209 protein-coding genes and 16 pseudogenes (1 of these 225 cut by a window edge) are annotated in these 227282 nt (G+C 71.1%); 130 read left to right on the top strand and 95 right to left on the bottom strand.

Annotated features, from left to right (window positions below):
- Positions 1-503: 503 nt before the first annotated feature.
- Positions 504-1292 (top strand): FHA domain-containing protein, encoded by a 789-nt coding sequence (locus QQM39_RS03820; protein ID WP_301995187.1) that lies wholly within the window; start codon positions 504-506, stop codon positions 1290-1292.
- A gap of 9 nt (positions 1293-1301) precedes the next feature.
- Here QQM39_RS03820 and QQM39_RS03815 read toward each other — a convergent pair whose 3' ends face one another.
- Complete coding sequence (locus QQM39_RS03815; protein WP_301995186.1) at positions 1302-3278, bottom strand: serine/threonine-protein kinase; 1977 nt, start codon at positions 3276-3278, stop codon at positions 1302-1304.
- 226 nt (positions 3279-3504) lie between these two features.
- On the opposite strand from QQM39_RS03815, the gene QQM39_RS03810 reads away from it, so the two are divergent.
- Positions 3505-4287, top strand: a complete 783-nt coding sequence (locus tag QQM39_RS03810) for a polysaccharide lyase family 7 protein (protein WP_301995184.1) — start codon at positions 3505-3507, stop codon at positions 4285-4287.
- Positions 4288-4302: 15 nt separating this feature from the next.
- Here the strand turns inward: QQM39_RS03810 and QQM39_RS03805 are convergent, their stop codons facing one another.
- From QQM39_RS03805 to QQM39_RS03785, 5 genes are all read right to left on the bottom strand, one after another.
- On the bottom strand, positions 4303-5265 hold the full coding sequence (locus QQM39_RS03805; protein ID WP_301995183.1) for an ABC transporter permease: 963 nt from the start codon (positions 5263-5265) through the stop codon (positions 4303-4305).
- Positions 5252-6058 (bottom strand): ABC transporter ATP-binding protein, encoded by an 807-nt coding sequence (locus QQM39_RS03800; RefSeq protein WP_301995182.1) that lies wholly within the window; start codon positions 6056-6058, stop codon positions 5252-5254. The genes QQM39_RS03805 and QQM39_RS03800 overlap by 14 nt, the downstream gene beginning before the upstream one ends.
- A gap of 39 nt (positions 6059-6097) precedes the next feature.
- Positions 6098-7204: an ABC transporter substrate-binding protein gene (locus QQM39_RS03795; RefSeq protein WP_301995181.1), complete on the bottom strand. Its 1107-nt coding sequence runs from the start codon at positions 7202-7204 to the stop codon at positions 6098-6100.
- Between the two features lie 396 nt (positions 7205-7600).
- The gene (locus QQM39_RS03790) at positions 7601-9568 is read right to left on the bottom strand and encodes an FAD/NAD(P)-binding domain-containing protein (RefSeq protein WP_301995180.1); all 1968 of its coding nucleotides are present in this window, start codon (positions 9566-9568) and stop codon (positions 7601-7603) included.
- A complete protein-coding gene (locus QQM39_RS03785) occupies positions 9565-10581 on the bottom strand; it encodes an amino acid ABC transporter permease (RefSeq protein ID WP_301995179.1) in 1017 nt (338 codons plus the stop codon). The genes QQM39_RS03790 and QQM39_RS03785 overlap by 4 nt, the downstream gene beginning before the upstream one ends.
- A gap of 581 nt (positions 10582-11162) precedes the next feature.
- Here QQM39_RS03785 and QQM39_RS03780 point away from each other — a divergent pair.
- Genes QQM39_RS03780 through QQM39_RS03755 form a run of 6 tightly spaced genes read left to right on the top strand, consistent with a single transcriptional unit; the run spans position 11163 to position 16500 of the window.
- A complete protein-coding gene (locus QQM39_RS03780) occupies positions 11163-12290 on the top strand; it encodes an LLM class flavin-dependent oxidoreductase (protein ID WP_301995177.1) in 1128 nt (375 codons plus the stop codon).
- Positions 12287-12817: a GNAT family N-acetyltransferase gene (locus QQM39_RS03775; protein WP_301995175.1), complete on the top strand. Its 531-nt coding sequence runs from the start codon at positions 12287-12289 to the stop codon at positions 12815-12817. Before QQM39_RS03780 ends, QQM39_RS03775 begins: the two co-directional genes overlap by 4 nt.
- The gene (locus tag QQM39_RS03770) at positions 12814-13755 is read left to right on the top strand and encodes an ABC transporter substrate-binding protein (protein WP_301995174.1); all 942 of its coding nucleotides are present in this window, start codon (positions 12814-12816) and stop codon (positions 13753-13755) included. Before QQM39_RS03775 ends, QQM39_RS03770 begins: the two co-directional genes overlap by 4 nt.
- 6 nt (positions 13756-13761) lie before the next feature.
- The gene (locus QQM39_RS03765) at positions 13762-14694 is read left to right on the top strand and encodes an amino acid ABC transporter permease (protein WP_301995173.1); all 933 of its coding nucleotides are present in this window, start codon (positions 13762-13764) and stop codon (positions 14692-14694) included.
- Positions 14691-15455, top strand: a complete 765-nt coding sequence (locus QQM39_RS03760; RefSeq protein WP_301995171.1) for an amino acid ABC transporter ATP-binding protein — start codon at positions 14691-14693, stop codon at positions 15453-15455. Before QQM39_RS03765 ends, QQM39_RS03760 begins: the two co-directional genes overlap by 4 nt.
- A 58-nt stretch (positions 15456-15513) precedes the next feature.
- Positions 15514-16500 carry an ABC transporter substrate-binding protein gene (locus tag QQM39_RS03755; RefSeq protein WP_301995170.1) on the top strand — a complete coding sequence of 329 codons (987 nt, stop codon included), beginning with the start codon at positions 15514-15516 and terminating at the stop codon, positions 16498-16500.
- A gap of 9 nt (positions 16501-16509) precedes the next feature.
- Here QQM39_RS03755 and QQM39_RS03750 read toward each other — a convergent pair.
- A pseudogene (locus QQM39_RS03750) lies at positions 16510-16919 on the bottom strand (LysR substrate-binding domain-containing protein); the annotation flags it as partial.
- Positions 16920-17050: 131 nt separating this feature from the next.
- On the opposite strand from QQM39_RS03750, the gene QQM39_RS46045 reads away from it, so the two are divergent.
- The 10 genes and pseudogenes from QQM39_RS46045 (at position 17051) to QQM39_RS03705 (ending at position 23829) form a co-directional block, all read left to right on the top strand.
- Positions 17051-17131, top strand: a complete 81-nt coding sequence (locus QQM39_RS46045; RefSeq protein ID WP_367669684.1) for a putative leader peptide — start codon at positions 17051-17053, stop codon at positions 17129-17131.
- A 209-nt stretch (positions 17132-17340) separates the two neighbouring features.
- A pseudogene (locus QQM39_RS03745) lies at positions 17341-17496 on the top strand (dimethyl sulfone monooxygenase SfnG); the annotation flags it as partial.
- A gap of 33 nt (positions 17497-17529) precedes the next feature.
- Positions 17530-17700, top strand: a pseudogene (locus QQM39_RS03740) (monooxygenase); the annotation flags it as partial.
- A 15-nt stretch (positions 17701-17715) separates the two neighbouring features.
- Positions 17716-18273 (top strand): NADPH-dependent FMN reductase, encoded by a 558-nt coding sequence (gene ssuE / locus QQM39_RS03735; RefSeq protein ID WP_301995169.1) that lies wholly within the window; start codon positions 17716-17718, stop codon positions 18271-18273.
- Positions 18270-19463, top strand: coding sequence for an SfnB family sulfur acquisition oxidoreductase (locus tag QQM39_RS03730; RefSeq protein WP_301995168.1), 1194 nt, complete (start codon positions 18270-18272; stop codon positions 19461-19463). Before ssuE ends, QQM39_RS03730 begins: the two co-directional genes overlap by 4 nt.
- 58 nt (positions 19464-19521) lie before the next feature.
- Positions 19522-20673 (top strand): LLM class flavin-dependent oxidoreductase, encoded by a 1152-nt coding sequence (locus QQM39_RS03725; RefSeq protein WP_301995167.1) that lies wholly within the window; start codon positions 19522-19524, stop codon positions 20671-20673.
- Between the two features lie 149 nt (positions 20674-20822).
- Complete coding sequence (locus QQM39_RS03720) at positions 20823-22052, top strand: acyl-CoA dehydrogenase family protein (RefSeq protein WP_301995166.1); 1230 nt, start codon at positions 20823-20825, stop codon at positions 22050-22052.
- Between the two features lie 51 nt (positions 22053-22103).
- Positions 22104-22562 carry an Rrf2 family transcriptional regulator gene (locus QQM39_RS03715; protein WP_301995165.1) on the top strand — a complete coding sequence of 153 codons (459 nt, stop codon included), beginning with the start codon at positions 22104-22106 and terminating at the stop codon, positions 22560-22562.
- A 114-nt stretch (positions 22563-22676) separates the two neighbouring features.
- Positions 22677-22832 carry a putative leader peptide gene (locus QQM39_RS03710; RefSeq protein ID WP_301995164.1) on the top strand — a complete coding sequence of 52 codons (156 nt, stop codon included), beginning with the start codon at positions 22677-22679 and terminating at the stop codon, positions 22830-22832.
- 100 nt (positions 22833-22932) lie between these two features.
- Positions 22933-23829, top strand: a complete 897-nt coding sequence (locus QQM39_RS03705) for a glutathione S-transferase C-terminal domain-containing protein (protein ID WP_301995163.1) — start codon at positions 22933-22935, stop codon at positions 23827-23829.
- On the opposite strand, the gene QQM39_RS03700 is transcribed toward QQM39_RS03705, so the two are convergent.
- Together QQM39_RS03700 and QQM39_RS03695 are read right to left on the bottom strand one after the other, a co-directional pair.
- Positions 23777-24517 carry a class I SAM-dependent methyltransferase gene (locus QQM39_RS03700; RefSeq protein WP_301995162.1) on the bottom strand — a complete coding sequence of 247 codons (741 nt, stop codon included), beginning with the start codon at positions 24515-24517 and terminating at the stop codon, positions 23777-23779. The genes QQM39_RS03705 and QQM39_RS03700 overlap by 53 nt on opposite strands.
- Positions 24518-24688: 171 nt before the next feature.
- Positions 24689-25021 (bottom strand): hypothetical protein, encoded by a 333-nt coding sequence (locus tag QQM39_RS03695; RefSeq protein WP_301995161.1) that lies wholly within the window; start codon positions 25019-25021, stop codon positions 24689-24691.
- Between the two features lie 235 nt (positions 25022-25256).
- Between QQM39_RS03695 and QQM39_RS03690 the strand changes: the two genes are divergently transcribed.
- Both QQM39_RS03690 and QQM39_RS03685 read left to right on the top strand, forming a co-directional pair.
- Complete coding sequence (locus tag QQM39_RS03690; protein WP_301995160.1) at positions 25257-25661, top strand: WYL domain-containing protein; 405 nt, start codon at positions 25257-25259, stop codon at positions 25659-25661.
- An 8-nt stretch (positions 25662-25669) separates the two neighbouring features.
- On the top strand, positions 25670-26110 hold the full coding sequence (locus QQM39_RS03685; protein WP_301995159.1) for a GNAT family N-acetyltransferase: 441 nt from the start codon (positions 25670-25672) through the stop codon (positions 26108-26110).
- A 139-nt stretch (positions 26111-26249) separates the two neighbouring features.
- On the opposite strand, the gene QQM39_RS03680 is transcribed toward QQM39_RS03685, so the two are convergent.
- Positions 26250-27335 carry a M12 family metallopeptidase gene (locus QQM39_RS03680; RefSeq protein ID WP_302003466.1) on the bottom strand — a complete coding sequence of 362 codons (1086 nt, stop codon included), beginning with the start codon at positions 27333-27335 and terminating at the stop codon, positions 26250-26252.
- Between the two features lie 98 nt (positions 27336-27433).
- Here QQM39_RS03680 and QQM39_RS03675 point away from each other — a divergent pair, with 98 nt between their 5' ends.
- Entirely contained in the window at positions 27434-29239 is a 1806-nt protein-coding gene (locus QQM39_RS03675) for a helix-turn-helix transcriptional regulator (RefSeq protein WP_301995158.1), read from the top strand.
- A gap of 171 nt (positions 29240-29410) precedes the next feature.
- On the opposite strand, the gene QQM39_RS03670 is transcribed toward QQM39_RS03675, so the two are convergent.
- Positions 29411-31978 (bottom strand): CHAT domain-containing tetratricopeptide repeat protein, encoded by a 2568-nt coding sequence (locus tag QQM39_RS03670; protein WP_302003465.1) that lies wholly within the window; start codon positions 31976-31978, stop codon positions 29411-29413.
- 148 nt (positions 31979-32126) lie between these two features.
- On the opposite strand from QQM39_RS03670, the gene QQM39_RS03665 reads away from it, so the two are divergent.
- The 3 genes from QQM39_RS03665 to QQM39_RS03655 are packed head-to-tail and all read left to right on the top strand — an operon-like array spanning position 32127 to position 34698.
- The gene (locus QQM39_RS03665) at positions 32127-33563 is read left to right on the top strand and encodes a S8/S53 family peptidase (RefSeq protein ID WP_301995156.1); all 1437 of its coding nucleotides are present in this window, start codon (positions 32127-32129) and stop codon (positions 33561-33563) included.
- Between the two features lie 59 nt (positions 33564-33622).
- Positions 33623-34198, top strand: a complete 576-nt coding sequence (locus QQM39_RS03660) for an RNA polymerase sigma factor (RefSeq protein WP_301995155.1) — start codon at positions 33623-33625, stop codon at positions 34196-34198.
- Positions 34195-34698, top strand: coding sequence for a hypothetical protein (locus QQM39_RS03655; RefSeq protein WP_301995154.1), 504 nt, complete (start codon positions 34195-34197; stop codon positions 34696-34698). The genes QQM39_RS03660 and QQM39_RS03655 overlap by 4 nt, the downstream gene beginning before the upstream one ends.
- 9 nt (positions 34699-34707) lie before the next feature.
- Here QQM39_RS03655 and QQM39_RS03650 read toward each other — a convergent pair whose 3' ends face one another.
- Entirely contained in the window at positions 34708-35505 is a 798-nt protein-coding gene (locus QQM39_RS03650) for an N-formylglutamate amidohydrolase (RefSeq protein ID WP_301995153.1), read from the bottom strand.
- 48 nt (positions 35506-35553) lie between these two features.
- On the opposite strand from QQM39_RS03650, the gene QQM39_RS03645 reads away from it, so the two are divergent.
- The 3 genes from QQM39_RS03645 to QQM39_RS03635 are packed head-to-tail and all read left to right on the top strand — an operon-like array spanning position 35554 to position 36786.
- Positions 35554-35676 carry a hypothetical protein gene (locus QQM39_RS03645; protein WP_301995152.1) on the top strand — a complete coding sequence of 41 codons (123 nt, stop codon included), beginning with the start codon at positions 35554-35556 and terminating at the stop codon, positions 35674-35676.
- A gap of 5 nt (positions 35677-35681) precedes the next feature.
- A complete protein-coding gene (locus tag QQM39_RS03640; RefSeq protein ID WP_301995151.1) occupies positions 35682-36014 on the top strand; it encodes a crosslink repair DNA glycosylase YcaQ family protein in 333 nt (110 codons plus the stop codon).
- A gap of 16 nt (positions 36015-36030) precedes the next feature.
- On the top strand, positions 36031-36786 hold the full coding sequence (locus QQM39_RS03635) for a crosslink repair DNA glycosylase YcaQ family protein (protein WP_301995150.1): 756 nt from the start codon (positions 36031-36033) through the stop codon (positions 36784-36786).
- A 377-nt stretch (positions 36787-37163) separates the two neighbouring features.
- Here the strand turns inward: QQM39_RS03635 and QQM39_RS03630 are convergent, their stop codons facing one another.
- On the bottom strand, positions 37164-39383 hold the full coding sequence (locus QQM39_RS03630) for an NADP-dependent isocitrate dehydrogenase (protein ID WP_301995149.1): 2220 nt from the start codon (positions 39381-39383) through the stop codon (positions 37164-37166).
- A 233-nt stretch (positions 39384-39616) separates the two neighbouring features.
- On the opposite strand from QQM39_RS03630, the gene QQM39_RS03625 reads away from it, so the two are divergent.
- Positions 39617-41182: a M1 family metallopeptidase gene (locus QQM39_RS03625; protein WP_301995148.1), complete on the top strand. Its 1566-nt coding sequence runs from the start codon at positions 39617-39619 to the stop codon at positions 41180-41182.
- Positions 41183-41197: 15 nt separating this feature from the next.
- Here QQM39_RS03625 and QQM39_RS03620 read toward each other — a convergent pair whose 3' ends face one another.
- The gene (locus QQM39_RS03620) at positions 41198-42292 is read right to left on the bottom strand and encodes a mechanosensitive ion channel family protein (RefSeq protein WP_301995147.1); all 1095 of its coding nucleotides are present in this window, start codon (positions 42290-42292) and stop codon (positions 41198-41200) included.
- Between the two features lie 340 nt (positions 42293-42632).
- On the opposite strand from QQM39_RS03620, the pseudogene QQM39_RS03615 reads away from it, so the two are divergent.
- A pseudogene (locus QQM39_RS03615) lies at positions 42633-42778 on the top strand (oxidoreductase); the annotation flags it as partial.
- A gap of 46 nt (positions 42779-42824) precedes the next feature.
- Here the strand turns inward: QQM39_RS03615 and QQM39_RS03610 are convergent.
- Complete coding sequence (locus QQM39_RS03610; RefSeq protein ID WP_301995146.1) at positions 42825-43790, bottom strand: flippase-like domain-containing protein; 966 nt, start codon at positions 43788-43790, stop codon at positions 42825-42827.
- 150 nt (positions 43791-43940) lie between these two features.
- Here QQM39_RS03610 and QQM39_RS03605 point away from each other — a divergent pair, with 150 nt between their 5' ends.
- Together QQM39_RS03605 and QQM39_RS03600 are read left to right on the top strand one after the other, a co-directional pair.
- Entirely contained in the window at positions 43941-45830 is a 1890-nt protein-coding gene (locus QQM39_RS03605) for an ABC transporter ATP-binding protein (RefSeq protein WP_302003464.1), read from the top strand.
- Between the two features lie 188 nt (positions 45831-46018).
- The gene (locus QQM39_RS03600; RefSeq protein ID WP_301995145.1) at positions 46019-49942 is read left to right on the top strand and encodes a glycoside hydrolase family 2 TIM barrel-domain containing protein; all 3924 of its coding nucleotides are present in this window, start codon (positions 46019-46021) and stop codon (positions 49940-49942) included.
- Positions 49943-49987: 45 nt separating this feature from the next.
- On the opposite strand, the gene QQM39_RS03595 is transcribed toward QQM39_RS03600, so the two are convergent.
- On the bottom strand, positions 49988-50524 hold the full coding sequence (locus QQM39_RS03595) for a hypothetical protein (protein ID WP_301995144.1): 537 nt from the start codon (positions 50522-50524) through the stop codon (positions 49988-49990).
- 164 nt (positions 50525-50688) lie between these two features.
- Here QQM39_RS03595 and QQM39_RS03590 point away from each other — a divergent pair, with 164 nt between their 5' ends.
- Entirely contained in the window at positions 50689-51510 is an 822-nt protein-coding gene (locus QQM39_RS03590; protein ID WP_301995143.1) for an SDR family oxidoreductase, read from the top strand.
- A gap of 7 nt (positions 51511-51517) precedes the next feature.
- Here the strand turns inward: QQM39_RS03590 and QQM39_RS03585 are convergent, their stop codons facing one another.
- Together QQM39_RS03585 and QQM39_RS03580 are read right to left on the bottom strand one after the other, a co-directional pair.
- Entirely contained in the window at positions 51518-53572 is a 2055-nt protein-coding gene (locus tag QQM39_RS03585; RefSeq protein ID WP_301995141.1) for a CocE/NonD family hydrolase, read from the bottom strand.
- Positions 53573-53587: 15 nt separating this feature from the next.
- Complete coding sequence (locus QQM39_RS03580) at positions 53588-54883, bottom strand: acetyl-CoA carboxylase biotin carboxylase subunit family protein (RefSeq protein ID WP_301995140.1); 1296 nt, start codon at positions 54881-54883, stop codon at positions 53588-53590.
- Positions 54884-55168: 285 nt separating this feature from the next.
- On the opposite strand from QQM39_RS03580, the gene QQM39_RS03575 reads away from it, so the two are divergent.
- Entirely contained in the window at positions 55169-56782 is a 1614-nt protein-coding gene (locus QQM39_RS03575) for a serine/threonine-protein kinase (protein ID WP_301995139.1), read from the top strand.
- A gap of 44 nt (positions 56783-56826) precedes the next feature.
- Here QQM39_RS03575 and QQM39_RS03570 read toward each other — a convergent pair whose 3' ends face one another.
- Positions 56827-57324 carry a hypothetical protein gene (locus QQM39_RS03570; RefSeq protein ID WP_301995138.1) on the bottom strand — a complete coding sequence of 166 codons (498 nt, stop codon included), beginning with the start codon at positions 57322-57324 and terminating at the stop codon, positions 56827-56829.
- Positions 57325-57804: 480 nt separating this feature from the next.
- Between QQM39_RS03570 and panD the strand changes: the two genes are divergently transcribed.
- From panD to QQM39_RS03555, 3 genes are read left to right on the top strand one after another with little or no spacing between them, the layout of a single operon-like run.
- Positions 57805-58227 carry an aspartate 1-decarboxylase gene (gene panD, locus QQM39_RS03565; protein WP_301995137.1) on the top strand — a complete coding sequence of 141 codons (423 nt, stop codon included), beginning with the start codon at positions 57805-57807 and terminating at the stop codon, positions 58225-58227.
- Between the two features lie 26 nt (positions 58228-58253).
- A complete protein-coding gene (locus QQM39_RS03560) occupies positions 58254-58598 on the top strand; it encodes a GNAT family N-acetyltransferase (protein WP_301995136.1) in 345 nt (114 codons plus the stop codon).
- Positions 58598-59236 carry an aspartate/glutamate racemase family protein gene (locus QQM39_RS03555; RefSeq protein WP_301995135.1) on the top strand — a complete coding sequence of 213 codons (639 nt, stop codon included), beginning with the start codon at positions 58598-58600 and terminating at the stop codon, positions 59234-59236. The genes QQM39_RS03560 and QQM39_RS03555 overlap by 1 nt, the downstream gene beginning before the upstream one ends.
- A 517-nt stretch (positions 59237-59753) precedes the next feature.
- On the opposite strand, the gene gndA is transcribed toward QQM39_RS03555, so the two are convergent.
- Complete coding sequence (gene gndA / locus QQM39_RS03550; protein ID WP_301995134.1) at positions 59754-61193, bottom strand: NADP-dependent phosphogluconate dehydrogenase; 1440 nt, start codon at positions 61191-61193, stop codon at positions 59754-59756.
- A gap of 300 nt (positions 61194-61493) precedes the next feature.
- Between gndA and QQM39_RS03545 the strand changes: the two genes are divergently transcribed.
- Entirely contained in the window at positions 61494-62660 is a 1167-nt protein-coding gene (locus tag QQM39_RS03545; protein WP_301995133.1) for a transglycosylase family protein, read from the top strand.
- Between the two features lie 98 nt (positions 62661-62758).
- Here the strand turns inward: QQM39_RS03545 and QQM39_RS03540 are convergent, their stop codons facing one another.
- Positions 62759-63802, bottom strand: a complete 1044-nt coding sequence (locus QQM39_RS03540) for a DMT family transporter (RefSeq protein WP_301995132.1) — start codon at positions 63800-63802, stop codon at positions 62759-62761.
- A 210-nt stretch (positions 63803-64012) separates the two neighbouring features.
- Here QQM39_RS03540 and QQM39_RS03535 point away from each other — a divergent pair, with 210 nt between their 5' ends.
- Genes QQM39_RS03535 through glgC form a run of 3 tightly spaced genes read left to right on the top strand, consistent with a single transcriptional unit; the run spans position 64013 to position 67242 of the window.
- Entirely contained in the window at positions 64013-64768 is a 756-nt protein-coding gene (locus QQM39_RS03535; RefSeq protein WP_301995131.1) for a (2Fe-2S)-binding protein, read from the top strand.
- A 41-nt stretch (positions 64769-64809) separates the two neighbouring features.
- Positions 64810-65970 carry a glycogen synthase gene (glgA, locus tag QQM39_RS03530; RefSeq protein ID WP_301995129.1) on the top strand — a complete coding sequence of 387 codons (1161 nt, stop codon included), beginning with the start codon at positions 64810-64812 and terminating at the stop codon, positions 65968-65970.
- 51 nt (positions 65971-66021) lie between these two features.
- Complete coding sequence (gene glgC / locus QQM39_RS03525; RefSeq protein WP_301995128.1) at positions 66022-67242, top strand: glucose-1-phosphate adenylyltransferase; 1221 nt, start codon at positions 66022-66024, stop codon at positions 67240-67242.
- On the opposite strand, the gene QQM39_RS03520 is transcribed toward glgC, so the two are convergent.
- Positions 67239-68183 carry a DMT family transporter gene (locus tag QQM39_RS03520; RefSeq protein WP_301995127.1) on the bottom strand — a complete coding sequence of 315 codons (945 nt, stop codon included), beginning with the start codon at positions 68181-68183 and terminating at the stop codon, positions 67239-67241. The genes glgC and QQM39_RS03520 overlap by 4 nt on opposite strands.
- Before the next feature lie 78 nt (positions 68184-68261).
- On the opposite strand from QQM39_RS03520, the gene QQM39_RS03515 reads away from it, so the two are divergent.
- The 5 genes from QQM39_RS03515 (at position 68262) to QQM39_RS03495 (ending at position 73798) form a co-directional block, all read left to right on the top strand.
- Entirely contained in the window at positions 68262-68870 is a 609-nt protein-coding gene (locus QQM39_RS03515) for a TetR/AcrR family transcriptional regulator (RefSeq protein ID WP_301995126.1), read from the top strand.
- Between the two features lie 248 nt (positions 68871-69118).
- Positions 69119-70456 carry a wax ester/triacylglycerol synthase family O-acyltransferase gene (locus QQM39_RS03510; RefSeq protein ID WP_301995125.1) on the top strand — a complete coding sequence of 446 codons (1338 nt, stop codon included), beginning with the start codon at positions 69119-69121 and terminating at the stop codon, positions 70454-70456.
- A 107-nt stretch (positions 70457-70563) separates the two neighbouring features.
- Positions 70564-71169: a TetR/AcrR family transcriptional regulator gene (locus tag QQM39_RS03505; RefSeq protein ID WP_301995124.1), complete on the top strand. Its 606-nt coding sequence runs from the start codon at positions 70564-70566 to the stop codon at positions 71167-71169.
- Positions 71166-72161 carry a DMT family transporter gene (locus QQM39_RS03500; RefSeq protein ID WP_301995123.1) on the top strand — a complete coding sequence of 332 codons (996 nt, stop codon included), beginning with the start codon at positions 71166-71168 and terminating at the stop codon, positions 72159-72161. The genes QQM39_RS03505 and QQM39_RS03500 overlap by 4 nt, the downstream gene beginning before the upstream one ends.
- Before the next feature lie 119 nt (positions 72162-72280).
- A complete protein-coding gene (locus QQM39_RS03495) occupies positions 72281-73798 on the top strand; it encodes an SDR family NAD(P)-dependent oxidoreductase (protein ID WP_301995122.1) in 1518 nt (505 codons plus the stop codon).
- An 85-nt stretch (positions 73799-73883) separates the two neighbouring features.
- Here the strand turns inward: QQM39_RS03495 and QQM39_RS03490 are convergent, their stop codons facing one another.
- The gene (locus QQM39_RS03490; protein ID WP_301995121.1) at positions 73884-74660 is read right to left on the bottom strand and encodes an SDR family oxidoreductase; all 777 of its coding nucleotides are present in this window, start codon (positions 74658-74660) and stop codon (positions 73884-73886) included.
- Between the two features lie 25 nt (positions 74661-74685).
- On the bottom strand, positions 74686-75081 hold the full coding sequence (locus QQM39_RS03485) for a hypothetical protein (protein WP_301995120.1): 396 nt from the start codon (positions 75079-75081) through the stop codon (positions 74686-74688).
- 473 nt (positions 75082-75554) lie between these two features.
- Here QQM39_RS03485 and QQM39_RS03480 point away from each other — a divergent pair, with 473 nt between their 5' ends.
- The 4 genes from QQM39_RS03480 (at position 75555) to QQM39_RS03465 (ending at position 78123) form a co-directional block, all read left to right on the top strand.
- Positions 75555-75728, top strand: a complete 174-nt coding sequence (locus QQM39_RS03480; RefSeq protein WP_301995119.1) for a hypothetical protein — start codon at positions 75555-75557, stop codon at positions 75726-75728.
- 283 nt (positions 75729-76011) lie between these two features.
- A complete protein-coding gene (locus QQM39_RS03475) occupies positions 76012-76590 on the top strand; it encodes a TetR/AcrR family transcriptional regulator (RefSeq protein ID WP_301995118.1) in 579 nt (192 codons plus the stop codon).
- A 16-nt stretch (positions 76591-76606) separates the two neighbouring features.
- On the top strand, positions 76607-77794 hold the full coding sequence (locus tag QQM39_RS03470; RefSeq protein WP_301995117.1) for a GDSL-type esterase/lipase family protein: 1188 nt from the start codon (positions 76607-76609) through the stop codon (positions 77792-77794).
- Positions 77795-77805: 11 nt separating this feature from the next.
- Positions 77806-78123 carry a hypothetical protein gene (locus QQM39_RS03465; protein ID WP_301995116.1) on the top strand — a complete coding sequence of 106 codons (318 nt, stop codon included), beginning with the start codon at positions 77806-77808 and terminating at the stop codon, positions 78121-78123.
- Between the two features lie 3 nt (positions 78124-78126).
- Here QQM39_RS03465 and QQM39_RS03460 read toward each other — a convergent pair whose 3' ends face one another.
- The gene (locus tag QQM39_RS03460; protein ID WP_301995115.1) at positions 78127-79485 is read right to left on the bottom strand and encodes an amidase; all 1359 of its coding nucleotides are present in this window, start codon (positions 79483-79485) and stop codon (positions 78127-78129) included.
- A 248-nt stretch (positions 79486-79733) separates the two neighbouring features.
- Here QQM39_RS03460 and QQM39_RS03455 point away from each other — a divergent pair, with 248 nt between their 5' ends.
- Together QQM39_RS03455 and QQM39_RS03450 are read left to right on the top strand one after the other, a co-directional pair.
- Entirely contained in the window at positions 79734-81578 is a 1845-nt protein-coding gene (locus QQM39_RS03455) for a family 20 glycosylhydrolase (RefSeq protein WP_301995114.1), read from the top strand.
- A gap of 36 nt (positions 81579-81614) precedes the next feature.
- The gene (locus QQM39_RS03450; RefSeq protein ID WP_301995113.1) at positions 81615-83165 is read left to right on the top strand and encodes an alpha-L-fucosidase; all 1551 of its coding nucleotides are present in this window, start codon (positions 81615-81617) and stop codon (positions 83163-83165) included.
- Positions 83166-83223: 58 nt separating this feature from the next.
- Here the strand turns inward: QQM39_RS03450 and QQM39_RS03445 are convergent, their stop codons facing one another.
- A complete protein-coding gene (locus QQM39_RS03445) occupies positions 83224-83658 on the bottom strand; it encodes a hypothetical protein (RefSeq protein ID WP_301995111.1) in 435 nt (144 codons plus the stop codon).
- A gap of 88 nt (positions 83659-83746) precedes the next feature.
- Between QQM39_RS03445 and QQM39_RS03440 the strand changes: the two genes are divergently transcribed.
- Positions 83747-84418 (top strand): metalloregulator ArsR/SmtB family transcription factor, encoded by a 672-nt coding sequence (locus QQM39_RS03440; RefSeq protein ID WP_301995110.1) that lies wholly within the window; start codon positions 83747-83749, stop codon positions 84416-84418.
- A gap of 27 nt (positions 84419-84445) precedes the next feature.
- Here QQM39_RS03440 and QQM39_RS03435 read toward each other — a convergent pair.
- Positions 84446-84562: pseudogene (locus tag QQM39_RS03435) on the bottom strand (LacI family transcriptional regulator); the annotation flags it as partial.
- Positions 84563-84593: 31 nt separating this feature from the next.
- Here QQM39_RS03435 and QQM39_RS03430 point away from each other — a divergent pair.
- Together QQM39_RS03430 and QQM39_RS03425 are read left to right on the top strand one after the other, a co-directional pair.
- A pseudogene (locus QQM39_RS03430) lies at positions 84594-85657 on the top strand (glycoside hydrolase family 38 C-terminal domain-containing protein); the annotation flags it as partial.
- An 89-nt stretch (positions 85658-85746) separates the two neighbouring features.
- The gene (locus QQM39_RS03425; RefSeq protein WP_301995109.1) at positions 85747-86562 is read left to right on the top strand and encodes an N-acetylmuramoyl-L-alanine amidase; all 816 of its coding nucleotides are present in this window, start codon (positions 85747-85749) and stop codon (positions 86560-86562) included.
- 33 nt (positions 86563-86595) lie between these two features.
- Here QQM39_RS03425 and QQM39_RS03420 read toward each other — a convergent pair whose 3' ends face one another.
- On the bottom strand, positions 86596-86748 hold the full coding sequence (locus QQM39_RS03420) for a hypothetical protein (protein WP_301995108.1): 153 nt from the start codon (positions 86746-86748) through the stop codon (positions 86596-86598).
- 165 nt (positions 86749-86913) lie between these two features.
- Between QQM39_RS03420 and QQM39_RS03415 the strand changes: the two genes are divergently transcribed.
- Both QQM39_RS03415 and QQM39_RS03410 read left to right on the top strand, forming a co-directional pair.
- Entirely contained in the window at positions 86914-90216 is a 3303-nt protein-coding gene (locus tag QQM39_RS03415; RefSeq protein ID WP_301995107.1) for a tetratricopeptide repeat protein, read from the top strand.
- 72 nt (positions 90217-90288) lie between these two features.
- Positions 90289-90561 (top strand): hypothetical protein, encoded by a 273-nt coding sequence (locus QQM39_RS03410; protein WP_301995105.1) that lies wholly within the window; start codon positions 90289-90291, stop codon positions 90559-90561.
- Here the strand turns inward: QQM39_RS03410 and QQM39_RS03405 are convergent.
- A complete protein-coding gene (locus QQM39_RS03405) occupies positions 90551-91252 on the bottom strand; it encodes a FadR/GntR family transcriptional regulator (protein ID WP_301995104.1) in 702 nt (233 codons plus the stop codon). The genes QQM39_RS03410 and QQM39_RS03405 overlap by 11 nt on opposite strands.
- Positions 91253-91448: 196 nt before the next feature.
- On the opposite strand from QQM39_RS03405, the gene QQM39_RS03400 reads away from it, so the two are divergent.
- The 8 genes from QQM39_RS03400 to QQM39_RS03365 are packed head-to-tail and all read left to right on the top strand — an operon-like array spanning position 91449 to position 99406.
- Positions 91449-92519 carry a sugar ABC transporter substrate-binding protein gene (locus QQM39_RS03400; protein WP_301995103.1) on the top strand — a complete coding sequence of 357 codons (1071 nt, stop codon included), beginning with the start codon at positions 91449-91451 and terminating at the stop codon, positions 92517-92519.
- A 20-nt stretch (positions 92520-92539) separates the two neighbouring features.
- The gene (locus QQM39_RS03395) at positions 92540-94126 is read left to right on the top strand and encodes a sugar ABC transporter ATP-binding protein (RefSeq protein WP_301995102.1); all 1587 of its coding nucleotides are present in this window, start codon (positions 92540-92542) and stop codon (positions 94124-94126) included.
- Positions 94119-95144 (top strand): ABC transporter permease, encoded by a 1026-nt coding sequence (locus QQM39_RS03390; protein ID WP_301995100.1) that lies wholly within the window; start codon positions 94119-94121, stop codon positions 95142-95144. The genes QQM39_RS03395 and QQM39_RS03390 overlap by 8 nt, the downstream gene beginning before the upstream one ends.
- A 45-nt stretch (positions 95145-95189) precedes the next feature.
- Positions 95190-96533 (top strand): L-fuconate dehydratase, encoded by a 1344-nt coding sequence (locus QQM39_RS03385; RefSeq protein WP_301995099.1) that lies wholly within the window; start codon positions 95190-95192, stop codon positions 96531-96533.
- Entirely contained in the window at positions 96530-97285 is a 756-nt protein-coding gene (locus QQM39_RS03380) for an SDR family NAD(P)-dependent oxidoreductase (protein ID WP_301995097.1), read from the top strand. Before QQM39_RS03385 ends, QQM39_RS03380 begins: the two co-directional genes overlap by 4 nt.
- Complete coding sequence (locus tag QQM39_RS03375; protein ID WP_301995095.1) at positions 97282-98271, top strand: aldo/keto reductase; 990 nt, start codon at positions 97282-97284, stop codon at positions 98269-98271. Before QQM39_RS03380 ends, QQM39_RS03375 begins: the two co-directional genes overlap by 4 nt.
- Entirely contained in the window at positions 98271-98585 is a 315-nt protein-coding gene (locus tag QQM39_RS03370) for an L-rhamnose mutarotase (RefSeq protein WP_301995093.1), read from the top strand. Before QQM39_RS03375 ends, QQM39_RS03370 begins: the two co-directional genes overlap by 1 nt.
- The gene (locus QQM39_RS03365; protein WP_301995090.1) at positions 98582-99406 is read left to right on the top strand and encodes an amidohydrolase; all 825 of its coding nucleotides are present in this window, start codon (positions 98582-98584) and stop codon (positions 99404-99406) included. The genes QQM39_RS03370 and QQM39_RS03365 overlap by 4 nt, the downstream gene beginning before the upstream one ends.
- On the opposite strand, the gene QQM39_RS03360 is transcribed toward QQM39_RS03365, so the two are convergent.
- On the bottom strand, positions 99394-100815 hold the full coding sequence (locus tag QQM39_RS03360) for a lipase maturation factor family protein (RefSeq protein ID WP_301995089.1): 1422 nt from the start codon (positions 100813-100815) through the stop codon (positions 99394-99396). The genes QQM39_RS03365 and QQM39_RS03360 overlap by 13 nt on opposite strands.
- A 145-nt stretch (positions 100816-100960) precedes the next feature.
- Here QQM39_RS03360 and QQM39_RS03355 point away from each other — a divergent pair, with 145 nt between their 5' ends.
- The 3 genes from QQM39_RS03355 (at position 100961) to QQM39_RS03345 (ending at position 105330) form a co-directional block, all read left to right on the top strand.
- Complete coding sequence (locus tag QQM39_RS03355; RefSeq protein ID WP_301995088.1) at positions 100961-102229, top strand: DUF6777 domain-containing protein; 1269 nt, start codon at positions 100961-100963, stop codon at positions 102227-102229.
- A gap of 89 nt (positions 102230-102318) precedes the next feature.
- Entirely contained in the window at positions 102319-104394 is a 2076-nt protein-coding gene (locus QQM39_RS03350) for a SpoIIE family protein phosphatase (protein ID WP_301995087.1), read from the top strand.
- A gap of 72 nt (positions 104395-104466) precedes the next feature.
- Positions 104467-105330, top strand: coding sequence for an Fpg/Nei family DNA glycosylase (locus QQM39_RS03345; protein WP_301995086.1), 864 nt, complete (start codon positions 104467-104469; stop codon positions 105328-105330).
- Positions 105331-105382: 52 nt separating this feature from the next.
- Here QQM39_RS03345 and QQM39_RS03340 read toward each other — a convergent pair whose 3' ends face one another.
- The 3 genes from QQM39_RS03340 to QQM39_RS03330 all read right to left on the bottom strand — a co-directional run bounded on the left by QQM39_RS03340 (position 105383) and on the right by QQM39_RS03330 (position 107384).
- On the bottom strand, positions 105383-106036 hold the full coding sequence (locus QQM39_RS03340) for a zf-HC2 domain-containing protein (protein WP_301995085.1): 654 nt from the start codon (positions 106034-106036) through the stop codon (positions 105383-105385).
- A gap of 151 nt (positions 106037-106187) precedes the next feature.
- Positions 106188-106703 (bottom strand): hypothetical protein, encoded by a 516-nt coding sequence (locus tag QQM39_RS03335; RefSeq protein ID WP_093903596.1) that lies wholly within the window; start codon positions 106701-106703, stop codon positions 106188-106190.
- Positions 106704-106838: 135 nt separating this feature from the next.
- On the bottom strand, positions 106839-107384 hold the full coding sequence (locus QQM39_RS03330) for a sigma-70 family RNA polymerase sigma factor (protein ID WP_030952315.1): 546 nt from the start codon (positions 107382-107384) through the stop codon (positions 106839-106841).
- Between the two features lie 211 nt (positions 107385-107595).
- Between QQM39_RS03330 and QQM39_RS03325 the strand changes: the two genes are divergently transcribed.
- Positions 107596-108744, top strand: coding sequence for a CapA family protein (locus tag QQM39_RS03325; RefSeq protein ID WP_301995082.1), 1149 nt, complete (start codon positions 107596-107598; stop codon positions 108742-108744).
- 15 nt (positions 108745-108759) lie between these two features.
- Here the strand turns inward: QQM39_RS03325 and QQM39_RS03320 are convergent, their stop codons facing one another.
- A complete protein-coding gene (locus QQM39_RS03320) occupies positions 108760-109233 on the bottom strand; it encodes a MarR family winged helix-turn-helix transcriptional regulator (protein WP_301995080.1) in 474 nt (157 codons plus the stop codon).
- Between the two features lie 57 nt (positions 109234-109290).
- Between QQM39_RS03320 and QQM39_RS03315 the strand changes: the two genes are divergently transcribed.
- Positions 109291-110118: an alpha/beta fold hydrolase gene (locus tag QQM39_RS03315; protein WP_301995079.1), complete on the top strand. Its 828-nt coding sequence runs from the start codon at positions 109291-109293 to the stop codon at positions 110116-110118.
- 54 nt (positions 110119-110172) lie between these two features.
- Here the strand turns inward: QQM39_RS03315 and QQM39_RS03310 are convergent, their stop codons facing one another.
- Positions 110173-110634 carry a universal stress protein gene (locus tag QQM39_RS03310; protein ID WP_301995078.1) on the bottom strand — a complete coding sequence of 154 codons (462 nt, stop codon included), beginning with the start codon at positions 110632-110634 and terminating at the stop codon, positions 110173-110175.
- An 88-nt stretch (positions 110635-110722) separates the two neighbouring features.
- On the opposite strand from QQM39_RS03310, the pseudogene QQM39_RS03305 reads away from it, so the two are divergent.
- Together QQM39_RS03305 and QQM39_RS03300 are read left to right on the top strand one after the other, a co-directional pair.
- Positions 110723-112331 (top strand): annotated as a pseudogene (locus QQM39_RS03305) (amino acid--tRNA ligase-related protein).
- 162 nt (positions 112332-112493) lie between these two features.
- Positions 112494-113342 carry a polysaccharide deacetylase family protein gene (locus QQM39_RS03300; RefSeq protein WP_301995077.1) on the top strand — a complete coding sequence of 283 codons (849 nt, stop codon included), beginning with the start codon at positions 112494-112496 and terminating at the stop codon, positions 113340-113342.
- Positions 113343-113371: 29 nt separating this feature from the next.
- Here the strand turns inward: QQM39_RS03300 and QQM39_RS03295 are convergent, their stop codons facing one another.
- A complete protein-coding gene (locus QQM39_RS03295; RefSeq protein WP_301995075.1) occupies positions 113372-114046 on the bottom strand; it encodes a class F sortase in 675 nt (224 codons plus the stop codon).
- A 331-nt stretch (positions 114047-114377) separates the two neighbouring features.
- Here QQM39_RS03295 and QQM39_RS03290 point away from each other — a divergent pair, with 331 nt between their 5' ends.
- Complete coding sequence (locus QQM39_RS03290) at positions 114378-114872, top strand: hypothetical protein (protein WP_301995074.1); 495 nt, start codon at positions 114378-114380, stop codon at positions 114870-114872.
- Between the two features lie 99 nt (positions 114873-114971).
- Here QQM39_RS03290 and QQM39_RS03285 read toward each other — a convergent pair whose 3' ends face one another.
- The 4 genes from QQM39_RS03285 to QQM39_RS03270 all read right to left on the bottom strand — a co-directional run bounded on the left by QQM39_RS03285 (position 114972) and on the right by QQM39_RS03270 (position 117612).
- A complete protein-coding gene (locus QQM39_RS03285) occupies positions 114972-115478 on the bottom strand; it encodes a hypothetical protein (RefSeq protein WP_301995073.1) in 507 nt (168 codons plus the stop codon).
- 304 nt (positions 115479-115782) lie between these two features.
- The gene (locus QQM39_RS03280) at positions 115783-116547 is read right to left on the bottom strand and encodes a DUF4239 domain-containing protein (protein ID WP_301995072.1); all 765 of its coding nucleotides are present in this window, start codon (positions 116545-116547) and stop codon (positions 115783-115785) included.
- Between the two features lie 15 nt (positions 116548-116562).
- The gene (locus QQM39_RS03275; RefSeq protein WP_301995070.1) at positions 116563-117114 is read right to left on the bottom strand and encodes a hypothetical protein; all 552 of its coding nucleotides are present in this window, start codon (positions 117112-117114) and stop codon (positions 116563-116565) included.
- 306 nt (positions 117115-117420) lie between these two features.
- Entirely contained in the window at positions 117421-117612 is a 192-nt protein-coding gene (locus QQM39_RS03270; protein ID WP_302003949.1) for a hypothetical protein, read from the bottom strand.
- Here QQM39_RS03270 and QQM39_RS03265 point away from each other — a divergent pair.
- From QQM39_RS03265 to QQM39_RS03250, 4 genes are all read left to right on the top strand, one after another.
- Positions 117524-118483 (top strand): SCO0930 family lipoprotein, encoded by a 960-nt coding sequence (locus tag QQM39_RS03265; RefSeq protein ID WP_302003463.1) that lies wholly within the window; start codon positions 117524-117526, stop codon positions 118481-118483. The genes QQM39_RS03270 and QQM39_RS03265 overlap by 89 nt on opposite strands.
- A 319-nt stretch (positions 118484-118802) precedes the next feature.
- Positions 118803-119615: an SAM-dependent methyltransferase gene (locus QQM39_RS03260; protein ID WP_301995069.1), complete on the top strand. Its 813-nt coding sequence runs from the start codon at positions 118803-118805 to the stop codon at positions 119613-119615.
- Positions 119612-121747 (top strand): bifunctional diguanylate cyclase/phosphodiesterase, encoded by a 2136-nt coding sequence (locus QQM39_RS03255; protein ID WP_301995067.1) that lies wholly within the window; start codon positions 119612-119614, stop codon positions 121745-121747. Before QQM39_RS03260 ends, QQM39_RS03255 begins: the two co-directional genes overlap by 4 nt.
- Before the next feature lie 76 nt (positions 121748-121823).
- A complete protein-coding gene (locus QQM39_RS03250; protein ID WP_301995066.1) occupies positions 121824-122282 on the top strand; it encodes an ester cyclase in 459 nt (152 codons plus the stop codon).
- A gap of 103 nt (positions 122283-122385) precedes the next feature.
- On the opposite strand, the gene QQM39_RS03245 is transcribed toward QQM39_RS03250, so the two are convergent.
- Entirely contained in the window at positions 122386-123270 is an 885-nt protein-coding gene (locus QQM39_RS03245) for a LysR family transcriptional regulator (protein ID WP_301995065.1), read from the bottom strand.
- Between the two features lie 120 nt (positions 123271-123390).
- Between QQM39_RS03245 and QQM39_RS03240 the strand changes: the two genes are divergently transcribed.
- The 5 genes and pseudogenes from QQM39_RS03240 (at position 123391) to QQM39_RS03220 (ending at position 128886) form a co-directional block, all read left to right on the top strand.
- Positions 123391-124062, top strand: coding sequence for a succinate dehydrogenase (locus QQM39_RS03240; protein ID WP_301995064.1), 672 nt, complete (start codon positions 123391-123393; stop codon positions 124060-124062).
- Position 124063: 1 nt separating this feature from the next.
- A pseudogene (locus QQM39_RS03235) lies at positions 124064-126014 on the top strand (fumarate reductase/succinate dehydrogenase flavoprotein subunit).
- Positions 126011-126757, top strand: a complete 747-nt coding sequence (locus QQM39_RS03230) for a succinate dehydrogenase/fumarate reductase iron-sulfur subunit (RefSeq protein ID WP_301995063.1) — start codon at positions 126011-126013, stop codon at positions 126755-126757. The pseudogene QQM39_RS03235 and the gene QQM39_RS03230 overlap by 4 nt, the downstream one beginning before the upstream one ends.
- A 396-nt stretch (positions 126758-127153) precedes the next feature.
- Positions 127154-127924: a GNAT family N-acetyltransferase gene (locus QQM39_RS03225; RefSeq protein ID WP_301995062.1), complete on the top strand. Its 771-nt coding sequence runs from the start codon at positions 127154-127156 to the stop codon at positions 127922-127924.
- Positions 127925-127938: 14 nt separating this feature from the next.
- On the top strand, positions 127939-128886 hold the full coding sequence (locus QQM39_RS03220) for a 1-acyl-sn-glycerol-3-phosphate acyltransferase (RefSeq protein ID WP_301995060.1): 948 nt from the start codon (positions 127939-127941) through the stop codon (positions 128884-128886).
- Here QQM39_RS03220 and QQM39_RS03215 read toward each other — a convergent pair.
- Positions 128876-131212, bottom strand: coding sequence for an excinuclease ABC subunit UvrA (locus QQM39_RS03215; protein WP_301995059.1), 2337 nt, complete (start codon positions 131210-131212; stop codon positions 128876-128878). The two genes, QQM39_RS03220 and QQM39_RS03215, sit on opposite strands and share 11 nt — an antisense overlap.
- A gap of 166 nt (positions 131213-131378) precedes the next feature.
- Here QQM39_RS03215 and QQM39_RS03210 point away from each other — a divergent pair, with 166 nt between their 5' ends.
- The gene (locus QQM39_RS03210; RefSeq protein WP_301995058.1) at positions 131379-132695 is read left to right on the top strand and encodes a phytase; all 1317 of its coding nucleotides are present in this window, start codon (positions 131379-131381) and stop codon (positions 132693-132695) included.
- Between the two features lie 24 nt (positions 132696-132719).
- Here QQM39_RS03210 and QQM39_RS03205 read toward each other — a convergent pair whose 3' ends face one another.
- The 9 genes from QQM39_RS03205 to QQM39_RS03165 all read right to left on the bottom strand — a co-directional run bounded on the left by QQM39_RS03205 (position 132720) and on the right by QQM39_RS03165 (position 142461).
- Positions 132720-133718 carry an LLM class flavin-dependent oxidoreductase gene (locus QQM39_RS03205; RefSeq protein WP_301995057.1) on the bottom strand — a complete coding sequence of 333 codons (999 nt, stop codon included), beginning with the start codon at positions 133716-133718 and terminating at the stop codon, positions 132720-132722.
- A 43-nt stretch (positions 133719-133761) separates the two neighbouring features.
- Positions 133762-135147, bottom strand: a complete 1386-nt coding sequence (locus QQM39_RS03200; protein WP_301995056.1) for an FAD-binding oxidoreductase — start codon at positions 135145-135147, stop codon at positions 133762-133764.
- A 132-nt stretch (positions 135148-135279) separates the two neighbouring features.
- Positions 135280-136953: a LuxR family transcriptional regulator gene (locus QQM39_RS03195; protein WP_301995055.1), complete on the bottom strand. Its 1674-nt coding sequence runs from the start codon at positions 136951-136953 to the stop codon at positions 135280-135282.
- A 74-nt stretch (positions 136954-137027) separates the two neighbouring features.
- A complete protein-coding gene (locus QQM39_RS03190; RefSeq protein WP_301995054.1) occupies positions 137028-138209 on the bottom strand; it encodes a GTP-binding protein in 1182 nt (393 codons plus the stop codon).
- A 5-nt stretch (positions 138210-138214) separates the two neighbouring features.
- Positions 138215-138385: a 50S ribosomal protein L32 gene (gene rpmF, locus QQM39_RS03185; protein WP_030052879.1), complete on the bottom strand. Its 171-nt coding sequence runs from the start codon at positions 138383-138385 to the stop codon at positions 138215-138217.
- A gap of 85 nt (positions 138386-138470) precedes the next feature.
- Entirely contained in the window at positions 138471-138878 is a 408-nt protein-coding gene (locus QQM39_RS03180; RefSeq protein ID WP_301995053.1) for a (2Fe-2S) ferredoxin domain-containing protein, read from the bottom strand.
- A gap of 14 nt (positions 138879-138892) precedes the next feature.
- Complete coding sequence (locus QQM39_RS03175) at positions 138893-140497, bottom strand: cation acetate symporter (RefSeq protein WP_301995052.1); 1605 nt, start codon at positions 140495-140497, stop codon at positions 138893-138895.
- Positions 140491-141180: a DUF485 domain-containing protein gene (locus QQM39_RS03170; protein WP_301995051.1), complete on the bottom strand. Its 690-nt coding sequence runs from the start codon at positions 141178-141180 to the stop codon at positions 140491-140493. Before QQM39_RS03170 ends, QQM39_RS03175 begins: the two co-directional genes overlap by 7 nt.
- A 57-nt stretch (positions 141181-141237) precedes the next feature.
- Positions 141238-142461 carry a right-handed parallel beta-helix repeat-containing protein gene (locus tag QQM39_RS03165; protein ID WP_301995050.1) on the bottom strand — a complete coding sequence of 408 codons (1224 nt, stop codon included), beginning with the start codon at positions 142459-142461 and terminating at the stop codon, positions 141238-141240.
- Positions 142462-142558: 97 nt separating this feature from the next.
- On the opposite strand from QQM39_RS03165, the gene QQM39_RS03160 reads away from it, so the two are divergent.
- A complete protein-coding gene (locus QQM39_RS03160) occupies positions 142559-143050 on the top strand; it encodes a hypothetical protein (protein ID WP_301995049.1) in 492 nt (163 codons plus the stop codon).
- Positions 143051-143095: 45 nt separating this feature from the next.
- On the opposite strand, the gene QQM39_RS03155 is transcribed toward QQM39_RS03160, so the two are convergent.
- The 5 genes from QQM39_RS03155 to egtA all read right to left on the bottom strand — a co-directional run bounded on the left by QQM39_RS03155 (position 143096) and on the right by egtA (position 147977).
- Positions 143096-143311 carry a dodecin gene (locus QQM39_RS03155; protein ID WP_301995048.1) on the bottom strand — a complete coding sequence of 72 codons (216 nt, stop codon included), beginning with the start codon at positions 143309-143311 and terminating at the stop codon, positions 143096-143098.
- A gap of 295 nt (positions 143312-143606) precedes the next feature.
- A complete protein-coding gene (egtD, locus tag QQM39_RS03150; protein ID WP_301995047.1) occupies positions 143607-144569 on the bottom strand; it encodes an L-histidine N(alpha)-methyltransferase in 963 nt (320 codons plus the stop codon).
- A complete protein-coding gene (gene egtC, locus QQM39_RS03145; RefSeq protein WP_301995046.1) occupies positions 144566-145357 on the bottom strand; it encodes an ergothioneine biosynthesis protein EgtC in 792 nt (263 codons plus the stop codon). The genes egtD and egtC overlap by 4 nt, the downstream gene beginning before the upstream one ends.
- Entirely contained in the window at positions 145357-146676 is a 1320-nt protein-coding gene (gene egtB, locus QQM39_RS03140; RefSeq protein ID WP_301995045.1) for an ergothioneine biosynthesis protein EgtB, read from the bottom strand. Before egtB ends, egtC begins: the two co-directional genes overlap by 1 nt.
- Positions 146673-147977, bottom strand: coding sequence for an ergothioneine biosynthesis glutamate--cysteine ligase EgtA (egtA, locus tag QQM39_RS03135; RefSeq protein WP_301995044.1), 1305 nt, complete (start codon positions 147975-147977; stop codon positions 146673-146675). Before egtA ends, egtB begins: the two co-directional genes overlap by 4 nt.
- Before the next feature lie 325 nt (positions 147978-148302).
- Between egtA and QQM39_RS03130 the strand changes: the two genes are divergently transcribed.
- Positions 148303-149127 (top strand): TIGR02452 family protein, encoded by an 825-nt coding sequence (locus QQM39_RS03130; RefSeq protein WP_301995043.1) that lies wholly within the window; start codon positions 148303-148305, stop codon positions 149125-149127.
- Here QQM39_RS03130 and QQM39_RS03125 read toward each other — a convergent pair.
- The 4 genes and pseudogenes from QQM39_RS03125 to QQM39_RS03110 form a co-directional block, all read right to left on the bottom strand.
- On the bottom strand, positions 149112-149582 hold the full coding sequence (locus QQM39_RS03125) for a type II toxin-antitoxin system PemK/MazF family toxin (RefSeq protein ID WP_301995042.1): 471 nt from the start codon (positions 149580-149582) through the stop codon (positions 149112-149114). The two genes, QQM39_RS03130 and QQM39_RS03125, sit on opposite strands and share 16 nt — an antisense overlap.
- A 148-nt stretch (positions 149583-149730) precedes the next feature.
- Positions 149731-150112, bottom strand: a pseudogene (locus tag QQM39_RS03120) (flotillin domain-containing protein); the annotation flags it as partial.
- A 182-nt stretch (positions 150113-150294) separates the two neighbouring features.
- Positions 150295-150496 (bottom strand): annotated as a pseudogene (locus QQM39_RS03115) (hypothetical protein).
- A 55-nt stretch (positions 150497-150551) separates the two neighbouring features.
- Entirely contained in the window at positions 150552-151976 is a 1425-nt protein-coding gene (locus tag QQM39_RS03110; RefSeq protein ID WP_301995041.1) for an amidase, read from the bottom strand.
- A 221-nt stretch (positions 151977-152197) separates the two neighbouring features.
- On the opposite strand from QQM39_RS03110, the gene QQM39_RS03105 reads away from it, so the two are divergent.
- Complete coding sequence (locus QQM39_RS03105; RefSeq protein WP_301995040.1) at positions 152198-153586, top strand: glycoside hydrolase family 43 protein; 1389 nt, start codon at positions 152198-152200, stop codon at positions 153584-153586.
- Between the two features lie 320 nt (positions 153587-153906).
- Here the strand turns inward: QQM39_RS03105 and QQM39_RS03100 are convergent, their stop codons facing one another.
- Together QQM39_RS03100 and QQM39_RS03095 are read right to left on the bottom strand one after the other, a co-directional pair.
- Positions 153907-154032: a hypothetical protein gene (locus tag QQM39_RS03100; protein WP_302003948.1), complete on the bottom strand. Its 126-nt coding sequence runs from the start codon at positions 154030-154032 to the stop codon at positions 153907-153909.
- Between the two features lie 260 nt (positions 154033-154292).
- The gene (locus QQM39_RS03095; RefSeq protein WP_301995039.1) at positions 154293-155309 is read right to left on the bottom strand and encodes a hypothetical protein; all 1017 of its coding nucleotides are present in this window, start codon (positions 155307-155309) and stop codon (positions 154293-154295) included.
- A gap of 481 nt (positions 155310-155790) precedes the next feature.
- On the opposite strand from QQM39_RS03095, the gene QQM39_RS03090 reads away from it, so the two are divergent.
- Both QQM39_RS03090 and QQM39_RS03085 read left to right on the top strand, forming a co-directional pair.
- Positions 155791-156174, top strand: a complete 384-nt coding sequence (locus QQM39_RS03090; RefSeq protein ID WP_301995038.1) for a hypothetical protein — start codon at positions 155791-155793, stop codon at positions 156172-156174.
- 136 nt (positions 156175-156310) lie between these two features.
- Positions 156311-157102 (top strand): alpha/beta fold hydrolase, encoded by a 792-nt coding sequence (locus QQM39_RS03085; protein ID WP_301995037.1) that lies wholly within the window; start codon positions 156311-156313, stop codon positions 157100-157102.
- A gap of 417 nt (positions 157103-157519) precedes the next feature.
- On the opposite strand, the gene QQM39_RS03080 is transcribed toward QQM39_RS03085, so the two are convergent.
- Positions 157520-157924, bottom strand: coding sequence for a MerR family transcriptional regulator (locus QQM39_RS03080; protein WP_301995036.1), 405 nt, complete (start codon positions 157922-157924; stop codon positions 157520-157522).
- A 412-nt stretch (positions 157925-158336) separates the two neighbouring features.
- Here QQM39_RS03080 and QQM39_RS03075 point away from each other — a divergent pair, with 412 nt between their 5' ends.
- Complete coding sequence (locus tag QQM39_RS03075; protein WP_301995035.1) at positions 158337-159842, top strand: SulP family inorganic anion transporter; 1506 nt, start codon at positions 158337-158339, stop codon at positions 159840-159842.
- A 99-nt stretch (positions 159843-159941) separates the two neighbouring features.
- On the opposite strand, the gene QQM39_RS03070 is transcribed toward QQM39_RS03075, so the two are convergent.
- The 3 genes from QQM39_RS03070 to QQM39_RS03060 form a co-directional block, all read right to left on the bottom strand.
- Positions 159942-160160: a hypothetical protein gene (locus QQM39_RS03070; RefSeq protein WP_301995034.1), complete on the bottom strand. Its 219-nt coding sequence runs from the start codon at positions 160158-160160 to the stop codon at positions 159942-159944.
- The gene (locus QQM39_RS03065; RefSeq protein ID WP_301995033.1) at positions 160157-160699 is read right to left on the bottom strand and encodes a hypothetical protein; all 543 of its coding nucleotides are present in this window, start codon (positions 160697-160699) and stop codon (positions 160157-160159) included. Before QQM39_RS03065 ends, QQM39_RS03070 begins: the two co-directional genes overlap by 4 nt.
- Before the next feature lie 118 nt (positions 160700-160817).
- A complete protein-coding gene (locus tag QQM39_RS03060; RefSeq protein WP_301995032.1) occupies positions 160818-161036 on the bottom strand; it encodes a hypothetical protein in 219 nt (72 codons plus the stop codon).
- A gap of 245 nt (positions 161037-161281) precedes the next feature.
- Here QQM39_RS03060 and QQM39_RS03055 point away from each other — a divergent pair, with 245 nt between their 5' ends.
- Positions 161282-161494, top strand: coding sequence for a GNAT family N-acetyltransferase (locus tag QQM39_RS03055; RefSeq protein WP_302003462.1), 213 nt, complete (start codon positions 161282-161284; stop codon positions 161492-161494).
- Here the strand turns inward: QQM39_RS03055 and QQM39_RS03050 are convergent.
- Positions 161451-162509: a CdaR family transcriptional regulator gene (locus QQM39_RS03050; protein WP_301995031.1), complete on the bottom strand. Its 1059-nt coding sequence runs from the start codon at positions 162507-162509 to the stop codon at positions 161451-161453. The two genes, QQM39_RS03055 and QQM39_RS03050, sit on opposite strands and share 44 nt — an antisense overlap.
- Positions 162510-162743: 234 nt before the next feature.
- On the opposite strand from QQM39_RS03050, the gene QQM39_RS03045 reads away from it, so the two are divergent.
- Both QQM39_RS03045 and QQM39_RS03040 read left to right on the top strand, forming a co-directional pair.
- On the top strand, positions 162744-163253 hold the full coding sequence (locus tag QQM39_RS03045) for a hypothetical protein (RefSeq protein WP_301995030.1): 510 nt from the start codon (positions 162744-162746) through the stop codon (positions 163251-163253).
- A 77-nt stretch (positions 163254-163330) separates the two neighbouring features.
- Positions 163331-163483 (top strand): hypothetical protein, encoded by a 153-nt coding sequence (locus QQM39_RS03040; protein ID WP_301995029.1) that lies wholly within the window; start codon positions 163331-163333, stop codon positions 163481-163483.
- Positions 163484-163637: 154 nt separating this feature from the next.
- Here the strand turns inward: QQM39_RS03040 and QQM39_RS03035 are convergent, their stop codons facing one another.
- Entirely contained in the window at positions 163638-163994 is a 357-nt protein-coding gene (locus QQM39_RS03035) for a hypothetical protein (RefSeq protein WP_301995028.1), read from the bottom strand.
- A 383-nt stretch (positions 163995-164377) separates the two neighbouring features.
- Between QQM39_RS03035 and QQM39_RS03030 the strand changes: the two genes are divergently transcribed.
- The gene (locus QQM39_RS03030) at positions 164378-164893 is read left to right on the top strand and encodes a hypothetical protein (protein ID WP_302003461.1); all 516 of its coding nucleotides are present in this window, start codon (positions 164378-164380) and stop codon (positions 164891-164893) included.
- Positions 164894-165011: 118 nt separating this feature from the next.
- Positions 165012-166544, top strand: a complete 1533-nt coding sequence (locus QQM39_RS03025) for a flotillin family protein (RefSeq protein WP_301995027.1) — start codon at positions 165012-165014, stop codon at positions 166542-166544.
- A gap of 494 nt (positions 166545-167038) precedes the next feature.
- Here the strand turns inward: QQM39_RS03025 and QQM39_RS03020 are convergent, their stop codons facing one another.
- Complete coding sequence (locus QQM39_RS03020) at positions 167039-168085, bottom strand: SPFH domain-containing protein (protein WP_301995026.1); 1047 nt, start codon at positions 168083-168085, stop codon at positions 167039-167041.
- 4 nt (positions 168086-168089) lie between these two features.
- Positions 168090-168521: an NfeD family protein gene (locus QQM39_RS03015; RefSeq protein ID WP_301995025.1), complete on the bottom strand. Its 432-nt coding sequence runs from the start codon at positions 168519-168521 to the stop codon at positions 168090-168092.
- Between the two features lie 203 nt (positions 168522-168724).
- Here QQM39_RS03015 and QQM39_RS03010 point away from each other — a divergent pair.
- The 3 genes and pseudogenes from QQM39_RS03010 to QQM39_RS03000 all read left to right on the top strand — a co-directional run.
- A pseudogene (locus tag QQM39_RS03010) lies at positions 168725-169033 on the top strand (SDR family oxidoreductase); the annotation flags it as partial.
- A 190-nt stretch (positions 169034-169223) separates the two neighbouring features.
- Positions 169224-170132, top strand: coding sequence for a class I SAM-dependent methyltransferase (locus QQM39_RS03005; protein ID WP_301995024.1), 909 nt, complete (start codon positions 169224-169226; stop codon positions 170130-170132).
- A gap of 505 nt (positions 170133-170637) precedes the next feature.
- On the top strand, positions 170638-171195 hold the full coding sequence (locus QQM39_RS03000; RefSeq protein ID WP_301995023.1) for a hypothetical protein: 558 nt from the start codon (positions 170638-170640) through the stop codon (positions 171193-171195).
- Positions 171196-171359: 164 nt separating this feature from the next.
- On the opposite strand, the gene QQM39_RS02995 is transcribed toward QQM39_RS03000, so the two are convergent.
- The 4 genes from QQM39_RS02995 to QQM39_RS02980 form a co-directional block, all read right to left on the bottom strand.
- On the bottom strand, positions 171360-173249 hold the full coding sequence (locus QQM39_RS02995) for an NAD(P)-binding protein (protein ID WP_302003460.1): 1890 nt from the start codon (positions 173247-173249) through the stop codon (positions 171360-171362).
- 79 nt (positions 173250-173328) lie between these two features.
- Positions 173329-174627 (bottom strand): ArsB/NhaD family transporter, encoded by a 1299-nt coding sequence (locus QQM39_RS02990; RefSeq protein WP_301995022.1) that lies wholly within the window; start codon positions 174625-174627, stop codon positions 173329-173331.
- Positions 174624-175082, bottom strand: a complete 459-nt coding sequence (locus tag QQM39_RS02985) for a CBS domain-containing protein (protein ID WP_301995021.1) — start codon at positions 175080-175082, stop codon at positions 174624-174626. Before QQM39_RS02985 ends, QQM39_RS02990 begins: the two co-directional genes overlap by 4 nt.
- Positions 175069-176310: a sodium:proton antiporter gene (locus tag QQM39_RS02980; RefSeq protein ID WP_301995020.1), complete on the bottom strand. Its 1242-nt coding sequence runs from the start codon at positions 176308-176310 to the stop codon at positions 175069-175071. Before QQM39_RS02980 ends, QQM39_RS02985 begins: the two co-directional genes overlap by 14 nt.
- 431 nt (positions 176311-176741) lie before the next feature.
- Here QQM39_RS02980 and QQM39_RS02975 point away from each other — a divergent pair, with 431 nt between their 5' ends.
- Entirely contained in the window at positions 176742-176936 is a 195-nt protein-coding gene (locus QQM39_RS02975; protein ID WP_301995019.1) for a hypothetical protein, read from the top strand.
- Here the strand turns inward: QQM39_RS02975 and QQM39_RS02970 are convergent.
- Positions 176916-177377, bottom strand: a complete 462-nt coding sequence (locus tag QQM39_RS02970; RefSeq protein ID WP_301995018.1) for a CBS domain-containing protein — start codon at positions 177375-177377, stop codon at positions 176916-176918. The genes QQM39_RS02975 and QQM39_RS02970 overlap by 21 nt on opposite strands.
- A 132-nt stretch (positions 177378-177509) precedes the next feature.
- On the bottom strand, positions 177510-177920 hold the full coding sequence (locus tag QQM39_RS02965) for a hypothetical protein (RefSeq protein WP_301995017.1): 411 nt from the start codon (positions 177918-177920) through the stop codon (positions 177510-177512).
- A gap of 726 nt (positions 177921-178646) precedes the next feature.
- Between QQM39_RS02965 and QQM39_RS02960 the strand changes: the two genes are divergently transcribed.
- The 4 genes from QQM39_RS02960 to QQM39_RS02945 all read left to right on the top strand — a co-directional run bounded on the left by QQM39_RS02960 (position 178647) and on the right by QQM39_RS02945 (position 182074).
- Positions 178647-179180 carry a hypothetical protein gene (locus tag QQM39_RS02960; RefSeq protein ID WP_301995016.1) on the top strand — a complete coding sequence of 178 codons (534 nt, stop codon included), beginning with the start codon at positions 178647-178649 and terminating at the stop codon, positions 179178-179180.
- Between the two features lie 235 nt (positions 179181-179415).
- Positions 179416-180816, top strand: coding sequence for a TrkH family potassium uptake protein (locus QQM39_RS02955; protein WP_301995015.1), 1401 nt, complete (start codon positions 179416-179418; stop codon positions 180814-180816).
- A complete protein-coding gene (locus QQM39_RS02950) occupies positions 180809-181534 on the top strand; it encodes a TrkA family potassium uptake protein (protein WP_301995014.1) in 726 nt (241 codons plus the stop codon). The genes QQM39_RS02955 and QQM39_RS02950 overlap by 8 nt, the downstream gene beginning before the upstream one ends.
- 108 nt (positions 181535-181642) lie before the next feature.
- Entirely contained in the window at positions 181643-182074 is a 432-nt protein-coding gene (locus QQM39_RS02945; RefSeq protein WP_301995013.1) for an alpha/beta fold hydrolase, read from the top strand.
- 209 nt (positions 182075-182283) lie between these two features.
- Here the strand turns inward: QQM39_RS02945 and QQM39_RS02940 are convergent, their stop codons facing one another.
- Positions 182284-183747: a SulP family inorganic anion transporter gene (locus QQM39_RS02940; RefSeq protein WP_301995012.1), complete on the bottom strand. Its 1464-nt coding sequence runs from the start codon at positions 183745-183747 to the stop codon at positions 182284-182286.
- Between the two features lie 53 nt (positions 183748-183800).
- The gene (locus QQM39_RS02935; RefSeq protein WP_301995011.1) at positions 183801-184238 is read right to left on the bottom strand and encodes a hypothetical protein; all 438 of its coding nucleotides are present in this window, start codon (positions 184236-184238) and stop codon (positions 183801-183803) included.
- An 88-nt stretch (positions 184239-184326) separates the two neighbouring features.
- Between QQM39_RS02935 and QQM39_RS02930 the strand changes: the two genes are divergently transcribed.
- Positions 184327-184473, top strand: coding sequence for a hypothetical protein (locus QQM39_RS02930; protein WP_301995010.1), 147 nt, complete (start codon positions 184327-184329; stop codon positions 184471-184473).
- 80 nt (positions 184474-184553) lie between these two features.
- Here QQM39_RS02930 and QQM39_RS02925 read toward each other — a convergent pair whose 3' ends face one another.
- Positions 184554-184889, bottom strand: a complete 336-nt coding sequence (locus tag QQM39_RS02925) for an SDR family oxidoreductase (RefSeq protein ID WP_302003459.1) — start codon at positions 184887-184889, stop codon at positions 184554-184556.
- Complete coding sequence (locus QQM39_RS02920) at positions 184838-185884, bottom strand: cytochrome P450 (RefSeq protein WP_301995009.1); 1047 nt, start codon at positions 185882-185884, stop codon at positions 184838-184840. The genes QQM39_RS02925 and QQM39_RS02920 overlap by 52 nt, the downstream gene beginning before the upstream one ends.
- 553 nt (positions 185885-186437) lie before the next feature.
- Here QQM39_RS02920 and QQM39_RS02915 point away from each other — a divergent pair.
- The 6 genes and pseudogenes from QQM39_RS02915 to QQM39_RS02890 all read left to right on the top strand — a co-directional run.
- A pseudogene (locus QQM39_RS02915) lies at positions 186438-187117 on the top strand (transposase family protein); the annotation flags it as partial.
- A 313-nt stretch (positions 187118-187430) separates the two neighbouring features.
- The gene (locus QQM39_RS02910; RefSeq protein ID WP_301995008.1) at positions 187431-187616 is read left to right on the top strand and encodes a hypothetical protein; all 186 of its coding nucleotides are present in this window, start codon (positions 187431-187433) and stop codon (positions 187614-187616) included.
- Positions 187617-187638: 22 nt separating this feature from the next.
- Entirely contained in the window at positions 187639-188352 is a 714-nt protein-coding gene (locus QQM39_RS02905; RefSeq protein ID WP_301995007.1) for a hypothetical protein, read from the top strand.
- On the top strand, positions 188349-189386 hold the full coding sequence (locus QQM39_RS02900; protein WP_301995006.1) for a hypothetical protein: 1038 nt from the start codon (positions 188349-188351) through the stop codon (positions 189384-189386). Before QQM39_RS02905 ends, QQM39_RS02900 begins: the two co-directional genes overlap by 4 nt.
- Positions 189383-190303, top strand: a complete 921-nt coding sequence (locus tag QQM39_RS02895; protein WP_301995005.1) for a hypothetical protein — start codon at positions 189383-189385, stop codon at positions 190301-190303. Before QQM39_RS02900 ends, QQM39_RS02895 begins: the two co-directional genes overlap by 4 nt.
- Before the next feature lie 38 nt (positions 190304-190341).
- Positions 190342-191379, top strand: a complete 1038-nt coding sequence (locus QQM39_RS02890; RefSeq protein WP_302003458.1) for a serine hydrolase — start codon at positions 190342-190344, stop codon at positions 191377-191379.
- Positions 191380-191472: 93 nt separating this feature from the next.
- On the opposite strand, the gene QQM39_RS02885 is transcribed toward QQM39_RS02890, so the two are convergent.
- Positions 191473-192837: an alpha-lytic protease prodomain-containing protein gene (locus QQM39_RS02885; protein ID WP_301995004.1), complete on the bottom strand. Its 1365-nt coding sequence runs from the start codon at positions 192835-192837 to the stop codon at positions 191473-191475.
- Positions 192838-193055: 218 nt separating this feature from the next.
- Between QQM39_RS02885 and QQM39_RS02880 the strand changes: the two genes are divergently transcribed.
- The 7 genes from QQM39_RS02880 (at position 193056) to QQM39_RS02850 (ending at position 199688) form a co-directional block, all read left to right on the top strand.
- Positions 193056-193505, top strand: a complete 450-nt coding sequence (locus QQM39_RS02880) for a Fur family transcriptional regulator (RefSeq protein WP_301995003.1) — start codon at positions 193056-193058, stop codon at positions 193503-193505.
- 24 nt (positions 193506-193529) lie between these two features.
- Positions 193530-195743 (top strand): catalase/peroxidase HPI, encoded by a 2214-nt coding sequence (gene katG / locus QQM39_RS02875; protein WP_301995002.1) that lies wholly within the window; start codon positions 193530-193532, stop codon positions 195741-195743.
- Positions 195744-195965: 222 nt separating this feature from the next.
- Positions 195966-197072, top strand: a complete 1107-nt coding sequence (locus tag QQM39_RS02870) for an NAD(P)/FAD-dependent oxidoreductase (protein WP_301995001.1) — start codon at positions 195966-195968, stop codon at positions 197070-197072.
- 178 nt (positions 197073-197250) lie between these two features.
- Complete coding sequence (locus QQM39_RS02865; protein ID WP_301995000.1) at positions 197251-197946, top strand: hypothetical protein; 696 nt, start codon at positions 197251-197253, stop codon at positions 197944-197946.
- Positions 197943-198230: a BON domain-containing protein gene (locus QQM39_RS02860; protein WP_301994999.1), complete on the top strand. Its 288-nt coding sequence runs from the start codon at positions 197943-197945 to the stop codon at positions 198228-198230. The genes QQM39_RS02865 and QQM39_RS02860 overlap by 4 nt, the downstream gene beginning before the upstream one ends.
- Positions 198227-198991 carry a metallophosphoesterase gene (locus QQM39_RS02855; protein ID WP_301994998.1) on the top strand — a complete coding sequence of 255 codons (765 nt, stop codon included), beginning with the start codon at positions 198227-198229 and terminating at the stop codon, positions 198989-198991. The genes QQM39_RS02860 and QQM39_RS02855 overlap by 4 nt, the downstream gene beginning before the upstream one ends.
- A 169-nt stretch (positions 198992-199160) precedes the next feature.
- The gene (locus tag QQM39_RS02850) at positions 199161-199688 is read left to right on the top strand and encodes a hypothetical protein (protein ID WP_301994997.1); all 528 of its coding nucleotides are present in this window, start codon (positions 199161-199163) and stop codon (positions 199686-199688) included.
- Positions 199689-199764: 76 nt separating this feature from the next.
- Here the strand turns inward: QQM39_RS02850 and QQM39_RS02845 are convergent, their stop codons facing one another.
- Positions 199765-199947, bottom strand: a complete 183-nt coding sequence (locus QQM39_RS02845) for a hypothetical protein (protein ID WP_302003947.1) — start codon at positions 199945-199947, stop codon at positions 199765-199767.
- Positions 199948-200285: 338 nt separating this feature from the next.
- Between QQM39_RS02845 and QQM39_RS02840 the strand changes: the two are divergent.
- The 3 genes and pseudogenes from QQM39_RS02840 to QQM39_RS02830 all read left to right on the top strand — a co-directional run bounded on the left by QQM39_RS02840 (position 200286) and on the right by QQM39_RS02830 (position 203902).
- Positions 200286-201535 (top strand): annotated as a pseudogene (locus tag QQM39_RS02840) (polysaccharide pyruvyl transferase family protein).
- A 75-nt stretch (positions 201536-201610) separates the two neighbouring features.
- A complete protein-coding gene (locus QQM39_RS02835) occupies positions 201611-203062 on the top strand; it encodes an FAD-dependent oxidoreductase (RefSeq protein ID WP_301994996.1) in 1452 nt (483 codons plus the stop codon).
- A 60-nt stretch (positions 203063-203122) separates the two neighbouring features.
- Positions 203123-203902, top strand: coding sequence for an SDR family NAD(P)-dependent oxidoreductase (locus tag QQM39_RS02830; RefSeq protein ID WP_301994995.1), 780 nt, complete (start codon positions 203123-203125; stop codon positions 203900-203902).
- A gap of 47 nt (positions 203903-203949) precedes the next feature.
- Here QQM39_RS02830 and QQM39_RS02825 read toward each other — a convergent pair whose 3' ends face one another.
- Together QQM39_RS02825 and QQM39_RS02820 are read right to left on the bottom strand one after the other, a co-directional pair.
- Positions 203950-204525: a GNAT family N-acetyltransferase gene (locus tag QQM39_RS02825; RefSeq protein ID WP_301994994.1), complete on the bottom strand. Its 576-nt coding sequence runs from the start codon at positions 204523-204525 to the stop codon at positions 203950-203952.
- Between the two features lie 46 nt (positions 204526-204571).
- Positions 204572-205225 carry a phosphoribosyltransferase gene (locus QQM39_RS02820; RefSeq protein ID WP_302003457.1) on the bottom strand — a complete coding sequence of 218 codons (654 nt, stop codon included), beginning with the start codon at positions 205223-205225 and terminating at the stop codon, positions 204572-204574.
- Positions 205226-205370: 145 nt separating this feature from the next.
- On the opposite strand from QQM39_RS02820, the pseudogene QQM39_RS02815 reads away from it, so the two are divergent.
- The 3 genes and pseudogenes from QQM39_RS02815 (at position 205371) to QQM39_RS02805 (ending at position 206616) form a co-directional block, all read left to right on the top strand.
- Positions 205371-205822: pseudogene (locus tag QQM39_RS02815) on the top strand (YbhB/YbcL family Raf kinase inhibitor-like protein).
- Between the two features lie 47 nt (positions 205823-205869).
- Positions 205870-206136 carry a hypothetical protein gene (locus tag QQM39_RS02810; RefSeq protein ID WP_301994993.1) on the top strand — a complete coding sequence of 89 codons (267 nt, stop codon included), beginning with the start codon at positions 205870-205872 and terminating at the stop codon, positions 206134-206136.
- Positions 206137-206283: 147 nt separating this feature from the next.
- A complete protein-coding gene (locus QQM39_RS02805) occupies positions 206284-206616 on the top strand; it encodes a hypothetical protein (protein ID WP_301994992.1) in 333 nt (110 codons plus the stop codon).
- Between the two features lie 3 nt (positions 206617-206619).
- Here QQM39_RS02805 and QQM39_RS02800 read toward each other — a convergent pair whose 3' ends face one another.
- Positions 206620-209526 carry a glycosyl hydrolase 115 family protein gene (locus QQM39_RS02800; RefSeq protein ID WP_302003456.1) on the bottom strand — a complete coding sequence of 969 codons (2907 nt, stop codon included), beginning with the start codon at positions 209524-209526 and terminating at the stop codon, positions 206620-206622.
- A 282-nt stretch (positions 209527-209808) separates the two neighbouring features.
- Between QQM39_RS02800 and QQM39_RS02795 the strand changes: the two genes are divergently transcribed.
- Entirely contained in the window at positions 209809-210450 is a 642-nt protein-coding gene (locus QQM39_RS02795; protein ID WP_301994991.1) for a phosphoribosyltransferase, read from the top strand.
- A 21-nt stretch (positions 210451-210471) separates the two neighbouring features.
- Here the strand turns inward: QQM39_RS02795 and QQM39_RS02790 are convergent, their stop codons facing one another.
- Entirely contained in the window at positions 210472-211596 is a 1125-nt protein-coding gene (locus QQM39_RS02790) for a CapA family protein (protein WP_301994990.1), read from the bottom strand.
- A 626-nt stretch (positions 211597-212222) separates the two neighbouring features.
- Here QQM39_RS02790 and QQM39_RS02785 point away from each other — a divergent pair.
- Positions 212223-213635 carry an RtcB family protein gene (locus tag QQM39_RS02785; protein ID WP_301994989.1) on the top strand — a complete coding sequence of 471 codons (1413 nt, stop codon included), beginning with the start codon at positions 212223-212225 and terminating at the stop codon, positions 213633-213635.
- A 113-nt stretch (positions 213636-213748) separates the two neighbouring features.
- Here QQM39_RS02785 and QQM39_RS02780 read toward each other — a convergent pair whose 3' ends face one another.
- Entirely contained in the window at positions 213749-214204 is a 456-nt protein-coding gene (locus QQM39_RS02780; RefSeq protein WP_301994988.1) for an archease, read from the bottom strand.
- A 145-nt stretch (positions 214205-214349) separates the two neighbouring features.
- On the opposite strand from QQM39_RS02780, the gene QQM39_RS02775 reads away from it, so the two are divergent.
- The 3 genes and pseudogenes from QQM39_RS02775 (at position 214350) to QQM39_RS02765 (ending at position 217698) form a co-directional block, all read left to right on the top strand.
- On the top strand, positions 214350-214781 hold the full coding sequence (locus QQM39_RS02775) for a TIGR03668 family PPOX class F420-dependent oxidoreductase (protein ID WP_302003455.1): 432 nt from the start codon (positions 214350-214352) through the stop codon (positions 214779-214781).
- A gap of 169 nt (positions 214782-214950) precedes the next feature.
- A pseudogene (locus QQM39_RS02770) lies at positions 214951-216303 on the top strand (gluconate:H+ symporter); the annotation flags it as partial.
- 66 nt (positions 216304-216369) lie between these two features.
- Positions 216370-217698: an enolase C-terminal domain-like protein gene (locus QQM39_RS02765; RefSeq protein ID WP_301994986.1), complete on the top strand. Its 1329-nt coding sequence runs from the start codon at positions 216370-216372 to the stop codon at positions 217696-217698.
- Between the two features lie 30 nt (positions 217699-217728).
- On the opposite strand, the gene QQM39_RS02760 is transcribed toward QQM39_RS02765, so the two are convergent.
- Positions 217729-217875: a hypothetical protein gene (locus tag QQM39_RS02760; RefSeq protein WP_301994985.1), complete on the bottom strand. Its 147-nt coding sequence runs from the start codon at positions 217873-217875 to the stop codon at positions 217729-217731.
- A gap of 12 nt (positions 217876-217887) precedes the next feature.
- On the opposite strand from QQM39_RS02760, the gene QQM39_RS02755 reads away from it, so the two are divergent.
- Positions 217888-218355, top strand: a complete 468-nt coding sequence (locus tag QQM39_RS02755) for an SRPBCC family protein (RefSeq protein WP_301994984.1) — start codon at positions 217888-217890, stop codon at positions 218353-218355.
- 161 nt (positions 218356-218516) lie between these two features.
- Here the strand turns inward: QQM39_RS02755 and QQM39_RS02750 are convergent, their stop codons facing one another.
- On the bottom strand, positions 218517-218849 hold the full coding sequence (locus tag QQM39_RS02750) for a hypothetical protein (RefSeq protein ID WP_301994983.1): 333 nt from the start codon (positions 218847-218849) through the stop codon (positions 218517-218519).
- Here QQM39_RS02750 and QQM39_RS02745 point away from each other — a divergent pair.
- Together QQM39_RS02745 and ppk2 are read left to right on the top strand one after the other, a co-directional pair.
- Positions 218836-219491 (top strand): annotated as a pseudogene (locus QQM39_RS02745) (pectate lyase). The gene QQM39_RS02750 and the pseudogene QQM39_RS02745 sit on opposite strands and share 14 nt — an antisense overlap.
- 53 nt (positions 219492-219544) lie before the next feature.
- Positions 219545-220441: a polyphosphate kinase 2 gene (gene ppk2, locus QQM39_RS02740; RefSeq protein ID WP_301994982.1), complete on the top strand. Its 897-nt coding sequence runs from the start codon at positions 219545-219547 to the stop codon at positions 220439-220441.
- Between the two features lie 9 nt (positions 220442-220450).
- On the opposite strand, the gene QQM39_RS02735 is transcribed toward ppk2, so the two are convergent.
- The 6 genes from QQM39_RS02735 to QQM39_RS02710 all read right to left on the bottom strand — a co-directional run bounded on the left by QQM39_RS02735 (position 220451) and on the right by QQM39_RS02710 (position 227095).
- Positions 220451-220834: a luciferase family protein gene (locus QQM39_RS02735; protein WP_301994981.1), complete on the bottom strand. Its 384-nt coding sequence runs from the start codon at positions 220832-220834 to the stop codon at positions 220451-220453.
- 116 nt (positions 220835-220950) lie between these two features.
- Complete coding sequence (locus tag QQM39_RS02730) at positions 220951-221871, bottom strand: YceI family protein (protein WP_301994980.1); 921 nt, start codon at positions 221869-221871, stop codon at positions 220951-220953.
- Between the two features lie 65 nt (positions 221872-221936).
- Positions 221937-223139, bottom strand: a complete 1203-nt coding sequence (locus tag QQM39_RS02725; protein WP_302003442.1) for an IS110 family transposase — start codon at positions 223137-223139, stop codon at positions 221937-221939.
- 248 nt (positions 223140-223387) lie between these two features.
- On the bottom strand, positions 223388-224473 hold the full coding sequence (locus QQM39_RS02720) for a maleylacetate reductase (RefSeq protein ID WP_301994979.1): 1086 nt from the start codon (positions 224471-224473) through the stop codon (positions 223388-223390).
- Complete coding sequence (locus QQM39_RS02715; RefSeq protein WP_301994978.1) at positions 224470-225330, bottom strand: intradiol ring-cleavage dioxygenase; 861 nt, start codon at positions 225328-225330, stop codon at positions 224470-224472. Before QQM39_RS02715 ends, QQM39_RS02720 begins: the two co-directional genes overlap by 4 nt.
- A gap of 25 nt (positions 225331-225355) precedes the next feature.
- Positions 225356-227095: an FAD-dependent monooxygenase gene (locus QQM39_RS02710; RefSeq protein ID WP_301994976.1), complete on the bottom strand. Its 1740-nt coding sequence runs from the start codon at positions 227093-227095 to the stop codon at positions 225356-225358.
- Positions 227096-227257: 162 nt separating this feature from the next.
- On the opposite strand from QQM39_RS02710, the gene QQM39_RS02705 reads away from it, so the two are divergent.
- Positions 227258-227282: the 5' end (the start) of a helix-turn-helix domain-containing protein gene (locus QQM39_RS02705; protein WP_301994975.1), read on the top strand. It continues 1784 nt past the right edge of the window; only the first 25 of its 1809 coding nucleotides appear in the window; its start codon is at positions 227258-227260; its stop codon lies beyond the right edge, outside the window.

Here is a 227282-nt window from a genome sequence, read left to right as displayed (position 1 = left end):
CTCCGACCACCGTCATCTGCGCAATCCGAACTCCTTATGGCCGAGTCCGAGGAGACGGTGAGCCTGCGGGTGACGGACCGCTGGAGTGATTTTCGGGGGCCGGGCGGTAAGCGCGGCCGAATGAGGGGGCGTTGGTGATGCGGGAGGTACGGTCATCGCCGGGCGGTACCGGCACTGGCTGCGGCAGCGGCTGGGTTCCGGTGGCGGCGGGGACATCCGGCCGGCCGGGTGGGGCGAGGAGGCGCTGAAGGCGGCGCGGCTGCGCAAGGCCATGGCCGACCCGGTGCGGTACGTCCTCACACCCGAGGCGGGGCAGAGCGAGCGTGGCCCGGGAGGACGGCGGGAAGCTTCCCGGGGGAGCGGTTGAAGTCGGCGTACTGATTCCGTGAAGCTCTCACCTCGTACGGGAGGGGTCCCGCGACGGGGTCCGACACTGGTCAGTACGTCGGGCGCCTGCAGAGAAGCTGTCGAACCGAGAAGCCCACGAACCGAGGAGACCAGCGATGCCCCTCTCCGCCAGCCTCGCGCGTGGTGTCGCGCCCGCCACACCAGGGACCCTGCATGCCCGTACGGTCACGGGTGAGCTCAGCGCACCGCCCCGCCCGGGACTCACGGTCCGCTTCGGGCGCGGTGAGAAGCCGGACGTGGACCTGGGTGTCGGCGTGGACGACCTGCGGGTGAGCCGGCAGCACGGCGAGTTGACGCACCGTCAGGGCCTGTGGTGGCTGCGCAACACCGGGCAGCAGCTCGTCCGGCTGCCCCGCGGCCGGATGATGCACCTGAGCACCGAGGCGATCCCGCTCGCCACCGGTTACACCCCGCTGTTCGTGAAGGGCTCCGGCTACCGTGAGCACCTGGTCGAGCTGTACGTCGCGGGCCACGACGACCAGGGGCCGGTGTCGCGGCGGCGCGCCGACACGGTCCGGCCGGACACCTGGGCGCTCGACGACGACGAGCGGCTGCTGCTCGTCGTCCTCGGCCAGCGGTACCTGTTGTACGAGGAGGAACCGCGCCCTCTGACGTATGCCACGGCCGCCAAGCAGCTCAGCTACCTCCGCCCGGAGGACAAGTGGACCGAGCGCAGGATCGAGCACCGGATCGAGGTCGTACGCCACCGCCTGCACCGCACCGGATTCCGGTACCCGCTGCTGCACGACAAGTCGCAGGGCCGCCCCGGCGACAACAGCCTGCTGCACAACCTGATCAAGGGGTTGGTGGAGTCGACGACGCTCGTACCGCCGGACCTGGACCTGATGGAGGACGACGCCACCTGGCCCCACTCCGCGCTCTGACGTCCGATGTCACCGTGCGCGGAGTTCGGCGGCGGCGGAGGCCGCGAGGTCCTCGGCCATCGGGCAGAGCCTGTCCGTGGGCCGTTGCCCGCTGACGTCCAGACGCACCATCTCGGCGGCGGTCTCGGCGTCCTGGCCGCTGTACCTGCGGTACTCGACGAACGCCGTACAGGTGTCGTCGTCCGGCTCGATGATGGTGCGGTATCCGCTGAGCGTGACGCTGCTCGCGCCGTCCGCGGCGGACTTGGGCTGGTCGCGGTGGAAGGCCACTGTGACCTCCAGGTCGTCGACGTCGCTCGACCACTCGCAGCTCCAGTTCGCGATGCCGACGTCCGGCACGTCGACCTTGAGGCCGGGAACGACGGACAGCGCCTTGGCGTCGAGCAGCTCGCAGGCGTTCGCCCAGGCCAGCGAAGCGCGCGGGTAGGCGGGTGAACGACGGGGCAGCGGACCCCGGTTGAGGACCTCGGCGGCGCTCGCGGCGGCCTTGTCGGCGACCGTGCACAGGGTCGCGTTGCCGCCGTGCACGGAGCCCTTGCCCATGTTGACGCGGACCCCGACCAGGGAACCGTCGCTGTCACCGTCGGACGTCAGCAGCAGCTTGCACTCGTCGCTCTCGGCCTGCTCCTCCCGGACGCCGATCCTCCCGATGGTGCGGGAGGGTTTCGACCCCTCGGGCGGTGAGCCTCGCAGGAGCCGGATCGACACATCGATCCGGGTCTGGTCGTCGATGCTCACGAGCACGTCGCAGCGGTCGAAGTTCCCGTAGTCCACGTCCACTTCGACGTCTCCGTCCCCGTTGCCGAACTGGTCGAGCGCGGCGGGGTCGGTCAGCTTGCACACGTCGGCCGTGTGCGGGTCGCCGATCAGGGCCTGTGGTTCACCGTCCGAGGCGTCCTCCTGCGCTCGGCTCCGACCGGGCTCGGCGCCGGTCTTCGCGTCGTCGCGGTCGGGGATGACGACGAGCCCCAGGGCCAGTACGGCGCTGATGCCGAGAGCGGACGCGATCAGAGGCAGACGCCGGCGTCGGCGCCCGGTGACGGTGGGGGCGGTGTCCCCGGCGGTTTCCGGGTCGGCTGCGGCGACTTCCGCCAGCAGGCGCCTGACCTCGGCGGCGTCGGGGCGTTGCCGGGGATCGCGGTGCAGCATGGCGGTGAGCACGGGGTACAGCGGTCCCACGGCGGCGGCGTCCAGCTCGACGACGCCCTGCTCGGCCTTCCAGTACCTCAGCCGCTCGGCTTCCTCCCCGCCGTCCCCCGTCCGGTCGGGGGCGGCGTCGTCCTCGGGTGTGCCACCGCGCGGCGGCGCACCGGTGACCAGGGCGTGGAGGGTGGCGGCCAGGCAGAAGACGTCCGAGGCCGGGCGCGGGACGTTGCCCCGGGCCAGTTCGGGGGCGGCGTAGTCCGGGGTGAAGCTGAACGGGCCGTTGACGGTGATGGTCTCGGCGCCGCCGACCCGGTAGGCGGCACCGAAGTCCAGTAACTTCGCGCTCCCGCGCCGGGTGAGGCCGATGTTGGCGGGCTTGACGTCACAGTGGACGATGCCCGCGTCGTGCAGGGCCGCCAGCGCGTCGGCGAGCTCGGCACCGATGCGCGCCGCCCGCGCGGGAGAGACCGTCGGCTGCCGGTCCAGGCCGCCGCCGGGAACGTACTCCATGACGAACCAGTACGTCCGAGCCCCGGCCCCGGCGGACTCAGCCTCAGCCTCATCCCCGTGCCCGTCCCCGTCCCCGTTCCAGTCCCGTGGCACGGTCACGACGTCGAACAGCGTCACCACGTGAGGATGGTCGCGGAACTTGGCCATGGCACGCGGTTCGCCCAGCAGCCGCCGCACCGCGGTCTCGCCGTCGCTCTCCGTCCGCTCCGGTTTCAGCGCGACGTCCTGGCCCACCACCCGGTCGTGGGCCAGCCACACGTCACCGCCCCGCCCCGCGCCGATGACCTCCTTGAGGACATAGCGGTCGGCGAACTCGTCCCCGGAACGCACGGATCTTCCCCCTTGGTCGAATACCGAACGCGCACGGCCCAGGGGCGTGCGCATGGATCGAACCTACTGCGTACGGCGGGCCGTACGCAGTGTCTACCCAGAGCCTTCATCAGTCGCACGCATGCGTAGAGGCGGCGGGATCGCGGACGGCGGGAGGGGTCCCGTCAATGGCGTCTACCGTACGCGTCGGTCCGAACCGGACGCCCCCGACAGAGAGGAACCCTCCATGCCAAGCACCCGGACGCTCGTGCTGGCCGGCATCACCGCGGCTGTCTCGACCGCCATGCTCACGCTGCCCGCCCAGGCAGGCACTCCGACTCCGCACGGGCAGGCGGCCGCTCGGTGCGCGTACCCCGCCGACGTCCTCGACCTGACGAACTGGAAGCTGACGCTGCCCACCGGTGAGGACGAGGACCCAACCGAGATCACCCAGCCCGAACTGGCGACCTTCTCCGCCGACCCCTGGTTCCGGGCCGACGCCGGCTGCGACGCGGTCGTCTTCCGGGCCGCCGTCGACGGAGTGACGACGGGAGGCTCCAACTACCCGCGCGCCGAGCTGCGGGAGATGACCGACGACGGCGAGGACGAAGCCGCCTGGTCCACCACGGACGGCACCCACACCCTCGTGGTCCGGGAGGCGTTCACGGCACTGCCCGCCGAACGGCCGTGGCTGGTCGGCGCGCAGGTCCACGGCGGGGACGACGACGTCACCGTCTTCCGCCTCGAAGGCAGCAGCCTCTACATCACCGACGGCGACGACCGGCACGCCCATCTCGTCACCGACGACTACGAACTCGGCACCGAGTTCGAGGCCAAGTTCGTGGCCAGGGACGGGGAGATCGACGCGTACTACAACGGCCGGCTGGAGACCACGATCTCCCACGACGGCGACACCAACTACTTCAAGGCGGGCGCCTACACACAGGCCAACTGCGACAACTCCGACCCATGCGCCGACGACAACTACGGCGAAGTCCGCATCTCCCGCATCAAGGTCACCCACTCCTGACGGGCTGGTAACCCGTCACCGGGTGACCAGGAGTCCCCGCCCGCGCAGCACACGCCGCTCCACCGGGCTGAAGATCAGCAGCTCGATGGCGATGCCGACGAGCAGGATCAGGAAGATGGCCAGGAACACCTGCGCCATGCTGCTGTTGTTGCGGCCGTTCTCCAGGAGCTGGCCCAGGCCGACGCCCAGATCGGGGTGGGAGGCGATGATCTCGGCGGCCATCAGCGAGCGCCAGGAGAAGGCCCAGCCCTGCTTCAGGCCCGCGAGATAGCCGGGCAGCGCGGCCGGCATCACGATGTGCCGGGCTTCGCGCAGCCCGGTCGCGCCCAGGGTCCGCCCGGCGCGCAGGAAGAGCGGTGGGATCTGGTCGATGCCCGCGACGAGGCCGTTGGCGATGGAGGGGACCGCGCCGAGCAGGATCACGGCGTACATCATGGAGTTGTTCAGGCCCAGCCAGAGCACGGCGGGTGCCACCCAGGCCACCGACGGCAGGGACTGCAGGCCGGACAGGATGGGCCCGATGGCGGCCCGCACGAACTTCACCCGGGCGACGAGCAGTCCGAGCGGGGTTCCGATGGCGAGTGCCATGAGGAAGCCGAGCAGGCCGCGTGAGACGGACGTCCAGATGTAGTCGAAGAGGGTGCCCTGGAGCCAGGACTCGCGTACCTCGCCCCATACGTCGGACGGCGAGGGCAGCTTGTACGCGGGGGCGGCCTCGGCCCACACCAGCAGCTGCCAGACCACCAGGACCAGCGCGATCGCGGTGACGGGCGGCAGCACCTTGCGGGTCAGGGTCTCGCGCAGCGGCGTACGGCTCGTCTGGACCGTCTCCAGGGCGTCGAGTCCGGCCTCAAGTCCCGCCAGATCGTTGGGGTCCTGCGGCTCACCGGCAGGCTCACCGGCCGCCGGGGAGCCGTCCTTCTTGGCGTCGACCTTGGCGTCGACCTCGATGTCCACGCCGTTGTCAGTGCTGGCCATGGCGGCGGATCTCCCCACGCAGTTCTTCGGTGATCTCGACGGACAGCTCGGCGACCGCGGTGTCCTCGATGCGGCGCGGCTGCGGGATGCCGACCGTCCACTCCCGGGCGATACGGCCAGGGCGGGAGGACAGCAGGACGACGCGCTGGGCGAGGCGGACCGCCTCGCGCACGTTGTGTGTCACGAACAGCACCGACAGCTGCGTCTCGCGCCAGATACGGGTCAGTTCGTCGTGCAGCACGTCACGGGTGATGGCGTCCAGTGCGGCGAACGGCTCGTCCATCAGCAGCAGCCGGCTGTCCTGGGCCAGGGCACGGGCCAGGGCGACGCGCTGGCGCATACCGCCCGACAGTTCGTGCACCCGCTTGCCGTACGCGCCCCGTAGCCGTACGAGTTCGAGCAGCCGTTCCGCCTCCGGCCGGCGCTCCGCCTTCGCGACCCCCCGCAGCTTCAGCGCGAGCTCGATGTTCTTGCCCGCGGTCAGCCACGGGAACAGGGCGTGCTCCTGGAACATCAGGGCGGGCCGGCCGTCGGTGCCGATCGAGCCGGCGGACGGCCGGTCCAGCCCCGCGACCAGGTTGAGCAGCGTGGACTTGCCGCAGCCGGAGGCCCCCAGGAGGGTGACGAACTCGCCGGGCGCGACATCGAGCGTGATGTCGTCCAGCACGAGCTGTTGCCCGCCGTGGGTGCCCGGCACCGGGAAGGACTTCGAGACGTGCTCGATTCGGGCGGCATACGGCACCGCCGTGGCGTCCTCGGCGACCTCGGCGGTCGTGGCCGTCGCAGTGGCCATGGTCGTCACCTCCTGGGAACTCATCGGATGCGGGGGCTGTTACTTGACGCCGAGACCGGCGTCGTCGACCTCGTCCTTGCCGTCGGCCTTGAGGACCTTGTTGAGCGGCGCGAGGTCGTAGATGCCCTTCAGGTCGGGCTTCTCCAGCAGACCGGCCTTGACCGCGTGCTGCGCCTCGGTGTCGAGGGTGGCGGCCAGCGGGTCGTCGAGGAAGGTGATCGACTTCCAGGCCGGGTCGATGACCTCGGCGGGCAGGGCCTTGCCGGACTCGGCCTTCAGCGCCTCGTTGGCCGAGGCCTTGGCCTTCTCCGGGTTGGCGTTGATCCACTCGTTGGTCTTCACCGAACCGCGCAGCACGGCCTCGACGACGTCCGGGTGCTCCTTCAGGAAGTCCTGCCGGACGACGATGTTCGTGATCACGAACTTCTTGTCCGGCCACAGGTCGCCCTCGTCGAGGAGCACCTTGCCGCCCTCGGCGACCAGCTTGGACGCGGTCGGCTCGGGCACCCAGGCACCGTCGATCGAGCCGGACTTGTAGGCATCCGGCGTGATCTTGTTGTCGGTGCGGACGACGGAGACGTCACCCTTCCCGCTTTCCGCGTCGACCTTCCAGCCCTGCTCGGAGATCCAGTTGAGCAGCGCGACGTCCTGGGTGTTGCCGAGCTGCGGTGTGGCGATCTTCTTGCCCTTGACGTCCTTCAGGGACTTGATCTTCTCCGGGTTGACGACGAGCTTCACGCCGCCGGAGGCGGACCCGCTGATGATGCGCAGGTTCTTGCCGGCCGCCTTGGTGTAGCCGTTGATGGCGGGGGAGGGGCCGATCCAGCCGATGTCGAGGTCGCCGGAGTTCAGCGCCTCGATCTCCGAGGGGCCGGCGTTGAACGTCGAGGGCTTGATCGTGGTGCCGCCGAGCTCCTTCTGGAGCAGGCCCTCCTGGATGCCGACCAGAGCGGTGGCGTGCGTCAGGTTCGGGAAGTAGCCGATGTTCACCTCGTCGACCGAGAGCTTCTTGGCGTTCGCCGCGACCTCGGTCTGCTTGGCGCTGTCGGTGCACTCGCTGCCGTAGCCGCAGGCGGTCAGCAGCAGGGGGAGCGCCGCTGTGACGGCGAGGGTGCGCAGGGCGGTGAGCGGTCTTGCGGCAGACACAGAGGTGTCCTCTCAGGCGTGGTCGATCAGGGGGACAACGGCAAGGGGTACGGCAGGTCAGGCGGCGGATCGGCGCCGAGGCCGAAGAACCTTCTGGAGCGCACAGGCACGCCACGCGTCGGCCGTCCCGGCGGGACGGCGGGGAGCGCGGTGGCGGAGCGGAGGTGCGGGCGGTGGTGCGGCCGGTACTGCGGCGGGTCTCAGGCGGACTGACAGATGGCGCTGGACGTACGGCCGAAGTCGATGTGGCGACGCGAGGTCAGGAGGGGGAGCGAAAGGTCTGTGTGGTCCTGCATGAGCATGGCCACCCCACCCCCCCCCCCCCACGGATTCCTAGTTTTCCTACCTGGTTGATGGGGATCGTGGCAGAAGGCGGCGCTCACCCCAAGAGGCTTTTCACATAGTGGACTCGGGCATCTCTCTTTCTGAGATGGGAGCCTCGGAGTCGAGGGCACGCAGCAGCGCGCGGGCCACCGCGTCGTTCTGCCGGAAGGCGGGGGCGTCGGTGCGGGGGCGGGCGAAAGCGGCGACGGCCCGGCTGTTGGTGGGGGCGCCGAGGGCGATGCGGCGGGGGTGTGTGCCGCCGAGCGACGGGTCGATGACGTGGGCGTTCGCCGGGGAGACGGCGAGCAGCCCGGAGCGGTGGGTGTGGGTGTGGTCGGCGATGACCTCCTCGGTGAGGGCGCCGGCCCCGTGCAGATCGCGCAGGAGGGGGTCCTCGGTGCGGTCGAGGGAGTGGCGGGGCAGGTATGCCTCGATCAGCGCGGTGGCGTGCAGGGTGTGGCCGGGGACGCTGGGGCTGGTCGCGGTGAAGGTGCCGGTGGTCTCGTCGGTGCCGATCCGGACGCGGGCGCCCAGGAAGTGGACGATCCCGGCCCGGGAGAGCGCGAGGAGCTGACGCAGGCGGAAGCCGGGCGGGCCGGAGGCCAGGAAGCTGAAGAACCCGTGCCACCAGCCGTCGAGTTGCTCGGCGACGGACCGTCCGGTCAGCCGACCCGCGGCGACCAGGCGGGGCAGTTGGCCGTAGAGGGAGAGGAGGGCGAAAAACGCCCCGAGGTCGGCACTGAACCGCGGATCCTCGCGGCGGTCGACGTCCCGGGCGATGTGGTCGCGCAGGTGGTCCTGGAGGTCGTCCGGCGTGTCGAAGGCGAGGCCGTCCAAGGGGTGGTCCAGGGTCTCGAAGTCCAGGCGGTCCGCCGGGTCGGGCACGGCCGTGGCGACGAGGGCGGCCATCTCGTCGGCGTACCAGTCCAGGCGGTCGTACGCGGCTACGAAGTCCGGCCAGGGGAGGGTGGTGCGCTCGGGGTGGGCGTGGAAGAGCTCGTGATAGTGGCCGAAGCCGATCTCCTTGGCCATCAGCGGCCACACGTCCCGCCGCAGGTCCAGCGGGCGGCCCTCGGCGAGCAGCGCGTCGACCGCTTCCGGGCCGAAGTGCCTCGGCAGCGGTGGCCGGGGGCCCTGGAGTCGGTAGCGGGTCTTGGAGTGATACGGCACCCCTCGCCGCGATCCGACGTGGAGGACGGGCTCGCGGCCGGACGGGAGGTAGGTGAGGCTGCCGTCCGCCTCGGTGCGATAGGTGCCGCCGCGGCCCTCGGTGAGCAGGGACATCAGGTCGATGAAGGCCAGCCCGAAGCCGCGCAGCACGACGTGTTCGCCGGGGCGCAGCGCGGACAGGTCGGCGTCGGCGGAGAACTCCGGCGGGAGGTGGAAGCGGCCGTGGCGGCGGGCGAAGGCGGCGTGGTCACGGTGCTCGGCGGCGGGGGTGGAGCCGATGTGGCCCTGGGCGAGGACCACCAGGTCGGCGGTGAGCGGGGTGGTGCGGTCGGCCAGGTGTACCTGCTGCGGGCCGTCCGGCGGGCCGGTGACGGAGGTCGCGGTGGTGCGGTGCCACTCGACGGTGACGCTGGGCGGCAGCTGGGCCAGCGCCCTGCGGAAGACCCAGTCCAGGTAGGCGCTCTGGGCGCGGCGGGTGGGGAAGTCGGCCCCGGCGAGCGTGCGCAGTTCGGCGAGCACCTCCGGGTCGGCCGGTTGGATGTACGGGGCGTGGCGCGGGCCACGGCCGGAGAACTGGGCGGCCCACTCGGCCAGCGAGGGGCCGGGTCGTACCGGGCCGTCGATGGTCGACGACTCGTCGGTGAACATGGTGACGTCCTCGGCCATGGAGTTCATCCGCAGCAGTGCGGACTGTTCCCGCCGCCAGACCCGCCCCGGGCCGGGCGGGTGCGGGTCCACCAAATGGATCCGCAACCCCCTTCCCCCGTCCCATAGTTCGGGCGCGTTGGCGGCCATGCGCTCCAGCAGCCCCGTGGCGCGCGGTCCCGCGCCGACGACGACCAGGACGGCCGCGGAAGGGGTGCCGCTCACCGGTCACCGCCGACCGTGGGACGGGCGTCGATCGCCTGGCGGGCGTCGGCAGCTGTCGCCGCGCTCAACCGGAGGCGAACGGCGGCCAGTTGGCCGCGCAGCCGTTGCAGCGGAGTGGGCGGCAGGGTGCGGGAGTTGCCGCGCGCGTAGTACCGCTCGACGTAGAACTGACCCGCGCCGAGCACCGTGGTGACCGCTATGTACCAGAGGGTGGCGACCATCAGCAGCGGGATGACCTGGTAGGTCTGGTTGTAGATCAGCTGCACCGAATAGAGCAGGTCGTGCACGGCCAGCACGCTGACGATGCTGGTGCCCTTGAGGGTGCCGATCAGCATGTTCCCGGCGGTGGGCACGATGGAGCGCATCGCCTGCGGGACGACGACCCGGCGCAGGGTGCGGATTCTGCTCAGCCCGAGCGCCTGGGCGGCCTCGGTCTGCCCGGCGTCCACGGAGAGGATGCCGCCACGCACGACCTCGGCGGCGTAGGCGGTTTCGTGCAGGGTCAGGCCGATGACCGCGGTGAGGGTGGGGCCGAGCAGATTGACCGTCTTGACGGTGAGGAGCTGCGGGCCGAACGGGACACCGAGGCCGAGTGTCGGATACAGGGCGCCGATGTTGAACCAGAACAGCAGCTGCACCAGCAACGGCGTGGACCGGAAGATCCACACATAGCCCCAACTCAGCGTGCGCAGCCCCGGATTGGCGGAGAGCCGCATGACCGCGAGCACGGTGCCGAACAGGAAGCCGAGCACCATCACCGCGGCGGTCAGCCACAGGGAGAGCAGCAGCCCGTCGAGTACGGCGCTGGTGGTGAAGTACCGGCCCACCACGTTCCATTGGAAGGACTCGTTGCGGACGACGGAGTTGAGCGCCATCGCGAAGAGCAGCAGAGCGACGGTGGCGGTGAGCCACCGGCCGACGTGCCGACGCGGCACGATCCGCGGCGGGTCGACGCCGACCAGAGGGGGACTCTTCGTTGCTGGGCCGGACGTGAGATCGGGCGAGGTGATCATGGGGAGGCTCTCCGGGGGAGGGAACGCAGGCGTGGGTGACCCCAGTGGCACTCGGTGCGGCCGGGGCTGGGTGTCGTCACGCTCGCCGCGTCCCTCAACGCGGCCGGAGAGGCTGCCGCGCAACGCGGAGCCGATCCGCCGTCGATCGTATGTGCCCATGCCGTCGATGTGTCAACAGCGCGCCCGCAGACGGCTGTCCAGGCGTTCCGGCATCCGGGAGCTGCTTGACGGGAAGCGCGATGTACTGCTCAATTGGTCGCATGACTGCCCAGCAGCGCTTGGTCTCGCGCGATCACATCGACTTCGGTCGAGTGTGGTCCGCGGCGTGTTGCGCCTGACTCGGCAGCGGGCCGTCTGACCGGCCTTTCCCTCCCTCGGTGCCCCCGTCGCGGGCCGAGCTCTCTCTTCGCGCGCTGCCGCCGCACTGCCGCCTTCCGTCTTCACCGACGCCCGGCGTCGTCACGCCCGTACTGAAACCGTCAGCCGTCGCCTGACGAGTAATCACTCATGCCTCCACGCAAGGCAGTTCAGTCATGCCTGCCTGCCGTCCAGGCGCTCGCATCTCCCGAAAGGTCACGTCCATGCCCGTGGAGTTCCTCGGTATCGCCGCCACCAACGACGGCTCCGAAACCACGCCGCGCTCAGGCGCCGCGTTCGACAAGGAGTACACGCTCCGGCTCGCCCGGGCGCACGAGGACCATGACTGGGACCGGGTGCTGTTCGCCTACGGTTCCGGATCGCCGGACCCGGCCCCGGCCGCCGCGTACATCGCGAGCCGGCTGGAGCGCCTCCAGATCCTGCTTGCCCACCGGCCCAACGTTTCGTACCCCACCTTCGCCGCCAAGACGTTCGCCACCCTCGACCGGATCAGCGAGGGCCGGCTGACCGTGCACTTCATCACCGGCGGCAACGACCACGAACAGGTGCGTGAGGGCGACACCCTCACCAAGGACGAGCGCTACTCCCGCACCCGTGAGTACATCCGCATCGTCAAGAAGATCTGGACCACACACGAGCCCTTCGACCACGAGGGCGAGCACTACCGCTTCCACGACTTCGTCAGCGACGTCTTCCCGGTCCAACAGCCCCGCCCCGACGTCTCGTTCGGCGGCTCGTCGACCGCCGCGTACGCCGCCGGGGGTGCCGAGGCCGACATCTACTGCCTGTGGGGCGAGCCCCTGGCGAAGACCGCCGAGCAGATCGAGAACGTGAAGGCCGCCGCGAAGGCCGCGGGCCGCACCGACCTGCCGCGCATCCAGGTCGCCTTCCGCCCGATCATCGCGCCGACCGAGGAACTGGCCTGGGAAAAGGCCCACCGCACGGTCGGCGCCATCCGGGAGCGGCGCGAGGCGGGACTCGTACGGCACCACCGCAGCGGCGCACCTGAGAACGCCGGGTCGCAGCGGCTGATCGCCATCGCCGAGGCGGGCGAGCGCTACGACCGCGCCCTGTGGACCCCGACCGCCGCCGCGACCGGTGGCGCGGGCAACTCCAACGCCCTGGTCGGCACGCCGGAGACGGTCGCCCAGGCGCTGCTCGACTACTACGACCTCGGCGTCGACATCCTCTCCGCGCGCGGCTACGACCTGCTGGGCGACGCCATCGACTTCGGTCGGCACGTGGTCCCGATCGTCCGCGAGGAGGTCGCCAAGCGCGACGCCGAGCGGGCGGCGCGTGGGACACAGACCCTCGCGGCGGTGAACGGATGACCTCCGCACCGGAGTTGACGGTCATCGAGGTGCCCGTCTCCGACGCCCGGGTCGAGCCCCTGCTGCGCGAACTCGGCCACGAGTACTCCACGCGCTACGGCAAGGACGCGCACGCCGAGATCTCCCGCTATCCGGACGAGGAGTTCACCGAACCGTACGGCGGTCTGCTGCTCCTGCTGCTGGAGGGCGGCGAGCCCGTCGCCGGTGGCGCCTTCCGCCGGTACGACGCGACCACGGCCGAGCTGAAGCGGATCTGGACTCACTCCGCGCACCGCCGCCGCGGCCTCGCCCGGCGCGTCATCGGCGAGCTGGAGCGGGAGGCGGGCGCCCGCGGCTACCGGCGGATCTATCTGTCCACCGGGCCACGCCAGCCCGAGGCCCGCCGTCTGTACCTGGCCACCGGCTACACACCGCTCTTCGACACGGAGGCCGACCCCGAAACCATCGGCCCGCTGCCATTCGAAAAGCACCTCGCAGTCCGGGACCTCGCCGTCCGGGAACGCACGGGAAGGGCCCCCGACCAGTGAACCTCCGCCCCATCAGCACCCGCCTGCGCAGCACAGCCGCCCTCGCCCTGCTGCCCCTGCTCGCGCTGACCGCCTGCGGCTCCGACGGCATTGCGGCCGTGGGCGCCTCTTCCGCGCCGACCGACGACCCGGTCGCGGCCGTACACAAGGTGGACGCCGTCGCGACCCTGCTGCCCTCCGGCGTACGCAAGTCGGGCACGCTGCGGGTCGGCAGTTCGATCGGCTTCCCGCCCGGGGCGTACTACCCGAACGGCACCGACAAGGCGCCCGCCGGCCAGGACATCGACCTCGCCGACGCGGTGGCCAAGGTGCTCGGCGTGCGGCTGGAGCGCCAGGACGCCTCGTTCGAGACGATCCTGCCCGCCCTCGGCAGCGGCAAGTACGACTTCGGCACCGGCAACTTCGGGGTGACGAGCGATCGCCTGAAGACCATGGACTTCGTCACCTACATCAACGACGGCCAGGGTTTCGCGGTGAAGAAGGGCAACACCGCGTTCAAGTCGAAGGTCACCGATCTCACCGAGCTGTGCGGGCTGACCATCGGCACCGGCGCCGGAACCACCTTCGAGGCGACCCTCACCGCACAGAAGGGCGTGTGCGCCGAGGCGGGCAGGAAACCGTACGACGTGAAGGTCTACTCGGAGAACGCCGCGACGCTGACCGCGCTCCAGCAGGGCCGTATCGACGTGATCATGTCGACGATCAACGGCCTGCGCCACCAGGCGGCCCAGCCGGCGTCGCAGACCACGTTCCTGGGTGAGTTCCACCGCCTCGACGTCGGCTTCGCCTTCAAGAAGGGCTCCCCACTCACCAAGGCCTTCCAGGCGGCCGTCAACGAGCTGATCGGGAACGGCACTTACGCCCGGATCCTCGCGAAGTGGGGCACCTCCGCCTCCGCGATCGACGCGTCGCGGATCAACCCGCCCGAGCACAGGTGACCACCCATGAGCAGCGACACCCTCACCGAATCGATCACCCAACGGGCCGAGCGCCCAGTAGAGTTGAAGGTCGTACCCGCCCGCCACCACGCCCGCTGGGCCGCCGGCGTCGCCGTGATCGTGCTGGTCGCCCAGTTCACCCACGGCCTGGCCACCAGCCCCGTCTGGGAGTGGCACGTCTTCCGTGACTACGTCTTCTCCGAGGCGATCGTCCAGGCGGTGTGGGTGACCCTCCAGCTCACCGCCTACGCCACCGTCCTAGGCTTCCTCCTCGGCACCGTGATCGCCTTCATGCGACTGTCCCGCAGTCCGGTGCTGTCGACCGTCGCCTGGACCTACATCTGGATCTTCCGGTCGATCCCGATGATCGTCCAGCTGGTGTTCTGGTTCAACCTCAGTGCGCTGTACGAGGAGTTGGGCGTCGGCATCCCCTTCGGCCCGGTGTTCTGGTCCGTCGACAGCAACGCCCTCATCGGCACCATGGGCGCCGCCCTCATCGGGCTGACCCTGCACCAGGCGGCGTACGCCGCGGAGATCGTCCGGGGCGGCGTACTCTCCGTCGACCACGGTCAGCTGGAGGCGGCCGCGGCGCTGGGCATTCCCCGGCTCCGGCAGATCCGCCGGATCGTGCTGCCGCAGGCCATGCGCGCCATCCTGCCCACGGCCGGCAACGAGATCATCGGCCTGCTCAAGGGCACCTCGGTGGTCTACGTGATGTCGATCGGCGAGCTCTTCTACCAGGTCCAGGTGATCTACGGCCGCAACGGCCGAGTGATCCCGTTGCTGCTGGTCGCCACTGCCTGGTACGTCCTCCTCACCTCCCTGCTGTCGGTCGCCCAGTACTACGTGGAGCGCCGCTACGCCCGCGGCGCCGACCGCACCCCGCCGCCCACACCGCTCCAGCGCGCCCGGCGCTTCGTGACGAAGGAGAGCTCATGAGTGCCGTCATGGTGGACGTCCACGGCGTCCACAAGAGCTTCGGTGCCCTCCAGGTGCTGCGCGGGGTCGACCTGTTGGTCCCCGCCGGCGACGTGACCGTGATCCTCGGCCCGTCCGGCTCGGGGAAGTCCACACTGCTGCGCACCATCAACCACCTGGAGAAGGTCGACCGCGGCTGGATCAGCATCGACGGCGAACTCATCGGCTACCGCCGCGCCGGGAACAAGCTGCACGAGCTGAAGGAGAAGGACGTTCTGAAGCAGCGAACCAACATCGGGTTCGTCTTCCAGAACTTCAACCTCTTCCCGCATCTGACCGTCCTGGACAACCTCGTCGAGGCCCCCGTCTCCGCGCTGCGCCGCCCGCGCAAGGAGGCGGAGGAAACCGCCCGCCGGCTCCTCGACCGGGTCGGGCTCGCCGACAAGGCCGACGCCTACCCCCGGCAGCTCTCCGGCGGCCAGCAGCAGCGCGTGGCGATCGCCCGCGCGCTCGCCCTCGAACCGAAGGTGCTGCTCTTCGACGAGCCGACCTCGGCACTCGACCCGGAACTGGTCGGCGAAGTCCTCGACGTCATCAAGGACTTGGCAGGCACCGGCACCACCATGATCGTCGTGACCCATGAGATCGGCTTCGCCCGCGAGGTCGCCGACACCGTGGTGTTCATGGACGACGGAGTCGTCGTGGAGCAGGGGCCGCCCTTGGCCGTCCTGGACAACCCGCGCCAGGAACGCACCCGCGCCTTCCTCTCCAAGGTCCTGTGATCCAAGGTCCTCCGACCCACCACCCTCACCCCCTGGTCCGCACGCAAGGAGTACGACCGTGACCACCAGCCCCGCCCGCCGCCGCACCGTCACAGCCGCGCTCGGACTCGCCTCCGCCCTCGTTCTCACCGCCTGCGCCAACCCCACCGACGGCGGCACCACCGAGGTCGCGGCCACCTCGGGCGCCAGGACGAGGATCAACCTCAGTCCCGACCAGGACCGCATCACCACCGGCAAGGTCGACGCCATAGCCGCCGAGGTCCCGGAGAAGATCCGCAACAGAGGCACCCTGGAACTCGTCGCCTCGTCCGGCTCCGCCGCGCCGCTGACCTTCTACGCCACCGACAACAAGACCGTCATCGGCGTCGAGCCGGACCTCGCCCACCTGGTCGCCGACGTTCTCGGTCTCAAGGCGGACATCAACACCGTGTCCTGGGAGAACATCTTCGTCGGCCTCGACAGCGCCAAGTACGACGCCGGTTTCAGCAACATCACCGTCACCGAGGAGCGCGAGGAGAAGTACGACTTCGCCACCTACCGCGAGGACAACCTGGCCTTCGAGGCGAAGAAGGGCAGCGGCCTGGAGGTCACCGGGCCCGCGGACGTGGCGGGCCGGACCGTCGCCGTGGGCAGCGGCACCAACCAGGAGAAGCTGCTGGTCGAGTGGAGCAAGGAGAACGAGAAGGCCGGCCGGGGGCCGGTGGACATCAAGTACTACCAGAACGACAGCGACACCTACCTCGCGCTCCAGTCCGGCCGTATCGACCTCTACCTCGGCCCCCACCCGACCGCCGCCTACCACGCGGCCACCACCGGAAGGACGGAGGTCGTCGGCACCTACTCCGGCGCCGGCGCCACCCTCCAGGGGCTCATCGCGGCCACCACCAAGAAGGACAGCGGCCTGGTGAAGCCGCTCGCCGACGCACTCAACCATGTCATCGAGAACGGGACGTACGCGAAGGTGCTGCGGCGCTGGGGTCTGTCCGACGAGGCCGTGACCAAGTCGGAGATCAACCCGCCGGGTCTGCCCAAGACCAGCGTGTAGCGGGCGTCCTCAAGCGGCCTCGAACGCACGGGCGTTGCGCACGAACAGCTCGTGCAGTCTCGGACCGCCCGGGGGGCCGAGCCCGAATGGCGGCGCTGCACCACCAGCAGCACGTCGTCGGTGGAGTAGGAGAAGGACGGCGTACGCCCGTCGAGCAGCCGGTGCAGGAAACGGTGCATGACGTAGCCGGACCGCATCACCACCAGCGGCTCGGCCATGTCGTCGCCCTTGAGATAGTTCACCAGCCCCGGATCGAACGCGCCCTCCAGCAGCCCCCGATGGATCTCGGACTGCTGTGCCCCGACCAACTCGACCTGGGTGACCGGGTGCGCGGCCCGGAACTCCCGCACCGTCGGGATGACCAGCGTCACGGTGGCCGTGTTCACCGTGCCGAGCCGGACCATGCGGCTGATGCGGTGCGCGTGCCGCCCGTCGCGCACCGCGTCCAAGGGAATCCCTGTCACAACCTCGTGAATACCGACTCTCAGCATGTGGAATCACGTACGGGCATTCTTGACCAGCCGGACTCCCCGCTGCTTTGATCGATGACATGAAGCGACAGGACCTCACGCGGCGACGCCACGTCGACCTCGCGCGTGTCTCCAGCTCCTGCTGTCGCTGCCTGGTCTGAACGCACCAGCTCAGCCTCCGAGGAAACCCTCGCACGCGCGCCGCTCTCTCTTCGCCCATTTCACCGCGGCCGACTTCCGCCGTGATTTCGGTTCGTGATTTCGGCTTTTCCCGGGTCCGCGTTCCCGCACGCCTGAATCCCGATCACTGAGCACATTTCCCTGTCACGCACGCGCCTTTTCGCGTGCGCAGTCATGCCAGGAGTTCCCCATGCCCGTACCGCCCGGATCCGATCCCGTCCGCTTCGCCTACTGGGTGCCGAACGTCAGCGGCGGCCTGGTCACCAGCACTATCGAGCAGCGCACCGACTGGAGCTACGACCACAACCGCGAACTGGCCGTCCTCGCCGAGAACAACGGCTTCGACCCGGACGCGGTCACCGAGCGGGCCCGCGGCGAGTTCGAGGTGACCGGCGCCCGCGCCACCGCCTCCGCCTCCGCCGAGGGCCTCGACCGCTTCTGGCGCAACGTCCGCACGCACACCCTCCATGACCCGGTCGCCTACAAGCGCCGCGAGATCGGCCGCCACGTCCTCACCGGCGAACTGCCGCAGCCCAGCTGGTACTCCTGAAAGGTCGGTCCTCCCATGGCCACCATCCTCTCCGTCTCCGGCAGCCCCTCCGCCACCTCCCGCACCGCCCGGCTGCTGCGCCAACTCGACGACCGACTCAGGGCCCAGGGGCACGACGTGATCCCGTTCGACGTCCGCACCCTTCCGCCCGAGGCCCTGCTGCACGCCGACTTCCGGCATACGGCGATCGTCGAGGCCACCGCCCTGTTCGAGCGCGCGGACGGGGTCGTGATCGGCACCCCCGTCTACAAGGCCGCCTACTCCGGCCTGCTGAAGTCACTGCTGGATCTGCTCCCGCAGTACGCACTCGCGGGCAAGACCGTCCTCCCTCTGGCCACCGGCGGCACCACCGCCCACGTCCTGGCCATCGACTACGCCCTGCGCCCCGTACTGAACTCCATGGGCCCCGCCCACATCACGCCGGGCTGGTTCACCCTCGACAAGGACATCACCGTGGGCGACGACGGCACTCTGACGGTCGCGCCGGGCGCTGCCGAGGCCCTGGCCCAGGTCACCGACCAGTTCTCGCTCGCCCTCGGCGGCCGTCCGACCCTGCTGGCGGCCACCGGATGAGTGCCGTGACCGTGATCGCCGACGACGCCGAGGCCCTCGCGGCCGCCTCCGAACTCGCGGCGGACTTCCGCAAGGACACCGTCGAACGGGACGCGCGGCGCCGGCTCCCGCATGCCGAGGTGGCGCGGCTGTCCGAGTCAGGGCTGCTCGGGGTGACGGTGCCCGCGGAGTTCGGCGGCGCGGACGTCCGTACGGAGACACTCGCCGAGATCTTCCGGCTGCTGGCCTCGGCCGACGCCAGCCTGGCGCAGATCCCGCAGAGCCACTTCGTGTACGTCAACGTGCTGCGCCTGCAGGGGACGCGGCAGCAGCAGGAGTTCTTCCTCGGCGAGGTGCTGGCGGGGAAGCGGTTCGGCAACGCCCAGTCGGAGGCGGGCAGCCATGTGCAGGACATCCGTACGCGGCTCAGGCTGCGCCCGGACGGGGTGTACATCCTCGACGGCGGCAAGCACTACTCCACGGGCGCCCTGTTCGCCGACTGGATCCCCGTCCTCGCCCGCGCCGACGACGACAACCTGCACGTGGCGTACGTACCGCGGGACGCGCCCGGCCTCACAGTGGTGGACGACTGGGACGGCATGGGGCAGCGCACCACCGCGAGCGGCACCGTCCGCCTGGAATCGGTGCCCGTGCCCGCCGACCGGGTGGTGCCGCACCACCTCACCTTGCAGGGGCCCCAACTCCACGGCGCCGACGCCCAGTTGCCGCACGCGGCCATCGACGCCGGGATCGCCTCCGGGGCGCTTGCCGAGGCCGTGGAGTTCGTCCGCACGAAGAGCCGCCCTTGGTTCGAGAGCGTCGGTGAGGGGCACGCGACCGCCGCCGAGGACCCCCTGCTGATCCAGCGGTTCGGTGAACTGGCGATCCGGGTACGGGCCGCCGACGCGCTGGTCGCCACCGCCGCCCGGTCCGTCGACTCCGCCCGCGCCGATCCGACCGACGACTCGGCCGCCGAGGCCTCGATCGCGGTGGCCGCCGCCAAGGTGACCGCGGCGGAGGCCGCCGTGGACATCGGCAGCGCCCTCTTCGAGGTGGCCGGCACCCGCTCGGCGCTCGACTCCCTGGGCCCGCACCGCCATGGGCGCGACGCCCGCACCCACACGCTGCACGACCCGACCCGCTGGAAGGTCCAGCACATCGGCCGCTACGTGCTCAGCGGCACCAAGCCACCCCGCCACGGCCTGCTGTGACGAACGCCCCCGCACGCTCCTGACCTTCCTGCCCGGCCTTCCTGATCGGAGACCCGACGTGTCCCTCACCTTCCACTGGTTCCTGCCCACCAACGGCGACAGCCGTCACGTCGTCGGAGGCGGCCACGGCACCCCCGCCACCGCGTCCGGCCGCGACCGGCCGCCGACGGTCGCCTACCTCAGCCAGATCGCCCGCGCCGCCGAGGACCTGGGCTTCGTCGGCGCGCTCACCCCCACCGGCGCCTGGTGCGAGGACGCCTGGCTCACGACCGCCATGGTCAGCCAGAACACCGAGCGCCTGAAGTTCCTGGTCGCCTTCCGGCCCGGCTTCGTCTCGCCGACGCTCGCCGCGCAGATGGCGTCCACCTTCCAGCGGCAGACCGGCGGACGGCTCCTGCTCAACGTGGTCACGGGCGGGGAGAGCCGCGAGCAGCGCGCCTACGGCGACTTCCTCGACAAGGACGACCGTTACCGCCGTACTGGTGAATTCCTGGAGGTCGTACGGCGGTTGTGGGAGGGCAAGAGCGTCGATCTCGCCGGTGAACACCTCCGGGTCGAGGACGCGAAGCTGGCCCGCCTGCCCGACCCGGTCCCGGAGGTGTACTTCGGCGGCTCCTCACCCATCGCCGGAGAGATCGCGGCCCGCCACGTCGACGTCTACCTCACCTGGGGCGAGCCGCCGGCCGCCGTCGCCGAGAAGATCGCCTGGATCCGGGGGCTCGCGGAGAAGGAGGGCCGGAGCGTCCGCTTCGGCATCCGTCTGCACGTCATCACCCGGGACACCGGCGAGCAGGCGTGGGCGGAGGCCCGGCGGCTGCTGGACGGCTTCGACGCGGAGACGGTACGGGCCGTACAGGCCGGGCTCGCCCGCAGCGAGTCGGAGGGGCAGCAGCGCATGCTCGCCCTGCACGGCGGCGGACGGGACGGCCTGGAGATCCACCCGAACCTCTGGGCCGGTATCGGGCTGGTGCGCGGCGGCGCGGGCACCGCGCTGGTCGGCAGTCACGACGAGGTCGCCGCGCGGATCGCCGAGTACCACCGGCTGGGCATCGACGAGTTCGTGCTCTCCGGCTACCCGCACCTGGAGGAGGCGTACTGGTTCGGTGAGGGCGTCCTGCCGCGGCTGGCGGCGCAGGGGCTGTGGAGCCACCCGTTCCGCGGCACGACGGCCGCCCAGCCCGTGGCTCAGATCCCTTTCGCGGAGCGGTAATCAGCCAGAGCGACGGGTATTCCCTAGATTTCCTATCGAATTACTAGGGAACTGTTGACCCTCCTCGGGTGGGCGAGTGAGGATGACGTCGACCGGGTCGGCCGGGCAGCCCGGGATCGCGTTCTCTTCTGTCTTGAAGGAAGTCCGCCATGACAAGCGCACCCCCGGCCGACGCGGCGACCGCAGCGGGAGCCGAGCCGGCCGACTGGCCGCACACGGCCCGTGAGTTGGCGGAGGACCTGGCCACGGACGCGGTCGAGCGCGAGCAGGCCGGCAAGCCACCGCTCGACGAGGTCGCGCGGCTGCGCGAATCGGGGCTGCTGACGCTGCTGGTGCCGGCCGCGCACGGCGGAGGCGGTGCGGGCTGGCGCACCGCCTACACGGTCGTGCGGACCCTCTCCGCGGCCGACGGGTCCGTGGGCCACCTGCTGGGCAGTCACTACTTCCTGTCCTACTGCGCCCGGTTCTTCGCCGGCCCCGACCGTGCCGCACGCGTGGAGCGGGCGTTCACGGCGGGGCAGTGGTACTGGGGAGGCGGCATCGCCTCGCAGGAACCGCCTCTGATGCTGACCCCGACGGCCAACGGCTATGTGCTGGACGGCCATCAGAGGTACGGCTCCGGGGTCGGGGTCGCCGACCGGCTGGTGGTCCGTGCCGCCGTGCCCGGCACCGGCGAGCCCCTCGCCGTCCTCGTGGACCCCGCCCACCCGGGCCTCGTGAACGGCGCCGGCGGGGACACCTTCGGTCAGCGGCTGTCGGCCGCCGGCGGTGTGGGGTTCGACTCCGTGCCGGTCGGGGCCGACGATGTGCTCGGCTCCCTCTCCGCGGACGAGGGTGCCCTGTCGCCCTTCGCCGGCCTCGCCGCGCCGACCGCCCGGCTGGTCTCCGCCCAGTTCTGTCTCGGCGTCGCCGAGGGGCTGCTCGGTGAAGTCCGCGAGCACGGAAGGGCGGCGCGGTCCGCCTGGCAGCCGTTCTCCCCGCAGCCCTGGCCGGGCAGCCCGCCGCAGGACCCGTACGTGCTCACCGCGTACGGCGAGCTCGCCGTCGCCGCGCGTGCCGCGTCCGCCCTCGCCGACCAGGCGGTGGCCGCCCTGACCCACGGCCTCGCACGGGGCGAGGAACTCGACGACGAGGAGTGCGCCGAGATCGCCGTCCTCGCGAGCGCGGCCGAGGCCGCCGCCTCCCGGGCCGCGCAGGAGATCACCACCCGTGCCATGGACGCCGTAGGTGTGCCCGCCGCCTTCGCGCGGCACGGCCTGGACCGCTTCTGGCGCGACACCCGCACGCACACCCTGCGCGAGCCGGTAGCCCACCGACTGCGCGAGGTCGGGGACTACTTCCTCAACGGCGCACATCCTCCGTTCAGCCTCCCCGCCTGACCGAAGGGCCGACGGGCGAAGGCGGGCACGGCGGTGATGGATAATCTCAGCATGCGGATCTCGGCGAGAGCGGACTATGCGGTGCGGGCGGCGTTGGAACTGGCCGCGGCCGGTGACGACACCTCGCTCAAGGCCGAAGCGATCGCCGAGGCACAGGGCATCCCGCACAAGTTCCTGGAGGGCATCCTCGGCGACCTGCGCCGGGGCGGCCTCGTGGTCAGCCAGCGCGGCGGCAAGGGCGGCTACCGGCTCGCCCGGCCCGCCGACTCGATCCCCATCGCGGACGTGATCCGCGTGGCGGACGGGCCCCTGGTCTCGGTGCGCGGCGTACGCCCGCCCGACCTCTCCTACATCGGCCCCGCGGAGTCCCTGCTCCCGCTGTGGATCGCCGTACGCGCCAACGTCCGCAAGATCCTCGGCGAGGTCACCCTCGCCGACGTGGCCGCGGCCAAGCTGCCCGCCGACGTCCTGAGCCTCGCGGACGACCCCGAGGCCTGGACGAACCCCTGACCGGCGTCTCGACGAATTCCTGAGCCACGTCTCACTGCTCGGCGGCCCTCTTGACGTGGCTGGGATGGGGCCCGACACTCCAGTACGGGAATCCTAGTGAATTGGTAGGGAAACATGGGCCGCTCCGCGCCGGACCTCGGCAGTGACACGGTCCGTGTCGCCGTCCGGCCGCTGCCCCTGCTGACCTCCCGCCGCCACATCGACCTCGTGCGTGTGTGCGGTGCGGCGAGTCCCCCGCACGGTGAGGGCGCCATGCCCGCCCGCGCCTGAACCTCACCCCCCCACGCTCACCTGCCGCATCCCGGCCGCGCCGAAGCCGCCGCGCGCCCTCGCCGCCGTATGCCCGTGACCGAGCACCCCAGGGAGACGCATGTCCGCCCCATCCCCGACCGCCGTGCCGTCCTTCCGGAGCAGGATCGGCTGTGACGCGCGCAGCGGTTACTACGCCGCGCCCCGCCGCTACCGGCTCCACCTGTCCCTCTCGTGTCCTCGCGGTCTGCGCATCGCCGTCACGCACAGCCTGCTCGGCCTCGACGACGTCCTCCCGGTGACGCTGCTGCCCGCCGTGCCCGACGCCCCCGACGGGGGACACCAGGAGCTGCGCCCGCTGTACGAGGCCAGTTCGCACCAGCACCCCGGACCGGCCGTGGCCCCGGTGCTCAGCGACACCTGGACCGGAACGATCGTGAGCACGCACGCCCCCGACATCCTCCGAGACCTGGCCCGACGGTTCGGCGGCCACGGCCCGGACCTCTACCCGTACGGCGCCGAAGAGGCCGTCGAGAGCATCAGCCGCCTCTGCGAGCAGGGCATCACCGCGGCCGCGCAGCGCGCCGGACAGCCGGAGGGCGACCCGGCGTCACGCGACACCGCCCTCACCACCCTGCTGCACACCCTGGACGCACTGGAGCGGCGCACCGCCTCCCAGGAGTACCTGCTCGGCGACGAACCGACCCTCGCGGACGTCGAGTTGTGGGTGACGCTGGTGCAACTGGACGCCGTGCACCGCCATCACCTGGACGCCGCCGCGGTCACCCGCGTCACCGACCATCCGCACCTCTGGGCCTACGCCCGACGGCTCGCGGCGCACCCCGCTTTCGGCACCCACCTCGACCTGGACGGCATCGCCCGCAGGCACCACGCCCACTGCCGGGGCGAGGAGGCGGCGGGCGCGGCGGTGCGGATCGTGGACTGGGCGGCGTACGGACGCGGTGTCAGTCGGCCGGCTTCTCCCACACTGACACGTGCTTGCCGCTCTCGCTCGTGAACGGCTCGCGCGTCCAGTTCTCCCAACGGTCGCGCAGACGCAGCCCGGCGAGCCGGGCCATGAGGTCCAGCTCGGCCGGCCAGACGTACCGGAACGGGATGGACCAGTGCTCGGCGCGGCCGTCGGCGATGGTGACGTAGTGGGAGCTCGTGGCCTGGGTGGCGAGGTCGTACGTGTCGAACGCCCAACGCGTGTCGCTGATGTGGAACGGAACGGCGCTCTGCCCGGCGGGGAGCTTGCGTAGTTCGGGGACCATGACCTCGACGACGAAGCGGCCGCCGGGCGCCAGGTGCGCGGCGACGTTGCGGAAGCAGTCGACCTGGGCGTCCTGGGTCGTCAGGTTCATGAGCGTGTTGAAGACCAGGTAGGCGACCGAGAACGTCTTCTCCACCCTCGCCGTCGCGAAGTCCCCGATCGTCACGTCGATCGCGTCGCCGCCCGGCTTGGCGCGCAGCCGGTCCACCATGGCGCGGGACATGTCGATGCCGTGCACCGGTACACCGCGGCCGGCCAGCGGCAGCGCGATCCGGCCGGTGCCGACGCCGAGTTCGAGCGCCGGGCCGTCCCCGGCGAGTTCGGCCAACAGGTCCACCGTCGGGCCCACCACGTCGGGGCGGAACATGTCCGCCGCCGACTCGTCGTAGCCGGCCGCGATGTTCTCTCCGAAGTAGCCGTCGTCTCCGATCACGCCGAGACCGTACTGCCGGCTGCCGCCCCCGGGCGCGTGATTTTCCGCGGGCGGCCGATCCGGGTGCCGGCACCACCACGAGCGGGGGGTGGGACGACTGCTTTCGGCAGCTTCTCCACCTGGCTTCGTTACGTCAGGAAGCCAGCAGCTCCAAGGCAGTCCGAGGAGACGTCATGAGTGCCTTAAGCAGGAGGAACGTGTTGCGCGGCGGCCTGGTCGCCACGACGGCGGCTCAGGAGTGCCCACCGACCTCCCGTACGCGACCGCCTCGGCGACGAAATCGACGTACCAGCCGTTCTCGGGCTCCAGCACCGCCGCGAACGCCTCCGCGAGCCCCGTGACGGCGCCGTCGCTCTCCCACTCGACGAACGTCCACAGTCCGGGCTGGCCCTCGGCCGCACTCGCCGAGACGTCGACCCGGCTGACCTTGCGCAGCCGCAGGCCCCGCGGCTCGAAGTCGGTGCCGGGACGAAGGCTCTCGCCGATGAGGTATCCGGTGATCACTTGCTGTCTCCCTGAGGGTCATGGGGGTGCCTTTGGGCGACGCTGCGACCGTATGGCTTACATCCGTCAACTCGCCGACGAGCTGGAGGTGTCGGTCCGTACGGTCTGCCGGGACCTGGAGGCGCTCTTCGCCTGATGGACGGCCGGCGCAGTCCGCTGCTCGGAATCAGCGCCGCAGAGGCCACGGCCCTGCTCGCCGTCTCCGCGGGCGGCCCATTGGAGCGGCTGCATCGATATGCGGCTCGGCCGCGTGGCCCTCGGTGAGGCGCTGTCCCAGGCGCGGCTGAAGCTGGTGGCGTCGCTTCCCGCCTCGGGCCGGGCCGTCACGCAGGCCGCGGCCGCGCGCTTCCACATCGACAGCCAGGTCTGGTTCAGGCCGCCCGGACTCGTCCCGGATCTCGCCGAGTTGGTCGACGCCGTACGGGGGGAGCGCGGCGGTTGCGGCGTCGCCCGCGCGATGCGGGACCCGGAACCCGACCGGCACCGCCTGGTCCTGCACTTCGACTCCCCGACGGCCGTGACCCGCCGCCTGCTCGGCTTCGGTCCGGACGTGGAGGTTCTCGAACCGCCCGAGGTGCGAACGAGGTTGGCCGAGACGGCAGAGCGTACGGCGGCCCGTCAACGCCCACCCGTGTCATGATCAGGACTATGCCGCTCGAGATCGTCCCCGCCGATGTCACGGACCTCCACCAGGTGCTGGAGGACCACGGTCGCTACTGGGGCGAGCGCGACCTGCGCGCGCTCCATCATCCGGTGCTGGTAAGGGAGTTCGGCGCCACCTGTCTCGTCGCACGGGCCGAGGACGGCATCCGCGGATACGTCATCGGCTTCGTCACCCCCGACCACACCGGATACGTCCACCTCATCGCCACCCGGGACGACACCCGCGGCACCGGCCTGGGGCGCCGCCTCTACGCGGAGTTCACCGATGCGGCCCGGGGCCAGGGCGCGGTCCGACTCAAGGCGATCACCTCGGTCGGCAACAAGGGCTCCATCGCCTTCCACCGCAGGCTTGGCTTCCACGCGCGCGTGGAGGAGGACTACGACGGTCCCGGACGGCCGATGGTGGTCTTCGCACGGGAGCTGTAGCCGGCGCGACCGCCGGTCGGGAACGTCGGCGCGGCCGGGCGCACGTCGCCCTCCCCCGAAGGCGGCGTACGCCCGGCCGCTTCCCCCGGCGCCGGACTGTGGACTTGTCGCGTCAGTGCGCGTCAGCGAATCCGTGCTGTCACCAGCACATGACCGCTGTCTCCCCCGAACCCCAGTTGGCATAAAGACGTACACGGACGAAATAGCGGCGGCCCTTGACGAGGCGGGCCTTGACGGTGGCGTTGTGCGGTGTGCCGCCGTCGTCCTGGGCGGTGAGGTAGCGGGGCTCGCCGTCCCGCTCCTCGAAGAGCACCACGACGGTGTCGCTGTCGCCGAAGGCGCCCACGGTGTACTCGCGGGTCTCCGGCGGCTCGACGACGAAGTCGGCCTGCTCGGCCGGCCCGAGCCGCAGCGGCACCGAGCGGAACGGCACCAGCCCCTGCGGCCCCGGCGTCTCGGCCGGTGGGTACCAGCGCCGGACGAACTCCTTGTCGGTCTTGGACAGCACGCCCGGCGGGTTCAGGCCCGCGCGGAACTGCTCCGGCTCCAGGATCAGCCCGGCCGAGAAGGGGTACTCCATGATCGAGTGCGGGTCCCAGACGGAGCCGTTGACCTCGTGCGGATCGAGCTTGCGCAGGATGTTGAAGACCGTCTTGTCCCGGCTCCAGAAGTTCGGCGGGCCCGCCAGATCGGCGATCACGGCCTCGTCGTCCCAGTGGATGCCGGCGAACGGGCTCTGGTGCTCGTGCAGCATGCCGAGCGCGTGCCCGATCTCGTGCAGGGCCGTCGCGCGCTCCCCGGGCGCGGTCAGGTCCCAGCCGAAGTTCATCGTGCGGTCGTTGAGGCCCACCTGGAGCGCGTCCTTGCCCACGTTCGACCAGGAGCCGTCGCCCAGCTGGAACCCGATCCGCAGCTCGGCCTCCGACTGGTCGCGCACCTCCACGAAAGACAGCCCGATGCCCAGGCCCTGCCACTCCTGGAAGCACTCGCGCACGACGTCCTGCTGCTCCTTGCCGCCGACCCACGACACGCGCTGGGCCCTGCCGGTCGCCGGGTCCTGGATCACGGATCCGTCGGAGTCCCGGTCGAAGAAGTAGTAGTGCAGCACCGTGCTGTTGACCCACATCCGGCGTCCGCTGATGAGCGCACTGAGCCGCTCGGCGGCCAGCCCCGGTGCGAAGGCGGGCGCCGACTGCTGCGCGAGGGAGCAGTAGCGGGCGGTCATGCCGAACAGGTTGCCGTCGGCCCGCCGCGGGCGCTTGAGTCGAGGGCTACTCAAGTCCCCGTGTATCAAATGTGAGTCACCGCGCTCCTGTTGCCGTGATGACTTTCGAACGGGACGCGAAGACCCTGGAACTGCCCTGGCCGTTCACCGGCCGGGAGCACGAACTCGAACTGGTCCGTGGGTCCTTGACCGCAGGTCGGCACGGCATCGTGATCACGGGCCCGGCGGGCCGCGGCAAGACCCGGCTCGTCACCGAGACCGTGCGCGGCACCGACTGCGCCAGGGTGGCCGGCACCCCCGAGACCCGCCGGATCCGCTTCGCCGCCTTCGCGCACCTCGTACCCGAGACGGCCTCCCTGCACGGCGCTTTCCAGCACCTGTCCGGCGTACGGCTGCTCCTCGTCGACGACGCGCACCTGCTCGACGACGCCTCGGCCGCCCTCGTCCACCAGCTGGCCGTGCACGGACGTACCCGTCTCCTGGTCGTCACCACCGACGGCGCCCCCGCCCCGGGCGCGATCTCCCGGCTGTGGACCGGCGAACTCCTGCCCCGCCTCACCCTGGAGCCACTGCCCCGGGAAGAGACCGCTGAACTGCTGGCGGGCGGAGCCGGTGGAGGTCGCCCGGAGCCGCTCACCGTGAACCGGCTGCACCGCCTGTGCCAGGGGGACCTGCGGCTGCTGCGGGACCTGGTGGGCGCGGTACGCGAACGCGGGCTGCTCTCCCAGGTCGCCGACTCGGACGAGTGGGCGTGGCGCGGCCCGGTGCCGGTCACCGCGACCGTACGGGAACGCACGGCACACGTCCTCGACCGCACCTGCCCCGAAGAGCGCGAGACCCTCGAACGCCTCGCCTTCGCCGAGCCGTTGCCCCTGGACCTGGACGAACTCCCCCTTCGTGCCCTGGAGCACCTCGAGGCCGACTCCCTGGTCCACGTCGACGACCAGGGCGCTGTCCGCCTCGCCCACCCCCTGCACGGCCCGGTGCTGCGGGCCGCGGCCGGCAGGCTGCGGGCGAGGCGGCTGTCCCGTGCGCCGGAGCAGTGCGGCCCCGCTCTCGACGCCGAGCGGGCCGCGCTGACCCGCCGCATCGAGCGGGCGGACGTACGGGCGACGCCGACGCCCGTGGGGGAGTGGCTGGTCGCGGAGGGCGCGCCGCTGCCGGTCGGGTACGCGGCCGTACGCGCCCGGTTCGCGCGGCTGCGCGGGGAGCTGCGCGAAGCCGCCGCGTGGGCACGGGAGGGGCTGCGGGACGGCGCCGACGATCCGTCCTGCCGTCTTGAACTCGCTTTCGCCGCAGCGCAGTCGGGCGATGTCCCGGCCGCGCACAAGATCCTGGGTGGCCGCTCCCACGGGGGTGGGGCGGTCACCCGGCCCGCAACAGCCTGCGGGGGCGACGCCGAAGGGGTTGTCGCGGCGCTCACCGGCGATGCGTACGACGCCGTCCGCCTCGGCGCCCCCGAGCGTGCCGCGGGCCGCCTGACCGGGGTCTTCGCCGCACACGCCGACGCGCTCACCCGCGGCGACGGCCCCGCGCTCGACCAGGTGGCCGAAGAGCTGGAGCAGCGCGGCTTCCTGCTGTTCGCGGCGGAGGCGCGCGCCCAGGCCGTACGGACCCACCGCGACCCGCGCGCCGCCCGCACCGCACGCACGCGTGCCGTCGCCCTGGCCCGCCGTTGCCAGGGCGCTCGTACCCCGGCGCTGTCCGGGCTCGTGCTGGGCGAACTGACCACCAGGCAACGGCAGATCGTCACCCTGGCGGCCACGGGACTGAGCAACCGGCAGATCGCCGAGAAACTCACCCTGTCCGTCCGCACGGTCGGCAACCACCTCTACAGCGCCTACGCCCGCCTCGGCGCCGACGACCGCGGCGCCCTGCCGGGGCTGGTGGAACAACCGGCGTGAGCGACGGCGAAGAAGGGTGCTCCCTCGGCGCCGGGCCACGGCAGCGCCCCAAAGGGGCGCGGGGCTGGTCCATATGCGGCTCCGCCGCGCGGGCGCGACCAGCCACAATGAACCCGCAGACGACCACCGACACACAGCGGCACTCCCCATCACGGCCCAACCAGCGGAGCGTCACGCCGCCCCGAACGCCGAGAACGCCCACCCCGTCGCCTGGTGCAGCGCGTCGCCCGGCAATGCCGCCCGGGCGTCGCGCAGCGCCTCCGCCAGGGAGAGCCCCTCGCTCAGCCCCTTGTGCAGCGCGAGCATCAGCGGCACCACCGCGGCGTCGTTGACGGGTGCCGTGCATGCCACCACCCCCGCCGTGCCCAGCGGCAGCAGCGCGGTGACCAGGCCGAGCAGTTCGTCGGCGCCGACGGAGGCGAAGCGGGCGGTGTCGCAGCAGGAGAGGATGATCCGGTAGGGGCTGCGGTCCAGGCGTTCGAAGTCGTGCACGACGATCGGCCCGTCGGCCATCCGCAGCGACGAGAACAGGGGGCTGTCGGCGCGGAACGTGCCGTGGGCGGCGATATGGGCCAGCGCGGCGCCGTCGAGTTCCTCCAGTACGCGTGGCACGCGCGCGTCGGCGTGCTCCAGGACGACGGCGCCGCCGTATCGGCAGGCCAGATGGGGCACCTCCGCGCCGCCCGTCGCCAACCCCGGCCCCCGCACCAGCACATGACGCCCGCCCGGCGGCGGCTCGGTCTCCCGGGCGCGCAGCCAGCCGCTCGCGGACGGCGACACGCTGAGCACCCGCTCCCGCAGCGACGGCAGCAGCGCCCACGGCACACGGTGGAGACGGGCCGGCGGTACGACGACCACGGGGCCGTCGCCCAGATGCGCCGCGGCCGGACCGAGCAGCAGCTCCTCCAGCCGCCGCCCCGCCGCCTCCACCACCGGCAACCGCCCCTCCGCGCCCGGATGCGCCAGCCGCCGCAGGCCGGCCTGGACGTGCTCGGCCTCCGTCTCCGCCTCGGCCAGCAGCCCGGCCTCGTACCGGCGCACCCGCCCCTGCCCGCACAGCAGCACCTGAACCCGCCCGTCCAGCACGGCGAGTTCGACCAGCCGTACGTCGTCGCCCAGCCGCTGAAGCAGCCGGCCCGGGTCGAAGCGGTGGCCGTCGCCGGGTGTGTCGCCGCGCAGGTGCAGGGTCCGGGAACGTATCTCCCGCTCCAGGCGCCGCTGTTCACGCTCCAGCACCGGAACGGGACGGGCCTCACCACGGGCCTCCTCGGCGCGCGCCGCGATCTCCCGGAACGCGGTCAGGTCGCTCTGCAGCTCCGGGTCGGCGGGCGGCCGGGTCGGCGGCGTCGACAGCGCGGTGGCCCGCCAGCGCTCGCTCCACACCAGCAGCCGACGCGGGCTGCCGGAGTCGAGGCCGGCCTGCTGGGCCAGCATGGCGAGCTCGGCGCCCTGCGCGGTGGCGCGGGCCCTGAGCTCCGTGGCGCCCAGCGTCATCCGGTGGGCGTCGAGCACGTCCAGGCCGCGCCGACAGGCCTCCAGAACACCGCGCCCCGACCCGGCCGCCCGCGCCCGCAGCGCCTGTGCCGCCCAGCCCGTCATCCGCGCCAGCGGCGGCCCGCTGCGCCTGCTGCGGGCGGCGACCGCCAGATGCCGCTCGGCATCGGCCCGCCAGCCCAGGTCGAGCGCGATGCGGCCCGCGAGCAGCGAGGCCTCTGGCGCGGCCGGCGCGCCGAAGGAGGCCAGCCGTTCGGCGACCGCCGCCGTGTCGGCCACCAGCCGGCCCGAACTGCGCCCCGCGGCGACCCGAGCCTCGATCAGCACCAGCCGGGCGTGCGTCTCCCACCACATGCGCCGCTGCCCCGCGAACAGCCGTACGGCCATGTCGGCTCGCGCGATCGCCGTGTGCGCGTCGCCCGCCAGCCGGGCGGCACGCGCGGCGGCCAGCAGCAGCTCGGCCTTGCGGGTGGACTGGCCGCCGATGCCGTCGAGCACGGAGATCGCCGCGTCCGCCTCGGCCAGCGCCTCCGGGGCCAGCCCGGCCGCCATCAGCACCTCGCAGCGACGGATGTTCAGCATGAACGTCGGCGTGCCGAGCTTGGCGTACCGCTCCTCGGCCTCGTCGAGCAGCCGCAGCGCCGCCGGGATGTCGCCCGCCCGGAACGCGGCCAGTCCCCGGCTCTCCACCGCGTCGGCCTTGTCGTGCTCCTGGCCCGTGGTGTCCCACAGCGCCTCGGCCGCCGTGAAGTCGGCAGCCGCACGGTCCATCGCCCCGAGCGCCAGATGCACGGTCGCGCGCAGGGTGAGCGCCCGCGCCGTCCAGATGACGTCCTCCGCCTGCCGCAGCACGGGTATCGCCTTGCGTACGTCCTCCAGCGCCTCCCGGTGACGGCCCAGGACCCAGCGGGCGTAGGCCCGGCGGAACAGCACGCGCGCGCGGGTGTGTCCGCTGCCGCGCGCGACCCCACGCTCCAGCGCCGCCAGCCCCTGCTGCGTGCGCCCCGCGTGCACCAACGCGACCCCGAGCGCGGCCAACGCGTCCGCCTCCCGGTCGGCCGACTCCGCGCGTGCCGCGAGATCCCGGGCACGCCGAAGGTGATACAGGGCGATGCGCATGTCGCCCCAGTCCCGCTGCCAGATGCCGATCACCTGATGGGCGACGGAGGCGTGCCACGGCGACGGATCGGCGTCGAGCACTCCTTCCGCCCTCGCCAGCGCGTCGTTCGGGGCGGCGAACACCATCGGCAGCAGTTCGAGAACCGAGTCGCTTCCCGCTGTCACTCCACGGATGGTAGTTGCCCCGGAACCGTGCCACACAGGTTTGGCGCTGTATCAATCAGCGACCGCACGGCTCTGACTGACGACCGTCGCCTCAGCAGGAGGACACGCCATGGCACCACAGCGATTCCACGAGCAGTTCGAGCAGATCCAGCGCTCCATGCCCGACGTCCCCCTCGCGATGGGACCGGACGACTCCGGCGAGTTCATCTACGAGAAGGGCTACGTGCTGGTCCGCGACGGCGAGGACGCCCGCGTCGTGGAGGACACCGTGCGGGCGCACTTCACCGCCGACCCCGACCTGGTCCAGGACAACGTGCGCCGCGCGGGCCCGCGGACCAACCGCTCGGGCATCACCCGCATCCAGGTCGGCGACCCCGGCGAGGGCGACCGCAGCGGCGACCGCACCGTCGCGCGCGCCCTGCGCGCCCTGCGCGCGACGGAGGGACGGGCCGGACGGCGCCTCGTCAGCCGCAACCACCTCGTGGGGATCACCGGTCAGGTCAACTCCTGCCCCGGCGACGAACCCGCGCCCGCCCCGCTCGCCGACGGGACCAACCCCGCCCCGGCCGAGGGCGGCCACGACCCGGACACCGCCGTCGGCGTCCTCGTCATCGACACCGGCCTCATGCACGACTACCGCGCCTTCCCGCTGCTGGCCCACACCGAGGGCGACGCCCAGCTCCAGGAGTGCGACGGCCAGGGCATACTCCAGCAGTACGTCGGCCACGGCACCTTCATCGCCGGGCTCGTCGCCGCCGTCGCGCCCAACACGGACGTCACCGTCCGCAACACCCTCAACGACGCGGGCGCCATCCTGGAGTCCGAGTTCGGCGAGAAGCTCTTCGAAGCCGTCGACGCGGGCGGCTGGCCCGACATCCTCAGCCTCTCCGCCGGCACGGCCAACGGCCGCACCGACGGCCTGCTCGGCGTCGAGGCGTTCATGCAGGAGCTGCGCGGCCAGCGCACCCTGCTCGTCGCCGCGGCCGGCAACAACGGCAGCGCCACGCCCTTCTGGCCCGCCGCCTACGCCGACCAGCCCGACTACCAGGACGTCGTGCTGTCGGTCGGAGCGCTGCGCCAGGACGGCGAGTTCGGTGCCTGCTTCAGCAACCACGGCGGCTGGGTGCAGGTGTACGCGCCCGGCGAGCGGCTCACCAGCGTCCTCACCGGCTTCGACGCGCCCGTGCCGTACGTGTACCAGCACTCCACCTACGACGCCTGCCGGTACGGCTTCGGCTACTCCTGCACCTGCCAGTCCCCGCCCCACACCGGCGTGTTGAGCGAGCAGGGCGGCACCACCAAGCCCGACCAGGTGATGTTCGAGGGGCTCGCGCACTGGAGCGGCACCTCGTTCGCCACGCCCCTCGTCGCCGGCATGATCGCCGCCCACATGACGGCGCAGCAGGAGCGCGACCCGCGTGTCGCCCGGTACAAGATGCTCGCGGCGAACTCCGGGTTCGCGGAGGTGCGGGGGGCGCATGTGCCGGCACTTCGGCCCCCGACCTGGCGCCCTGGCTCCGTCACACCGCCGGCTCCTCGCTCATGAGGGTCGGAACCGTCCCCTCCGCGGCGTACGATGACTTGCCGTACACGAGGGGTGGGGCTGTGGACCGTGCAGATGTCGGTGCCTTGGTCCAGTCCGCCGTCGACGGTGACGCGGCGGCCTGGAAGGCGCTCGTGGAAGGGCTGAGCCCACTGGTGTGGTCCGTCGTGCGCGCGCACCGGCTGGGCGACGCCGACGCCCATGAGGTGTACCAGACCGTCTGGTTCCGCTTCGCCCAGCACCTGGGGCGCATCCGTGAACCCGAGAAGGCCGGATCGTGGCTCGCCAGCACCGCACGGCACGAGTGTCTGAAGGTGCTCAAGAGCTTGAGGCGACTGACCGTGACGAGCGATCCGCAGCTGCTCGACCGGGTCAGCGAGGACCGTACGCCCGAACAGTCGGTCCTGGACTCGGAGGAGGCGGCCGCCGAGACCGAACGCATCCGCTGGATGTGGCAGGAGTTCGAGGAACTCGGCGACCGCTGCCGCCAGTTGCTGCGCGTGCTGATGGCCTCGCCGCCGCCCAGCTACCAGGAGGTGTCCGCCGCACTGGGCATCGCCGTGGGCAGCATCGGGCCGCTGCGCCAGCGCTGTCTGCGCCGACTTCGGGCCCGACTCGACGCACGGGGAGCGCTGTGAACGACGACATGCACGACGAAGTGACGGGCGAGGAGCCCCTCGGTGAACGGCCCCTGGGCGACGACGGCTTCGGCGTCGAGCTGCTGGAGGAGGAGCTCCGCCAGGCCGCCGCCATCCTGGACCCCGTGCCGGCCCAACTGCGGCAGATCGCCGTCGAGGCCTTCGCACTGCACGATCTCGACGCCCGTATCGCCGAGTTGACGTTCGACTCGGTGGTGGACGCCATTCCGGTCAGGGGAGCGACGGACACGCCGAGGATGCTGACCTTCCGCGCCGGCGAGGTGACCGTGGACGTGGAGGTGGGCGCGCACGGTCTGCTGGGGCAGGTGCTGCCGCCGCAGCAGGCGCGGATCGAGGTGCTCGGCGGCCCGCAGTGGGCCACGCCGGTCGTGGCCGACGACATGGGCCGCTTCACCAGCGACGCGCCGCCGAGCGGCCCCTTCGCCCTGCGGCTGCGGACCGGCGGGGAAGTCGTGGTCACGGAGTGGCTGCGGGCCTGACCCACCGCGTCAGCGGGAGACGGTGTCCACCAGCGCCGCCAGCGCCTGCGTGAGCCGGGTGAGTCCGGGACCGGCCGGACCGCCCGGTTCCGCCATGTACGTGTCCCGGCGGATCTCGATCATCAGGGCGGTGACCCGGGGCTCCGCGCCGTAGAACTCCAGCGGGACGTACGTACCGCTGAACGGGCTGTCGAGCCCCGTCTCCCCGCACGGGGCGAACGCCTCCCGGGCCGCGGCGAGCAGTTCGGGCGGCGTGTGGAAGGAGTCGGTGCCCAGACAGACCGGCGGGCGCGGACCCTCGCCGTGCAGCTCGTAGGGGAGCCGGGCGGTCGGGTAGGAGTGGACGTCGATGATCACGGCACGCCCGGTGACGGCGAGGCGATCGGCCACCGCGTCCGTCATGGCCTTCGCGTACGGCCGGAAGTACCGCTCGACGAGGGGCTCGGGGTCCGTGTCGGCGGGCCGTAGATCCGCCAGACGCGTGGTCCGGGTGTAGACGGCGCCCATCCCCACGGCCAGCATCTCCTCCCGCTCGTCCGGGAACCGCTCCGGGTCGACGACCAGCCGCGACAGCCGGTTGACGAACCGCCACGGCATGACCTCCGACGCCCCGGCCGCCCCCTGAGCGAGCTCCGCGGTGTGCGCGTCGACGATGTGGTCCAACTCCCGCTCCAGCGCGGCGTCGTCCAGCACGATGTCCGCCCGCACCTCGGGCGGTATCTCCCGCGCCGAGTGCGGGACATGCAGGATCACCGGCGATCCCGCGGCGCCGGGGAGCAACTCGAACGACGGCGCGGCGGAGGTCATGACGGCTGCTCCAGGGGCGTTGTCAGTGGCGTGGTGCACCATCACAGCATGAACTTCAGCGACCAGCGGCCCGCCGACCTGGCTGCGTTGTACGTCCTGACCCGGGCAGCCACCGACGAGTTCAACGGCCTGCAGGATGACGACTTCGCCATCGCGACCCGGGACTGGTGACGCAGGTGACCGTGCATGAGCTCTCCCGTACCGAAGCCCGCCGCATCGCCGTGCGCGCACAGTTGCTGGACCGCTCCCGGCCGGCGGGGCTGCTCGATGCCGTACGGCGGCTGACCCTGCTGCAGATCGACCCGACCGCCGCCATCGCACCCAACGCCGATCTTGTCGCGTGGAGTCGGCTCGGGTCCGCCGGTTACTCACCGGCCGACCTGACCGCCGCCCTCGCCGACCGGACGCTGCTGGAGTTGCAGGCGATGATCCGGCCCGGTGAGGATCTCGCGCTGTACCGCGCCGAGATGGCCGAGTGGCCCGAGCGGGGCACCGTCCTCCTGGCGTGAGTACCACCGCACGTGGGTGGGCGCCAACGACGCCTGCCGCCGGGACATACTCGACCGGCTCCGCGCCGCGGGTCCGATGCCTTCCCGCGAGCTGCCCGACACCTGCGAACTGCCGTGGAAGTCGAGCGGGTGGACCAACAACCGCAATGTCACCAAGCTCCTGGAGCTGATGGTGCAGCGCGGAGAGGTCGCCGTGGCGGGACGCAGCGGCGGTGACCGGCTGTGGGACCTGGCCGAGCGGGTCCACCCCGACACGCCCGCGGTCCCCGTCGAGGAGGCACTGCGCATCCGGGACGAGCGACGGCTGCGGGCGTTGGGCATCGCCCGCGCGCGGGGCCCGGAGTGCCAGGTCGAGCCGGCCGACGCGGGGGAGGCCGGTGAGCCGGCCGTCGTCGAGGGCGTACGGGGCAAGTGGCGCGTGGATCCAGCCCAGTTGGGGCTGACCTTCGAGGGACGCGCGGCGCTGCTGTCACCCTTCGACCGGCTCGTGCACGACCGCAAGCGCACCGTAGAGCTGTTCGAGTACGACTACCAGCTGGAGATGTACAAGCCCGCCTCCGAGCGCCGCTGGGGGTACTTCGCGCTGCCGATCCTGTACGGCGACCGGCTCGTCGGAAAGCTCGACGCCACCGCCGACCGCAAGGACGGGGTGCTGCGTGTGCACGCGATCCACCAGGACGTGCCGTTCACCACGCCCATGAGCGCGGAGATCGACCGGGAGATCGCAGACCTGGCCCGCTGGCTGGAGCTGGAGCTCGTGCTGCCCGACTAGGTTCCGTCCGGAGGTTGTCAGGCGGCGCCACGGACGCCGGAGGCGACGAAAACGCCGGTGGAGCGGCGAGAAGCGAGTCTCGGGCTCACCGGCGATGCCGGCTTCCTTGAGGGCGGGTGCCAGCCGCTCGGCGAAGAATCGCTCGAAGTCCGCCTGGGCGTCCCAGACATCGGTGACGTGCAGCGCGCCCCCTTCGAACCAGGCCACGTGCAGGACGATGCCCTCCGGTTGCTGCTCCTCCCAGCGCACCGCGTTCCGGGCGCCCGCTCCCGGCGACCGCGCATCGGGATCCGCCGGACGACACGGCTCTGCCCCGGCAGGCGGTACGCCGGCCGGGGCAGAGAGGGATACCTGAGCGGGCCTGTCGGCCCCCCGAGTCAGCTCAGGGACGCGAGCGCCTCGTTCCAGGTGGCCGACGGGCGCATGACCGAGGCGGCCTTGGCCGGGTCGGGCTGGTAGTAGCCGCCGATCTCGGCCGGCTTGCCCTGGACGGCGTTCAGCTCCTCGACGATCTTCTGCTCGTTCGCGGTGAGCGTCTCGGCGAGCGGGGCGAAGGCCTTGGCCAGGTCCGCGTCGTCGGTCTGCGCCGCCAGCTCCTGCGCCCAGTACAGGGACAGGTAGAAGTGGCTGCCGCGGTTGTCGATGCCGCCGACGCGACGGGTCGGGGACTTGTCCTCGTTGAGGAAGGTCGCCGTGGCGCGGTCGAGAGTGTCGGCGAGGACCTTGGCCTTCGAGTTGCTGGTGGCCGTCGCGTACTGCTCCAGGGACGGCACCAGCGCGAAGAACTCACCGAGGGAGTCCCAGCGCAGGTAGTTCTCCTTGACCAGCTGCTGGACGTGCTTCGGCGCGGAGCCGCCGGCGCCCGTCTCGAACAGGCCGCCGCCCGCCATCAGCGGGACGACCGACAGCATCTTGGCGCTGGTGCCCAGCTCCAGGATCGGGAAGAGGTCGGTGAGGTAGTCACGCAGCACGTTGCCGGTCACCGAGATGGTGTTCTCGCCGCGGCGGATGCGCTCCACCGACAGCTTGGTGGCGTCGACCGGGGCGAGGATACGGATGTCCAGGCCCTCGGTGTCGTGCTCCGGCAGGTACGCGTTGACCTTGGCGATCAGGTTGGCGTCGTGGGCGCGGGTCTCGTCCAGCCAGAAGACGGCCGGGTCGCCGGTGGCGCGGGCGCGGGTGACGGCCAGCTTCACCCAGTCCTTGATCGGCGCGTCCTTGGTCTGGCAGGCACGGAAGATGTCGCCCTCGGCGACCGGCTGCTCGATGAGCACGTTGCCGGCCTGGTCGACCAGGCGGACCGTGCCGGCGGCCTTGATCTCGAAGGTCTTGTCGTGGGAGCCGTACTCCTCGGCCTTCTGCGCCATCAGACCGACGTTCGGGACCGAGCCCATGGTCGACGGGTCGTAGGCGCCGTTCGCGCGGCAGTCGTCGAGCACGGCCTGGTAGACACCGGCGTACGAGGAGTCCGGCAGCACCGCGAGGGTGTCGGCCTCCTGGCCGTCCGGGCCCCACATGTGGCCGGAGGTGCGGATCATGGCCGGCATCGAGGCGTCGACGATCACGTCGGACGGCACGTGCAGGTTGGTGATGCCCTTGTCGGAGTCGACCATGGCCAGCTCCGGGCCCTCGGCGATCTCCGCGTCGAAGGACGCCTTGATCTCGGCGCCGTTCGGCAGCGCGTCCAGGCCCTTGAGGATGCCGCCAAGACCGTCGTTCGGGGACTGACCGGCGCCGGCGAGGACCTCGCCGTACTTCGCGAACGTCTTCGGGAAGAAGGCGCGCACGACGTGGCCGAAGACGATCGGGTCGGAGACCTTCATCATCGTGGCCTTGAGGTGCACGGAGAACAGGACGCCCTCGGCCTTGGCCCTGGCCACCTGCGCGGTCAGGAACTCGCGCAGCGCGGCGACGCGCATCACGGAGGCGTCGACGACCTCACCGGCGAGGACCGGTACGGACTCGCGCAGGACGGTGGTGGTGCCGTCCTCGGCGACGTGCTCGATCTTCAGCGCGCCGGCCTCGGAGATCACGACGGACTTCTCGGTGGAGCGGAAGTCGTTCTGGCCCATGGTCGCCACGTTCGTCTTGGACTCGGGGGTCCAGGCGCCCATGCGGTGCGGGTGGTTCTTGGCGTAGTTCTTGACCGAGGCGGGGGCGCGACGGTCGGAGTTGCCCTCACGCAGGACCGGGTTCACGGCGGAACCCTTGATCTTGTCGTAGCGGGCCTGGATCTCCCGCTCCTCGTCGGTCTTCGGGTCGTCCGGGTAGTTCGGCAGTGCGTAGCCCTGGCCCTGCAGCTCGGCGATGGCGGCCTTGAGCTGCGGGATCGACGCCGAGATGTTCGGCAGCTTGATGATGTTGGCCGCGGGCGTCTTCGCGAGCTCACCGAGCTCGGCGAGGGCGTCCGGGATGCGCTGGTCCTCGGTCAGGTACTCCGGGAACACCGCGATGATGCGGCCGGCCAGCGAGATGTCCCGCGTCTCCACGGCGACACCCGCCTGCGAGGCGTATGCCTGGACCACCGGCAGGAAGGAATACGTCGCCAGGGCCGGGGCCTCGTCAGTGTGCGTATAGATGATGGTCGAGTCAGTCACCGGGTGCTCCGCTCCACGTCTGCAACATTGCTCGACATCAAGATATCTCGTGATCGACCTGTACTCGACAGGGGTCCGCTCACCGGCGCGGGATGGAGGCCGAGATCTCGGATCCGCGCAAACGGAGTTTTCGCCTCCGTGCAACCTGATCGCCCGTTCCCACAGTCATGCAGGGAGATCACCGATCCGGCGGCCGGTCCTGACCACCCGGCCCGCCCCAGCGAAAGCGGACCATGAGATATCGCACCCGAGTGACGGCCCCCGCGGCCGCCCTCATCGGAACCGCGGCGGCCCTGACCACCGCGCCCTCAGCCCACGCCACGCCGACGCGCACGGGGACGTCGGCCCCCAAGACCACCGGCAGCCCGGGCCCCGAGACCCTCGGCGACACCGTCTACCCGGCGCTCGGCAACGACGGCTACCGCGTCGCGGCCTACCACCTCGACTTCTCCTACGACGCCACGACCCGCCTGGTCGACGCCACCGCGACCCTGAAGATCCGCACCACCCAGGCCCTGACCCGCTTCTCCCTCGACTCCCTCGGTCTCGACATCCGCTCCGTCCGCGTCGGCGGCCGTACGGCGACGTTCGAGCAGGTGGACGAGAAGCTGCGCATAACGCCCGCACGAACCCTGCCCGCCAAGTGCGCGGTCACCGTCTGCGTCGAGTACTCGGCGGACCCGCGCCGTGCCCTGCCGCACACCGGCTGGGTCGACACGCTCGACGGGTTCGCGGTGGCCTGCCAGGCGAACTCGGCACACACGGTCTTCCCGTGCAACGACCACCCCTCCGACAAGGCCGACTTCACCTTCCGCCTCACCGTCCCCAGCGGTCTGCGCGGCGTGGCGAGCGGCCTCCTCGTGCGCACCGAGAGCCTGTCGGGCGGCCGTACGGCGTACACATACCGCTCGCGTGAGCCCATGGCGACGGAGCTGGTGCAGATCACGGTCGGCGACTACGTGGTGAAGGACCGGCAGGGCCCGCACGGGCTCCCCCTGCGGGACGTCGTCCCGGTCGCACGCGCCGAGGCGCTGGAGCCGGCGCTCGCGCTGACGCCGAAGCTGGTGGAATGGGTGGAGGCGCGGCTCGGGGCGTACCCCTTCGAGACGTACGGACTGCTGCCCTGCAACTCCGACGCCCCGGAGCCCTTCGGTTTCACGGGTCTGGAGACGCAGACCCTCACCATCTACCGGCCGAACTATCTCCTCCAGGAGGAGAAGAAGATCGGCTCGCACATGATGCACGAGCTGGTCCACTCCTACTTCGGCAACAGCGTCAGCCCCGCCACGTGGGCCGACCTCTGGCTGAACGAGGGCCACGCCGACTTCTACGGGCTGCTCTACCGCTACGAACGCGGCTGGCCGGACTCCCTGGGCATGACCACCCTGGAAGCCCGGATGAAGAACACCTACGCGCAGGGCGACCAGTGGCGCCACGACTGGGGGCCGGTCGCGGCGCCGAACGCGGTGAACCTGTTCGAGGGCCAGCGCTATCTGGGCGGCGTCCTCGTCCTGTACGCGCTGCGCAATCTCGTCGGCGAGGAGCCCTTCAACGCGCTTGAGCGCGCCTTCCTCGCCCGGTACCGCAACTCCTCGGCGTCGACGGAGGACTACATCGCCGTCGCCTCGGAGGTCACCGGCCAGGACCTGTCCGGGTTCCTTCGGGACTGGCTGTACGGCACGAAGACGCCGCGGATGCCGGGGCACCCGGACTGGACGGTCACCCCGGTGAACCCGGCGCTCGCCGCGCCGCGCCGCCGCAAGGGCGCCGACCGCCACGAGAGTTCGGCCACCCTGTAGCGACGTCCCGGTTCGTCAGTCGAGGCGGACGGAGGTCATCTCGTCCGCCTCTTCGGGGCCGCGCTGCTGCGGAATCGCCACCGTGCCCTGCTGGATCGCCACCGTCCGCGTGGGCGCCGGGATGCGGATGCCCTCCGCGCGGTAGCGCTTGTGCAGGCGCTTGATGAACTCGTGCTTGATCCGGTACTGGTCGCTGAACTCGCCGACGCCCAGGATGACCGTGAAGCCGATCCGGGAGTCGCCGAAGGTGTGGAAGCGGATGATCGGCTCGTGGTGCGGGAGGGCGCCCTCGACCTCGGTCATCACCTCGGCGATGATCTCGTTCGTCACCCGCTCGACGTGGTCCAGGTCGCTGTCGTAGGCGACGCCCACCTGGACCAGGATCGTCAACTCCTCCTCGGGACGCATGAAGTTGGTCATGTTCGTCTTCGCGAGCTCCCCGTTGGGGATCACGACCAGGTTGTTGGACAGGTTGCGGACCGTCGTCTGGCGCCAGTTGATGTCCTCGACATAGCCCTCCTCGCCACTGCTCAGCCGGATGTAGTCGCCGGGCTGGACGGTCTTGGAGGCGAGGATATGGATACCCGCGAAGAGGTTGGCGAGCGTGTCCTGCAGGGCGAGCGCGACCGCGAGACCGCCGACGCCCAGGGCGGTGAGCAGCGGCGCTATCGAGATGCCCAGCGTCTGCAGCACCACCAGGAAGCCGATGGCCAGGACCAGGATCCGGGTGATGTTGACGAAGATCGTGGCCGAGCCGGCGACGCCGGGGCGGGACTGGGTGACCGTCCGCATCAGCCCGGCGACCCCGCGGGCCGCCGCCAGCGTCACGATGAAGATGAGCAGCACGGTCAGGGTCTGGTTGACGTTGTGCTGGACCGTCCGGGTCAGCGGCAGCGCCGCGCCCGCGGAGGCCGCGCCGCCGAGGAACGCCGCCCACGGCACCACGGTCCGCAGCGTGTCCACGATGAGGTCGTCGCCGCTCCAGCGGGTGCGGTCGGCGTGCTTGCCGAGCCAGCGCAGCAGCATGCGCAGCAGGAAGGCCGCGAGCAGCCCCGCCGCCAGCGCGATCCCGGCGATGACCAGGTCGTCCACAGTGAGCGCTCGCGTCACCGGTCACCTCCGGGGAGGAATGCTGCGGCGAATCCCTTCGCCGACGGCCGGATGTGAAGTCTCGTCACGTTGTCACCTGCTCGATTTTCGCGATGTGCCGTCGTGCCGGCCACCCGTCCCCCGAGGACGGCACGAGGGCTCATCCTGCCGTATCGGGCACAGGTGTTCGTACCAGGATCGGCGGTCGGGCGGCGGCTTGGGACGGTTTCGGGCATTCTCCGCCGACACCGGGTGGGTGGAGGGGCACTTGCCGCCCGCGACCTGGGTACGCAGAGCGCCGCCTGGCGCCCGCGCACCCCGGCGGAGGGAGAGGTGCCATGACAGGTCCGGTGCTCGCGACGCCCTGGACGCCCGCCTCCGCCGCCTCCCCCTCCGGACCCGCACCACCGTCACCGAACTCCTCGGCCACGGCCGGCTGTCCGGCGTCCGCGTCCACCGCCGCGACGGCGTACGACCGTGCTCGCGGCCGACACGGTCGTCTTCACAGACCTGCGCACCTCCCCCCGGCGTGTGTGCCGCCTCGTCCCAGCCGTCAGATGACCTTCCACCGCACCAGCGCCCCCAGCGTCAACGCCCCCGGCACCAGCGGCAGCCACACCGTGATGATCCGGTAGGCCAGCACCACCGCCGTCGCCACCGCCACCGGGCCGCCCGCCGCCACCAGCGCCACGACCAGCGCGGCCTCGACCGAGCCGACCCCGCCCGGCGTGGGCACCAGGGCGACGGCGACGGTCGCCGCCAGATAGGCGAGCGCCATGTGCGCGGGCGGTACGTCCAGGCCCAGGGCGAGCCCGACCAGGACCAGGCCGGCCGCCTGCAGGGTGGGGAAGGCCAGCGAGCCGCCCCACAGGGCCAGCGCCCGGGACGGGCGGGTGTGCACCGAGCGCGCCTCGCCCAGCGCGGTGCGCAGGAAGGCGAGCACGGCGGTGCGCAGCCGGCGTACGAGTGCGAAGACGGCCACCGCCACGACGGCCACCGCGCCGATGGCCAGCGACAGCGGGCCCCACGCCCCCTCCGGGAGGAGCGGGCCGAGCCGCAGCGCGTCCGGGAAGGCGATCAACAGCGCGGCCAGCAGACCGACGCGGGCCACGCTCTCCGCGAGCAGATACAGCGCCAGCGCGGCCGAGGAGCGGGCGAGCGGCAGCCCGCACACCGTCATGAAGCGCAGGTTGACCGCGCTCGCGCCCAGGCCGGTGGGCAGCAGATGGTTGGCCGATCCCGCCGCGAACTGGGTGACGAGCAGGCGTAGCCTGGGCAGCCGGTCGATCACCGCACCCTGCCGGGTCACCGCCGCCGCGACCCAGGTCAGGCAGGTGGCGCAGGCCGCGGCGAGCAGCCACGGCCACTTGGCTGTCGCCAGATGACCGATGCCCTCGGCGAGCACGGACCGGTGCCGCACCGCGACCACGACGACGAGGACGACGGGGAGCAGGCACAGCAGTTGGCGGAGCGGGAGACGTCCGCGCAGGCGTCCCGCGGGGAGTCGTACGGCTGTCACATTCGCAGAGGCTCTCGGCGCTGCGACAACGCCGGGTTGCGGGAGCGAAGACGGCGGCTTACGGACCGGCTGCGGACGCCTGTCGGCCTTCGCGAAGCCGCCGATATTGACCTCAACACCGCTTGAGGTTCTACGTTCCTGTTCATGAGTATGGAGACCACAGCCTGGACACAGCTGTACGGCGTCATGAACGCCCAGCAGGAGCGCCGCCCTTTTGCCCGGGCCACGCTGCGCCGCATCGGCGCCTTCGCCCGCCCGCACCGCCGTAGGATCGCGCTCTTCGTCGTGCTCGGGGTGGCAACCGCCCTGCTCGCCGTCGCGACGCCCGTACTGGCCGGCCGCGTCGTCGACGCGATCGTGACGGGCGGCGAAGAGGGCACGGTCGTCCGTCTGGCCCTGCTGATCGCCCTGATCGCGGTGGCGGAGGCGGCGCTCGGGATTTTCGCCAGGCGCCTGTCGGCGACGCTCGGCGAGGGCCTCATCCTCGATCTGCGGGCGGCTGTGTTCGATCATGTGCAGCGCATGCCGGTCGCGTTCTTCACACGCACTCGTACGGGAGCGCTCGTCTCCCGTCTCAACAACGACGTGATCGGCGCCCAGCGCGCCTTCAGCAACACACTGTCCGGAGTGGTCAGCAACCTCGTCACGCTGCTGCTCACCCTCGCCGTGATGCTCACCCTGTCCTGGCAGATCACCCTGCTCGCCCTCGTCCTGCTTCCGGTGTTCGTGATCCCGGCCCGGCGCATGGGCCACCGTATGGCCCACATGCAGCGGGAGGCGGCCACGCTCAACGCGGCGATGGGCACCCGGATGACCGAGCGCTTCTCGGCGCCCGGCGCCACGCTGGTCAAGCTCTTCGGGCGCCCGGAGGAGGAGTCGCGGGAGTTCGCGAGCCGGGCCAGGCGGGTGGCCGACATCGGTGTACGGACGGCCACCGCCCAGTCGATGTTCATCACCGCGCTCACCCTGGTGTCCGCCCTGGCCCTCGCCCTGGTCTACGGCCTCGGCGGCTGGTTCGCCCTGCGGGGCACCCTGGAGCCCGGCGCCGTCGTCTCGCTGGCCCTGCTCCTGACCCGCATGTACGCCCCGCTCACCGCGCTCGCCGGTGCCCGCGTCGAGGTCATGAGCGCCCTCGTCAGCTTCGAGCGCGTCTTCGAGGTGCTCGACCTCAAGCCGCTGATCGAGGAGAAGCCGGACGCGAAGAAGGTCCCCGACGGTGCGGTGTCGGTGGAGTTCGACAACGTCCGCTTCGGCTACCCCTCCGCCGACAAGGTCTCCCTCGCCTCCCTGGAAGAGGTCGCGACCCTCGACACACGCGGCGGCGCCGACGTGCTGCACGGCCTCTCCTTCCGAGCCGAACCCGGGCAGACCATCGCCCTGGTCGGCTCGTCCGGCGCGGGCAAGTCGACCATCGCCCAGCTGCTGCCGCGCCTGTACGACGTGGACGAGGGCGCCGTACGCCTCGGCGGCGTCGACGTCCGTGACCTGAGCGCCGAGTCCCTGCGCTCCACCCTCGGCATGGTCACCCAGGACGGCCACCTCTTCCACGACACCGTCCGCGCCAACCTGCTGCTGGCCCGCCCCGCCGCCACCGACGCCGAAATCTGGGACGCCCTGCGCCGCTCCCGCCTCGACGACCTCGTACGGTCCCTGCCCGACGGCCTCGACACCGTGGTCGGCGAGCGCGGCTACCGGCTCTCCGGCGGCGAACGCCAGCGCATGACCATCGCCCGGCTGCTGCTCGCCCGCCAGCGTGTCGTCATCCTCGACGAGGCCACCGCCCACCTGGACAACACCTCCGAGGCCGCCGTCCAGGAGGCGCTCACCGAGGCGCTGCAGGGCAGGACCGCGGTCGTGATCGCCCACCGGCTGTCCACCGTGCGGGCGGCGGACCAGATCCTGGTGGTCGAGGCCGGCCGGATCGTCGAACGCGGCACCCACGAGGAGTTGCTGGCGGTCGGCGGCCGCTACGCCGAGCTGTACCGGACGCAGTTCGAGGAGCGGCAGAGCGACCTCACGGAGGTCGAGACGGCGGCCTGAGCGGAACAGCGGCACAGCGGAACTACAGGGCGCGTCAACCCCGCAGGATCACACAAAGTCCGACAGGATCATTGATTCGTTTCTGTTCGCATCCTAGGGTTCGTTCGGTTTGCCAACAGCACCGCACACGATCTGACGCTCCCTCAAGTCCCGCACAGCGCTCTGTCGTCCCGAGGAAGGCCACGGTCATGCCGCACGCTCCCGAGTCCCTCGCCGGCCATCCGAGCCGCCCCCAAGGCGTGCCCGTCAGCCGGCGCCGCCTCCTGGAGGGAGGAGCCGCCGTCCTCGGCGCGCTCGCCCTGTCCGGATCGTCCGCCGCCACGGCGTATGCGGCCGACGGGGCCGGGGCGGCGGACGGCACCCCGGAGTGGAACGGCAGAATCAACCTCTTCCAGGTGGGTGCCGAGCCCCCGCACACCACGCTGATGCCGTACGCGGACGTCAGACAGGCCCTGGCCGCCGACCGCACCCGCTCGCCGTACCGCCTGAGCCTCGACGGCACGTGGAAGTTCGCCTACGCCGACCGCCCCGACGACCGCGACGCCGACTTCTACCGCACCGACATCGACGACCGCGACTGGGACACCATCCCGGTCCCCTCCGTCTGGCAGCTGCACGGCTACGACTTCCCGATCTACGTCAACATCACCTATCCGTACTGGGGCCCCAACGGCCTCGGCGAGGAGCCCCAGCCGCCCGCCGCGCCCACCCGCTACAACCCGGTCGGCCAGTACAGACGAACCTTCACGGTCCCGAAGGACTGGTCGGGACGGCGGACCTTCCTGCACCTCGAGGGCGTGAAGTCGGCCCACTACGTCTGGATCAACGGCGAGTTGGTGGGCTACAAGGAGGACTCCTTCACCCCTGCCGAGTACGACATCACCGAGCACCTGAAGCCCGGCACCAACCAGATCGCCGTGGAGGTGTACCGCTACTCCGACGGCGACTGGCTGGAGGACCAGGACATGATCCGGCTGAGCGGCATCTTCCGCTCGGTCTACCTGTACTCCACCCCGGCCGTGCACCTGCGCGACTTCAAGCTGGACACCCCGCTGAGCGACGGCTACACGGCGGCCGCCCTGTCGGTCACCGCGAGCGTGCGCGCCTACGGCGGGAGCGGCGCCGGACAGTACACCGTCGAGACGCAGCTGTACGACGCCTCCGGGCATCCGGTCTGGTCCCGACCCCTGCAACAACGCGCCGACGTGGGCGCCGCCGGGGAGGACGTGACCGTACAGGCCGACAGGGCCGTACCCGCGCCGAAGCTCTGGTCGGCCGAGCACCCGTACCTCTACACCGCCGTCCTCCGACTGCGCGACCCGGCCGGAAAGCTGATCGAGACCCTGTCCCACCGCGTCGGCCTGCGCGAGTTCGCGCTCAAGGACGGCCTGATGCGCATCAACGGCAAGCCCGTCTCCCTCCGCGGCACCAACCGGCACGAGATGCACCCCGACCGCGGCATCGCGCTCAGCCGCGAGGACCTGGTCGAGGACATCACGATCATCAAGCGGCTGAACATGAACACGGTCCGCACCTCGCACTACCCCAACAACCCGCTGTGGTACGAACTCGCCGACGAGTACGGCCTCTACCTGGTCGACGAGACCAACCTAGAGACCCACGGCATCCGCGGCCAGTACCCCGGCAACCACGCCGACTGGACCGAGGCGTGCGTCGCCCGCGCGCAGAACATGGTCCACCGCGACAAGAACCACGCCTCGGTCGTCATCTGGTCGCTCGGCAACGAGGCGGGCGGCGGCAGCACGTTCGTCGCCATGCGCGACTGGATCAAGTCGTACGACACCACGCGCGTCGTCCAGTACGAGGGCGACGACCGGCCGACCATCAGCGACATCCGCTCCGAGATGTACGACAGCCCCGCCACCGTCGAGTCCCGGGCGAAGAACACCAGCGACACCCGGCCGTACGTCATGATCGAGTACTCCCACGCGATGGGGAACTCCAACGGCAACTTCAAGAAGTACTGGGACCTGATCCGCCGCTACCCCGTCCTCCAGGGCGGCTGGATCTGGGACTTCGTCGACCAGTCGCTGAGCTGGCCCACCCCGACCCGCAAGCAGTTCACCGAGGCCGGCCCGGGCGCGCTGCACGGCGAGATCCTCGCGCCCAGCGGCACCTTCGACCGCACCAAGGGCGTCTTCGGCGGCACCGTCTTCGCCCGCGACGCGAGCCTCGACCTCACCGGCTCCCTGACGCTGGAGGCGTGGATCACCCCGCACGTCCTCGGCTACCACCAGCCGATCCTCGCCAAGGGCGACACTCAGTACGCACTGAAGCAGACCAACAAGAACCTCGAGTTCTTCATCTACGGCGGCGGCCAGTGGGTCACCGCGAGCTGGGCCCTGCCCGACGGCTGGACCGGCACCGAGCACCATGTCGCGGGCGTCTTCGACGCGGACGCGGGCAGGCTCACCCTCTACGTCGACGGAGAGGCCAAGGCCACCCGCACCACCACCCAGAAGCCCGCCAGGAACACCGCCTCCCTCGCGCTCGCCACCGACACGGACAACCCCAGCCGGGAGTTCAGCGGCACCATCCGGCGGGCCCGCGTGTACGCCCGTGCCCTGAGCGCCGGCGAGCTGGCCTCCGACAGCCGTGGCCCCGGTGACGACGGGGTGCGGTTCTGGTTCGACGCGGCGACGGTCCCGTTCACCGAGAAGCGGCCCAAGGAGAAGACCTTCTTCGCGTACGGCGGCGACTGGGGCGACAACCCCAACGACTTCAACTTCGTCGCGGACGGCATCGTCTCCGCCGACCGAGGGCACACCGGCAAGGCCGCCGAGGTCAAGCGGATCTACCAGGCGGTCAACGCCGCTCCGGCCTCCGGCGATCGGCTCGCCCCCGGCGCGGCGGTCACCCTCACCAACGAGAACCTGTTCACCAACCTCCGTGAGTTCGACGGGCGTTGGGCCCTCGTCGCCGACGGTGAGGTCGTCCAGCGCGGCAAGCTGAGCCGCGCGCAGCTGGATGTCGCCGCGCTGGCCCACAAGGAGATCACGGTGCCCTTCAAGGTGCCGGGCGAGCCCGCGCCGGGCGCGGAGTACTTCCTCGAACTGTCCTTCCGCACCAAGGAGACGACGAAGTGGGCGAAGGCCGGCTTCGAGGTCGCCAAGCAGCAGCTCGCCGTCGACGCGGGAAGCCCGGCGGTGACGCCGGCCCCGCTGGACAGCGTTCCGGCACTGACGTATGAGGACGGGGACGGTGCGGTCACCGTCACGGGCGAGGGCTTCTCCGTCACCGTCGACAAGAAGAGCGGCGTCATCACCTCCTACAAGGCCCGCGGCGCCCAGCTCATCACCTCCGGTCCCGCCCCCAACTTCTGGCGGGCGCCCACCGACAACGATCACGGCAACGGCCAGCACACCCGCAACCAGACCTGGCGCGACGCCGGAGCCCACCGCGAGGTCACGGCCGTCGTGGCGCGCGGGCTGCGGGACAGGGCCGTCGAGATCAAGGTCACCGGAACCCTGCCGACGACCACGGAGTCGACGTACACCACCACCTACACCGTCTTCGGCAACGGCGAGATCAAGGTCGACAACACCCTGCGCCCGGGCGCGGCCTCGCTGCCGTACATCCCGGAGGTCGGCACGCTGCTCTTCCTGCCCGGCCGCCTGGAGAAACTGCACTACTACGGCCGCGGCCCCGAGGAGAACCACTGCGACCGCAACAACGGCACCGACGTGGGCCGCTACTCGGGGACCGTCTCCGGTCAGTGGGAGCCCTACATCCGCCCGCAGGAGAACGGCAACAGGACCGACGTCCGCTGGGTCGCCCTGACCGGCGGCGACGGCACCGGGCTGCTGGTCTGCGGTGAACCGCTCCTCGAGGTCAACGCCTCGCACTTCACGCCGGAGGACCTGTCGGTGGGGGCGCGGCACGACTACCAGCTGACGCCGCGCAAGGAGGTCGTGCTCCGCGTCAGTCACCGGCAGATGGGCGTGGGCGGCGACAACAGCTGGGGCGCGCACACCCACGACGAGTACAAGCTGTTCGCGAGCCGCGACTACTCCTACACCTACCGGCTGCGCCCGCTGGCCGACGTCGACGAGGCGACGGCGGCGTGGCGCAGGCCCACCGCGGTGGAGTGATCCGATGAGACCGGGGTCCCGGCGCGCTGCCGGGACCCCGCCGTCTCACGTCTCCTGCAGTGCTGCCCCGATCTGTCGGCGCCGCAGCTCCTCCAGCACGTCCTGTTGCCGTCGGGCCCGTTCGAGCAGGTCGTCGAGGAGGCTCGGGTCCAGGCGTTCCTCGTGGTCGGCGAGTTCACGCAGCGTCTGCCACAGGGCTGTCTTGCCCTCCACTCCCAGCCGCAGCGTCTCCAGTTCCAGCAGCGGGCTCAGTGGGGAACGGCGTACGAGCCGGCCGTTGCCCTTCAGCCGCCCCACCCGCTCGGCCATCCGCCCCGCGTAGACCTTGTAGTGCCGTACCGGGATGTCGAGCCGTTCCATGAGGTCGATCAGGGTGGCCCGGTCCTCGGTGATCTCGGCGGAGACCGGTCCCATCGCCGCCGCGAGGGCCGTACCGCCGTACGACCGCACCATGTGGCGTGCCCGCTCGGCACCGGCGGTGGCACCCGCCAGATGGTCGTTGAGGTAGATGCCCAGAAGCGCTGTACCGGTGTGTCTGGTCTGCACCGGGTGGTGTGCGTCGGAGCGAGTTCGGTCGTGCATGGCGTGTCCCTTCCGCCCGGCTACCTGCACGCCGGGTGCCCGCCGGCCTTTTCCCGGAAACGCGGTGTGCCGGGCTGCGAGCTCCGGAGAAACGCCGACACCCGTGTGGTGGGAGCGGTGCGGGGTACGCGGTGGCCGCACCGGACGCGACACCTGGAGCCTTCATGGAACCGCAGCACGACGCCCCCGGCCCTGGAACCGCCCCCGTGGCCCTGATCACCGGATCCGACTCCGGTATCGGCCGCGCCACCGCTGTTCGGCTGGCGGAGGCCGGCATGGACATCGGCATCACCTGGCACCGCGATGACGCGGGGGCACGGCGGACGGCGGACGAGGTACGGGCGACCGGGCGTCGGGCCGCGATCGAGCAGCTGGACCTGACCCGGCTACCGGAGGCCGCGGGGGTCGTCGACCGGCTGGCCGACGAACTCGGCAGGATCGACGTACTGGTGAACAACGCCGGGACCGGCACGATGACCCCGTTCCTGGACCTGGACCTCGCTACCGTGCGCCAGGTCATCGACGTCGATCTGGTCGGACCGTTCCTGTGCGGTCAGCGCGCCGCCCACCGCATGATCGGGCAGGGCGGCGGCGGCCGGATCATCAACGTCACCAGTGTCCACGAGCACCAACCACGCGTGGGCGCGGCGCCGTACTGCGCGGCCAAGGGCGGGCTCGGGCTGCTCACCCAGGTCATGGCGCTGGAACTGGCCGAGCACGGGATCACCGTCAACGCCGTCGCTCCCGGGGAGATCGCCACACCGATGACGGGCCAGACGGACACCGACGTCACCGCCGAACGGCGGCCCGGCGTGCCGTTGGGCCGCCCGGGCGACGCCCGGGAGGTCGCGGCCGTGATCGCCTTCCTCGCCGGCCCGGACGCGTCCTATGTCACGGGCGCCTCATGGGTGGTGGACGGAGGGATGCTCCGGATGGGACCGCAGGCAGGTTCGCATCTCCCGGACGACTCCTGGCGGCGCCCCTGAGCGCACGTCAGAGCAGATCGCGTGGCACGCGCTCGTTCCATGTGCGGGAGAAGACACGGCGGTCGGCCTCGTACGCGTCCAGGGTGGCGTCCACGAAGAAGTTCTCCCGGTCGCAGCTGAGCGCGGTGTGGGTCACGACCCGTACGTCCCAGTCGCCCCGATGGAACCTCATGGTCCACGTGGATTCGCCGGTCACCGACGTGAAGTCGTCGGCGATCGACGCATAGCGTTCGTAGGCGCGGCGGCCGGCCTCGAGGTCGATGCCGTCGAAGCGGACCGTGCCGCGATCCTTCACGATCTCCAGCTCGGCGTGGTAGCCGACCAGGTCCCGCTTCACCTCCCACCGCTCATCGGACGGCGTCAGCTGATGGGTGGGGAGCGGGGGTGTGCCTTCGGGTTCGTCGAAGGGGCTCGGCGGCACGTCATCGGGTTCGTCGACCGGCCGGACCGGGAGGGTGAGTGTGCTGGAGTGCTCGTGGACGCTGAGCAGCGTCGGCTTCGGCGGCGGCCAGGCCAGCGGCCAGTAGGACGTGGAGAGGGAGAGCCTGATGCGGTGACCCGGCGGGAACGCCTGCGCCACTCCGTTCAGCGGGATGGTGGCACGACAGCGCCGGCCCGGTTCCAGCGGCTCGGGGGACTCCGTGCTGTCGCGTCGGGTGAGGTTGAGCAGGCCGTACGAGACGCGGGTCGCGGCGCCGTCGGGGCTCACGTCGGACAGGCGCGCGGCCACCATGGCGACCGGCTCACTGACGGACAGATCGAGCTCCACGCTCGGTGAGCCGAGTATCTCCAGCCGTTCGGTGAGGGGCTCGCTGTCGAAGACGAGGGAACCGCCGTCCTCCTCGCGCTGGTCGTACGGCAGGTCCGGTGGCGCGTTGTAGGAGGCCCACTTGCCCGCGAACTGGCCGACGGACAGCGGCGACCGCACGGTCATCGCCTCGCCGTCGGGCGACTCTCCCTCACCTGTCCCCTCGCCTGCCGCGTCCTGCGGAGGTCCGATCCGGTGCCGGGTGAGCGGATGGGTGACCTGCCGGAGGTGCGGGGAGGGCCACTCGGGCTCCCCGACCCAGCGTCCCGGCCGCTCCTCGTAGGAGGTGGAGGGCGGCACGCTGTCCTGCATCCACGTCCGCAGCATGGGTCCGTCCATGACGCCGTTGTCGACGCCCTTGAGCCAGTGGTCCCACCACCGCACGACCTCCTGGAGGTAGCCGATGGCGGGACCCGGCTCCCCGAGGTGGGGGAACTTGTGCGACCAGGGGCCGATCAGCCCCTTGCGGGGCACGTCCAGGTTGCCGAGCAGCCGGGTCACGGCGTTGGAGTAGCCGTCCGCCCAGCCGCTGGAGGCCAGCACCGGGCAGCGCACGCTCTTGTAGTCCTCGCACACCGAGGCGTGCCGCCAGTAGTCGTCGCGGCGCTGGTGACGGAGCCACGGCAGGACCCAGGGCTCCGTGTGCTCCAGCCGTTCGAGCCACATCTCGCGCCAGCGGTCACCGACCACGGCGGGGTCCGGGGGACAGGTGCCGTAGGCGAACATGGTGCCCGCCTCGGCCAGGTTGTCCGACAGCAGGGCGCCGCCCATGTAGTGCATGTCGTCGGCGTGCCGGTCGTCGGTGAAGGACGCGATGACGATGGCCTTCAGACTCGGCGGCCGGCGGGCCGCCGCCTGCAGCGCCGCGAACGCGCCCCAGGAGATGCCCATCATCCCCGTACCGCCGTCGCACCACGGCTGCTCCGCCAGCCAGGCCAGGACCTCCTCCGCGTCGGCCTGCTCCCGCTCCAGGTACTCGTCCCGCAGCACCCCCTCGGAATCGCCGGTGCCGCGCAGGTCGACGCGGACGCAGGCGTAGCCGTGCCCGGCGATGTAGGGGTGGTGGATCGAGTCGCGTACGGCCGTCAGATCGCGTTTGCGGTACGGGATGTACTCCAGCACCGCGGGCACCGGCTCGTGGTCCGAGGAGGTGGGGCGCCAGATGTGCGCGGAGAGCCGGACCCCGTCGGACATGGGGATCGTGACGTGCTCTTCTTCCTTGGTCGCGTACGGCAGGTTGGTCACGTAACGCATGGACCGACGTGCTCCTTACTCTCGCGGGGCTTCCTCGAAGGCGAGGCCCAGGGCGGCCACGCAGTGGTCGTACTTCTCCCGCAGCTCCTCCTCGTTCGCCCCGCCGGTGAAGATGTGCGCCAACTCGTAGCTGTAGCTGTCCTGTTGAGTCAGGTCCGACAGCCTGCTGCCCTTCTCGGGGACCACGTCGATGCGCACGCCCGGGGTCTCCCGCTCGATGCGCGCGATGTCCTCGGGCCCGGGAACACGGCGCACCACGCCGTCGGTGAACCAGCGGTGGTACCACTTAGCCGCCATCGCGTACGGGCCCTCGCGGTGCGGCATGCGCGGGTCCTCGCCGAGAGCGAGGCGGACCATGCAGTGGTGGTTGGGCACGCCGTCGACGTACTGGAACAGCTCCGCGTGCGACTGGGAGTGCCGGGGGTTGATCTCCAGCAGGCTGATCCCCTGGGTCCGCGGGTCGTAGAAGTACTCGATGCTGAAGGTGGCCGAGTCCATTCCGATCTGTCGCATCACGCGCTCGCTGACGTCGTGGAGCTGCGCGATGACCGGTTGCGGCAGCGTCGAGGGGTACTGGTGGCGCAAAAAGCACGGCGAATCGGGGTAGTTGATGGAGTCCAGGACCCCGTAGACGGTCACCTCGCCCCGGTGGACGTATCCCTCCACGGCGACCTGGACCCCGGACATCGCCTCCTCCGCCAGGCAGACCCGGCCGCCGACGCCGGCCATCTCCGGGGGCAGGCCGATACGGTCGAGGACATGCTCGAAGGGGCGGCCGATCCGACCGATGCCCTCGCGTATCTCGGCGACGGCCGCGCGGAACTCCTCGTCGTCCCCGACTCCGAAGGCGAGTTCGGAGGAGTACGAGAGCGCGGGCTTGACCCACATCGGGAACCCGAGGTTCTCGGGCGGCCGCGGCGGATCGGCCGCCAGGTCGACCCTGCCGAAGCGCGGGTGCCTGTCGGTGACCTTCTGCTGCTCCAGCCGGCTCCAGTACTTGTGCTCGCACTTCACCACCGACTCCAGGCTCGTGCTGCGGGTGCCGTAGCGCTCGCTCAGGATCGGGACGAGGGTGCTGACCGGGAAGTCCCAGTAGCCCACGATCGCGTCGACACTTCCCTCGAAGGCGTCCAGCACGGCCTGCGCCTTGTCGATCAGAGCGGGCAACCGCACCTCGCCGACCTGCAGTTCATCGATCGTCAGCAACTGGTGGAAGCACAGCGACTCGGCTCCAGGGATCTGCCGGAGGGTCGGCAGATTCGCCTCGTCGAGCCCGATCACGAAGACGTTCTTCACCTTCTCGTCAGGCACGGCTGCTTCTCCTTTCCACGGCGGCCGACCGCCGGTCTCCTGAAGATCGTCTGAGTACCCGCGCGCACGAGGGCCAATCCCGGGGAGAGAGTCGGGTCGATGCGCTGTCCTCACCACACCTCGGCCGACGTCGCTCGATCGCGGCCGTGATCCAGCTGTGACGCCCGCAGGCGCAACCGGTGATGTTGTAATGAGCGTCGGGCTGTAGTGCCACGCTGAGCCCGTACCGAGTGCACCACTGTCCGCAGCACTCGGGCGAGGGAAAAACAGGGGGACGAAACGATCATGGAGAACTTGCGGCCCGGCGATCCCACGCAGGTCGGGGACTACCGGTTGCTCCGACGGCTCGGGGCCGGGGGCATGGGGCAGGTGTTCCTCGGGCGGTCGCAGCGGGGGCGCACGGTCGCCGTGAAGCTGGTCCACGCGCAGTTGGCGTACGACGCGGAGTTCCGCCGCCGGTTCCGCGCGGAGGTGGCCGCGGCGCGGCGGGTGGGCGGGGAGTGGACGGCCCCGGTCCTGGACGCCGACACCGAGGCGGACACGCCCTGGGTTGCCACCGGCTATGTCGCCGGCCCCACATTGCACCAGGCGGTGACCGAGATCTGCGGGCCGCTGCCGGAGCAGTCGGTGTGGCACCTGGCCTCCGGTCTGGCGCGTGCGCTGCAGAGCATCCACGGCTGCGGGCTGGTGCACCGGGACCTCAAGCCGTCCAACGTCATGCTGACGGTCAACGGTCCCCGGGTGATCGACTTCGGTGTCGCCCGCGCGGCGGACGCCAGCGTGCTGACCCGCACCGGTGCGATGGTCGGCTCTCCGGGGTACATGTCGCCCGAGCAGATCCTGGGCAGCGAGATCACCGGGCTGAGCGACGTGTTCAGCCTCGGCCTGGTGCTGGTGTTCGCCGCTACGGGCCGACAGGCATTCGGTGGCCCGGACAGCGGCGCCCACGCGATCATGCTGCGGGCGACCGAGGACGACCCGGACCTGGCGGGGATGCCCGAGCCGCTGGCCGAGCTCGTGGGGCGGTGCCTCGCCAAGCAGCCCGAGAACCGAATTCCGCTGTCCGAGATCGTGGCGACGGCAGAGGCAGCCACTGCGGATGCCACCTCGGACGCGTGGCTTCCGGGCACCCTGATAGCGGAGCTCGGCCGGCACGCCTCCAGCCTCCTCGACCTCGAGGACGCGCCGCCGCCGACCCAGGTCGACAACCCGGCCGCGGGCCGCGGCGGGGACAATGTGCACGCCCTGCCGACCATGCAGGGCGGGCGTGTCCCGCCTCCGCCGCCGGGCACTCCGACGCCGGTACCGATGCCCCCGGTACCCACGCCGACGCCGACCCCCACGCCGCCGATGCCGACACCACGTGCAACGGTGGCCACGCCGCCGATGCCGCCGGTACCGGGCGGCTTCCAGCCGGGCGGCCGCCGCAGAAGCCGGGTCGGCTCCGTGCTGCTCGCCTTGGCCGCTGTCGCCGTACTCGCCATCGTCCTGTCCGTGACGCTTCCCGGCCTCAAAGGGAACGAGAAGTCGGGCGACTCGGGGGCGTCCGGGTCGGCTTCCTCCGCGAAGGCGTCCCCTGCCGACTACAAGGGCAAGTGGACCGGCAACGTGCGCGAGTCGGACGGCGACCTCTACTCGATCAAGGTGGACTACAAGGGCGGGAAGCTCGGCGACCAGGTGGCCACCGTCGACTACCCGTCGCTGGCGTGCAGTGGCCGATGGATCCTCACCATGGACACCGGGCATTCGGTACAGGTCCGAGAGGAGATCACCAAGGAGAGCAGCCCGTTGAACTGCGTCGACGAAGTCGACATCGTCCTGACCCCGTCGGGCGACGGCAGTCTGCGCTACAAGGTGACGAGCGTGGAGGACGCCGGAACGCTGCAGCGCAGCAAGTGACCGACAGAGCCTTCAGGTTCTGGGATGCCTGACGGGTTCGGACATCAGTCGGGCAGCGGCAGTGGAGGAAGCTGCTGGTACTCGGACCGGCCCCGGTTGAGCACGGAGATCGTCGCGGCGGTGAACCATGGCACGGTCGGCCCGGACAGCCGCATCGGCTCCCACTGCTGGTAGTCGGTGAACAACGCCCACTGGTCGAGCACGGGAAGAAAGCTGATGATCTCGTGGTGCCGAAGCGTCACCCAACGGTTCTCGGCCGCGACGTGCAGCAACATGCGACGGTCGGTGAGTATCGCGCGGCAGGGGGAGAAGTCGCGCCATTGCGCCTGAGCCATCGCCTGCGCCCGGTTGCGGGCGCTGTTGTTGGCGAGCGCGTCCCCGACCAGCCCGGCGGCGACGAACAGCGGTGACCCGAAGTAGAAGCCCGAGCGCTGGTTGTAGGTCACGTTCGTGCCGTAAAAGCGCGCGTAATCCGCCGATACGTCGCCGTATGCGATCTCACCCGCTTCGAGCAGCACGCCCGGAGTGGCGATCGGGGCCAACTCTCCTCCACTGCTCAGGTGTCGGTGGAGCGAACACGCGGCCTCCCAGCCCTGCTGGTGAAGGGCGTGCAGGTGATCGTCAGCTGAATTCCGATGTGGCACTACCCCTCGCCCCCACTGCGACACAGAACGGGTGGATCTCCGTTCGCCCCCATAATGCCGGACTGGAGAGCCGTCGCGGTGCTGGTCGTCGGTCTCACGGTCTGCGGACGGCCGTCGGCGGAACCGGCGCGACTGACGGGCAGTCAGGCGCCTCCGTGGTCGCCACGACGTACCGGACGGGGTGACGGCTTTCGCCTGGAGATCAGGCGGGACCACCGCTGCCTTCGTCACGTCAAGCTCAGTGACGGGGCTCTCAATGCGGTCCGGAGTGCCGTTCCGTACCCTGGTTCCGCCTGTCGACAACGCCATCCCTTGTGGCGTGAAAACCGCCCTTGACCTGCACAAGCAGGCAGGGAGCCGAACAGCAGGAGCACCCAAATGCTGCGCACTCTATTCAAGTCCAAGATCCACCGAGCCACCGTCACCCAGGCCGACCTGCACTACGTGGGATCGGTGACCATCGACGCGGACCTGCTCGACGCCGCCGACCTGCTCCCCGGCGAGCTCGTCCACATCGTCGACATCACCAACGGCGCCCGCCTGGAGACGTACGTCATCGAGGGCGAGCGCGGCTCGGGGGTCATCGGGATCAACGGTGCCGCCGCCCATCTCGTCCACCCCGGCGACCTGGTGATCATCATCAGCTACGCTCAGATGACCGATGCCGAGGCGCGGCAGTTCGAGCCGCGGGTCGTGCACGTGGACGGCGCCAACCGGATCGTGGCCCTGGGCGCCGACCCGTCCGAGCCGGTGCCGGGCTCCGACCAGGAGCGCAGCCCGCAGGCCGTGCCGACGGCCTGACCCGAGGTCAAGACCAGGAGCGCGCCATGACTGACATCGAGATCCGCGACGACCGGCCGGCCGGACGCCTGGAGGCGCTCCAGGGCGACGAAGTGGTCGGCCGCATCGAGTACTTCGTCCTCGAATCCCCGGCGCGCGCCCTCGTCCCCGTTCACACCATCGTGGAGCCGGCCCACGAGGGGAAGGGCATCGCGGGCACCCTGGCGCGCGAGCTGTACGGCACGGCGGCGCGCGAGGGAGTCGTCGTCGCGCCCCTGTGCCCGTACGTCGTGAAGTGGGCCGAACGCCACCCCGACGAGGCACCGGCAGCCGACCCCGGCCTGCTGGAGGCGGCGCAGGACTGGCTGCGGGCGCACCCGGGAAGGTTCTGATGCTCGCCCTCCTGCACACCTCGCCCTTGCACGTCCCGGTCTTCGACGCACTGCGCGACGAAGACCACCAGGGCCTGGAACTGCGGCACTTCGTCGACGAGGAGCTGCTGGCCCGGGCCCGCCGAGAGGGACCCGAAGCCGTCGTGGACGACGTCCGGGACGCGCTGCGCAAGGCCGTCGCCGAAGGCGCGCGGGCCGTGCTGTGCACCTGCTCGACCATCGGCGGCATCGCGGAGGCGGCCGCCGCCGAGGCCGGGGTGCCGGTGCTGCGCGTGGACCGTCCGATGGCGGCGGCCGCGGTGGCCGAGGGGCCTCGGGTGGTGGTCCTGGCCACGGTGGAGAGCACGTTGGGTCCGACGGTGTCCTTGATCGAGGAGGAGGCCCGTCGTGCGGGACGCCCCGTCGACGTGCGGACCCGCCTCGTCGAGGGCGCGTGGGAGCGCTTCGACGCGGGGGACGTCGACGGTTGCGCCCGTCTGGTGGCATCCGCGGCGGACGAGGTCACGGACGCCGACGCGATCGTCCTCGCCCAGGTCTCCCTCACCCGGGCCCGGCAACTGACCACGACACCGGTGCCCGTACTGTCCAGCCCCCGCCTCGGGCTGGCGGCGGGAGCCCGGGCTCCGCACCCGCGGTAGACCCACCTGGGCGCCCGAGGTGACGCGGGTGAGTGACTGGCGGCGCGGCCGCCGGGTACGCGGGGGAGTAGTCCAGAGCCGACGCGCACCGATTGGCCGGAGAACGCCATGACGAACCCGTACCAGGATCCCGTCCACCCGGATCCTGTCCACCCGAGCCCGACCCCGGGCCCGACACCGGGTCCGGAGCCCCAGCCCCCGGACCCGGCCCGCCCCCCTGAGCCGACCCCACCCCCACCTCCGAGCCCGGTTCCGCCTCCGGGCCCGAGCCCCTCCCCGGAACCCTCCCCGTCGCCGATCCCCCCGGGGCCGGAGCCGGTACCGAACCCGGAGCCGGGCCCACCACTGACCTGAGCCGGGGAAACGAAAGCGGTGGGCGGCTCGAAAGCACCGCCCACCGCAATCCCGTAAGGGGCGCGGGGCTGTGTCGACATGCGGCTCCGCCGCGTTGGCGTGACCAGCCCCGCAAGGCCGCACCCGCGATACGACCGTCCGCCCGAGCTACTGGCCCGGGCTATCAGGCGGACACCTCCGACCGATCCCCGCCCCACAGCGTGTGGAACGACCCCTCCCGATCGGTCCGCCGATACGTGTGCGCCCCGAAGAAGTCCCGCTGCCCCTGCGTGAGCGCCGCAGGCAACCGCTCGGCCCGCAGCGCGTCGTAGTAAGCGAGCGCCGCAGCGAACCCCGGCGTCGGCACCCCCTGCCGGGTCGCCGCGATGATCACCTCACGCCAGTCGTCCTGCGCCGCGGCGATCTCCTGGGCGAACGTGTCGTCGGACAGCAGACTCGGCAGATCGGCCCGGGCGTCGTACGCCGCGCGGATACGGTCCAGGAACGCCGCGCGGATGATGCAGCCGCCACGCCAGATCGAGGCGACCTTGCCCAGGTCGATGTCCCAGTCGTACTCCGCGCGCGCCGCGTCGATCTCATGGAAGCCCTGCGTGTACGACACGATCTTCGACGCGTACAGCGCCTGCTCCACCCGGTCGGCGAACGCCCCCGCCTCCGCCTCGCTCAGCGGCGACGCCTTGGGCCCGGCCAGCCCGCGGGACGCGTCCCGCAGCGCCGCGTGCCCGGACAGGGAGCGGGCGAAGACCGCCTCCGCGATGCCGGACACCGGCACGCCCAGGTCCAGCGCGATCTGCACGGTCCACCGCCCCGTGCCCTTCTGCTCCGCCTGGTCGACCACGACGTCCACGAACGGCTTGCCCGTCGCCGCGTCCACGTGCGACAGCACCTCGGCCGTGATCTCGATCAGATAGGAGTCCAGGCGACCGGTGTTCCAGGTCCGGAAGATCTCCGCGATCTGCGCGGGCTCGTATCCGGCGACGTCCCGCAGCAGCTGGTACGCCTCGCCGATGAGCTGCATGTCGGCGTACTCGATGCCGTTGTGCACCATCTTCACGAAATGCCCGGCACCGTCCGGACCCACGTGCGTCACACAGGGCGCCCCGTCGGCCGCCTTCGCCGAGATCTTCTCCAGCATCGGGCCCAGCGAGTCGTACGACTCCTTCGGGCCACCCGGCATGATGCTCGGCCCGAGCAGCGCGCCCTCCTCGCCGCCGGAGACGCCCATGCCGACGAAGTGGATGCCCTGCTCGCGCAGGTCGCGCTCCCGGCGCCGGGTGTCGGCGAAGTGCGCGTTGCCGCCGTCGATGATCATGTCGCCGGGCTCCAGGAGCGGCGCGAACTCCTGGATCACCGCGTCGGTCGGTTCACCGGCCTTGACCATGATGACCAGGCGCCGCGGTCGCTCCAGCGCCGCCACGAACTCCTTGGCGGTCTCGGCCGCGATGAACTCGCCCTCGCTCCCGAACTCCTCCACCAGCGCATGCGTGCGCGCCGACGTCCGGTTGTGCACCGCGACCGTATAGCCGTTGCGGGCGAAGTTGCGGGCGAGATTGCGGCCCATGACCGCGAGACCCGTGACGCCGATCTGCGCCGAAGTGCTCATGCGTTGGCTCCTAGTGACCTCGATATATCAGCGGTGCCGGTCATGCCCGCCGGTATTGCCCCATCGTCCATCCTGACGTGCCGGTTCCCCGACCGCACACCCGGGGTGGCGCGATGTCGCGCAGGCAGATACGCACAGAAGCCCCACCGCACTCAGCCGTACCGGACACCGGACACCGGGCAACGGGCGCCTGTTCCTCGCCACTTGGCGTGGACGAGCGGCTGAATTGCCGTCTTGTCATGGCCTGTTCGCAGCGCTTACTTTTGCCCCTCCTGACGCATGTCAATGGGGGGCTCCGTCATGGCCGTACGCGGTCGGCACCGCCGGTACCAGCCGAACAGGATCAACCGCGCCTCGCTCACCGTCACCGCGGGCGGCGCCGGGATGGCGCTCCCGCTCATCGGCACCGGTGTGGCGCAGGCGGCCGACGTGGACACCTGGAACAAGGTCGCCGCGTGCGAGTCGACCAACAGGTGGCACGTCAACACCGGAAACGGCTACTACGGCGGGCTGCAGTTCGCCCAGTCGACGTGGGAGGCCTACGGCGGTACGCGGTACGCGGCACGGGCGGATCTGGCCACCAAGGACCAGCAGATCGCCGTCGCGGAGAAGGTGCTGGACGGCCAGGGACCGGGTGCCTGGCCGCAGTGCTCGGTGCGGGCCGGGCTGACCCAGGGCGGGGACACCCCCGACATCCACCCCGCCGGCACCACCAGGAAGACCTCGGTCCAGGACGTCCAGCCGCAGACCACACCCCAGTCGCGCGCCGGCACGGCCGAGATGTACACCGTGGTCCGCGGCGACACACTCTCGGGGATCGCCGAGTCGCAGCAGGTCAAGGGCGGTTGGCAGGGGCTGTACGCCGCGAACCGGACGGCGATCGGAGCCGACCCGGACCTGATTCTGCCCGGTCAGCGACTCGCGCTGCGCGGCAAGGCCGCCCCGACGAAGACCCGGCCGGCCTCCCCCGCCACGTCCTCGCCCGAGAAGAAGACCTCCTCGGACCGGCAAGCCGCCGACCGCGAAGCCGCCGAGCGGGAGAAGCAGTCCACGACGGCCAGTCGCTCGCTGGTCGCCCCGGTGAGCTCCCCCACGGGCACCCCGTACCGCAGGGCCGGGTCGTCCTGGTCGAAGGGCTACCACACCGGTGTCGACTTCCCCGTCCCGACCGGTACCTCCGTGAAGTCCGTCGGGGCCGGTCAGGTGGTCGAAGCGGGGTGGGGCGGCTCCTTCGGCTACCAGGTGGTGATCCGGCACACCGACGGCCGCTACAGCCAGTACGCCCACCTCTCGGCCATCTCCGTGAAGGCCGGGCAGTCGGTGGGAGCCGGTCAGCGCATCGGCCGCTCCGGGTCCACGGGCAACAGCACGGGCCCGCATCTGCACTTCGAGGTGCGGACGGGGCCCGGTTTCGGCGCGGACATCGACCCGGTGGCCTATCTCCGGGCCGGTGGCGTCAGGATTTGACGCGGATGCGGTGCCGGTCGAGGACGGGCGTCGGGATGTACGGGCCGCCGTAGAAGGGGCTGTAGAGGTTCGGGGGTTCGCCCTCGGGGCGCGGCGCCTCACCGTCCTCGTACGCGCCCTCCGCGACCTGGGCCGAGGATGCCCTCGATCCTGTCCGGTACGAGGATCTCCCCCCTGTCCGGTACGAGGATCTCCTCGCGCGGCATCGATCCGGCCTGCTCCGGAACGCCCGCGAGCAGCTCCTCGGTGGGCACCGCCGGCTCCACAGCCGGCAGCGTCGGCTCGGGCAGGGCCCGCTCGGCCTCCGCCTCCGTACGCGTGATCCGCTCCGTCGTCAGCAGGATCAGGCCACCCGCCGCGACCACGCCACAGCCCAGGGCGAGTACGGTGCCCGTGGTGCCGTACCGGAAGGTCTCGCCGAACATCGTGATGCCGACAGCGGCCGCCACCACCGGGTTCACGACCGTCAGCGTGGCCAGCGGGGCCGCGAGTCCCGCGCCCCGGTAGGCGGCCTGGGACAGCAGCAGACCGGCCGTGGCGAAGACGCCTATCGTGGCGAGGGCCGGCAGGTCGGCCGCGGACACCCCGCCGTTCCAGTCGACGGCGACGACCTTCGTGAACACCGAGGACATGCCGAAGGCTATGCCGGACCCGGTCGCGAGCAGCATGCTGCGCACCGCCGGGTGGCGGTGGGCCGCCCGGCCCGCGATCATCAGCGCCACGACGAGTCCGCCGGTCACCAGGGCCACGCCCACCCGCTCGGCCGTGGCCAGCGACTGCGCCTCGGAGGAGCCGACCAGGGACAGCAGCCCGGCGAGACCCACGGTCGCCATGATCGCACCCCGCCAGGCCGTCGACCCCGCCTTGCGGCCCACGAACAGCGCCGCCATCGGCAGCGCGAACACGATCGTCAGGGCACCGAGCGGCTGCACCAGGCTCAGCGGACCGAAAGCCAGCGCCACCACGTGCAGCACACCGCCGAGGCCGTTCAGCGCGACCGCCGCCCACCAGCCGGGCCGGCGCATCGGCGCGAACTGCTGACCCGGGGAGGACACCGCGACACGCTCCTGCACGATCGCCCCGCCCGCGTACGCGACCGCGGAGATGAGCGACAGGAGCACGGACAACGCGAGGGCGCTCATGAGCTGCTCCTCTGCGTGAGGCGGGGGCGGTGACCGCGGCGCGGCGATCGGTCGGCTTCCATAATCAACACGATGCCGCGAAAAGCTCTTCCCGTCGTCGTACCAGAGCACGCACTGTGTCGTACTGCCGATGGAGTATTACGGCGGCTGTCTCATCCCCAAGGCTGGTGACTCCGGGGGGAGACCCTCAGGTGATAACCCCGAGGGGCCTTGGTACTACTGCTCCTCGTGGACCTCGACCCCGACCTCGCCGCGCTCCGGCCGCTCGGCGGCTTCTTCGTACTACGCACTACAGGAGCAACCCCGCGGCCCCTTCCGACCCTGGCGGAGGCGTACGCGGAACCCGCATCGGACCCTGGGGGAAATCCCCTGGATTTCCGCGTCCGGAAAGTCGCGAACGCCCTGGGCGCCCCCGAGTTGCGGGTCGCCGCCTCCGTGGCCCAGCAGGGACTCGCGGCCCGCCTGTGGTCGGTGACGCTCGGCTGCGCCGCCCTGTACGGCAGTGTCCCCGACCTCGACCTGCGCCTGCTGCACTGGGACCCCGACAGCAGCGCCCCCGACGACCTGTGGCTCGCCGAGGTGCGCCCGCTCCCCCCGGCCCCGGCGACGATCGCCGACGTCGTCCTGCACGGACACCTTCAGCCGCTGACCGCCGCCCTGCACACCCGGTACCGCGTCGCGGCGGGCCTGCTGTGGGGCAACGCCGGATCCGCCCTCGCGGGAGCGGCCCGGCAACTGGACCAGTGGGCGCGCGCAGGCGGCCGTACGGACGCCGCCGCCCGGGCCCGCGCCCTGACCACCGAACTCCTCGGCCACCCCCTCCTCGCCGGCACCGGCACCCTCACCGCAGCCGCGTTCCGGCGCCGCAGCTGCTGCCTCTACTACCGCGTGCCGGGCGGCGGCGTGTGCGGTGACTGTTGCTTCCCGCGACCCCCGCGCTCTTCCCCACGCGCCACATCTGGGTGACCATGAAAGGGCAACCAGCCGCTGAGAACAGGGGGTTCCGGGTGCGAGTGGGACTGCTGACCCGGGAGTACCCCCCGGACGTGTACGGCGGCGCGGGCGTCCATGTCGAGTTCCTCGCCCGGGAGTTGAGGGATCTCGTCGACCTGGAGGTGCACTGCTGGGGCGAGGGTCGCGGGGTGGGCGTGCAGCGCCATCGTCCCTGGTCCGCGCTGGACACCGCCAACGACGCGCTGCGTACCTTCTCCGTGGACCTCGCCATGGCCGCCGGCCTCGAAGGCCGCGAGCTCGTCCACTCCCACACCTGGTACGCCAACCTGGCCGGCCATCTCGGCAAGCTCCAGTACGGCATCCCGCATGTGATGACCGCCCACTCCCTGGAGCCGCTGCGCCCCTGGAAGGCCGAGCAACTCGGCGGCGGATACGCCCTGTCGAGCTGGGCCGAGCGCACCGCGATCGAGGCCGCCGACGCGGTGATAGCCGTCTCCGGAGCCATGCGCGAGGACATCCTCGGCTGCTATCCGGCGCTGGACCCGGCCAGGGTCCACATCGTGCACAACGGCATCGACACCACCCTCTACCGGCCCGACCACCGCACCGACGTCCTCGCGCGCTTCGGCCTCGACGCCGACCGCCCGTACGTGCTGTTCGTCGGTCGTATCACCCGCCAGAAGGGCGTGCCCCATCTGCTGCGCGCGGTACGGGACATCGACCCGGCCGCGCAGGTCGTCCTGTGCGCCGGCGCGCCCGACACCCCCGAGATCGACCAGGAGTTCCGCGACCTCTACCAGGAGCTGAGCCGGGTCCGCGAGGGCGTGCACTGGATCCCGCAGATGCTGCCCCGCCCGGAAGTCATCCAACTCCTCACGCACGCCGCCGTGTTCGTCTGCCCTTCGGTGTACGAGCCCCTCGGCATCGTCAACCTGGAGGCGATGGCCTGCGGAACTCCCGTGGTGGCCTCGCGGGTCGGCGGCATTCCCGAGGTCGTCGACGACGGCAAGACGGGCCTGCTCGTCCCGCTGGACGACGACGTCGAGGTCTTCGAGGCAGGACTCGCGCGGGCACTGGACTCGGTGATCGGCGACCCGGAGACCGCCCGCCGGATGGGCGAGGCCGGACGGGAGCGCGCGGTGGGGGAGTTCGGCTGGGACGCGGTGGCACGGCGGACGGTGCTGCTCTACCGGAAGATCCTCAAACAGGCTTAGCGCGCGCTACTCAGGGGCAGGCTGGCATCAACCACGGTGAGGGGAGCGGCCATGCGTCGTGGCGGACCTTCGGTGCTCGGAATCGTACTCGCGGGCGGAGAAGGCAAACGCCTGATGCCCCTGACCGCGGACCGCGCGAAACCCGCGGTCACCTTCGGAGGAACGTATCGCCTGGTCGACTTCGTCCTCTCCAACCTCGTCAACGCCGACATCCTGCGCATCTGCGTCCTCACGCAGTACAAGTCGCACTCGCTGGACCGGCACATCACCACGACCTGGCGCATGTCCAGCCTGCTCGGCAACTACGTCACGCCCGTCCCAGCCCAGCAGCGGCTCGGCCCGCGCTGGTATCTGGGCAGCGCGGACGCGATCCTGCAGTCCCTGAACCTGATCTACGACGAACGCCCCGAGTACGTCGCCGTGTTCGGCGCCGACCACGTCTACCGCATGGACCCGCGCCAGATGCTCGCCCAGCACATCGAGAGCGGCGCGGGCGTGACGGTGGCGGGCATCCGGGTGCCGCGGGGCGAATCGTCGTCCTTCGGCGTGATCAGCCCCGGCTCGGACGGCCTCACCGTGGAGCGCTTCCTGGAGAAGCCCGCCGACCCGCCCGGCCTCCCGGACGACCCGGAGTGCGTGTTCGCCTCGATGGGCAACTACATCTTCACCACCAAGACCCTCGTCGAGGCGCTCCAGCGGGACGCCGAGGACGAGAACTCCGTGCACGACATGGGCGGTTCGATCCTGCCCCAGCTCACCGACCGGGGCGAGGCCCAGCTGTACGACTTCAGCGCCAACCACGTCCCCGGCGAGACCAACCGCGACCGGGGCTACTGGCGGGACGTCGGCACCCTGGACGCGTACTACGACGCCCACATGGACCTCATCGCCGAGCGCCCCGCCTTCAACCTGTACAACCGCCAGTGGCCCATCTACACCCACTCGGGCCAGCTCTCCCCGGCCCGCTTCAACGCGGGCGGCATGGCCAGCGAGTCCATCATCAGCGCCGGGTGTCTCATACGCGGCCAGGTCACACGGTCCGTGCTGTCGCCGGGGGTCGTGGTCGACCCGGGGGCCGTGGTGCAGGGGGCGGTGCTGCACGACAACGTGCGCATCGGGCGGGGCGCTGTGGTGCGAGGGGCTGTGCTCGACAAGAACGTCGAGGTGCCGCCCGGCGCGACGATCGGCGTCAACCCGGAGCGGGACGCGGACTTGTACACCGTTTCCAAGGGCGGGGTGATCGCGCTGGGCAAGGGGCAGGGGGTGTCCTAGCGGGCGGTACGGACGACAGGGACATCGGTCTCTTCCGACCTCGATCGCTCATGAAGGGTGCCGTCGGCCCTGGGCGATGAGGTGTCGCCGCGATGGACGATGACCACTGCCGCCAGGCCGACGGCCAGGCCGAGAGCGGTCTGCGGGCCGAACGGTTCGCCGAACATGAGGGCGCCCCAGACCGCCGTGACCGGAGCCATGAGGAACATGAGCGTGTTGACCTTGGTGACTCCGGAGCGCCTCAGGATGAGCCAGTACAGCCCGTACCCGCCGAAGGTCGACAAGGCCACGAGCCAGATGATCGCGGACCAGAACGCGAGCTCGGCGGGCGGCTTCGCTGCTCCGGCGCTCACGGCCAGCGCGGTGAAGACGACCGCACTGGTGGCGCAGTGGACGGTCATCGACACCGCGGGTGCGACGCGTGTGCGGGAGCGGCTTTCGAAGAACGTGGCCGCCACCAGCGAGCACATGCCGAGGAAGGGGACGAGATAGGCCCACCAGGCCGCACCGGTGCCGGCCGCGGCATCGGCCACGGTGACGAGGGCGACGCCGCTCACCCCCAGGCACAGCCCCAGCCACTGCCTGCGCGAGACGTACTGGCCCAGCAGCGGTCCGGCGAGTGCTCCCGCGACGAGGGGCTGGACGCCGTCGATCAGGGCGGTGGTGCCGCTGGAGACGCCGAGTTGGATCGCGTAGTAGACGGTGAGCAGATAGCCGCTCTGCGACAGCACACCGATCACGGCCTGCCGGCCCACATCCCGCATCGTGAGGCCCCGCCACGACCCTCCGGAGACGAGGGCGACGACGACCAGTACGGCGGCCAGCGGCAGGAACCGCCACATCAGGATGGTGACCGCGGCCGCACTGCCCGCGCCGAGCTTTGCCCCGATGAACCCGGAACTCCAGCAGAGCACGAAGGCGATCGAGAGCAGGAAGTTCATGTCTTGTCCTCCCCTGACGCTCCACTAAACAGATCGGTATACCCGACTCCCACTATACAGATCGGTATACTTCTGGGCATGGGCACTACCGAGGGGCCGCGACGGATCACGATGACGCCCGCCGCACGGCGCGTCCTGGAGGCCGCCGGGAGGCTGTTCTACGAGCGCGGCATCCATGCCGTCGGGGTGGACCTGATCGCCGCCGAGGCCGGGGTGACGAAGAAGACCCTCTACGACCGCTTCGGCTCCAAGGAGCAGATCGTCGTGGAGTACCTCGCGGATCGCGACGAACGCTGGCGTGCCTTCCTGGCCCAGCACCTCGACGCCGCACGGCCGACCCCGACGGCACGCGTCACAGCCGTCTTCGACGCCTCACGCGCGTGGTCGGCGACGTACAGCTCCAAGGGGTGCAGCATGGTCAACGCGCACGCCGAGATCAGCGACCCCTCCCACCCGGCCTACCCGATCATCACCGGGCAGAAGCAGTGGATGCTCGCCCTGTTCACCGACCTCGCCCGGGACATCACCCCGGACGGGGCCGGCCAGCTGGGCCGGACGCTCATGCTGCTCCACGAAGGAGCGCTCGTCGCCCATGGCCTGGACAGCTTCGCGGACCCCATCGGCCATGCCCGCGGGCAGGCGCAGGCGCTCCTTGCCGTTGCTGAGGCCTCCGCGGCGAAGCGGTGAAGCGAGTGCGGCGCGGCTCGGGGATGCTCGCCAGGTGCTCATCCGTGACGCCTCCCGGGTGACACCCGCGGGATGCCCGGCGCCGCAACCTGTGTTGAGGTGACCTCATATGCACCATGAGTCCCGCCCCTTTCGCCAGGGGTGGGACTTAATCTGCTGTTAACTGTGCGTAGCTTGATCGTACTTGACCGTAATCGCTTCAGGGCGATTGACTTCTGATCCACCCTTCGTCGACGCGAGGCAAGCCATTGACTTCTGACCCGCTCGCCCCTCTCGACCTGGCGTTCTGGAACATCGAGTCCGCCGAACACCCCATGCACCTGGGGGCGCTGGGCGTGTTCACGGCACACTCGCCCACCGCCGGCGCCCACGCGGCCGACCTGCTCGCCGCCCGCGCCGCCGCCGTGCCGGGTCTGCGGATGCGGATCCGTGACGCCTGGCAGCCGCTGGACCTCCTCCAGCCGTTCTCCTTCGGTGGCGCGGCCCGCGAGTCCGCCCCCGACTTCGACCCCCTGGACCACGTCCGGCTGCACGCCCCGACCGGCGACTTCCAGGCGGTGGCGGGCCGGCTCATGGAGCGCCCGCTGGAGCGCGGCAGGCCGCCCTGGGAGGCGCATGTGCTGCCGGGCGAGGACGGCGTGTCCTTCGCCGTGCTGTTCAAGTTCCACCACGCCCTCGCCGACGGCCTGCGGGCGCTGACCCTCGCCGCCGCCGTCCTGGACCCGATGGACCTGCCCGCGCGCAGGCCCCGCCCCGAGGAGCCCCGGGGTGGTCGCCTTCCGGATGTGCGCAGGCTGCCGGAGCTGGTGCGGGGCGCCCTGTCCGACGTCGGGCGGGCCCTCGACATCGGCACCTCCGTCGCCGTGTCGACCCTGGGGGCGCGCTCGTCGTCCGCCCTGACCGCGGAGCCGAGCGGCACCCGCCGTACCGCCGGAGTCGTCGTCGACATCGATGACGTGCACGTGGTCCGCAAGGCCGTCGGCGGCACCGTCAACGACGTCCTCATCGCAGTCGTCGCGGGCGCCCTGCGCCGCTGGCTCGACGAGCGCGGCGACGGCAGCGAGGGCGTCGCGCCCCGCGCCCTGATCCCCGTCTCCAAGCGCCGGCCGCGCACCGCGCACCCCCAGGGCAACCGGCTCTCCGGCTACTTGATACGGCTTCCGGTCGACGACCCCGACCCGCTGCGCCGCCTCGCCGCGGTCCGCACCGCCATGGACCGGAACAAGGACGCCGGCCCCAACCGGGGCGCGGGCGCCGTCGCCCTGCTCGCCGACCACGTGCCGGCGCTCGGCCACCGGCTCGGCGGACCGCTGGTCGGCCAGGCCGCCCGGCTCTGGTTCGACATCCTGGTCACCAGCGTGCCGCTGCCCGGCATCGCCCTGAAGCTCGGCGGCCACCCGGTCACCGAGGTCTACCCCTTCGCCCCGCTGGCGCGCGGCCAGTCCCTCGCGGTGGCCATCTCGACCTACCGCGGACGGGTCCACTACGGCCTGGTGGCCGACGCCGAGGCCGTACCGGACCTCGACGTCCTCGCCAAGGCCGTGTCCGAGGAGGTGGCGGCACTGATCGCGGCCTGCGGTCCTTGAGCCCCCTTCCCTCGGGCTTGGCCCACCGGGACCTGCTGGACTTCACATCCGGATCCTGCCCTCATCCCCTACGCTAGGTAGACCTACCTACCTAGTGTGGAGCTGTGTTGAGCGAGACGGATCTGAGTACGACGGCGAGCGGAAGGCGGCGTCCGGCCCGGGAGCGGCTGCTCGAGGCGGCGGCCCGCCGCTTCTACGCCGACGGTGTCGCCGCGACCGGCATCGACACGATCACCGCCGAGGCCGGCGTGGCGAAGATGAGCCTCTACAACAACTTCTCCTCCAAGGCCGACCTGGTCAGGGCCTACCTCGACGCCCGGCACCAGGAGTGGCTCGGCCTGTACCGGACCCGCCTGGAGCAGACCCAGGGCCCGCGCGACGGCGTCCTCGCGGTGTTCGACGCCTACGCCGACCACGCGGCGTTCGCGTACGAGCACGGCTTCCGCGGCTGCGGGCTGCTCAACGCCGCCGCGGAACTCCCGGCCGGAGATGAAGGCCGGGCCGTGGTGCGCGCCCACAAGGAGGAGGTCGAGCGGCTGATCGCCGACCACCTGGAGCGGCTGCTGTCCGACCGGCCCGACGAGGCGCGCGCGACGGCCGAGCACCTTGCCTTCCTCCTGGAGGGCGCGATGGCACGCGCCGGCCTGGAGGGCGACGGCGACCGTCTCCGGCGCGCCCGCTCCCTGGCAGCCGACCTGCTGGACCGTCTGTGAGGCGGCGCGCCGGACACGGCCGGTCCGCGGGGACGGGCGCGCTGTGCGTACTGGTGGCTTCAGTTCTGTGGGGTACGACGGGCACGGCCGCCACCTTCGCCCCGGGGGTGGGCCCGCTCGCGATCGGCGCCGTCGCCATGGGCATGGGCGGACTGCTCCAGGCCCTCGTCGCCGCCCCGCAGATCACCCGCCACGCTCCCCGCCTGTGCGAGCAGCGCGGCACGGTGCTGCTCGGTGCCGTCTCGGTGGCGGTCTATCCCCTGGCGTTCTACAGCTCCATGCACCTGGCCGGAGTCGCCGTGGGCACCGTGGTGTCCATCGGCACCGCCCCGCTCGCCTCGGCCCTGATCGAACGCGTCGTGGACGGCCGCCGGCTCACGCCCCGCTGGATGCTCGCGGCCGGCCTCGGCCTGCTCGGCACCGTCCTGCTGTGCGTCGCCGAAGCCGCCCATGCCGCCGACGACACCGGACGGGCCTCTGTGGCCGCCACGCTGCTCGGCGTCGGCCTCGGGCTCGTCGCCGCCGGCACCTACGCCCTCTACTCCTGGGCCGCGCACCGGCTCATCACCCGCCGGATCCCCTCCCGCGCGGCGATGGGTGCCGTCTTCGGACTCGGCGGACTGCTCCTCGTGCCCGTTCTCGCGACGACCGGCGCCCCCCTCATCAGCTCCTGGTCCAACGCGGCGGTCGGCACCTACATGGCGCTGGTCCCGATGTTCGCCGGCTACGTCCTGTTCGGCTGGGGCCTCGCCCACGTCCCGGCCAGCACCGCCACCACCCTGTCCCTGCTCGAACCGGCCGTCGCGGCCGTCCTCGCCGTCCTGGTCGTCGGCGAACGCCTCCCCGCCACCGGCTGGACGGGCATCGCACTCGTCATCGCCTGCCTCGGCGTCCTCACCGCGCCGGCAGCCGGCCGCCGACACCGATCCGGCGAGACGGCCCCGAGCGACGAAGCGGCCCAGGGCGACCTGGTACGCCCCAGCGCGATGTAGAGCGCTCATCGCCGCGGCACCCGGTTTTTGGAGGACCGGCCCGGCGCTCCGTACAATTCCCCGTTCGAAAGCGGACGCGGTCGGAGCGCCGCGCGGGTGATCAGGGAAACGGCAGCGCGATGACGGTGACAGAGGAAGGCTCGGCGACGACGCACGAGGTCGTGCACGAGCCGGGTGACGAGGTCGTGTACGGCCCCGGCATCGACCCGGAGCGGCTGGCCGTCTGCCTCGGCGTGCTCGAGGAACTCGACAAGCTGGAGGTCGACCACCCCGACGCCATCGCCGTGCGCCGGGCCACGGCCGGCATCTACCGCACCGTCAAGCAGCGCCGCCGCCAGGAGCGCCGGGCCGCCAAGACCGCGCACGACAAGGCGGTCACGGAGGCCACGGCGACCGGCTCCGCCCAGCGCATCGACGACGAGACCGAGGGCCTCCTGCCCTCGTCGGCCACCGAGGAGGGCAGGGTCGCGGGGATACTCCAGCGCCCGCGCTCCTGCTACACCTGCAAGACCCGGTACGTGGAAGTCGACTACTTCTACCACCAGCTCTGTCCGGACTGCGCCCGGCTGAACCGCGGCAAGCGCGACGCCCGCGCCGACCTCACCGGCAAGCGCGCCCTGCTCACCGGCGGCCGCGCCAAGATCGGCATGTACATCGCGCTCAGGCTGCTGCGTGACGGCGCGCACACCACGATCACCACGCGCTTCCCGAAGGACGCCATCCGCCGCTTCAAGGCCATGGACGACTCCGCGGACTGGATGCACCGCCTGGAGGTCGTCGGCATCGACCTGCGCGACCCGGCCCAGGCCGTGGCCCTCGCCGACCAGGTCGCCGAGGCGGGCCCGCTGGACATCCTCATCAACAACGCGACCCAGACCGTACGCCGCCTGCCCTCCGCCTACGCCGCCCTGGTCGAGGGCGAGAGCGCCCCGCTGCCCGCCGGTGAGCTCCCCGCCCACCACGTCATCGGCGCCTTCAACTCCGGCGCGGTCGACGGCCTCGCCGCACTGCCCCTCGGCACCAGCGGTCTCGACGCGCAGAAGGTCGCCGACCTCGCCCTGGTCGCGGGCAACGCCAGCGTGGCCCGGCACCTCGACGGCACCGCCATCGACGCGGGCGGCCTCGTCCCCGACGTCGTCGACAGCAACACCTGGGTGCAGACCATCGAGCAGATCTCCCCGGTGGAGCTCCTCGAGACCCAACTGTGCAACTACACGGCGCCGTTCCTCCTGATCAGCAAGCTCCGCCCGGTGATGGCCGACGCCGCGAAGAAGGCGGCGAGCGGACGCGCGTACGTCGTGAACGTCTCCGCGATGGAAGGCGTCTTCGGCCGCGGCTACAAGGGCGCGGGCCACCCGAACACCAACGCCGCGAAGGCCGCGATGAACATGGTCACGCGGACCAGCGCCCAGGAGATGTTCCAGAGCGACGGCATCCTCATGACCTCGGTCGACACGGGGTGGATCACCGACGAGCGTCCTCACTTCGACAAGCTGCGGCTCGCCGAGGAGGGGTTCCACGCTCCGCTCGACCTGGTCGATGGCGCGGCGCGGGTGTACGACCCGGTCGTGCGGGGTGAGGCGGGCGAGGATGTGTACGGCGTCTTTTTGAAGGACTACGCGCCGGGTAAGTGGTAGGTCCCTACTGGGGTGGGGCGAGGGGGTCGGCGGGAGGCTGCGGGATGTAGGGGGCTGGTCGCGCCCACGCGGCGGAGCCGCACATCTATACAGCCTCGCGCCCTGGGCCGGCCGCGCGCGCCGCGCGTACCCGCGTACCCCCGTCCACCAACAGGTCCGCCCCCGTCACCCACTCCGCCGCGTCCGACGCCAGCCACACCACCGCCCGCGCCACATCCTCCGGTTCCCCGATCCGCCCGAGCGGCAGCCCGGCTGCCACCTCCTCCTCGCCCGGCTCCCACACGAACCGTGCCATCTCGGTGCGGACGAGGCCGGGGGAGACGGAGTTGACCCGTACCTTCGGGGCCAGTTCGCCCGCGAGCTGCTGGGTGAGGTGGGCGAGGGCCGCCTTGCTGGTGCCGTAGGCGCCGATGCGGGGGCCGACATGGGCGGCGCCCTCCGTGCAGACGTTGACCACCGTGCCGCCGTGCTCGCCCATCCAGGCCCGCCAGGCGCACTGGACGAGCCGTAGCGGTGCCTCGACGTTCACGGCGAACGCCTCGCGCCAAGCCAACGGGTCGACGTCCATGAGGGGGCCGTACGGCAGGTTGGTGGCCGCGTTGTTCACCAGCACGTCGATCCGGCCGAACTCGCGCAGGGCCAGTTCCACGACCGCCCGCAGATGATCGGGGTCGGCCACGCTGCCGGCCGCCCCGACGCCGCCCAGCTCGGCGGCGGTCCGCCGCACCTCGTCGGCGTCCCGCGCGGTCACGCACACGAGCGCACCGGCCCGCACCAGATGCTCGGCGACCGCTCGGCCGATGCCGCGCGTACCGCCCGTGACGACGGCGGCCCTGCCCCGGAGTGCGTACGACGACGTCATCGCCGTACCGTCTCATGACGGGTCGTCAGTCAACAGCCCCGAGACGCGAGTGCCGTGCGGCCACCAGCTCCAGGACCGTGCGCCAGTCCTCCAGGACCCCGGCGTCGAATCCGGTTGCCCGGCTCTCCTCGATCGCCAGGCGCAGGCGCAGCACGTCTTCGTCGGTGCCGGGGTTGTGGCGGCGCACGAGGCGGTGGACGCGTTCGCCGAGCAGCGGCCGTACGGCTTCCGCCGCTTGCTCGGTGCGGCGGATCTCGTCGCCGGGGCACAGCAACCGCCCGATGTCGTGCACCAGGCCCGCCACTTGGAGCTCCTTGTCGGCGGGGCGGCTGCGGCGCAGCAGCGCGGCGGTCCGCAGCGCGGGCTGGTGCGGGCAGGCGTACAGCAGATCCATCAGCTCTTCGACACTGCGCAGCTCCATGCGTCAGTCCTCCCGCCGGACAAGCCGTTGCCGTACGGCAGCAGACCATGGCCGCCTTGCGAATCGGCCAACGGGACTTGAACTGCGCGGCGTGCTCGCGTTCCGCGCCGGACAAGAAGATGATGTTGACCCGAACGAGTGGCTTTCAAACGGGGCGTATCGTAACAAACAGATGAATAACCGGGCCGGCAAATACCGGATGACTCCGGATAGTTACACCTTGTTTGCAGCCCCATCGAGCGGGCACCCGCTCATTTGGTTAATCTGTAGCGGACGGACAGCACTACAGGGTCCCAACCCACACCCACGGTCCGTCCCGGGACAAGCCGGTGTACAACAACCTGCTCGCACACCAGTTACCGGCGCCACCGCGTCCGAGCCGACTTTGAATAAGACCCGAGCGGGCGTCGACTACCGGACCGCAGACTGGACCGGCCCGCCCCGAGGGTGATCCGACACAGAAGGAGTGCGCGGTGACACCTGAGAAGACGAATCGCGAACAGCGCCCCAAGGAACGCACGGAGCGCACGGGCGGCCGGTCGAAGGAGATCGGCAGTCTCGATGTGTGGGCCAGGTCCGCACCCATCCGCCTGGCGGGCTACGAGGACGACCTCGCCGAGCCCCACATCCTGCCCAGCGTCGACTGACGGGGCAGAACCCTTCGCGATCGCCGACCGCATGGGCGTGTGTGACTCACGCCCATGCTGATCAGAGAAGCCGCGGCCGACTACTGGCCGCGGATTTCGCGTTTTTGACGCCGGATCGTCGGCGCCGACGGACTTCATGGTCCACCTGGGCCCTGAGTCCGCACCTGAGTCCGCCCCCGACTGCGGCCGCGGCATCGCTTAGGTGCCGGCCTCCATGCCGTCCCTGTTTGCCTAAAAGTCTTAGGTAAATGCATAATCGCTTCTGGCGAAGGGGAGGACGGTTGTGGCACGCGTAGGACTGACCACGGAACGCCTGGTCCGGGCGGGTGCGGAGCTGGCCGACGAGGTCGGCTTCGAGCAGGTGACCGTGTCGGAGCTCGCCCGGCGCTTCGACGTCAAGGTCGCGAGCCTGTACTCGCACGTGAAGAACTCCCAGGACCTCAAGACGCGGATCGCCCTGTTCGCGCTCGAGGAGCTGGCCGACCGGGCCGCCGAGGCCGTGGCCGGCCGGGCCGGCAAGGACGCGCTGGTCGCATTCGCCGACGTCTACCGCGACTACGGCCGCGAACACCCCGGCCGTGCCGCCGCCGCGCGGATGCCGCTCGACCCCGAGACGGCGGCCGCCAGTGCGGGCGTCCGGCACGCGCAGATGACGCGGGCGATCCTGCGCGGCTACGACCTGACGGAGCCGGACGCGACGCATGCCGTACGGCTCCTGGGCAGTGTCTTCCACGGGTACTCCAGCCTGGAGACGGCGGGCGGCTTCAGCCACAGCGCCCCCGACTCCCAGGAGACCTGGATCCGGATCCTGGACGCTCTCGACGCCCTGCTGCGCAACTGGCCCACCGCGCCCACCCCCTGACCGACAGGCTGAGGACATGGACACCGAGCACGACTGGATCAGCACGCCCGTCACCGCCGACCTCCTGCGCGGCGCCCTCGACGTCGAGCGCACCGAGCACGGCGTACTGCCGCACCGGCTGCCCGCCCGGGCGCGCGCCCAGAACACCGACGGGCAGCTGGCGATGGCCGAGTCACAGCCCTCCGGCGTACGGTTGGCCTTCCGCACCCGGGCCACCGCCGTGGAACTGGACACGCTGCCCACCAAGCGCGCCTATGTGGGCGCCCCGCCCCGCCCGCACGGCGTATACGACCTGCTCGTCGACGGGCGCCTCACGGGACAGGGCAGCGTGACCGACGGCAACGTCGTGACCGTCGACATGGCCGCCGGCACCGCCGAGCACCGGCCCGGCCGGCCCGGCACCCTCCGCTTCACCGGGCTGCCCGACGGCGACAAGGACGTCGAGATCTGGCTGCCGCACAACGAGACCACCGAACTGATCGCCCTGCGTACCGACGCCCCCGTGGAGCCCGCGCGGGATCCGGACCGCAGGGTCTGGCTGCACCACGGCAGTTCGATCAGCCACGGCTCCGACGCCGCGAGCCCCACCGTTGTCTGGCCCGCGCTCGCCGCCTCCCTCGGCGGCGTGGAGCTGATCAACCTCGGCCTGGCCGGGAGCGCCCTGTTCGATCCGTTCACCGCCCGCACCCTGCGCGACACCCCCGCCGACCTGATCAGCGTCAAGATCGGCATCAACCTCGTCAACCTGGACCTGATGCGGCTGCGCGCCTTCGGCCCCGCGGTGCACGGCTTCCTCGACACCATCCGGGAAGGGCACCCGGCGACACCGCTGCTGGTCGTCTCGCCCATCCTGTGCCCGATCCACGAGGACACGCCCGGCCCCTGCGCCCCCGACTTCAGCGCTCTCAGCACCGGACGGCTGCGGTTCGTCGCCATGGGCGACCCGGCGGAACGCGCCGGCGGCAAGCTGACGTTGGGCGTCATCCGGGACGAGCTGTCCCGCATCGTGAAGCAGCGGGCGGCCGACGACCCGAACCTGCACTACCTCGACGGCCGCGAGCTCTACGGCGAGACCGACTCCGCCGAACTCCCCCTCCCCGACGACCTCCACCCGGACGCCGCCACCCACCGCCGCATCGGCGAACGCTTCGCGCGGCTGGCGTTCACGGCCGAGGGCCCCTTCGCGGGAGAGACCGGAAAGTGATGATCAACGGCGTGAGCGAACGAGACCATGACGACAGACTCGCGCACCTGTGGGAGGAGCACATGCGCGCGCCGTTCCCCGCGGGCTTCCGCGGAGTGGACTACGACGGGGTGGATCTGGTCCTGCTCGACGCGGACGTCGCCGGGCTCGTCCAGCGGGAGCTCGACGGCGGGCTCGACGAGGAGGGTGTGGCGATCCTCTGGTCGTGCATCGCGGGCCTCGACAAGGTCCTGCCGCTGATCGACGACGAATACTGCGCGTCCTACTACAGGAGACTGCCTGCGGCGGCCGGAGTCACGGCAGCGCGCCACATGCCCAGCGCGATCTGAGGACTACGACGACACCGCCTCGTCCAGCGGCGCCGTCCGCTGCCAGGGCCGCAGCTTCTCGATCTGCTCCGCCAGGTCCAGCAGCTCCGCCTCCGAGCCCGGACGCCCCACCAGCTGTATGGCGCAGGGCGCTCCGGAGGGCAGCGTGCCGAAGGGGATCGACATCGCGGGCCAGCCGGTGAGGTTCCACGGCGGGGTCAGCGGCGAGTAGGTGGTGTTGGCCATGATGTTGCGCAGCCAGCCCCGCTCGTGCCAGGGCTCGGACTTGGGGGAGCGGCGGGCGAGGGCGGGGGTCAGGAGCACGTCGTACTCGGCGAAGAACGGCTCCAGGCGCCGGCGCAGCTGCTCCCGGCTCTCGCTGCCCCGCACCTGACGCAGGAAGCGCCGGCCGACGGCCGCGTGGACCCGGGTCCGGCGGGCGAGCCGGTGCGGGTCGAGGCCCTGGGAGTCGACGGCCGTGCCCGCCGTCCAGTGGGCGAGCGAGGTGAGGCCCAGCGACATCGGGTAGGGCGGGTTGGCGCGCCGTACCTGGTGACCGGCCTTGATCAGCAGCCCCGCGGCCTCCCGGGCGGCGGTCGTATACGGCTTGCTGACGGCGACCCCGGCGAGTGGGCTGCGCAGGGACACGGCGATCTTGTGCGTGCCGGGTGCCTTCGGGAGGGCGACCTCGGTGCCGGCGATGACCGACAGCATCAGCCGGGCGTCCTCGACCGTGGTGGCCAGGGGGCCGTTCTCCGACATGCCGAACCAGTCGCCGTCGCTGATGCCGGCCGGGACCACGCCGGTGCCGGGCTTGATGGTGACGAGGCCGCAGTTGGCCGCCGGTATGCGCAGCGAGCCCATGCCGTCGTTGCCGAGGGCGATCGGCGCCATGCCCGCGGCGACGGCGGCCGCGCTGCCGCCGGACGAGCCGCCCGCCGTGCGCGAGGTGTCCCACGGGTTGCGGGCGGTGCCGTGGACGCCCTCCGTGGTGCCGAAGACGCACAGCTCCGGGACGTTCGTCAGCCCCACGACCACCGCGCCGGCCGCCCGCAGCCGGGCCACGGTGATGTGGTCGTGGTCGGCCGGGGTGTCCGGGGTCGCCGCGGAGCCGACGCGGTTGGACTCGCCGTGCACCGCGAGGTTGTCCTTGACGGCCACCGGCACGCCGGCCAGGGGCAGTTCGGCGAGGTCGGCACGCGAGCCGACCTCGTCGGCCTCGGCGAGCGCCGCCTCGGCCCGGACCACCCGGAAGGCGCCGACGCGGCCGTCCAGCCGCTCGATACGGGCCAGGTGCTCGGCCACCACCTCACGGGGCGTGGCCCGCTTCTCGCGTACGGCGGCGGCGATCTCCGCGGCGGTCCGGCCGACCCAGCTGGTCACGGGCGCTCCTCAGTGCTTACTCGCGAGTATGTAGCAGCACTCTGCCGGGCGGCGCGCCCGGAGTCGAGGGGGTGCGGCGCTTGGATATTCGGGAAGGTCTTCTTGGACTTTTCACGACAGCGCTCCTCGGCGGGCCCTGCTGACCTGCGCATCATCCGATCAATGAGTCATGGCAGCGCCTTTCGCGGCCCATTGACAGCCCCTGGGGCCCGCCCAATGATCAGACATCCGATGAATGGGGGTGTCTCATGAGGAGACGCTTGAGAACGGCCGGTGTCCTGGCGGCGCTGACGCTGTTCTCCGCGGCGTCGGTGTCGGTGTCTGTGCCGGCGGTCGCGGAGGAGGAGCAGGGGGCGCCGGTCACGGTGCCGGCCCTGACCGACTGGACACCGGCAGCCGGCAGCTACACCTACGAGCGCTCGGCCCGCCTCGTGGCCGACAGCGCGAGCGAACGGCGGGTCGCCGACACCCTCGCCGGCGACCTCCGCGACGCGGGACACGGCACGGCTGCCGTGGTGCGCGGCGGCGCTCGACCCGGTGACATCGTTATCGACGTCCGGCCCTCCCGGACCTCCCTCGGCGCGGAGGGCTACGAACTCGGCGCCGGCAAGCGGCTGTCGGTGACCGCGGCGACCGAGACCGGCGCCTTCTACGGCACCCGCACCCTCCTCCAGCTCCTGGCCAGGAGCGACCGCGTCCCGGCCGGCCGTACGGTGGACGTACCGCGCTACAAGGAGCGGGGTGTCGGCGTCTGCGCCTGCTACATCCACGTCTCGATGCCCTGGCTGGAGAACCTGGTCCGCGAGATGGCGTACCACAAGCTCAACCAGCTGCTCCTCGAACTGAAGGTGAGGAGCGACGCCCATCCCGAGGCCAACACCTGGGGCTACTACACCAAGGACGAGATACGGCGGCTGGTCGCCCTCGGCAACCGCTACCACGTCGAGATCATCCCCGAGATCAACTCTCCCGGCCACATGGACCCGTGGATCGAGAACCGCCCGGACCTCCAGCTGGCCGACTCCGACGGCACCAAGCAGCCCTCGCGCCTCGACATCACCAGGCCGGAGGCCTTCGCCTACTACGCGGGCCTGATCGACGAGTACGCCCAGGTCTTCACCGCCACGTCCTGGCACATGGGAGCCGACGAGTACATGCTCGGCTCCGACTTCGCCAAGTACCCGCAGATCCTGAAGTACGCGCAGGACAGATACGGCCCCGACGCCACACCCCAGGACGCCTTCATCGACTTCGTCAACCGCGTCCACGCCCACGCGGCCGCCAAGGGCAGGAAGCTGCGCATCTGGAACGACGGGCTCACCGGCGCCAACACCGTCCCGGTGGCCGCGGGAACGACGGTCGAGCACTGGCTGAACGTGGCGGTGAAACCGAGCCGACTCCTCGCCCAGGGCTATCCGTTGATGAACGCGGCATACGCCCTGTACCTGGTCCGCGGCGGCTTCCACAGCGACACCAAGGGGCTGTACGACCAGAGCTGGGACCCGCGCGGCTTCGAGGGCGAGAAGCTCTCCTCCAGCGACGGCATCACCGGCGCGAAGATCAGCCTCTGGCCCGACAACGGCCGCGGCGAGACCGAGAACGAGGTCGCCGCCGCCCTGTGGCCCGCGCTCCGGCACATCGCCCAGGCGACCTGGGGCGATCCCCACCCCGACGCCACCTACGCCGAGTTCACCGCACGCGGCACGGCGGTCGGGCACGCGCCCGGGTGGCGGGACCTGACCCGGGTGCCGGTGGCGGACGGGTCGTACACCTTCCGGACGGGCGGCCGCTCCTTCACCACCGAGGTCGCGCGCACGGCCGACGGTTACGTGACCGTGCGGACGGCCGACGGCTGCCTTGAGGTGCGCGGCGGAAAGCTCACGCTCAACGTGCCGTTGCAGCCGGGCGTCGAGGCGGCGCCGCAGACATGCGATCCCGGGAACACCCTCCAGCGCTGGCAGTTGGAGCCCGCAGCCGGTGGCTACCACCTCGTCAACGCCATCACCCGGATGACGGTGAGCGTGGCCTTCGACGGCCGGCTCCTGCAGTACCCGCCGGACCAGCGCACGTCCGCCGTTTGGCACCTGAGCTGAGGACCGACCTGAGGACCTGACCAGAGGAGCCGCCCCATGGCCGTATCCCGACGTGTCTTCGTCGCGACAGCCGCCGCCCTCGCCGTGACCGGCGCCACCAGACCCGCCCTGGCGGCACACCGAGCACCCGCCGCCACCGAAGACCTCCGGTACCGCATCCCCGTCAGCCCCGACGACACCGAGGCGGACCTCGTCCGCAAAGCCTCCCAAGTCCGCCCCACCGCACGGCAGATCGCCTGGCAGCGCCTGGAGCGCACCGCGTTCCTGCACTTCGGCGTGAACACCTTCACCGGCCTGGAATGGGGCACGGGCGACGAGGACCCGGACGTGTTCCAGCCGACCGGCCTCGACACCGACCAGTGGGCCCGCGCCCTGCGCGACGGCGGCTTCCGGCTCGCCGTCCTGACCGTCAAGCACCACGACGGCTTCGTGCTCCACCAGACCCGCTACACCAACCACTCGGTGGCATCGAGCAGTTGGCGCGACGGTCAGGGCGACGTCCTGCGTTCCTTCGCCGACTCCATGCGGCGGCACGGCATCAAGGTCGGCGTCTACGTCTCGCCCGCCGACGAGAACCAGTACCTCCACGGCGTCTACGCCAACGGCAGCGCCCGCACCGACCGCACCATCCCCACCCTCGTCGACGGCGACGACCGCACACCGCCACGGACGTACACCCTCCCGGCCACCGACTACGGCGCCCATATGCTCAACCAGCTCTACGAGGTCCTCACCGAGTACGGCCCGGTCGACGAGGTCTGGTTCGACGGCGCGCAGGGACGCATCCCGCCGGACAAGGTGGAGAAGTACGACTGGGACAGCTGGTACGCCCTCGTCCGCTCGCTCGCGCCGGACGCCGTGATCGCCGTGTCCGGCCCGGATGTGCGCTGGGTCGGCAACGAGGGCGGGCTGGCGCGGGAGGACGAGTGGAGTGTCGTACCGGTCCAGGAGAAGGACTACGGCCGGACGGACTACGCCCTCGCCTACGACGCCCCCGACATGGGCAGCAGGGACGCCCTGGTGAAGGCCCGGCCGGTCGCCGACCACCTCCAGTGGTGGCCGGCCGAGTGCGACGTGTCCATCCGGGACGGCTGGTTCTACCACGCCGACCAACAGCCCAAGAGCGTCGAGCAGTTGACGGACATCTACTTCCGGTCCGTGGGCCGCAACTCGGTGCTCCTGCTCAACATCCCGCCGGACACGGACGGTCTGCTGCCCGCGGCGGACGTGGTGCGGCTGAGGGAGTTCCGCGAACGCGTGGAGCGCGAGCTCCCGCGGGACCTGGCACGCGGCGCCCGGACCACCGCCTCCCCGGGGCGCATCACCGTCGACCTCGGCGAGGAGCGGGAGGCGGACCGGATCCGGCTGGCGGAGGACATCGGGTACGGGCAGCAGGTGGAGAGCTTCGTCGTCGAGGCGCATCGCGACGGTGCCTGGACCGAGGTGACCAGGGCCGGGACGATCGGCGTGAGCCGGATTGTGCTGCTGGCGGCTCCGGTGCGGGCCCGGCGGTGGCGGGTACGGGTGACCGGTTCGCGGGCCGCGGCCCGGCTCGTGGAGTTCGGGCTGTACCGGTCGAGGGTCTGACCGGTTGCGTGGGGCGGTCACCAGGGCTTCGGCGGCCTGGTGACCGCCCTCCCTCGCGTCAGCGCGGTCCGGCGCGGTGATGGCGCTGGGCGAGCCGCGCCAGTGCGACCGCGCCGAGCAGCAGGCCGAAGTCGCGCAGCGCGATGTCGTAGTAGTCGGGAATCGTCAGCAGGTTCACGATGATCCCCGCGAGCCAGCCGGCCACCAGCCAGCCCCCGAAGCGCGGCGCCACCGCGACGACCAGACCGGCGACGATCTCGATCACGCCGACGGCATACATGGCGGCCTGCGCGCTGCCGGGGACGATGTCGTCGATCCACGGGGCGAGGTAGACCGGCCAGTCGACGAGCAGGTTGGCGAACTTGTCCAGCCCGAACAGCACCGGTGCGACGGCGAAACCCACGCGCAGGATCCAGAAGGCCTGGTAGCCGGGGTCCGTGGTGATGGCATGCCGCCCGCTGGCGGGCGTGGCGGTCGAGGATGCGGACGACATGGCGCCCTCCTTCTATGAACAATGTCTGTTATCGATAGAAGCGCATCGTGTCTCTTTAGTCAATGCCGGTTGGTTTTACACTGTCCTCGTGGACCACTCGAAGGACGCACCCCGCGACGACCTCTCCGCCATCGCGGCGCTGGAGGAACCGACGCGCCGCCGGCTGTACGAGCATGTGGCGCGCAGTTCGGGCCCCGTGGGCCGGGACGAGGCCGCCCGGGCCCTGGGGCTGGCCCGGCAGACAGCGGCGTTCCATCTGGACCGCCTGGCCGGCGAGGGGCTGCTGGACGTCGTCTACCAGCGGCGCAGCGGGCGAACGGGGCCGGGCGCCGGGCGGCCGGCCAAGCTGTACCGGCGTTCGAGCCGGGAGGTTGGCGTGAGCCTGCCCGAGCGGCGCTACGACCTGGCCGGGCGACTGCTGGCCCAGGCGGTGGAGGAGTCCGACGCCACGGGCGAGCCGGTACGCACGGTGCTGCACCGCAAGGCGACCGCGCTGGGCGAGCGGCTGGGCGGCCAGTCAGTGACCGGAGTCGTGGACCTGCTGGAGCGGTACGGCTTCGAGCCGCGCCGTGAGGGGGAGGCCGTCGTCCTCGGCAACTGCCCCTTCCACGTGCTGGCGCGCGGGCACACCGAGACGGTGTGCGGGATGAACCTCCACCTGGTGCGCGGTGCGCTCGCCACCTCGGGCGACACCTCGTTCGAGGCGCGCCTGGCGCCGGCTCCGGGCCAGTGCTGTGTGGTGCTGGAGCCGGCCCCCTGAGCCCGACCGGAGGATCCGGCGAGGCGATCAGTCGGTGCGGGCCGCCCCCGTGCTCTCCCGTGCGATCAGCCGCGGCACCGGTACCCGCACGGTCCGAGCCGGCCCTCCGTCCAGCAGCGCCGTCAGCTCCGTCGCCGCCGTACGGTCCCCGGCCCGGGGGCGGACGCCCACGCCACGGCCCGCCGGCGGCCACGTCCTGGACAACGGCCTGCTGCGCGTCGAGATCGACGGACAGGGCCTGGTGGTATCCGTGTACGACATCCAGTCCGACCGCGAGACGATCGCGCCGGGCAGGTCCGCGAACCTCCTCCAACTCCACCCCGACTTCCCGAACATGTGGGACGCCTGGGACGTCGACGAGTTCTACCGCGACACGGTCACCGACCTGACCGAGGCCGACGAGGTCACCCCCGGCGACGACGAGGGATCCGTGCGGATCGTCCGGTCCTTCGGCGCCTCCCGCGTCACCCAGGTGCTGTCGCTCGCGCCCAGGGAGCGGCGGCTGCTGGTCGACACCGAGGTCGACCGGCACGAGACCGAGAAGTTCCTGAAGCTCGCCTTCCCGCTCGACGTGCACGCCGAAAGGTACGCGTCGGAGACCCAGTTCGGGCACTTCTTCCGCCCCACGCACACCAACACCAGCTGGGAGCCGGCCAAGTTCGAGACCTGCAACCACCGCTTCGTGCACCTGGAGGAGCCGGGCTGGGGCGTCGCCGTCGTCAACGACTCGACGTACGGCCACGACGTCACCCGCACGGTCCGCGCCGACGGCGACCGCGGTACGACCACCACGGTGCGCGTCTCCCTCCTGCGTGCCCCGCGCTTCCCCGACCCCGAGACCGATCAGGGCGTCCACCGCTTCCGGCACGCCCTGGTGCCGGGCGCGGGCATCGGGGACGCGGTGCGCGAGGGCCGGCGGATCAACCTGCCGGAGCGGTCGGTGAGGGGCGCGCGAGAGGTGGCGCCCCTGGTGACGGTGGACCGCGGGGCCGTCGTCATCAGGCCGTCAAGCTGGCCGACGACGGCAGCGGGGACGTGGTGGTGCGCCTCCACGAGGCCCACGGCGGCCGGGTACGGGCCACGCTGGCGGCGGACTTCGAGGTCGCGGACGTCATGGCGACGGACCTGCTGGAACGCCCGCTGCCGGAGGCGCCGTCGTACGACGGCGCGCGCGTCGCTCTGCGCCTGCGGCCCTTCGAACTGGTGACGTTGCGACTGCGCCGGGCGCCCGTCCACTGACGGCGAACTGCGGCGCGCCGCAGTGAGACCGGCGGCAACTGGCCCCACACTCAAGGCGGTTGGCGTTACCTCGCGCCTTGGAGGCATCCATGAAGCTCGTCACGCGCGCCCAGCTCGGCTGGCCCGCATCCGCCGCACCGACGCAAGAATCGACCAAGGGCGTCAAGGTCCACTACGAAGGCACGTCGGTCAGTGTCGAACTCCTCAAGGACCACGACCTCTGCATCGCAGAGTGGAAGTCCATCCGGTCCTCCCATCTGGCGAACAAGGAGGAGAACTACTCGGACATCGCCTACAACTACGGCGCCTGCCCGCACGGTCATCTCCTGGAGGGCCGCGGCCTCGGCAAGCGCACCGGGGCGAACGGCAACCAGCCCCTCAACCGCGCCCACTACGCGATCGTCGGCCTGGTCGGCGACAAGGGGCTCACCAAGCCGACGGACGCGATGCTCGGCGCGATCCGTGACGGCATCGAGCTGCTGCGCCGCCATGGTGCCGGCAACGAGATCAAGGGGCACAAGGACGGCTTCGCCACCGCGTGCCCCGGAGAGCACCTGTACGCGTGGGTGCGGAAGGGCGCCCCGCGGCCCGGCGGCTCGCCGACCGTTCCCGGCCCGCGGCCGGTGATCGACGTGTCGAAGCTGGTCGCCGCGGCCCTGCACGATCCGGCGAAGGCGGGCACGCCCGTGTCGTACGCCGGGGTGAAGACCGTGGAGAAGGCGCTCGTCGCGGAAGGTCTCCTCGAAGCGAAGTACGCGGACGGCCACTTCGGTGGGGCGACCGTCAAGGCGTACTCCGCCTGGCAGCACCGCTGCGGATTCTCCGGCGCGGACGCCAACGGCATTCCCGGCCAGACGTCACTGGTCGAACTGGGCCGACGGCATGGGTTCGACGTGAAGTCGTAGCTCGGAGACGTCCCGCCGAACGGGCCGTCGCGGTCAGGAGTGGATCAGCTCGAGCAGCCAGCCGATGACCGTACGGGCCGAAGCGGTGATCGAGCCGATGAGCAGGGCCCGCGCCAGCGGCCTGCACTCCGTATGGGTGGCCCGGTCGCACAAGGCGGGGCCGTCGGACTTGCGGTCAAGGGACATCGTTCCTCCAGGTGAGGCGTTGGCGGTCCGGCTTGGGACAACCGGTCGCCGACGAGCCTCGGGCCCATTTCGGCGCGCTGCCTCAGTTGCGACGAGCACACCGGTGGGACGCGAGCTCGCGCCGGTCACGCGCACGGGACCGACCCGGTGCGAGAGCATGGTGCGATGAGCGGCGACCACGGGGGCGGACCCACAAGGCGGCCGCGGCGGCTGGAACGGGCACGGGTGGGGCCGGGCCCGTTGGGCGATCTGAAGAACTTGCTGTACCGGGTGTACCTGGCGGCGGGTGCCCCGACGCTGGACGAGATCGTCGAGGACATCGCGGCAGACGATTCCCTGACCGGGGCACCCGGGCGTGACACGGTCCGACGCTGCATCAGTGCACCCGATGTGCCTGCCAACCAGGCCGACGTGCTTGCCGTGGCAGTCGTACTCGGCCGTCGCGCCGCCTGGAGCCGCGAGGAACTGACCATCAGGGTCAGCGAGTTGTGGGTCGATGCGCACCTCGACGAGCAACCGGGCAAGCCGCTCTGCGCGGTCTGCGACCCCTTCGCGCTGGAAGTGCACCGGGCCATCGACCTCGGCCCGCCTGCGGCCGGCACGGCGCTGCCGGAATTGCCGGTCTACGTCGCACGCGCCCACGACGCGACGCTGCTCACCGTCGTGGCGGAGGCCGCGGCGGGCAGCAGTCGTCTCGTGACGCTGGTGGGCGAGTCGTCCACCGGCAAGACACGCGCGTGTTGGGAAGCCCTGCGCGCCCTGCCCGCCGGATGGCGCCTGTGGCACCCGATCGACCCCACGAGGCCCGAGGCGGCCCTCGCCGAACTCGCCCTACTGGCGCCGCGCACCGTGGTCTGGCTCAACGAAGCCCAGCACTACCTCCTCACCCCCGCCGCCGACCACGGCGAACGCGTCGCCGCGGGGCTGCGTACCTTGCTGGACGACCCGCGCCGCGCACCGGTGCTGGTGCTGGGCACGATGTGGCCCGAGTACTGGACGAGGCTCACCACCTCACCGGCCGCACGGACCGGCGTGGATCCCCACGCCCAGGCCCGCGCGCTGCTGACTGGTCACGAATTGCGGGTCCCGGCCGCCTTCAGCGGACCGGACCTGAGGGCGGCCGCCCGACACGCGGAGCACGACCCGCGCCTGAAATACGCCGTCGAGCACGCGGAGCAGGGGCAGATCACCCAGTACCTGGCCGGCGCTCCCGCCCTGCTGGAGCGGTTTCGCACCGCGCCTGCCGCGGGCAGGGCCCTGATCAAGGCCGCCATGGACTCCCGGCGTCTCGGGCACGGCCTCGCCCTGCCCCTGAAACTGCTCGAAGCCGCTGCCGAGGGCTATCTCACCGACGATCAGTGGGATCTGCTCGGTGACGACTGGCTGGACGCGGCCCTCGTGCAGGTCGCCACACCTCTGCGCGGCACCCGCGGTCCCCTCAGCCGCATGCGGCCACGGGGCGGACGGACACTGCAGGCGGAACCTTGCCTCAGACTCGCTGACTACCTCGACCAGCATGGCCGCGGCATCCGGCGTACGGCCCCCGTTCCCGAAGCACTGTGGAACGCGCTCGCCGTACATGCGGCCCCGGGCGACCAGCTCAAGCTCGCCCGGGAGGCCCGCGATCGAGGGCTTCTCCGTATCGCGGCCCGTCTGTACGACTCGGCCGCGGGGGCGGGCGCCCCTGGCGCTCTCGTGGCCTTGGCCGACATGCTGGACGAAGCCGGGCGCCCGGACGAGGCCCTCGACTGCTGTCGGCGTGCGGCGGAAAGCGGGGGCGTGCTCGTCATCTGGGCCGCGGCGGAGATGCTGCACGACAACGGACGTGCCGGCGAGGCCCTCGCCTGGTTCCGACGTGCGGCCGAAGCCGGTGACGAGCGGGCGGTGCGAGCGGTGGCGGAGCTGCTGGAAGAGGCGGGCGGCGCCGAGGAGGCGATCCCCTGGTACCAGCGTGCCGCCCGCGCCGGTGACCGCCACGCCCTGCGGGTGGCGGCCCACCTGTTGAACCAGCTGGGCCGGACGGACGAGGCCATCGCTTGGCTGAGACCCTGGGCGGAGGGCGGCGACGGCCAGGCAGCGCGCATCATGGCCAGATTCCTTGGCCGGGCGGGCCACCTGGAGGAGGCCGCCGAGGCCTATGGGCGCGCCACCGCCCTCGGTGACCCGCATGCCGCACGGGAGATGGCCCTTTTACCGACACGGCCTGGCCGGGGGACCGGTGCCAGGTCCATGAGGGACTCGGCTGCCGGCCGCCCCGATACGACGGAGAGCGAGGCCGAGCCGCGGGCTGGTGAAAGCACGGAGGAGACGCTCGCGCGCTTGCGGGGCCGCGCCGATGAGGGCGACGGGCAGGCCATGCGGGCCATGGGGGAGACACTGCGGGACGCCGACCGCACGGACGAGGCGTTGGCATGGCTGCGCCGTGCTGTCGACGCCGGTGACGCCGGCGCCATCGTGCCGCTCGGCGACATGATGGCCGAGGCCGGCCGTATCGACGAGGCACTGGGCTGCTATCGGAGAGCCGCGAACGGCGGGGAAGCCGGCGCGGTGTGGGCGGCGGCACGGATGCTGAACGAAGCCGGACGTGTGGACGCGGCGCTGGACTGGTACCGGCAGGCCGCCGAGGCGCACAGTGACGGACACCAGTGGATGGCGACTCGCGCGTCAGCTGGGGAGCAGCGGCTGGAAGAGGTCGTCGCATGGCTTGAGGGCGTGGCAGACGACGGTGACCGCGAGGCCGAGCAAGTCGTGGCTGCCAGGCTCGGGGAGACCGGCCGGGTCAGGGAGGCGGTCGACCGGTACCGGCAGGCTGCCGAGGTCGGCATCGACGATGCGGTGGAGACCGCTGCCGAACTGCTGGCCGAAGTGGGCGAGGTCGACGAGGCGCTCGACCTGCTCCGGGAGGATGCCGACGTCGGCGACACCGACGCGCTGTGGGATCTGGCGAGCATGCTGCGCGAGGCCGGGCGAACGGAAGCCGCGATCGCTGCCTACCGCCGGGCTGCGGCAGCGGGCAGCGAGGACGCCGTGTGGTCCCTGGCCGCCCTGCTGTGCGAGGAAGGCCGGGCGGTCGATGCCCGCGACTGGCTGCGCTTCGCCCCACCCGGGTGCACGCCGATGTCGGGCACCGAGATCGTGGACACCGTGGCCGGGATGCTGGACGAGGCCGGCCACCTGGACGAGGCGATCAGCTGGTACCGGCATGCCGCCGACGCCGGAAGCCGCCTTGCCCTGGAGCGGGCCGTCGAACTGAGCGCTGAGACGGGCCGGACGCAGGAGACACTCGGCTGGCTGCAGCGCAGGGCGGAAGGCGGAGACACACAGACGGCACGGACCATGGCCGAGATCCTGGCCAAGGCGGGTCGGGTCGACGAGGCGTTCACCTGGTACCGGCGTGCGGCCGAGCAGGGCGACCCGTATGCGGCCCGGGAGGCCGCGGACATGTTCGCGCGGGCCGGCCGACCATAGGATGCCCTCCTGTGGCTGCGGGAGCACGCACAGGTCACAGGAGACGTCAACTGCCTGTGGAAGGGCGCCGGGATGCTCCTGGAAGGGGGCCGCATCGACGAGGCGGTGGCCTGGTACCAGCAGGCCGCCGACTGCGGTTACCCGCTCGCGCTGCCGCGGGCGGTGCAGTTGCTGCACACCGCCGGTCGGACGGACGAGAGCCTGCGACTGCGCCGGTTCGGCTGGGAACCGGACGGCTCCATCGCCGGGCCCTGGCAACCGCGGGCTCCGGGCGGCGCACCGGGCCGGAGCACCGCTGGCGAGGGCCACGTCCAGACCACCGCGCGAGGTACGGTCACGTACTGAGCTGCGCCCTCAGCCACTCCTCCACCTCGCCCACATGCGCGGCCGCCGCGGCCCGTGCCGCCTCCGGGTCGCGGGCGACCAGGGCGCGGTGGATCGCGGCGTGCTCGCGGCGGGTGCGGGCGAAGGCGCCCTCCTCCTGGTAGCCGCGCCAGACGCGGGCGCGGAACGTGCGGGAGGACAGGCCCTCCAGGATCGCGGCCATGGTCTCGTTGCCGGCGGCGGCCGCGATCTCGCGGTGGAAGGCCAGGTCGTGGGCGAGGATCTCCTCGGGGTCGTCCGTGGCGTTCATCGCCGTCAGGTGCTTCTCGACCTCCGCGAGCTGGTCCGCCGTGATGCGCGCCGCCGCCAGGGCCGTCGCCGTCGACTCCAGGATGCGGCGCACCTCGAGGAGTTCCACCAGACGCGGGCCGCGGGAGAGGTCGGCGACCACGCCGAACGTCTCCAGGAGGTCGCCGGCCTCCAACTGCGTGACGTAGATGCCCGAACCGTGCCGGGCCTCCAGCACGCCCAGTACGGTCAGCGCCCGGATCGCCTCCCGCATCGAGCTGCGGGAGATGCCGAGCCGGCCCGCCAGATCGCGTTCGGTCGGCAGCCGCTGGCCGGGCTCCAGCCGTCCCTCCGCGATCATCGCCTTGACCGCTTCGATGGCGCGCTGCGTCACGGTGCCCTTCTGCGGGGCTGTCTCGTCCACGCCGTTCCTCCTGTCGCCCGAGGCGCCTGAGGGTGCCCGGTGAGCGGCAGTGTAATCACCAGGGTGGTCGGACCACTACGGCCGGAAACGGCGAAAATCCGCTGCCGAAGGGTGTTGTATCGGCGAAGTGGTCTGATAAATATGCGGGCATCTGCTCGGACCATGTGCTCGAACACGCTCAACGAGGAGCCGCCAGATGCACGGCACAACAGCGCGGAAGCAGAACAGCTCACGCAGGGGCAAAGCGGTGGCCGCGGTCGTCGGCGCCTCGCTCGTGCTCGCCGCCTGCGGCAGCACCAAGGACACCGGCGCCGCGAGCGCCGAAGGCGGCGGCAGCGGCGAGGTCGGGGTGATCCTGCCCCTGCTGACCTCGCCGTTCTGGCAGTCGTACAACGACTACGTGCCGAAGATGGCCGACTCCGAAGGCGTCGACACGCTCAAGACGGTCAACTCCAACAGCGACCCCTCTCAGCAGATCACCGACATCAACAACCAGCTCAACCAGGGCGTGAAGGGCCTGGTCGTCGCCCCGCTGGACAGCGCCGCCATCGAGGCCGGCCTCGACCAGGCGGAGCGCAAGGGCGTGCCGGTCGTCGCCGTCGACGTGGCACCCGACAAGGGCAAGGTCGCGATGGTCGTACGGGCCGACAACGTGGCGTACGGCGAGAAGGCCTGCCGGTACCTCGGCAAGCAGATCCCCTCCGGCAAGGTCGTACAGATCATGGGCGACCTGGCCTCGGTCAACGGCCGTGACCGCTCCGAGGCGTTCCGCGCCTGCGTGAAGAAGAACTTCCCCAAGCTGAAGGTCCTGGAGATACCGGCCAAGTGGGAGTCCGACACCGCGGCCTCCAAGCTGGACACCCTCCTGAACGCCAACCCCGACATCAAGGGCATCTACATGCAGGCCGGCGGCGTCTATCTCGCGCCGACGCTCCAGACCCTCAAGTCCAAGGGGATGCTGAAGAAGGCCGGGCAGGCCGGTCACATCACGATCGTCTCCAACGACGGCATCCCGCAGGAGTACGACGCCATCCGCAAGGGCGAGATCGACGCGACCGTCTCGCAGCCCGCCGACCTGTACGCCAAGTACGGCATGTACTACATCAAGGCCGCGATGGAGGGGAAGACCTTCCAGCCGGGCCCGACCGACCACGACTCGACCATCGTCAAGCTGCCCAGCGGCATCCTGGAGGACCAGCTGCCCGCCCCGCTGGTGACCAAGGACAACGTCGACGACCCCAAGCTCTGGGGCAACACGGTCGAATGAGTACGCAGGTACGGAATACCGTGATCACACCCCTCGTCGAGGCGCGCGACATCGTCAAGCGCTACGGCCCCACCACCGCCCTCGCCGACGGCCGCCTCACCGTCCTCCCCGGCGAGTCCCACGCCCTCGTCGGCCGCAACGGCGCCGGCAAGTCGACCCTGGTCAACATCCTCACCGGCCTCCAGGCCCCCGACGAGGGCGAGGTCCGCTTCGACGGCGAACCCGCGCCCGCACCGGCCGACCGCGACGCCTGGCGCCGCAAAGTGGCCTGCGTCTACCAGAAGCCCACCCTCGTCCCGCAGCTGACGGTTGCCGAAAATCTCTTCATCGCCGAAATCCACGCCGCCAAGTCAACGAGGCCGAGCCTCAGGGGCGGCCGGGGGTCCGGGGGTTGTCCCCCGGACAAGCACAGCATCAACCGGCAGCCTCTGCAGCGCGGATTCATCAGCTGGCGCAGGCTGCGCGCCGAGGCCGCCGAACTGCTCGACACCTGGGACGTACACGTCGACCCCGAGGCCCGCACCGCCGACCTCAAGGTCGAGGACCGCCAAATGCTGGAGATCGCCCGGGCGTTGAGCTTCGGCGCCCGCTTCATCATTCTCGACGAGCCCACCGCCCAGCTCGACAACCGCGAGATCGAGCGGCTCTTCACGCGGATGCGGGCGCTGCAGGACTCCGGCATCACCTTCCTGTTCATCTCGCACCATCTCCAGGAGGTGTACGAGGTCTGCCAGACCGTCACGGTCCTGCGCGACGCCCGCTGGATCACCACCGCCCCGGTCGCCGAACTCCCGCGCCGGGCCCTGGTGGAGGCCATGGCGGGGGAGTCCCTCGAGACCATCGCCGAACAGGCCGTACAGCAGCCGGAAGTCGGTCACGACGCCCCCGTTCTGCTGGAGGCGCGGGGGCTGACCTCACCGGCGTACCAGAAGATCGACCTCACCGTCCGTCGCGGCGAGGTCGTCGGACTCGCCGGGATCAGCGGCAGCGGCAAGGTCGAACTCGCCGAGTCCTTCGCGGGACTGCACACGCCGACGGCAGGTACGGCCCAACTCGACGGCAGACGGCTGCCGTTCGGCGATGTGCGGACCGCGCTGAAGGCCGGTGTCGCCTGTGTCCCCCGCGACCGGCACGACCAGGGCCTCGTCGCCGGCATGACCATCGGTGACAACGCCACCATGAGCGTCCTCGACCGGCTCGGCCGCTTCGGCTTCGTCGGCACCGACCGCAAGCGCGGCTTCGCCCACGCCCTCATCGAGCGCCTCGACATCCACACCCAGGGTCCCGACCAGCCCGTCTCCGACCTGTCCGGCGGCAACGCGCAGAAGGTCGTCATGGCCCGCGCCCTCGCCTCGGACCCGCGGCTGCTGGTGCTGATCAACCCGACCGCGGGCGTCGACGTGAAGTCCAAGGAGTCCCTGCTGGCCCGCGTGGACAGCGCCCGCGAGGACGGCATCGCCGTGCTCGTCGTCTCCGACGAACTCGACGACCTGCGCCGCTGCGACCGCGTCCTCGTCCTCTTCCACGGCCGTGTCGTCGCCGAGCACCCGGCGGGCTGGCGCGACCACGAGCTGATCGCCTCCATCGAAGGAGTGGACCATGGCTGACACCAAGGCCCCACCGGTTACGCCCGTCAAGGTCCCCGATCCCCGTGCCGCCAAGGCCGTCTTCCTTCGCCGCGCCCGTGAACTCGCCCTCGTACCAGCCCTGTTGCTGCTCATGGTGCTCGGCGCGGTGGTCAACGACTCGTTCCTCACCGAACGCAACCTGATCTCCATCCTCGGCGCCTCCGCCGCGCTGGCCATGGTCGTGCTGGCCGAGTCGCTCGTCCTCATCACCGGCAAGTTCGACCTGTCCCTGGAGTCGGTGGTCGGCATCGCGCCCGCCGTCGGAGCGCTCCTCGTGCTGCCCGCCGCCCAGTCCGGCTGGGGCACCGAACTTCCCGCCGCCCTCGCTCTGCTGGCGGTCCTCGTGGTCGGCGCGGCCGTGGGTGCCTTCAACGGCATCCTGGTCGTGAAGTTCAAGCTCAACGCGTTCATCGTGACGCTCGCGATGCTGATCGTCCTGCGCGGTCTGCTGGTCGGCGCGACCGAGGGCAAGACGCTGTTCGGGATGCCCGACAGCTTCTACTCCCTCGCCACGACCACGTTCCTGAACATCCCGATGTCGGTGTGGCTCGCGGCGGCCGCCTTCGCGATCGCCGGGTTCGTGCTCAAGTACCACCGCGTCGGACGCGCCCTGTACGCCATCGGCGGCAACGCGGACGCCGCCCGCGCGGCCGGCATCCGGGTCGAGCGGGTGATGCTCGGCGTGTTCGTGGTCGCGGGGACGCTGGCCGCCGCCGGCGGGATCATCCAGACCGGCTACGTCGGGGCGATCAGCGCCAACCAGGGCAACAACATGATCTTCACCGTGTTCGCGGCCGCGGTGATCGGCGGCATCAGCCTGGACGGCGGCAAGGGCACCATGTTCGGCGCCCTGACCGGTGTACTCCTCCTCGGCGTCGTCCAGAACCTGCTCACCCTCGCCCAGGTCCCGTCGTTCTGGATCCAGGCCATCTACGGCGGGATCATCCTGGTCGCCCTCATGATCGCCCGCGTGACGACGGGCCGGGCCCAGGACTGACCCACGCCCTCCCCACCTTCGACGTCACCGACCGAAAGGCCCTCTGTGTCCCGGACCCCCGACCGCGTCACCGCGGTCGACACCTACGACATCCGCTTCCCCACCTCCCGGGAGCTCGACGGCTCCGACGCGATGAACCCGGACCCCGACTACTCGGCCGCCTACGTCGTGCTGCGCACCGACGCCGCCGACGGGCACGAGGGGCATGGATTCACCTTCACCATCGGGCGGGGCAACGATGTCCAGGTCGCCGCGATCGAGGCGCTGCGCGGGCATGTCGTCGGCCGGCCCGTCGACGAACTGTGCGCCGACCCGGGGACCCTGAACCGCGACCTGATCGGCGACAGCCAGCTGCGCTGGCTCGGCCCCGAGAAGGGCGTGATGCACATGGCGATCGGCGCCGTCATGAACGCCGTATGGGACCTCGCCGCCAAGCGCGCCGACAAGCCACTGTGGCGCCTCCTCGCCGACGCCGCCCCCGAGTGGATCGTCCGCCAGATCGACTTCCGGTACCTCACCGACGCGCTCACACCCGAGGAGGCGCTGCACATCCTGCGTCGGGGCCGGGAGGGGGCGCAGGAGCGCACGGCGCGGCTCCTGGAGCGCGGATACCCCGCCTACACCACCTCCGCCGGCTGGCTCGGCTACGACGACGACAAGCTCACCCGGCTCGCCGCCGAGGCCGTCGCCGACGGCTTCCGGCAGATCAAGCTGAAGGTCGGCGCCGACCTGGAGGACGACGTACGGCGCTGCCGCGTCGCCCGCTCGGCCGTCGGGCCGGACATCCGCATGGCGATCGACGCCAACCAGCGCTGGGACGTCGACGAGGCGATCCGCTGGACCAAGGCCCTCGCCGAGTTCGACCCGTACTGGATCGAGGAGCCCACCAGCCCCGACGACATCCTCGGCCACGCGGCCGTCCGGGAGGCGGTCGCCCCGGTGAAAGTGGCCACCGGCGAGCATGTGCAGAACAGGGTCGTCTTCAAGCAACTCCTCCAGGCGGGCGCCATCGACGTCCTCCAGATCGACGCGGCCCGCGTCGGCGGCGTCAACGAGAACCTCGCCATCCTCCTGCTCGCCGCCAAGTTCGGCGTCCCGGTCTGCCCGCACGCGGGCGGCGTCGGACTGTGCGAACTCGTCCAGCACCTGTCGATGTACGACTTCGTCGCCGTCACCGGCACCACCGAGGACCGCGTCATCGAGTACGTCGACCATCTGCACGACCACTTCCTCGACCCGGTGGTGATCAGGGAAGGTCACTACACGGCACCCACCGCGCCGGGCTTCTCGGCCGCCATGCGACCCGAGTCGATCGCGCGGTACACGTTCCCGGACGGCGCCTTCTGGGCCGCCGACCTCCAGACGCAGAAGAAGGGGCACGCGGCATGAGTGACTTCGACGGTCTCAAGGCGCTGGTGACGGGAGGCGCCTCCGGCATCGGCCGGGCCACGGCCGAACTCCTCGCCGCGCGCGGCGCCCAGGTCGCCGTCCTCGACCTGGACCCGTCGTCGGTGGACAAGCCGCTGCTCGCCTTCCGTGCCGACGTGACCGACGACGCCTCCGTGCGCGAGGCCGTGTCGGCCGCCGTCGCCGAGCTCGGCGGACTGGACGTGGTGATCAACAACGCCGGCATCGGCGCCCAGGGCACCGTCGAGGACAACGACGACGCCGAGTGGCACCGGGTCATGGACGTCAACGTCGTCGGCATGGTCCGGGTGGCCCGCGCCGCCCTCCCGCACCTACGCCGGTCGTCGCACGCGGCGATCGTCAACACCTGCTCCATCGCGGCCACGGCCGGACTCCCGCAGCGGGCGCTGTACAGCGCGACCAAGGGCGCCGTCTACTCCCTCACCCTCGCCATGGCCGCCGACCACGTCCGCGAGGGCATCCGCGTCAACTGCGTCAACCCCGGCACGGCCGACACCCCCTGGGTCGGCCGCCTGCTCGACGCCGCCGCCGACCCGGCCGCCGAACGTGCCGCCCTGGAGGCCCGCCAGCCCACCGGCCGCCTCGTCTCGGCCGCCGAGGTCGCGGGCGCCATCGCCTACCTGGCGAGCCCGCTCTCCGGCGCCACGACCGGCACCGCCCTCGCCGTCGACGGCGGCATGCAGGGCCTGCGCCTGCGGCCGGTGAACCAGTGAAGCGGCTCGGCCGCAGCGGCGTCGAGGTCAGCGAACTCTCCTTCGGCGCCGCCGCCATCGGCAACCTCTACACCGAGGTCGGCGAGCAGCAGGCCTACGAGGCGGTGGATGCCGCCTGGCAGCGCGGCATCCGCTACTTCGACACCGCCCCGCACTACGGCCTCGGTCTGTCCGAACGCCGCCTGGGCGCGGCCCTGCGCGAGCGCCCCCGCGACCGGTACGCGATCTCGACGAAGGTGGGCCGCCGCCTGGAGCCGTCCGACGCAGGGGGCGACGACCTCGCCCACGGCTTCGCCGTCCCCGCCACCCACCGCCGCGTCTGGGACTTCAGCGAGGACGGCGTACGCCGCACCCTGGAGGCGAGCCTGCGACGCCTCGGCCTCGACCGCGTCGACGTCGTCTACCTCCACGACCCCGACGACCACGCGGAGTGGGCCTTCCGAGAGGGCTACCCCGCGCTGGAGAAGCTCCGCTCGGAGGGTGTCGTCGGCGCGATCGGCGCCGGCATGAGCCAGGCCCGGATGCTCACCCGCTTCGTCCGCGACACCGACGTCGACGTGGTGCTGTGCGCCGGCCGCTACACCCTGCTCGACCAGGAGGCGCTCGCCGAGTTGCTGCCCGCCGCCGAGGCACGCGGCACGTCCGTCGTCATCGGCGGCGCCTTCAACTCCGGCCTCCTGGCCAACCCGAAGCCGGGCGCGACGTACAACTACGCCACCGCGTCACCCGAGTTGCTGCACCGCGCCCTGCGCCTGAAGTCCGTCGCCGACCGCCACGGCACCACCCTGCGCGCCGCCGCCCTGGCGTTCTGCGCCGCCCATCCGGCGGTCGCGAGCGTTCTCGTCGGCGCTCGCTCGGCGGCCGAAGTCGTCGACTGCGCCCACCAGTTCGCGGCCCCCGTGCCCGCCGCCTTCTGGCGGGAGCTGCGCGGCGACGGCCTCGTGCCGCCCGACGCCCCCGTGCCCGCCCTCGTCGAGGAGCCGTGATGAGAGTCGCCCTGCACACCAAGGTCCGCGCGGACCGCGTCGCCGAGTACGAGGCCGCCCACCGCGAGGTCCCCAAGGAGCTCACGGACGCCATCCGGGCCGCCGGCGCCTCCTCCTGGACGATCTGGCGCAGCGGCACCGACCTCTTCCACGTCCTGGACTGCGAGGACTACGGCCGCCTCCTCGCCGAGCTGGAGAAACTTCCGGTCAACGTGGCCTGGCAGGCCCGCATGGCCGAGCTGCTCGACGTGGTGCACGACTACTCCGGCGAGGGCGCGGACGCCGGCCTGCCCGTCGTCTGGGAACTGCCGTGATCGTCGACGCCCACTTCCACGTCTGGGACCTGTCGGTACGGGACCAGGGCTGGATCGACGAACACAGCCCGCTGCGAAGGGACTTCACGATCGAGGACCTCGCGCCCGAGGCCCGCGCGGCCGGAGTCGAGAGCGCGGTCCTCGTCCAGACCGTCACGGTGCCCGAGGAGACCCCGGAGTTCCTGGCCCTCGCCGCCGAGCACGAGCTGATCGCGGGTGTCGTCGGCTGGACGGACCTGACCCGCCCGGACGTCGCGGAGGAGCTGGCCCGGCTGCGGGAGCTGCCCGGCGGGCCGTACCTGAAGGGTATCCGGCACCAGGTCCAGGGCGAGGCCGATCCGGAGTGGCTGCTGCGGGCGGACGTACGGCGCGGACTGGCCGCCGTGGCCGAGGCGGGCCTCGTCTACGACCTGGTCGTGCTGCCGCACCAACTGCCGGCCTGCGTGGAGGCCGCCGCGGACCACCCCGGCCTCACCTTCGTCCTGGACCACCTGGGCAAACCCCCCATCGCCGCCGGCGCCCTCGAACCCTGGGAAACCGCCGTCCGCTCCCTGGCCGCCCTCTCCAATACCGTTTGCAAACTCTCCGGCATGGTCACCGAAGCCGACCTCGCCTCCTGGCGGGTCGACGACCTGCGTCCGTACGCCGACGTGGTGCTGGACGCCTTCGGCCCGGACCGGCTGATGTTCGGCTCCGACTGGCCGGTGTGCACACTGGCGGCGTCGTACGGCCAAGTGGTCGCCACGACACGGGAGTTGACCGGCGAGTCCGATCAGCAGCAGATCTTCGGGGCGACCGCCACCCGCGTCTACGACCTCTGAGCCACCCCGGCCAGCCTGGTCGGCGGCAGATACTCCCGCACATACGTCCGCTCCCAGCACGCGCCCGTCTCCCGCAGCTCACGCCAGGTCGTGTAGCGGTAGCGGAAGAGGCGGGCGCGTACGTAGCGGGGCGGGGCGTCCGGCGGGAACGGTGAGCGGCGCAGGAGCTTGAGTGTGTCGCGGTCGTTCTCCAGGAGCCGCTCCACCAGGGCGCCGAACCACGACCCGGCATACGCGGGCGACAGCGCGGCGAACCACATCAGCCAGTCCAGCCGGAGGTGGTACGGCGCGAACTGCCGCGGCCAGCGCCGCGGGTCGCCCGGCTTGCCCTTGAACTCGTACTCCCGCCAGTCCGAGTCCTCCCGCGGTACGTCGTCGTCGGTGCCCTCGACCACCACCTCGTACCGGATCCTGCTGACACTCCCGAACGCACCGTAGGTGTTGACCAGATGGAGCGGGTCGAAGGAGCGGTTCATGATCTGGCGGCGGGAGATCATGTTGGCGACCGGGTGGTAGCTCAGGAAGACGAGCAGCGCGGCGACCGCCAGGACCACGACCTCGTACCACAGCGGCGCGTCCGGCACGGCCGGCGGATCGCTCGGCCACCGGACCGCCGACAGGGCCAGCACGATGGTGATCCAGTTCAGCCAGGAGAAGTTGCCCGACAGGACCAGCCACAGCTGGGTGACGATCATCAGGGAGGCGGCTGCCGTCGCGATCGGCTGCGGGGTGAAGAGGAGAACCGGCACGACGAGTTGGGTGACGTGGTTGGCGGCCACCTCGACCCGGTGCAGGGGCTTGGGCAGATGGTGGAAGAACCAGCTCAGCGGGCCCGGCATCGGCTGGGTCTCGTGATGGTGGTCCAGGCAGGTCAGCTTCCGCCAGCAGGCGTCGCCGCGCATCTTGATCAGACCCGCCCCGAACTCGACGCGGAACAGGATCCAGCGCAGCAGGAACAGCACCACGACCGGCGGCGCCACCTCGTCGTTGCCCAGGAACACGGCGAGGAAGCCGACCTCCAGCAACAACGACTCCCAGCCGAACGAGTACCAGGTCTGGCCGACGTTCACGATCGACAGATACAGCGCCCACGGGACCAGCCACAGCAGCATGGCACCCCACAGGGGCACGACATTGTCCAGCCCGGCCAGCAGCGCCGCCGACACCGCGCAGCCCGACCAGGCGCAGACGGCGAAGAACCGGTCCGAGTAGTGCAGTTGGAAGACGCTCGGGGCGGCCTTGAAGGGCACCCGCTCGACGAAGCGCGGCACGGGCAGCATGCCGCGCTCACCCATCAGCGCCCGGAACTGCAGGGCCGCCGTCAGGAACGCGACGAGATACACGCCGGCCAGAGCCCGCTGGAAGACCAGCCGGCTCGTCCAGTACTCCGGTGCGATGAACCACTCCACGGCCGTGTCCTCCTCTCCTCATTGTCGCGCCGGGAACCCGGGTGACTCCGCGTATACCACTTCTCCGTTTGCGTAACCCAAGTGAGTGAAGCAGACAATGGTGCGGACATTGGTGATGAAATGCCCAAGGACAGGCGGGAGGGACATGGTGCCGACACCCACCCCAACCATCGTCACGGCCTGCGCGCTCTCTGCGGCGCTCGCCGTCGCCGGCTGCGGCGCAGGAGACGGCGACAAGGGCCCGGAATCGAGCGGGGAAGTCCTCCTCCAGCCCGCGGCGGCCCAGGGGCCCGATCCCTTCACGGACTCCACGGCGACCTCGCCCGTCACCCGAACCCCGAGGCCGGCGCACGCGGGGCGGGCCGGCCTCCAGGCTCTGTCCGGCGAGACACCCGGCCTGTACGGCGGTACCCGGGGCGCCGGCAGCTGTGATGTCCAGCGGCAGATCGACCGGCTCACCGCCGACCGGGCCAGGGCCCGTGTCTTCGCCCAGGCCGCGGGCGTCTCCCAGAGGTCGATCCCCGGCTATCTGCGCGGCCTGACCTCGGTCGTGCTGCGCGCCGACACCCGGGTCACCAATCACGGGTACCGCGACGGCATGGGGACGGGTTACCAGTCCGTCCTCCAGGCGGGAACCGCCGTCCTCGTCGACAGCCGCGGTGTGCCGCGTGTCCGCTGCGCCTGCGGAAATCCGCTCGCCCCGCCCGTCGGCCTGCGCGGCAGACCGGAGACCAGCGGCAGGCCCTGGAGCGGGTACCGGCCGGACCAGGTGATCGTGGTGGCCCCGACGACGCAGGTGATCACCAACATCACGATCATCGACATCGCCGACAACACCTGGATCGAGCGGCCGATCGGCCATCGTGGCCACGACCGCGACCATGTCGTGCGGCCGCCGAAGCCGGTGACCCCGACCCCGCTCCCACGCCCGCACGACAGCGCCTCCAGCTCCTCGTCCGGCGAGGGCAGCGCGACCCCCTCGCACCAGTCGCCGACCGACTGCGCGACCCCGACGGTCACCGTCACCCCCGGCGCCACCGACCAGCCGCCGAAGAAGACCCCGGCGGACGAGGCGGACGCGGCGGACAGGGCGGACACCGCTCCCGCCGACTGCCCCTCGGCCACCGTCACGGCGTCGCCCCCGACGACCGACCCCGGCCGTACGCCCGCGTCGCCCGCGTCACCGGAGTCCTCCGAGCCCGCGGAGTCCTCCGACGAGTCGACCCCGTCCGACTCCCGGACGGCACCGGACACCTCCCCGAGCTCCCCGGACTCCCGGGACGCCCCGCAGGAGACCCGCCCCGAGGCCGTCCCCGACACCCCCGACGTGCCCGACGGCGGCGGGCCGATCCCCGACGCCCCGGGCACCAACGACAGCATCTTCGGCAGCCCCACCGACGTCTTCGACGGCTGACCGGGGCAGGGGCGGCGTCCCGCCCGCCGGGCGCAGGCAGTTCCGTCGTCCCAGTCGAAGATTCCGGCAAATGCTGGCAAGGTGGCCCCATGGTTGATCGGGGAGCGAGCGCCCTGTCACTCCCGGACGACTGGCCCGCCCACCCGGATCCGATCCTGGCGCTCAACCGCATGGGCAGTTTCGACTGGGACCTGGACACCGGTCTGTTCCACATGGACGCCCAGGCCCACGAGGTCTTCGACCTGCGCCCCGACGAATACGACGGACACCCCACGACCCTGGCGATCCGCGTGCCGCCCCCCGAGGCCTACCGGCTGGACGGCCTGGTCTCCAAGGCCCTGAAGGACGGCAGCGAGAACTACGGCGCCTACTTCCGCATCCGCTGCCGCGACGGCACCCTGCGCTGGACCCACACCCAGGGCTACATCCGCCGCGACGAGACGGGCCGCCCGCGCCGCATCATCGGCATCGTCCGCGACGCCACCGACGAACTCGCCGAGAGCGAGGAGCGGCGCGAGCGGGCTGCCGAGGACGAGGCCCGCCGGCAGCAGACCAGCGTCGTCCAGCTCACCACGGCCGCCCTCGCGCACGCCCGCACCGTCCAGGACGTCATCGACGTCCTCAAGGACACCCACGGCCTGAGCAACCTCGGCGCCACCAGCCTCGTCATGGGCCTGGTCGAGGCCGGCCGCATCCGGCTGGTCGCCGAGGGCCCCGCGGGCAGCTTCGTGCCCGGAACCCTGGTCACCCGAATAGACGAGCAGTACCCGATGAGCGAGGTCGTGCGGACCCTCAGCCCCCGCTTCATCGAGTCGCCGGAGGAGTTCGCGGACCGCTACCCGATCCTCTGGCCGCACATCACCGACCTGAACATCACGGCCGCCGCCTATCTGCCGCTGATCGCCCAGGCCCGGCCGATCGGCGCCATCGGCCTGCTCTACAGCGACCGCGGCGGCTTCTCCACCGAGGACCGCAACGTGCTCGTCGCCCTCGGCAGCAGCATCGCGCAGAGCCTGCAGCGGGCCATGTTCTACGAGCAGGAGAAAGACCTCGCCACCGGTCTCCAGCAGGCCATGCTGCCGCGCACCATCCCCAGCGTGCCCGGCGCCGACATCGCCGTCCGCTACCGCTCCGGCTCCCTCGGCCGGGACATCGGCGGCGACTGGTACGACCTGATCCCGCTGCCGGGCGGCCGGGTCGGCGCCGTCATCGGCGACGTCCAGGGCCATGACACACACGCCGCCGCCGTCATGGGCCAACTGCGCATCGTCCTGCGCGCCTACGCCGCCGAAGGGCACACCCCCGCCACGGTGATGGCCCGCGCCTCCGTGTTCCTGCACGAGCTGGACACGGACCGCTTCGCCACCTGCCTGTACGCGGAGGCCGACCTGTCCACCGGAGTCGTGCAGGTGGTCCGCGCCGGCCACATCGACCCGCTGATCCGGGAGCCCGGCGGCGCCTGCCGTCGCGTCCCGGTCGAGGGCGGGCTGCCGCTCGGCCTGTCCGCGGAGTTCGGCCGGCTCGAATACCCGGTCGGCACCATCGAGCTGGACTCCGACCACACCCTGCTGCTGTGCACCGACGGCCTCGTCGAACAGCCCGGCGTCGACCTCGACGACGGCATGCGGACCCTGACCGCGCTCATCGCCACCGGCCCGGACGACGTACGCGACCTCGCGGACTGTCTCATCGACGTGGCCGAGGAACGCGGCGGCGACGACGACGTGGCCCTGCTCCTGCTCCGCCGCCGCGTCCCGGACGCCCCGCAGTCCGGCGGCCGCCTCCAGCAGCATGTCGCCCCCGGCGATCCCGAGGCCCTCACCGGAGCCCGGCACATGATCCGCGCCGCCGTGCGCGCCTGGGGCGCGGTCGACCGGGCCGACGAGGTCGAGCTGGTCGCCGACGAGCTGATCACCAACGCCCTGATGCACACCGAGGGCTCCGCCATCGTCACCCTGCGGGTCCTCACCGGCTCCGAACGCCGACTGCGCGTCGAGGTCGAGGACTCCTCCAGCGCCCTGCCACGCCGCCGTGAGGCGGGGGAGTCGGGCGTCTCCGGGCGCGGTCTGCTCCTCGTCGACCTGCTCACGGACGTGTGGGGGGTGGAGGCCCGGGGCGGCGGCAAGGCGGTGTGGTGCGAGTTCGTGGTGCCCGAGCGACTCTGACGACCGCCGTACGCCGTCCGGACGTCACCGCAGCCGCCTGGCGCCGTCAGTCCCGGGTGGCACTCTGGACGTATGCCGGAACTGCCCGAGGTCGAAGCGCTCAAGGACTTCCTGACCGAGAACCTGGTCGGCCACGAGATCGTCCGTGTGCTGCCCGTCGCGATCAGCGTCCTCAAGACGTACGACCCGCCGGTCACCGCCGTCGAGGGCCATGAGGTCACCGCCGTACACCGCTACGGCAAGTTCCTCGACCTCGCCACGGCGGACGGCCCCCATCTGGTGACCCACCTGGCCCGCGCCGGCTGGCTCCACTGGAAGGACGAGCTCCCGAGCGGCATGCCCCGCCCCGGCAAGGGCCCGCTCGCGCTGCGCGTGGCCCTGGAGACCGGCGCGGGCTTCGACCTGACGGAGGCGGGCACCCAAAAGCGCCTCGCGGTGTACGTCGTCCAGGACCCGCGGCAGGTCGCGGGCGTGGCCCGGCTGGGCCCGGACCCCCTCGCCGACGACTTCGACGAGACGCGGCTCGCTGCACTGCTGAAGGACGAGCGCCGCCAACTCAAGGGCGCCCTGCGCGACCAGAGCCTCATCGCCGGGGTCGGCAACGCCTACAGCGACGAGATCCTGCACGCGGCGAAGATGTCCCCCTTCAAACTGGCGTCGTCACTGGCACCCGAGGAGACGGCGAGACTGTACGAGGCCCTGCGGACGACCCTCACCGAGGCGGTCGAGCGCTCGCGCGGGGTGGCGGCCGGACGTCTGAAGGCCGAGAAGAAGAGCGGCCTGCGCGTCCACGGCCGCACCGGCGAACCGTGCCCGGTGTGCGGCGACACCATCCGCGAGGTCTCCTTCAGCGACTCCTCGCTCCAGTACTGCCCGACCTGCCAGACGGGCGGGAAACCACTGGCGGACCGGAGGCTGTCGCGGCTGCTGAAGTAGCGTCGGCGGCGGCGCAGGCGCCGCGGACGGAACCGGACAGTGGGGCTGCGGATCACCGGGGATCGAGCGTCACCAGGTGCTCCCCGCCCGCCGTACGCACCTCGTAGCGCACGATCTCGTCGGGGTGCATCGCCGAGGCGCCCGTCATGGTGTTCTCGCGGGCGTCGTGATGGGCGGCGGACCAGCTGGTCACCGTCTCCTCCGAGCCGTCCCGGCCGACGGCGACGAGGTGACAGGCGCGCGGACCCGCGCCGTCCTTCACCTTCAGTTCCACCTGGGTGCCGTACGCCTCGTTCTCGGTCGTGACCTGCGCCCACACCCCCGACCGCGCGTCGGTCGCCTCGACGACCCGTACGGCCCCGCCGTCGCCGCCCGCCGTCATCGCGACCGCGGGCCCGGCGAGGGCGATCACCACCGAGGCGGCCACGGCGTACAGCGTGCGCCGGCGCCGGGCGCGGTGGCGGGCCGCCACCGTTTCGAGCAGCCGGTTCAGCAGCTGCGGGCCCGGCTTGGCCATGGGGTGCACGAACTGCGGTGTGGACCGCCGGTACAGCATCAGCTGGCGGGTGACGGGCCCGAACTCGGTCACGTGTGCCGCGCAGCGGGGGCACTCCATGAGGTGGTCCTCGAAGCGGAATGCCTCCGCCTCGTTCAGCACGCCGAGCGCGTACGCGGCGACGTCGCGATGCCTCTCCAGGGACCTCATGCCGAATCCTCGTGCCGTTGGGTGCGGGGTGGGTTACTCCTTGCGCCCACTGGTACGCACCAGGCAGTCGAATCACTCAAGCCACGTACAGAATCGCAACCGAATGATTCGGAGCCGCCCGGGACGAGGATTGGTCCGAGGAGAAAAGAACTTAAAAAAGATGGATGGCGAGGTGCCCGAGTGGCAGCCCCAGCTGCCACGCCGGGGTCCACACCTTCGGCCCCTCGTCCTCACCGACCAGCGCACCGCCGCCCGGCACCGCGTTCAGATCGGGCGCGAGCAGCTCGGTCTCCTGCAGCCAGCGCCAGGCCGCCTCGGCCAGCTCCAGGTCGGGCGCGGGCCCGCCGGACTCGACCGCCTCGGCCGCGAGGCCCGCCATGCGCTCGCGCACCCAGTCCTGCCACGGCTGGTCGTACGCCGTCAGCGACAGCCAGGTCTCCAGCTGGGTGACGACCCGGATGCCGGAGAGCTCGCCGTCGGTGTCGGACAGGAAGATGGTCAGCGCCAGGGCATCGCGCCCGGCGCGGAACTCGAAGGACGTCGGCGGCATGAGATCGCCGGTCCGCAGCAGCTCGTCGGCGATGTACTCGGCGTACAACCACGCCATAGGGACGGTGAGTTCACCGCCGCCGGTGCCGTCCGTGCTCTCTTGACCTCTGTGCAGCATCCCTTCCTGCCTTCCTCCGGTGAGCGCGTCGCCCGACACCCCGGGCCCCGATCCGGAACACGGATGAGGACAGCCGATTACTCAACCGGGGTGTTCAGCAAGGCGTTTTACGGAGGTTTGACTCGCCCATTGGTTTCACCGCAGGTCGGCCGCGTACCCCGGAAGCACCCTGCGCAGGGCGCGCAGCGCATAGTACGCGCGGGACTTCACCGTACCGGGCGGAATACCCAGGGTTTCCGCGGCTTCCGCAACACTCGCCCCTTGGAAGTACACGAGCACCAGGACTTCACGGTGCTCCGGAGTGAGTGTCTTCACAGCCTCGCGCACATCGAGCATCTCCGCGGCGCGCTCGGCGTGGTCGGAGATCACGCGCGCGTTCTCCAGGATCGCGTCCCCGACCTCCGGCGGCCGCGCCTGCCGGGCCCGCCGCGCGTCGATCGCGAGCCGCCGCCCGACGGTCAGCAGCCAGGGCCGTACGGAGTCGAAGTCGTCGGCGCGCAGGGCCTCGGGATGCTGCCAGGCGCGCACCAGCGTCTCCTGTACGAGGTCCTCGGCGCGCTGCCGGTCGCCGTCGCAGAGCCGGAGCAGGAGCGCGAAGAGGGGCCGGCCGTGCTCGCGCTGCAGTGCGGCGAGCTCGTGCTCGGCGGTCGTCCCGTTCGTGAGGGTGGTTCCGGCCGTCATGGCCGTATGGCACCGCAGGCCGCTGTCCGGGGACAGAGCACGCACACGGATCTGCGGCGGACGGTCGATCGCGTCGGCGAACGGTACGACGAACGGTCCCTTCCGCCTAGCCGGGGCGCGCCGGACGGGCTAATGGAAGCGGTCGGATTGTTTGCGAGGACGCCCGGTTTCATACGTATTGGTGGGTAATACGACCACACGGGGTGAGCTGATGATTGCACGCAGTCGACTCGTGGCCCTCGCTCTGACGGCCGCCCTCGCCGCGGGCGCCGCCTGCCAGGCCAACGACCACAAGGCGCCGGGGCACCCGGGCGCCTCCGCCAAGGGCCCCCGCGGCTTCACGCTCGTCGCCTCCGGCGACATCCTCCCGCACACGTCGATCATCGACCGGGCGCGCTTCGACGCGCGCGGCTCCGGCTACGACTTCCGCCCGATGTTCGCCGGCGTCGAACCCGTCGTCTCCCGCGCCGATCTGGCGCTGTGTCATATGGAGACGGTCTACGGCGCGGACGGCGAGTACTCGGGCTACCCGGCCTTCAGGTCCCCGCCGGAGGTGGCCAAGGGGATCGCCGCCGCCGGCTATGACGGCTGCTCCACCGCCTCCGACCACAGCCTCGACGACGGTGCCGCCGGCATTCTGCGCACCCTGAACGCCCTCGACGAGGCGCGCGTACGGCACGCGGGGACGGCGCGCACCGAGGGTGAGGCGCGCTCCGTGAGGGTGCTGCGCGCGGGCCCGGCCAAGGTCGCGCACCTCGCGTACACATACGGCGTCAACGGCTTCCCGCTGCCGCCCGGGCAGCCCTGGGCGGTCAACCTGATCGACGAGAACAAGATCCTGGCGGACGCCCGCGCCGCTCGGAAGGGGGGCGCCGACGTGGTCGTCGTCTCGCTGCACTGGGGCACCGAATGGCAGGACGCGCCCGACGACACGCAGACGACCCTCGCCCGCGACCTCACGGCCGCCCGCGCCGGTGGCCGCCCCGTCATCGACCTGATCCTCGGCACCCACGCCCATGTCCCGCAGGCGTACGAGAAGGTCAACGGCACCTGGGTGGTCTACGGCATGGGCGACCAGGTCGCCGGCGCGATGTACAACGAGCAGGGCGTCCAGGATTCGCGCGGCAACCAGTCCACCCTCGGCCGCTTCACCTTCACCGCGCCCGACGAGCCCGGCGGTCGCTGGGAGGTGTCGAAGGCCGAGTTCATCCCGCAGCTGTTCGACATCGACGCCGGTCGCGTGATCAACCTCAACCGGGCGCTCGAACAGGGCGCCGAACTACGTGGTGTGCGCGACCGGATCCGGGACATCGTGCTGAGCCGGGGCGCGGCCAAGGACGGGCTCACCATGGGGGAGTAGGCCAGGGGGTGCAGGTCAGTCCGCGTCCACGTGGTCGAAGGTCTTCAGCATCTCCTTCAGCACGCGCACGCAGGCCCGCAGCTCGCCCTCGGTCAGATCGCTGCCGACCTGCCGGTTCAGGGCGTGCTCGCGGGCGAGGATCGCGGTGATGACGGCGGTGCCCTCCTCTGTGATCCGGATGAGCGAGGACCGCTGGTGCGCGGGGTTGGGGGTGGCCTCGACCCAGCCCCTGGACGCCGCCTCGTTGACCATGCGCTGCACGAACTGCCGGGTCAGCGTCATGACCCGGCCCATCTGGGGCACCGTCATGGGCCCGTACCTGTGCAGCAGGACCAGGACGGAGCGCACGCCGACGGACACGCCCTCGACCTCCTCGCCCTGCTCGAGCTTGCGCAGGCCGCGCCGGTAGAGCGCGCCGATCAGGTCGAACACCTCGCTGATCCGGTCGCCGAGGTCGTCGCGGGAGAGGGGCTGGCTGGAGTCGTCCACCAAGCCATCATGACACCTGGGTTGCCAAACTTCTCTGAAGATGACACCTTGGTTGTCATGATGACAGCGACGACAGCTTCGGATCTGTGCTTCTTCGCCTCCCCGGACGGCGACCTCGCCTACCGCGACACCGGTGCCGGGGACCTCGTGGTCCTGGTGCACCCCGGGTACGTCGATCACCGCGTCTTCGACGACCAGATACCGGCGCTGGTCGCCGCCGGCTACCGCGTGATCGCGCCCGACGTGCGCGGGCACGGCTTCTCCGCCAACGCGAGCAAGCCGTTCCGCTGGGCCGACGACCTCGGTGGCCTGCTGCGCCATCTCGATGCCGGACCCGCCGTCCTGGCCGGTGTGTGCATGGGGGCGGCGGTCGCCACCGACACCGTGCTGGAGTACCCCGAGCTGGCGCGTGCGGTGGTCGTCAGCGGCGGCGGGACCAGCGCGTTCGAGTACTCCGATGCGTGGACGCGGGAGCGGGTCGCCGAGTCGGCCCGCATGTTGGGGGAGGGTGATGCCGCCGGCTGGATCGAGGCCTTCGCCAAGAACGTCGCCGGGCCGCACCGCGCCGTGGCGGACTGCGACCCCGACGCCGTGCGGCGGATGCGGGAGATGGCGGCGCACACGATCGCCAAGCACACCGTCGGCGAGACGAACTGGCATGTGCCGCTCGACGACCCCTGGAGCCGGATGCCCAAGATCGACGTACCCGTCCTCGCCGTCCACGGCGCGCTCGACGCGGCCGACGCCCTCGAGATGGCGGAGCGGCTCGTGCGAAGCGTGCCGAACGGCCGCTCGGTGACGATCGAGGACACCGGGCACTTCCCGAACCTGGAGAAGCCCGAGGCCTTCAACGAGATCCTGCTGGACTTCCTCCGGGCCCTCTGAGGGCCGGTCGGTTCAGCCTGTGATCGGGCGGCATGGACGCCCTGTACAGCGGGCCTACGGCACCACCGTCACCGGCCACCGCCCCGCCTTGACCAACCGCACCGTGACGGAACCGACGATCCGGTGCCCGGCCTGCTCCGAGGCGCCCACCACCACGGCGTCGGCCTTCAGGTCGTCGGCCGCCGTCACCAGGCCGTTGTAGGGGTCGCCGCGGAAGGTGTGGAACTCCCAGCGGACGTCGAATATCCCCTTGAGCCGCTCGGCCGCGTCCCGGATCTGGGCGATCAGGTCCTCGGCGATCTCGTCGGTCGTCTCCGCGACCGGCACCCCGAGCGCCGCGCCCGCCGTCATCACTGGCTGCACGTACACGACGGCGAGCAGCGCGTGCTGCCGTCGGGCGAGGCCGGCGGCGTAGGCCGCCGCGCGCAGCGAGGAGTCGGAGCCGTCCACCCCGACCACGATGACCTTGGGCCCGTCCGTGCCCCGCTCGAACTGGTGCGCGTGCTGTTCCGTCACGGCACGGAGGCTATCGGAAACCGCAGGTCCCGCCGCCGGGCAGGGGGCTCGACGGGCGAACGGGCCCAGGGCTTCCTACAGTCGGAACATGAGTGCCACCGTGGAGGCCGTCCCGGACAAGGACACCACGGGCCCGATACGGTCGCCCGGGAACGGCCTCCTCCGCAGGGTGCCGGAGGGTTTCGCGACCTTCTTCGGCGCCCTCGGACCGCTGTGCGTCCTGCCGGCCCTCATCCCACCGCTGCGCAGCGCGCTCCGCCCGGTCGTGGACGCCCTCGACCGGATCACCGCCCCGTCAGCGCCAACCTCGCCCACGCGGCCGTGCTCTTCCTGCTCGCCGCCGCGACGGCCGCCCGCAAGAAGATCGCCTGGTGGCTGGTCGTCGTCCACCTGGGCCTGCTCGTCCTGCCCGACCTCCTCGGCACGGCCCTCGGCCCTCATGGTCGCCGAACTGTGCGCGGTGGCACCGAAGATGGGCATCCCCTCCAAGTGGTGGCAACTGGAGGCCCTCTACCGCTCCAACGCCAAGTCTCCGTACCGTCGCTGCACAAACTCCGCAGAAACGGGCACCCGCGAGGCGGGCCGCGTCCCGCGACCACCGAAGGACTGCCCTCGCCGGCGGCGCTCGGCCTCGACGGAGGGGACGAGGCCGGGGCGGCCCGGCCGGATGCGGGCCTGCCTGAGCAGGTCCGCATCCGGCACCATCACCCTCGACCGGCTGCGCGCCGACGGCATCGACCCCTACTCGGTGGCATCCCCGGCCCGCACCCACGCCCTCGCCGACATGCGAGCAGGTCACCGTCGTCGGCCGGATCATGCCCGTGCGCGACTTCGGCGGCCTCGTCTTCGCCGTACTGCGCGACTGGTCCGGCGACCACCAACTCGCCCTCACCCGGGGGACACCGGCGCCGCCCTCGACCGCTTCACCGCCGACACCGACACCGACATCGGCGACCTCGTCACTGCCACCGGCCTGGCCGGCGTCAGCGACAAGAGTGAACCCACCGTCTTCGTCACCTCCTGGCAGCTCGTCGGCAAGTGCCTGCGCCTCCTGCCCGACAAACGCCGCGGCCTCGCCGACCCCGAGGCCAAGGTGCGCATGCGCTACCTCGACCTGGTCTCCGGCCCCGCCGCCCGCGACGTGGTCCGCGCCCGCTCCACCGCCGTCCAGGCCCTGCGCCAGGGCCTGCTGGAGCGCGGCTACCTGGAAGTCGAGACGCCGGTGCGCCAGCAGATCCATGGCGGCGCCAACGCACACGTTTCCTTGAGCCGGGAAGCCCCAGGTCCCAAGCTGCGATCGCGTGGGCGTGCCGTACACGGCCGACGACGGCCACGGCGACCTCGTGCTGGAGATGTACGAGCGGCTCGTCGAGGAGAAGACCCAGCTGCCCACCTTCTACAAGGACTTCCCGACCGACGTCTCCCCGCTCACCCGGCAACACCGCGAAGACCCCCGGCTCGCCGAGCGCGGGGACCTCGTCGCCTTCGGCACCGAACTCGGCACCGCCTGCTCCGAACTCACCGACCCCGTCGAACAGCGCCGCCGCCTCACCGCCCAGTCCCTGCTCGCCGCCGGGGGAGACCCCGAGGCGCTGGAGCTGGACGAGGACTTCCTCGACGCCCTCGAATACGCCATGCCGCCCACCGGCGGCCTCGGCATCGGCGTCGACCAGTTCGTCATGTTCTCACCGGCCTGAACGATCCGGGAGCCCCTGCCGTTCCCCCTGGTGCGCCGCCGCTGACGCGCCGTCATAAGCTCCGCGGCCGGCGCAACCGGAGCTGCGCCGGTCGGGCGTTTTCCTGCCGCCGTCCCGGTGCCGCCGTGGTGCGTCGGTCCCTCACCGGGCGACTGATCATTCATGACGAAGGATCAGTCGCCCACACGTCCGCTCACGCGACGCCGCGCGCTGCTCGCCGGTGCCGCCGCCGTCGGAGCCGCCGGCACCGCCGGACTGTTCGCGACGGTCACGGGCGAGGAGCCGGTCCGGCCCGTCGCCCCGGCCGCGGGCCCGCAGGCGCACCGCGCGCTCAAGCCCTCCGCCTACCGCCTAGAACCCCTGACGGGTTACGGCCCGCCCCGTGTGGCGCCCCGCCGCACGCTCGTACGGCGAGCGCCGTACCTGCGCGTGTCCGGCAGGGGCCGCACCATGGTGCTGACCTTCGACGACGGTCCCGACCCCCGCTACACCCCGCACATCCTGGACACCCTGCGCGAGTACGACGTCCGCGCGATGTTCTTCGTGTGCGGAGAGATGGTCGCCGACCACAAGGGACTCGTGGCGCGGATGGCCGACGAGGGCCATGTCGTCGGCAACCACACCTGGTCCCACCCGCTGCTCACCCGCCTCAGCCGCGGCCGGATCCGCGCCGAGATGGAGCGCACCTGCGATGTCGTCGAGGAGGCGTACGGAGAACGCCCCGCCTGGTTCCGCGCGCCCTACGGCGCCTGGAACCGCGCCACCTTCCAACTCGGCGCCGACCTGGGCATGGAACCGCTCGCCTGGACCGTCGACACCCTCGACTGGACCACCCCCGGCACCCGCACGATCGTCGACCGGGTGGAGCACGGCGCCGCCCCCGGCGTCGTGGTGCTCTCGCACGACGCCGGGGGCGACCGCTCCCAGAGCGTCCGCGCACTGCGCGCCTATCTGCCGCGGCTGCTGGACTCCGGCTATTTCGTCACCGTCCCGGAACGGAAATACCGCTGACGGCTCTCGCCCGCCCGGCCGGGGAAAGCTCAGCGGACCTCGACCAGGCTGGCGAAAGCGACGACGTTCCCGTCATATCCGTTCTGCTGGGAGAAACCGCCACCACAGGTGATGACCCGCAATTCGGGGCTCCCCTTGGAACCGTAAACCCGGTCACCGGGGAAATCGTTCTTCTGGAACACCTCGATGCCGTAGACCTCGAAAACGGCCGTCTTTCCGTCCTGCCGGACGATCTCTACGCGATTCCCTTTCTGCAGGCCCCCGAGACCGTAGAAAACAGCGGGACCCTGAGCGTTGTCGACATGGCCGACGACCACCGCGGTGCCCTTCTCGCCGGGGGAGACGGAGCCGGTGAACCAACCTGCCAGGTTCGGGTCCTCCGGCGGCGGCGCGCCGACCCAGCCGTCCACGTCCAGACCGACCGGGATCACCGGCGCGTCGACCTGGATCCCGGGGATCCTGACCCGGTCCGGCAGGGCGTACGGCAGTGGCTGCACGGCACCGGCGAAGATGCCGCCGGACACCCGGCCGCCGTCCGCCGCGGCCGCCGTCGCGGGCTGCGGCGGTCCCACGTCGAACTCCCCCGAACCATTGCGAATGAGTGCGAGGCCGGTGAGCAGAACAAGCGCTATCACGCCCCAAGGAGCGCGCTTCTTCCGGCGCTCCTCCTCTTCGGCCAGTTCGGCCAGTTCGGACGCAGACATTCGACTTCCCCTCTCGACGCGGCCGTCGCCACGTCATTCGCGCATACCAGAACGCTAAGTCCCGGGCGCGCAACCGGCGACGGGGCGGATACGAACGGGTGGCCCGACTCCCTTCGGTGCGCCATCCGAGTTGCCGCCGACAGGAAAATTCTGACGGTCCGTGACCTGCGGCAATATCCGATTGTGGGCTTATGCGGCGGCGTGTCCTCTCACCAGGACGGACCATCGCCGAAATGCGGCCCGGGGCACGGCATCTGAGGGTCTTTCTGGGAGGTGCTTTCTCGCCGATCGACCGGGGACGGTTCCCGGGGCGCCTTCCGCGGAGGATCACATGCGAACTACTCGTGCCCTGGCGGCCGCTGCCACCGCGGTCGCAGCCCTCGGACTCGCCGCCCCGGCGGCCACCGCTCGGGACGGCATGATCGGCCCGAGCAATATCGTCGCCATGCCCAGTGTCATCGCCCGCGGCGGGCAGCTGACCATCACGGTCGACGGCTGCCCGCACGGCGGCACCGCGACCTCGGACGCGTTCCGGCCCACGCGGTTGACCCCGGTCGGCGGCAGCACGGCCAAGGGCACCGCGATCATCGACAAACACGCGAAGCCGGGTGCACACAGCATCACGGTCACCTGCACCGGCGCCGGCAGGCCGCTGACCCACCCGAACGCCTTCACCGTCATCGGCGGCGTGCGCGGCGGTCTCGGCGGCAGCAGCTCCACCGGCGCGACGCCGACCGACATGGCCATCGGAGGTGGGCTCATCGCCGCGGCCGTCATCGGTGGCGGGGTGTTCTGGATGCGCCGCCGGGCGGAGAAGCGGATCTGAGCTGTTGCCCGTCGCCGACATGTCGCACGTTCCCAGACCTTCGCCCCGGCCCCCGTCGAGGGGATCCGGGGCGAAGGCCTGTGCGGGCGGGTCCTGGCGTCAGGTGTCGTCCTCGCCGGTGGGGCGCCGGGAGAGGTGGTACGCCGTCCCGAGCGAGGCCGCGATGAGCGCACCGCCCAGGCCGATCTCCTTCACATCCAGCCCGGCCAAGCTGCCGCCCTCACCGGCGTGCACGCCGCGCTGCGGGTGAGGGTGCACCGGCGCGGGCCGGCCGCCGGCGATGGTGAGGTCGACGCTCTGCCAGAAGGTGCCGCAGTAGAACGACACCTCGTACACGGCCCCCGGTCTGGCGTCCCGGTCGACCGTGACCCTCGTCGTCGTCCGCCCCCTGGGGATGGTGACCGTGTCGAACACCCCCGACGAGACGGCCACGCTCTGGTCGCAGCCGGTCGCGCGCAGCTTGACCTGGCCACCGGGCGCGACGGTGGTGGGCAGTACGTTGACCCAGAAACCTGAGGCGTCGCCGCGCGCCTGGGCGGCGGGGGCGGCCATGGCGAGGGCGCTGACGCCCAGCAGTGCGGCCGAAGCGATGCGTATCGCGCGCATGGTGTTTCCTCCGGGTCCCCGAGGAGCGGCCGCGGACCTGTTCCGCTTGCGCCGGAAATGCACCTCGATGACCGGAACGCTAGAAAGGCGCGCACACCTGCGCGATCGCTGTCGTGCGAATGGGGCAAGAGCGTGGGCCGCTCAGGGGACGGCGTTCCCGCGACCGGGGGACTCAGGGCCCTTCTGATGGATCTCCGCGGCGTCGAAGATCCATCAGAAGGGCCCTGGCGGCGTGGCTGCCGCGCATCGCGTGCCGGCGCCACCTCTCGCTTCGTCCCCCCTCGGTTCGTCAGGTGAGGGCCTGTCAGCCCTTGATGTGCGGGAAGAGGTCGAGGAACGGTTCCGCCGACGCCGTGACACCACGGCTGTAGGGGGCGTCGAAGTCCCAGATGAGGAAGAGCAGGAAGGCGATCAGCGCGGAGAACAGCCCGGCGAGGATCAGCTCGCGGGCCGTGCGCCGGATCTGCAGGGCGAAGATCATCCCGATGGTGACGATGCCGCCGGCGATCAGCCCGAACCACACCACGCCCGGCATGGTCTCCCCGGTCGAGCTCGCGCGGGCGTTGCGCGCCTGGTCGGCGGCGGTCACCTGATCGACGAGCGGCTGGTAGGCCTGCGCCTCGAAGTCCGACCTCGGCTCGTAGTCGGTGACGTCCTCGCGGAGGCGCTGCAGGAGCTCGGCGCCGCGTTCGGTGACCCGGCCGTCCTCGCTCATCGTCTTCCACTCGGTGGTGACGACGTGTCCGACATAGGCGTTGACATCGTCCCGAATACGGTCACGGACGTCGGCCGGATAGACCCGGACGCGTTCCGAGATCTCGTGCAGCGCCGCGGCCTCCGCCTGCACATGGTCCTCGGCGGCGCTGCGGCCCTCCCACACGCCGGCGATGGCCAGGCCCAGGACAATGGCGTACACGACACCGATCCACATCGTCATGTACTCGATGACGTCCGGGGTCTCGGAGGGATCCTCGTCCTCGGGGGCCGTGCGGTGCCGTAGGAGGGTGATGATGACCACCACGGCGCAGGCGGCCAGCATCGCGAGGGTGAGAACAAGCCATTCCGGCAACAGAAGCCTCCAGGGTCAGCGCGCACGCAGTGCGGCGACGGCGACGATCGCGGGCACCGCGATGAGCAGGACGAAGGTGAGGGGTGACGGGGCGTCGTGCGCCGGCCCCCGGTGCGGCGTGGCGCGGTAGGGCGGGTAGTGCACCGGGGCCATGGACGGACTCGGGGTGGGCTTGACCGACGGCTTCGGCGTGGGCGTCGGGGTGGGCGTGGGGGTCGGCACGGGGGTCGGGCCCGCGCGAGGTGGAGCGGGCGGGGGAGCCGGCGCCGCCGGGGGCGGGGGCGGGGGAGGCGGTGGTGGAGGCGGAGGCTCGGGTTTCGGGGTGGGTGTGGTCTTCGGGGGTGGCGTGGGCGCGGGGTCCGGTGTCGGAGTGGGCGTGGGTGTGGGCGTGGGGGTCGGCGTAGGCGTAGGGGTCGGTGCCGGGCACTGCGGGGGCGTCGGCCAGGTGAGGGTTCCGACGACCGCCACCGCCTTCGCGCCGTCCGGGCCGGTGTCGGCATACGCGCAGACGTCGGCCACCGCCTCACCGGCCGGTGCCGCCACCAGGAGCCAGGTCAGCGTCACCACCGTCAACACCCTTGTCGTCAGGGTGGATTGGGTCGGTTCGAGTCCATACACGACCAAGATCCTGAGGGCGGGGCGCGCTTCCACAGGCCCGAGTGCGGGGGGATTGCCCCGAACGAGTGACCCAAGGCCCCCGAAGGTTTGATCGGCGGGCGCGGATGTGACCGCCGGGACGCACGCACGCACGCGCGTGCGACGCGAGACGAGGATGTACAGGGGGGAGAGAGGCCTGCGTTCACAGGAGGGAAGCGGGTGTTGTCACAGCATTCCGAAAGAAATTTGTGCGTCGGTTGAACACGACCATGGCCTTCATGCGTACCCCTTGTCGTGCGGCGGCGCAGCAGGGCGCTGCAACACCCTTGTGATGATCGGGGAGTTGACGATGAAGACCTCGTGGCGGAGCGCCTCGCTCGTGGTGAGCGCCGTGGCGGTGGCGGCGCTGACGACGGCATGCGGCTCGGAGACCGCGCCGCCGGCGAGCAGCCAGAACGTGGGTGCCACGGCCGCGGCCGGTGATTACGGAAGCGCCGGTACCGGCCTCGGGAACGGATCCGGGTACGACCCGGGTGCGGCGGGCCAGGAGAGCGCCGCCACGCAGGCCGCCACCGCCGGTGAGCTGTCCGTTTCCAGCAACCAGGAACTCGGCGAGGTGCTGACCGACAGCGCCGGTCTGACTCTCTACCGCTTCGACAAGGACACCGCGGACCCCGCCAAGTCCAACTGCGACGGCGACTGCGCGAAGAAGTGGCCGCCGGTCCCCGCGGACGACGCCACGGCCGGCACCGGTATCGACAAGGCGCTGCTGGGTTCGGTCACCCGCTCCGACGGCACCAAGCAGCTGACGGTCGACGGCTGGCCGGTGTACCGCTATGCGAAGGACACCAACGCGGGCGACGTCAACGGCCAGGGTGTGGGCGGCACTTGGTACGCGCTGGCCCCCGACGGCAAGAAGGCGCAGGGGGAGGGCGGTGCGGAGGCGGCCGGCCTGCCCGGTCTGTCCACCCGCAAGGACCCCAAGCTCGGCGAGATCGTCATCGACAAGAACGGTCACACGGTCTACCGCTTCATGAAGGACTCGCCCTGGCCGATGAAGACGGCGTGCACCGGCGATTGTCTGGAGAAGTGGCCGGTCATCGAGCCGGTCGACGCCGAGGACACCGAGGGCATCGATCTGAAGGGGTCCGGTCTCAGGGGGCAGGGTTACGTGGTCTTCGACCGGCCCGACGGGCTCAAGCAGCAGACCATCGACTGCGTCCCCATCTACACGTTCGTGAACGACAAGAAGCCTGGCGACACCAACGGTCAGGGCGTCGGCGGCACTTGGTTCGCCATCCGCCCCGACGGCCAGCCGGTCGGCGCGCCGGAGCAGTAGAAGATCACACCTCGCCAAGGTTGATCCCCGGCACGCCCGGCCCACCGGTCCGCCCCCTGAAGCCTCACGCACAGGGGGCGGGCCGGTTTGTCGTCATTCACCGTTATTCACCGTGATTCTTCGCCCTCTTTCGCCATGCTTCGCCGCTCTGTGGAATGCTTCGGATGCTTTTGACGGAGGGTGCGCCGGGCATCAATTCGGCACGTGCCGCTGGCAGTGACCGGGAACGGATGGTCAATTTCCGTTTCCGCTCGCTCCTTTGGCGGGCGATCAGTAGCCTCAGCTCGAACACCGGATCGCCTACGCCTTGGAGAGATAGATGGAGCGTCCCGCCTGGGCCCCTCGGAGCATCGATATCTCGGTGCCCAGTGTCTCGCGAATCTACGACTACTACCTGGGCGGTTCGCACAACTTCGAGGTCGACCGGGAAGCGGCCCGCAAGGCCATGGAGTTCATGCCGGGGCTCCCCAAGATCATGCAGGCCAACCGGGCGTTCATGCGCCGCGCGGTGCGCTTCGCGGTCGACGAGGGCATCACCCAGTTCCTGGACATAGGCTCCGGCATCCCGACGTTCGGCAACGTCCACGAGGTGGCCCAGGCGGCCGAGCCCGCCGCACGCGTGGTGTACGTCGACCACGACCCGGTCGCCGTCGCGCACAGCCAGGCCGTCCTGGAGGGCAACGACGGCGCGGACGTCGTCGCCGCGGACCTGCGCAAGCCCCAGGACATTCTGGGCAGTTCCGTGGTCGAGAGCCTCATCGACCTGAACCGGCCAGTGGTACTGCTGCTCGTTGCCATACTGCACTTCGTGGAGGACGAGGACGACCCGTACGAGGCGGTGGCCCAGCTGCGCGACGCGCTCGCGCCCGGCAGCCTGCTGGTGCTCACGCATGCCTCGTACGAGGGAATCCCGCTGCCCGAGGAGCGGGCCAAGGGCACGGTCGACGTATACAAGGACATTCGCAACCCGCTGATCATGCGCTCGCGCGACGGAATCGCGCGGTTCTTCGAGGGGTACGACATGGTGGAACCGGGACTGGTGCCGATGCCGCTCTGGCGGCCGGACACAGCACCGGAGGACGAGGATCCGTTCGCCTTCTCCGGGTTCGCCGGCGTGGGGCGTACGGCGTGAGCGCGGGGCCGGACGGGCCGGAGGACAGACTGCGCCGGTTCGCGACGATCTGGAGCCGGGCCGTCTTCCCGGTGACCTCGACGTCGTCGACCCGGCCGGAGTTCGAGGAGCAACTGCTGCCGTTGGCCCGGCGGTTGAGCGAGGCGCTCAGGGCCAGGGCCTTCGACGCGGACGCGGGCAAGACGGTCGGCGCCGCACTCGTCACCGCGCACTGCACGGACCCCGAGGCGCTGAGCCGTTCGCTGGACTGCGTGGACGCCTACCTCGTGCTCTACTGCGGCACCGAAGGCGACCAGGAGGACCAGCGGGCCCGCTCGGCGCGGCTCCAGCACGCCATGGCCGCCGGGTTCGCCCAGGCGCTGCGCGAGCGGACGCTGGCCGAGCAGGAGGCGATCTCCGCGGCCGCCCTCAAGGCGCAGGGCGTGGTCGCGCAGGCGCTGCACGCCACCGAGGCCCGCTTCCGCGCGGTCTTCGAAGGCGCGGCCATAGGAATCGGCATCGCGGACCTGGAGGGCAACATCCTTCAGGTCAACGGCGCCCTGCTGCGCATGTTCGGCATCTCCGAACATGCGTTGCGCAGCCGCAACGTCATGGAGTGGACGCACCCCGAGGACGCGCCGCAGACCTGGAAGCTCTACGACGAACTCGTACGCGGCGAGCGCGAGCACTACCACGTCGAAAAGGCCTTCTACCGGCCCGACGGAACGGTCCTGTGGACCAACCTCACGGTCTCCCTGCTGCGCGACCCCGACGGCAACCCGCAGTACCAGCTGGCCCTGATGGAGGACACCACCGAACGGCGCCTGCTCAACCTGCGGCTGCGCTACGAGGCCACGCACGACGCGCTGACCGGCCTGCCCAACCGCACCTTCTTCTTCGAGCGCCTGGAGAAGGCACTGGGCGCCGGGGAAGGCCAGCGGTTCGGCCTGTGCTACCTCGACCTGGACGGCTTCAAGACCGTCAACGACAGCCTCGGCCACGCGGCCGGCGACCGGCTGCTCGTCGAGGTCGCCGACCGGCTGCAGTCCTGCGCCACCGCGCCCGGCGAGATGGTCGCCCGGCTCGGCGGCGACGAGTTCGTGGCGCTGACCACCGGCCCCGACACCGAGCATGAGGTCGACGAGCTCGCCGCCCGCATCATGAACGCGCTCATCGCCCCGATCAGCGTCGACGGCCGGGAGCTGACCGTGCGCGGCAGCATCGGCATCGTCGAGGGCCCGGCCGGAGAGCGCAGCCCGGCGGAGGTGCTGCGCAGCGCGGACATCACCATGTACCGGGCCAAGTCGGCGGGCGGCAACCGCTTCGAGCTCGCCGACGAGGAGGCCGACGCCCGCGCCATCACCCGGCACGGGCTGACCACGGCGCTGCCGACGGCCCTGGACCGGGGCGAGTTCTTCATCGAGTACCAGCCGCTGGTCCACCTCGGCGACGGCAGCGTGCGCGGCGCCGAGGCCCTGGTGCGCTGGCTGCACCCGCAGCACGGCATCCTCGGCCCGGACCGGTTCATCCCGCTCGCCGAGCACACGGGACTGATCGTTCCGCTCGGCCGCTGGGTCCTGGAGCAGTCGGTGCGTCAGGCGCGCGAGTGGCGAGAACGCTACGACGACGCAGGGCCGCTCCGCATCAACGTCAACCTCTCGCCGTGCCAGCTCACCCACCCCGGACTGGTCCAGGACACGGTGGACATCCTGGAGCGCGCGGGCGTGGCGCCGGACGCCCTCTGCCTGGAAGTCACCGAGTCGGCCCTCATCGGCGCCGACGACGACCTGCTCAAGCCGCTGCGCCGGCTGGCCGAGATGGGCGTGGACATCGCCCTCGACGACTTCGGCACCGGCTACTCCAACCTCGCCAACCTGCGCCGGCTACCGGTGAGCGTCCTCAAGCTGGACCGCTCCTTCACCCAGAGCATGCAGCAGTTCCCGGCCGACCCCGTCGACCTGAAGATCGTCGAAGGCATCGTGTCCCTCGCCCACAGCCTGGACCTGGCGGTCACGGTGGAGGGCGTGGAAACGGGCGCCCAGGCCGAACAACTACGCATCCTCGGCTGCGACACGGCCCAGGGCTGGTACTACGCCCGCCCGGGCCCACCGGAGCGGCTGCACGAGCTGGCGCTGGTGGACGCGACGGGCTGAGCGGTGGCTGCGCGGTGACCCCCTTCATACGATCGAAGACGGGGTCACCGACGCCCTGAGCGGAGGGAGCGCGGACATGGACGTCACGAACATGCGTCGCCTCTTCGAGGCCCACCGCGAGGCCGAGGCGGCGCGCGACATCGACGCGGTTCTGCAGACCTTCGTCGACGACTGCTTCCTCCAGACCCAGCCCCTTGGGCTGCGCAGCCAGGGGCGGGACGCGGTGCGGGCCGCGTACGAGCAGCAGTACTTCACCGCCTTCCCCGACCTCGCTCCGCAGGACGAGGGCATCGCCTTCGGCGACGACGTGATCGCCGTGTGGGGAACCCTGCGCGGCACCAGCCGGGGCGACTGGCTCGGCGTCCCACCCGGCGGGGGCGCCTTCGAGGTGCCCTTCGCCAATATCGTCCCCTTCAAGGAAGGGCTGATGGCCGGCGAGACGATCTACTTCGACCTGGCCACGCTGTGCGAACAGGCGGGGATCCCGTTGGACGCCGTGCGCACGGCGGCGGCACGCCGTAGAGCAGGCGTCTGAGCAGCGCCCCGAAGGGGCGCGGGGAACTGCGCGGGCAACCACGGACAACCCGCAGTCCCCGATGGCGCTGTCGCGCAACGGCGCCAGGGGGCCACAGCCACGGTCACCGCTCCAGAAGCATCCGCTGCAACTCCCTGGCGGCCCGAGGCGGAGCCACATCACTGCGATGCGCCAGCGCGATCGTCCGGTGCAGCCCGGGCCGGGCCAGCGGCGTGACCCGCAGCCCGCGCCCGGACCGCGCGGCCACCATCCGCGGCACGACCGCGACCCCCAGCCCCGCCCGCACAAACCCCAACACCGCGTCCATCTCCCCACCCTCCACCGCGAAATCCGGCTCGAACCCAGCGGAGCGACACGCGGCTACGGTCAGCTCCCGCAGGTCGTAGCCGTGCCGGAACATCACCAGGCGTTCCCCCTCCAGGTCGGCGATGCGCACGGTGCGCCGGCCGCCGCCGGGGCGGGGCGCATCGGGTGAGGAGACGACCACCAGGTCCTCGCGCAGCAGCTCGACCGTGGTGAGCGCGGGGGACGGGGTCGGCAGGGGCAGGACGACCAGCGCGAGGTCGAGGGCGCCGCGCGCCAGCTCTCGTACCAGGTCGTGCGAGCCGCCCTCCTCGATCAGCAGCTGGATGCCGGGGTAGCGGTCGTGGAAGGCGCGCAGCACGTCCGGGAGCAGGCCCGTGCACAGGCTCGGGGTCGCGCCCAGCCGGACCCGGCCCTGACGCAGCTGCACCAGTTCCTGCACCTCGTGCCGTGCGGTGTCCGCGTCGGCCAGGATGCGCCGGGCCAGCGGGAGCAGGGCCTCCCCGGCGTCCGTCAGCGTGATGTTGCCGCGCGCCCGCAGGAACAGGTCCGCGCCCAACTCCCGCTCCAGCGCCTTGATCTGCTGCGACAGCGAGGGCTGTGCGACATGCACCAGATCGGCGGCCCGGGTGAAGTGCCGGGTCTCGGCGACCGCCACGAAGTACTGGAGCTGCTGGAACTGCATCCAGCCAGCATAGCCAGTGCCTATCGAAACGAGCCGGACCATGTCTTGGACCGATGAGGTGGTTCGGGCCTAGCGTCCTGTTCCATGGCTCTGGCAACGCGGACGGATCGACGGCCGTCCATGGCACGCACGGTGTGGGACTCCACCGTCGGCAAGAAGACCGTGATGGCGGTCAGCGGGCTGATCATGCTGCTGTACCTGGTCGCCCACATGATCGGCAACCTGAAGATCTACTTCGGCGCGGGCGAGTTCAACGCGTACGGCCACTGGCTGCGCACGGTCGGCGAACCGTTCATGCACTACGAGTGGACGCTCTGGCTGATCCGCGTCGTGCTGGTCGCCGCCGTCGTCGCCCACGCCACCTCGGCGTACCAGCTCAGCCGCCGCGACATCAAGGCACGCCCCAGCAAGTACGTGCACAAGAAGCCGCGGGCCTCCTACGCGACCCGCACCATGCGCTGGGGCGGCATCATCCTCGGCCTGTTCATCGTCTGGCACGTCCTGGACCTGACGACCGGCACCGTGCACTCGGGCGGCTTCCAGGAGGGCCACCCGTACCAGAACGTCGTGGACACCTTCTCCACGTGGTACGGCAACGTCATCTACATCGTCGCGATGCTCGCCCTCGGCCTGCACATCCGGCACGGCTTCTGGAGCGCCGCCCAGACCCTCGGCGCCGGCAGCCGCACCCGAGACCGCGCCCTGAAGACCGTCGCCAACGTCCTCGCGCTGCTGCTCACGGCCGGCTTCATCGCCGTACCCGTGGGCGTCATGACCGGAGTGGTGAGCTGACATGACTACCTATGTGGACTACAGGACCGGCGAGCCGGTCGTCGACGGCAAGGCGCCGTCGGGCCCGATCAACGAGCGCTGGGACAAGCGCCGTTTCGAGGCCAAGCTGGTCAACCCCGCCAACCGGCGCAAGCACACCGTCATCGTCGTCGGCACCGGCCTCGCGGGCGGTTCCGCGGGCGCCACCCTCGCCGAACAGGGCTACCACGTCGTCCAGTTCTGCTACCAGGACTCCCCGCGCCGCGCCCACTCGATCGCCGCGCAGGGCGGCATCAACGCGGCGAAGAACTACCGCAACGACGGCGACTCCATCCACCGGCTGTTCTACGACACCGTCAAGGGCGGCGACTTCCGGGCGCGCGAGTCGAACGTGCACCGGCTCGCGCAGATCTCGGTGGAGATCATCGACCAGTGCGTGGCGCAGGGCGTGCCGTTCGCCCGCGAGTACGGCGGTCTGCTCGACACGCGCTCCTTCGGCGGTGTCCAGGTGTCGCGGACCTTCTACGCCCGCGGCCAGACGGGACAGCAGCTGCTGCTCGGCGCCTACCAGGCCCTGAGCAGGCAGATCGCCGCGGGGAACATCGAGATGCACCCGCGTACGGAAATGCTCGACCTGATCGTCGTCGACGGGCGGGCGCGCGGCATCGTGGCCCGGGATCTCGTCACCGGCAGGATCGACACGTACTTCGCCGACGCGGTCGTACTGGCCTCCGGCGGCTACGGCAACGTCTTCTACCTGTCGACGAACGCCATGAACTCCAACGCCACCGCCGTCTGGCGGGCCCACCGGCGCGGCGCCTACTTCGCCAACCCCTGCTTCACCCAGATCCACCCCACCTGCATCCCGCGCACCGGCGACCACCAGTCCAAGCTGACGCTGATGAGCGAGTCGCTGCGCAACGACGGCCGGATCTGGGTGCCGAAGGCCAAGGGCGACGACCGCCCCGCGAACAAGATCCCCGAGGACGAGCGCGACTACTACCTGGAGCGCATCTACCCGTCCTTCGGCAACCTGGTCCCGCGCGACATCGCCTCCCGCGCCGCGAAGAACGTCTGCGACGAGGGGCGGGGTGTCGGTCCCGGCGGGCAGGGCGTCTACCTCGACTTCGCCGACGCCATCAAGCGCATGGGACGCAAGGCCGTCGAGGCCAAGTACGGCAACCTCTTCGACATGTACCAGCGGATCACCGACGAGGATCCGTACGAGGTGCCGATGCGGATCTACCCGGCCGTGCACTACACGATGGGGCGGCCTGTGGGTGGACTACGACCTCCAGACCACGGTCCCGGGTCTCTTCGCGATCGGCGAGGCCAACTTCTCCGACCACGGCGCCAACCGCCTCGGCGCCTCCGCGCTGATGCAGGGCCTGGCCGACGGCTACTTCGTGCTGCCGGCCACCATCAACGACTACCTCGCCCGCAACCCGCACCACGAGGCCGTCACCGCCGAACACCCCGTCGTGCAGGAGGTGTTGGCCGAGACGGAGGACCGGCTCCACCTGCTCCTGTCCGTCGACGGCGACCGCACCCCCGACTCCTTCCACCGTGAGGTGGGCGAGCTGATGTGGGAGTTCTGCGGCATGGCCCGCACCGACAGCGGCCTGCGCAAGGCCCTGGAACGCATCCCGCAGATCCGCGAGGAGTTCTGGCGGCGCATCAAGGTGCCGGGCACCGGCGAGGAGTTCAACCAGTCGCTGGAGAAGGCCAACCGCGTCGTCGACTACCTGGAGCTCGCCGAGCTCATGTGCCTCGACGCGCTGCACCGCTCCGAGTCCTGCGGCGGCCACTTCCGCGAGGAGTCGCAGACGCCGGACGGCGAAGCGGCCCGCAGGGACGAGGAGTTCGCCTACGCGGCGGCCTGGGAGTTCACCGAGACCGGTGCCGCTCCGGTCCTGCACAAGGAAGACCTGGTCTTCGAGTACGTCCACCCCACCCAGCGGAGCTACGCATGAAGCTCACCCTGCGGGTCTGGCGGCAGAAGAACGCCGACGCCGAAGGCGCCATGTCCACGTACCAGGTGGACGGGATCTCCTCCGACATGTCCTTCCTGGAGATGCTCGACACCCTCAACGAGGAGCTCATCCTCAGGGGCGAGGACCCGGTCGCCTTCGACCACGACTGCCGTGAGGGCATCTGCGGTGCCTGCTCGCTCGTGATCAACGGCGATGCGCACGGGCCCGAGCGGACGACCACGTGTCAGCTGCACATGCGGTCGTTCAAGGACGGCGACACGATCGACATCGAGCCGTGGCGGGCGTCCGCGTTCCCGGTGGTCAAGGACCTGGTCGTGGACCGGTCCGCGTTCGACCGGATCATCCAGGCCGGTGGTTACATCACCGCGCCGACGGGTGCGGCTCCCGAAGCGCACGCCACGCCGGTGCCGAAGCCGGACGCCGACTTCGCGTTCGAGCACGCCGAGTGCATCGGGTGCGGGGCGTGTGTGGCGGCTTGTCCGAACGGGGCGGCGATGCTGTTCACTTCCGCCAAGATCAACCATCTGAATGTGCTGCCGCAGGGGGCGCCTGAGCGGGAGACGCGGGTGCTCGACATGGTGGGGCAGATGGATGAGGAGGGCTTCGGTGGGTGCACGCTGACGGGGGAGTGCGCCACCGCCTGCCCCAAGGGCATCCCTCTGATGTCCGTCACGAGCATGAACAAGGAGTGGCTGCGGGCCGCGCGGAAGGTCAAGCGGTAGCGCCGTAGCAGGGACGGTTGTCCGGCGGCTGCGGGTGTTTCGTGGCTTGTCGCGCCCACGCGGCGGAGCCGCACATCGAAACAGTCCCGCGCCCCTTTGGGGCGCTGCAATGAACGTTCGCTGATAGGTGCGGACGGGCGGGGTCGGGAGGTGCTCCCCGGCCCCGTCTCGCCTTTTCTGCGCTGTCAGGTGAACGGCACCGGATCGTCCGGCTGACCGATCGGGCACCGGAACATGGACGGCCGGTACCGGCCCGCGCCGTTCAACATTCGCACATCCACTCTCCTGGCACCGGTCACGCATACGCCAACCGGCATCGGAAGAACAGGGGCGGCACATCGCATCGCTCCCACCGCTCTCCGCTCGCCGTCCCCGGCCCGTGACCAGGAGTAAGCCATGACCGGCGTACTGACCGTCGAACGCCCCCCGCAGCCCACGGCACCCACCCGCTACACCGTCGGCCTCGCCCGCGACGAGGAGGACGTGCGCGCCGCCCAGCGGCTGCGGCACGACGTCTTCGCCGGCGAGATGGGGGCCCTGCTGTCCACCCCGCAGCCGGGCCTCGACATCGACGCCTTCGACGCGTACTGCGACCACCTGCTGGTCCGCGAGGAGGTGTCCGGGCAGGTCGTCGGCACCTACCGGCTGCTGCCGCCGGAGCGGGCCGCGGTCGCGGGCCGGCTGTACTCCGAGGGCGAGTTCGACCTCACCCGCATCGACGCCCTGCGCCCGGACCTGGTCGAGGTCGGCCGCTCCTGCGTCCACCCCGACCACCGCGACGGCGCCGTCATCGGCCTCATCTGGGCCGGCATCGCCCGCTACATGGTCGACCGCGGCCACGAGTGGCTGGCCGGCTGCTGCTCCATCCCGCTGGCCGACGGCGGCACGCTCGCCGCCGCGACCTGGGACCGGGTACAGGCCAAGCACCTGGCCCCGGAGGAGTACCGCGTACGACCGCTGCGCCCGTGGCAGCCGACCGCCCCCGCCTCCGCCACCCGCACCGAACTCCCCGCCCTCCTGCGCGGCTACCTCCGCCTAGGCGCCTGGGTCTGCGGCGAGCCCGCGCACGACCCGGAGTTCGGTGTGGCCGACATGTACGTGCTGCTGTCGATGCGCCGGGTCAACCCGCGCTATCTGCGGCACTTCCTCTCCCTCGTCCCGGCGTGACGGACGTGGCGGCCATGAGCACCCAGGTTGCGCGGGCCCACCCCGTCGAGGCGGCGAACCTCTGGCGACCCCACGCGCCCTGCACCCCGCACACGTGCGTGGAGGTGACGGAACCGGCCAGGGCACTGCCACTGGCCGTCCTGCGGATCGCGGCGGTCCTGTTCCTGCTGGTCGTCGGGGTCGCGCTCTGCCCTTTCAGCGGCCGGATACCCGCGGAACTGATCCGACGCTGGTGTCGCTGGGTCGTCCGGGCCGCGGGAGTCCGGGTACGGATCGACGGCGGCGCCGCGCCCGACGGCGGGCTGCTGCTCGTCGCCAACCACGTCTCCTGGCTGGACATCCCGCTGCTCGCCGCCGTGCGCCCGGCCCGGATGCTCGCCAAGTCGGAGATCCGGCAGTGGCCGGTGGCGGGGTGGCTGACCGCCCGCAGCGGCGCCCTGTTCATCGACCGGGACCGTATCCGCGCACTGCCCGAGACGGTGGCGAGGATCGCCGGGGCGCTGCGGGCCGGCGAAGCGGTCGCCGTCTTCCCCGAGGGCAGCACCTGGTGCGGCCGCGCCCAGGGCCACTTCCGCCGGGCCGCCTTCCAGGCAGCCCTCGACGCGGGCGTCCCCGTCCAGCCGGTCCGCCTGCACTACCGGACGGCCCGGGGCGCGCCCGGCACGGCGGCCGCCTTCGTCGGCGAGGACTCGCTGCTCACCTCGGTGTGGCGGGTGGTGCGGGCACGCGAGCTGGTCGCCGAGGCGGAGGTGCAGGAGCCGATGGCGCCGGGCAGCCGCCCGGACCGCCGTTCCCTGGCCCGGGCGGCCGAAGCGTCCGCGCTCCTCGGGGCGCGGCAGGTCCGGCTCCCCGGCCCGCGGCGCGCCGTGCCCCTCCCGGTGCCCGGTGCGGTCCGCACGGCCCCCGTCACCGGCGCCGAAGAGCTGCCGTCGGTCCCGTCGCGCGAGGCCCTTACGGCATGACCCGGGCGAGATACGGCGCCGTCGCGCTGCCTCTCGCCCGCGCCACCTGGGCGGGCGGACCCGCCGCCACGATCCGTCCGCCCGCGTCACCGCCGCCCGGCCCCAGGTCGATCACCCAGTCCGCGCCCGCCACGACGGACATGTCGTGCTCCACCACGACGACGGTGTGCCCGGCGTCGACCAGCCCGTGCAACTGGCGCATCAGCACCTCGACGTCGGCCGGGTGGAGTCCGGTCGTCGGCTCGTCGAGGAGATAGAGGGTGTGGCCGCGACGGCCGCGCTGGAGCTCGCTCGCCAGCTTGATGCGCTGGGCCTCACCGCCGGACAGCTCGGTGGCCGGCTGGCCGAGCCGCAGGTAGCCGAGACCGACGTCGAGCAGGGTGCCGAGGCTGCGGGCGACGGCCGGCGTGTCCGCGACGAAGTCCGCGGCCGACTCGACCGTGAGGTCCAGCACCTGCGCGATGTTCCGTCCCCGGTACGCCACTTGGAGCGTCTCGGGGTTGTAGCGCGCCCCGCCGCAGTCCGGGCACGGCGCGTACGTGCTCGGCAGGAACAGCAGCTCGACGCTGACGAACCCCTCGCCCTGACACGTCTCGCAGCGCCCGCCCACGACATTGAAGGAGAAGCGCCCGACGCCGAAACCACGGGCCCGCGCCTCGTCGGTGGCCGCGAACACCTTGCGCACGACGTCGAAGAGCCCGGTGTAGGTGGCGAGATTGGAGCGCGGGGTGCGGCCGATCGGCCTCTGGTCGACCGAGACCAGGCGGCCCACGCCCGCGAGATCCTCGGTGATCTCGCCGATGAGCGTGGACTTGCCCGAGCCCGAGACGCCGGTGACGGCCGTGAACACTCCGAGCGGGAACTCGGCGGTCACCCCGCGCAGGTTGTGCCGGGTGACCGGGCCGACCTTCACCTGGCCGTGCGGCGCGCGCCCTTGGCGTACGGCGGCGGGGGAGTCGTCGAACAGGAAGCGCGCCGTCGCCGACTCCGCGACCGCCGCCAGCTCGGCCACCGGCCCGCTGTGCAGCACCTGCCCGCCGTGCTCACCCGCACGAGGCCCCACGTCGACCAGCCAGTCGGCGCCGCGCACGACGTCGAGGTGGTGCTCGACCACGAACACCGTGTTCCCGGCCGCCTTCAGCCGCTCCAGCACCGTCAGCAGCGCCTCCGTGTCCGCCGGGTGCAGTCCCGCGGACGGCTCGTCGAGGACGTACACGACACCGAAGAGACCGGACCGCAGCTGGGTCGCGAGCCGCAGGCGCTGGAGTTCGCCCGCCGAGAGCGTCGGCGTGGCGCGGTCGAGGCTGAGGTAGCCGAGGCCGAGCTCGACGACGGGTGCGATACGGGACTTGAGGTCACCGGTGAGGACCCGGGCCGTCTCCGACGAGGCTTCGCCGTCCAGAGTGCCCGCCAGCTCCGTCAGCGGCAGCGCGGCCAGCTCGGCGATCGTCCGGCCGGCGAAGGTCACCGCCAGCGCCTCGGGCCGCAGCCTGCTGCCGCCGCACGCCGGACAGGGCGCGGAGGCGAGGAACCGCTCCGCCTTGGCCCTGAGGGTGGGACTCTTGGAGTCGGAGAAGGTCTTCATGACGTACCGCCGGGCGCTCATGTACGTGCCCTGGTACGGCCGTTGGATGCGGTCGGCGTCGCGCACCGGGTGGACGGTGACGACCGGCTGCTCGTCGGTGAACAGGATCCATTCGCGCTGCTCGGCGGGCAGCTCGCGCCAGGGTCGGTCGACGTCGTGGCCGAGCGCGTCGAGGATGTCGCGCAGGTTCTTGCCCTGCCAGGCCCCCGGCCACGCGGCGATCGCGCCCTGCCGGATCGACAGCGACGGGTCGGGGACCAGCAACTCCTCGGTCGTACGGTGTACTTGGCCCAGGCCGTGGCACTGCGGGCACGCCCCGGCCGCCGTGTTCGGCGAGAAGGCGTCCGAGTCGAGCCGCTCGGCGCCCGGCGGGTGGTCGCCCGCGCGGGAGAACAGCATCCGCAGGGAGTTGGAGAGGTTGGTGACCGTGCCGACGGACGAGCGGGACGTCGGCGCCGAGCGGCGCTGCTGGAGCGGCACGGCGGGCGGAAGACCGCTGATCTCGCCGACCTTCGGCGCCCCGACCTGGTGGATCAGCCTGCGTGCGTAGGGCGCGACCGACTCGAAGTAGCGGCGCTGGGCCTCGGCGTAGATCGTGCCGAAGGCGAGCGACGACTTCCCGGAACCGGACACACCCGTGAACACGGTCAGCACATCCCGCGGAATGTCGACGTCCACGCCCTTGAGGTTGTGCTCACGGGCGCCGCGGACGCGGACGTACGGGTCGTGCGGGGAAGGCATGGGGACGGGCTCCGGAGGCGCGAGTCGGGGGCATGGGCAAACCCCGCGATTCTATGCGAACCAGACGCTCGCCCGTTCGAGCCACCTGATGTTCACGAGGCCGTCGGCTCAGTCACACCGGCCGCCCATAACGTCTCGCCAGTCTCCCTTCCTACCGAGGAGTATCGTGAGCGTTTCAGCTCTGAGCACTCTCACCGCCGCGCTGCTGATGGTCTCGGGCGCCGCCGCCCCGCAGCCAGTCGCCGTCTCCGCCCGCGTCGAGACGCCCGCCGTGTACGACGACGAAGCGGGCGGCAACGCCGACGCCGACGACCCGGCCGTCTGGGTCGACCCCGACCACCCGGGCCGCAGCATTGTCATCGGCACCCTCAAGGAGGCCGGCCTCGACGTGTACGGCCTCGACGGCAGACGGCTCCAGCACATCGCGGCGCCCGAGGCCCCGAACGACGACGCCGCACCCGGCCGCTTCAACAACGTCGACGTCGTCTACGGCTTCGAACTGGGCGGCAAGAAGACCGACTTGGCCCTGGTCAGCGACCGCGGGCGGGACCGGATCCGGGCCTACGCGATCGACCCGGCCGCCGTGGCGGCGGGCAGGCCCCCGCTGAAGGACGTGACGGCGGCCGACGCCGCGCCGGTCTTCTCCGCGAGCGAGGCCGAGGTCGACGACCAGCGCACCGCCTACGGGCTGGCCGCCTTCAGCGACGACGACCACGCGTACGCGGTGGTGTCGCGCCGCTCGGAGACCCGGGTACGGCTGCTCCAGCTGGAGGACCGCGACGGCCGCGTCGGCTACCGGACGGAGGACACCCTCGATCTGCCCGCCTCCTTCACCCTGCCGAACGGCAGCAGCTGGACGCCGTGCGCCGACCCCGGTGACCACGCGCAGGTCGAGGGCATGGTCGTCGACCAGGAACAGCACGTCCTGTACGCGGCCCAGGAGGACGTCGGGCTGTGGCGGGTCGACCTCGACGACGAGGAGTTCGACCGACCCGAGCTGATCGACCGGGTGCGGGAGTACGGCACTCCGTGGACGTACGACGCGGAGGAAGAGGAGTGCGTCCTCGACACCGCCCACGACCCCGGCTTCGGCGGTGAGCACCTGAGCGCCGACGCCGAGGGCGCCGCGATCTACCACGCCGCCGACGGCAAGGGCTACCTGCTCGCCTCCAGCCAGGGCGACAACACCTTCGCCGTGTACGAGCGCCAGGGCCGCAACACCTACCTCGGCTCCTTCGCCGTCACCGACAGCGCCGCCACCGACGGGGTGCAGCACTCCGACGGTGCCACCGTGGTCAACGTCCCGCTCGGCCGGTCCTTCCCCAAGGGCCTGCTCGTCACCCACGACGGCGAGGCCACGCCCGCGGACGGGGACCGGGAGGGAACCGACTTCAAGTTCACCGGCTGGGAATCGGTGGCCGGCGCGTTCCCGAAGCCGCTCACGATCGACACCCAGTCGTTCGACCCGCGCGACACGGACTGACCTCCGGCCGCCGGCTCGCCCGGATCACGCCCTGACGATCCGGGCGAGCCGCCGGTAGGAGTCCACCAGGGCCGCACGGTCGTACGTACTGGTCGTGACCAGCACCTCCTGCGCGCCCGTCTCCTTCAGCAGCGTCTCCAGCTCGTGCGCGACCTGCTCCTCCGTGCCCGCGATGTGTCCGGTGAGGCCGCCCTCGTAGAAGCCGCGCTCCTTGGCGGTCATCGTGAGCGCCTCGACGCGCTCGGCGGGCGGGAGCGGCGGGAAGGTGCCGTGCGTGCGCGAGTGGGCCATGGACCAGGCCTCCGGGACCAGCAGACGCCGGGCGTCCCGCGGAGTGGCGGCCACCGCGACCGTGCCGGAGATCACGACATACGGCTCGCTCGCCCAGGGGGAGGGGCGGAAGTAGTCGCGGTAGTGGTCGATGCCGCGCCGCATCTTCGCCCGGTTCCGGAGGTCACCGATGACCATCGGCAGGCCGGCGCGGGCGGCGATGTCCGCGCCCTCGCCCATGGCCAGCACGAACGGCGGCACGGTCAGGCCTTCGGCGGGCCGCGCGTGCACTCCCGTGGGCGAGGTGCCGCGGAACCAGCCGAGCAGCTCCTGGATCTGGGCCGCGAAGTCCTCGGCGTCCCCCTTGTCCCGCCCGAGCGCCTTGCGCACTCCGTCCGTGAAGCCGACGGACCGCCCCAGCCCCATGTCGATACGGCCCGGAAAGAGGGACTCCAGGACGCCGAACTGCTCGGCCACGACCAGCGGTTGGTGGTTGGGCAGCATCACCCCGCCGGTCCCGACCCGGATCGTGCGGGTCGCGGACGCGACGGCGGCGGCCAGCACGGTCGGCGCGGAACCGGCGACGCCGGGTACGCCGTGGTGTTCCGACACCCAGATGCGGTGGTAGCCGAGCGCCTCGATCTCCTGCGCCAGCCGTACGGTGTCGCGCAGCGCCTCTCCGTTCGGGTGGCCCTCGCGGGTGCGGGAGCGGTCGAGGACGGAGAAGCGGGTCGCGGCGATCACGGAACTCATACAGGGTTCAACACCTGGGAGCCCGCCGGATTCCTCACGGTGCTCACGGTGCGATGTTGTGGTTGAGGCGGAACAGGTTCCCCGGGTCGTAGCGCCGTTTCAGATCCCTGAGACGGGCGTAGTTCGCGCGGTAGTTGGCCTGGACGAGGTTCTGGTCGTCGCCGTCCATGAAGTTCACGTACCCGCCGCCCATGGAGTGCGGTTCGAGCGCCCGGTGGAAGGCGCGCACCCAGCCCTTCTGGGTCTCGCAGTCCTCACGCGTGGTCAGGGTGGGGCTGAGCCCGATCGAGAAGTCGGCGTCGCGGTAGGAGAAGGCGGTCTCCTCCGGTCCGACCCGGTGGCACGCGCTGTCGAGCGCGAAGACGACCGTGACGCTCTGGATGGACGGGCTGTCGGCGCCGTACTCGACGAACGCGTCGATGGCGCCGTCCGGCAGGCCCTGGGTGAACGAGCCCTTCCAGTAGTGGTAGAGCCCGGCGGGAACCAGGTCGTCGAAGAGGGTGTTGATCACCGGGTACGGCATGCGCTCCAGGTGGCTGCCGAGCACCGGCCCGAGCGCGGCGACGCGGCTGCGGATCCTGTCGTCCTCCTCCTCCGGACCGGTCCAGCAGGCGATCATCCCGCAGAGCGGCCGCCCGTGCCAGCGTTCGGGCAGGAACGGCACCGGCGGCCCGAGGCCGACGACGAAAATGGCGCCGAGTCTGTCGTCCGCTTCCGCGATCAGCTCCCGGTAGCGGCGGATGACGTCGCCGTCGAGCGGGAAGAAGGTCGGTCCGCCGAGGATGTCGGCGATGGGGTGCAGACGGTACGCGAAGGACGTGACGACCCCGAAGTTCCCGCCGCCGCCGCGCACGGCCCACAACAGGTCGCTGTGCTGCTCGGCGGTGCAGGTCGCGAAGTGTCCGTCGGCCGTCACCAGGTCCACCGAGACCAGGTTGTCGCAGGCCAGACCGCAGCGGCGGGCCAGATAGCCCATGCCTCCGCCCGTGGTCAGACCGCCCACTCCGGTCGTGGAGACGATCCCGCCGGTGGTGGCGAGACCGAAGGCGTGCGTGGCGTGGTTGACGTCCGCCCAGGTGCAGCCGCCCTCGACCCACGCCGTGCGGGTCTCGGGGTCGATGCGGATCCCGCGCATCCGTCCCAGGTCGAGGACGACACCGCCGTCGCAGGTGCCGTAGCCGGGGACGCTGTGGCTGCCGCCGCGCACGGCGAGCGCCAGGCCCTGGTCGCGGGCGAAGTCCACGGTGGCGATGACATCGCCCGCGTCGACGGCCCTGACGATGATCGCCGGCCGCCTGTCGTGCATGGCGTTGTAGACCTTGCGGGCCTCGTCGTAGGCCGGATCGCCGGGTTCGACGATGTCACCGCGCACGGCCCCGCGCAGCCGGTTCAGCAGCCGGTCGTCGAGGGTCGGTGTGTAGGTGGTCATGATCGCCACCTGCTTTCCGCTCCTGAGTAGGAAAGGGGCACTCCCCGGTCTACGCCGCAGCGGTGGCGGGCGCATCACCGGAATCGCCCATCATCGGAGGACCCGGCATGGGCAGAACGACCCATCGGGGCGTCAGGTGAGGCCATGCGTGTACGCGTACGCCGTCGCCGCCGCCCGCGAGGACACGTCGAGCTTGGCGAAGATGTTGTTGAGGTGCCGGGCGACGGTGTGCTCGCTGATCACCAGCTCCGCGGCGACGGCCCGGTTGGTGCGGCCCGCGGCGACCAGCCGCAGCACCTGGATCTCACGCTCGGTGAGCCCGCCGGGCTGCCGCCGGCGCACATCCGCGAGCAGGGCCGCCGCCCGGCGCGCCTCGGGTACGGCGCCGAGCTGCCGGAAAGCCTGCTCCGCGGCCCGCAGCTCCATCCGGGCACCCTCGTCGTCCCCGGCGGCCCGGTCGGCGGCGGCCAGCGTCATCCGCACCTGGGCGGCCTCGTACGGCACCCGGAGCTCCAGCCACAGCGCCAGCGCCCGGCGCAGCAGGGACAGCGCGCGGTCGAGGTCACCGGCGGCGAAGGCCACCGCGCCCGAGGCTGCCGCGGCGCTCGCGTGCAGCAGGGTCGTCTCCGAGCTGCACCGCCGCTGCCAGTCCCGGGCCAGCGACCCGAGCCCCTCGGCAGCCGTGCGCGCCTCGGCCGTCCGGCCCAGCGCCAGGCACACCTCCACCTGCGCGGCGAGCAGCCTGCACCGCACGAGACCGCCCGCCTCGGCTCCGCCCGCGACGGCGAGCCGCAGGGCCGCGGCCGAGGTGTCGGCCTTCCCCTGGGCCAGCCGCAGCAGGGCGAGACCGGGCTGCGGGTCGCGACCGAGCTCGTGGGTACGGTCGTACGACTCCTCGGCCGCCGCGAGCTCTCCGCGCCGCCGCTGGATCTGGCCGGCCAGATAGACCGCCTCGGCGGCCGTCCGCCGTTCGAACGGCAGCAGTTCCTCGCAGGTCCGCACGGCCTCCGCCAGCGCCTGCGACCAGCTTCCGCGCAGCTCCAGCATCTCCACCCGGTGCACCCGGCACAACCCGCGGTAGGTGTTCTCGGCCGGCATCGCCGCGCACCACCGCATGGCCGCGTCGGTCCATTCGGCGGCGCGTTCGACATCGACGCAGGCCATGGCCTGCTGGAGGCCCAGGCAGTAGACCCACCCGGTGAAGAAGGAGCTGAGCTCACCTGCCATGGCCGAGCACATGGCGTCGTCCAGGAGATCGAGGCCGTCCCCGACGCGCCCCTGGGCCACCAGGACGCCCGCCTGTGCCTGGACGCTCATGGCCAGCAGATCCGGGCTGCCGCAGCGCCGCGCGATCCCGGCCATGCGCCGGGCCGCCGCCATCGCCTCGTCGAACGCGCCGCCCGCCTGCGCGTCCTCCGCGTCCACCCAGGCGAGGTAGCACTGCTCGGCACACTCCGGCTCACCCCGCAGATGCCGCCGGGCCCGGCGCAGCCAGCCGGCGGCCACGGCCGTGCGCACCGCGAGCTGATGCTCGTAGAAGAGGAGCCAGGCCATGAGCCCCGCCTGCCGGGCCGCGCCCGCCGCGACATACCCGGAGTAGGCCCGCATCCGCTGGACGATCGACTCGTCGATGCGGCTCGTCCACCAGGCGGCGTCGGCGAACGCGGCGCAGTCGTCGGGGGTGAGGCAGGTGGCGTCCAGACGCCCCAGCAGCCGGTACGCCTCGGCCCACGCCTCCCGGGCAGCGGCGTACCTGGCCTGCCGCAAGGTGTCCGCGGCCGCCCTGTCGATCGTCCGCTCGGTCACTCGCGGCTCCCTTCTCGCGCTCTGCGAGCAGGACCGGCCCCTCACCAGAATAGGCAGGCCGGGCGCCGCGGGACTCAGTGAACGGCGACCTCCGACGGGGCCGCGTGCTCGTGGTCGCAGGCGTCGTCGATGCCGTACGTGTCCCAGGCGGGGAACGGGTCGGTGGCCGGGAGGCCCTCGCCGTCCGCCATGAGGCACTCGGCCAGGGCGGCCCGCAGCGCCTCCGCCCGCAGATGCGTGCCGATGAAGACCAGTTCCTGCGCGTACGGCGCCTCGGTGTCCCGGGCGGCGCTGGGCTCGAAGCGGGCGACGGAACCGGCCTGCGACCACAGCCCCGTCACCTGCGGGCGGCTGGCGAGGGTGAAGAACCCCTTGGAACGCAGCACCTTCCCGTACGCGCCGCTGTCGAGGTCCTCGGTGACGAAGGCGAACAACCGCTCAGGGTGGAAGGGGAGTTCGGAGCGGAACAGCGTGGAGGAGATCCCGTACTCCTCGGTCTCGGGGACGTGGTCGCCGTTGAGTTCCCGCACCCAGCCCGGGGCCTGCTGGGCGCGCTCCAGGTCGAACAGCCGCGTGCCGAGCACCTCTTGGAGCGCCACTTGCCCCTGAACGGCGTCGACGATCCGGGCGGCCGGGTTGAGCCGGGCCAGTGCCGCCCGCAGCCGGTCCGCCGTCGCGTCGTCCACCAGGTCGAGCTTGTTCAGCACGATGACGTCGGCGAACTCGACCTGGTCGACGAGGAGATCGCTGACGGTGCGCTCGTCGTCCTCGTACTGGTCGAGGCCGCGCTCGGCGAGTTCGTCGCCACTGTCCAGCTCGGACAGGAAGCCCGCGGCGTCGACGACCGTGACCATGGTGTCCAGCAGGGCGAGGTCGCCGAGGGTGGCTCCGTCGTCACGGGCGAAGGCGAACGTGGCCGCGACCGGCATGGGTTCGGAGATGCCGGACGACTCGATGAGGAGATGGTCGAAGCGGCCCTCGCGGGCGAGCCGGTCGACCTCCTCCAGGAGGTCGTCGCGCAGGGTGCAGCAGATGCAGCCGTTGGTCATCTCGACCAGGCGTTCCTCGGTCCGCGACAGCGCGGCCTCGCCGCCGCGCACCAGCGCCGCGTCGATGTTGATCTCGCTCATGTCGTTGACGATGACCGCGACGCGCAGTCCCTCGCGGTTGGCGAGGACGTGGTTGAGCAGGGTCGTCTTGCCCGCCCCGAGGAAACCGGACAGGACGGTGACGGGCAGACGGCTTTCGTACGGCATTCCGGTCAGCCCTCGGGGCGCAGCAGCCCGCGCTCGTACGCCTTGACCAGGTGCTGCGGCACGAGGTGGCTGACGCCCTCGATGGTGACGGGCACGAGCTGCGGTGTGCTCGCCTTCCACTGGGCGCGGCGGTGGCGGGTGTTGCTGCGGGACATCTTCCGCTTGGGGACAGCCATGACGGGACCTCCTCGGTGGGTGAACACCGAGGACGCTATATGAAAATGGATCCCATTAACAACTTGCTGGGGGTGGGACGGAAGGTCAGCGGCGGGACCGCACCCGCGCGTCCCGCGGCGGCCGGATGAACTGCAACTCCAGCGTGACCGGCGGATCGGCCAGGCCCGGTCCGCCCGCGGCGGCCCACCGCACGATCTCCTCGGTGCCGTCGTCGTCCATCGCGAAGCCCACCCAGGTGGCCCGCCCGCCGGCCCGGCGCCCCGCGGCCGACGGCTGGACGACGATCACGTTGGCCTGGTCGCAGGGGCCCAGGCAGTCGGTCGTACGGACCTGGAAACCGTACTCGGCCCCTGCGGCGCGCAGCCGCTCCACCTGCCCGGTGTGATCGGTGCCGGGGAGCTTGCGCGGATTGCCGCAGCAGCACCCCCGGCAGACGACGAGCGTGCAGGGGCGCTCGCGGGCGGCGCCGATCAGGAACGTATGAGTGGGCATGACAGAAGCATCTCCTACTCCTTGGCGCCCACCAGCATCCGCACCTCGAACTCCTCGTAGGCGGCGTCCTCCTGCGGCTCCTGGCGGTTGCTCAGCACCGTGCCGAGCCAGCCGAGGAAGAAGCCCGCCGGGATGGAGACGATGCCGGGGTTCTGCAGCGGGAACCAGGCGAAGTCCGACTCCGGGTAGAACGAGCCCGGCATGGAGGAGACGACGGGGGAGAACAGGACCAGCAGGACCGAGCAGACCAGGCCGCCCCAGAGGCTGAGCAGTGCCCCCTCGCCCGTGAAGCGGCGCCAGAAGAGGGTGTAGACGATCGTCGGCAGGATCGCGGACGCCGCGATGGCGAAGGCGAGGAAGGCGAGCGTCGCGGTGTTGGCGCCCCAGGAGACGAGGGCGAGCATCATGGCGAGGACACCGATGACGGCCGCGGACAGCCGGGCCACCATCAGCTCCTCGGTCTCGCTCGCGCGACCCTTGCGGATCACCTCGCCGTACAGGTCGTGGGCGAGGGACGAGGCGGCGGCGAGGGTGAGGCCGGCCGCGACGGCGAGCAGGGTGACGAAGGCGAGGCAGGACAGCAGGGCGGTGAGGATGCCGCCGCCGAGCGCGTTGGCGAGGAGCAGGACCGCGGAGTCGCCCTTGTGGTCCGTCTCCGCGATGGTCTCGCGGCCGACGATCGCGGTGGCGCCGAGGCCGAGGATGCCGGCGGCCAGGCAGACCAGGCCGACCAGGCCCACCGCCCACACCAGGGAGGAGCGCAGTACGTCGACCCTGCGCGGGGCGAGCAGGCGCATCAGGACGTGCGGGAGCGCGGCGAGGCCGAGGACGATGGCCAGTTCCAGGCTGAAGAAGTCGAGCTTGCTGGTGGTGCTGACGCCGTAGCGCAGTCCGGGTTCGAGGAACTGGGTGCCGGTGCCGCTGTGGTTCGCGGCCGCGGACAGCAGGGCGTTCGGGTTCCAGTCGTAGTGGTGCAGCACCATGACCGCGGTGACCGTCACGCCCGCCACCAGCATCACGGCCTTGATGATCTGGATGACCGTGGCGCCGGGCGCGCCGCCGATGGCGGCGTACACGATGACGATGGTGCCGATCACGATCACGCACAGGGTGCGGGTCGCGGCACTGGGCTCGCCGGTGAACTGGGTCAACAGCGCCATGCTGCCGACGAGTTGGGCCACCAGGTACAGCGTGGTGATGGCGAGGGTGCACACGGCGAGGGCGAGCCGGGCCGGGCGCTGGAGCCGGGTCAGGCGCAGGGCCAGTGTGTCGCCCAGCGTGAACTTGCCCGTCCGGCGCAGGGGTTCGGCGATGAGGAGCAGCACCATCATCCAGGCGACGACGGTGCCGGCGAGGTACAGCAGTCCGTCGTACCCGGTGAGGGCGACCAGGCCGGTACTGCCCAGCAGGGTCGCGGCCGACAGATAGTCGCCGCACATGGCGAGGCCGTTGCGCAGCGGGGACATGGTGCGGTTGCCGAGGTAGAACTCGCTGAGCTCGTCGCGCTGAGGGGCCGTCAGCAGCGCCATGAACAGCGTGACCACGACCACCGACAGGAACAGCACGAACGTCAGGTTCAGGCTGAACCGGTCGACGATGCCTGCGGACATGGTCACCACGTGCGGTACCCCCTGGAGCCGGGCTGGACGGTCTGCTGGGTCTCGCCGCGGTGCGCGGCGGAGCGGAGCGAGTTGGCCTCGTGCTGGTCCAGCCGCGAGCCCAGGCCACGGGCGAGCGGGTCCACCCGGGCGCGCATGTACCGGACATAGCACCAGGCCGTCACGCCCATCACGACGAACTGCCCGAGACCCAGGGTGAGACCGAGCGTGAGGTGACCGAGCAGACGTTGGTTCATCAGGCCGGGGACGGAATGCGAAAGCAGGACGTACAGCAGGAATCCACCGACCGACAGGAGCGTCGCGCGGACTCCGAACCTGCGCTGGGCGCGGCGCAGTGAGTGAAATTCGGGATCTTCGGATATGCGCTGGGACGGCGCGGGTCCCGCGGGTTCATCACTCGGGGAACTGTATGTGAAAGAATTGTCGTGCCAAGGTGAAAACTCGGGCACAGGCGCACCTTCTTTGCTGCGGCATGCCGGACATACGGTGGGCGCGGGCTTTTGCGCGTGGGGAGTGGGTGAGCGGCGGCGAGTCCGGAAGCCGGAGTATGGCAGCGGGCTCCTTGAAGAATCAACCGCGGAGATGAATTGCCCTGCTCCGGTGGCGCATTCACGCCCCTCATGATCATTTCGCTGCCTTGTATGGCCTGCGAAAAGGGCCCTCCGGGAAATAGTCCGGACCATTTATTTCGGCCGGACTGTCTCAAACACGACCCGTGCGGGACAGCCCGGCCGAGCGGTTCAGAACCGGGCGCCGACAGCGGTGCCGCTCCGCGGCACGAGGAAGCTCGGGGCCGACGGCAGCGATCCGTCGGCGGAGCGCGGGCCGGTGATCGCGGTCGGATCGGTGCTGAGCACCGAGGACGCGTTCCAAGTCCCGCCCAGGTTCCAGGAGTTGCCGCTGGCGGTCGTCCCCGAGCCGACGGCCGCCGCGCGTGCGTCGGCGACGGACAGGTTGGCGGTCAGGACGGCGGTGCCGCCCGAGACGTCGGTGTCGAAGCCGGTGCCGGCGTTGGCCCACGTCGTGTTGCGGGTCATCGTCAGGGCGCCGGGATTGCCGTTGTCCGTGACGCCGTGCGCCGCGTTCCGATACGCGATCGAGTTGCGCAGGGTGTGGCCGACTGCCGGGGCCGGGGTGCCGCCGCCCATCTTGAAGCCGTTGCCGTCGCCCGAGAAGTCCGGGAAGTTCCAGCGGTTGTAGCCGTTGCCGTACGCGATCGTGTTCTCGATCAGAATCGGCGAGGCGAACTTCCAGGCGTCGAACCCGTCGTCGACGTTGTTCCACAGGCGGGCACCGCGCACCACGTTCCCGGTTCCGCTGCCCTCCTTGATGGCCAGGCCGTCGGCGCTCTCGCCGTTCTTGCGCGGGTCGCGGTTGCCGTAACTGTCCAGATTCAGGATCTGGTTGTTGCTGGAGGATCCCTGGAGCTGGAAGCCGGACTCGTAGTTGTCGTGCGTGACCAGCCGCGAGAAGACGTTGTTGTCGCAGCCGTCGCAGTAGAGGCCGTACGGGCCGTTGACCAGCTCCAGACCGGAGATCCGCCAGTGGGAGGCCTCCATGTGGATCGCCCCGCGTTCGGCCCGGGGGATGCTGCCGCCCACCGGCGTGTGACTGGCGGGCAGTTGCTCGCCGTCGACGACCACGCGCTCGCCCTGGTAGGGGCCGAGGCCGATCGGCTGGGAGGCGGTGCCCGAGGTGGTGATGGTGATGTTGTCGGTGAGGGCGTAGGTGCCGCCGCGTACGGTGATGACGTCGCCGGGCTGCGCCAGGTCCACGGCCCGCTGGATGGTCCGCAGCGGCTGGGCCAGGGTGCCCGGCGCCGAGTCGCTCCCGTCGGTCGCCACCACGAGTGTCGTCGCGCCGGACGCCTCACTCGCCGGGCCCAGTACCGTCAGCAGGGCCGCGCCCACCGCTGCCGCCGTCCAGATCGCCGTACCGCGCATGCCGCTCGCCGTGTCGTGCATGGGGCCTCCCGCCTCCGCCTGCGTGCCGTGTCGCACAGCAGTGGCCGCCCGGGGCGCGAAGGTTGCCGGGGTGCGGGGCGCGTCTAGGGTGAGTGCCGTGACCGACAGCAGCAAACGCCCGCTCGCCGTGTTCGACCTGGACAACACCCTCGCCGACACGGCACACCGTCAGCACTTCCTGGAGCGCACACCGCGGGACTGGGACGCCTTCTTCGCGGCCGCCCCGCAGGACCCGCCCCTGGCGGAGGGCATCGCGTTGGCGCTGGAGAGCGCGAAGGAGTGCGAGGTCCGCTATCTGACCGGACGGCCCGAGCGCTGCCGGCGTGACACGCTCGACTGGCTCGCGGCACACGGGCTGCCCGAGGGACGCGTGTACATGCGGCGCAACGACGACCGCAGGCCCGCCCGGCGCACCAAGCTCGAGATCCTGCGCCGCCTCGCCCGCACCCACGAGATCCGGGTGCTGGTGGACGACGACGAGCTGGTCTGCGAGGACGCCGAACGGGCCGGTTTCACCGTCGTACGGGCGCGCTGGACCGCCCCCTCCGCCGCGCTGAAGGTGGCGCAGGAGCGGGAGGGGCGGACCTGAGGGCCGGGCGCCGTCGGCACATCCCGCCTGGCGACGGGGCCCGAGCTACTCTGCTTCCTCCAGGCGGAAGCCGACCTTCATGGTCACCTGCCAGTGCGCGATCTGCCCGTTGTCGAGCTGGCCGCGCACCTCGGTCACCTCGAACCAGTCCAGGTTGCGCAGGGTCTGCGAGGCGCGCTCGATACCGTTGCGGATGGCCTGGTCCACGCCCTCGGGCGAGGTGCCGACGATGTCCGTGACCCGGTAGGTGTGATTCGACATGCGGGTGCTCCTCTCACACACGTCACTCCACCGTGCCCCAAGGCGGGGCAACGCGCGAGCCGTCCCTGAGAGCCGTGGACAAACCCCCGCCTGCGCTGCGACGCCCGGCACGCGCGCTCGCGGCGTTGCCGAACCGCCCACGTGGCTCCTCCCCCATCGAGGGCCGCTCCGGCGCCTTGCGATCGCACGCTCCCCCACCCTCGAACCGCGCTTCGCACGGCTCGGGCGGGAGGTGCCCCCACGACGCCGCAGCGCCCGCCCTTCGGGCGGACGACGGGAGTTTGTCCACAGGCTCTCACCGCGCCACGCTCAGCGACAGCGCGAAACGGCCCTGACCGTCGGTCCACCAGTGGGCCAGCTCCAGCCCGGCCGCCGACAGTTCCGCGCGGACACCGTCCCGCCGGAACTTCGCCGATACCTCGGTGCGCATCTCCTCGCCCGCCGCGAAGTCGACGGCGAGTTCGAGCGCGGGCACCTTCACGGTCTGCGCCGTACGGGAGCGCAGCCGCATCTCGATCCACTCGTTGTCCGCGTCCCAGAGGGCGACGTGGTCGAAGGCACCCGGATCGAAGTCGGCGCCCAGTTCCCGGTCGATCACGGTCAGGACGTTCTTGTTGAACGCGGCCGTCACCCCGGCCGCGTCGTCGTACGCCTCGACCAGGACCCTCTCGTCCTTGACCAGATCCGTGCCGAGCAGCAGCGCGTCACCGGGGGAGAGCAGGGCACGGACGGAGGCGAGGAACGTGGCCCGCTCGGCCGGCAGCAGATTGCCGATCGTGCCGCCGAGGAACGCCACCAGCCGGGGACCCGGCGTCTCCGGCAGGGCCGGCCCGCCGGTGAAGTCGGCGATCAGCGCGTGCACGTCCAGCCCGGGCCGCTCCTCGATGAGCGCGTGCCCGGCCTGGGTGAGCGCGCTGTCGCTGACGTCCACGGGGATGTAGGTGTGCAGCTCGGTCAGCGCGTCGATGAGGTACCGCGTCTTCTCCGAGGAGCCGGAGCCCAGTTCGACGAGGGTGCGGGCGCCGGTGACCGCGGCGATCTCCCCGGCCCGGCCGACGAGGATCTCGCGCTCGGCGCGCGTCGGGTAGTACTCGGGCAACTCGGTGATCCGCTCGAAGAGTTCGCTGCCCCGCGCGTCGTAGAACCACTTCGGCGGCAGCGTCTTGGGCGTGCTCGTCAGGCCCTTGAGGACGTCGGCGCGCAGTGCGGCGTCGGTGGCGTCCTCGGGCAGGGTGCGGGTGAGAAGGAACGGACTCACGTGCTGGGCTCCTTCGGTCGTGCCGGTGCCAGGGCGTCGCTCGGGTCTTTCAGCGGGGTGAGCAGCACATCGGTGCCGCTCGCCGCGAGGAGGGTGCGGTCGGGGACCTCCTGCCAGTGCGGATCGTCGTCGTAGGGCTCGGAGGCCACGACCGTGCCGCCGCCGGGCCGGTGCAGGTACCAGAGCGTGTCGCCCCAGGCGGTCGCGGCGATGGTCTCGCCGTTGGTGAGCAGCAGGTTCAGCCGGGAGCCGGGGGCCGCCTCGGCGACCTCCAGGACGGTGTCGGCCAGCGCCTGCCCCTGCTCGTCGCCGCCGCGCAGCCGGGCCAGGACCAGCGCCCACACGAGCGCCGAGTCGTTGCGGGCCTCCATCGACAGCAGATCCGTCGCGGGCAGGGTCGGGACCAGCGGCGCCAGGGAGCCCGGCCAGCCCTTCACGGCGCCGTTGTGGCTGAACAGCCAGGGGCCCGCGGCGAACGGCGCCGCCGCGGCCTCCGCGTCGGCGCCCGCCAGCGTCGCGTCCCGTACGGCGGCGAGCAGCGCGGTGGACCGTACGATCCGGGCCAGATCGGCGAAGGACAGATCCGCCCAGATGGGCCCGGCCCGGCGGTAGCGCGCCGGCACCGGGTCCCCCTCGGCGTACCAACCGACCCCGAAACCATCGGCGTTCACGGTCCCGTACCGCTGCCGCCGAGGCGCCCACGACTGGCGGTACAGGCCGTGCGCGGGCTCCACGAGGAGCCTGCCGAGCGGCTCCTCGGGGCCCAGATAGGCGAGGTGACGGCACATCAGACGTCCCCCACGGAGCGGGCCGTACGGAACCCGGAGAAGATCTGCCGCCGGATCGGATAGTCCCAGTTGCGGAAGGTGCCCCGGCAGGCCACCGCGTCCACCGCGAACGAACCGCCGCGCAGCACCTTGTGCTCGGGGCCGAAGAACACCTCCGAGTACTCCTTGTACGGGAACGCCTGGAACCCCGGGTAGGGCAGGAAGTCGCTCGCCGTCCACTCCCACACGTCGCCGATCAACTGCCGTACACCGAGCGGCGATTCCCCCTCCGGGTAGCTGCCGGCCGGGGCCGGGCGCAGATGCCGCTGGCCGAGGTTGGCGTGCTCCGGTGCCGGGTCGGCGTCGCCCCACGGGTAGCGCATCGAGCGGTCACCGGCCGGGTCGTGCCGGGCGGCCTTCTCCCACTCGGCCTCGGTGGGCAGCCGGCGCCCCGCCCAGCGGGCGTAGGCGTCGGCCTCGTACCAGCACACGTGCAGTACGGGCTCGTCGGGCGGGACGACCTCGGTGACGCCGAAGCGGCGCCGCAGCCACTGCTTGCCGTCCCGGTGCCAGAACAGCGGGGCGTTGATGGAGTGCTGCCGGATGTGCGCCCAGCCCTCCGGTGTCCACCAGCGTTCGGTGTCGTAGCCGCCGTCCTCGATGAACGCCTGGTACGCGGCGTTCGTCACCGGGGTCGTGTCCATGGAGAAGGGCGCCACCTCGCGCCGGTGCGCCGGGCGTTCGTTGTCCAGTGCCCAGGGCTCGGTCGAGGTGCCCATGGTGAACGGACCGCCGGGGACGAGGACTTCGGACGGCCCCGTGAACAGCGGGGCCGGTTCCGGGTCGGGGGCGGTCAGGGCCTGCGGCCCCTTGCGGAGCTGATGGGTGATCAGCATCGTCTCGTCGTGCTGCTGCTCGTGCTGCGCGATCATCCCGAAGGCGAAGCCCGCCTCGGTCAGCCGCGTCCCGTGGAAGGCCGTGCTTTCCAGCAGGTCCAGCACCCGGCCGCGCACCTCGGAGGCGTAGTGCCGGGCCTCGGTCGGCGGCAGCAGCGGCAGCGAGGGCCGTTCGGCGCGCGGGTGCTCGAAGGCGTCGTAGAGGCCGTCGATCTCGGACCGCATCGCCTCCCGCCCCGCGACCGCCCGCAGCAGCCACTGCTCCTCCTGGTTGCCGATGTGCGCGAGGTCCCACACCAGCGGGGACATCAGCGGCGAGTGCTGGGCGGTGAGGTCGGGGTCGTCGACGCAGGAGGTCAGCAGGGTCGTACGGGCACGGGCGGTGGTCAGGGTGGTGAGCGCCCGCTCGCGCAGCGCGTCCGCGTCGAGGGCGGGGTCGGTCATGTGCGGATGTCCTTCCCGTGCAGGGTGCGTTCCGTGCCGTACAGCTCGTCCAGCAGGTCGTCGGCGGGGCAGCGGCCGTTGATCACATAGCGGTCCCGGTACGCCGCCACGGCGTCCGTGACCTCGGCGGCGGCCCCGAGCCGGGGCAGGGCCTCCAGTGCCGCCGCGAAGCAGACGACGGCCACCTCCTGAAGCTCGGGGTCGGCGAGGCCCGAGCGGGCCGCGTCGATCCACAGCGGATTGTGCGGCGCCGGCAGCGACAGGGAGCGCTCGGCCAGGGGCTTCACGGCGCGGTAGGCGGTCTCGGCGGCCTCGGGGTCGTCGAAGAGCGCGGTGGTCACGGCGAGCGGCACGATCCAGCCGTCCTCGCCGGGCTGCGCGTCGATCATCCGAAGTTCCAGATGGCCACGCGGTCTGACCGGCGGGAACAGCGTCGTGAGGTGGTAGTCGAGGTCCTCGTGCACCGGCGGTCTGGGCACCCCCGACCGGGTCCACTCCCGGAACGTCAGCTCGTCCGGGACGTGCCACGGGCCGCCGTCCTGCCGTACGCACATCACCGGCGCGTCCAGCACGTGCCGCGCCCAGGCGGCCCGGGGATCGCCGTCCAGCGGGGGTGCGCCCGCGCGACCCGCGCCGATCTCCATCCACAGCAGCTGCCGGGTGGAGAGCCAGCCCGTGGGCTCACGCCCGGCCAGCGGGGAGTTGGCGAAGGCGGCGACCAGGACCGCGCCCAGCTGGTGCGCCAGCCACCAGCGCCGCCCGTGCCCGAGCGGGCCGGGCTCCTCGTATCCGGCGTCCAGGCACACCTGCACGGAGGCCGAGGTGCACATCATGGCGCGGCCGGCCGGGCCCGTGCGGTCCAGACAGGCTTCCATGGCGTCGTAGCGCGGCTCGCGCAGGAACCGGCGGGGCGAGCGCCAGGGGTCGTTGCCGATGCCGACGAGACCGAGATCGTGTTCGCGCAGTACCGCGCGGGCGGCGTCGAGGTCGGCGGAGACGGTACCGATGCACTCCATCAGTGAGGTGGCGGGCGGCGAGCTCAGTTCCAGCTGGCCGCCGGGCTCGACGGTGAGCGCCGACCTCAGGGGCACGGTCCGCAGTGCGGCGTAGGCCGCTTCGAGCCGTTCGGGTGTCACGGGGAGCCGCGGACTGCGCAGCTCATGGACGAGCCATTCCACTTCGACCCCGAGGGTGCGGGGTGGGCCGGTCTTGAAGCAGATGCCCCGGACCAGGGCCTCCACCTCGGCTTCGGTGACTGCGGTGCGAGGCTGCTCCTTACAGTCACTCACCGAATCTGACATGTCGGGATCCTCCTGAGAGTCCACGATGCCGCCCGGCCCGGATCTTGTGGGCGGGCCGGCACACTCGTCCCACCCAAGACGCTCGCGTCGCATCGCACAAGGGTGCGTACCGGCACGTTCCGGGTCGGTAACCTCCGCTCTCCGGGCGTTCGCAGGGACTTTCCCGGTCGTTTTCGGTCGGCTGTCGGGCCCGGGAAACTCTGTTGCACCGCAGGACCAGCATCGCTCAGGATGCCTGCGTGAGCACGACGGGGGAGATCACCACGGGGGAGATCGTGCGCAGCCGACGCGGTCGCACGCTCATGGCGCGCACGGGGGTGGCGCCATGAGCGCGCGCCTGCGCGGCATCGCGCAGCAGACGGAACAGATCGTGGCGGCCGGGACGTACCGCGCGCCGGACGGCCGCGAAGTGTCCGTCGGGGCGGCGATCGACGCCGCCCGGGAGGGCACGCGGATGCACGGGCCGGACCCGGTGCCGGTGCCGCAGGCTCCCGCAGTGGAGACGTTCTTCGAGGTCACGGGCGAGAGCAGCCTGGAGGCCGCCCGGCGGATCTCCGGCCCGGTGGCCGTTTTGAACTTCGCCTCGGCCCGCAACCCCGGCGGCGGCTACCTGAACGGCGCCCAGGCCCAGGAAGAGGCCCTGTGCCGCGCCTCGGCGCTGTACACGTGTCTGCTCGGGGCCCGTGAGTTCTACGACCACCACCGCGCCCACCGCGACCCGTTCTACACGGACCGCGTCACCCACTCACCCGGCGTGCCCGTCTTCCGCGACGACCGCGGCCGTCTGCTGGACGAGCCGTACACGGTCGGCTTCCTGACCGCCGCCGCGCCGAACGCGGGCGTCATACGGCGTACGGCCCCGGAGCGCACGGCCGAGCTGCCGCACGCGCTGGCCGTACGGGCCGAGCGCGTACTGGAGACGGCCGCGGCGCACGGGTACCGGCGGCTGGTGCTGGGTGCGTGGGGCTGCGGGGTGTTCCAGAACGACCCGGCGCAGGTGGCCGGGGCGTTCCGGGCACTGCTCGGGCCCGACGGGCGGTTCGCCTCGGCCTTCGAGCACGTGGTGTTCGGGATCCTGGACCGCACGCCGGGCAGCGTGGTGCGAGAGGCCTTCGTACGAGCGTTCCCGGAGCGTCAGCTCCAGCCGTAGCGCTCGTGCAGCCGGTGCCGCACCAGGTTGAACCGCCCGCGGTCCAGCGCACACGCCTCCCGGCGCATACCCTCCTCGTGCAGCCGGAGGATGCGGTCCACGTCCACCCAGGAGTCGCGGCCCGTCCGGTCCCACGGCCCGCTGCCGATGGCGACCCACTCGCGGGCACCTCTTCTCCCGCCCGCCCACCCGGCGTCGTGCCGCTTGCTCGACAGTTGCACGGCGAGGAAGGTGCCGGCGGCCTCCCGGGCCACCACCAGCACCGGGCGGTCCTTGCCCCGTCCGTCGTTCTCCTCGAAGGGGACCCAGGTCCAGACGATCTCCCCGGGGTCGGGGTCGCCGTCGTGCGCGGGGGAGTACTCGGTGCGCACCTTGCCGACCTCGCGGGGGTCGACTTCGGAGGTGGCTGACGGACCGAACCGGCCCGGGACGTTCTCATCGGTGGAGATGCTCACGGGGGCACCCTAGGCCCTGTCGTCAAATTCCCGCCTGCCGCGCGACGCCATGCACGCACTCTGACGCCGCGCGGCCCGCCCTTCGGGCGGACGACGGGAATTTGACGACAGGGCCTGGAGACTGCCCCCCGCGCGCACGCCCGCCGGGTCACGTCTCGTCCATCGGCACCTTCTGGTTCTGGGCGAGCCCGTTGAGCGGGGAAGTCCCGCTCGACGCCCGCCCGTTCCGGTCCATCGACGCGAGCAGCTGACGGGCCGGCCCCAGCCCGGTACTGCCCATGGTGAGCGCCTTGGCGAACATGTCCGCCATGCCGTCGGCCCGTTGAGCAGCACCTGTTGTCGACGTTGCCGAAGGCGGACGCGCCGGCCTTGACGATCTCCGGCCAGTTCTCGGCGAGTTGCTGGGCGACCACGGCCTCCTGGTTCTCGGTCAGGGCGGCGGCACGGGCCGTGATGGCCGCCGCCTCCGCGAGGCCCTTCGCCTTGGTCGCCTCGGCCTCCGCCAGCCCCCTGGCCTGGGCCGCGGCCGAGGACGGCGGCTGCCGCCGCCCCCGCGACGACGCCAACGACCATCGGCATTCGCCCCCTTTGCATGGTGCCCTTTCGGCACCGAACGAAGGGAGTGTGCGCCTGCGCGCGGCCCGGGTACAGGCGCCGGCGGATCCTTGCCGAAAGCTTGACGCGGACGGCTCTCACCTGCGCCCGAGCGGGCTCAACTGTCGTACGCGGCCTGGACGTAGACGGTCCTCGGCGGCAGGTACTCCACCATCACCACCGTGCCCCGCTCGATGCGGTCCGTGGCGGAGGCGGGACAGGCGAGGAAGTGCTCGGCGCCGCCGCGCACCCGGACGATCACCTCGCCGACGAGCCCCGGCCCGATCGTCCCCCGTGACCCGCCCCATGAGCCCGACCATCGACGCGTCGTCCATGGCCACAGGGTAGGGCCTGCGCCGAAGGGGTGGTGCCGCCTCAGACGACCGCGATGGGCTCTTCCTCGCCCTGCTGCGGCGGCCACAGCTCGTGCCAGCGCAGCTCCGCCTCCAACTGCGCGGCCAGCGAGATCAGCAGGGGCTCACTGTTCGCCGGCCCCAGCAACTGGGCGCCGACGGGCAGCCCGCCCACGAATCCGGCCGGGACGTTGATGCCGGGCCAGCCCAGGACGTTCCACGGCCAGGCGTAGGGGCAGGCGGCGATCATCGCGCGGTCGGTGGCGAAGCCGCCGAGTTCGAGCATCGCGCCGATCCGGGGCGGGGGAGCGGCGGTGGTGGGGGCCAGAATCACGTCGTACGACTCGTAGAACGCGCCGATGCGACGGTGCAGAAGCGCCTCCGCGCGCCGGGCCGCCCGCAGCGGCACCCCGCCGAGCAGCCGGCCCAGCCGGGCGGCGTCCCGGGTGCGCGGGTCGAGCAGTGCGGGGAACGGCGTCGCGCTCACCCACTCGGCGATGCCGACCGTCGCGCGGGGGACGAAGGTCAGCCCGATCTGGCCGTACGGCGGATCCGCCTCCTCGACGAGGTGCCCCAACCCGCTCAGTTTCTCGGCGAGTTGGACGACCCTGGCCCGCACCTCGGGTTGCAGTCGGGCGGGCACGGCGGTGAACGGCGGCTTGAGGGAGAGTGCGATGCGCAGCCGGCCGGGGTCGCGGCCCACCGCCTCGGAGGCGTTGATCGCCGGCGGCCGGTGCGGGTCGAGGTCGTGGTTGCCGGCGGCGGCGTCCAGCAGGAGGGCCGCGTCGGCCACCGTGCGGGCGAGGGTGCCGTTGACGGTGATGCCCTGGAACGACTCGCCGCGCGGCCAGGTGGAGATGCGGCCGCGCTGCGGCTTGATGCCGATCAGGTGGGTCCAGGAGGCGGGGATCCGCACCGAGCCGGCGCCGTCCGAGCCGAGCGCGGCGGGCACCAGACCGGCGGCGACGGCGGCCGCGGAACCGCCGGACGAGCCGCCCGGCGTGTGGTCCGGGTGCCACGGATTGCGGGTCGCGCCGAAGGCGGGCCCCTCGGTGAACGGCCACTGCCCCAGCTCGCAGGTGTTGGTCTTGCCGACGATCACGGCACCGGCCGCGCGCAGCCGCCGCACCGCCTCGCCGTCCTCGGTGACCGGCGGGAACTCCCCGCTGCAGCCGAACGCGGTCGGCTCGCCCGCCACGTCCATGTCGTCCTTCACCGCGACCGGCACGCCGAGCAACGGCCGGCGCACTCCGGCGGCGAGCTCCTCGTCCGCGGCCTCCGCCTCGGCGAGCGCGGCCTCGGCCCGGACCACCCGGAACGCGTTGACGGACCCCTGGGTCGCCTCGATCCGCGCCAGCGCCCGAGCGACGAGCGCCCGCGAGGTCACCTCCCCGCCGGCCAACGCGCGGACGGACTCGGCGAGGCCTACGGCACGGTCGGGTGTCATACGGGCACCTCCGGGACGACGTTGTCTACCGAACGGTAACCTCCAGGGGGTCGACGGCGGAACGTTTACGCCCGGTGCGGCTCCCAGGTTCACCACAGGTTTCTCCCAGGTCCCCCCTGTCGCTGCGCAAACCATTGACGCGCCCGGACCTCGCCCCTACCTTCTGATCGAATTTCCGAACTATGTTCGTAATATCGAACCCCGTTGAGGGAGAGCCGCCCGTGATCAGACGTCCCCACACCCCGTCCCGCCGCAGCGTGCTGCGCGCGATGGCCGCCCTGCCCGCTTCGGCGCTGATCCTGGGCGAGGCCCCCGGCCTGCTCGGCACGGCACTGGCGGCCGCACCGCCCAGCGGCTCGGCCACCCGCTACACCATCGTGCCGTTCCTGAACAGCAACGACGGGACCGTGAACGTCTATCAGTCGGACGACGCCACCGACTTCCGGCTGGCCAAGGCCTCCGCCTACACGCCGCCGAGCAACCGCATCCGCGACGCGAGTATCTTCAAGCACACCAACGGCTACTACTACATCACCTACACGACCCACACCTGGCAGGACACCAGCACCACCATCGGCTTCGCCCGCAGCACCGACCGGGTCAACTGGACGTTCCTGTACGACTACACGGTTCCGATCACCAATCTCTCCCGGGCGTGGGCGCCGGAGTGGTTCGTCGACAGCGACGGCAGCGTGAACGTCATCGTGTCCTGCTCGACCACCAACGACGAGTGGATCTTCACGCCGTATCTGCTGAGGGCCACGAACTCCTCCCTGACCGCGTGGAGTTCACCGGTGGCGCTCTCCGGCATCGGCGCGAACCACATCGACACCTTCATCGTGAAGATCGGCTCCACCTACCACGCCTTCACGAAGAACGAGACGACGAAGTACATCGAGTACGCGACGGCCTCGAACCTCACCGGCCCCTACACGATCTCCCGCACCGGCAACTGGGCGGGCTGGGGCAGCTACCGCGAGGGCCCCGCGCTGGTACAGCTCGACAACGGCGCCTGGCGCCTGTTCTTCGACGGCTACGGCGACGGCACCTACTACTACAGCGACAGCTACGACACCTTCGCCACCTGGTCCGCCCCGGCCGCCCTGCCCGCCGTCTCGGGAACGGCCCGTCACTTCACGGTCATCAAGGAGACCGTCTCGGGCGGCCCGGCCCTGGCGAAGAACGTCACCCGCTCCTTCCAGTCGGCCAACTACTCCACCCGCTACTGGCAGGTGCAGTCCTCCCTGCTCAACCTCCCGGTGGTCAGCGGCACGAGCACCACCGCCGAGAAGCAGGCCTCGACGTTCACCGTCGTGGCCGGTCTCGCCGACGCGAACGGCTACTCCTTCCGCGACTCCTCCGGCAGGTACCTCCGCCACTGGGACTACCGGGCCCGCTTCGACGCCAACGACGGGACGTCGACGTTCGCCAAGGACGCCACGTTCGTCGCCCGCACGGGCACGTCGAGCGGCTCGATCCGCTTCGAGTCGTACAACTATCCCGGCTACTACCTGCGGCACTACAGCTACCAGCTGCGGGTGGAACGGTCGGACGGAACGGACCTGTTCCGGCAGGACAGTTCGTTTACACCAGTGACGTCCTGGGCCTGACCTGCACCCCTGCTGACCTGGGCAATCGTCCTGCTGGTTGCGGAGCACTTCCCTCCACTTCCCGGGATTCCCCAGGAGTCGCCGGTCGAGTGTGCACCAGTTGTGCACTCGGCCGGGGAGGGCGCGGTGTGTCGAGTCGCTGCGCTTGCCGCGCAAGATGGAGTCCGATTTCCCCGTCGAGGGTGAGTAGGTGCCTCGCGGCGAGCACACGCGAAAGCCGCTACAGCGTTCATCGTGGGGGCGGTCAATCGTGGAGATGATCTCAAATGAGACTGATGGTCCGGTGGGGGTCCGGACCCCCCGAACCGAGGAGTGCGGCCTTATCCGGTGGCGGCGTGGCCGTGGATGAGGAGGTCGTACCACTCGATGGTGGTGCCGATGAGGCTCGCGGCGACGATGCGACGGAGATTCGCTGGTGGTGGGGGAGCGGTGGTCGCGGAGGTCATGTGCGCCACTTCCATGTGTGCGGTGGGGACGGGCACGTGTCGGCATCCCGGAGAAACATGTAGGTCAGGCGCACATGTGGCGGGGCAACATAGTTCCGGGCGCGGCTATCGACGAGTACCTGACGTGCTGCATCCAAGGCGCCATCCTCCACGCCCCGCTCTCCCTGCGCCCAGTCGGGCGGCCGGGCAGTCGGCGTGCGGACGCAGGATCGGCCAGCCAGCAGCGGAGACGGCGGTGCGCACCTCGACCACCAGGGGGCTCAGGCTTGTTCCTCACCACCGACACCGGGCGGCATGCGGTAGTCGGGGCTGAGCGGCTCCATCTGCTGCTCGTCCAGCGCTGCGGTCCGCGCGAAGTCCCTACCCGCCTCTGCCGGCTTGCCCCAGGCGTCGGGGTGCAGATAGGTGCCTCGTTCCTCCTCGGGCTTCTCCTCGTCCGCCACCAAGGGGTTCGCCCGCGCGAAAGCGTCCTGGCGGACACCGCTCACCTGCCAGGAAACCTTCACCTCGGGGCGGTCGGTGGCGATGGCGAAGCGGTTGTCCTGTACCTCCTGCGTCACGATCGCCTGGGCGAAGGCGCCGATGGCGGTCAGTTGGTAACGGAAGTCCTCGTTCAGGGCCTCGAAGTAATCCGGCAGTTCGATGACGGCGGCCCCGTCGGCATCCGTCACCACCGTGCCGCTGTACACGTTCAGCCGCTCGGGGGACTCGACGAACGAGTGCAGTAGATAGCGGTTCTCCGGGTCGAGCGGGTGGTCGATGAGAAATCCGCCGGCCCCCTTGGTCAGGGTGCCGGTGACCGTGACCTTGCCTTGGAAATATCCGGCGTAGCCACTGGTGCTCCTGCCCCAGATGCCGTAGGCGATGGACCCGTTGTTCGCCTGGCCGATCACCCCGTTGCCGTTAAGCCCCATCGCCTCTCCAAGCGCGCCCGCGGCGCCGATGCTGTTGTGCAGGACGAGCCCTCTGACGCCATTGCCGGTAAAGGATTGCCCCACCACGCCCGTATGTGTATTGCTGACTCCGGCCACCCCGGTTCCGTCGGACGATGTTCCACGGAGACCTGTACCTTGCTGCCCGCCCTCGGCCCATACTCCCTCATTCTGGCCACGGGCCACGATGCCCGTAAAATCCCCGGTAGCGGCGATGGCCAGTCCGAAGTTGCCACTACCGGTGACGCGAAATGTCCCGTGCCCTCCAGCACCATTGGAGCTCAGGTTGGTCGAGTCCGCACCGGCGTCGTTGGTCGTGCCGAATCGCATCTGTCCCACAGTCATGTGAAGCCCCTCTTCTAGCGGAGTTGTCGGGAAGCCGATATAGGACTGTGGCCATAGAACACTGTTCCGCGGGGTGGCGGACTGATCCGCAAAAGGGTGCACAGAGCGTGTCGCCGATTGCGGCGGCCACGCCGGACGCGCTGGAACTGGGGCTATGGGGCGGGAAAAGATCATCGCTGTTGCGGGAAATGACCTCAGGGCGATTTCACAGCACCTCATCAGCGTATTTGGTCGGTACCTGGAGTTCGCCGGGCACGTCGCGGCCGTCGGCTACGACGCCGACTCTGGCTGACTCACCGTCTGCCCGGAGTGGCGGGCTGGGCGACGAAGCTGCGCCTGGTGCAGGCCCGCGTCATCGAGGCGGCGAACCCACCGGCGAGCCGCACGGTCGTGCGCGGCCTGCGGATCCTCCCCCCGACTCCATGCCCGCGCCCGCGCCGGACGATCACGCCCCGCAGACTGTGAAGGCGCCCAAGGGCCGGTGAAGACAAGGGAGTCGGCATCCGAGGGCTACCGCCAGGCGCTCGCCGCACACCAGGCGGCCCGGCCGGGACGGCACGTCGACGCGGCCCTCGCGGAGGCTGTCGAGCGGCAGACCCTCGCGATGCGCACGCTCAGCGCGCGGGCGTTGTCGAAGACCGCCGCCGGAACCGGCGAGCAGGCGGCCCCGATCGAGGCGGCCCGCATCCAGCGCCGCCGCCGGACTGCGGCCATCGAGGCCGATCTCACGAACCCGCACTCGCTCTGCCACCAGCACAGATTGACGGACGCCCGCCGCGGAGTGGAATCCAAAAGGTACGCCACGCCACCGCACCGCAGGTCTGCTGATGCGGCAGTAGGTCTTGCGCCCGTTCGGAGGCCGTAACGCGGTGGCCCCCGTTCAGCCGCTCGACACGCCCACCCACCGGCGACACGTGCGCCGCGTCCGAGGTGCACGGGTGGCCGGAGCGGCAGAATCCGAGCGCAGGGCGGGAAGACCCGCGCCGAGCGAAGGGGAGGCCATGCCGTCGATTGCCGTCAACGGGACGGACATTTACTACGACTTGCGCGGCACCGGCCCGTCGGTGCTGTTCATCGCCGGTGCGGGCGGCGATGCCGGCACCTTCGAGCGGGTCGCGGACTTGCTCGCCGACGAGTTCACCGTCCTCAGCTACGACCGACGGGGCAACTCGCGCAGTCCGCGTCCCGCCGGGTGGCAAACGACCTCGGTGGCCGAGCAGGCGGACGACGCGGCCGCCCTGCTCACCGCGCTCCGGCTCGCTCCCGCTGCCGTGTACGGCAACAGCTATGGGGCCATCGTCGCCCTGGACCTGCTCGTACGCCATCCCGCCGTCGTCCGTAGCGCGGTACTGCACGAGCCCCCGCTGCAGTCCGTGGTGAAGAACGCGGGCGAGGCCCAGGCCGCCGTGCGGGCAGTCGTCGAGGCAGGCATGGCCGCCGGAGGCCCTGAGTCGGCCGTCGAACACTTCATGCGGTTTGCCTCCGGCGACGAGAACTGGGAGCAGCTGGAGCCGCGGCTGCGTCAGAGGATGCTGGCGAACGGCGAGACGCTCTTCGGTGTCGAGATGGGGACGTTCGAGCCGTACTGCCCAGACGACGCGGCGCTCGCCGGAATCACCGCGCCCACCCGAGCCCTGATCAGCCAGGACTCCCCGGATTTCTTCCACGAGGTCGCTACCTGGCTCGCCGCCCGCCTCGGGACTGAGCTGCTGCGGACCCCGGGCACGCACCTACCGCAGTTCGATCACCCTGAGGAACTCGTTCGCACGGTCAAGCCGTTCCTGGCCACCTGAGCTACCACGCAACGGTCGGGGCAAGGGTGATGGGAGGGTGCGAGGGCGGCCGACGGGCCTGCGACGGCGTCACTGGCTCAATGGCAGGCAGGGTCAGATGAGGTGAGAGCGCGGGCGGCGGCGGGCTTCGGAGCGTGGGCCAGGGGGGGTAGGCCGGCAGCTTGATTCCTGCTCACGAACCTCCTGGAGAAGGCAAAGCTCGGCGCCACGAGCACGGATCTGCTCGAGACCATAAGTACGTCAGGGGTTGACGCGGTCCCATCTGTCGTGATGGAGGAGTTGATCGCGCACCGCATCGCGCCAGAGCAGAGAAAGTACGAGAGGGCGGCGCAGGCCCTCAACAGCATCGCGGAGTCGACTCCCTGGCCGTCCTCGCGGACGCGCTGACCCGCCGAGTCGCGGCCTCGGGGGGAGGGGTCAGAGGGCGGGGACGCGGGTGAGGCGTTCGCGCAAGGTGGCGGCGAACTCTTCCGCTCGCGCCAGCTGCGTACGCAGCTTCTCCACCTGTTCGGCCGCGTTCTGCTCGTAGCCGCGCACGCACTCCAGCAGCGCCTCGCGCTCGGCCGCCGCCAGTTCCTCGCCGGAGTCGAGGCGGTCGGTGGCCTCCAACAGGTCGCGCATCTGGTCCAGGGTGAAACCGAGCGGCTTCATCCGGCGGATCACCATCAGGCGAGCCACGTCGGCCTCGGTATAGAGACGGAAGCCGCCCTGCGAGCGGGCCGAGGGGATGACCAGGCCGGTCTCCTCGTAGTGCCGGATCGTGCGCAGTGACAGCTCGGTCCGCGCGGCGACCTCGCCGATCTGCATGTGCTCGCTGCTCACGCGGGCGCCCTTCCTCTTCTGTCACCAAGGCCACAGGCGGCCGAGGTCGATCTCTACCGTAACGTTAGGGTAGAGTAAATGATCGTCGGGGTCGGTTCCGTGCCGTCCCCGCCTCTATGGTCCGGGATCGTTCCCGTGACCGTCAGCCGTGTCGGGGCCGACGATGCCCCCGGCGAAGACCGATGCCTGCGGGAGAGAGCGTGCGCATGCCCATGATGCCCAGCGCCGCCGCCTGCCCGCCGTGACCCTTCGCCCCTGAAGCAGCGCCCGGAGCCCTCGCTCGTACCCGCTGCCGCGTTCTACTTCAGCCCGCCGAACGCGGGCTCCGCGGATGGCCGCCCCGGCTATCCGGCGCCTTCCTGCACGCCCCGCAACGACGACGGGCGTGCCCGAGCACGACAGGGACCTGCTCTTGTCCACGTCCGCACTGTCCCCGGCCGCCCGCCTGCGCGGCCTGCGCCCCGACTGGCTGAACGATCCGAGGGTCTGGCGCACCGAGGTCTTGGCCGGCCTCGTCGTCGCCCTCGCACTGATCCCCGAGGCGATCTCGTTCTCGATCATCGCGGGAGTCGATCCCGCCATCGGCTTGTTCGCGTCCTTCACGATGGCCGTGACTATTTCCATCGTCGGCGGGCGCCGCGCGATGATCTCCGCCGCCACCGGCGCCATCGCCCTGGTCATCGCCCCGCTCAACCGCGAACACGGCCTCGGCTACCTGATCGCCGCAGTCATCCTGGGCGGCGTCTTCCAGATCATTCTCGGCGCGCTCGGCGTCGCGAAGCTGATGCGGTTCGTGCCGCGCTCGGTGATGGTGGGCTTCGTCAACGCCCTCGCCATCCTGATCTTCATGGCGCAGGTCCCCGAAATGCACGACGTGCCCTGGCCCGTCTACCCGCTGGTCATCGGCGGACTCGCCCTCATGGTGTTCTTCCCGAAGGTCATCAAGGTGATCCCGGCGCCGCTCGTCTCCATCGTCATCCTCACCGTGATCACCGTCGCTGCCGGGATCGCGGTGCCGACCGTCGGCGACAAGGGCGAGCTGCCCTCCTCACTGCCCGTCCCCGGCCTGCCCGACGTGCCCTTCACGATGGACACCCTGACCACCATCGCCCCCTACGCACTCGCCGTGGCGCTGGTCGGTCTGATGGAGTCCCTGATGACCGCCAAGCTCGTCGACGACATCACCGACACCCACTCAAGCAAGACCCGCGAGTCCATCGGCCAGGGCATCGCCAACATCGTCACCGGCTTCTTCGGCGGCATGGGCGGCTGCGCCATGATCGGCCAGACGATGATCAACGTGAAGGTGTCCGGCGCCCGCACCCGCCTGTCCACCTTCCTCGCCGGATCCTTCCTGATGGTGCTGTGCATCGTCTTCGGACCGGTCGTCTCCGACATCCCCATGGCCGCCCTGGTCGCTGTGATGGTGATGGTGTCCTTCGCGACCTTCGACTGGCACTCCATCGCCCCCAAGACCCTGAAGCGGATGCCCGCCGGCGAGATCGCCGTCATGGTCATCACCGTGGTCTGCGTGGTCGCCACCGACAACCTCGCCATCGGCGTCGTCGTCGGCTCCGTCACCGCCATGGTCATCTTCGCCAAACGCGTCGCCCACCTCGCCCACGTCACCGCCGTCACCGACCCCGACGGCGGCAGCGTCGTCTACTCCGTGACCGGCGAACTGTTTTTCGCCTCCTCCAACGACCTCGTCGGCCAGTTCAACTACGCCACCGACCCCGACAAGGTCGTCATCGACCTGACCGCCGCCCACATCTGGGATGCCTCCTCAGTAGCCGCCCTCGACGCGATCGAGACCAAGTACGCCCAGCGCGGCAAGACTGTCGAGATCATCGGCCTGAACAAGCCGAGCGCCCAGATCCACGAGAAACTCAGCGGCGAACTCACCGGCAGCCACTGATTGATCCACCCCGCCTACGAGGGCCGCCCGGACCCAACAGGGTCCGGGCGGCCCTCGCCACGTCTGCTGCCGAGTCCACGCCCGCAGAACGCTCCACTATCAGGCCTCCGCTCGCGCAGCTTGGGCCTGGAAGAGGTCTTTGAGGTCGGGGTGCTGATGGGTCAGGTGCCATCGCTTGACGTCGGCTTCGATGGCGAGTTGGGAGACATTGAGCCGGCCGTTGGACCGTTGTGGCGTACCGGCGAAGAGACGGTTTATCGCGGTGACGATCGCCCGCCGGACGGGGTCCGTCTCATGTTCGATTGAGACCGCGGTCATCGGTCGCCGGCTCCTTCCTCGTGAACGCGAATGATCTTCCTCAGCCGGGCCGGTTCGTGCCGTTCGCGCCCGTGACGGATTCGTGGCGCGAGCGGGTCGTCAACGGCCTTGGAAAGCTGGGCCGCCTGCTGCTTGACGTGCTCGATGTCGCGGTCGGTGCGGACGAGGTTGGTGCATCGGGGACGGCAGTCGTCCGTGTCCGGGGTGACCAGCGGATCGTCGATCGCTCCTCGCAGCTGACAGGCCGCGGTGCCGGGGTTGAGGACGCAGGTCATGCCCTGGCCATGATGGATCTGCAGGAGCGGGCTGCCGACGAGGTCGCGCGCCTGCCGTTCGCTGGTGAGGACTCGCCCGGCGAACTCACGGTTCGCGGCGGTGACCCGGTAGCGATAGGCGTCTGCGGCGGGGCCGCTGACATGCTCCCCTGCGATCAGCGCCTGCTCGTCCTCGGCCAGGCACTCCAAGCGGTGGAGCCAGTCCTCGAAGGCGTACTCATCAGGGAATCCGGACTCGTAGGCGCCGGGGTAGCCCTGAAGCATCCGCGTGTGGAGATGGCCGTACTGAAGAGAGGCCGCGATCAGCCCTCGCGGTCGGCGGCGGATGAACCAGGCAAGGGTGCGCCGGAACCTGCTGGCTGTCAGCGGCCCACGGCCGTCATCAGGGATCGCCAGGCCACGAAACCTTCCAGGTCCTGGGAGAAGGACGTTCCGCTGCGGGCCCGACCATGGCGTTTGAGCGCCCGGGTTGGAGCCTCTCCAGCACCGCGACCGCCTGGCTGACCAGCTCGATGACCACCCAGGGATCCTTGCGGATCTGCCCCTGCGGGATCACGTTGCCGTCTTCGTCCGTGGCGTCCTTGAAATAGACGCCCTCCATCCCGTGGGAGAAATCGGGCCCGCCCAGGCATCCACCAGACGCTGAAGTGCGCGTTCCGCCTCTCTGGCACGGCAGTTGGGGTGCGGGACTGGCCTTCGAGGCCGCCCCTTCCCTGACTCATACGCACAACCGGGCGCATCGGCGTACGCCGATGCGCCGGAATCCTCGGCAGCCTGGAAAGCGGCGCAGCCGCGGAGCCCTTGGCGGTCGCGGCCGATGCGTGGTCAGCAATCGGCTGCGGGTACATGGCCGGGGTATGCACTCACCCCGCAACCCGCGGACGCGGGCCGGCACAGGCCGTCTGTGGCTTCGTCGTGGACGATCTGGTCCACCGGTACGGACGTGCCGCGCTCATTGTGGATGCTGCCAACACGCCGGCGATCGCCGCGCACGAACGCCTGGAAGGCCCGGGCGTCACAGGTCCTTGGCGGGCCAGTCCAGCAGGCGGGCGCCGATGACGGCGGTCTGGAGCATGTAACGGTGGGCCGGGTCGGCCGGGTTGGCGCCGGTGAGCTTGTGGATGCGTTCCAGGCGATAGGTCAGGGCGCGCACGCTGAGCGTGAGGCGGCGGGCGGCCTCGGCGGCGATGCAGCCCGAGTCGAAGTAGGCGGTGAGGGTGTCCAGGAGGGGCTGGGCGCCGCCGCGAGCCGTGGTGAGCGGGCCGAGGGCGCTTCGGACGAGGTCGGCCATGGCCTGCCTGTCGCGGGTCAGAACCGGGTAGACGAGCAGGTCGGCGGCGCGCAGGACCGGGTCGTCGAGGGCTAGGCGGTCTGCCAGTTCGAGGGTGTTCAGGGCTTCTTCGTACGACTGCACGACCCCGCCGGGTCCTTGCTGGGGGCGGCCGATGGCGACCCGGCCGCCGTCGGTCGCGGCGTACGCCTGCTTGGCGAAATGCGTGAGCACCTCGTCCTGGTGGCCGGGCGCGATGCACAGCAGCCGCCCGTCCTTCGTGGTGAGCAGGATGCTGCGGTCGCCGAAACGGGAGATGAGCGCGCGCTCCACCTGCCGGGGCACCGGGGCGCCCTCCTCGTAGGAGACCCGGCCCTGCGCTACGGCGACAGCGTGCGCGTGCGACAGACGCAGGCCGAAGCGTTCGGCGCGTTCGGCCAGGCGGCCCAGGTCGCTGCGGCCGTAGAGAAGGTCGTCGATGAACTCGCGCCGTGAGGCCTCCTCCTGGCGTACGGCGAGGCGTTGGGCGTGTTCGTAGCCCTCCGCGAAGGCGTCGATGACCTGTTGGACTGCGGCGAGTGCGCTGTCGGCGGAGCCGGGGGTGTCAGACCAGTTCGCCCGGGCGGCGGCCAGGTGCGCGTGGACCAGCGCGCGCAGCCCGAAGCCGGCGTCCGCGGCCTGTTCCCCGAGGGCGCGGCGGGAGGCGATCTCGTCCCTGGTGAGGCGTCGGCCGGTGGCCGCGACCTCGGCCAGGATGTGGGCGTAGCCGTCGAGATACTGCTCGGGAATCTCCCGTTCGGTCACGTCGTCCCCCGCATTCTTGACGCCCCGGTGACGCCTTCTTAGCGGCTGACCGGCATGCAGACCCTAATGAACGCTGCCGGGATACGGCAATGCGTGGGCCGGATGCCGTCGTGCAGCATGACGTGCGGGGAGCACGGCGGATGGTTCCGGTGCCGGACACCGGCAGGTGTCCGGGCCGGAGCCGGCCGGGGCCGTGCGCCATTGACGCGCCCTGTAGGGGAGAGGGGCTGGGACGTGCGGACGCTTGTAGAGGCCGCCACGGGCCTGCCGACGATCCTGTTCACCAGCGCCCTCGTCGTGGTCGTGAGCTTCTGGCTACTGGTGGCGTTGGGCGTCGCTGAGGCGGACAGCTTCGACGGGGATGCGGACCTCGATGTCTGGGGCCTGGGCGGGATACCGGTCACGGTGGCGTTCTCGCTGGTAACTGTGGGCACCTGGACCCTCAGCATCGGGGCGACGATCATGGTGGTCACATTCGTGCCCTCGGGGTTCGCGGCCGGCGTGCTACGTCTGACCGTGTCGGTCGGGGCGCCGGCCGCCGCCTGGTTGCTGATCCGCCTGTTGATACGGCCACGGCATCGGTCCCTTCCCGATGAACCCGGGTCGTCCCGGCCCGCCCAGGGCATCGGCAGCGACCTGACCGGTCCGGCACCCGTCCTCCGCGGCGAGGCTGATGGGCCCCTCCGTCGCGTGCCGTGCACCACACCCGGGAAGCTGCCCCAGACGCGCGACCGCGCAGCCTGAGTCTCGCCATCGCTGCGGTCATCGGTGCCCTCGCTGGCGAGTGCGTGCTCGACGACCACATGGCTACCGACGACCACATGGCTACCGACGACCACATGGCTACCGACGACCACATGGCTACCGACGACCACATGGCTACCGGCGAGTCCGCCGTCGCGCGCGCCACCGATACCCGCCAGGTGCCGGCCACTCGAAAACCCGGCATGCCGCCAATCGAAAAGGAACAGTGATGGTGTTCTTCGTGATGCCCGCCGTGGCCGTTCTGATCATCACCGCCAGTACGGCCTTGCTCATCCGCCGAGACCGCCGCCGCATGGAGGCGGACATCGAGACGAGTGATCGCGCTTAGCCCCTCCCCTCGCTGCCACGAGCCCTTGGAATGTCTCAGCCGGTGGGAGCGGCCGGTGAAGAGGCACCGGCGGAGGTCGGCGCAGACGGCTGCTCGGACACTGTGGTGAGTTCGTCACGGGAGTTCTCCGTCTGCTGCGAGGTCACGTCGCGATGGCCCTCGTACTCGTCCCCCGATCCGGCGGACAGATGGGACGCGGTTCCTGAGACGATGATGACCGAGGCCACCACTCCCACCGCACGGCCGATCCGACGGCGTCTGGCACGGCCGTCCATGTCACGCCATGCTGTGCCGCTCCAGAGGTCTTCTGGCTGCCAGAGTTCACCGACCGCTTCTTTGACGGCGGAATGCCGGATGGCCGTCTCGTTGTCCTCGATGAACTTCTGCCACACGTCGTCCGGAATGGATGGCGTGTCGTCGCGCTGCCCCGGCGCTGCCCCGGCGCTGCGCTGTCGCCTGGGTCCTGAATGGCCACTGTCCTCCTCTATTCACAGCCTGGAGACGCCGTCGGGGGACAGAACGTCCCGCAGCTCCAACCAACCGAGCACCAGGAGAAGTTCCTCGCGCCAGGCGCATTCCAGGCTTCAGCCGGGTGCAGTTGTGGATGACGCAGCCGAACCGGCGGCGCAGCTGGCCGCCCCTGCGACCCCGACTGCGGACGGCACGGCATTAAACCAGCGTAAAGATTGCCGGAACCAGGCAATGTCCTGGCCAAGGTCCGCGTGTGAACATGCCTGTACCGACGGGGGAGCGCAAGGAGAGGCGGTGAGTGCGGATGGCCTGGTTTCTGGGTCTCGGCATCGCGGGGGTCGCCCTCCTTGCCCTGTCGCTGATCTTCGACGGTGTGCTCGAGGGACTTTTCGACGGCGTCAACGTGCTTGACGGCCTCTTCGACGGGTGGCTGTCGCTGCCGGTCATCGCCGGATTCGTCTCCATGCTCGGCTTCTCCGGCACGATCGCCATGGGCACCACGGGTCTTGGTGGGGCAGGGGCCACAGCGGTCGGTGTCCCGGCCGGTGTGGCCACGGGCTGGCTGGCGTATCGCCTCAGCCGCGCGTTGATGAGCGACCGTTCCGGAGAGGCTCCACGCGACGACGATCTGATCGGCACGTCGGGCTCGGTGGTTACCGCCATCCCGGTCGGCGGCTACGGCGAGGTGCTGGTGCATCTGGCCGGGCAGCCGGTGAAGTTCGCGGCGAAGAGCCCGGTCCCCGTGGCTCGCGGAGCCGAAGTCTGGGTGGATCAGGCGCTGTCCCATACGGCCGTGTCCGTGCGTCCGGTCGAACGCTGATCGAGCGAGCCACCGCTCGCATCCCCCACACCTGCATGGGGCGCCGGCTCGGCGGTGCCTTCACGCGCATCACCCTTTTCTATTCGCCGTCCCCAGGGGAGGGCTGAGGGGAAGAACCATGAATTCAGTAGCAATCGCCGTGGTGGGAGTCGTCGTACTCCTGGTCCTCCTGGCGCTGGTCGTCATATCGCGTTACAAGGTGGCCGGGCCGAGTGAGGCGTTCATCGTTACCGGGCGGCGGGGCAAGAAGGCCACCGACCCGGAGACCGGCCGGGTCTTCACCGACAACAGCGGGCAGAAGGTCGTGGTCGGCGGCGGTGTGTTCGTCGTGCCGTTCGTGCAGCAGAAGTTCACTCTCGACCTCTCCTCTCGGCACATCCCCGTCGCGGTACGCGGTGCGGTCACCCTGCGCGGGGTGAAGGCCCACCTCGAGGGTGTCGCCATCGTCAAGGTCGGCGGCACCGAGGACTCGATCCGGGCCGCGGCCCAGCGGTTCTTGATGCAGCAGGACGGCATCGTCGGCTTCACGCAAGAAGTGCTCTCCGGCGCGCTGCGGGCCATCGTGGGCCGGATGTCGGTGGAGGACATCATCCGCGACCGGGCCGCGTTCGCAGGGCAGGTGGCGGAGGAGGCCGAGGCGAGCCTGTCCGGGCAGGGCCTGGTGCTGGACGCCTTTCAGATCCAGGACATCACGACCGAGGGCTCCTACCTGGAGGACCTCGGCCGCCCCGAGGCGGCCCGCGCCAAGCAGGAGGCCGACATCGCCGAGGCTGTGGCGCGGCGCGCCGCCGAGCAGGCCCGGCTGAAGGCCGAGGAGGAAATCGCTGTGGCCCAGCGGACCTTCTATCTCAAGCAGGCCGAGATCAAGGCCCAGACCGACGAGGCGGCCGCCCGTGCGGCCGCAGCGGGGCCCCTGGCGGAGGCTGCACGGCAGCAGGAGATCCTCGCTGAGCAGGAGAAGGTCGCCGAGCACCAGGCAGCACTGACCGACCGTCAGCTCGACACCCAGGTCCGCAAGCCCGCCGACGCCCAGCGGTACGCCGCGGAGCAGGAGGCCGAGGCCAGGCGCGTCGCCCGGGTCAAGCAGGCAGAGGCCGAGCGGGCGGCCGCGATCGCCGCCGCACAGGCGGAGGCCGAGCGGTCCCGGCTGACCGGTGAGGGCGAGAAGCAGCGCCGGTCCGCGCTGGCCGAGGCGGAGGCCATCGAGGGTCTCAAGCAGGGGGAGGCCGAGCGGTCCCGCCGCGCGGCAATCGCGGAAGCGGTGCGGTTGGAGGGTGACGCCGACGCGGCGGCGATCGGTGCGAAGGGCGCGGCCGAGGCCGAGGCGATGCAGAAGAAGGCCGACGCCTTCGCGCAGTACGGCGACGCGGCCGTGTTGCAGATGCTCGTCGAGGTTCTCCCGCAGGTCGTCGCCAAGGCGTCCGAGCCGCTGAGCGCCGTGGACAAGATGACGGTCATCTCCACCGACGGCGCCAGCCAGTTGTCGCGCACCGTCGCCGACAACGTTGCCCAGGGCGTCGAACTCCTCAGCTCCACCACGGGAGTCGACCTCGCCGAGCTGCTGAAGGGCATCACTCAGCGGGTGGGCGGTGCACAGCCCGCGGTGGCGGCGCCTGCCCAGGCCAACGGAAAGATCGAGATCGCCGGCTGACGAGACGAGCGATGCAGGAAGCCCGGACGGCCGTACGACGGTCCGGGCCGCCCGAGGCGCCGTCCCCAACGGGGGTGGGGACGGCGCCTCATCGGCTGTGGCGAAGAATGCTGAGCCGCTCAGCGGCTCCGCACAGGAGATGACGGTCGACGCGCGTGGCGTCATCCCGAGTGGGTGGTCGGCGGAGAGGGTTCTGCCGAAGGCAGGCCAGGCGCCCGGCCGGTGACCGTGGACCCTGCCTCAGGGGCGTCTTCCGACTACTGCGCGGTCGTATCGCCCTGCTGCTCGTACTGGTCGCCCGAACCGGTGCGTCTTCTCATGGCGTGACGGGTCGTTGATCCGTTCACGGTGGGCTTGGTGGCGGCACTGATCCCGGCTGCCGTCCGGGTGTGTCGACCGGTCCACAGCGCAGCACGCCGCCTGCCGCCGGCCCCGCGACTTCTGGGCGATGACGCCCGAGGTCGGCCGGTGGCGTCATGGAGGTCCGGTGGTTGTCATCCGCCGTCAGCGAGGGGGCGAGCCGGGCGGGCGCCGGAAGCGGTGCTATCGGCTTTGGCGGCGTCGGCGAGGGCCTGGGCGGCGGCTTCTGCGGCCTGCGCCGTGTCGTCGGCGGCCTGGGCGGCGGTGTCGTCCGAGGGCTTCTCGCGGGTGGCCGGCGACTGGGGGAGTACCTCGCTGAAGGCGCGGGACACACCCTGGAGTGCGGAGGTCATCTCGCTGGGGATCACCCAGAAGGTACTGCCCGAGCCCTGCGCGAGTTGGGGCAGCATCTGGAGGTACTGGTAGGCGAGCAGCTTGGGGTCGGGGTCGTTGCGGTGCACGGCCTGGAACACCTCGTCGATGGCCCGGGACTGGCCCTCGGCCTGGAGGATCGCAGCAGTGCGGTTGCCCTCCGCGCGAAGGACGGCAGCCTGCTTGTCGCCTTCGGCGGTGAGGATCTGCGATTGGCGTTGGCCCTCGGCCCCGAGAATCGCGGCGCGCTTGTCCCGCTCGGCTCGCATCTGCTTCTGCATCGCGTCCTTGATGGACTGCGGGGGGTCGATGGCCTTGATCTCCACCCGGTTGACCCTCAGGCCCCACTTGCCGGTCGCCTCGTCCAGCACGCCACGGAGCTGGCTGTTGATGGTGTCGCGTGAGGTGAGAGTCTTCTCCAGGTCCATGGAGCCCACGACGTTGCGCAGAGTGGTTACGGTCAGCTGCTCGACCGCCTGGAGGAAATTCGCGATCTCGTAGAACGCCGCTCGTGGGTCGGTGACCTGGAAGTAAAGGACGGTGTCGATCTCGACGACCAGATTGTCCTCGGTGATGACCGGTTGCGGTTTGAAGGAGACGACCTGCTCCCGCAGGTCGATGACCGGATGGACGCGGTCGATGTAGGGGATGACGAGGCTGAGGCCGGGTTTCAGGGTCCGGTGGTAGCGGCCGAGTCGCTCGACATTGCGAGCGCGTGCCTGGGGCACGATCCGGACCGCCCGCACCACAGTGAAAACCGCGATGAGCGCGACGATCAGGCCAGCGATGAGGAACGCCGAGGTTTCCATGGTTTCAGTCCCGGGGGTAGACGAGGGCGGTGCTGCCGCTGATCTCTATGACGTCGACGGTCTTTCCGGGAGGGATCACCAGCGTCTCGTCGTAGGCGCGGGCCGTCCATTCCTCACCGTCGATGCGGACCCTGCCGCCCAGGCCCGTCACCTCCGAGACGACATAGGCAGCTTTGCCGACCAATGCGTCTATGCCGAATCGCTCCACCTGGGGTTGGAACACGTGACGCAGCGCGATGGGGCGCACGAACAGCACGCTGGCTGTGGCGACGATGGTGAACACCAGAAATTGGAAGGGCAGCGGCAGCCCGACCGCCGCGAATCCGGCCGTGATCAACGCGGCCGCACCCAGCATTCCGAGTGCAGCAGTGAGAGTGAGAATCTCCGCCACAGCCAAGATCGCCGCGACGATCAACCAGATGAGCCATAGATCCATTGCGAGCCCCTTCTGACCGGTGCGGGTGCGTGAAGGGCTGGACGATCACGGAGCTGTACTGGCGCAACGCACCCCAGGGCCACTGCATCCTTTTGATGTAATTTTACCCGTCCCGAGAAAATAAGCCCCTCCTGTGCAGGCGAAGCATTCCGCCTCGATTTTTCGTGACGGGCCACTGGTGTGGCCGGGTAAGCGCCGCCTGCATGGCAGGCCAACACTTGATCACAGAGGGGACGGCCAACCACTCCGCCACCAAGCACGCCGTGGTCGGTCTGACCAAGTCCGCCGCGCTGGAGTACGCCACCGACAACATCCGCATCAACGGCGTCGCCCCCGCCGCGATCAAGACCGACGTCCTCAGCACCGCGATCGAGGCCGGCACCTGGGACGAGGCCACCATCGCCGCCCTCCAGCCGATCAACCGGATGGGCCGCCCCATCGAGGTCGCCGAGGCCATCACCTGGCTCGCCTCCCCGCAGGCGCCCTTCGTCACCGGGACCATCCTCAACGTCGACGGCGGCTACAAGGCGCAGCAAGAGACCCGCTGCCACCACCGGCCACGAAGCAGTTCCCGACCCGCGCACCGAGGAACGCCTCGGCCTCGAAGGGCAGTCTCCAGCGATCTGGCCCACCGACGACGGCCGCTCGAAGCGCCGGAAAACCGGTGGAGCCGTCGGAGCATGTGTCCGTACCGTCCGTGGGATGACCTATCTGAGCCCCCTGGGATATCTGCTGGGCATCGAGGGCGCTGCTTTGCTGCGTGGCATCAGGGAGGGGAGGGCCGACCGGGCGTTCGTCGAGGCCCGGATCGCCGAGATCCGCACCCTGCTGGATGTGCCCGCCCTCGCGCATGCCGAGGGAGTCACGGCGAGTCCGGGCACGATCAGCGCGGCCGATGTCTACCAGGAGTGGGCGCCGCACTATGACGCCCCCGGCAACCAGATGATCGACGTCGAGCAGCCCGTTGTCCGGCGCATCCTGGACAGCCTGCCCGTCGGCGCGGCGTTGGACGCGGCCTGCGGGACCGGCCGCCACACCATCTACCTGCATGAACTCGGCCACGATGTGATCGGTGTCGACGCCTCGCCCGAAATGCTCGCCCAGGCCCGCAAGGGCCTGCCAGATGTCGACTTTCACGAGGCCGAGCTGCACCAGTTGCCGCTTCCCGACAACGCGGTCGACACCGTCGTCTGCGCGCTCGCCCTGACTCACGTCCCCGATCTGGCCGCCGTGCTGGCCGAGTTCGCGCGTGTTCTGCGCCCTGGCGGGAACCTTGTGATCTCGGATGCCCACCTGCTGGTGTCCTACCTCCGGCCGACCCTGGCCCGCCGTCCCGGCCCGGACGGCCGCCCGTCCCTCCTCGCCGAATACCACCGCCCGCTCAGCGCCTACCTCGCCGCAGCCCTCCCATTGGGCTTCCAGGTCCGGCACTGCGAGGAACCCCGCCGCCCGCGCCACTCCCTCGACTCCTACACCGCCCCGGACCCACTCTCGACCTACATGTCCTGGGACCTGTTGCACTGGTGCCCGGAAGCGTCGGCCGCGGCCTTGGACGATTCCCCGATCGTGGTCATCTGGCACTTCCAACTCGACGGCACCGGGAAGGGCTGAGCTCGTTTGTCAGCTGGTTTGAAGCGGGTCATCCCTCGTCAGGGTGACGCCTCCGTTTTCTGGACCTTGGAACGCTCGAATCGTCACCGGTGGCGCCACCTGCCGTGTGCCCAAGCACGCATGGACCGGACGCAGCTGCACCGCGGTTCCGCGCACCACCCGCTGGAGCTGCAGCGACTGGCAGAACGTCAACTGGTACTGCAAGCAATACATCTTCAAGTGCAAGGTCGTGGCCCAAAGGGCTGACTCCTGCCGATTTCCCTTTTCCTGATCGCTGCGGCAGCCAGCCTGCTGCGGGCGTTCGACATCCCGGAGGTGGCGAACGCCATCGCCTTTCCCCTGAACCTGGCAGTCGTCCTGCTGTCCGTCGGGGAGATTCCCGGAACGAATAGGTGCTGGAGTGGATGCTCGCCGCTGAGAGCTCCGGAGTGTTCCCGGTCGGACGTGGCGCCGGGTCGTGTCAGGGATGGAGACACGAGCCGGTGCCGTTCATACCCTGGAGCGCATGAGACGGCGCAGGAGGAAGCGGGCCTCGGCAGATCGCTCGTACTCCCTGGCGACCGCCGAAATCATTCATGACCGCTACTGGGCACGTGAGTTACGCAACGCGGCCTTCAGCGGAGTGCTGTTGTTCACGAGTCTGGTGCTGCTCGATGTGAGCCAGCTGCGACTCACCCCCTGGCGTGCCGTGTGGTGGGCTGTGCTGGGAGTGCTGCTGCTCATCGTCCTGACACCGGCCCGGATCAGCGTCGAGCGCCGGGGGTTGGATGCGCGGGGGCTCTTCACCCATCACCGTGTACGAACGGACCACCTGGTGTCGGTACGGATATCTGAGGGAGTGTCCCGGCGCCTGGTGCTGCGGGATGCGTACGGCGAACGCGTCGTGCTGGATCCGCGCGTGCTGGCCGCCAACCCCCTGATATGGCATGCACTCGACGAAGGAGCCCGCCGCTCCCGCGAGAGTGGGACGCTCGTCTGCGGCTCGCGGGTGCTGGAAGAGCTGGGACGGCGCATCGACAGCGCGGAGTGCCGGGGGATTCTTAAGGCGACCGGCCTGAACTGACAGCTCGTTTCCTGCACCACACGGGACGCTGCCGCATGTTTCTCGTCTGCCCCTGACACCTGCGCTCCGGACGAGGCGGCCTGGCCGGACAACCCCCAGTGAGAGCGGGGCGGGCCGGGGGCACTGCGGGGTGCCGGCAGTCTCACGCGGTGTCGAGGCCTCCTCTAGGTGCCCTCGGGCCGTACGCCCAGACGCGGCTGTCGGCCGAGGAGTTCGGCCAGGCCCTGGCGGGTCGTGGCGAGTACGACCCGGTCTTCGGGCCGTAGGACATAGCCGGGGTGGAGGTCCCACACCAATCCGCCGGGACGGTCGGTGCCCTCGTGCGTCGGCGTGGCGGCCAGATCGGGCAGGCGGTCGCCCGGTGCGGCGGTGTCCAGGGCGATGACGCGCCAGGCCCCGGGCCGGAACGACTCGGCGATGGTGCGCCCTGCCAGCTGCGGATGCCCGGCGACGTTCAGGGCGGCGAAGAGGAGCACGCGGCGTTCGACCGGTATGGCTCCCAGGATCTGGCGGCCCATCATGGCTCCGGCGAAGGCGGGCGCCGCGAGGGTGGAGACGCTGCGGCTGCGGGTCAGGGCCCGGGGGTGGGCGGCACGCAGGGTGCGGTAGACGGCCGCGGCGAACTCGTCGTCGTACAGGCGCAGCGCCACCCGCAGGTCGGGCTTGACGGAGCGGGCGTACAGGGCCGCTTCCAGGTTCGTGGTGTCACTGCTGGTGAGGGCGAGCAGAGCGTGCGCGCGGTTGATCGCGGCGGATTCCAGGACGCCTTCCTGGGCGACGTCGCCCACCACGGTGGGGACGCGCAGACGGCGGGCGAGCGGGATGCCGCGGGCCTCCGGGTCCTCCTCCACGCACACCACGGGGATGCCGAGTTCTTTGAGCCGGGCCAGCACACGGGTGCCCACTTTGCCGAGGCCGAGCAGGACGACGTGGCCGGACAGACCGCGGGGCGGGCGGCGCAGCGCGGAGGCGGTACGGAAGGTGCCGAACGCCTCCAACGCGGCCGCGAGCAGCACGGGCAGCAGCAACAACCCGGCGAGACCGGACAGGAGTTGGACCACCTGGCGGGCCGTGGGCTCGCCCAGTGCCGGGTCGCCGATCGCGAACAGGTCGAGCAGGGTGAGGTAGGCGGCGTGCAGCGGGTGCTTCTGCTCGCTGGTCAGCCAGGTCGCGACCGCCAGGCCCAGCACGCAGGCCATGAGCCCGGCCAGGGACCAGCGCAGCCGGCGCGAGAACAGGGAGCCGAGCGGTACACCGCGGCCCGCGAGACGTCCGGGCGGAGGAGCGGTGTTGGTGTGCGAGACGGCTTCCAGGATGACGGTGCCGCGTCCCGTCGCGGCGGCCACCGTCTCGTCGTCCGGCAGCAGTGTCGGCCCCTCCCGGCCGCTGGCATCCGAACCCTCCGCGCCCGCCGGGTCGTTGGTGGTGGACGACAGGAGGGCGAGCGTGCACAGGCCCGGGTCGGGGACCGCGCCGCGGCTCGGCGGGGTGCGCTCCGTGGCGCGCAGCAGCAGTCCGTCGGCCTGGACGACCTTGCTGGTGCCGGCGATGGCGGTGGCCGCGAGTGCGGGAGCCGCGGTGTCCGCGTCGGACAGGACCGTGGTGGAGGTGTCCAGGGCCTCCGGGTCCAGGCCGGGGACGGCGAGGGCGGCGGCCTGGTCGAGGAGTTCCTCCAGATGCTGGCCGAGCTTGCGGTTGTAGAGGCGGATGACCAGGCGGAGGCGTGGGTTGAGGCGGCGGGCGGCCAGTGCGGCGTGGATGTTGGCCTCGTCGTCGTCATGGACCAGCGCCAGCGCGGCGGCCTCCCGCACACCCGCCTCGGCCAGGGCGGCCTCGTCGAGCACGGGCACCTCCATCACCTGCGGAGCTCCGGGGGCCCCGGCGGTGCGGCTCATCGCGGCCTGCAACCGGCCGAGCAGTGCCGAGGTACCCGCCCGCCCCGCGGGGCCGGCGCGCCCCGCGGGCGGTAGGACGAGGGTGACGCGCTCGCGGTACACCGTGGTGAGCTCGGCGGCCAGTCGCTCGGCGAGCGCGTCGTCACCGCACACGACCATGTGTCCCGGCATGTGTTCCGGTCGTGGGGCCCCTCGTGACGGCTGCGGGAATACGACCATGTGGTGCGGCACCTCCGGATCAGGCGAGAGCGAAGTAGCGCAACCACACGTAGACGAGGGAGAGCGCGACGGTCACGGCGGTGACGACGAGGCCGTACTTGGTGAACTGCCAGAAGGAGATGGGCTGGCGGTTGCGTTCGGCGATGCCCAGGACGACGACGTTCGCGGAGGCGCCGATGGCGGTGGCGTTGCCGCCCAGGTCGGCGCCGAGGGCCAGGGCCCACCACAGGACGTGGCCGCTGTTGCCGCCCATGTTCTGGACCAGGTCGGAGGTGATGGGGGCCATGGTGGCGACGTAGGGGATGTTGTCGACGATGCCGGACAGGACGGCGGAGGCGCCCAGCAGGCTCATGGAGCCGCCGAGTTCGTTGTCGCCGATGGCGTCGGCCAGTTGCGTGGAGACCTCGCTGATGACGCCGGTCTCGATCAGGCCGCCGATCATGATGAACAGGCCGGCGAAGAAGGCGAGCGTGGGCCACTCGACCTCTTTGAGGACGTCGCCGATGTCGACGGAGGAGAGCGCGACGAGGAGTCCGGCGCCGAGCAGGGCGACGACGCTGGGTTCGTAGTGCAGCACCGGGTGGAGGACGAAGCCGGCCACCACCAGGGTCAGCACGATCAGGCCCTGGATCAGCAGGCGCGGGTCGTGGATGGCCTCGCGCTCTTCCAGCGCCATGATCTCGACGGCGCGGTCCTCGTCGTAGACGAAGGACTTGCGGAACATCACCCGGCACAGCGCGACGAGGACGACCAGCAACACCGCGACGATCGGGGCGAGGTGGACGAGGAAGTCGTTGAAGGTCAGGCCGGCCCGGCTGGCGATGATGATGTTGGGCGGGTCGCCGACGAGGGTGGCGGTGCCGCCGATGTTGGAGGCGAGGATCTCGGCGATGAGGAACGGCATGGCGGGCAGGCCCAGGCGTTCGCATACCAGCAAGGTGACCGGGGCGATGAGCAGGACCGTGGTGACGTTGTCGAGCAGTGCGGAGGCCACGGCGGTGATGACGACCAGCATGGCCATCACCCGGAAGGGCTTGGCCCGGGCCCGCTTGACGGACCAGATGGCCAGGTACTCGAACATGCCGGTCTTCTTCAGCACGCCGACGATCACCATCATGCCCATGAGCAGGAAGATGACGTTCCAGTCGACGCCGCTGTGCTCGGAGTAGAAGGCCGATTCGTCGTCGGTGGCCCCGATCGCCAGCATGAGGCCCGCGCCGCCGAGGGCGACGGCGACGCGGTGGATCTTCTCGCTGATGATCAGGGCGTAGGCGCCGACGAAGACGACGACCGCTGCCCAGCTGTGCCAGTCGTTCACGGTCCTCCGATGAAGTGGTCCAACACGGCGTCCGCGGTGACCGCGCCGATCAGTGTGACCTTGTCGCCCTCCCGTTCGATCACGGCTACGACCGGGCAGTCCTTGCGCGCCATGAGTGCGGCGATGTGCATGGGCGAGACGTCCGGCCCGACCACGCCGGGGATGAGCCGACCGCGGGGCAGCCACTCGGCCACCGACCGCCCACGCACGGCTTCGCGGGGCTCGTCGTCGAACCGGTCGTCCACCACGGCGGCGAGGATCGGGTCCTCCAACACGTACTGGGGGACGAGGGTCCTGATCACCTGGGCGGCGGGCACGATCGCGTACGGGTACCCCTCCTGGTCGACGACCAGGAGGGCAGGCAGCCGTTCGCGGGCGATCAGGCGGCCCGCTTCCTGGGCGTCGTCGTCGACCGTCACGACCGGATACGGTCCGGCCAGGTCACGTGCGCGCATCGGCCGTGGTCTCCTCGGGCTGCACGGCGGTGTCCTGGCGCTTGTCCGGGATGCCGGTCAGGTCCTCGACGTCGAAGGCGCGGGCGATCGGCACGTCCGTGGAGCTGTGGGCGATGATCGAGAAGGCGATGCAGACGGCGATCAGCGTGAACGCCTCCTCGGCCTGCGGAATGCCGGACTGCAGCACCAGCAGGCCGTACACCACCGAGGCGAAGCCCTTCGGGCCGAACCAGGCCGCCACCAGCTTCTCCCGGCGGGAGATGGTCGTACCGAGCAACGACAGCAGCAGCGAGGCCGGGCGGATCAGAACGATCGCCAGGACCACTGCCACATAGCCGCCGAACGGCAGGTCGCCGAACAGCTGCGGGGTCAGCAGGGCGCCGAACACCAGCAGTGCCGCGAACTTCGCGAGCTCGGCCAGTGCCTCGCCGAGCGGCTCGAAGGACTCCTTGGCCTCCGGCGAGACGTGGGCGAGGGCCGCGCCCGCAGAGAACGCCGCCAGGTAGGGGTTGGCGTGCGTGAGGTGGCAGGTCGCGTAGAGGATCACACCGATGGCCAGGGGCAGCAGCGGCTGCAGCTTGGGCTCCGCGCCCAACAGCCGGAAGCGTACGAGGCCGTTGACGAGGAACGGCAGCGTGACGCCGAAGACGAGGCCGAGCACCAGCTCAAGGGCGATCTTGGAGCCGGAGGCGTCCGCGCTGTCGGCGGCGGGGCCCGCGGCGGCGATGAGGAGGAGGACGACCGGGAGGGCGAGCCCGTCGTTGATGCCGCTCTCGACGTTGAGCAACTGCCGCAGCTTCGCGGGGACTTCCTTACGCCCGACGATCGCCGAGGCGAACACCGGGTCGGTGGGGGCGAGCACCGCGCCGACCAGGAATGACGTCGTCCAGTCCAGGCCCACCAGGTAGTGCGTGATCAGGGCCATGAAGACGAACGCGAGCGGCATGCCCAGACCCAGGGCCCGCGCCGGGTTCCTCCAGTTGGCGCGCAGCTTGGGCAGCGAGACGTGCATGCCGTCGGTGAACAGCACCGCGAACAGCGCCAGGTCGGCCGTCACGGACACGATCTCACTGTCCGGCGTGATGTGGATCAGGCCGAGGAAGCCGTCGCTGACGAGCGCGCCGCCGACGAGAAAGAGGAAGGAAGTGGACAGTACGGTCCGGGCCGCCAGCCCCGACAGCAGCACCGCCACCAGCAGTGCGACGCCGAACACCACCACGAGCACCATGGCGTGAGCCCCCGATCGGAAGAGAGAGTGATCCCCTTGCTCGCCGACCAGGCTTCCCGGCACACCGCTGCGCACCCTACAGGTTCTTGATACGTCTTTGACAGATCGCTGGCGGGCATCGCGGAGCCATGTTTCTTGCCGGATTCCGGCAGCCTTTGAGGCGAGGTGCGGTCGTTCTGATGCCCTCGGAACCACGATTGGCGCAGTGCCGTTCGGCTCGGGCGGCGGTCGACCACCTCAGGCATAGAGGGACTGTCAGGTACGCCGGGAAGGCTGGTCGGCAGTCGGCCGACCTCTGCCCTGGAGCCGCGGATGCCGGACTCTTCGCCCGCTCGGCGGCCTCATGGCAACGTGGGCCATGCAGGACAGGACGCCTGCTGCAGGATGTTCTGCGTTCGCGGCCGGCGCTCCTCGAGGTCGGCTCGGGAAACGTGACGTACGTCAGCAGTGATGGCTGCGCGGTGTTCTTCACGGCGTTGCTTGCGGCGCGCCCGCAGGGCACACGCGTGATCGCCACTCAGGTACGGCCCCAGCCGCTCGGCACGCTCAACCAGATGGGGCCGGCCCGGGTCCTCGACATGTACGAGGGGGACGGCCCGGTCGTCTCAGGAAGCGGCGGCCAGTAGGCGCTCCAGCAGATGCGCGGCAGTGATCACGCCCAGCAGATGCGCGCCGGCCTTGTCGTGGTCGACGACCGCCACCAGGGGGCTGCGCACCTGGGCCATGAGCGCCGCGACCTCGAGTGCTGTGTCGTCCGGGGCCGCGACCGGCGGAGCCGGGATGTTCTTCGACAGGAAGTCGCGGACCTTGCGGCCCCTGAGGGCCTGGCAGAGCCGGTCGGCGTGACGTTCGTCGACGACCGCGGCCAGCGTCGGGTCCTCGATAACGTACTCCGGCACCAGGACTTTGATCATCTGGGAGGCGGGCAGGATCGCCTTGGGCACGCCGTCGTCGTCCACGACCAGCAGGGCGGGCAGCCGGTGCTCGGCCATCAGCCGCGCCGCTTCCATGGCGTCGGTGTCGACGCTGACCGTTTCGTATTCCACTGCCAGGTCACGTGCTCGCACGATCGGCTCCTGTCTCGCTCTCATGTCCCACTACAAGAAGGAAGCGTCGCGCGCATGCGGTGGGCCGACCAGCCGCCGCGCTGCGGCTCCTTCGGCATTGCGCGGCAACCGACGTCGCCGGCTCTGTGCGCCTCATTGTGGTCCCTTGCCCGGTGTGATGCGTCGATGGGCTCCGAGCGCGTTGACGATCCGCGCGACGAGGGTGCCGAGGAGCGCGGCAGTCAACAGGAGCAGGACGCGGGCGACGTCGGGATGGCCCTGCCAGGCGAGTTCGCCGCGTGGTGCGACGGCGTAGGCGTTGAGGAACAGCCAGCACACGAGGGCGATGCCTGGGGCGGCGCGGAAGCGGGCGGGCAGGCCCAGCAGAGCAGCGAGTGCACAGAGCGAGCCGAGAGCGATGGCGGAACTCGACAGTCCTCCTATGGCTCCCAGTACGGCGACGAGGAGGAGGGAGCCGGCGAAGGCCGCCACCCAGACGAAGGGCGTCGCCACCGGCTCGGGCACGGGCCGGACGGCGGTGCGCAGTGGGCGCCACTCCACCATGACCGGTCCTCCTCAGGTGTACGGGGCAGCGGGTCTGCTTCCTCCATTTCAGCGCACGTGGTTCCGCACCCGGCGAGGGGCCGCCGGCTCCCTCATGCTTCCCGTACGGCTCGTTGACGTGCTCCATACGGGCCGGCTGTCCGTTGGTGCAGTTCAGGGAGCGCCGGGGGAGTCCGGCTGGTGGAGTGCGGCAAAGCCGGACGACGTTCGGGGCGCCCGGGGCTCGATCATGGTTCTGTCGACGTGCGGTAATTGGAGGTGGCGCGTCGCCTACGGGGGAAATGATGAGTTCTGACACGGGTGACGTACGTCCCATATCCGCACCGAACACGGGCCCGGATCCGCGTACCAAATGCCCGAGCCGGATACGGGAAGTTCGCCCATCGCCGGGCCCGACAGCCCCGTCGACGTACGCGACCTCGACCCGGCGCCCGGCGCGTACTCCTCGGGGCCGGGAGGCGGTGGAATCCAGGTCATGTCGAGCGGCGGCACCGGTGGTGTGCAGACCACTGGGTTCAGCGGGGTCGACGATCCTGCCGCGCTCAACCGCGCCGGTGAGAACTCCAATCAGCTGGCCGGACCGTCAAGTCCGTCGACCAGGACGAGTCCGAGCGCTCCTCGACCTCGGCCCCGACCGACAAGTACAACGACATCCAGCACGCCCTCGCCAACAACTTCGCCACCGCCAACCAGGACAAGGAGTTCTCCGGCCCACGGCGGGCGGACATGCGCGCGCTCGGCTTCCAGCGGACCGGCGACAACGGCGCCCAGCCGTACGGCTGCGCCGACATGCGAGCTGCGCATGTCCGTCAGTGCGCCACACACCTCGCCGGGGTTCCCACCCAGGCCACCGGCCCCCTCTGCACCGGGCCGGCGCGTAGCTGCGCCGCGGGCCTCGGCTACTTCGACGGCGTCGCTGACGACATCCCCGAGTCGCAGGCCGGGCAATGGCGTTCGGACGTGCTGCGGCGTCTCAAGAACACCGCCGGCAGCCCTCCGCCCTACAAAGCAAACCGTGCCGGGTATATCGCGGGCAGTCGGCAACAGGCGGTCATCGAGCGGGTTGATGCGGACCCGGCCCCGTTCCTTGAGAAGGACAGCTCGCGGATCATCGTCATCTGGGCCACCGCACGGGGAGAAGGAATCAACTCCGGGAAGGTGGATGACCTACAGGCGGACGTTGCGAGCGATGCCAACTCCAGCTCCACGGAGACCGAGGAGGTCCTGGGGTGCACCAGACACCCCACGGAGTGCGGGTAGGCGCGGCCCCTCCTCGCACCCCGCGTGACGCTGGAGGGAGCAGAGCGTCGATCGGCACCGCTGGCACAGCGGACGGCCATGTGTGCTCCCACAGCGCGCTGTGCCGGTGCCCTCGTGCTCCGACAGAGCCCTCGACCTGGGGGCCGGTTAAGGTGTGGCGCCGGGATCTTGGCGCGGACCTGACGGATCCTTGACGATGTCTTGGCGAGGTGACGACAGGCGAGAGGGCCGGAGAGTGGCAGGACGTACGGCGCCGGCGAAGCGGCCGGCCCGGGTGACGCGGGGATGGCAGTCGCTGTTCACGGCGCACCCGGCGCGCACCGTGGTGGTGGCCTTCGCCGCGGTGATCCTGCTGGGGACCGGCCTGCTGATGCTGCCTGTCGCCAACGAGGACGGCTGGGCCACGGACTTCGTGACGGCGCTGTTCACCTCCACCTCCGCGGTCTGCGTGACAGGGCTGGTGGTGGTCGACACCGGCACCTACTGGAGCGGCTTCGGCGAGGGTGTGATTCTGGCCCTGTTCCAGGTCGGCGGCTTCGGGATCATGACGATGGCCTCACTGCTGGGGTTGCTGGTCTCGGGCAAGCTGCGGCTGCGGATGCAGCTGACCGCGCAGGCGGAGACCAAGAGCCTGGGCATCGGCGACGTCCGGAAGGTCCTGCTGGGCGTGGCGGGCTGCACGCTGATGGTGGAGCTGGCGGTGGGCGCCGTACTCGCGTTGCGGCTGCGCTTCGGTTACGGCGATTCCATCTGGGACGCCTCGTACCTGGGGTTCTTCCACGCTGTCTCCGCGTTCAACAACGCCGGTTTCGGGTTGCACGCCGACAGCCTGACCAAATACGCCCAGGACCCGTGGATGACCCTGCCGATCGCGGTGGCGGTGATTCTGGGCGGAATCGGCTTCCCGGTACTGCTGGAACTGCTGCGTCACCACAGACGGCAGCGACTCACCGGCCGCCGCGGCTGGTCCCTGCACTTCCGGCTCACGGTGGTCACCACCGCCGTCCTGCTCGCGCTCGGGACCGTGCTGACCTGCGCCATGGAGTGGGGCAACGACGACACGCTCGGACCCTTCGACTGGCACAGGAAGATCCTCGCCGGGTTCTTCCACTCCGCGATGTCCCGCACCGCCGGGTTCAACAGCGTCGACATCGGCGCGATGACCGACGCCACACTGCTGATGACGTGCATGCTGATGTTCGTCGGCGGCGGCAGCGCCGGCACCGCGGGCGGAATCAAGGTGTCCACCTTCGCCGTGCTGGGCGCGGCCATGTTGGCCGAGGTGCGCGGCGAGCCGCACTCTGGAGTCATGGGCCGCAAGCTGGCCCCGCACGTGCTGCGCCAGGCGCTGACCGTCGCCCTGGCCGGCGTGGGATTCGTGATGACCGCGACGCTCGCCCTGCTGGTCGTCGTGGACAAGCCGTTCGAGGAGGTGCTCTTCGAGGCCGTGTCCGCCTTCGGCACGGTGGGCCTGTCCACCGGCATCACCGCGGACCTGCCCACAGTCGGCCAACTGATCGTCATCCTGCTCATGTTCGTCGGCCGACTCGGCCCGGTCACCCTCGTCTCCGCACTCGCCCTGCGCGAGCGCACCCGCCGCTACCAGCTACCCGAGGAGCGACCCGTCATTGGTTAACTACCTGCACGCCCTGCGCCGCCGCCGCACCAAGCAGCTGACGGCCCACTACTCCTCCGACCAGCACGGCGACCAGCGGGTAGCCGTCATCGGCCTGGGCCGGTTCGGCAGCTCACTCGCCAACGAGCTGATGCGCCGCGGCTGGGACGTCCTGGGCGTCGACACCGACTCTCAGATCGTGCAGCGCCTGAGCGACGACCTCACCCACGCCGCCGTCGCCGACTGCACCGACCCCGAGTCCCTCCGCCAGCTCGGCGTGCATGAGTTCACCAGCGCCGTCGTGGGCATCGGCACCGACATCGAAGCGTCCATCCTGATCGCCACCAACCTGCTGGATGCGGAGGTCCCCAACATCTGGGCCAAGGCCATCAGCCGCCAGCACGGCCAGATCCTGGAACGGCTCGGCGTGCACCATGTGGTGCTGCCCGAGCACGAGATGGGCGAGCGGGTGGCCCACCTCGTGACCGGCCGCATGCTCGACTTCATCGAGTTCGACGACGACTACGCGCTGGTCAAGACCGTCGCCCCGGAAGTCGCCACCGGCATGCCGCTGGGCCGGAGCGAGGTCCGCAGCAAGTACGGCGTCACCGTCGTCGGCATCAAGCGCCCCGGCGAGGGCTTCACGTACGCGACCGCGGAGACGGTCATCGCCAAGGGCGACGTCATCATCGTCACGGGCAAGACTCAGGCGGTGGAGTCCTTCACGGAACTCGACTGAGTCCCAGCCGCGTCGAGTGGATGCCCTGGGGCCTGGCCCTGTGCGCTCGTAGGAAGCACGGACGGATCGAGGTCCGGCGGTGAGAGCCCCTTGGACGCGCAGGGGCCGGTGGAATTCCGTCCTGACCGCCGTGGTCCGGGCACCGTCGTCTTCCACGGCGGTCACACGCGGGCCGGCCTGTCGCTCGGCGAGGATGTGTACGCGGAGGCCGGCTGTTCGGTCCTGGTGCCGTCGCGGCCCGGATACGGCCGTACGCCGGTCTCGACCGGTGGATCGGCGCCCGCATTCGCCGATGCCACCGCCGCTCTGTGCGAGCACCTCGGGATCACCGGGGTTGCCGCTGCGGTCGGCGTCTCCGGCGGAGGCCCGACCGCGGTCGCTCGGGCGGCACGGCATCCCACCCTCGTCAAGCGGCTGATCCCGCAGAGCGCGGCCGGTCCGCTGACTGCTTCGTCGACGGACTGGGTGACGGAGTCGAGTGACACGGTGGCTACCTCGATGGCGCAGGGCCGGGACACGGGGGAGTGTGCCGCCGGTTGATGAGCGGTCTCTGAACGAACGTCGGTGTCCGTTCGGTGCCCCTGGCTCACAGTCCACGGATTCGGACCGTGATCACCCTGGTCGTAACTGCCGGTGCGTGCCGACTGCTCCGCACAGCGGCGAAGGGCGGGCGCCACCTGCGGAGTTGTCCATGTCTGTTCGCGCGCATCTACTGGGCGATGCGGCCCGGCGGATAGTCCGTGGACGCCCTAGCGGAGCCCTGTCAGGCGGTCTTCGACGACGGCTTCGAGCTTGTCACGTTGTTCCTCGTTCGCGAGTGCGATCAGCCTGTTCGCGACATGCGGGGGCAGGTCCTTGATGCCGAGCGCGACGCCGGACGTGTGCGAGTGGTCGATGAAGGTCAGCAACGCCTTCGCCCCGGACATGTCCATGTAGGTCACGTCCTTCAAGCTCAGCGACAGGTTCGGCCGGTCGTTGCGCAGGATGGTGAAGACACGGTCGACGGACAGGAAGGACAGGGGCCCCTCGATGCGGTAGATGTCGGCACCGACGTGGACGATCGAGGCTTTCCGTCGACGTGACTTCACGACGTGGACGATGAGCGCCAGGGTTACGCCGACGGCGACCGCCACGGTCAGGTCGACGAGGACGGTGACGATCATCGTCGCGAACATCACGACGATGTCGCCCCTCGGTGAGACGTGCGCTTTACGCAGGCTCTCCCAGTCGAACATGCCGAACGCGGTCAGGATCAGGATCCCGGACAGCACCGCGAGGGGGATGTACTGCACGACGGCCCCGAGGCCGACCACGAGAGCGAGGAGGATGACGCTGTGCGTGGCCGCCGACAGCGCGGTGCGGCCGCCGCTTCTGACATTGACCACGGACCTGACGGTCGCCCCGGCGCTGGCCAGACCGCCGAACAGTCCGCTGGCGGCGTTGCCGAGTCCCTGGCCGATCAGTTCCTTGTTGCTGCGATGCCGGTTGCCGGTGATGTTGTCCATGACGACCGAGGTCAGCAGCGAATCGATGGAGCCCAGCAGGGCGATGCTGAGCGCGGGCAGGAGAAGGGTGAGCAGCAGCGACCCACTGAGCTCGGGGGTGATGATCGACGGAATCGACTCCGGAATCCGGCCTATGTAGTCGATCGTCGTGTTGAGCGAGACCGGTCCGACGCGCACGTTCCGCAGCCACGAGTCGGCGAGCCGCAGCACCGAGGTCATGACGACGAGCGCGATCAGACTTGCCGGGATCGACTTGATCACCCGTGTGGACACGAGCATCAGCAGGATCGTGCTCGCCACCACCAGGAAACTGCTCTGCACCTGGTCCAGCTCACCCAGGATGATGATCAGCGCGATCCCGCCCATGAAACCCGACACCACGGGGTGCGGTATGTAGCGGATGAGCGATCCGAGCCTGCACAGTCCGAACAGGATCTGGAACGCGCCGGCCATGATGAACGCGAGGAACGCGCCCTCGAGTCCGTGCGCGGCGATGACTCCCGTGGCGACCACGGTGATGGGGCCGGTGGGACCGGTCACCTGGCCTGGCGTTCCGCCGAACAGTGCCGCGAAGAATCCGGCGAAGATCGCTCCGTACAGCCCGACGAGCGCGCCTTCGGAGGTGCCGGTTGCCGTGATCCCGAAGGCGATCGCCAACGGCAACGCCACGATGGCCACAGTCAGGCCGGAAAGAACTTCTCGTGCCATGCGCCGGAACATCGGCCCTCATTTTCGGTCGACAACATGTTGAACTCGCCCCATTACGGGGCGAGTTGCCGACCAGACTTCCCGGCGCTCCGTCCGTAAAGATGCCGTATGGATTGCGTCAAGGCAAGACCAAAGATCGCCGTGTGAGCGCGTCGGTCATCACGACGCTGCGCGTTCCCGGCGACCGGGGCCTGAGTCGGCTGAGTCGGGCGAGGCTCTCCACCGCGTGGCTCGGTGGCCGCAGTGATCGTGGGCGTAGGCGGCCAGAACCTGCTGTCGGGTGCCGCCGGTATGCAGGACCGGTCGTCGAGTACGGCGGTGAGGTCGTCGAGTGCCGCGGTGAGCACGGACGCCGCGAACGGGATACCCGCGTGTTGCGCTCGCTGCGCCTGTTCGGCCAGGTCGGCGGCGTACTTGATGGTCCGGGCGAGCGAGGTGTCGCCGGGGCCGTCGTGGAAGTAGTAGGACTCGGGGTACTGGGTGAAGTCCACAGGCGCATGAGCACTGCCTCGGCCTCCTCGTCGGACACCCCGAACGCCGGCGGGGCGCCGACCCTGGGGGGTCCGCCAGCGGGCGCTGATGGCAGTGCTCCAGACCGAGTCGTTCTTCTCCATCTGGATCGCCGCCGACTGGTCGTCGGAGACCGCCGATCCGCTGCGCCTGCCGGCCGATGCCCTCTGTCATCTCCTGGCGCCCGCGCTGGAGAACGACAGGAGGTCCGACTGAGGGCCGGTTCGACGGGAGGGGTGCGCGCAGGGCCAGGACGGGCGTCAGCCTTCACGCACCCCCGTGGCGGGCAGTCCGGATCAGGAGCGTGCGGCCTGCGCGTTCCCGATCAGCGGGCGGTCCAGCGAGTCGGCCGTGCGGCCGAGGAGCTGCAGGTTGCGGGCGCCGAAGTCGACCATGAGCGGCTGTCCGGAGATGTACCGCGCCGCATGGGAGTTGAGGAACACGACGGGGTCCGCCATCTCCTCCGGTGTGGCCAGGCGCTGGATCAGGCCGGCACGTGACTCCAGGGACTCGCGTCCGCCGGACATCACGGCGAAGTCAAACGTCAGACCGGTCTCGGTGCTCGTGGGGAGCACGGCGTTCACCCGGATTCCGCGGCTCCCGAGCGCGGTGGCGCTGTGCGCCGTGAACAGGTTGAGCAGCCGCTTCGAGAGGGGGTAGGCGGCCGGGCCGGGCTGGTCGTCGAGACCGAGTCCTTCGATCGCCGCGACGATGGCCTCCCACCCTTCCGGCGCCCCAGGTGGGTGATGTGGAGGTAGCGCAGCAGCTCCTCGACCGCGGAGGCGACGAGCTTGGGGTCGTCGGTCTCGCGCAACAGGGCGAGCTGGTCGGGGTGTTGGAGGAGGGCGGCGGTGCCCAGCGCGATCATGTTCGCGGTGGTCTCGTGTCCCGCGATCAGCAGGAGCAGCGCCATCTCCGTGGCCTGCCCGTGCGTCAGCTCGCCCGCGCCGACGCGCCCGGCGATGCTGGAGAGCAGGTCGTCCTTCGGCTCGGTGAGCCGCTTGGCGATCTGACCGGCCAGGTACCCGGCGATCTCCCGGGTGGCCGCGCCGCGCTCCTCGGGCGTCGCGGTCGTGCGGACCATCGTCTTGGTGTTTTCCTGGAACATCGCGTGGTCGTCGTAGGGCACGCCGAGCAGTTCGCAGATGACCAGCGATGGGATCGGCAGGGCGAACGCCTCCACGAGGTCCACCGGCCCGGGCTGGGCCAGCATCTCGTCGATCAGGTCGTCGACGATCTTCTGCACGGCGGGGCGCAGGGCCTCCACCTTCTTGATGGCGAACGGCGCCGTCACCATGCGGCGCAGCCGGGCGTGTTCGGGGTCGTCCATCATGATGAAGCTGAGCTTGCCCTCACCGGCCTCGGCACTGGCCTTGGTCGGGTAGCCAGGGGTGTCGGTGTCCGCACTGACCCGGGGGTCACCGAGGACGGCGCGCTGGTCCGCGTACCGGGTCACGAGCCACGGCTCGCTGCCGTCCCACAGGCGCACCTTCGTCAGCGGCGCTTTCTCCTGCAGGTCCTTCAGAGCGCGGGGCGGGTCGAACGGGCAGCGCGCCTGCCTGGACATCGGGAACTCGGGCAGGGAGTCCGGCGCCTGGGGTACGGCGTCGGGCCGGGTGTCGGCCATGGTTCTCCTCGAGGGTGGGGGGGCCGATCGACGGGCGGAGCGCCGGGATGAAGTGGTCGAGGCCTCGATGAGCACATGCAAACAGACGGGGCTGACGCCACCCCGTCAGCGACCTGACGGGAAGCTGACGTGACCCAGATCACACTCTTTCCGGGGAGTCCAAATACCCTGCAATGTAAGGGAGGTGTAAGTGGATGACACCGCTCGGTGCCGTGTGTCAGCACTCGGCGTCGGCAGTAGCCGAACTCTCGGCGAGTGCGAATCGGCCCAGGCTCCTGGTGGTACCTTGCTCCGTAGCCGCGGCACCAAGCCGGCCAGACGAGTTTTTGCGTCCTCAGGAGACCGCCATGGGCTCCCTGCCGTACCTGCTCACGCGAGACTTCCGTTCGCCGCAGCAGTACCGGGAGGAAGCCGACACGCGTCTTGCAAGACCACGGTCACCGCAGGCGGCGGCTACCGCGGCACCGGCCTGCTCGTCCCACGCCGCCGCGAGCGAGGCCGGGACAGCCCTTAAAGCGTGTTGCACAAGGCTCTGATCTGGCATCTCCCTGGTATGGCCGGGGTCTTGAGGGCTGTGCGGGTGTGGGTGGAGACCTTCACGGGACTGCAGGTGACGCAGTTCGCACGTCTGTTGCAGGTGGTGCGGGAGCGGGGCGGCGACGGCACCTTGCGGGGCCGGCCGTGGTCTCTGCCGCTGGCTGAGCGGGTGCTGATGGTCGCGGTGTACTACCGGACGAACTTGACCATGCGGCAGCTGGGCCCGCTGTTCGGTGTCTCCTCCTCGACTGTGTGCCGGATCATCCAACGGCTGGGGCCATTGCTTGCGCTCGGGCCTGTGGCCCGTCCCGCAGATGCCGCAAAGCGGTTGTGGATCGTGGACGGCACGCTGATCCCGGTGCGTGACCGGAGTGTGGCGGCCTCCAGCCGCAACTACCGGTTCTCAGCGAACGTGCAGGTCATCGTGGACGCCGGCACTGCCAGGGCGTGACCGTGCTCGGCGACGGCGCCTACCTCGACTGCGGGATGGCGGTACCGCACCGCAAACGCCCCGGGCGTCCCCTACTCCCGGGCGAGGAGGACGACAACGCCGAGCACCGCAGGGTCCGTGCCCGGGTGGAACACGCCATCGGCCGGATGAAGAACTACAAGCTCCTCCGCGACTGCCGCCAGCGCGGCGACGGCCTCCGTCACGCCATCCAGGCCGTCGCCCACATGCACAACCTCGCCCTCGCGTCACGAGCAGACAACCTCGCTCACCCACTCCGGCCTGCCCGAACACAGCCTTGTGCAACACGCTTTAGTACCGCGCTCGCAGCGGAGGAGGAAGACACGATCTGCGGCCTCGTCGTGTGCGCCCCGAGCACTGAACTGGCTGCTGCCAGTGTGCACGCGATGTGCCTGAACGGGCGCCTCGAGAACGCCCTGGCAGGCGTCTGGGGTGGTGGAGAAGTGTCGTAACGCGTCTCTTGGTAAAAGATGCGTGCTTTGTGGCCATGTGGTGACCTTGGTTGTGGAGGCTATGGCTGACCCCAGAGGAGATGGTGATATGCCTTCCATGGACAAGACGATCAAGGACAACACGGGCGTCCGGAGCGACCTAGAAGCGGCACTTGACCCCGCCGAGCCCGACGGTGTCTTCCGCGACAGCCGCGAGTGCGCCGCTCTGGCACTGCTCTCCGCAGACACCAAGCTGCTGCTGTCCCCGCCGACCCCTCGCCCCAAGAAGGGCTAGTGGACTGACGGGAGACAGCTGAATGGAGCAGTCAGGCACTTCCGCCCTCTTGCAGGGCGCGGTGCAGGACCTTGCGTCCGACGTGGTCTCCGCCCTCCGGGGCGGAGACCACGTGCGCATGGCCGGCACGGGAGCGACAGACGACCTCGAGGGAAACTTCGCCCTCGCGGCCGTACGCGTGTTGGGAGCAGACCTGCTGCTGCCACACGTACTCTTTCCGACTCCGCCCGCCCCGGAGGCACTTGCGGTGTTCCGCAGGACGGTGCAGGCCTTCCCGCCGCGCGCCGACGCGGCACCCACCGTCAAGTGGAGCCACTGGGCGATGAGTCGGACCCTGCGGCGGCTCGACGCGCCCCTCGCCGGCGCAGCCGCCGGGGACCAGGCCGCGGAACCGGACGTCGCCGGCTGGCTCGACGAGGCGACGTGGCAGATGCTGACGCACCAACTCGCGGTCCTGGCCCCGCTCGCGGTGCCCGGTGAGGACTGCGCGGTGGCCCGCGCCGCCCGGCGCCGCCCGGTCGACGTGGCCCGGGGCTTCGTACGGGCCGTGCGCCGCAGGGACTGGCAGCAGGCGGCCGGCGCGGGACGCTGGCTGACCCTGCTCGACGGGGTCCCGGACACACTCGGTCTCGAGGCGGGGCTGGACTTCGTGGAACTGATGGGCGGCAACGACCCCCGGGTGGCCCTTCAGGTCCAGGCGGCACGGGTCATGCGGGCGGCCGGAGCGCTCGTATGACCGCCCTCGGCGTCAGCGAGATCCGCGAGGTGGGTGCCGCCGCGTTCGCCTGGCTGTCCGCGCACCGGGGCGACTTCGCGTTGGGCGAGGACGCGCTCACCGCGGACGGCCACGTGGACGCCACCTGGAAACCGCTCGGCGAACTGGCTCAGACATGTGCGAGCGTACGCGCGCACACCCCGCCGTCCGATCCGCTGCACGCGTGTGCGCACGACCTGCTGCGGTTCGCCTGGCAGCAGACCGGCCGGGGCGAGCTCTTCCTCCGGCTCCAGCAGACGGAGCCGTTCGCGACGTACCCCCTGGAGATCTACTCCGTCTTCGCCTCGGCCGGGCTGCGGCATCCCGGATACGAGGCCGCCGCCGCCCTCACGGCCCGCACCCGGAGCTGGCGGCTCACCGAGCAGGACCCCACCCGCAGGCTCGGCGTGCTGAAAGCCGAGCGGCGCAGCGGCATCCGACGCCCCGAGCGGGACGCGGAGGTGCTGCGGCGCACCTGGCTGGGCGGACTGCCGGAACCATGGACGTTCGAGCGCTCCTCGGGATACGCGCTCACCCACGTCGTCTTCCACCTCACCGACTGGGGCCGCACCCCCGCGGGCGTCCCCGCCGACCTGGCCGCCTACCTGGCCCACTGGTTGCCGCCCTGGCTCGACACCTGCCTGGACGCCGGGATGTGGGACCTCGGCTGCGAGCTGCTCGTCGTGGCCGCGAGCCTCCCGTGCCCGCCCGACCACACGACCCTTCAGCACGCCTGGACCACGATCGCGCGGGCACAGCACGACTCCGGCGCGCTCCCGCAGCAGGCCCCGGACCCCCGGGACGACGCCGGAGCCGACCCGGAGCCGGACTTCCTCCAGTGCTACCACTCCACCCTGATGGCGGCCTTCGCGGCGGCACAGACCGTCAAGTGCCTCACCGGCGAAGGCCGCGAAGGCCGCGAGCGCGGTGGGGGCGGTGGGGGCGCTGTCGAGGACCGCGCCCCGTACGTGGGCGGCACGCAGAACCGGTACAGGGGACAAGGAGTGCCCGGATGACCGACACCCGCCTGATGCACACCGTCGGCGTCCGCGCCCTGGAGTGGCTGTGGGCCCATCGCGACGGCTTCCGCCTGGAGCCCGACGTCGATCCGGAAGTGGGCTTCCTGGAGCGCTTCAAACCCGTCGGCGAACTGGCCCTGATCTGCCGGGTGCTGTTCCGCGAGGGCGTGGCCGGATCACGGCAGGCCGAGCTCGCGCGCAAGCTCCTCGACCACACCTGGCGGCACACACTGGACGGCGGTCGCATGCTGGTGCGCGGCCAGCGCATCGAGCCGCTCTCGCCCATCCCCTTCGAGGTGTACCTCCCGTACAAGGAACTCGGGTACAGCGAGCCCGAGGTGGAGCGCGCCACCGTCCTCTACCACCGGCTCGACAGCTGGGCGGCGCTCGAACTGGACCCGACCCGGCGCCTCGGACTCTCCGCGTTCCAGCGCCGCTTCGGCCTCACCCCCCGCACGCCCGAGGCGGACATCGTCGGCTCGACCTGGCTGGCCCGCACCCCCGAGCCCTGGACGGTCAGCGGGCACATCGCCTACGACGTCACCCACACGGTGTTCCACCTCACCGACTGGGGAGAGCACCCCGACGGCCTGCCGCCGGACATCGCCGACTACCTCGCGATGTGGCTGCCGGTCTGGATCGACGACTGGCTGGACCTCGAGCGCTGGGACCTGCTCGGCGAACTCCTGGTCGTCGACGCCTGCCTGCCCCGTCCCACCCTGGACGAGCAGGCCTGGGAGGGGTTCGCCGCCGCGCAGCAGCCCGACGGCGCCATGCCCGCCGTACGGACGATGCCCGAGGGCGAACCGGAGGACGTGTTCGACATCGTCTACCACCCGACGCTGGTCGCCGCCTTCGCCTCGGTGCTGGCCACCTCCCGCGCCCTCACCGAGCTGACGCACGCCGCCTCATGACCGGCCCGGCCACGCCCTGGCCGGGCGCCGAGGACGACATGGACCACTCCCGTACGGTGGGCCTTCTCGGCACCGACGACATGTGGCGGGAGCGGCTGGAGCGCGCCGTCGGCGCCGTCGACGCGCCCGACACCGTCTTCGCCGTGTCCCGTGCCGGCCGCCGCACCCTGCACTGCGGTGGCACCGCCCCACCTCCACCGGTCCCTCGGCAGGACCTGCGCTACGAGATAGGTTCGGCCTCCAAGGCGTTCACCGGCCTGTTGCTGGCCCAGCTCATCCAGCGCGGGCTGCTGACCGGGGGCGAGCCGGCCGCCGCCTGCCTGGAGCCGGGCCGGCGGACCGAGGCGGACCCGGTGACGCTCGCCCACCTCGTCACGCATACCGCCGGACTGCCCGCCCTGCCGGCGGACTTCTACCGGCGGGCGCTGCCCGCCTGGCGTACCAACCCCTACGGCCGCTATCCGGCCGAGCGGGTGACCGACGCCTTCCTGCGCCACCGCCCCCGGCACCGGCCCGGCACCCGGTGGCACTACTCCAACTTCGGCGTCGCCGTGCTCGGCCACGCCGTCGCGGCGGCGACCGGCACGGCGTGGGAGGAACTGCTCGGCGCGCACGTACTGCGGCCGCTCGGCCTGAGCGGCACCGCGCTGCGGGCGGAGGACCCGAAGACCGACGCCGTCGGGCACGGCAAGGACGGCCGTACGCCCACCCTCGCCTTCGACGCGGGCGGCTTCCAGGCGGCGGGTGCCGTCCGCGCCACCCCGCACGACCTGCTCACCTTCCTCGAAGCGCACCTCGACCCGGCCGGCTCCCCGTGGGCCGACGCCCTGCGGGCGGTGCGCACGCCCGTGCTCCGACGCGGCCGAGGTCACCGGCACGTGCACACGATGGCGTGGTTCCGGCACCCCACGAACGGCGGCCCGATGTACTTCCACAGCGGGGCGACCCTCGGCCAGCAGGCCTTCCTGGGCTTCCGGCCCGACACGGGCACGGCTCTGGTCGCCCTGTGCACCCGCCGCTTCCGCGCCCGCGACTCCTTCATCGCCACCGCGTACGCGCTTCTCGCGGAGGAGTAGTCCCCGAAGTCCCCGAAGTCCCCGAGGTCCCCGCGGAGCGGCCGGTGCGGGGCGCGGGGCCCCGCACCGGAAGAGTCCTCCGACGTACGACTCCTACAACCGCTGCCACAGGGCAGGAGTGGCGCTCGGCGACCACGCGCCCTGCGCCTGGTGGGTCTGCACGCACTGGTAGCGCACGCCCGCGTGGGTCACCGTCGTACCGGCCTCGTAGACGCGGCCCGCGGTCCATGTCTCCGCCGCGTCGTTGTCCTCCGGAGCGGGAGTGCCGGCCTGGGCGGACGCGGTCTTCAGGACGAGGCCGAAGTCGCTGAGGATCGGGTTGATCGGCTGGTAGAAGGTGGTCCCGCCGTCCGTGCAGTCACCCGAGCCACCCGAGGTCACGCCCTGCGCCTGGGTGCCCGAGACGTACGGGCCGCCGGAGTCGCCCGGCTCGGCGCACACGGTCGTCTCCGTCACGCCGTTCACGGTGCCCTGGGAGTAGCTGACACTCGTGTCGTGCTGCTCGATGGTGCCGCAGTGCCATCCGGTGGTGGAGCCGGAGCGGCAGATCGACGCCCCGACGAGCGCCTGGACAGAGCCGGTGACCTGCGTGCGCTGGCCGTCCTCGCCCTCCACGTCGGCCGTGGCGGTCCAGTTGCTGTTGACGGCGACCCAGGACATGTCCTTGTCGGGGAACGTGGAGGCCTGGAACGTGCCCTGTTCGGCCATGTCGGAGCCGGCGGTCGAGTCGCCCGGGCTTCCGCAGTGGCCCGCCGAGGCGAAGCCCTGCTGCTGGTCCTTGGTGACGGAGAACCCGATGGAACAGCGGGCCGAGCCCTCGATGTAGTAGGCGTCGCCACCGACGAGGTCCGCCAGCAGCCGTGGCCGCTCGGCCGACACGCGGACGCCGACGCCCTTGCCTTCGACGCCGGCGGCCTCGATGAAGGCGGTCGCGGCCGAGCGCTTGGTCGCCTGGACGACGACCCGGTTCGTCGGTACGTCGACGTACCAGACCGGCGTGTCGCGCGTCTTCACGCGGGCGGCGGCCGCGTCCAGCTTCTTCTTGACGGCCTGGAGTTCGGTCAACGGCCGCTTGACGACCGCGGCCTTCGCACCCTGGGCCTTGATGGCGGACACGTCGGCGGCGTGCGTGGTCGCGACGGTGAGCTCGGCGGAGGTCGCCCCCCTGAGCCAGGCCCCCGCGAAATGCTCGCCCAGGGCGTTGCGCAGGCGCCCCGCGCGGACGCCCGCCTCCGCCTCGTTGACCAGCCGCTCGGCCGCCTGACCGGGCTTCAGTTTCAGGTCACGCTCCAGGGCACGCAGCACCGCCGCCGGCGGCCGGTCGGCGCCGAGCGTCTGGGCGGCGCTGGACGCGGGTGGCGGCTCGGCCGCGCCGGCCGACGTGACCCCGGTGAGGGCGAGGGCGCCGAGAGCGGTCAGGGCGACGCGGCGACCGGCCGCGGTATGTCTGCCGAGCATGCGATGTACCTCCATCGAGTACGAGTGGGCTTCGACCAGCTCAAGACCTTGACGGAATGCCGTGCACCGATGCCGTAGAAGACGTTTTTTCGCGCTTTGGGGGACTTCGGGTGGTGCCATGTGCACCACTGCCATGGCGCCGCGTCAGGTGCGGTGTGCCAGACTTTCATCATTCGTTTTCTTGAATCATTCGTGTTTGGCAAGGTAGGTTGTCTGCCATGACCGCATCCCAGACCCCGACCCCCGCCGATGAGCTGCGCGGTGCCGGCCTGCGGGTGACCGCCGCGCGTGTCGCGCTGCTGGAGGCTGTCCGGGCCGGTGACCACCTCGGTGTCGAGGCCATCGCCTCCGGGGTGCGTGATCGCGTGGGCCATGTCTCCCTGCAGGCCGTGTACGAGGGCCTCCACGCACTCACGGCGGCAGGACTCATCCGCCGTATCGAACCGGCCGGGAGTCCGGCCCGGTTCGAGGGGCGGGTCGGCGACAACCACCACCACATCGTGTGCCGGTCGTGCGGTGTCGTCGCCGACGTCGACTGCGAGGTCGGCGAGGCGCCCTGCCTGACCGCGTCCGACGACCACGGCTTCTCCATCGACGAGGCCGAGGTCATCTACTGGGGCCTGTGCCCCGACTGTTCCACCGCCAACAGTGCACCCCGAGCACTGTGATCCACCTAGTTCGGAAGGTTTCCCATGGCTGAGAACCCCGATGCGATCGTCACTGACGCGAAGACGGAGGGCACCGGTGGCTGCCCCGTCGCGCACGATCGTGCCCCCCACCCGACGCAGGGCGGTGGCAACCGTCAGTGGTGGCCGGAGCGGCTCAACCTGAAGATCCTCGCCAAGGACCCCGTCGTCGCGAACCCGCTGGGCGAGGACTTCGACTACGCCAAGGCGTTCCAGGCCCTCGACCTGGCGGCCGTGAAACGGGACATCGCCGAGGTGCTGACCACCTCGCAGGACTGGTGGCCCGCCGACTTCGGCAACTACGGCCCGCTGATGGTCCGTATGGCCTGGCACAGCGCCGGCACCTACCGCATCAGTGACGGCCGCGGCGGTGGCGGCCGCGGTCAGCAGCGCTTCGCGCCGCTGAACAGCTGGCCGGACAACGGCAACCTCGACAAGGCCCGCCGTCTGCTGTGGCCGGTCAAGAAGAAGTACGGCCAGTCCATCTCCTGGGCCGACCTCATGATCCTCACGGGCAACGTCGCCCTGGAGGAGATGGGCTTCGAGACCTTCGGCTTCGGCGGCGGCCGCGCCGACGTCTGGGAGGCCGACGAGGACGTGTACTGGGGTCCCGAGACCACCTGGCTCGACGACCAGCGCTACACCGGCGACCGTGAGCTGGAGAACCCGCTCGGCGCCGTCCAGATGGGCCTCATCTACGTCAACCCCGAGGGCCCGAACGGCAACCCGGACGTGCTGGCCGCGGCCCGCGACATCCGTGAGACGTTCCGCCGCATGGCGATGAACGACGAGGAGACCGTCGCGCTGATCGCCGGTGGTCACACCTTCGGCAAGACCCACGGCGCCGGCCCGGCCGACCACGTGGGCAACGACCCCGAGGCCGCCTCCATGGAGGAGCAGGGCCTGGGCTGGAAGTCCACCTTCGGCACCGGCAAGGGCGGCGACGCCATCACCTCCGGTCTCGAGGTCACCTGGACCACCAAGCCCACCCAGTGGAGCAACGACTTCTTCGACATCCTCTTCGGCTACGAGTGGGAGCTGACGGAGTCCCCGGCCGGCGCCAAGCAGTGGGTGGCCAAGGACTCCGAGGAGATCATCCCGGACGCGCACGACGCGTCGAAGAAGCGCCGTCCGACCATGCTCACCACCGACCTCTCGCTGCGCTTCGACCCGATCTACGGTGAGATCTCGAAGCGCTTCCACGAGAACCCGGACCAGTTCGCGGACGCCTTCGCCCGCGCCTGGTACAAGCTGACCCACCGTGACATGGGCCCGAAGTCGCTGTACCTCGGCCCGGAGGTCCCGGCGGAGACGCTGCTGTGGCAGGACCCGCTGCCGCAGGCCGAGGGTGAGGCCCTCGACGCCGCGGACGTCGCGGCCCTCAAGGCCAAGCTCCTGGAGTCGGGCCTGACGGTCTCGCAGCTGGTCTCCACCGCCTGGGCGTCGGCCTCGACGTTCCGCGGCAGTGACAAGCGCGGCGGTGCCAACGGCGCCCGTATCCGCCTGGAGCCGCAGCGCGGCTGGGCGGTCAACGACCCGGACGAGCTCGCCCAGGTCCTGCGCGTCCTCGAGGGCGTCCAGGCCGAGTTCAACTCCGGTGCCAAGAAGGTCTCCCTGGCCGACCTGATCGTCCTCGGTGGTTCCGCCGCGGTCGAGAAGGCCGCCAAGGACGCCGGCGTGGACGTGGAGGTACCCTTCACGCCGGGCCGGGTGGACGCGACCGAGGAGCACACCGACGTCGAGTCCTTCGCCGCGCTGGAGCCGACCGCGGACGGCTTCCGCAACTACCTCGGCAAGGGCAACCGGCTGCCGGCCGAGTACCTCCTGCTCGACCGCGCCAACCTGCTCACCCTGAGCGCCCCCGAGCTGACCGTCCTCGTCGGCGGCCTGCGCGTCCTCGGCGCCAACCAGGGCGGCTCGACGCACGGCGTGTTCACCGAGGCGCCGGGCAAGCTGACCAACGACTTCTTCGTCAACCTGCTCGACCTGGGCACGACGTGGAAGTCGACGTCCGAGGACCAGACGACCTTCGAGGGTCGTGACGCGTCGGGCGAGGTCAAGTGGACCGGCACCCGTGCCGACCTCGTCTTCGGCTCGAACTCCGAGCTGCGCGCGCTCGCGGAGGTCTACGCGAGCGACGACGCGAAGGAGAAGTTCGTGACGGACTTCGTCGAGGCCTGGGTCAAGGTCATGAACCTGGACCGGTTCGACCTCGTCTGATCCATTCCGAACAGGACGTCCAGGCCGGCCCGCACGGGCCGGCCTGGACGTCGTCGTTCGGGCGCCGGCGCCTCACGGGCACACCTTTCACAGAACGCGCACCGAGCTCCATCAATTCTTTAAGTTTCAAACGATAACCTCGCCGACAGGGGAGCGGTCGTCGGTGGCCCACCCGCCGCGCCACTCGCTCCTTCTCCCCCCAACCAACACAGGAGAATCGGCGTGAGTGACGGCGACGTAGTGGTGATCGGCGGCGGCTATGCGGGCGTCCGTCTGGCGAAGCGACTGGACGCGACGGCGCGGGTCACGCTGGTGGACCGCAAGGAAGTCTTCTTCCACCGCATCGCCTCCCTGCGCGCCGGCGTGCGCCCGGACTGGTCGCACAGCCCCTTCATCCCGTACGACCGGCTGCTGCGCAACGGCCGCGTGGCCGTGGGCAAGGCCGTCCGCATCGACACCGCGCAGCGGCACGTGATGCTCGCGACGGGGGAGCGGCTGCCGTACGACGTGCTGGTGATCGCCACCGGCGCCGACTATCCCGAACCGGCCCGCTTCTCCGGCACCACCACCGAGGAGGCGGTGAAGTCCTTCGCCACGCACCAGCAGCACATCGCCTCGGCGGAGCACGTCCTGGTCGTCGGCGGCGGCCCCTCCGGAGTCGAGCTCAGCGCCGAGATACGCCTCGCCCGACCCGACGCCCGGGTGACCCTCGCCCACTCCGGACCGGAGTTGCTGCACGCCACGGGCAGCGCCCGGGCCGGACGCAAGGCGCGCACCTGGCTGGAGTCCCATGACGTGGACGTGCGGCTGGACGCCTTCATGTCCCCCGGCAACGACTTCGGCACCTACCGCGACGCCCGCGGAAACGTCATCGACGCCGACCGCTCCTTCTGGGCGACCGGCACCACGCCCAACACGCTCTGGCTGCGGCTGGCCGGGCACGGGGACTGGCTGAACGAGACGGGACACGTGAAGGTCGACCGGGCGCTGCGCGTCCAGGGGTGGCTGGACGTGTTCGCGGTCGGCGACGTCAACGACGCCACCGAGGTCAAGATCACCCCGGCCGCGCTCGCCCAGGCCGACCTGGCCGCCCACAACATCCGCGCCTATCTGAACAGCGCCGGCAAGCACCGCAAGGAGCCCCGCTTCTACCGGCCGGTCCACCGCACCCCGCTCATCGTGCCGTTCGGCCCGGCCGACGGTGTGACGATGCTGCCCGTGCCGGGCGGCGAAACGGCGGTCCTGGGCGGCCGCACCACGACCCTGGCCAAGGCGAAGACCCTCATGACCCCGTACATGAGACGGCAGCTGGGCTGCACGGCGGCGTGAGCGGACGTGCCGGGCACTGGCCCGGCACTGCTCCGGCACTGTCCCGCACGGAAGGACACAGCGACACGACGGGGCGCCGTATCGAAGCCGCGGTGGCGGGGTACCCGGAGCCTTTCCAGCCCGCCTCGGGCCCCGGCAGGGGTCCGCGCCGGGCAGCCGGACGGCGAACGGAGTCGTCATGACGCGGAACCGGGAGAGCGCGACGCCCCCTCGGCGAGCCGGGGCTCCCCGGCTGCGCCCGGTCAGGGAGAGCCCTGTTCAGCCGGTGTCGCGGGAACCGCACGCGCACAACAACCACGAACCGCCCCATGATCGCAGCCAGGCGATTCTCGAGGCGGCGAAAAGGGTCGGCGCGCTCCTCAAAGGCAGCGGGCACACGTTCGCCCTGGCCGGAAGCGTGGCCGTCTACGCCCACGGCGGCAGCGGTCACCTCCGGCACGACGCCGACTTCTGCGTACGCCGCGCGGACGCCGAAGCGGTGGCGGCCACGCTGACCGAAGCGGGCCTGACGGTCCGTACCCCGCCGGAGGACTGGCTGCTGAAGACCACGTGCTTCGACCAGGAGGTCGACCTCCTCTTCGAGCTCGGGCACCGCCCGGTCACCTCGGACATGCTGGCCCGGGCCCAGGACCTCCCGGTCGACTCGGTGCACATGCCCGTGCTGGCGGCGACGGATCTCATGCGGGCGCTGATCGAGCCCTTCTCGGAGCACCACTGCGACTTCGGGCCGGTGCTCGCCGCGGCCCGCGCCCTGCGCGAGAAGGTCGACTGGGAGGACGTACGACGTTCCTGCGGGGACAGACCGATGCCCGCCGCGTTCTTCTTCCTCCTGGAACGCCTGAACGTCATCGCCCCACGGAAGGAGCCCCGATGAGCGGATACGCCGCCCGGCCCGCTCCCGGCACCGGCGGAGCGCAGAGCCTGGACTACCGCGTGGCCCATCTCGCCGACCACCTCGCCGCCGGGGACCTCGGCGAGCTGGGCGTACGGATCGAGATCCGCGGCGAGGCGGTTCTGCTGACCGGCACCGTGCCGTCCGCGCAGTGTCGGGACGACGTCCTGCGCATGGCCCGGGACGAGCTGCCGGGAACCCCCGTCCACTGCGACATCGTGGTCGCGGACGCCTCCGCGCCCGACCACGCCGAGGAGGTCGAATGATCCGGATAGCGGCCGTCGGGGACATCCACATGGGGCCCGAGAGCAAGGGCCGGCTCCGTCCCTCGTTCGAGACCCTGCCCGACAGCGCCGACGTCCTGCTGCTCGCCGGGGACCTCACCCGCCACGGCACCCCGGAGGAGGCCCGGGTGGTCGCACGTGAGATCGAGGGCCTGGCGGTCCCGGTGGTCGCGGTCCTGGGCAACCACGATCACCACGCCGACTGCGCCGAGGAGGTCGCCGCCGTGCTGCGGGACGCGGGTGCGCGCGTCCTGGAAGGGCAGGCGACCGTGGTGGGCAACGGCGACGCGCGCATCGGCGTGGCCGGTACGAAGGGGTTCGGCGGCGGGTTCGTGGGCCGCTGCGCCGGTGAGTTCGGCGAGCCGATCATGAAGGAGTTCGTCAGGTACTCGCGTCGGCGCGCCGACACCCTGCGGGACTCCCTGCTGGAACTGCGGGAGCAGGACTGCGACGTACGCATCGCCCTCACCCACTTCTCCCCGGTCCCGGACACGCTGGCCGGTGAGGCGCCCGAGATCTACCCGTTCCTCGGCAGCTATCTGCTGGCCGAGGCGATCGACACGGCGGGCGCCGACCTCGCGGTCCACGGGCACGCACACCTGGGCACGGAACACGGCATGACCAGCGGTGGCGTGAAAGTGCGCAACGTGGCGCAGCCGGTCATCGGCCGGGCGTTCCACGTCTACCACCTCGCCGGGCCCGAGCGGACGCCGGTCGGCGCCTCGGGCGGCCGGGCGGGCTGAGCCGGTCGTCGAGCCGGTTGTCGGTGTAACGCTGTGCCGCTGTGTCGCGGTGTGGGCTGTGTGGGCGAGGCCACGCCGCTCACGAGGCGACGGGCATGTTCGCGGCCTGGACCCGCGGGCTACCTTTGATGGATTCCCGTTGCTCGCCAGTACCTCGGACGGCCCTGCAGTGCTCGCAGATCTCTCCCCGCTCATCGCGGCGACCACCCAATGGCTCACGCGTTCCTACCCGGCGTGCGGCGGCGCGCTGGCCGCTGCCCTCGGCGAGGTGCAGGCCCGGCAGGCCGTCACGGTCGCGGCGTGGCTGCGCTACCCGACGCCGACGGACGCCGCGTTGGTCGGGATGGCCGGACCCGGCGGCTCGGCCGGCCTGGACTGGATCACCGGCGCGGACACGGCCGCCCACGACGAGGCGGACGACTTCGCCTGGCGCACCTGGGTGGACGAGGTCGTGGCGAGCTGGGCGGCCTGTCTGCTCAGCGACGCCGAGCTGGCCCGGTTGGCGGTCGCCGCGCTCGCCGACGGCGGTCACGCGAGAGGTGTGCCGGTCGAGTTCCGCCGCCTGGTGTCACCCGACACGCGGGACCGCCAGGCAGCGGCTCTCCTGCGCCACCCCGACCTCGTCGCCCCGGTGGCCGCCCTGCACCGCCCCGCACTCCACGAGCGCCTCGACCCGGGCCGGGCACTCATCGGCTGAGCCTGAGCGCCTTGGGCCTTTGGGTTCAGCTGGTCGGCGTACAGCTTGCGGCGTCGAGTGCCCGCGGCCGCCCGGCTCACTCGCGTCGGTCACGTCCACCGAGGCGTTCGGTGTCCGTGGTCGTCCCGGTGGCGTCGTCACGCTCGCCCTCGGCCTGGGAGGGCGTCGTGTACTCGGGAGTCGGATGGTCGGCCCGAGGGATGTCGGCGTCCTCGCGCTCGCCCTCGGCCTGCGACGGGGTGTGGTGGCTCACGCTCATCGTGTCGTCCCTCCTGCGTACGGGACGGTCGGTCGGCCCTCCTCGGGGCGGGGAGGGATCCGGCACCGTCGAGCGCACGACCGGGTACCCCCTCGCCCCGACGACGACACGGCGCCCTCGACGGGCATCGACGCCGCCTGACGGGTACCCGGCCTCGGACAGCAGGGCTCGGCGGCGGAAGGACGGGCGGTGCGTGAGCGCCCATACTGGCTCTACGGGAACATATGGGCGCATTTGTTCGCCCGTGCCCCGGCAGCCTTCCTGACCGGCGGCCACCGAAATCCCAGGTGAGGTTTCCTCTGCTCGCAGTAACCGCCGACTTCGAACGGGAGTTCCGGATGACGATCAACCAGCACCCGTCGCCTGCCCCGGGCGTCCCGTCGGATCTGCGGATCGGCCTGCTCGGCTCGTACGGCGGGTGCAACATCGGCGACGAAGCGATTCTGATGTGTGTACTGAGCTGCCTGCGCGCCCACCGGCCGCAGGCCCGGCTCGTCGTCTTCAGCCGCAACGCCGACCACACCCGCAGCCACCAGTGGGAGGCCGACGAGGTGGTCGACTGGGAGGGCGTCCCTCAAAAGCCCGTCCTCGACGCCCTCGCCGGACTGGATCTGCTGGTGCTGGGCGGGGGCGGGATCCTCTACGACGGGGAGGCGCGGCGCTATCTGCGGCTGGTGAAGGCGGCGCACGAGCGCGGCGTACCCACCTTCGCGTACGCGGTCGGCGCGGGCCCGCTGCGCGATGCGGACGACCGGGAGGCGGTGCGCACCGTGCTGCCGGAGATGACCGAGATCGTCGTACGCGACGAGGAGTCACGCCTCGTCCTGGAGGAGGTCGGCGTCGAGCGCGAGCTCACCGTCACCGCCGACCCGGCGTTGCTGCTCACGCCGCAGCCCTTCACCGAGCAGATGATGCGGCAGGAGGGGCTCCCCCGGACGCCCGGCTGGTCGGGATGTCCGTGCGCGAGCCCGGCCGGGCGGCGGAGAAGCTCGACGAGGACGACTATCACGCGCTGCTCGCCGACGTCGCGGACTTCCTCGCCCGGCGCCTGGACGCCCACGTGGTCTTCGTGCCGATGGAACGCCAGGACGTCCGGCACGCCCACGGCGTGCTGTCCCGGATGAGCGCCCCGGACCTGGGCCGCATCCTGCACAACACCTACAGTCCCGGCGAGGTCCTCGGCTTCATGAGCCACCTGGACCTGGTCGTGGGCATGCGGCTGCACGTCGTGATCTTCGCGGCGCTCTCCGGCCTGCCCGTGCTGCCGCTGCCGTACTCCGGCAAGGTCTTCGACTTCGCCCGTCGTACGGGGGCGCCCGCGCTGGTCGGTGTGGCGCGGGAGCAGGCCGGACTGCTGCTCGCCGAGGTGGACCGGCTGTGGGACGAGTTCCCGCGGCGGCAGGAGGACATGAAGGCCCGGGTGCAGGGGCTGCGGACGCTGGCCCGGGAGACCTGTGCCCGCTGCGGAGCCCTCCTGGACTCCATCGACCTCGACGGCGGCAGGCGCGCCGCGGGGCGGGCGGAGGGGGCCGACCTGATCCTCACCCCGGGCACGCCGACGGCCGACCCGAGCGGCCCCGGGGCGTGATGCCGGCCAGTGCCGCGGGCCGGCGGCCGTAACGGAACGCGCCGTCCGCAACCGACCCAGTCGACGGGAGAAGCGATGCCGATCCTGGAACCATCCCGCCCCGTCCGGACCGTCACCCTGCCACCGCGGGAGGCCCGCCACGGCGGCCGGCCGGACGTCCTGGTCGTCGGCGGCGGCCCGGCCGGCACCGCGGCGGCCTATGCGGCGGCCGACGCCGGCGCCGACGTCGTCCTCGTGGAGCGCTACGGCTTCCTCGGCGGCAACGCCACCGTGGCCCTGGTCATGCCGCTGATGTCCTTCCACAACGAGCAGAAGCAGGCCGTGTTCGACGAGAGCGGGGACCACAGCAGGCTGCTGCCCACCGACCACGGGGAGGGCGACCCGGTGGTGGCCGGCTTCCTGTGGCTCCTGCTGGACCGGCTCGTCGCACGCGGCGGCTGCATCCCGCCGTCCCCCGCGACCGGTTACACCGTGCCGTTCGACCCGGAGATCTACAAACTCGTCCTCCTCGACCTGCTCGACGAGGCGGGCGTGCGCATGCTGTTCCACTCCTTCGCCTCCACCGCGCTGCCCCTCGACGACGGCTGGCGGGTGGTGTTCGAGACCAAGTCCGGCCCGGTGGTGATCGACGCGGGAGTCGTCGTCGACGGCACGGGGGACGGCGACATCGCCGCCGCCTGCGGGGCGCCGTACGAGATCGGGCGGCCGGAGGACGGGCTGGTTCAGCCGATGACGCTGATGTTCCGCGTCGTCGACTTCCTGCAGCCGCGCTTCTCCGAGTACGTCGGCGAGCATCCCGACCAGTGGCGGGGCGTGCACGGGCTGTGGGACCTGGTCCAGGAGGCCACCGAGGCGGGCGAACTGCGCCTGCCCCGCGAGGACATGCTGTTCTTCGGCACCCCGCACCCCCGCGAGGTCAGCGTCAACAGCACCCGGGTCACCCGGGCGCTCGGCACCGACGTGTGGGACCTCAGCCGCGCCGAGTACGTCGCGCGCCGCCAGATGGAACAGATCGACCGCTTCCTGCGCGGGCACGTGCCCGGCTTCAAGAAGTCGTACGTGGCGCAGAGCGGGGTCCAGATCGGCGTACGGGAGACCCGCCGCATCCTCGGCGACTACCACCTGACCGGCCATGACATCCTCGCGGCGCGCGCCTTCCCCGACGCCGTGGCGCACGGCGCCTACCCCGTCGACATCCACAACCCCAGGGGCAGCGGCACGGTCCTCAAGCGGGTGCCGCGCGGACGGTTCTACGACATTCCCCTGCGCTGTCTGCTGCCCAAGGACACCGACCGTCTGCTGGTCGCCGGGCGCTGTATCTCCGGCTCGCACGTGGCGCACTCGTCCTACCGCGTCATGCCCATCTCCATGGCGACCGGCCAGGCGGCCGGGGTCTGCGCCGCCCTGTCCGTGCGGCTCGGCCGCAGTCCCCGCGACGTGCCCTACCACCTCGTCCAGCGCGCGCTGCGGCGCCAGGGCGCCCACCTGAGCCTGGACCCCCGGGAACCCGTGTCCCAACGCGGCTGACATACCCGGCACTTGACGCCCGAGCGCGGACGCGGGGAGCGCGCCGCCTAGGGTGCGGGCATGACCTCGCAGCCCTACCTCTCCGAACTCTTCTCGCTGGACGGCCGGGTCGCCGTGGTGACCGGCGGCAGTTCCGGCATCGGCCGCGCCATCGCCGAGGCCCTCGCACGCGCCGGAGCGAGCATCGTCGTACTGGCTCGCAGAGAGACGGAGTTGATCGCGACCGTCGGCGAACTGGCGGCCCACGGCTGCCGGGCGGCCTGGGTGAGCGCCGACCTGAGCACGCGCGACGGCGTGCGCGCGGCGGCCGAGGAGGCGGTCGGGGCGTTCGGCGAGCCCGACATCCTCGTCAACTGCGCCGGGATCAACCTGCGGCCTCCGCTGGGCGAGTTGGGTGAGGACGTGTGGGACACCACGATGGCCGTGAACCTGGAGGCGCCCCATCTGCTGGGGCAGCGGTTCGGGCCCGGCATGGCCGAACGGGGCTTCGGGCGGATCATCCACATCACCTCCCAGCAGGCACACCGGGCGTTCGTCCAGAGCGGCGCCTACGGCGTCTCCAAGGGGGCGCTGGAGTCGCTGGCCCGTTCCCAGGCCGAGGCATGGTCGCCGTACGGCGTCACCTGCAACACGCTCGTGCCGGGGTTCGTGATGACGCCCCTCAACGCACGCCTCTCGTCCGACCCCGAGAAGGTGGCGGCACTCGCCGCGCGCACGATGGTCGGACGCAACGGCTTGGCCGAGGACTTCGCCGGCGCGGCGGTGTTCCTCGCGAGCCGTGCCTCCGCGTACGTCACCGGGCAGGCGATCTTCGTCGACGGCGGGTTCTCCGTGCACTGAGCCCGGCACGGGCCGATCCGTCGGCCCCGCAGCTCCGCAGCTCTCCGTCAGCCCCGCAGGTCGAGCCGCATCAGGATGCGGGGGTGACCGGCCAGGACCGAGGCCGTGTCGGCCGCGTGGACGAACCCGGCGCGCTCGAAGTTCTTCCGGAGCCCCGCGTACGCCATCGTCAGGTCGACCTTGGCGTCACCGCTGTCGAGCGGGTACGCCTCGATCACCGGGGCTCCCCGGTCGCGGGCGAAGTCGACCGCGCCGGCGATGAGGGCGTGGGTGATCCCCTGCTTGCGGTGGCCGGGGCGGACGCGGATGCACCACAGCGACCAGACCGGCAGGTCGTCGACGTGCGGGATCTTGCGGTTACGCGCGAAGGACGTCGCCGAGCGCGGCGCCACGGCGGCCCAGCCCACCGGCTCGTCCCCGTCGTAGGCCAGCACCCCCAGGGGAGGGTCGGCCCGGCACAGCTCGGCGACGTACTCACCACGCGCCGGCCCGCGCAGCTCGTTGTTCAGCTTCGACGGGATCCGGTAGCTCAGGCACCAACACACGTTTGCCTGGGGCGACTTCGGACCCAGCACCGCACGGACGTCCTCGAAGACCGAAGCCGGGCGAACCTCGATGGCCATGGCACCACCCTGTCACGCGGCCGGGCGCACGCGCACGGCTTGGTCGTCACGCCGGGGCGTGGAACGCGTGCAGCGTGTCCGCGACCTGCGTGTCGGAGACCTGGCCGAAGTCCTCGTACCACTCACCGACCGCGTGCAGGGACGGCGGCTGCACCAGGCACACCAGGTCGTCGCACTCGCTGCGCACGGCGGCCGTCGTCCGGGGGCTGCCGACGGGGACCGCCAGGATCAGCCGGGCCGGACCGTGGCGGCGCAGGAAGCGCAGCGCCGCCCTGGCCGTCAGGCCGGTGGCCAGGCCGTCGTCGACGAGGACGACCGTGCGGCCGTGCACGGACGGGACCGGGCGGCGGCCGCGGTACACGTACTCGCGGCGATGCAGCTCGCCCCGTCCGCTCGCGACGACATCGCCGAGCCGGTCCTCGGACAGATGCATCATCGCCAGGCTCTGCCGGTCGTACAGCGGCGGATCGTCGGCGACGATCGCGCCGATGACCGTCTCCGGACGGATCGGGGTGCAGATCTCGCGGGCGACCAGCACGTCCAGCGGAGCGTGCAGGGCCCGCGCCACCTCCGCGGCGACGGGCACGCCGCCGTTCGGCAGGGCCAGCACGAGCAGATTGATCAGGTCGCCGGAGTCGGCCCACTCGACCAGCCGCAGGGCGAGTTCCCGTCCGGCGTGGGTACGGTCCCGAAATGCCACGGCGCTCATCCCCTCGCGGTCGGCGCAGTCCGCCGAGTTCCCGGCGTGGGACGCGGCGAAACGGGGCCGGCCGACACCGCCCCGGGGCCCGCAGATGGGTCCGGCATCACGTGTCGCCTGCGCCCGGATGGGTACTGCGGCGCGCATGACCGACATCGAACTCACGAGCTCGGCGTTCGAGGATCACGCGATGATCCCGCGTCGTCACGCCCTGGAGGGACAGAACGTCTCTCCCCCTTGACCTGGTCCGGAGTGCCCGACGAGGCGGCGGAGCTGGCCCTGCTGTGCGAGGATCCGGACGCGCCGTCGGGGACCTTCGTCCACTGGCTGGTCACCGGCATCGATCCGCACACGGACGGGTTGCCGGCGGGCTCGACGACCCCGGGCAGCCACCCGCACAGGAACGGCTTCGGAGAATCGGGGTGGGGCGGTCCGCTGCCCCCGGTCGGCGACGACGCTCACCGGTACTACTTCCGCCTCTACGCCCTCCCGGGCCCCGTCTCCGTCCCGGAGGCGGCCACGTCCGACGAAGCACACCAGGTGCTCGACCGGCAGCAGCTGGCCAGCGGAACACTCGTGGGCCTGTACCAACGCTGACGGTACGCCGGGCTGCGCACGCGCCGCGCAGAGCGCATGGTGGTGGCATGAGCACGCGTCCCCCAGTGGTGGTGCAGCCGCCCGCGTCGGACGGCGGGCGTCAGGTGACGATCCGCGGTGAGCCGACCGGCATCGCGTACAGCCTGTTCGACGTGCTGGACCTGCTGCACCGCGCGGGCCTGCCCGGCGAGGACCGGGCCGTCGACGACCCCGAGCTGATCGAGTGGCGGGGCGGCGGACCGTACGACTGGAACGACACGGAAACGCCCGACGCACCCGACGCACCCGACACGCCCGATACGCCGAACGGGTGAACGCGGCCGCCCCCCTCGTGCAGCCCGGACACCACCCTCGTACAGCGCAGAGGCCACCCTCGGATGTCCGAGGTTCCCGGCGGAGCGCCGCTGACCTTGACTGGCAGCGGCAAGTCCGAACGGAACCACGACATCACGGGGACCCACATGAACCGCAGGAAGAGCACCTTCGCAGCCGGCCTGGCCACCACCGTCTCGGCCCTGGCCCTCACCCTCGGCGGCATGGCCGCCCCCGCACAGGCCGCGGGGACCGTCGACTGTGACGGCTGGGTGCACAACAACAACCCGGACCACGGCATCGCGGGCTGCCAGAACAACACCGACCGCACCGTCACCTTCCGCGCCAAGGTCGTCTGCGGCTGGGCACCGGACGTCTCCGGCCAGTGGGTGACGCTGGCGCCGGGGCAGTACAGCGAGTCCTCGGGCGTCTGCGCGGTCTACAGCTCGGGTGTCGGCAGTGTGGGCTGGACCATCCAGTAGCGGCTACCGGCCCGGTGCCCGATCCGGGTCGGGACGGAACACCGGGTGGTAGCTCTCCGGCGGCGCCAGATAGCTGACGGGCAGCCCGCCGGTGTCGATGACGATCTGGTCGACGGCGATGCCCGGGTCGACCATGAAGATCCGCAGGATGTGCTCACCGGGCTCGTCCACGGTCACCGTGGCGGTCAGCTTCTCGACGCCGTCCTCCACGTTGCGGGCCCAGGCGTCACCCCGGTTGCCGGTGGCGACGGCCTGGCCCGCGAGAACGGTGGCGGGCCGGTCGTCGAGGGCGACGGCCAGCCGGCGGTGGCCGCGCTCGTCGAGGGACGGCAGCCGGAAGACGGTGACCGGGAAGGTGCCGGCCCCGCCGAAGCGCACCCGGTACCTCAACTCCGGCGCCCTGGTGGCGAAGTCGGCGGTGACGGGGGTCGCCGTCGACGGCACCGCCTCCAAGGCGCCCGCACGGCGGCCCAGCCCGCGCACCGCACGCCAGCGCGCCCCGCCGCGCGCCACCCGCTGGTCGGCGTGCAAGGCGTCGATCGAGACGTACCCGTGGGCCTCCACGAACCCCCGGGCCCGCCGGCGCGCCCGCTCACCGTCGTTGACCACCCGCAACGGCACCTCGACCCGCTGCCCCGCCCCGCTGACGGCGACCGTGGCGTCGTACGTGCCCTCAGGCATCCGCGCCCAGTCGAGCTCCACCCACACCCGGGTCTGGTCGGTCAGAGAGCCGCCCGCCGAGCTCAGCAGCACCCAGGGACGGCTCGCCTCGGCCGACCAGTCGAGCGGCAGGAAGCCGGTGTTGAAGACGTCGAGGAAGCGCCGGTCCCGGGTGTAGGAGGAGAAGGACAGCGGGCGCTCCGCGCCGGTCTCGTTGCCCTCGGCCGCCACCCCCAGCCCCAAGGTCTCCTGCCGGGCGACCCGGGTGACGGCCGGGCGGCCGGGCGCCTTCGGAATCTGGGAGGGGTACGGGTTGACGATCCCGTCCCACTTCCCGCCCGCCACCTCGGTGTTGTACCGCTTGGTCAGCGCCGCCTCCTCGGCATGGGCCGCCTCGGCCAGGTCCGCGAAACGGTTGGTCCCGGCCCCGCGTCCCTGCCGGACGGCGAGCGCGTTGCGGTCCGCCCAGTAGTACTTCAGGTTCATCAAGTACGCGCCGTGCACCGGGTATTCGACCAGTTCGAAGAAGGCGTCCCGGTACTGCTCGGGCACCTTGGCCCCCACCGCCCGCACCCGTGCGAGCAGCCGCTCGTACGCGGCCATACGGCGGCCCGCCTCGTCGCCGTGGTGGATCACGGAGAACACCCCGCGGTCGATGAACTCCGGGCGCCGCTCCGCCGCGAGCCGGTAGTACTCGCTGCGGACGGCGGCGATCTCCCGCCCGTACCGGTGGCCGAACTGCCGCCCGGCCCACTCGGCCAGGAAGTCCTCGACGTCGTCGGCCTCCCACCGGTCCACGTCCCAGGCCATGTCCATGGAGAAGGACAGGCCGGTCTCGATCGACTTGACGTCACCGACGTTGAAGATCCACATCCGGTCGACGCCGTGCTCGTACACCCGCCGCAACTCCTGCCAGACCTTGGCGAGTTGGGTGGTGTCCAGCCACAGATAGCTCTTCGGGCGGCCCCAGTAGGAGAGGTGGTAGTAGATGCCGTTGCCGCCGGACCGGCCCCGCTCGGCATCGTTCGGCAGCTGGCGCATGTTGCCGTGGTTGTCGTCCGGCCAGATCAGCGTGACGTCGTCGGGGACCCGGACGCCCGCGTTGTACAGCTCCAGGACCTCCTTGTACGGGATGAAGATCTGCGGCTCGACGGCCGCGCCGACCTCCTCGGCCAGGATGCTGCGCTGGTCGGCGATGATGTCGTTCATCACCGCGACCTTCTCGGGAATGGTCGTGGCGTACTTGGTCTCCAGCGCGCTGTCGTGCAGACCGCGCATGCCGATCGTCCAGCTGCTCTCGTACACGGCGTTCTGCCTCGCCCGGGCTCTCCAGTAGGCGGAGATGACGCCGGGGTTCACCGTGTAGTCGTACACCGGCAGGGTGCCGTCCGCGCCCCGGTGCTCCTCGGCCCACGGTGCCCATTCGTGCACGCCGTTGCGCAGCAGGGCCTCGGGGTGGCTGGAGCCGACGACGATGCCGTAGCGGTCGGCGAGTTCGGGGTTCTCGCGGTGCTTGTTGAAGAAGTCGGAGTACGGATGCATCGCCGGCCACAGGTAGTTGGCCTTGAGGCGGAGCAGCAGCTCGAAGACGCGCTTGTAGGTCTCGGGGCCGATGTTCTTGTCCGGCTCCTGGGTGCGGTGCGACCAAGTGGTCAGGTTCTGCTCGTCGTTGATGAAGATGCCCCGGTAGCGGACGGAGGGCTCGTACCGCTTGAGCGGGCCCGCGGGCACCGTCACCGTGTCACGGCGGGGCACGGGGACGTCGGCCCACCAGTACCAGGGGGAGACCCCGATGCGCTCCGAGGTGTCGTAGATGCCGTAGACCGTGCCGCGCCGGTCGCTGCCCGCGATCACCAGGGCGCGCTCCACTCCGGGCAGCGGACGCTCCACCACCTGCGTGACCGACGCCTCCCAGCGTCCCTTGACCCGCGAGACGTCCAGGCGGCCCTGTGCCACGAGCCGGTCGACGACCGGGCTGGCGCCGAGGGTGCCCACCACAACCAGGCCCGCGGCGCCCGTCTCCGGGAGCGTGTGACCGAGCTTGGGCCGGACTCCGCCGACCCGTTCGACGTCCGCCTGGAGATCACCGGCCGCGCGGATCACCGCGGGGTCGTCCGCCGCGTCGACGTACAGCTCGACGGCGGCGCCGCCTTGCACCAGCGGGAAGTCGGGCCGGTGCGACGCGGCCCGGGCGGGGGCGGCCGTGGCGAGGACGCCGGGCAGCAGCGGGGCCGCTCCGGCAGCGGCCAGTCCCCGCAGGAACGCCTTGCGGGACGGCTGGGACCGGCGGGACGGGCGGGGCGGTTCGGGGTGCGGCACGTGACGCTTCCTTTCCGTGCATGACGGAGCAGACGTGGCTGAAGGCCGTAAACCGGGTTGGCATGATCAGGCTAGAAAGCGCTTGCCCTCGGGAACCCTAGGCCAGCCCTGTCCGAGCGGTCCAGACCCCTGCGGCGCCGGAAGTCGGCCGAGGCCTGCGGTGTGTCCGGCGCCAGAGGGCGGGTACGCGGCGACGGACGGAAGGGGAAACCCATGCAGTTCCGTGACCGCAAGGAGGCCGGGCAGGAGCTGGCGGAGCAGCTGCGCTTCCGGCAGGAGAAGGGCATCCTCGCGCATCCCGTGGTCCTCGCACTGCCGCGCGGCGGCGTCGCGGTCGCCCGGGAGATCGCCCGGGTCCTTCAGGCCCCGCTGGACGTGCTCGTCGTCCGCAAGATCGGGGCCCCGCACCACGAGGAGTTCGGGGTCGGCGCGCTCGCGGGCGACGGCCCTCCGCTCTTCGACGAGCAGACGCTCTACCGGCTGGGACTGAGCGAGGCCGACCTGGCGCCGGTGGTGGAACGGGAGCGCAAGGAGCTGCGGCGGCGCGAGGAGCGCTATCGGCAGGGCCGGCCGGCTCCCCGGCTGCGGGACCGTACCGCCATAGTCGTCGACGACGGCGTCGCCACCGGCTCGACCGCACGCGTCGCCCTGCGCGCCGTACGCCACCAGGAGCCCGAGCGCCTGGTCCTGGCCGTGCCGGTCTGCCCACCGGAGGCGGCCGAGGAACTGCGCCGGCTGGTCGACGACTTCGTCTGCCTGCACCAGCCGAGGCTGTTCAGCGCGGTCGGCGAGTGGTACCAGGACTTCGGCCAGCTGACCGACGCCGATGTGCTGGAGGCGTTGCGCGGCGAGTGAGGCTCGGCTGGAGAGGGCGGATCAGGGGGTGGCTCGGGCGGCGGGCCTCGTCAGGGTGAGCGCGCCGTCCGCACCGACGGCGAGAGGGGCGCCGTGGCTGATGCGGTCGAGGGTGGTGTGCAGCCAGGTGCGGTCCTCGGGCGGGGCGGGCTCCAGGCGCATACGGCGGGCGATCAGAGGCACCATGCGTAGCTCGGTGAGTTCGCCCGTGTCCGCCGCCACCGTCACCAGGTGGGCGATGCGCAGGTCGTCGCGGTACTGCTCGTAGCCGGGGATGCCCTCGTAGTCGTCGACGAAGTCGCCGCAGCCGTGCAGGATCAGCCGGTCCCGGTAGACCTCGACCGGCCGGGGGTGGTGCGAGGAGTGGCCGTGGACGACATCGGCGCCGCCGTCGACCAGGGCGTGCGCGAAGCGGCGCTGCTCGCGGGGGACGAGGTAGCCCCAGTTGGAGCCCCAGTGCACGGATACGACGACGATGTCGCCGGCCCGCTTCACCTGCCGTATGTGCCGCACCGCGGCGGCGGCCGTGGCGGGCGAGAGCTCGCGCAGGTAGGCGACGCCGGGCAGGTCCGCCGTCGCGGCCCAGTGCGCGGGGATGCCGCTGTCGCCGGCACCGAGGGCGAACACGAGCACGCGGCCGCCGTGGGGGAGCGGGAGCGCCACGGGCGCATACGCCTCCTCGGCGCTCCGTCCCGCGCCCGCCGTCCGCAGCCCTGCCCCGTGCAGCACGTCGAGCGTCTCCTCCAGGCCCGCGCGGCCGAAGTCCCGCACATGGTTGTTGGCCAGGACGCAGACATCGGGCCGGGCCACCGTGAGCGCGGGCAGGTTGGCCGGATGCATGCGGTAGTGAACCGCCTTGCCGGGCTCGAACGCGTCGCTGCGCGTGACGGACGTCTCCAGATTGACGATCCGCACGTCCGGGGCGCTCGCCTCCAGCAGCCGCAGCGCCTCGCCCCACGGCCAGGACGGGTCGACCGGCGCCGGGATCGGGCCGTTGACCGCCTCCGCCATGCTCACGTAGGACCGGGCGTCCGTGACGTACCCCTCCCGCAGCACCGGGTCGCCGGGCCGGGCCAGGATCTGGTCGACACCGCGTCCGAGCATCACGTCGCCACAGACGAACAGCGTCACCGTGCCGCCGCTCATGTCTCAACGGTACGAGGTCGGGGGCGGGGTCGGGATTGCGGTGGTGGTGTCGGTGGCGGCGTCGGGTGCGAGGGCGGGGCGGGCGCCGAGGGCCCTGCGGCTGGGGGCGCTCGGCGGTGCCGAGCACGTCGTGCAGGTCGTGGATCTCGGCGCGGGGTGTTGCGGGTGGTGCGCGGCGAGGGTGCCTCGGGCGCGAGGGCGCTGTGCGGGCCGTCGGCCGTCGGCCATCGCGCAGCCAGTCGTCCGGCCCGGCGTGGGCATGGTCGCGGAGATCCTCCAGCGTTTCCTCTCCTGCGTCGCCAGGGTGCCGGGGGCGGGCGTCTCGCCGGACCTTCCGGGCTGCCGACCGGCCGCGTGGGGCCCGTCGGTCGCCGAACGCGTGGGACCCGCAGGTCCCCGGACGCCTGTACCCGCAGGCCCCCGGACCCGTGGGACCCGCACGTCCCCGGCCCCATGGACCCGCACCTCCCCGCCGCCTGGACCCGCACGTCACCGCCTCCCCCACCCCCGGCACGCACCCCCGATCTCCCCAGCGCGCCCGCCGCGATAGGGAGCCCCCCACGGGGGTACCCCGCACCTGCGATGCCGGGCGCGGGAGACCGCCGAGCGAAGTGCGGGAGGCTGCCATGGAACTGATCCAGGAAGCTCCCCACCGCTTCCGCATCGACCCGCACGGCCCCATGCGGGTGCCGGGCGTGGTGTTCGCGTCCCGGAAACTGCTGAACGACGCCAAGAAGTCACTGGAGCAGGTGGTCAACGTGGCCACGCTGCCGGGCATCGTCCGCGCGTCGTACGCCATGCCCGACATCCACTGGGGCTACGGCTTCCCCATCGGCGGCGTCGCGGCGACCGACGTGGCCGAAGGCGGGGTCGTCTCGCCCGGCGGGGTCGGCTTCGACATCTCCTGCGGCGTACGGCTGCTCGCCGCCGACACCGACCAGAAGGGGCTCGGGTCCGCGCTGCCCGAGGTGATGGACGGCCTGGACCGCGCCATCCCGCGCGGCGCCGGGCCCGGCGGGGTGTGGCACCTGACCGGCCCCGGCCAACTGGAGCGAATCCTGCGGGGCGGCTCCCGGTACGCCGTGGGGGAGGGGCACGGCGAGGGTCGCGACCTGACGCGCTGCGAGGACGGCGGGGCGGTCGCCGACGCCGACGTGGACCAGGTGAGCGCGCGGGCGCGAGAGCGCGGGCTCGGGCAGGTCGGGAGCCTCGGTTCCGCCAACCACTTCCTCGAGGTGCAGCGCGTCGACGAGGTGTACGACGAGACGGCCGCCGCCGCGTTCGGGATCGCCGTCGGCCAGGTGTGCGTGATGATCCACTGCGGCTCCCGGGGCCTCGGCCACCAGATCTGCACCGATCACGTCCGGCTGATGGACCGCGCGATGACCCGCTACGGCATCAAGGTCCCCGACCGTCAACTGGCCTGCACGCCGGTCGAGTCGCCGGAGGGGCAGAGGTACCTCGGCGCGATGGCCGCAGCCGCCAACTACGGCCGCGCCAACCGCCAGTTGCTGTCCGACGCGGCTCGCGAGGTCTTCCGCCACGCCGCGGGCATCCGGCTGTCCCTGGTGTACGACGTCTCCCACAACCTCGCCAAGATCGAGTCCCACCCGGTGGCCGGAACACGCCGCACTCTCTGTGTTCACCGCAAGGGCGCCACCCGCGCCTTCCCGCCCGGCCATCCGGACCTGCCGGACGACCTGCGCGAGGTCGGCCAGCCGGTGCTGATCCCGGGCACGATGGGCACCGCCTCGTACGTCCTGGTCGGCGTGACAGGCGGAGACGCGTTCTCCTCCACCTGCCACGGCGCAGGCCGCGTCCTCAGCCGCCACCAGGCCGCCCGCGCGGTGGGCGGCCGTGAACTGCGGGCCCGGCTGGAGTCGGCCGGCATAGCGGTACGCCCGCGGTCGCTGCGCGGCCTCGCGGAGGAGACGCCCGAGGCGTACAAGGACGTGAGCGAGGTGGTGGCCGCGAGCGAAGGGGCACGGCTGTGCCGGACGGTGGCTCGACTGGTGCCGCTGGGGGTGGTGAAGGGTTGAGGGCGAAGGGTGCGGCGGGCCGTCGTACGGGGCCGTATGGCCTTGCGGCTGCTGCGGACCCGCAAGCATCACACGTCCCCAGCCACCAGCCTCACACGTCCACAGCCACGGCCTCACACGTCCACAGTCACCGCGCACGACCACCCGTAGGGGTCCGGCCCGATACGCAGCCCGTGCCAGGAGATGCCCTTCGGGGTGGCTCCGGTGACCTCCACGTCCGTCAGTTCGACGAGCGCGAGGCGCACGTCGAGGTCGCCGTCCGTGGTGTCGGCCTCCAGGTCGACGGGCACGCGGCCGTCCACGTCGAGGCGGAAGACGACCTCGTCGAGGAGCGCCGTCAGCAGGCCCTCGTCGCTGTCCTCTTCGAACCGTACCCGCTCCACCGAGGTGGGCCGTACCGCCGTGACGTCCGCGAAGCACTCCACCATGCCCAGCGCGGCCTCGACCAGACAGCGCTCCCGGCTCACGGCCCACGCCTCGACGCGGATGTCGGCCGTGTGCGGCACCGCCCGGTGGCCGCCGGCACCGTGCCGCCGGGTCTGGATGTCGTCGTCGGTGTCGCCGACCATGTGCACTCACCTCTGATCCGCTCGGCAGGCCAGGCCCAGGAGGTCGTCTCCCGCGAGGGGGCCGTACGTCGATCCGTACGCCGATAGGGGTACCCGCGTGGGGGCACCCGTACCGCTGAGGCCGAAGGAGCGGACAGTGCAGGACATGGAGGAGGACGAGGCGCGCCGCCGGTTCGCCGCTGCCCGGGTCGCGCGACTGGCGACGGTCGACCCGCTGGGGCGCCCGCACCTGGTGCCCGTGGTGTTCGCCCGGCGCGGCGAAAGGATCGTCACCGCCGTCGACCGCAAGCCGAAGCGCTCCGAGCGGCTCGGGCGGCTGCGCGACATCGCCGCGCACCCGGCGGTCAGCCTGCTCGTGGACGAGTACGACGAGGACTGGGACCGCCTGTGGTGGGTCCGGGCCGACGGCGACGCCCGGACCCTGCTGCCCGACGCGTCCGACGAGAGGACACGCGACGAGTACGCCGTCGCCGTCGGCCTGTTGCGGCGGAAGTACCCCCAGTACCGGCAACGGCCCCCGGCGGGCCCGGCGGTCGTGATCACCGTTGTCCGCTGGAGCGGCTGGCAGGCCTCGTAGGTCGGCGCGAGCGCCCGCCCTTGTGGACCGGCGCGTGTGCGGGCCCGCGAATCCGGCGCCGCAGACCCATTGACCGCTGGCCAGCCACGAACATAATCTCCGTCCTCATATGTAGACGACGTCTTTATATGAGGACCCCGTTCGTCGGGGTGAACGCGGCCGACGTTCAAAGGAGAACCGCAACATGCCGCTCGTGGTGGTCGGGATCAGTGTTCTGGTCCTGCTCGTGCTGATGACCAAGCTCAGGCTGAACGGTTTCGCCGCCCTGCTCCTGGTGGCCGTGGGCGTCGGCCTGGTGCAGGGGATCGGGCCGGAGAAGATCCCGGACGTCCTCGCCGAGGGCATCGGCGACCAGATCGGCGACACCATGCTCACCATTGGGCTCGGTGCCATGGTCGGCCGGGTGATGGGGGACTCCGGAGCCGCCCAGCGGATAGCCGGCCGGCTCCTCGACCTGTGCGGGCCGCGCTGGGTGCAGGTGGCCATGGTGCTGACGGCCATGCTCATCGGCGTGACGATGTTCTACGAGGTGGCCTTCGTGATCATCGTGCCGATCGCCTTCACCCTCGTCCGGGTCACCCGCTCGAACCTGCTGTGGGTGGGGCTGCCCATGTCGATCGCCCTGTCCACCATGCACAGCTTCCTGCCGCCCCACCCCGGCCCCACCGCGGTGGCCGCCACCTTCCAGGCCTCCGTCGGACTCACCCTGTTCTACGGCCTGTTCATCGCCGTCCCGGCCGGCGCGCTCGTCGCCCTGCTGTGGCCGCGCCTGCCCTTCGTCCGGGCGATGAACCCCGCCATCCCCAAGGGCCTGGTGAGCGAGCGGGTCTTCGACGACGACGAGCTGCCCGGCCTGGGCTGGTCGCTGTCCATCGCCCTGCTGCCCGTCGTCCTCATCGCCGGGGCCGCCGTGACCGACCTGGCCGCCTCCGGGGACAGCGGCGTCCTGCACTTCGTCGCGTTCATCGGCTCCGCGCCGATCGCCCTGCTGCTGACCCTGCTCGTCGCCGTCTGGGCGCTCGGCCCGCGCATCGGCCGCAGCCTCGCCGAGGTCAGCGCCTCGTGCAAGGAGGCCGCCCAGGCGATGGCGATGATCCTGCTCGTCATCGGCGCGGGCGGTGCTTTCAAGAACGTCCTCGTCGAGGGCGGGATATCCGACTACATCAAGGACGCCACCGACGGCTGGCCCATCTCCCCGATCCTCCTCGCCTGGCTGATCGCCGCCATCCTCCGCGTGGCCCTCGGCTCCGCGACCGTCGCCGTCGTCACCGCCTCCGGCGTGGCGCTGCCCCTGCTCGCGGGCAGCGGCGTCCACCCCGAGGTGATGGTCCTCGCCGTGTCCTGCGGCTCGATCGCTTTCTCCCATGTCAACGACCCGGGATTCTGGATGTTCAAGGAGTACTTCAACCTGTCCGTCCTGGACGCGATCAAGGCGCGCACGACGTACACGACCGTGCTGGCGATCCTCGGTCTGGGTGGCGTACTGGTGCTGGAACAAGTCCTGGACGCCCTGAACATCTGACCCTCTCCGCCCCTCCTCACCCCTCCCCACCCCGTCGTCACTCACGAGAAGGGCACCGGCCCCGCAATGAGCCAACCCGTCGTCACGAAGTTCGCCGTCCATCCGGTCGCCGGCCACGACTCCATGCTCCTCAACCTCTCCGGCGCGCACGCCCCGTACTTCACCCGCAACGTCGTCGTCATCGAGGACTCCGAAGGACGCACGGGCCTCGGTGAGGTGCCCGGCGGGGAGAAGATCACCCGGACCCTGCGCGACGCCGAATCCCTCGTCGTCGGCGCGCGCGTGGGCGACTACAAGCGCGTCCTGCGCGCGATCGAGGCGACCTTCGCCGATCGTGACGCGGGCGGCCGCGGCGCCCAGACCTTCGACCTGCGGACGACGGTGCACGCGGTCACCGCCGTCGAGTCGGCGCTCCTCGACCTGCTGGGGCAGCACCTGGAGGTCCCGGTCGCCGCCCTGCTGGGCGACGGCAAGCAGCGCGACGCCGTACGGGTCCTCGGCTACCTCTTCTACGTCGGCGACCCGGACCGGACCGACCTGGACTACGTCCGCGATCCCGACGCGAACGTCGAGTGGTACCGCGTCCGGCACGAGGAGGCCCTGACCCCGGAGGCGATCGTCCGGCAGGCCGAGGCCACCTACGACCACTACGGCTTCCGTGACTTCAAGCTCAAGGGCGGCGTCCTGCCGGGCGCGGAGGAGGTCAAGGCCGTCACCGCCCTCAAGGAGCGCTTCCCCGAGGCACGGATCACCCTCGACCCCAACGGCGCCTGGTCCCTGCGCGAGGCCGTCGAACTGTGCCGGCCCCTCGTCGGCACGCTCGCCTACGCCGAGGATCCCTGCGGGGCGGAGGGCGGCTACTCGGGCCGCGAGATCCTCGCGGAGTTCCGCCGGGCCACCGGGCTGCCCACGGCGACCAACATGATCGCCACCGACTGGCGACAACTGGCCCACGCCCTGGCCCTGCAGTCGGTCTCCATCCCGCTCGCCGACCCGCACTTCTGGACCATGCAGGGCTCGGTGCGCGTCGCCCAGCTGTGCAACGCCATGGGGCTGACCTGGGGATGCCACTCCAACAACCACTTCGACATCTCCCTGGCGATGATGGCGCACTGCGGAGCGGCCGCCCCCGGCGAGTACAACGCCCTGGACACACACTGGATCTGGCAGGAGGGACGGGAACGGCTCACCGTCGAGCCGCCCAGGATCACCGGCGGCGAGGTCGCCGTGCCGGACACGCCCGGACTGGGCGTCCGGCTGGACAGGGACCGGCTCCTGGCGGCGCGGCAACTGTACGAGGAGAAGGCGCTGTCGGGCCGGGACGACGCCGTCGGGATGCGGTACCTGATCGACGGCTGGACCTTCGACGCGAAGCGGCCCTGTCTGGTGCGCTGAGTCCCAGGGTGGGTGTCAGAGGGGCGGGCGTCAGAGGGCGAAGACGCGGCGGGCGTTGCCGTGCAGGAACAGCTCCCGCGTCTCCTCGTCCAGGAGTGGGAGTCCCCCTGAGGCGGGCGTGGGCCGGGCCTGCGTGGTGTCCGGGTCCGTCCGGCTGCCGTTCCGTACCCCCGCCACTATCGTGAGGCCATGTACGCGACGCGGGTCTCCCGGCACGTCAACGCCTCACGCGCGGCCGTGTACCGGGCTCTGCTGGACGGGCAGGCAGTCGCCGACTGGCGGGTGCCGGACGGTATGACCGGGCATGTGCACGAGTTCGACGGCCGGGAAGGCGGGGCGTTCCGCGTGTCCCTCACGTACGACCTGCCGACCGGCACGGGCAAGTCGGACGCGCACACCGACACCTATCACGGCCGCTTCGTGAAAATCGTGCCGGACGAACAGGTCGTCGAGGAGGTCGAGTTCGAGACCGACGACCCCGCGCTGCGCGGCACGATGAGGATGACCACCACCCTCACCGACGCGGACGGCGGCGGCACGGACGTCCTCGTCGTCCACGAGGGAGTCCCCGACGCCGTGCCGCCGAAGGACAACGAGACGGGCATGCGCATGTCGCTCGCGAACCTGGCCCGGCTCGTGGAGGCCGAACCGCGGTGACCTCGTCGGAAAACTGACCGGCAACCTCTGCGCGCCCGGTGGCGACTGACCGGTCGAGGGGCCTCCTGGCCACCCCGAACGACGAACGAGAGCCACCACATGAGCACGAGAGCAACGACCCGAGGATCGCACCGCAAGAGACCGGGCAACAGCCACCGCCGTCACCTGCTGATCGGAGCCGCCACGACGGCCGTCGTAGCCGTGGCCGTCACCGCCGGTGTACTTCTGGCCTCGTTCACCTCCGGGCCCGGCGAGGACGACAGGGCCGACGGCACGAGCCGGACACCAGCCGTGCTGAGCGCCTCGCCGTCGTCGCCCACGAAATCCGCTTCGGCGTCCCCGTCACCCTCGAAGGCCTCACCCTCACCGTCCCCCTCCGCCTCCCCGCGCAAGAGCCCCCAACCCTCGCCGTCCGCCACCCCGGCACGGTCGACCGGCACTCGCCTCGCCGTCTGGCCCGCCCCCACCGCCGACAAGCCGGTGACCACCACCATCGAGGTCTCCGGCAGCTACGACGGCGGCCTCAAGCGCTTCCACGGCTCCGGAGCCCTCGGCAGCGATGGCCAGGACGAGGACCAGGGACCGCTCTTCGAACTCGCCGACGGAGCCATTCTGCAGAACGTGATCCTGGGCTCCCCGGCCGCCGACGGCGTGCACTGCCTGGGCAGCTGCACCCTGCGGAACGTGTGGTGGCAGGACGTGGGCGAGGACGCGGCGACCTTCAAGGGCACGTCGGCGTCGGCGACGTACCTCGTGATCGGCGGCGGCGCGCGCAAGGCGGACGACAAGGTCTTCCAGCACAACGGCGCCGGAACCCTGACCATCGAGAACTTCCAGGTCGAGGACTTCGGCAAGCTGTACCGCTCGTGCGGCAACTGCGACACGCAGTACCCACGGCATGTCGTCATCAGGAACGTGAAGGCGACCGGCCCGGCAACGCCATCGCCGGAATCAACACCAACTACGGCGACACGGCGACCCTTTCGGGCCTGCGGATCGTCGGCGACGGCGGCCGGGACATCACCGTCTGCGCCCGCTTCCAGGGCAACGACTCCGGTGCCGAGCCCAGCGGGGCCGGCAGCGGCCCGGACGGCACGCACTGCCGGTACAGCTCGTCGGACATCACCTATACGTGATCTTTGCCTGGGGTTCGCCGACCGTACGAAAGCGCTCGCTTCCATGGGTGTGTATGGACACCGAACTGCTGTCAGGGCTGCGCGTCGACTACACCGACCAGGACGACCCCGTACTGATCCGGCCGGACGGCAGCCCGGTGGACACCTGGCGCGAGAACTACCCGTACCAGCAGCGCATGGAGCGCCCGGAGTACGAGTGGCACAAGCGACTGCAGCAGATCGAACTGCTGAAGCTGCAGAGCTGGATCAAGGAGACCGGCCGCCGTCTCGTCATCGTCTTCGAAGGGCGGGACGCGGCCGGCAAGGGCGGCACCATCAAGCGCTTCACGGAGCACCTCAACCCGCGCGGCGCCCGGGTCGTGGCGCTGGAGAAGCCGACCGAGCGTGAGCGCGGGCAGTGGTACTTCCAGCGGTACGTCGAGCATCTGCCGACCGCCGGCGAGATCGTCCTGTTCGACCGGTCCTGGTACAACCGGGCCGGTGTGGAGCGCGTGATGGGCTTCTGCACGGACGACGAGTACCGGCGCTTCATGCGGCAGGCGCCCGCCTTCGAGCGGATGCTGGTGGACGACGGCGTCGACCTGATCAAGTTCTGGTTCTCGGTCTCCCAGGGCGAGCAGCGCACCCGGTTCACCATCCGCCAGGTCGACCCCGTACGGCAGTGGAAGCTCAGCCCCATGGACCTGGCTTCGCTGGACCGCTGGGAGGACTACACCGCCGCCAAGGTCGCCATGTTCCGCGAGACGGACACCGAGCACGCGCCCTGGACGGTGGTGAAGAGCAACGACAAGAAGCGGGCCCGCGTCGAGGCCATGCGCAGTGTGCTGGCCCGCTTCGACTACACCGACAAGGACGAGGAGATCGTCGGCACCCCCGACCCCCGGATCGTCGGCGCGGCCGCGGGCCTGCTGGAGGCGGGCGAGGACGACTCCGAGCAGGCGGGAATGTGACGACAGCACCTAGCCGCGGGGCAGCACCGTGACGCGACGGAAGTTGCACTCGTTCCCTGCCGGGCGCCCGGCAGGGGAGGGCCGGTTCTGATGGGCCTTGAGCGCGGCGCTGACCAGGCTCATCAGCAGATCCACGTCCGTGTCGCAGTCGAGATGGACGGTCACCCAGCCCGAGCCGGGGACCAGCCGGATCGCGGTCGACTCCCGCAGGTCGTCGTGGAACCGCCGGATGGCCGACACCGTCAGATGCAGGTCCACGTCGCGGTCGGAGTGGAAGTGCACGATGTCGCTGTGGACGGAGCGCAGTGCCCGTCCTGCGCCGCAACTGGCCGGGCCCGAGCTGAGGTCGGGCCAGACTTCCAGTCGTTCCATGGCGCGTTGGGCCGGTGTCATGACCCCATAGTCACCCGATCACCGCGCCGCAACCAGAGGTTGAGCGATTCGTAACCGGGGCGTGAGCTGTCTGACAGCGGCCCGGAGCCGACCGTGAGGACGGCGCGGGACGTCGCCTAGTCCGGCGGCGTCGGTGTGTCGTGCGTGCGGTACATCGCCTGCACGTCCAGCTCCAGTTGGACCGTGGGACCGACGACCGCGATCCCGCGGGCCAGCATGCTGCGCCAGTTCAGGGTGAAGTCCTCCCGGTGCAGCTCCGCCTTGGCCAGCGCCGCGCACCGCAGCTCCTCGCCGTAGCCGCCGTTGACCGACCCCAGGTAGGTGGTGTCCAGCTCCACCGAGCGGCTCACTCCGTGCATGGTGAGCGAGCCGTGCAGGGTCCACTTGGCGCCGCCCCGGTAGGCGAAGCGTGTGCTGGCGAAGTCGATGTACCGGTAGCGCTCGACGTCCAGGAAGTCCGCCGAACGCAGATGGTTGTCCCGGGTGTTGTTGCCCGTCGTGATGCTGGCCGCGTCGATGCGCACCGACACCTGGGACTCGGTCATGTCGGGCGCCACCCGGATGCCGCCGGTGAACCGCTCGAAGCGGCCGTGGACATGGGCCATGCCGACGTGCTTGGCGATGAACCGGATCGCCGTGTGCGGCGGGTCGAACAGCCAGGTGCCGGCCGCCGGCAGTTCCAGCTGCCGGGCCGACGTCAGCTGGACGCGTGTGGCGGGCAGCGGCGGACCGGCGACGACGTCCAGGGTCTCCCGGTGCGGTGTCAGACCCTCGGCCGTGATCATCAGGCTGTAGCGGCCCGGGGGCAGCGCGGCGAAGAAGAGGCCGTACGGGTCCGTCGTACCGGACGCCACGACCTGGTGCGAGTCCAGCGCCGTCACCGTCACGTCGGCGCCGCGCATCGGCAGCCCCACCGGGTCCAGGACCTCGCGGCCCACGACGCCGGCACCGGCCGGTACGGGCAACGGGACACCTTGCGCCCCTCGGGAGCGTCGACTCCCCCGGGAGTTTCGACTCCTGAGCAGACCAAGGGGCATGGCGATCACCTTTCTTCCGGCGTGGGGGCATCTTCGAGCGTGGGGGGGTGCCCCTATGGGTTTCGTCAAGCTGATGGGGCGGGTTGGGGGTCGTAGAAGGTGCCGTCGCGGAGCATCGCGAAGAGTACGTCGGCTCGTCGTCTCGCGAGGCAGAGGAGGGCTTGGGTGTGGTGTTTTCCCTGGCTGATCTTCTTGTCGTAGTAGGTCCGGGAGGCCGGGTCGGCCAGAGCCGCGAACGCGGACAGGAAGAAGGCCCGTTTGAGCTGCTTGTTTCCGCGGCGGGATGGTTGTTCGCCGCGGATCGAGGAGCCAGAACTGCGGGTTGTGGGGGCGAGGCCGGCGTAGGCGGCGAGGTGGGCGGCGGTCGGGAACGAACGGCCGTCGCCGACGTCGATGAGGATGCGGGCTCCGGTCCTGACGCCGATCCCCGGCATGGACGTCAGGACCTTGGAAAGAGGGTGGTTCTCCAGCAGTTCCTCGATCCGGGTGGCCAAGAGTTTCCGCTGGTCAAGCACCGCTCGGAGCGAGTTGGCGAGGCTGGGGACGATCAGAGCGGCCGCGTCGGTGCCCGGGACGACGACGGTCTGTTCGTCCAGTGCGGTGAAGATGTCCTCGACGAGCCGCTCGGCCATCCGCGGTGCCTTCGGGCGTATCAACGCAATGAGCCGTCGGCGTCCGGCTTTGCGGATCTGGGCCGGGGAGCCGAACTGGTCGAGGAGCTTGAGCACGGCCGGGTGTTGGACGCGTGGGCCCAGGATCCGTTCCAGCGACGGGTGGATCTGGGTGAGCAGGCCCCGCAGGCGGTTGCTGATGCGGGTTGCTTCGCCGGCCAGGTCGTCGTCGAAGCCGACGATCATCTCCAGCTCGGCGATGGTCTCGTCCTGGAGGTCGACCGAGCGGAGCGTGTGAGGCATGACGCGGGCCGCGTCTGCGATGACGAACGCGTCGCGGGCATCTGTCTTGGCCTCGCCGGGATAGAGGTCGGCGATCCGCCGCATCGTCAGGCCGGGCAGATAGGCGACCGGGCAGCCCATGTCCCGGGCCACCGCCAGCGGCAGAGCCCCGATCGAGGCCGGCTGGTCGACCACCACGAGCACGGTCCCGTGCTTGGCCTGCAGTTTGCCGAACACTTCGCGGAGCTTCGGCTCGCTGTTGGGCAGCCGCTTGTCGAAGGCCTTCTTCCCGGCCGGGGTGACGGCGGTGGCGTGGTGTTCGCCCTTGCCGACGTCCAGGCCGAGGAAAGCGCCGATGTCACTGACGTCGATCACGTGCGTCCTTCGGTCGTCCTCGCCCGGCCGTCCCACGGCACCGATCGCCACATCCACATTACGAAGAGCCTCCCGACCTGCGAAGAAGCCGGTGGTCATGCCCCTAATCAGCGGTCTGTCGATGCCTCCGGAGCCGGTGACACCACCCCCCAAGACATGCGATCGACAGGGGGAGAAAGTCATGCCAACTCCGAAGGCCGGGCGCCCCATTGCGGGGCTACCAAAAAGGTAATGGGGAGGGGGGACGGTCAGTGGGCGGCCGCGGTCGGCGGTGGTGCGCCCTCGTACGCCGCCCGCAGCAGGGCGAGCACACCGTCGGCCGTGATGGGACGCGGGTTGGCGTACGCCTCGCCCGCGGTCTGTGCGGCGGCGGTCGCCAAGTCCGCTTCGCCGAGGCCCAGTTCGGCGAGGGAGCGGGGCGCGCCGAGACGTCCGGCCAGTTCCCGCAGGGCGGTCGGCGCATCGGACGCGTCCAGGGCGCGGGCCACCGCCGCGACCGCGTCCGGGGCGGCGGGCGCGTTGTGGGCCAGGGCGTACGGCAGCACCACCGTGTGCGTCTCGGCGTGCGGCAACCCGAAGGTGCCGCCCAGGACGTGGCAGAGCTTGTGGTGCAGGCCCATGGTGGTGGCGCCCAGGCAGGACCCGCACAGCCAGGCCCCGTACAGGGCGCGACCGCGGGCCCCCGGGGACGTCGGCTCCCCGGCCAGCTCCGGAATCGCCCGCGCCATCGCCCGTACGCCTTCCTCGGCCATCAGGGCGATCAGGGGCGAGGTGTCGGGGGCGTACAGGGCCTCGACGGCGTGCGCGATCGCGTTGACGCCGCTGGTCACGGAGAGCGGTACGGGCAGGGAGAGGGTGAGCTCGGGGTCGTAGACGACGCTGCGGGGCAGCACCCTGGGGTCGCGGCCGGTGCGCTTGACGCCGTGCTCGGTCAGGCCCCAGACCGGGGTCATCTCCGAGCCGGAGTACGTGGAGGGCACCGCGATGAGCGGCAGCCCGGTGCGCAGCGCGATCGCCTTGCCGAGCCCGATCGACGAGCCGCCGCCGACCGCCACGCACCCGTCGGCGCCCGCCGCGCGAGCCGCCTGGACGGCCACGTCGGCGACCTCGACGGGCACGTGCATCCGGGCCCGGTCGTGCACCCCGACGCAGACCGGGCCGAGCGCGTCCGCGACCGCCCGCGCGGTGTCCGCGCCCCGCGTCCCGCACACCACGAGCACCCGCCGCAGCCCGAGCCGCCCGACCTCGTCCGGCGTCGCGGACACCGCCGCACCGGGCCGGAAGACGACCCGCACGGGCCGGGCCTCGTAGGAGAAGTCGAGGACGTCCTTCACACGCGCTCCAGTACGAGGTCGAAGCGGGCGTGCGGGAACGGGTTCGCCACGCCGAACTCCCGTGCCGCCGACGGGTCGTCGACCGGGGCGAAGTCCGTGACCAGGCCCGGCTTGACGGCGAACACCGCGTCCGAGTCCAGGTAGTCGCTCCCCGCCACGAAGATGTGCGTGGTCACCGGAGTGTGCCCGGCGGCCGAGGCGATGAAGTGGATGTGCGCGGGCCGGTAAGGATGCCGTCCGGTGGCCCGCAGCAGCCCGCCGACCGGTCCGTCCGTAGGGATCGGGTACGGGCTCGGCACGCAGGTACGGAACCAGAACCGTCCCTCGTCGTCCGCGGTGAACAGGCCTCGCCCGTTGCCCGGAGGCTGCACATCCGGCTGCTGCACGTCGTAGAAGCCGTTCCCGTCGGCCTGCCACACGTCGACGACCGCGCCGGGCAGCGGGCCGCCCTCCCGGGACAGCACCCGCCCGCTCACCACGCACGGCTCGCCGCCGCCCACCAGGTCGATGGTCGCGCCGAGCTCGCGCACCGGCGAGGCGGTCATGTGGAACGGGCCCAGCACGGTCGACTCGGTGGCGCCCGGGCCCTGTCGCTCGTTGATCGTCTCCACGAGCATCGACAGCCCGAGCACGTCCGACAGCAGGATGAACTCCTGCCGGGTGTCCGTGCAGGCCTGCCCGGTCGCCGTCAGGAAGCCGATCGCCCGCTCCCACTCCTCCTGCGTCAGCCGTGTCTCGCGCGCGAAGGCGTGCAGATGCCGGACCAGCCCCGTCAGCAGCTCCCGCAGCCGCGGATCGTCCGTGCCCCGCAGACTGGCGACCACCTCGTCCGTGACCGTCGTGTCGTCGCCGCCCATACCGGCTCCTTCCTGGGCGCTCATCTCAACCGTGCCCGAGAATCCGCCGCAGCGCTTCCGTGAGCAAGCGTTCGGCGTCCTCAGCCGCGTCGGCGTGCCGGAACGCCACATATCCGTCGGGGCGTACGAGGAGGGCGCCCGCGTCGGAGATCTCGCTCAGGTCGGCCCAGTCGCCGTACGGGTCCTCGTACTCCTGGCCCGGTCCGATGACGACCGTGGCGATGTCGAGGGGCTGGGCCTCGGCGGCCCGCAGCCACGTCTCGCCGCCGATGCCGGTGAGCAGCGTGAAGCGGCCCTTGCCGACGGTGTCGAGGGTGGACAGGGTCCGGGTCCCGGAGGTGATCCAGGCGTGCGGGAGCCTGGCGCCGGGGCGGGAGGTGGGCTGGTGGTGCAGCTCGGGGTCGCGGGTGAAGCCGGGGTCGGGCGTGCCGTCGGGGACGACCGCGGCGGAGGCGTAGCGCTGGTTGAGGTCGACGCCGTGCGCGTTGAACTCGTACACCTTGAAGGCGATCGCCTCGCGCAGCGCGGCCCGCTGCTTGGCGGCCGCCTCGGTGGCGTCCTTGCGGGCGGCGATGTTGGCCCACAGCCGCTCGGGCGTCTGCGGCGAGAGCCCGTCGAGCGCCTCGAAGATCGGGGCGGTCTCGGCGATGGACTTGTTGGCGCGCGTCACGATCTGCTTGCCGACCGGTGCCCGCTCCACGGTGTAGGTGTCGAGGAGCCTGCGCGAGGCGACGCCGTCGAGGACGAGCTTCAGCTTCCAGGCCAGGTTGTAGGAGTCCTGGATGGAGGTGTTGGAGCCGAGCCCGTTGGACGGCGGGTGGCGGTGCACGGCATCGCCCGCGCAGAACACCCGGCCGTTGGCGTACGTCTCCGCGTACATCTCGTTGACCGTCCACGCCGAGGACGACTTGATGGTCACCGGTATCTCCTCGTCGCCGACCAACTGGCGTACGACGGACAGCGCGTACTCCTCGGTGAGGTCGGGGGCGCCCGCGCTCACGTCGTAGCCCCACACGATCAGCCACTCGTTCCAGGGCCGCACACAGCGCACCAGTCCCGCGCCGATGCCGCCGACCGTGGCGCCGGGCGCGAGCACCCAGTAGAGCGTGGAGGGGCGGTGCGCGGTGTACTCGCTCAGATCCGCGTCGAAGACGATGTTGATGCTGCCCGCGACCCCCATCTGACCGCCCATCGGCAGGCCGGCGTCCTCGGCGACCTTCGACCGACCGCCGTCGGCGCCGATCAGGTACTGGGCGCGGACGGTGTACTCGTCGCCGCGCAGCCGGTCCTCGACGGTGACCGTCACCCCGCCCTCGTCCTGGACGAAGGACTTGTAGACCGTGCTGAAGCGGAAGTCGGTGCCACGGGCGATCGCCGCGTTCACCAGCACCGGCTCCATCAGGTGCTGCGGCATGTCGCACATGCGGGTCGGGCCGGCCAGTTCGTGCGCGGCCTGCACGAGCGGGTCGTTGCCCCAGGAGCGCACCCGGCCCAGCTCCTCGCCGGCCAGGCTGGTGCAGAAGGTCGTGTCGCCCATCAGGTGCTGGGGCGTCGCCTTGGCGATCACCTCGTCCTCGACGCCCAGATCGCGCAGCACCTCCATGGTCCGCTGGTTGGTGATGTGCGCGCGGGGCGTGTCGGCGAGGCTCGCGTACCGGGTGACGACCATGTTGCGCACGCCGTAGGTGCTCAGCGCGAGCGCGGCCGACGCGCCCGCCGGGCCGCTGCCCACGATCAGTACGTCGGTCTCGACAACGGTGTGCACGACAGAACGCTCCAGGAGATGAGACAGGAGATGAGGACGGGAGACGCCTACGGACTCCGACCTTTCAAGATCATGGAGCGGGGTGGCCGGTCATGGGTGTCTCAATACGAGACAACCCACCGTCGCCGCGTGCGTGACGCCCCGGATACGGTGAGCGGTGCCATGACCACCGCCGAACATCCTCCTG

This window comes from Streptomyces sp. DT2A-34 (genome assembly GCF_030499515.1).
Classification (GTDB): domain Bacteria; phylum Actinomycetota; class Actinomycetes; order Streptomycetales; family Streptomycetaceae; genus Streptomyces.
The sequence above is the reverse complement of the archived record's forward strand: the minus strand, read 5'-3'. Positions and strand labels throughout refer to the sequence as shown.

Bases quoted from the DNA above. Each gene is read 5' to 3' on its own strand.
- glgC (WP_301995128.1), top strand. From the start codon at position 66,022: ATGCGTCGTGGCGGACCTTCGGTGCTCGGAATCGTACTCGCGGGCGGA.
- QQM39_RS03165 (WP_301995050.1), bottom strand. From the start codon at position 142,461: ATGCACGACACGGCGAGCGGCATGCGCGGTACGGCGATCTGGACGGCG.
- QQM39_RS03670 (WP_302003465.1), bottom strand. From the start codon at position 31,978: ATGGTGTTCGCCGCCCCGAACGACGCGCTGGCGAGGGCGGAAGGAGTG.
- QQM39_RS03040 (WP_301995029.1), top strand. From the start codon at position 163,331: ATGGCTACCGACGACCACATGGCTACCGACGACCACATGGCTACCGAC.
- QQM39_RS03775 (WP_301995175.1), top strand. From the start codon at position 12,287: ATGACCTCCGCACCGGAGTTGACGGTCATCGAGGTGCCCGTCTCCGAC.
- QQM39_RS03085 (WP_301995037.1), top strand. From the start codon at position 156,311: ATGCCGTCGATTGCCGTCAACGGGACGGACATTTACTACGACTTGCGC.
- QQM39_RS02930 (WP_301995010.1), top strand. From the start codon at position 184,327: ATGGCAGTGCTCCAGACCGAGTCGTTCTTCTCCATCTGGATCGCCGCC.
- QQM39_RS03485 (WP_301995120.1), bottom strand. From the start codon at position 75,081: ATGGAGCTGCGCAGTGTCGAAGAGCTGATGGATCTGCTGTACGCCTGC.
- QQM39_RS03155 (WP_301995048.1), bottom strand. From the start codon at position 143,311: ATGTCGAATCACACCTACCGGGTCACGGACATCGTCGGCACCTCGCCC.
- QQM39_RS03760 (WP_301995171.1), top strand. From the start codon at position 14,691: ATGAGTGCCGTCATGGTGGACGTCCACGGCGTCCACAAGAGCTTCGGT.
- QQM39_RS02735 (WP_301994981.1), bottom strand. From the start codon at position 220,834: ATGACACCGGCCCAACGCGCCATGGAACGACTGGAAGTCTGGCCCGAC.
- QQM39_RS03060 (WP_301995032.1), bottom strand. From the start codon at position 161,036: ATGGAGGGCGTCTATTTCAAGGACGCCACGGACGAAGACGGCAACGTG.
- ppk2 (WP_301994982.1), top strand. From the start codon at position 219,545: ATGGACACCGAACTGCTGTCAGGGCTGCGCGTCGACTACACCGACCAG.
- QQM39_RS03240 (WP_301995064.1), top strand. From the start codon at position 123,391: ATGGCACGCACGGTGTGGGACTCCACCGTCGGCAAGAAGACCGTGATG.
- QQM39_RS03295 (WP_301995075.1), bottom strand. From the start codon at position 114,046: ATGTCTGCGTCCGAACTGGCCGAACTGGCCGAAGAGGAGGAGCGCCGG.
- QQM39_RS03070 (WP_301995034.1), bottom strand. From the start codon at position 160,160: ATGACCGCGGTCTCAATCGAACATGAGACGGACCCCGTCCGGCGGGCG.
- QQM39_RS03805 (WP_301995183.1), bottom strand. From the start codon at position 5,265: ATGGCCAGCACTGACAACGGCGTGGACATCGAGGTCGACGCCAAGGTC.
- QQM39_RS03345 (WP_301995086.1), top strand. From the start codon at position 104,467: ATGCCGGAACTGCCCGAGGTCGAAGCGCTCAAGGACTTCCTGACCGAG.
- QQM39_RS03170 (WP_301995051.1), bottom strand. From the start codon at position 141,180: ATGGTCCGGACTATTTCCCGGAGGGCCCTTTTCGCAGGCCATACAAGG.
- QQM39_RS03025 (WP_301995027.1), top strand. From the start codon at position 165,012: ATGAATTCAGTAGCAATCGCCGTGGTGGGAGTCGTCGTACTCCTGGTC.
- QQM39_RS03810 (WP_301995184.1), top strand. From the start codon at position 3,505: ATGCCAAGCACCCGGACGCTCGTGCTGGCCGGCATCACCGCGGCTGTC.
- QQM39_RS02910 (WP_301995008.1), top strand. From the start codon at position 187,431: ATGCCTTCCATGGACAAGACGATCAAGGACAACACGGGCGTCCGGAGC.
- QQM39_RS03390 (WP_301995100.1), top strand. From the start codon at position 94,119: ATGGCTGACACCAAGGCCCCACCGGTTACGCCCGTCAAGGTCCCCGAT.
- QQM39_RS02865 (WP_301995000.1), top strand. From the start codon at position 197,251: ATGACGCGGAACCGGGAGAGCGCGACGCCCCCTCGGCGAGCCGGGGCT.
- QQM39_RS03370 (WP_301995093.1), top strand. From the start codon at position 98,271: ATGAGAGTCGCCCTGCACACCAAGGTCCGCGCGGACCGCGTCGCCGAG.
- QQM39_RS03030 (WP_302003461.1), top strand. From the start codon at position 164,378: ATGGCCTGGTTTCTGGGTCTCGGCATCGCGGGGGTCGCCCTCCTTGCC.
- QQM39_RS03515 (WP_301995126.1), top strand. From the start codon at position 68,262: ATGGGCACTACCGAGGGGCCGCGACGGATCACGATGACGCCCGCCGCA.
- QQM39_RS03005 (WP_301995024.1), top strand. From the start codon at position 169,224: ATGACCTATCTGAGCCCCCTGGGATATCTGCTGGGCATCGAGGGCGCT.
- QQM39_RS03355 (WP_301995088.1), top strand. From the start codon at position 100,961: ATGGTGCCGACACCCACCCCAACCATCGTCACGGCCTGCGCGCTCTCT.
- QQM39_RS02805 (WP_301994992.1), top strand. From the start codon at position 206,284: ATGAACCGCAGGAAGAGCACCTTCGCAGCCGGCCTGGCCACCACCGTC.
- QQM39_RS03285 (WP_301995073.1), bottom strand. From the start codon at position 115,478: ATGCGCGCGATACGCATCGCTTCGGCCGCACTGCTGGGCGTCAGCGCC.
- QQM39_RS02830 (WP_301994995.1), top strand. From the start codon at position 203,123: ATGACCTCGCAGCCCTACCTCTCCGAACTCTTCTCGCTGGACGGCCGG.
- QQM39_RS03215 (WP_301995059.1), bottom strand. From the start codon at position 131,212: ATGCCTTCCCCGCACGACCCGTACGTCCGCGTCCGCGGCGCCCGTGAG.
- QQM39_RS02880 (WP_301995003.1), top strand. From the start codon at position 193,056: ATGACCGCATCCCAGACCCCGACCCCCGCCGATGAGCTGCGCGGTGCC.
- QQM39_RS03065 (WP_301995033.1), bottom strand. From the start codon at position 160,699: ATGCTTCAGGGCTACCCCGGCGCCTACGAGTCCGGATTCCCTGATGAG.
- QQM39_RS02960 (WP_301995016.1), top strand. From the start codon at position 178,647: ATGCGCGCGCTCGGCTTCCAGCGGACCGGCGACAACGGCGCCCAGCCG.
- QQM39_RS02845 (WP_302003947.1), bottom strand. From the start codon at position 199,947: ATGAGCGTGAGCCACCACACCCCGTCGCAGGCCGAGGGCGAGCGCGAG.
- QQM39_RS02750 (WP_301994983.1), bottom strand. From the start codon at position 218,849: ATGGTGGTGGTCACCGGCTTGTCGGCGGTGGGGGCGGGCCAGACGGCG.
- QQM39_RS03520 (WP_301995127.1), bottom strand. From the start codon at position 68,183: ATGAACTTCCTGCTCTCGATCGCCTTCGTGCTCTGCTGGAGTTCCGGG.
- QQM39_RS02835 (WP_301994996.1), top strand. From the start codon at position 201,611: ATGCCGATCCTGGAACCATCCCGCCCCGTCCGGACCGTCACCCTGCCA.
- QQM39_RS03545 (WP_301995133.1), top strand. From the start codon at position 61,494: ATGGCCGTACGCGGTCGGCACCGCCGGTACCAGCCGAACAGGATCAAC.
- QQM39_RS03765 (WP_301995173.1), top strand. From the start codon at position 13,762: ATGAGCAGCGACACCCTCACCGAATCGATCACCCAACGGGCCGAGCGC.
- QQM39_RS02795 (WP_301994991.1), top strand. From the start codon at position 209,809: ATGCAGTTCCGTGACCGCAAGGAGGCCGGGCAGGAGCTGGCGGAGCAG.
- QQM39_RS03245 (WP_301995065.1), bottom strand. From the start codon at position 123,270: ATGCAGTTCCAGCAGCTCCAGTACTTCGTGGCGGTCGCCGAGACCCGG.
- QQM39_RS02785 (WP_301994989.1), top strand. From the start codon at position 212,223: ATGGAACTGATCCAGGAAGCTCCCCACCGCTTCCGCATCGACCCGCAC.
- QQM39_RS02905 (WP_301995007.1), top strand. From the start codon at position 187,639: ATGGAGCAGTCAGGCACTTCCGCCCTCTTGCAGGGCGCGGTGCAGGAC.
- QQM39_RS03690 (WP_301995160.1), top strand. From the start codon at position 25,257: ATGCGGCTCGGCCGCGTGGCCCTCGGTGAGGCGCTGTCCCAGGCGCGG.
- QQM39_RS03705 (WP_301995163.1), top strand. From the start codon at position 22,933: ATGTCCGCCCCATCCCCGACCGCCGTGCCGTCCTTCCGGAGCAGGATC.
- QQM39_RS03820 (WP_301995187.1), top strand. From the start codon at position 504: ATGCCCCTCTCCGCCAGCCTCGCGCGTGGTGTCGCGCCCGCCACACCA.
- QQM39_RS03710 (WP_301995164.1), top strand. From the start codon at position 22,677: ATGGGCCGCTCCGCGCCGGACCTCGGCAGTGACACGGTCCGTGTCGCC.
- QQM39_RS03720 (WP_301995166.1), top strand. From the start codon at position 20,823: ATGACAAGCGCACCCCCGGCCGACGCGGCGACCGCAGCGGGAGCCGAG.
- QQM39_RS03100 (WP_302003948.1), bottom strand. From the start codon at position 154,032: ATGACCTCCGCGACCACCGCTCCCCCACCACCAGCGAATCTCCGTCGC.
- QQM39_RS02765 (WP_301994986.1), top strand. From the start codon at position 216,370: ATGAGCCAACCCGTCGTCACGAAGTTCGCCGTCCATCCGGTCGCCGGC.
- QQM39_RS02730 (WP_301994980.1), bottom strand. From the start codon at position 221,871: ATGCCCCTTGGTCTGCTCAGGAGTCGAAACTCCCGGGGGAGTCGACGC.
- QQM39_RS03675 (WP_301995158.1), top strand. From the start codon at position 27,434: ATGACTTTCGAACGGGACGCGAAGACCCTGGAACTGCCCTGGCCGTTC.
- QQM39_RS03450 (WP_301995113.1), top strand. From the start codon at position 81,615: ATGGCCGTATCCCGACGTGTCTTCGTCGCGACAGCCGCCGCCCTCGCC.
- QQM39_RS03425 (WP_301995109.1), top strand. From the start codon at position 85,747: ATGAAGCTCGTCACGCGCGCCCAGCTCGGCTGGCCCGCATCCGCCGCA.
- QQM39_RS02825 (WP_301994994.1), bottom strand. From the start codon at position 204,525: ATGGCCATCGAGGTTCGCCCGGCTTCGGTCTTCGAGGACGTCCGTGCG.
- panD (WP_301995137.1), top strand. From the start codon at position 57,805: ATGCTGCGCACTCTATTCAAGTCCAAGATCCACCGAGCCACCGTCACC.
- QQM39_RS03540 (WP_301995132.1), bottom strand. From the start codon at position 63,802: ATGAGCGCCCTCGCGTTGTCCGTGCTCCTGTCGCTCATCTCCGCGGTC.
- QQM39_RS02920 (WP_301995009.1), bottom strand. From the start codon at position 185,884: ATGGCCGACACCCGGCCCGACGCCGTACCCCAGGCGCCGGACTCCCTG.
- QQM39_RS03650 (WP_301995153.1), bottom strand. From the start codon at position 35,505: ATGACCTCCGCCGCGCCGTCGTTCGAGTTGCTCCCCGGCGCCGCGGGA.
- QQM39_RS02860 (WP_301994999.1), top strand. From the start codon at position 197,943: ATGAGCGGATACGCCGCCCGGCCCGCTCCCGGCACCGGCGGAGCGCAG.
- QQM39_RS03335 (WP_093903596.1), bottom strand. From the start codon at position 106,703: ATGCTGCACAGAGGTCAAGAGAGCACGGACGGCACCGGCGGCGGTGAA.
- QQM39_RS02985 (WP_301995021.1), bottom strand. From the start codon at position 175,082: ATGCGCGCACGTGACCTGGCCGGACCGTATCCGGTCGTGACGGTCGAC.
- QQM39_RS03230 (WP_301995063.1), top strand. From the start codon at position 126,011: ATGAAGCTCACCCTGCGGGTCTGGCGGCAGAAGAACGCCGACGCCGAA.
- QQM39_RS03575 (WP_301995139.1), top strand. From the start codon at position 55,169: ATGGAGAACTTGCGGCCCGGCGATCCCACGCAGGTCGGGGACTACCGG.
- QQM39_RS03555 (WP_301995135.1), top strand. From the start codon at position 58,598: ATGCTCGCCCTCCTGCACACCTCGCCCTTGCACGTCCCGGTCTTCGAC.
- QQM39_RS03350 (WP_301995087.1), top strand. From the start codon at position 102,319: ATGGTTGATCGGGGAGCGAGCGCCCTGTCACTCCCGGACGACTGGCCC.
- QQM39_RS03400 (WP_301995103.1), top strand. From the start codon at position 91,449: ATGCACGGCACAACAGCGCGGAAGCAGAACAGCTCACGCAGGGGCAAA.
- QQM39_RS03250 (WP_301995066.1), top strand. From the start codon at position 121,824: ATGGACGTCACGAACATGCGTCGCCTCTTCGAGGCCCACCGCGAGGCC.
- QQM39_RS03625 (WP_301995148.1), top strand. From the start codon at position 39,617: ATGAGATATCGCACCCGAGTGACGGCCCCCGCGGCCGCCCTCATCGGA.
- QQM39_RS03200 (WP_301995056.1), bottom strand. From the start codon at position 135,147: ATGACCACCTACACACCGACCCTCGACGACCGGCTGCTGAACCGGCTG.
- QQM39_RS03205 (WP_301995057.1), bottom strand. From the start codon at position 133,718: ATGAGTTCCGTGATCGCCGCGACCCGCTTCTCCGTCCTCGACCGCTCC.
- QQM39_RS03290 (WP_301995074.1), top strand. From the start codon at position 114,378: ATGCGAACTACTCGTGCCCTGGCGGCCGCTGCCACCGCGGTCGCAGCC.
- QQM39_RS02790 (WP_301994990.1), bottom strand. From the start codon at position 211,596: ATGAGCGGCGGCACGGTGACGCTGTTCGTCTGTGGCGACGTGATGCTC.
- egtC (WP_301995046.1), bottom strand. From the start codon at position 145,357: ATGTGCCGTCACCTCGCCTATCTGGGCCCCGAGGAGCCGCTCGGCAGG.
- QQM39_RS03420 (WP_301995108.1), bottom strand. From the start codon at position 86,748: ATGTCCCTTGACCGCAAGTCCGACGGCCCCGCCTTGTGCGACCGGGCC.
- ssuE (WP_301995169.1), top strand. From the start codon at position 17,716: ATGGCCACCATCCTCTCCGTCTCCGGCAGCCCCTCCGCCACCTCCCGC.
- QQM39_RS03000 (WP_301995023.1), top strand. From the start codon at position 170,638: ATGAGACGGCGCAGGAGGAAGCGGGCCTCGGCAGATCGCTCGTACTCC.
- QQM39_RS03130 (WP_301995043.1), top strand. From the start codon at position 148,303: ATGAGCGCGCGCCTGCGCGGCATCGCGCAGCAGACGGAACAGATCGTG.
- QQM39_RS02810 (WP_301994993.1), top strand. From the start codon at position 205,870: ATGAGCACGCGTCCCCCAGTGGTGGTGCAGCCGCCCGCGTCGGACGGC.
- QQM39_RS02895 (WP_301995005.1), top strand. From the start codon at position 189,383: ATGACCGACACCCGCCTGATGCACACCGTCGGCGTCCGCGCCCTGGAG.
- QQM39_RS03325 (WP_301995082.1), top strand. From the start codon at position 107,596: ATGATTGCACGCAGTCGACTCGTGGCCCTCGCTCTGACGGCCGCCCTC.
- QQM39_RS03715 (WP_301995165.1), top strand. From the start codon at position 22,104: ATGCGGATCTCGGCGAGAGCGGACTATGCGGTGCGGGCGGCGTTGGAA.
- QQM39_RS03600 (WP_301995145.1), top strand. From the start codon at position 46,019: ATGCCGCACGCTCCCGAGTCCCTCGCCGGCCATCCGAGCCGCCCCCAA.
- QQM39_RS03300 (WP_301995077.1), top strand. From the start codon at position 112,494: ATGACGAAGGATCAGTCGCCCACACGTCCGCTCACGCGACGCCGCGCG.
- QQM39_RS02965 (WP_301995017.1), bottom strand. From the start codon at position 177,920: ATGGTGGAGTGGCGCCCACTGCGCACCGCCGTCCGGCCCGTGCCCGAG.
- QQM39_RS03490 (WP_301995121.1), bottom strand. From the start codon at position 74,660: ATGACGTCGTCGTACGCACTCCGGGGCAGGGCCGCCGTCGTCACGGGC.
- QQM39_RS46045 (WP_367669684.1), top strand. From the start codon at position 17,051: ATGAAGCGACAGGACCTCACGCGGCGACGCCACGTCGACCTCGCGCGT.
- QQM39_RS02980 (WP_301995020.1), bottom strand. From the start codon at position 176,310: ATGGTGCTCGTGGTGGTGTTCGGCGTCGCACTGCTGGTGGCGGTGCTG.
- QQM39_RS03665 (WP_301995156.1), top strand. From the start codon at position 32,127: ATGGCACCACAGCGATTCCACGAGCAGTTCGAGCAGATCCAGCGCTCC.
- QQM39_RS03410 (WP_301995105.1), top strand. From the start codon at position 90,289: ATGCTCCTGGAAGGGGGCCGCATCGACGAGGCGGTGGCCTGGTACCAG.
- QQM39_RS03330 (WP_030952315.1), bottom strand. From the start codon at position 107,384: ATGACGGCCGGAACCACCCTCACGAACGGGACGACCGCCGAGCACGAG.
- QQM39_RS02755 (WP_301994984.1), top strand. From the start codon at position 217,888: ATGTACGCGACGCGGGTCTCCCGGCACGTCAACGCCTCACGCGCGGCC.
- QQM39_RS03260 (WP_301995069.1), top strand. From the start codon at position 118,803: ATGGAGCGTCCCGCCTGGGCCCCTCGGAGCATCGATATCTCGGTGCCC.
- QQM39_RS03380 (WP_301995097.1), top strand. From the start codon at position 96,530: ATGAGTGACTTCGACGGTCTCAAGGCGCTGGTGACGGGAGGCGCCTCC.
- QQM39_RS03495 (WP_301995122.1), top strand. From the start codon at position 72,281: ATGACGGTGACAGAGGAAGGCTCGGCGACGACGCACGAGGTCGTGCAC.
- egtA (WP_301995044.1), bottom strand. From the start codon at position 147,977: ATGTCAGATTCGGTGAGTGACTGTAAGGAGCAGCCTCGCACCGCAGTC.
- QQM39_RS03800 (WP_301995182.1), bottom strand. From the start codon at position 6,058: ATGGCCACTGCGACGGCCACGACCGCCGAGGTCGCCGAGGACGCCACG.
- QQM39_RS03445 (WP_301995111.1), bottom strand. From the start codon at position 83,658: ATGTCGTCCGCATCCTCGACCGCCACGCCCGCCAGCGGGCGGCATGCC.
- QQM39_RS03595 (WP_301995144.1), bottom strand. From the start codon at position 50,524: ATGCACGACCGAACTCGCTCCGACGCACACCACCCGGTGCAGACCAGA.
- QQM39_RS03315 (WP_301995079.1), top strand. From the start codon at position 109,291: ATGATGACAGCGACGACAGCTTCGGATCTGTGCTTCTTCGCCTCCCCG.
- QQM39_RS03585 (WP_301995141.1), bottom strand. From the start codon at position 53,572: ATGCGTTACGTGACCAACCTGCCGTACGCGACCAAGGAAGAAGAGCAC.
- QQM39_RS03785 (WP_301995179.1), bottom strand. From the start codon at position 10,581: ATGATCACCTCGCCCGATCTCACGTCCGGCCCAGCAACGAAGAGTCCC.
- QQM39_RS03470 (WP_301995117.1), top strand. From the start codon at position 76,607: ATGGACACCGAGCACGACTGGATCAGCACGCCCGTCACCGCCGACCTC.
- QQM39_RS03730 (WP_301995168.1), top strand. From the start codon at position 18,270: ATGAGTGCCGTGACCGTGATCGCCGACGACGCCGAGGCCCTCGCGGCC.
- QQM39_RS03780 (WP_301995177.1), top strand. From the start codon at position 11,163: ATGCCCGTGGAGTTCCTCGGTATCGCCGCCACCAACGACGGCTCCGAA.
- QQM39_RS03220 (WP_301995060.1), top strand. From the start codon at position 127,939: ATGAGCACCCAGGTTGCGCGGGCCCACCCCGTCGAGGCGGCGAACCTC.
- katG (WP_301995002.1), top strand. From the start codon at position 193,530: ATGGCTGAGAACCCCGATGCGATCGTCACTGACGCGAAGACGGAGGGC.
- rpmF (WP_030052879.1), bottom strand. From the start codon at position 138,385: ATGGCTGTCCCCAAGCGGAAGATGTCCCGCAGCAACACCCGCCACCGC.
- QQM39_RS03020 (WP_301995026.1), bottom strand. From the start codon at position 168,085: ATGGAAACCTCGGCGTTCCTCATCGCTGGCCTGATCGTCGCGCTCATC.
- QQM39_RS02780 (WP_301994988.1), bottom strand. From the start codon at position 214,204: ATGGTCGGCGACACCGACGACGACATCCAGACCCGGCGGCACGGTGCC.
- QQM39_RS02940 (WP_301995012.1), bottom strand. From the start codon at position 183,747: ATGGCACGAGAAGTTCTTTCCGGCCTGACTGTGGCCATCGTGGCGTTG.
- QQM39_RS03590 (WP_301995143.1), top strand. From the start codon at position 50,689: ATGGAACCGCAGCACGACGCCCCCGGCCCTGGAACCGCCCCCGTGGCC.
- QQM39_RS02900 (WP_301995006.1), top strand. From the start codon at position 188,349: ATGACCGCCCTCGGCGTCAGCGAGATCCGCGAGGTGGGTGCCGCCGCG.
- QQM39_RS03190 (WP_301995054.1), bottom strand. From the start codon at position 138,209: ATGCCGTACGAAAGCCGTCTGCCCGTCACCGTCCTGTCCGGTTTCCTC.
- egtB (WP_301995045.1), bottom strand. From the start codon at position 146,676: ATGACCGACCCCGCCCTCGACGCGGACGCGCTGCGCGAGCGGGCGCTC.
- QQM39_RS03225 (WP_301995062.1), top strand. From the start codon at position 127,154: ATGACCGGCGTACTGACCGTCGAACGCCCCCCGCAGCCCACGGCACCC.
- QQM39_RS03180 (WP_301995053.1), bottom strand. From the start codon at position 138,878: ATGCCCACTCATACGTTCCTGATCGGCGCCGCCCGCGAGCGCCCCTGC.
- gndA (WP_301995134.1), bottom strand. From the start codon at position 61,193: ATGAGCACTTCGGCGCAGATCGGCGTCACGGGTCTCGCGGTCATGGGC.
- QQM39_RS03685 (WP_301995159.1), top strand. From the start codon at position 25,670: ATGCCGCTCGAGATCGTCCCCGCCGATGTCACGGACCTCCACCAGGTG.
- QQM39_RS03455 (WP_301995114.1), top strand. From the start codon at position 79,734: ATGAGGAGACGCTTGAGAACGGCCGGTGTCCTGGCGGCGCTGACGCTG.
- QQM39_RS02890 (WP_302003458.1), top strand. From the start codon at position 190,342: ATGGACCACTCCCGTACGGTGGGCCTTCTCGGCACCGACGACATGTGG.
- QQM39_RS02775 (WP_302003455.1), top strand. From the start codon at position 214,350: ATGGAGGAGGACGAGGCGCGCCGCCGGTTCGCCGCTGCCCGGGTCGCG.
- QQM39_RS03645 (WP_301995152.1), top strand. From the start codon at position 35,554: ATGAACTTCAGCGACCAGCGGCCCGCCGACCTGGCTGCGTTGTACGTC.
- QQM39_RS03560 (WP_301995136.1), top strand. From the start codon at position 58,254: ATGACTGACATCGAGATCCGCGACGACCGGCCGGCCGGACGCCTGGAG.
- QQM39_RS03605 (WP_302003464.1), top strand. From the start codon at position 43,941: ATGGAGACCACAGCCTGGACACAGCTGTACGGCGTCATGAACGCCCAG.
- QQM39_RS03055 (WP_302003462.1), top strand. From the start codon at position 161,282: ATGGCCGGGGTATGCACTCACCCCGCAACCCGCGGACGCGGGCCGGCA.
- QQM39_RS03340 (WP_301995085.1), bottom strand. From the start codon at position 106,036: ATGAGGTCCCTGGAGAGGCATCGCGACGTCGCCGCGTACGCGCTCGGC.
- QQM39_RS03680 (WP_302003466.1), bottom strand. From the start codon at position 27,335: ATGACCGCCCGCTACTGCTCCCTCGCGCAGCAGTCGGCGCCCGCCTTC.
- QQM39_RS02885 (WP_301995004.1), bottom strand. From the start codon at position 192,837: ATGCTCGGCAGACATACCGCGGCCGGTCGCCGCGTCGCCCTGACCGCT.
- QQM39_RS03095 (WP_301995039.1), bottom strand. From the start codon at position 155,309: ATGACTGTGGGACAGATGCGATTCGGCACGACCAACGACGCCGGTGCG.
- QQM39_RS02715 (WP_301994978.1), bottom strand. From the start codon at position 225,330: ATGGGCGGCGACGACACGACGGTCACGGACGAGGTGGTCGCCAGTCTG.
- QQM39_RS03110 (WP_301995041.1), bottom strand. From the start codon at position 151,976: ATGACACCCGACCGTGCCGTAGGCCTCGCCGAGTCCGTCCGCGCGTTG.
- QQM39_RS02995 (WP_302003460.1), bottom strand. From the start codon at position 173,249: ATGGTCGTGTGCGGTGACGACGCGCTCGCCGAGCGACTGGCCGCCGAG.
- QQM39_RS03415 (WP_301995107.1), top strand. From the start codon at position 86,914: ATGAGCGGCGACCACGGGGGCGGACCCACAAGGCGGCCGCGGCGGCTG.
- QQM39_RS03015 (WP_301995025.1), bottom strand. From the start codon at position 168,521: ATGGATCTATGGCTCATCTGGTTGATCGTCGCGGCGATCTTGGCTGTG.
- QQM39_RS02855 (WP_301994998.1), top strand. From the start codon at position 198,227: ATGATCCGGATAGCGGCCGTCGGGGACATCCACATGGGGCCCGAGAGC.